This is a genomic window from Paenibacillus sp. XY044 (assembly GCF_002257645.1).
In the GTDB taxonomy this organism is placed as follows: domain Bacteria; phylum Bacillota; class Bacilli; order Paenibacillales; family Paenibacillaceae; genus Paenibacillus_AQ.
In genome coordinates this window covers 230014-460699 of sequence record NZ_NQMO01000001.1, presented here as the reverse complement: position 1 = coordinate 460699, position 230686 = coordinate 230014, and the positions used below count along the sequence as shown (strand labels likewise).

At 53.9% G+C, this 230686-nt stretch carries 220 protein-coding genes and 1 other annotated feature (2 of these 221 running past the window's edge); of the genes, 32 read left to right on the top strand and 188 right to left on the bottom strand.

Features of this window, described 5'->3' with window-relative positions; all coding sequences use genetic code 11:
* The 4 genes from CJP46_RS02180 to CJP46_RS02165 form a co-directional block, all read right to left on the bottom strand.
* A protein-coding gene (locus tag CJP46_RS02180; protein ID WP_094593953.1) for an MBL fold metallo-hydrolase crosses the window boundary here: on the bottom strand, positions 1 to 35 show its 5' end (the start). It extends 835 nt beyond the left edge of the window; only the first 35 of its 870 coding nucleotides appear in the window; it begins with the start codon at positions 33 to 35; its stop codon lies beyond the left edge, outside the window.
* Between the two features lie 42 nt (positions 36 to 77).
* On the bottom strand, positions 78 to 1355 hold the full coding sequence (locus CJP46_RS02175; protein WP_094593952.1) for an MFS transporter: 1278 nt from the start codon (positions 1353 to 1355) through the stop codon (positions 78 to 80).
* Entirely contained in the window at positions 1352 to 2407 is a 1056-nt protein-coding gene (locus CJP46_RS02170) for an ArsR/SmtB family transcription factor (RefSeq protein ID WP_094593951.1), read from the bottom strand. The genes CJP46_RS02175 and CJP46_RS02170 overlap by 4 nt, the downstream gene beginning before the upstream one ends.
* 204 nt (positions 2408 to 2611) lie before the next feature.
* Positions 2612 to 4213, bottom strand: coding sequence for an S-layer homology domain-containing protein (locus CJP46_RS02165; protein ID WP_256992154.1), 1602 nt, complete (start codon positions 4211 to 4213; stop codon positions 2612 to 2614).
* 288 nt (positions 4214 to 4501) lie between these two features.
* Between CJP46_RS02165 and CJP46_RS02160 the strand changes: the two genes are divergently transcribed.
* Positions 4502 to 5059, top strand: a complete 558-nt coding sequence (locus CJP46_RS02160) for a GNAT family N-acetyltransferase (protein WP_094593950.1) — start codon at positions 4502 to 4504, stop codon at positions 5057 to 5059.
* A 174-nt stretch (positions 5060 to 5233) separates the two neighbouring features.
* A complete protein-coding gene (locus CJP46_RS02155) occupies positions 5234 to 5980 on the top strand; it encodes a hypothetical protein (protein WP_094593949.1) in 747 nt (248 codons plus the stop codon).
* A 94-nt stretch (positions 5981 to 6074) separates the two neighbouring features.
* Here CJP46_RS02155 and CJP46_RS02150 read toward each other — a convergent pair whose 3' ends face one another.
* From CJP46_RS02150 to CJP46_RS02130, 5 genes are all read right to left on the bottom strand, one after another.
* Positions 6075 to 6638, bottom strand: coding sequence for a GNAT family N-acetyltransferase (locus tag CJP46_RS02150; RefSeq protein ID WP_094593948.1), 564 nt, complete (start codon positions 6636 to 6638; stop codon positions 6075 to 6077).
* A gap of 71 nt (positions 6639 to 6709) precedes the next feature.
* Positions 6710 to 8455, bottom strand: a complete 1746-nt coding sequence (locus tag CJP46_RS02145; protein ID WP_094593947.1) for a proline--tRNA ligase — start codon at positions 8453 to 8455, stop codon at positions 6710 to 6712.
* 386 nt (positions 8456 to 8841) lie between these two features.
* Entirely contained in the window at positions 8842 to 9510 is a 669-nt protein-coding gene (locus CJP46_RS02140) for a class II aldolase/adducin family protein (protein ID WP_094593946.1), read from the bottom strand.
* A 124-nt stretch (positions 9511 to 9634) separates the two neighbouring features.
* The gene (locus CJP46_RS02135; RefSeq protein ID WP_179280993.1) at positions 9635 to 11131 is read right to left on the bottom strand and encodes a rhamnulokinase; all 1497 of its coding nucleotides are present in this window, start codon (positions 11129 to 11131) and stop codon (positions 9635 to 9637) included.
* 27 nt (positions 11132 to 11158) lie between these two features.
* Positions 11159 to 12949, bottom strand: a complete 1791-nt coding sequence (locus tag CJP46_RS02130) for an L-fucose isomerase (RefSeq protein ID WP_094593945.1) — start codon at positions 12947 to 12949, stop codon at positions 11159 to 11161.
* 507 nt (positions 12950 to 13456) lie between these two features.
* On the opposite strand from CJP46_RS02130, the gene CJP46_RS02125 reads away from it, so the two are divergent.
* From CJP46_RS02125 to CJP46_RS02115, 3 genes are all read left to right on the top strand, one after another.
* Positions 13457 to 14461, top strand: coding sequence for a LacI family DNA-binding transcriptional regulator (locus tag CJP46_RS02125; protein ID WP_094593944.1), 1005 nt, complete (start codon positions 13457 to 13459; stop codon positions 14459 to 14461).
* 106 nt (positions 14462 to 14567) lie between these two features.
* On the top strand, positions 14568 to 15860 hold the full coding sequence (locus CJP46_RS02120; protein WP_256992153.1) for a TrkH family potassium uptake protein: 1293 nt from the start codon (positions 14568 to 14570) through the stop codon (positions 15858 to 15860).
* Positions 15861 to 15920: 60 nt separating this feature from the next.
* Complete coding sequence (locus tag CJP46_RS02115; protein WP_094593942.1) at positions 15921 to 16334, top strand: cytidine deaminase; 414 nt, start codon at positions 15921 to 15923, stop codon at positions 16332 to 16334.
* Positions 16335 to 16401: 67 nt separating this feature from the next.
* Here the strand turns inward: CJP46_RS02115 and nagE are convergent, their stop codons facing one another.
* The 8 genes from nagE to CJP46_RS02075 form a co-directional block, all read right to left on the bottom strand.
* The gene (nagE, locus tag CJP46_RS02110) at positions 16402 to 17868 is read right to left on the bottom strand and encodes an N-acetylglucosamine-specific PTS transporter subunit IIBC (protein ID WP_094593941.1); all 1467 of its coding nucleotides are present in this window, start codon (positions 17866 to 17868) and stop codon (positions 16402 to 16404) included.
* A gap of 32 nt (positions 17869 to 17900) precedes the next feature.
* On the bottom strand, positions 17901 to 18395 hold the full coding sequence (locus CJP46_RS02105; protein ID WP_094593940.1) for a PTS sugar transporter subunit IIA: 495 nt from the start codon (positions 18393 to 18395) through the stop codon (positions 17901 to 17903).
* Positions 18396 to 18804: 409 nt separating this feature from the next.
* Positions 18805 to 19980 (bottom strand): GerAB/ArcD/ProY family transporter, encoded by a 1176-nt coding sequence (locus CJP46_RS02100; protein ID WP_094593939.1) that lies wholly within the window; start codon positions 19978 to 19980, stop codon positions 18805 to 18807.
* Positions 19973 to 20227: a hypothetical protein gene (locus CJP46_RS02095; protein ID WP_094593938.1), complete on the bottom strand. Its 255-nt coding sequence runs from the start codon at positions 20225 to 20227 to the stop codon at positions 19973 to 19975. Before CJP46_RS02095 ends, CJP46_RS02100 begins: the two co-directional genes overlap by 8 nt.
* Positions 20228 to 20237: 10 nt before the next feature.
* Entirely contained in the window at positions 20238 to 21455 is a 1218-nt protein-coding gene (locus CJP46_RS02090) for a Ger(x)C family spore germination protein (RefSeq protein WP_094593937.1), read from the bottom strand.
* Positions 21456 to 21518: 63 nt separating this feature from the next.
* Positions 21519 to 23315 carry a spore germination protein gene (locus CJP46_RS02085; protein WP_256992152.1) on the bottom strand — a complete coding sequence of 599 codons (1797 nt, stop codon included), beginning with the start codon at positions 23313 to 23315 and terminating at the stop codon, positions 21519 to 21521.
* 137 nt (positions 23316 to 23452) lie between these two features.
* Complete coding sequence (locus CJP46_RS02080; protein WP_094593936.1) at positions 23453 to 24130, bottom strand: response regulator; 678 nt, start codon at positions 24128 to 24130, stop codon at positions 23453 to 23455.
* Entirely contained in the window at positions 24127 to 24963 is an 837-nt protein-coding gene (locus CJP46_RS02075; RefSeq protein WP_094595028.1) for a sensor histidine kinase, read from the bottom strand. Before CJP46_RS02075 ends, CJP46_RS02080 begins: the two co-directional genes overlap by 4 nt.
* Positions 24964 to 25128: 165 nt before the next feature.
* Between CJP46_RS02075 and CJP46_RS02070 the strand changes: the two genes are divergently transcribed.
* Positions 25129 to 25866 (top strand): polysaccharide deacetylase family protein, encoded by a 738-nt coding sequence (locus CJP46_RS02070; protein ID WP_094593935.1) that lies wholly within the window; start codon positions 25129 to 25131, stop codon positions 25864 to 25866.
* A 30-nt stretch (positions 25867 to 25896) separates the two neighbouring features.
* On the opposite strand, the gene CJP46_RS02065 is transcribed toward CJP46_RS02070, so the two are convergent.
* Positions 25897 to 26541, bottom strand: coding sequence for an HD domain-containing protein (locus tag CJP46_RS02065; RefSeq protein ID WP_094593934.1), 645 nt, complete (start codon positions 26539 to 26541; stop codon positions 25897 to 25899).
* Positions 26542 to 26648: 107 nt separating this feature from the next.
* Here CJP46_RS02065 and CJP46_RS02060 point away from each other — a divergent pair, with 107 nt between their 5' ends.
* From CJP46_RS02060 to CJP46_RS02050, 3 genes are all read left to right on the top strand, one after another.
* Positions 26649 to 26909, top strand: coding sequence for a YolD-like family protein (locus tag CJP46_RS02060; RefSeq protein ID WP_094593933.1), 261 nt, complete (start codon positions 26649 to 26651; stop codon positions 26907 to 26909).
* 133 nt (positions 26910 to 27042) lie between these two features.
* Positions 27043 to 27570, top strand: a complete 528-nt coding sequence (locus tag CJP46_RS02055) for a YfiT family bacillithiol transferase (RefSeq protein ID WP_256992151.1) — start codon at positions 27043 to 27045, stop codon at positions 27568 to 27570.
* Between the two features lie 83 nt (positions 27571 to 27653).
* A complete protein-coding gene (locus tag CJP46_RS02050) occupies positions 27654 to 29807 on the top strand; it encodes a YhgE/Pip domain-containing protein (RefSeq protein WP_094593931.1) in 2154 nt (717 codons plus the stop codon).
* Between the two features lie 78 nt (positions 29808 to 29885).
* Here the strand turns inward: CJP46_RS02050 and CJP46_RS02045 are convergent, their stop codons facing one another.
* The 10 genes from CJP46_RS02045 to CJP46_RS02000 all read right to left on the bottom strand — a co-directional run bounded on the left by CJP46_RS02045 (position 29886) and on the right by CJP46_RS02000 (position 42155).
* A complete protein-coding gene (locus CJP46_RS02045; protein WP_094593930.1) occupies positions 29886 to 30992 on the bottom strand; it encodes a Gfo/Idh/MocA family protein in 1107 nt (368 codons plus the stop codon).
* A 14-nt stretch (positions 30993 to 31006) separates the two neighbouring features.
* A complete protein-coding gene (locus tag CJP46_RS02040) occupies positions 31007 to 31729 on the bottom strand; it encodes a ThuA domain-containing protein (protein ID WP_094593929.1) in 723 nt (240 codons plus the stop codon).
* 67 nt (positions 31730 to 31796) lie between these two features.
* Positions 31797 to 32960, bottom strand: a complete 1164-nt coding sequence (locus CJP46_RS02035; RefSeq protein WP_094595027.1) for a Gfo/Idh/MocA family protein — start codon at positions 32958 to 32960, stop codon at positions 31797 to 31799.
* Between the two features lie 49 nt (positions 32961 to 33009).
* Positions 33010 to 34044 (bottom strand): LacI family DNA-binding transcriptional regulator, encoded by a 1035-nt coding sequence (locus CJP46_RS02030; RefSeq protein WP_094593928.1) that lies wholly within the window; start codon positions 34042 to 34044, stop codon positions 33010 to 33012.
* Between the two features lie 168 nt (positions 34045 to 34212).
* Complete coding sequence (locus CJP46_RS02025) at positions 34213 to 36987, bottom strand: CHASE3 domain-containing protein (RefSeq protein ID WP_094595026.1); 2775 nt, start codon at positions 36985 to 36987, stop codon at positions 34213 to 34215.
* 336 nt (positions 36988 to 37323) lie between these two features.
* Positions 37324 to 38118 (bottom strand): ABC transporter ATP-binding protein, encoded by a 795-nt coding sequence (locus CJP46_RS02020; RefSeq protein WP_094593927.1) that lies wholly within the window; start codon positions 38116 to 38118, stop codon positions 37324 to 37326.
* Entirely contained in the window at positions 38118 to 39041 is a 924-nt protein-coding gene (locus CJP46_RS02015) for an ABC transporter permease (RefSeq protein ID WP_094593926.1), read from the bottom strand. Before CJP46_RS02015 ends, CJP46_RS02020 begins: the two co-directional genes overlap by 1 nt.
* Positions 39042 to 39104: 63 nt before the next feature.
* Positions 39105 to 40157, bottom strand: coding sequence for an ABC transporter substrate-binding protein (locus CJP46_RS02010; RefSeq protein ID WP_094593925.1), 1053 nt, complete (start codon positions 40155 to 40157; stop codon positions 39105 to 39107).
* A 234-nt stretch (positions 40158 to 40391) separates the two neighbouring features.
* Positions 40392 to 41051, bottom strand: coding sequence for an HAD family hydrolase (locus CJP46_RS02005; RefSeq protein WP_094593924.1), 660 nt, complete (start codon positions 41049 to 41051; stop codon positions 40392 to 40394).
* A 171-nt stretch (positions 41052 to 41222) separates the two neighbouring features.
* Positions 41223 to 42155 (bottom strand): 1-phosphofructokinase family hexose kinase, encoded by a 933-nt coding sequence (locus CJP46_RS02000; RefSeq protein WP_094593923.1) that lies wholly within the window; start codon positions 42153 to 42155, stop codon positions 41223 to 41225.
* A gap of 309 nt (positions 42156 to 42464) precedes the next feature.
* On the opposite strand from CJP46_RS02000, the gene CJP46_RS36390 reads away from it, so the two are divergent.
* Positions 42465 to 42797, top strand: a complete 333-nt coding sequence (locus CJP46_RS36390; RefSeq protein ID WP_179280992.1) for a DUF3889 domain-containing protein — start codon at positions 42465 to 42467, stop codon at positions 42795 to 42797.
* 27 nt (positions 42798 to 42824) lie between these two features.
* Here the strand turns inward: CJP46_RS36390 and CJP46_RS01990 are convergent, their stop codons facing one another.
* Genes CJP46_RS01990 through CJP46_RS37350 form a run of 3 tightly spaced genes read right to left on the bottom strand, consistent with a single transcriptional unit; the run spans position 42825 to position 44892 of the window.
* The gene (locus tag CJP46_RS01990; RefSeq protein WP_094593921.1) at positions 42825 to 43409 is read right to left on the bottom strand and encodes a histidine phosphatase family protein; all 585 of its coding nucleotides are present in this window, start codon (positions 43407 to 43409) and stop codon (positions 42825 to 42827) included.
* Positions 43406 to 43843 carry a metallothiol transferase FosB gene (fosB, locus tag CJP46_RS01985; protein WP_094593920.1) on the bottom strand — a complete coding sequence of 146 codons (438 nt, stop codon included), beginning with the start codon at positions 43841 to 43843 and terminating at the stop codon, positions 43406 to 43408. The genes CJP46_RS01990 and fosB overlap by 4 nt, the downstream gene beginning before the upstream one ends.
* A 53-nt stretch (positions 43844 to 43896) precedes the next feature.
* Complete coding sequence (locus tag CJP46_RS37350; RefSeq protein WP_306431028.1) at positions 43897 to 44892, bottom strand: tetratricopeptide repeat protein; 996 nt, start codon at positions 44890 to 44892, stop codon at positions 43897 to 43899.
* Positions 44893 to 45087: 195 nt separating this feature from the next.
* Between CJP46_RS37350 and CJP46_RS01975 the strand changes: the two genes are divergently transcribed.
* Positions 45088 to 45840 (top strand): MBL fold metallo-hydrolase, encoded by a 753-nt coding sequence (locus CJP46_RS01975; protein ID WP_256992150.1) that lies wholly within the window; start codon positions 45088 to 45090, stop codon positions 45838 to 45840.
* 14 nt (positions 45841 to 45854) lie between these two features.
* Here the strand turns inward: CJP46_RS01975 and murI are convergent, their stop codons facing one another.
* The 6 genes from murI to CJP46_RS01945 form a co-directional block, all read right to left on the bottom strand.
* Complete coding sequence (gene murI, locus CJP46_RS01970) at positions 45855 to 46661, bottom strand: glutamate racemase (RefSeq protein WP_094595023.1); 807 nt, start codon at positions 46659 to 46661, stop codon at positions 45855 to 45857.
* Between the two features lie 99 nt (positions 46662 to 46760).
* The gene (locus CJP46_RS01965) at positions 46761 to 47270 is read right to left on the bottom strand and encodes a GNAT family N-acetyltransferase (RefSeq protein ID WP_094593919.1); all 510 of its coding nucleotides are present in this window, start codon (positions 47268 to 47270) and stop codon (positions 46761 to 46763) included.
* Positions 47271 to 47295: 25 nt separating this feature from the next.
* Positions 47296 to 47763, bottom strand: a complete 468-nt coding sequence (locus CJP46_RS01960; protein ID WP_094593918.1) for a DinB family protein — start codon at positions 47761 to 47763, stop codon at positions 47296 to 47298.
* An 86-nt stretch (positions 47764 to 47849) separates the two neighbouring features.
* Positions 47850 to 48245 (bottom strand): VOC family protein, encoded by a 396-nt coding sequence (locus tag CJP46_RS01955; protein ID WP_094593917.1) that lies wholly within the window; start codon positions 48243 to 48245, stop codon positions 47850 to 47852.
* Positions 48246 to 48281: 36 nt separating this feature from the next.
* A complete protein-coding gene (locus CJP46_RS01950) occupies positions 48282 to 48917 on the bottom strand; it encodes a pyridoxamine 5'-phosphate oxidase family protein (protein ID WP_094593916.1) in 636 nt (211 codons plus the stop codon).
* Positions 48914 to 49111: a hypothetical protein gene (locus CJP46_RS01945; protein ID WP_094593915.1), complete on the bottom strand. Its 198-nt coding sequence runs from the start codon at positions 49109 to 49111 to the stop codon at positions 48914 to 48916. The genes CJP46_RS01950 and CJP46_RS01945 overlap by 4 nt, the downstream gene beginning before the upstream one ends.
* A gap of 168 nt (positions 49112 to 49279) precedes the next feature.
* On the opposite strand from CJP46_RS01945, the gene pepT reads away from it, so the two are divergent.
* The gene (gene pepT / locus CJP46_RS01940) at positions 49280 to 50518 is read left to right on the top strand and encodes a peptidase T (RefSeq protein ID WP_094595022.1); all 1239 of its coding nucleotides are present in this window, start codon (positions 49280 to 49282) and stop codon (positions 50516 to 50518) included.
* A 2-nt stretch (positions 50519 to 50520) separates the two neighbouring features.
* Positions 50521 to 51342: a class I SAM-dependent methyltransferase gene (locus CJP46_RS01935; RefSeq protein WP_179281084.1), complete on the top strand. Its 822-nt coding sequence runs from the start codon at positions 50521 to 50523 to the stop codon at positions 51340 to 51342.
* A gap of 137 nt (positions 51343 to 51479) precedes the next feature.
* On the opposite strand, the gene CJP46_RS01930 is transcribed toward CJP46_RS01935, so the two are convergent.
* The 4 genes from CJP46_RS01930 to CJP46_RS01915 form a co-directional block, all read right to left on the bottom strand.
* A complete protein-coding gene (locus CJP46_RS01930; protein ID WP_094593913.1) occupies positions 51480 to 51911 on the bottom strand; it encodes a threonine/serine exporter family protein in 432 nt (143 codons plus the stop codon).
* 12 nt (positions 51912 to 51923) lie between these two features.
* A complete protein-coding gene (locus tag CJP46_RS01925; protein WP_094593912.1) occupies positions 51924 to 52682 on the bottom strand; it encodes a threonine/serine exporter family protein in 759 nt (252 codons plus the stop codon).
* Between the two features lie 133 nt (positions 52683 to 52815).
* Positions 52816 to 53631 carry a class I SAM-dependent methyltransferase gene (locus CJP46_RS01920; protein WP_094593911.1) on the bottom strand — a complete coding sequence of 272 codons (816 nt, stop codon included), beginning with the start codon at positions 53629 to 53631 and terminating at the stop codon, positions 52816 to 52818.
* Positions 53632 to 53670: 39 nt separating this feature from the next.
* Positions 53671 to 54177, bottom strand: coding sequence for a GNAT family N-acetyltransferase (locus tag CJP46_RS01915; protein ID WP_179280991.1), 507 nt, complete (start codon positions 54175 to 54177; stop codon positions 53671 to 53673).
* A gap of 190 nt (positions 54178 to 54367) precedes the next feature.
* On the opposite strand from CJP46_RS01915, the gene CJP46_RS01910 reads away from it, so the two are divergent.
* Entirely contained in the window at positions 54368 to 54838 is a 471-nt protein-coding gene (locus tag CJP46_RS01910) for a DinB family protein (protein ID WP_094593909.1), read from the top strand.
* Positions 54839 to 54908: 70 nt separating this feature from the next.
* On the opposite strand, the gene CJP46_RS01905 is transcribed toward CJP46_RS01910, so the two are convergent.
* From CJP46_RS01905 to CJP46_RS01880, 6 genes are all read right to left on the bottom strand, one after another.
* Positions 54909 to 55214 (bottom strand): antibiotic biosynthesis monooxygenase family protein, encoded by a 306-nt coding sequence (locus CJP46_RS01905; protein ID WP_094593908.1) that lies wholly within the window; start codon positions 55212 to 55214, stop codon positions 54909 to 54911.
* Between the two features lie 22 nt (positions 55215 to 55236).
* Positions 55237 to 55686, bottom strand: a complete 450-nt coding sequence (locus CJP46_RS01900; protein ID WP_094593907.1) for a GNAT family N-acetyltransferase — start codon at positions 55684 to 55686, stop codon at positions 55237 to 55239.
* Positions 55687 to 55701: 15 nt separating this feature from the next.
* Positions 55702 to 56190, bottom strand: a complete 489-nt coding sequence (locus tag CJP46_RS01895) for an 8-oxo-dGTP diphosphatase (protein WP_094593906.1) — start codon at positions 56188 to 56190, stop codon at positions 55702 to 55704.
* 34 nt (positions 56191 to 56224) lie between these two features.
* Positions 56225 to 56986, bottom strand: coding sequence for a DUF3891 family protein (locus CJP46_RS01890; protein WP_094593905.1), 762 nt, complete (start codon positions 56984 to 56986; stop codon positions 56225 to 56227).
* Between the two features lie 204 nt (positions 56987 to 57190).
* Positions 57191 to 57478: a hypothetical protein gene (locus CJP46_RS01885; protein ID WP_094593904.1), complete on the bottom strand. Its 288-nt coding sequence runs from the start codon at positions 57476 to 57478 to the stop codon at positions 57191 to 57193.
* A 141-nt stretch (positions 57479 to 57619) separates the two neighbouring features.
* Positions 57620 to 58087 carry a GNAT family N-acetyltransferase gene (locus tag CJP46_RS01880; protein WP_094593903.1) on the bottom strand — a complete coding sequence of 156 codons (468 nt, stop codon included), beginning with the start codon at positions 58085 to 58087 and terminating at the stop codon, positions 57620 to 57622.
* Between the two features lie 137 nt (positions 58088 to 58224).
* Between CJP46_RS01880 and CJP46_RS01875 the strand changes: the two genes are divergently transcribed.
* A complete protein-coding gene (locus CJP46_RS01875; protein WP_094593902.1) occupies positions 58225 to 59517 on the top strand; it encodes an MFS transporter in 1293 nt (430 codons plus the stop codon).
* Between the two features lie 51 nt (positions 59518 to 59568).
* Here CJP46_RS01875 and CJP46_RS01870 read toward each other — a convergent pair whose 3' ends face one another.
* The 3 genes from CJP46_RS01870 to CJP46_RS36930 all read right to left on the bottom strand — a co-directional run bounded on the left by CJP46_RS01870 (position 59569) and on the right by CJP46_RS36930 (position 61916).
* On the bottom strand, positions 59569 to 60255 hold the full coding sequence (locus CJP46_RS01870) for an HAD family hydrolase (RefSeq protein ID WP_094593901.1): 687 nt from the start codon (positions 60253 to 60255) through the stop codon (positions 59569 to 59571).
* Positions 60256 to 60268: 13 nt separating this feature from the next.
* Positions 60269 to 60865, bottom strand: a complete 597-nt coding sequence (locus CJP46_RS01865; RefSeq protein WP_094593900.1) for an AAA family ATPase — start codon at positions 60863 to 60865, stop codon at positions 60269 to 60271.
* Positions 60866 to 61034: 169 nt separating this feature from the next.
* Complete coding sequence (locus CJP46_RS36930; protein ID WP_256992149.1) at positions 61035 to 61916, bottom strand: CAP domain-containing protein; 882 nt, start codon at positions 61914 to 61916, stop codon at positions 61035 to 61037.
* A gap of 151 nt (positions 61917 to 62067) precedes the next feature.
* Here CJP46_RS36930 and CJP46_RS01855 point away from each other — a divergent pair, with 151 nt between their 5' ends.
* From CJP46_RS01855 to CJP46_RS01845, 3 genes are read left to right on the top strand one after another with little or no spacing between them, the layout of a single operon-like run.
* On the top strand, positions 62068 to 63534 hold the full coding sequence (locus CJP46_RS01855; protein WP_094593899.1) for a spore germination protein: 1467 nt from the start codon (positions 62068 to 62070) through the stop codon (positions 63532 to 63534).
* Between the two features lie 27 nt (positions 63535 to 63561).
* Complete coding sequence (locus tag CJP46_RS01850) at positions 63562 to 64698, top strand: Ger(x)C family spore germination protein (protein WP_094593898.1); 1137 nt, start codon at positions 63562 to 63564, stop codon at positions 64696 to 64698.
* A gap of 49 nt (positions 64699 to 64747) precedes the next feature.
* Entirely contained in the window at positions 64748 to 65833 is a 1086-nt protein-coding gene (locus tag CJP46_RS01845; protein ID WP_094593897.1) for a GerAB/ArcD/ProY family transporter, read from the top strand.
* Positions 65834 to 65850: 17 nt separating this feature from the next.
* Here CJP46_RS01845 and CJP46_RS01840 read toward each other — a convergent pair whose 3' ends face one another.
* From CJP46_RS01840 to CJP46_RS01805, 8 genes are all read right to left on the bottom strand, one after another.
* A complete protein-coding gene (locus CJP46_RS01840) occupies positions 65851 to 66624 on the bottom strand; it encodes a class I SAM-dependent methyltransferase (protein ID WP_094593896.1) in 774 nt (257 codons plus the stop codon).
* A gap of 18 nt (positions 66625 to 66642) precedes the next feature.
* Positions 66643 to 67104 carry a GNAT family N-acetyltransferase gene (locus tag CJP46_RS01835; RefSeq protein ID WP_179280990.1) on the bottom strand — a complete coding sequence of 154 codons (462 nt, stop codon included), beginning with the start codon at positions 67102 to 67104 and terminating at the stop codon, positions 66643 to 66645.
* 50 nt (positions 67105 to 67154) lie between these two features.
* Positions 67155 to 67490: a cupin domain-containing protein gene (locus CJP46_RS01830; RefSeq protein ID WP_094593895.1), complete on the bottom strand. Its 336-nt coding sequence runs from the start codon at positions 67488 to 67490 to the stop codon at positions 67155 to 67157.
* The gene (locus tag CJP46_RS01825) at positions 67487 to 67972 is read right to left on the bottom strand and encodes a GNAT family N-acetyltransferase (RefSeq protein ID WP_094593894.1); all 486 of its coding nucleotides are present in this window, start codon (positions 67970 to 67972) and stop codon (positions 67487 to 67489) included. The genes CJP46_RS01830 and CJP46_RS01825 overlap by 4 nt, the downstream gene beginning before the upstream one ends.
* 112 nt (positions 67973 to 68084) lie before the next feature.
* Complete coding sequence (locus CJP46_RS01820; protein ID WP_094593893.1) at positions 68085 to 71264, bottom strand: bifunctional cytochrome P450/NADPH--P450 reductase; 3180 nt, start codon at positions 71262 to 71264, stop codon at positions 68085 to 68087.
* Between the two features lie 276 nt (positions 71265 to 71540).
* On the bottom strand, positions 71541 to 71942 hold the full coding sequence (locus CJP46_RS01815) for an RDD family protein (RefSeq protein WP_094593892.1): 402 nt from the start codon (positions 71940 to 71942) through the stop codon (positions 71541 to 71543).
* Between the two features lie 319 nt (positions 71943 to 72261).
* Positions 72262 to 72822 (bottom strand): DEAD/DEAH box helicase family protein, encoded by a 561-nt coding sequence (locus tag CJP46_RS01810; protein WP_094593891.1) that lies wholly within the window; start codon positions 72820 to 72822, stop codon positions 72262 to 72264.
* 216 nt (positions 72823 to 73038) lie between these two features.
* The gene (locus tag CJP46_RS01805) at positions 73039 to 73416 is read right to left on the bottom strand and encodes a DivIVA domain-containing protein (protein WP_094593890.1); all 378 of its coding nucleotides are present in this window, start codon (positions 73414 to 73416) and stop codon (positions 73039 to 73041) included.
* Between the two features lie 268 nt (positions 73417 to 73684).
* On the opposite strand from CJP46_RS01805, the gene CJP46_RS01800 reads away from it, so the two are divergent.
* On the top strand, positions 73685 to 74647 hold the full coding sequence (locus CJP46_RS01800) for a cation diffusion facilitator family transporter (protein ID WP_094593889.1): 963 nt from the start codon (positions 73685 to 73687) through the stop codon (positions 74645 to 74647).
* A gap of 102 nt (positions 74648 to 74749) precedes the next feature.
* Entirely contained in the window at positions 74750 to 75319 is a 570-nt protein-coding gene (locus CJP46_RS01795) for a TraR/DksA C4-type zinc finger protein (RefSeq protein WP_094593888.1), read from the top strand.
* A gap of 119 nt (positions 75320 to 75438) precedes the next feature.
* Here CJP46_RS01795 and CJP46_RS01790 read toward each other — a convergent pair whose 3' ends face one another.
* The 5 genes from CJP46_RS01790 to CJP46_RS01770 all read right to left on the bottom strand — a co-directional run bounded on the left by CJP46_RS01790 (position 75439) and on the right by CJP46_RS01770 (position 80081).
* A complete protein-coding gene (locus CJP46_RS01790; protein WP_094593887.1) occupies positions 75439 to 76443 on the bottom strand; it encodes a Gfo/Idh/MocA family protein in 1005 nt (334 codons plus the stop codon).
* Between the two features lie 28 nt (positions 76444 to 76471).
* Entirely contained in the window at positions 76472 to 76834 is a 363-nt protein-coding gene (locus tag CJP46_RS01785) for a replication termination protein (protein WP_076169519.1), read from the bottom strand.
* A 533-nt stretch (positions 76835 to 77367) separates the two neighbouring features.
* Positions 77368 to 78531 carry an acyltransferase gene (locus CJP46_RS01780; protein ID WP_094593886.1) on the bottom strand — a complete coding sequence of 388 codons (1164 nt, stop codon included), beginning with the start codon at positions 78529 to 78531 and terminating at the stop codon, positions 77368 to 77370.
* 229 nt (positions 78532 to 78760) lie between these two features.
* Positions 78761 to 79537 (bottom strand): pirin family protein, encoded by a 777-nt coding sequence (locus CJP46_RS01775; RefSeq protein ID WP_094593885.1) that lies wholly within the window; start codon positions 79535 to 79537, stop codon positions 78761 to 78763.
* Positions 79538 to 79691: 154 nt separating this feature from the next.
* Positions 79692 to 80081: a DoxX family protein gene (locus CJP46_RS01770; RefSeq protein WP_094593884.1), complete on the bottom strand. Its 390-nt coding sequence runs from the start codon at positions 80079 to 80081 to the stop codon at positions 79692 to 79694.
* A gap of 332 nt (positions 80082 to 80413) precedes the next feature.
* Here CJP46_RS01770 and CJP46_RS36055 point away from each other — a divergent pair, with 332 nt between their 5' ends.
* On the top strand, positions 80414 to 80707 hold the full coding sequence (locus tag CJP46_RS36055; protein ID WP_179280989.1) for a hypothetical protein: 294 nt from the start codon (positions 80414 to 80416) through the stop codon (positions 80705 to 80707).
* A complete protein-coding gene (locus CJP46_RS01765) occupies positions 80661 to 80948 on the top strand; it encodes a hypothetical protein (protein ID WP_094593883.1) in 288 nt (95 codons plus the stop codon). The genes CJP46_RS36055 and CJP46_RS01765 overlap by 47 nt, the downstream gene beginning before the upstream one ends.
* A gap of 117 nt (positions 80949 to 81065) precedes the next feature.
* On the opposite strand, the gene CJP46_RS01760 is transcribed toward CJP46_RS01765, so the two are convergent.
* A complete protein-coding gene (locus CJP46_RS01760) occupies positions 81066 to 81632 on the bottom strand; it encodes a general stress protein (RefSeq protein WP_373557950.1) in 567 nt (188 codons plus the stop codon).
* 90 nt (positions 81633 to 81722) lie between these two features.
* Complete coding sequence (gene hrpB / locus CJP46_RS01755; RefSeq protein WP_094593881.1) at positions 81723 to 84230, bottom strand: ATP-dependent helicase HrpB; 2508 nt, start codon at positions 84228 to 84230, stop codon at positions 81723 to 81725.
* Between the two features lie 178 nt (positions 84231 to 84408).
* Here hrpB and gluQRS point away from each other — a divergent pair, with 178 nt between their 5' ends.
* Positions 84409 to 85389, top strand: a complete 981-nt coding sequence (gluQRS, locus tag CJP46_RS01750) for a tRNA glutamyl-Q(34) synthetase GluQRS (protein WP_094593880.1) — start codon at positions 84409 to 84411, stop codon at positions 85387 to 85389.
* Positions 85390 to 85509: 120 nt separating this feature from the next.
* On the opposite strand, the gene CJP46_RS01745 is transcribed toward gluQRS, so the two are convergent.
* From CJP46_RS01745 to CJP46_RS01700, 10 genes are all read right to left on the bottom strand, one after another.
* Positions 85510 to 86316 carry an SDR family oxidoreductase gene (locus tag CJP46_RS01745; RefSeq protein WP_094593879.1) on the bottom strand — a complete coding sequence of 269 codons (807 nt, stop codon included), beginning with the start codon at positions 86314 to 86316 and terminating at the stop codon, positions 85510 to 85512.
* A 135-nt stretch (positions 86317 to 86451) separates the two neighbouring features.
* Entirely contained in the window at positions 86452 to 87261 is an 810-nt protein-coding gene (locus tag CJP46_RS01740) for a hypothetical protein (protein ID WP_256992148.1), read from the bottom strand.
* Between the two features lie 13 nt (positions 87262 to 87274).
* Positions 87275 to 88030 (bottom strand): vWA domain-containing protein, encoded by a 756-nt coding sequence (locus tag CJP46_RS01735; RefSeq protein ID WP_094593878.1) that lies wholly within the window; start codon positions 88028 to 88030, stop codon positions 87275 to 87277.
* Positions 88031 to 88076: 46 nt separating this feature from the next.
* A complete protein-coding gene (locus CJP46_RS01730; RefSeq protein ID WP_094593877.1) occupies positions 88077 to 90200 on the bottom strand; it encodes a hypothetical protein in 2124 nt (707 codons plus the stop codon).
* Positions 90201 to 90320: 120 nt separating this feature from the next.
* A complete protein-coding gene (locus CJP46_RS01725; protein ID WP_094593876.1) occupies positions 90321 to 90596 on the bottom strand; it encodes a WXG100 family type VII secretion target in 276 nt (91 codons plus the stop codon).
* A gap of 83 nt (positions 90597 to 90679) precedes the next feature.
* Positions 90680 to 90964, bottom strand: coding sequence for a DUF4176 domain-containing protein (locus CJP46_RS01720; protein WP_094593875.1), 285 nt, complete (start codon positions 90962 to 90964; stop codon positions 90680 to 90682).
* Positions 90965 to 91093: 129 nt separating this feature from the next.
* Positions 91094 to 92152 (bottom strand): WXG100 family type VII secretion target, encoded by a 1059-nt coding sequence (locus CJP46_RS01715; RefSeq protein ID WP_143812903.1) that lies wholly within the window; start codon positions 92150 to 92152, stop codon positions 91094 to 91096.
* Between the two features lie 6 nt (positions 92153 to 92158).
* On the bottom strand, positions 92159 to 92986 hold the full coding sequence (locus CJP46_RS01710) for a hypothetical protein (protein WP_094593873.1): 828 nt from the start codon (positions 92984 to 92986) through the stop codon (positions 92159 to 92161).
* A 16-nt stretch (positions 92987 to 93002) separates the two neighbouring features.
* Positions 93003 to 96992, bottom strand: a complete 3990-nt coding sequence (essC, locus tag CJP46_RS01705) for a type VII secretion protein EssC (RefSeq protein ID WP_094593872.1) — start codon at positions 96990 to 96992, stop codon at positions 93003 to 93005.
* 88 nt (positions 96993 to 97080) lie between these two features.
* Positions 97081 to 97413 (bottom strand): ubiquitin family protein, encoded by a 333-nt coding sequence (locus CJP46_RS01700; protein WP_094593871.1) that lies wholly within the window; start codon positions 97411 to 97413, stop codon positions 97081 to 97083.
* 523 nt (positions 97414 to 97936) lie between these two features.
* Between CJP46_RS01700 and CJP46_RS01695 the strand changes: the two genes are divergently transcribed.
* Complete coding sequence (locus tag CJP46_RS01695; protein WP_076167876.1) at positions 97937 to 98176, top strand: hypothetical protein; 240 nt, start codon at positions 97937 to 97939, stop codon at positions 98174 to 98176.
* A 42-nt stretch (positions 98177 to 98218) separates the two neighbouring features.
* Here CJP46_RS01695 and CJP46_RS01690 read toward each other — a convergent pair whose 3' ends face one another.
* From CJP46_RS01690 to CJP46_RS01685, 3 genes are all read right to left on the bottom strand, one after another.
* Positions 98219 to 98857 carry an S-layer homology domain-containing protein gene (locus tag CJP46_RS01690; protein ID WP_256992243.1) on the bottom strand — a complete coding sequence of 213 codons (639 nt, stop codon included), beginning with the start codon at positions 98855 to 98857 and terminating at the stop codon, positions 98219 to 98221.
* Between the two features lie 227 nt (positions 98858 to 99084).
* Positions 99085 to 99222 (bottom strand): hypothetical protein, encoded by a 138-nt coding sequence (locus CJP46_RS36380; protein WP_179280988.1) that lies wholly within the window; start codon positions 99220 to 99222, stop codon positions 99085 to 99087.
* A gap of 97 nt (positions 99223 to 99319) precedes the next feature.
* On the bottom strand, positions 99320 to 99847 hold the full coding sequence (locus tag CJP46_RS01685; protein ID WP_094593869.1) for a hypothetical protein: 528 nt from the start codon (positions 99845 to 99847) through the stop codon (positions 99320 to 99322).
* Between the two features lie 209 nt (positions 99848 to 100056).
* Here CJP46_RS01685 and CJP46_RS01680 point away from each other — a divergent pair, with 209 nt between their 5' ends.
* Entirely contained in the window at positions 100057 to 100683 is a 627-nt protein-coding gene (locus CJP46_RS01680) for an FMN-dependent NADH-azoreductase (RefSeq protein WP_094593868.1), read from the top strand.
* Between the two features lie 93 nt (positions 100684 to 100776).
* On the opposite strand, the gene rsgA is transcribed toward CJP46_RS01680, so the two are convergent.
* Together rsgA and CJP46_RS01670 are read right to left on the bottom strand one after the other, a co-directional pair.
* Entirely contained in the window at positions 100777 to 101865 is a 1089-nt protein-coding gene (gene rsgA, locus CJP46_RS01675) for a ribosome small subunit-dependent GTPase A (RefSeq protein ID WP_256992147.1), read from the bottom strand.
* 435 nt (positions 101866 to 102300) lie between these two features.
* Positions 102301 to 102636 carry a DUF2087 domain-containing protein gene (locus CJP46_RS01670; RefSeq protein WP_256992146.1) on the bottom strand — a complete coding sequence of 112 codons (336 nt, stop codon included), beginning with the start codon at positions 102634 to 102636 and terminating at the stop codon, positions 102301 to 102303.
* 373 nt (positions 102637 to 103009) lie between these two features.
* Here CJP46_RS01670 and CJP46_RS01665 point away from each other — a divergent pair, with 373 nt between their 5' ends.
* Together CJP46_RS01665 and CJP46_RS01660 are read left to right on the top strand one after the other, a co-directional pair.
* The gene (locus CJP46_RS01665) at positions 103010 to 103996 is read left to right on the top strand and encodes a YpdA family putative bacillithiol disulfide reductase (protein ID WP_094593867.1); all 987 of its coding nucleotides are present in this window, start codon (positions 103010 to 103012) and stop codon (positions 103994 to 103996) included.
* A gap of 144 nt (positions 103997 to 104140) precedes the next feature.
* Positions 104141 to 104593 (top strand): DUF441 domain-containing protein, encoded by a 453-nt coding sequence (locus CJP46_RS01660; protein WP_094593866.1) that lies wholly within the window; start codon positions 104141 to 104143, stop codon positions 104591 to 104593.
* A gap of 194 nt (positions 104594 to 104787) precedes the next feature.
* Here the strand turns inward: CJP46_RS01660 and CJP46_RS01655 are convergent, their stop codons facing one another.
* Positions 104788 to 106536, bottom strand: coding sequence for an ABC transporter ATP-binding protein (locus CJP46_RS01655; RefSeq protein WP_094593865.1), 1749 nt, complete (start codon positions 106534 to 106536; stop codon positions 104788 to 104790).
* A gap of 297 nt (positions 106537 to 106833) precedes the next feature.
* Here CJP46_RS01655 and CJP46_RS01650 point away from each other — a divergent pair, with 297 nt between their 5' ends.
* Positions 106834 to 107349, top strand: coding sequence for an ADP-heptose synthase (locus CJP46_RS01650; RefSeq protein ID WP_094593864.1), 516 nt, complete (start codon positions 106834 to 106836; stop codon positions 107347 to 107349).
* A gap of 128 nt (positions 107350 to 107477) precedes the next feature.
* On the opposite strand, the gene CJP46_RS01645 is transcribed toward CJP46_RS01650, so the two are convergent.
* From CJP46_RS01645 to CJP46_RS01620, 6 genes are all read right to left on the bottom strand, one after another.
* A complete protein-coding gene (locus CJP46_RS01645) occupies positions 107478 to 108212 on the bottom strand; it encodes a DUF1961 family protein (RefSeq protein ID WP_094593863.1) in 735 nt (244 codons plus the stop codon).
* Between the two features lie 52 nt (positions 108213 to 108264).
* Positions 108265 to 110868 carry an exo-rhamnogalacturonan lyase family protein gene (locus tag CJP46_RS01640; protein WP_094593862.1) on the bottom strand — a complete coding sequence of 868 codons (2604 nt, stop codon included), beginning with the start codon at positions 110866 to 110868 and terminating at the stop codon, positions 108265 to 108267.
* A gap of 278 nt (positions 110869 to 111146) precedes the next feature.
* Positions 111147 to 113492 (bottom strand): helix-turn-helix domain-containing protein, encoded by a 2346-nt coding sequence (locus tag CJP46_RS01635; protein ID WP_256992242.1) that lies wholly within the window; start codon positions 113490 to 113492, stop codon positions 111147 to 111149.
* A gap of 401 nt (positions 113493 to 113893) precedes the next feature.
* On the bottom strand, positions 113894 to 115492 hold the full coding sequence (locus tag CJP46_RS01630) for an extracellular solute-binding protein (protein WP_094593861.1): 1599 nt from the start codon (positions 115490 to 115492) through the stop codon (positions 113894 to 113896).
* 123 nt (positions 115493 to 115615) lie between these two features.
* Complete coding sequence (locus CJP46_RS01625) at positions 115616 to 116500, bottom strand: carbohydrate ABC transporter permease (protein ID WP_094593860.1); 885 nt, start codon at positions 116498 to 116500, stop codon at positions 115616 to 115618.
* A 25-nt stretch (positions 116501 to 116525) separates the two neighbouring features.
* Complete coding sequence (locus tag CJP46_RS01620) at positions 116526 to 117488, bottom strand: ABC transporter permease (RefSeq protein ID WP_094593859.1); 963 nt, start codon at positions 117486 to 117488, stop codon at positions 116526 to 116528.
* A gap of 260 nt (positions 117489 to 117748) precedes the next feature.
* Between CJP46_RS01620 and CJP46_RS01615 the strand changes: the two genes are divergently transcribed.
* Positions 117749 to 119749: a beta-galactosidase gene (locus CJP46_RS01615; protein WP_179281082.1), complete on the top strand. Its 2001-nt coding sequence runs from the start codon at positions 117749 to 117751 to the stop codon at positions 119747 to 119749.
* A gap of 77 nt (positions 119750 to 119826) precedes the next feature.
* Here the strand turns inward: CJP46_RS01615 and CJP46_RS01610 are convergent, their stop codons facing one another.
* Positions 119827 to 120147, bottom strand: coding sequence for a HesB/YadR/YfhF family protein (locus tag CJP46_RS01610; protein ID WP_094593857.1), 321 nt, complete (start codon positions 120145 to 120147; stop codon positions 119827 to 119829).
* Positions 120148 to 120673: 526 nt separating this feature from the next.
* Between CJP46_RS01610 and CJP46_RS01600 the strand changes: the two genes are divergently transcribed.
* Complete coding sequence (locus tag CJP46_RS01600) at positions 120674 to 122419, top strand: ABC transporter ATP-binding protein (RefSeq protein WP_094593855.1); 1746 nt, start codon at positions 120674 to 120676, stop codon at positions 122417 to 122419.
* Between the two features lie 17 nt (positions 122420 to 122436).
* Positions 122437 to 124521: an ABC transporter ATP-binding protein gene (locus tag CJP46_RS01595; protein ID WP_179280987.1), complete on the top strand. Its 2085-nt coding sequence runs from the start codon at positions 122437 to 122439 to the stop codon at positions 124519 to 124521.
* Between the two features lie 158 nt (positions 124522 to 124679).
* Here the strand turns inward: CJP46_RS01595 and CJP46_RS01590 are convergent, their stop codons facing one another.
* The 14 genes from CJP46_RS01590 to CJP46_RS01525 form a co-directional block, all read right to left on the bottom strand.
* Complete coding sequence (locus CJP46_RS01590) at positions 124680 to 126536, bottom strand: sensor histidine kinase (protein WP_256992145.1); 1857 nt, start codon at positions 126534 to 126536, stop codon at positions 124680 to 124682.
* Positions 126536 to 128101 (bottom strand): response regulator, encoded by a 1566-nt coding sequence (locus tag CJP46_RS01585; RefSeq protein ID WP_094593853.1) that lies wholly within the window; start codon positions 128099 to 128101, stop codon positions 126536 to 126538. The genes CJP46_RS01590 and CJP46_RS01585 overlap by 1 nt, the downstream gene beginning before the upstream one ends.
* A gap of 205 nt (positions 128102 to 128306) precedes the next feature.
* Positions 128307 to 129986 (bottom strand): extracellular solute-binding protein, encoded by a 1680-nt coding sequence (locus tag CJP46_RS01580; protein WP_094593852.1) that lies wholly within the window; start codon positions 129984 to 129986, stop codon positions 128307 to 128309.
* Positions 129987 to 130046: 60 nt separating this feature from the next.
* The gene (locus CJP46_RS01575) at positions 130047 to 130913 is read right to left on the bottom strand and encodes a carbohydrate ABC transporter permease (RefSeq protein ID WP_094595014.1); all 867 of its coding nucleotides are present in this window, start codon (positions 130911 to 130913) and stop codon (positions 130047 to 130049) included.
* 70 nt (positions 130914 to 130983) lie between these two features.
* Positions 130984 to 131874, bottom strand: a complete 891-nt coding sequence (locus CJP46_RS01570; protein ID WP_256992240.1) for an ABC transporter permease — start codon at positions 131872 to 131874, stop codon at positions 130984 to 130986.
* 253 nt (positions 131875 to 132127) lie between these two features.
* A complete protein-coding gene (locus CJP46_RS01565; protein ID WP_094593850.1) occupies positions 132128 to 133084 on the bottom strand; it encodes a protease complex subunit PrcB family protein in 957 nt (318 codons plus the stop codon).
* A gap of 88 nt (positions 133085 to 133172) precedes the next feature.
* Positions 133173 to 133655, bottom strand: coding sequence for a hypothetical protein (locus CJP46_RS01560; protein ID WP_094593849.1), 483 nt, complete (start codon positions 133653 to 133655; stop codon positions 133173 to 133175).
* A 148-nt stretch (positions 133656 to 133803) separates the two neighbouring features.
* Complete coding sequence (locus CJP46_RS01555) at positions 133804 to 134514, bottom strand: hypothetical protein (protein WP_094593848.1); 711 nt, start codon at positions 134512 to 134514, stop codon at positions 133804 to 133806.
* Positions 134511 to 135458 (bottom strand): ABC transporter ATP-binding protein, encoded by a 948-nt coding sequence (locus CJP46_RS01550; RefSeq protein WP_256992239.1) that lies wholly within the window; start codon positions 135456 to 135458, stop codon positions 134511 to 134513. Before CJP46_RS01550 ends, CJP46_RS01555 begins: the two co-directional genes overlap by 4 nt.
* Before the next feature lie 39 nt (positions 135459 to 135497).
* Positions 135498 to 137198, bottom strand: coding sequence for an arginine--tRNA ligase (gene argS, locus CJP46_RS01545; protein WP_094593846.1), 1701 nt, complete (start codon positions 137196 to 137198; stop codon positions 135498 to 135500).
* Positions 137199 to 137481: 283 nt separating this feature from the next.
* Positions 137482 to 137731: a binding site (T-box leader), on the bottom strand.
* Between the two features lie 82 nt (positions 137732 to 137813).
* Positions 137814 to 138212, bottom strand: coding sequence for a PqqD family protein (locus CJP46_RS01540; RefSeq protein WP_256992144.1), 399 nt, complete (start codon positions 138210 to 138212; stop codon positions 137814 to 137816).
* 4 nt (positions 138213 to 138216) lie between these two features.
* Entirely contained in the window at positions 138217 to 140130 is a 1914-nt protein-coding gene (locus tag CJP46_RS01535) for an OPT family oligopeptide transporter (protein WP_094593845.1), read from the bottom strand.
* 169 nt (positions 140131 to 140299) lie between these two features.
* Positions 140300 to 140638, bottom strand: coding sequence for a four-helix bundle copper-binding protein (locus CJP46_RS01530; RefSeq protein ID WP_076169531.1), 339 nt, complete (start codon positions 140636 to 140638; stop codon positions 140300 to 140302).
* Between the two features lie 77 nt (positions 140639 to 140715).
* Entirely contained in the window at positions 140716 to 141810 is a 1095-nt protein-coding gene (locus tag CJP46_RS01525; protein WP_094593844.1) for a CobW family GTP-binding protein, read from the bottom strand.
* A 213-nt stretch (positions 141811 to 142023) separates the two neighbouring features.
* Here CJP46_RS01525 and CJP46_RS01520 point away from each other — a divergent pair, with 213 nt between their 5' ends.
* Complete coding sequence (locus CJP46_RS01520) at positions 142024 to 142545, top strand: MogA/MoaB family molybdenum cofactor biosynthesis protein (RefSeq protein ID WP_094593843.1); 522 nt, start codon at positions 142024 to 142026, stop codon at positions 142543 to 142545.
* Positions 142546 to 142622: 77 nt separating this feature from the next.
* Here the strand turns inward: CJP46_RS01520 and CJP46_RS01515 are convergent, their stop codons facing one another.
* From CJP46_RS01515 to CJP46_RS01095, 86 genes are all read right to left on the bottom strand, one after another.
* On the bottom strand, positions 142623 to 143132 hold the full coding sequence (locus CJP46_RS01515) for a hypothetical protein (RefSeq protein WP_094593842.1): 510 nt from the start codon (positions 143130 to 143132) through the stop codon (positions 142623 to 142625).
* A gap of 98 nt (positions 143133 to 143230) precedes the next feature.
* Positions 143231 to 144241 (bottom strand): acrylyl-CoA reductase family protein, encoded by a 1011-nt coding sequence (locus CJP46_RS01510; protein ID WP_094593841.1) that lies wholly within the window; start codon positions 144239 to 144241, stop codon positions 143231 to 143233.
* Positions 144242 to 144613: 372 nt separating this feature from the next.
* Positions 144614 to 146065, bottom strand: a complete 1452-nt coding sequence (locus CJP46_RS01505; protein ID WP_094593840.1) for a nicotinate phosphoribosyltransferase — start codon at positions 146063 to 146065, stop codon at positions 144614 to 144616.
* 66 nt (positions 146066 to 146131) lie between these two features.
* On the bottom strand, positions 146132 to 146680 hold the full coding sequence (locus tag CJP46_RS01500) for a cysteine hydrolase family protein (RefSeq protein WP_094593839.1): 549 nt from the start codon (positions 146678 to 146680) through the stop codon (positions 146132 to 146134).
* 14 nt (positions 146681 to 146694) lie between these two features.
* Positions 146695 to 147447, bottom strand: coding sequence for an NUDIX hydrolase (locus CJP46_RS01495; protein WP_094595012.1), 753 nt, complete (start codon positions 147445 to 147447; stop codon positions 146695 to 146697).
* A 185-nt stretch (positions 147448 to 147632) separates the two neighbouring features.
* Complete coding sequence (locus CJP46_RS01490; protein ID WP_306431027.1) at positions 147633 to 148151, bottom strand: PaaI family thioesterase; 519 nt, start codon at positions 148149 to 148151, stop codon at positions 147633 to 147635.
* A gap of 193 nt (positions 148152 to 148344) precedes the next feature.
* On the bottom strand, positions 148345 to 148788 hold the full coding sequence (locus tag CJP46_RS01485) for a YlbF/YmcA family competence regulator (protein WP_094593837.1): 444 nt from the start codon (positions 148786 to 148788) through the stop codon (positions 148345 to 148347).
* A gap of 32 nt (positions 148789 to 148820) precedes the next feature.
* Entirely contained in the window at positions 148821 to 150383 is a 1563-nt protein-coding gene (gene miaB / locus CJP46_RS01480; RefSeq protein ID WP_094593836.1) for a tRNA (N6-isopentenyl adenosine(37)-C2)-methylthiotransferase MiaB, read from the bottom strand.
* Between the two features lie 229 nt (positions 150384 to 150612).
* Positions 150613 to 151185, bottom strand: coding sequence for a phosphate propanoyltransferase (pduL, locus tag CJP46_RS01475; protein ID WP_094593835.1), 573 nt, complete (start codon positions 151183 to 151185; stop codon positions 150613 to 150615).
* A gap of 186 nt (positions 151186 to 151371) precedes the next feature.
* Positions 151372 to 152364 carry a dipeptidase gene (locus CJP46_RS01470; RefSeq protein ID WP_094593834.1) on the bottom strand — a complete coding sequence of 331 codons (993 nt, stop codon included), beginning with the start codon at positions 152362 to 152364 and terminating at the stop codon, positions 151372 to 151374.
* 162 nt (positions 152365 to 152526) lie between these two features.
* Positions 152527 to 152787, bottom strand: a complete 261-nt coding sequence (locus CJP46_RS01465) for a stage V sporulation protein S (protein WP_006286829.1) — start codon at positions 152785 to 152787, stop codon at positions 152527 to 152529.
* A gap of 131 nt (positions 152788 to 152918) precedes the next feature.
* Positions 152919 to 153713 carry a TIGR00282 family metallophosphoesterase gene (locus CJP46_RS01460; protein ID WP_094595011.1) on the bottom strand — a complete coding sequence of 265 codons (795 nt, stop codon included), beginning with the start codon at positions 153711 to 153713 and terminating at the stop codon, positions 152919 to 152921.
* A gap of 70 nt (positions 153714 to 153783) precedes the next feature.
* Positions 153784 to 155325, bottom strand: coding sequence for a ribonuclease Y (gene rny, locus CJP46_RS01455; RefSeq protein WP_076167981.1), 1542 nt, complete (start codon positions 155323 to 155325; stop codon positions 153784 to 153786).
* Positions 155326 to 155653: 328 nt separating this feature from the next.
* On the bottom strand, positions 155654 to 156394 hold the full coding sequence (locus tag CJP46_RS01450) for a regulatory protein RecX (RefSeq protein ID WP_094593833.1): 741 nt from the start codon (positions 156392 to 156394) through the stop codon (positions 155654 to 155656).
* A 132-nt stretch (positions 156395 to 156526) separates the two neighbouring features.
* Entirely contained in the window at positions 156527 to 157588 is a 1062-nt protein-coding gene (gene recA / locus CJP46_RS01445) for a recombinase RecA (protein ID WP_094593832.1), read from the bottom strand.
* Positions 157589 to 157920: 332 nt separating this feature from the next.
* A complete protein-coding gene (locus CJP46_RS01440) occupies positions 157921 to 159207 on the bottom strand; it encodes a competence/damage-inducible protein A (protein ID WP_094593831.1) in 1287 nt (428 codons plus the stop codon).
* 128 nt (positions 159208 to 159335) lie between these two features.
* Positions 159336 to 159923 carry a CDP-diacylglycerol--glycerol-3-phosphate 3-phosphatidyltransferase gene (gene pgsA, locus CJP46_RS01435; RefSeq protein ID WP_094593830.1) on the bottom strand — a complete coding sequence of 196 codons (588 nt, stop codon included), beginning with the start codon at positions 159921 to 159923 and terminating at the stop codon, positions 159336 to 159338.
* Between the two features lie 255 nt (positions 159924 to 160178).
* Positions 160179 to 160670 carry a YajQ family cyclic di-GMP-binding protein gene (locus CJP46_RS01430; protein ID WP_076169539.1) on the bottom strand — a complete coding sequence of 164 codons (492 nt, stop codon included), beginning with the start codon at positions 160668 to 160670 and terminating at the stop codon, positions 160179 to 160181.
* Between the two features lie 237 nt (positions 160671 to 160907).
* A complete protein-coding gene (locus CJP46_RS36375) occupies positions 160908 to 161078 on the bottom strand; it encodes a hypothetical protein (protein WP_179280985.1) in 171 nt (56 codons plus the stop codon).
* A 101-nt stretch (positions 161079 to 161179) separates the two neighbouring features.
* Positions 161180 to 162277 carry a helix-turn-helix domain-containing protein gene (locus tag CJP46_RS01425; protein ID WP_094593829.1) on the bottom strand — a complete coding sequence of 366 codons (1098 nt, stop codon included), beginning with the start codon at positions 162275 to 162277 and terminating at the stop codon, positions 161180 to 161182.
* Positions 162278 to 162302: 25 nt separating this feature from the next.
* Positions 162303 to 163070, bottom strand: a complete 768-nt coding sequence (locus CJP46_RS01420) for a DUF3388 domain-containing protein (RefSeq protein WP_094593828.1) — start codon at positions 163068 to 163070, stop codon at positions 162303 to 162305.
* 189 nt (positions 163071 to 163259) lie between these two features.
* Positions 163260 to 163514, bottom strand: a complete 255-nt coding sequence (locus CJP46_RS01415; RefSeq protein WP_094593827.1) for a DUF3243 domain-containing protein — start codon at positions 163512 to 163514, stop codon at positions 163260 to 163262.
* Positions 163515 to 163616: 102 nt separating this feature from the next.
* On the bottom strand, positions 163617 to 164390 hold the full coding sequence (ymfI, locus tag CJP46_RS01410; RefSeq protein ID WP_179280983.1) for an elongation factor P 5-aminopentanone reductase: 774 nt from the start codon (positions 164388 to 164390) through the stop codon (positions 163617 to 163619).
* Positions 164390 to 165670, bottom strand: coding sequence for an EF-P 5-aminopentanol modification-associated protein YfmH (gene yfmH / locus CJP46_RS01405; RefSeq protein WP_094593826.1), 1281 nt, complete (start codon positions 165668 to 165670; stop codon positions 164390 to 164392). Before yfmH ends, ymfI begins: the two co-directional genes overlap by 1 nt.
* 3 nt (positions 165671 to 165673) lie before the next feature.
* The gene (gene yfmF / locus CJP46_RS01400; protein ID WP_094593825.1) at positions 165674 to 166954 is read right to left on the bottom strand and encodes an EF-P 5-aminopentanol modification-associated protein YfmF; all 1281 of its coding nucleotides are present in this window, start codon (positions 166952 to 166954) and stop codon (positions 165674 to 165676) included.
* A gap of 182 nt (positions 166955 to 167136) precedes the next feature.
* The gene (sleB, locus tag CJP46_RS01395; protein ID WP_094593824.1) at positions 167137 to 167958 is read right to left on the bottom strand and encodes a spore cortex-lytic enzyme; all 822 of its coding nucleotides are present in this window, start codon (positions 167956 to 167958) and stop codon (positions 167137 to 167139) included.
* 220 nt (positions 167959 to 168178) lie between these two features.
* Entirely contained in the window at positions 168179 to 170860 is a 2682-nt protein-coding gene (locus tag CJP46_RS01390; protein WP_094593823.1) for an FtsK/SpoIIIE family DNA translocase, read from the bottom strand.
* A gap of 77 nt (positions 170861 to 170937) precedes the next feature.
* A complete protein-coding gene (locus CJP46_RS01385) occupies positions 170938 to 171153 on the bottom strand; it encodes a YlzJ-like family protein (protein WP_094593822.1) in 216 nt (71 codons plus the stop codon).
* Positions 171153 to 171911 (bottom strand): ClpP family protease, encoded by a 759-nt coding sequence (locus tag CJP46_RS01380; protein ID WP_094593821.1) that lies wholly within the window; start codon positions 171909 to 171911, stop codon positions 171153 to 171155. The genes CJP46_RS01385 and CJP46_RS01380 overlap by 1 nt, the downstream gene beginning before the upstream one ends.
* A 263-nt stretch (positions 171912 to 172174) precedes the next feature.
* Positions 172175 to 173854, bottom strand: a complete 1680-nt coding sequence (locus CJP46_RS01375; RefSeq protein WP_094593820.1) for a ribonuclease J — start codon at positions 173852 to 173854, stop codon at positions 172175 to 172177.
* Between the two features lie 303 nt (positions 173855 to 174157).
* Positions 174158 to 175045 carry a 4-hydroxy-tetrahydrodipicolinate synthase gene (gene dapA / locus CJP46_RS01370; RefSeq protein ID WP_094593819.1) on the bottom strand — a complete coding sequence of 296 codons (888 nt, stop codon included), beginning with the start codon at positions 175043 to 175045 and terminating at the stop codon, positions 174158 to 174160.
* A gap of 50 nt (positions 175046 to 175095) precedes the next feature.
* Positions 175096 to 176313, bottom strand: coding sequence for an aspartate kinase (gene dapG / locus CJP46_RS01365; protein ID WP_094593818.1), 1218 nt, complete (start codon positions 176311 to 176313; stop codon positions 175096 to 175098).
* 459 nt (positions 176314 to 176772) lie between these two features.
* Positions 176773 to 177369 carry a dipicolinate synthase subunit B gene (locus CJP46_RS01360; protein ID WP_094593817.1) on the bottom strand — a complete coding sequence of 199 codons (597 nt, stop codon included), beginning with the start codon at positions 177367 to 177369 and terminating at the stop codon, positions 176773 to 176775.
* Positions 177366 to 178265 carry a dipicolinate synthase subunit DpsA gene (gene dpsA, locus CJP46_RS01355; protein ID WP_094593816.1) on the bottom strand — a complete coding sequence of 300 codons (900 nt, stop codon included), beginning with the start codon at positions 178263 to 178265 and terminating at the stop codon, positions 177366 to 177368. The genes CJP46_RS01360 and dpsA overlap by 4 nt, the downstream gene beginning before the upstream one ends.
* A gap of 275 nt (positions 178266 to 178540) precedes the next feature.
* Entirely contained in the window at positions 178541 to 178987 is a 447-nt protein-coding gene (dut, locus tag CJP46_RS01350) for a dUTP diphosphatase (protein ID WP_094593815.1), read from the bottom strand.
* Positions 178962 to 180191 carry a M16 family metallopeptidase gene (locus CJP46_RS01345; protein WP_373557966.1) on the bottom strand — a complete coding sequence of 410 codons (1230 nt, stop codon included), beginning with the start codon at positions 180189 to 180191 and terminating at the stop codon, positions 178962 to 178964. Before CJP46_RS01345 ends, dut begins: the two co-directional genes overlap by 26 nt.
* A 193-nt stretch (positions 180192 to 180384) precedes the next feature.
* A complete protein-coding gene (locus CJP46_RS01340; RefSeq protein ID WP_094593813.1) occupies positions 180385 to 181374 on the bottom strand; it encodes a polysaccharide deacetylase family protein in 990 nt (329 codons plus the stop codon).
* A 466-nt stretch (positions 181375 to 181840) separates the two neighbouring features.
* Entirely contained in the window at positions 181841 to 183937 is a 2097-nt protein-coding gene (gene pnp / locus CJP46_RS01335; RefSeq protein ID WP_094593812.1) for a polyribonucleotide nucleotidyltransferase, read from the bottom strand.
* 149 nt (positions 183938 to 184086) lie between these two features.
* On the bottom strand, positions 184087 to 184356 hold the full coding sequence (rpsO, locus tag CJP46_RS01330; RefSeq protein WP_076168040.1) for a 30S ribosomal protein S15: 270 nt from the start codon (positions 184354 to 184356) through the stop codon (positions 184087 to 184089).
* 160 nt (positions 184357 to 184516) lie between these two features.
* The gene (locus CJP46_RS01325) at positions 184517 to 185497 is read right to left on the bottom strand and encodes a bifunctional riboflavin kinase/FAD synthetase (RefSeq protein WP_373557949.1); all 981 of its coding nucleotides are present in this window, start codon (positions 185495 to 185497) and stop codon (positions 184517 to 184519) included.
* On the bottom strand, positions 185497 to 186417 hold the full coding sequence (gene truB, locus CJP46_RS01320) for a tRNA pseudouridine(55) synthase TruB (protein WP_094593810.1): 921 nt from the start codon (positions 186415 to 186417) through the stop codon (positions 185497 to 185499). The genes CJP46_RS01325 and truB overlap by 1 nt, the downstream gene beginning before the upstream one ends.
* A complete protein-coding gene (locus CJP46_RS01315; protein ID WP_094593809.1) occupies positions 186414 to 187391 on the bottom strand; it encodes a DHH family phosphoesterase in 978 nt (325 codons plus the stop codon). Before CJP46_RS01315 ends, truB begins: the two co-directional genes overlap by 4 nt.
* A 25-nt stretch (positions 187392 to 187416) precedes the next feature.
* Complete coding sequence (rbfA, locus tag CJP46_RS01310) at positions 187417 to 187770, bottom strand: 30S ribosome-binding factor RbfA (RefSeq protein ID WP_094593808.1); 354 nt, start codon at positions 187768 to 187770, stop codon at positions 187417 to 187419.
* Positions 187771 to 187784: 14 nt separating this feature from the next.
* Entirely contained in the window at positions 187785 to 190439 is a 2655-nt protein-coding gene (gene infB, locus CJP46_RS01305) for a translation initiation factor IF-2 (RefSeq protein ID WP_094593807.1), read from the bottom strand.
* Positions 190432 to 190755, bottom strand: a complete 324-nt coding sequence (locus CJP46_RS01300; RefSeq protein ID WP_094593806.1) for a YlxQ family RNA-binding protein — start codon at positions 190753 to 190755, stop codon at positions 190432 to 190434. Before CJP46_RS01300 ends, infB begins: the two co-directional genes overlap by 8 nt.
* Positions 190748 to 191056, bottom strand: a complete 309-nt coding sequence (gene rnpM, locus CJP46_RS01295) for an RNase P modulator RnpM (protein ID WP_076168056.1) — start codon at positions 191054 to 191056, stop codon at positions 190748 to 190750. The genes CJP46_RS01300 and rnpM overlap by 8 nt, the downstream gene beginning before the upstream one ends.
* 26 nt (positions 191057 to 191082) lie before the next feature.
* Positions 191083 to 192180: a transcription termination factor NusA gene (gene nusA / locus CJP46_RS01290; RefSeq protein WP_094593805.1), complete on the bottom strand. Its 1098-nt coding sequence runs from the start codon at positions 192178 to 192180 to the stop codon at positions 191083 to 191085.
* A 38-nt stretch (positions 192181 to 192218) separates the two neighbouring features.
* Positions 192219 to 192680 carry a ribosome maturation factor RimP gene (gene rimP, locus CJP46_RS01285; RefSeq protein ID WP_094593804.1) on the bottom strand — a complete coding sequence of 154 codons (462 nt, stop codon included), beginning with the start codon at positions 192678 to 192680 and terminating at the stop codon, positions 192219 to 192221.
* A gap of 195 nt (positions 192681 to 192875) precedes the next feature.
* Positions 192876 to 197192 carry a PolC-type DNA polymerase III gene (locus tag CJP46_RS01280; protein WP_094593803.1) on the bottom strand — a complete coding sequence of 1439 codons (4317 nt, stop codon included), beginning with the start codon at positions 197190 to 197192 and terminating at the stop codon, positions 192876 to 192878.
* A gap of 197 nt (positions 197193 to 197389) precedes the next feature.
* On the bottom strand, positions 197390 to 198838 hold the full coding sequence (gene proS / locus CJP46_RS01275) for a proline--tRNA ligase (protein ID WP_094593802.1): 1449 nt from the start codon (positions 198836 to 198838) through the stop codon (positions 197390 to 197392).
* A 52-nt stretch (positions 198839 to 198890) separates the two neighbouring features.
* Positions 198891 to 200162, bottom strand: a complete 1272-nt coding sequence (gene rseP / locus CJP46_RS01270) for an RIP metalloprotease RseP (RefSeq protein ID WP_094593801.1) — start codon at positions 200160 to 200162, stop codon at positions 198891 to 198893.
* Between the two features lie 216 nt (positions 200163 to 200378).
* On the bottom strand, positions 200379 to 201518 hold the full coding sequence (locus CJP46_RS01265) for a 1-deoxy-D-xylulose-5-phosphate reductoisomerase (RefSeq protein ID WP_094593800.1): 1140 nt from the start codon (positions 201516 to 201518) through the stop codon (positions 200379 to 200381).
* Positions 201519 to 201536: 18 nt separating this feature from the next.
* Positions 201537 to 202337: a phosphatidate cytidylyltransferase gene (locus CJP46_RS01260; RefSeq protein ID WP_094593799.1), complete on the bottom strand. Its 801-nt coding sequence runs from the start codon at positions 202335 to 202337 to the stop codon at positions 201537 to 201539.
* A 21-nt stretch (positions 202338 to 202358) separates the two neighbouring features.
* The gene (locus tag CJP46_RS01255) at positions 202359 to 203126 is read right to left on the bottom strand and encodes an undecaprenyl pyrophosphate synthase (protein WP_094593798.1); all 768 of its coding nucleotides are present in this window, start codon (positions 203124 to 203126) and stop codon (positions 202359 to 202361) included.
* Positions 203127 to 203198: 72 nt separating this feature from the next.
* On the bottom strand, positions 203199 to 203753 hold the full coding sequence (gene frr, locus CJP46_RS01250; protein WP_094593797.1) for a ribosome recycling factor: 555 nt from the start codon (positions 203751 to 203753) through the stop codon (positions 203199 to 203201).
* Positions 203753 to 204481, bottom strand: coding sequence for a UMP kinase (gene pyrH, locus CJP46_RS01245; RefSeq protein ID WP_094593796.1), 729 nt, complete (start codon positions 204479 to 204481; stop codon positions 203753 to 203755). The genes frr and pyrH overlap by 1 nt, the downstream gene beginning before the upstream one ends.
* A gap of 199 nt (positions 204482 to 204680) precedes the next feature.
* A complete protein-coding gene (tsf, locus tag CJP46_RS01240) occupies positions 204681 to 205331 on the bottom strand; it encodes a translation elongation factor Ts (protein ID WP_094593795.1) in 651 nt (216 codons plus the stop codon).
* 152 nt (positions 205332 to 205483) lie between these two features.
* Complete coding sequence (gene rpsB / locus CJP46_RS01235) at positions 205484 to 206182, bottom strand: 30S ribosomal protein S2 (RefSeq protein WP_094593794.1); 699 nt, start codon at positions 206180 to 206182, stop codon at positions 205484 to 205486.
* 206 nt (positions 206183 to 206388) lie between these two features.
* Positions 206389 to 207024: a hypothetical protein gene (locus CJP46_RS01230; RefSeq protein WP_094593793.1), complete on the bottom strand. Its 636-nt coding sequence runs from the start codon at positions 207022 to 207024 to the stop codon at positions 206389 to 206391.
* On the bottom strand, positions 207021 to 207614 hold the full coding sequence (locus CJP46_RS01225) for a hypothetical protein (RefSeq protein ID WP_256992143.1): 594 nt from the start codon (positions 207612 to 207614) through the stop codon (positions 207021 to 207023). Before CJP46_RS01225 ends, CJP46_RS01230 begins: the two co-directional genes overlap by 4 nt.
* A gap of 43 nt (positions 207615 to 207657) precedes the next feature.
* Complete coding sequence (locus tag CJP46_RS01220; RefSeq protein ID WP_094593792.1) at positions 207658 to 207969, bottom strand: hypothetical protein; 312 nt, start codon at positions 207967 to 207969, stop codon at positions 207658 to 207660.
* Between the two features lie 265 nt (positions 207970 to 208234).
* A complete protein-coding gene (locus CJP46_RS01215; protein ID WP_094593791.1) occupies positions 208235 to 209644 on the bottom strand; it encodes a flagellar assembly protein A in 1410 nt (469 codons plus the stop codon).
* Between the two features lie 31 nt (positions 209645 to 209675).
* Complete coding sequence (locus tag CJP46_RS01210; protein ID WP_094593790.1) at positions 209676 to 210464, bottom strand: FliA/WhiG family RNA polymerase sigma factor; 789 nt, start codon at positions 210462 to 210464, stop codon at positions 209676 to 209678.
* A gap of 12 nt (positions 210465 to 210476) precedes the next feature.
* Positions 210477 to 210878: a hypothetical protein gene (locus tag CJP46_RS01205; RefSeq protein WP_094593789.1), complete on the bottom strand. Its 402-nt coding sequence runs from the start codon at positions 210876 to 210878 to the stop codon at positions 210477 to 210479.
* Positions 210879 to 210880: 2 nt separating this feature from the next.
* Positions 210881 to 211378, bottom strand: coding sequence for a chemotaxis protein CheD (locus tag CJP46_RS01200; protein ID WP_094593788.1), 498 nt, complete (start codon positions 211376 to 211378; stop codon positions 210881 to 210883).
* Positions 211371 to 211964 carry a chemotaxis protein CheC gene (locus tag CJP46_RS01195; RefSeq protein ID WP_373557965.1) on the bottom strand — a complete coding sequence of 198 codons (594 nt, stop codon included), beginning with the start codon at positions 211962 to 211964 and terminating at the stop codon, positions 211371 to 211373. The genes CJP46_RS01200 and CJP46_RS01195 overlap by 8 nt, the downstream gene beginning before the upstream one ends.
* A gap of 36 nt (positions 211965 to 212000) precedes the next feature.
* Positions 212001 to 212462 carry a chemotaxis protein CheW gene (locus CJP46_RS01190; protein WP_094593786.1) on the bottom strand — a complete coding sequence of 154 codons (462 nt, stop codon included), beginning with the start codon at positions 212460 to 212462 and terminating at the stop codon, positions 212001 to 212003.
* Between the two features lie 73 nt (positions 212463 to 212535).
* Positions 212536 to 214608 carry a chemotaxis protein CheA gene (locus tag CJP46_RS01185; RefSeq protein ID WP_094593785.1) on the bottom strand — a complete coding sequence of 691 codons (2073 nt, stop codon included), beginning with the start codon at positions 214606 to 214608 and terminating at the stop codon, positions 212536 to 212538.
* A gap of 13 nt (positions 214609 to 214621) precedes the next feature.
* On the bottom strand, positions 214622 to 216025 hold the full coding sequence (locus tag CJP46_RS01180; RefSeq protein ID WP_094593784.1) for a protein-glutamate methylesterase/protein-glutamine glutaminase: 1404 nt from the start codon (positions 216023 to 216025) through the stop codon (positions 214622 to 214624).
* A 35-nt stretch (positions 216026 to 216060) separates the two neighbouring features.
* A complete protein-coding gene (locus tag CJP46_RS01175) occupies positions 216061 to 216975 on the bottom strand; it encodes a MinD/ParA family protein (RefSeq protein WP_094593783.1) in 915 nt (304 codons plus the stop codon).
* Positions 216972 to 218390: a flagellar biosynthesis GTPase FlhF gene (flhF, locus tag CJP46_RS01170; RefSeq protein WP_094593782.1), complete on the bottom strand. Its 1419-nt coding sequence runs from the start codon at positions 218388 to 218390 to the stop codon at positions 216972 to 216974. Before flhF ends, CJP46_RS01175 begins: the two co-directional genes overlap by 4 nt.
* Positions 218387 to 220420 carry a flagellar biosynthesis protein FlhA gene (flhA, locus tag CJP46_RS01165; protein WP_094593781.1) on the bottom strand — a complete coding sequence of 678 codons (2034 nt, stop codon included), beginning with the start codon at positions 220418 to 220420 and terminating at the stop codon, positions 218387 to 218389. The genes flhF and flhA overlap by 4 nt, the downstream gene beginning before the upstream one ends.
* Before the next feature lie 21 nt (positions 220421 to 220441).
* Positions 220442 to 221530 carry a flagellar biosynthesis protein FlhB gene (gene flhB / locus CJP46_RS01160; RefSeq protein WP_256992142.1) on the bottom strand — a complete coding sequence of 363 codons (1089 nt, stop codon included), beginning with the start codon at positions 221528 to 221530 and terminating at the stop codon, positions 220442 to 220444.
* Positions 221531 to 221552: 22 nt separating this feature from the next.
* Positions 221553 to 222341: a flagellar biosynthetic protein FliR gene (gene fliR / locus CJP46_RS01155; RefSeq protein WP_094593779.1), complete on the bottom strand. Its 789-nt coding sequence runs from the start codon at positions 222339 to 222341 to the stop codon at positions 221553 to 221555.
* Positions 222342 to 222353: 12 nt separating this feature from the next.
* Positions 222354 to 222623, bottom strand: coding sequence for a flagellar biosynthesis protein FliQ (gene fliQ, locus CJP46_RS01150; protein WP_076168126.1), 270 nt, complete (start codon positions 222621 to 222623; stop codon positions 222354 to 222356).
* A gap of 32 nt (positions 222624 to 222655) precedes the next feature.
* Positions 222656 to 223408 (bottom strand): flagellar type III secretion system pore protein FliP, encoded by a 753-nt coding sequence (fliP, locus tag CJP46_RS01145; RefSeq protein WP_094593778.1) that lies wholly within the window; start codon positions 223406 to 223408, stop codon positions 222656 to 222658.
* Complete coding sequence (locus CJP46_RS01140) at positions 223405 to 223938, bottom strand: flagellar biosynthetic protein FliO (protein WP_094593777.1); 534 nt, start codon at positions 223936 to 223938, stop codon at positions 223405 to 223407. The genes fliP and CJP46_RS01140 overlap by 4 nt, the downstream gene beginning before the upstream one ends.
* Before the next feature lie 8 nt (positions 223939 to 223946).
* Positions 223947 to 224312 (bottom strand): response regulator, encoded by a 366-nt coding sequence (locus tag CJP46_RS01135; protein WP_076168133.1) that lies wholly within the window; start codon positions 224310 to 224312, stop codon positions 223947 to 223949.
* A 26-nt stretch (positions 224313 to 224338) separates the two neighbouring features.
* The gene (gene fliY, locus CJP46_RS01130) at positions 224339 to 225610 is read right to left on the bottom strand and encodes a flagellar motor switch phosphatase FliY (protein ID WP_094593776.1); all 1272 of its coding nucleotides are present in this window, start codon (positions 225608 to 225610) and stop codon (positions 224339 to 224341) included.
* The gene (fliM, locus tag CJP46_RS01125; RefSeq protein ID WP_094593775.1) at positions 225600 to 226598 is read right to left on the bottom strand and encodes a flagellar motor switch protein FliM; all 999 of its coding nucleotides are present in this window, start codon (positions 226596 to 226598) and stop codon (positions 225600 to 225602) included. The genes fliY and fliM overlap by 11 nt, the downstream gene beginning before the upstream one ends.
* Positions 226599 to 226632: 34 nt before the next feature.
* Complete coding sequence (locus CJP46_RS01120; RefSeq protein ID WP_094593774.1) at positions 226633 to 227100, bottom strand: flagellar basal body-associated FliL family protein; 468 nt, start codon at positions 227098 to 227100, stop codon at positions 226633 to 226635.
* Positions 227097 to 227321: a flagellar FlbD family protein gene (locus CJP46_RS01115; protein ID WP_076168142.1), complete on the bottom strand. Its 225-nt coding sequence runs from the start codon at positions 227319 to 227321 to the stop codon at positions 227097 to 227099. The genes CJP46_RS01120 and CJP46_RS01115 overlap by 4 nt, the downstream gene beginning before the upstream one ends.
* Positions 227322 to 227377: 56 nt before the next feature.
* Entirely contained in the window at positions 227378 to 228196 is an 819-nt protein-coding gene (gene flgG, locus CJP46_RS01110) for a flagellar basal body rod protein FlgG (RefSeq protein WP_094593773.1), read from the bottom strand.
* Between the two features lie 83 nt (positions 228197 to 228279).
* The gene (locus tag CJP46_RS01105; RefSeq protein WP_094593772.1) at positions 228280 to 228669 is read right to left on the bottom strand and encodes a TIGR02530 family flagellar biosynthesis protein; all 390 of its coding nucleotides are present in this window, start codon (positions 228667 to 228669) and stop codon (positions 228280 to 228282) included.
* The gene (locus CJP46_RS01100; protein ID WP_094593771.1) at positions 228666 to 229268 is read right to left on the bottom strand and encodes a flagellar hook capping FlgD N-terminal domain-containing protein; all 603 of its coding nucleotides are present in this window, start codon (positions 229266 to 229268) and stop codon (positions 228666 to 228668) included. The genes CJP46_RS01105 and CJP46_RS01100 overlap by 4 nt, the downstream gene beginning before the upstream one ends.
* Before the next feature lie 19 nt (positions 229269 to 229287).
* Positions 229288 to 230686, bottom strand: the 3' portion of a protein-coding gene (locus CJP46_RS01095) for a flagellar hook-length control protein FliK (protein WP_094593770.1). 62 nt of this gene lie beyond the right edge of the window; the window shows 1399 of its 1461 coding nt (coding positions 63-1461); its start codon lies off the right edge, out of view — the gene reads right to left on this strand; it ends in the stop codon at positions 229288 to 229290.

The following is a 230686-nucleotide window of genomic DNA, read 5'->3' as shown; positions in this document are numbered from 1 at the left end:
CCGTACGACAGTTCCTGATCGGTACCTTTCTCCATAGTCAGCCTCTTTTCCTTCATGTCGTTTGTAACGTTTGGTTTCTATGGATATTTTCTCAAGTCTCCCGCTGGATTATGTCTAAAAATAATCGTCCAGGCCACTCCGGTTCCCGTCACGGCCATAATGAGCAGGCCGACCGTCAGGAACAGTTGAGGAATCCCGTACACTGCGGCGCAATAAGTGCCATAGATGATGCCGAGCGGCCCGGCAGATTTCATAAGCAGCAGTCGAATCGATAAGACCTGCCCAAGAACCTGCTCGGGAACCAACCTGTAGAAAGAGTTGCTGCTGAAAACGTTCCAGAACGGCATCGCCATCCCGGCAGCCAGCTCGATCATCAAAGCAGCCGGCAAGCTGCGAACGAATGACAGCCCGACGTATGTCGCCCCGCCGATCAGGAGAGCAGCGAGCATTATGCCAAGCTTCGGAGAAGAACCCTTTATTCTGCCAACTGCCCAACTGCCCAGCACGTACCCGCAGGGAAACGCAGCAGTGAACCAGCCATACTCCGCCGCCCCGCCTCCAAGCACTTCCGTGATATACGGAATGTACATAGCCTGGGTAGCCGACACGCCAAAACTGGTAACAGAGACGAATAAAGCAAGAGCAATCAGCAGGCGGTTGCCCGAAAACACCCTCCAGCCAGCCCGGATCTGGCCGGACCAAGCCGCAACCGCGCCGGATCGGCCTTGTCCGTGAGAAGTCTGCCCGACAGGAGGAGGTGTTTCCCGAATGCGGCGGATGCACAGGAAGGAGGCGGTAAACTGCAAAGACAAGAGCAGAAGAAGCGTCGCCGGTTCCAGTGCCTGCACGCCCAGACCCGCCAGCGGGAAGGCAAAGGTCCGCATCAGCTGCACGCTTCCCGAAATCCAGGCATTCTTACGGGTCAAATCTTCCGAACTTACCAGTTTCGGAAGCAGGGCGCCGGAAGCCAGGTCGTACATGACAAACGAGCTGATCAAAGATGCCGTATAAAATATATATGCCTGTCTTTCCCCGGCTATCCACAAGAGCCCGGCTGCAAGATATACCACAGCCCGGACGGCTTCCGACAGCTGCATAACGGCCGTCCTTTTCCACCTGTCGATCAGGGGACCGGCGAGCAGCTGAACACCCCATTGGGAAGCGAAGCTGATCAGCCATAGCCCTCCCATTGCCACTTTGGAGCCCGTCGCTTCATACAGCAGCCAGGAGAGAACAAATGTACCGCAGGTGCCGGCGAACACGGACAGAAGCTGGTCCGCATACAGCCATGCGAAATCACGCGACCATCGCCTTGGATGAATATAGCTCTCTATTTCTGGGCTCAGCCTATTCATCCTTCATCTTGGCTGTCGGTCAAAAATTCGTTCAGCTCCCGTTCATGATGGTGAAGCGATTGCGGATTCCAGGCGTAGCTGCCGCCCTTGACCCTGATGAGGCCGGCTGCGCGTAGGACCGCTAAATGATGATGTACCGTCGTTTTCCCCAGTCCGAGGGTGTCGGTCAGCTCCTTCAGCGTTCGGTCCCGCCCGGCGATCAACTTCAAAGCGCGGAGCCTTTTGTCATCGCCTAGCGCCTTGTAGATTTGCACCAGTCTGGCTGGCGGCTCGTAGGGATCCTGGGTCCCCGGCAGGCTGGTATCGCTGACAGGATAATAGAACACCTTGGTTTGCGGCAGCGAAGCTTCGACCGTAAACGGCCGGTAAATGACATGGGGAATGAGCAGCACCTGCTGAACCCCCGGCTCAGGGGCATATTCCACTCCGGTTGCCCTCAGTACAACCTCCTCTGGTGAAAGCGAACGAAGCCAATGCTCCTTCTCCTCCGCATCCCGCTTCAGCACGGCCTCCGTCATCTCCCGCTCGCGCTCCATGAACTCCGCGTACCACAGCTGCAGCATAACAAGCAGGTGGCTCCTTAACGCATCCACATCCGTTACCATCACATGATGAATCATCTGTGGAAAAAAACGGTGTCCGCGGCAGGCATCCATCATCTCCGCCGCCGCGGCCGAGTCTCCTTCCGCCGCCCGCCTGCGCGCAGGCTCCAAAGCAGTCTCCAGGTACGGGAGCACGCGATAACGGAACTCTTCCCGGCTTAAAGCATTGACCGCCAGTGAAAAGCTCTCGATCGTATCGCAGTTCAGGGTATGCAGCAGCTGGAGCAGCATTTTCCAGGTATTATGCTCCTGGCAGTACTGAAGCTCGGCTTCGAGCCGGCTGCTCGCGCTTTGCCGCAGCAGGTCATAATATTCGCCTGGCTTGTCCAGCGCCCCGTGCAGCTTCGGGTAGGTCAGTACGGCTACCCCCAACGCACATTCATACCAGATGGAAGCCTGCACTTTTGCCTCATAGCTCGTCCTTTTAAAAGACAGATCCAACAAGTTCATGCTAATCCTCCTTCCAAATATTCTCAATTATCGCTATTGGTCACTTCCAATATTTGGCCTAATAACCTTCATTCTAATCGAACAGTCTATATAGTTCAATAATTTTAGTTCTATTTATTCTAATATTTTCGAACAGTTATATAGAAAAGAAGAGCCTGATCCATCTAAAGATCAGACTCTATTTTAAAAGAATGCAAATCAAGATTAGTAGGAAGCATACCTGTCCGCATTGGACATCGCCGTCCATACGTCAGGCGTTTCCGCTCCCATATACCAGAAAGCATACCCGGCTACTCCCCGGTCGGCCGCCATGACATATTTTTTCGTAATGGACCGGCTATCCTCAATCCATATGTTGTGGGTGTACCCCTGCTTTTGATACTTGAATACATACTGACCGAGGTTGTCGTCCCAACTGCGGTTATAGGCAACAGACCGTGTGCGGACGCCCTGCTGGGCCAACGTCAATTCTTCCGAAGTGGCGCCGCCGTCCTTCAGCGTCCAGTCCCGGGTATAGAAAGGCAGGGCCAGGATCGTCTTGGCCGACGGCACGGAGCGAAGAAGCTTGTTCAGCGCGCTTTCCACCCACGGGTATGAGGAGACAGACCCGGCGATCGGATCTCCGTCCCAGTGCTCATCGTAACCCATCAGGATCATATAGTCGGCCGCCTGTCCCAAGGCATTGTAATCAAATGCTTCCGTCCAATCGGTACCGAGATCCGGCGAAACGTCGATCGATACGACGCCGCCCACGGTACGCAGGCTTTGGTCCAGCTCCGTCACGAACGCCGTCAGCGCTTCACGGTCTTGCGTGCTGACGTTTTCAAAATCGACGTTGATGCCGCTCAGCCCATACTTTTTGACATAGCTGGTCAACTGCTTGATGACGCTGCTTTTCTTCGTGGAATCGGTCAATATATCGTCCGTCAGCTCAGCATTCGAGTGATTGCCGAGGAGAGCCCATACCTTCTTATTGTTCTGTTTCGCCCAGCTCAGCAGGCTGGAGTCAACATGGTTGGACAACGAGCTGGTCCCCTCCTCCAGGAAAAACCATCGGGGTACGATCGTGTTGATATTCGATGCCTTTACTTTGGCAATAAACTGGGATATGGTCAATCCATTCTGCCATCCGACCTGCAGGGAGGACGCCGGCGTGGAATGGATCGCCTGATCCCATGACGAAATTTGCAGCACGCGGTCGAGCACAGCCGCGGTTTCCTCGCGGGTCATGTTGGCTTTGGGGCGGAATTTCCCGTTCGCTCCTTCCATCAGCCCTAGAGCAGCCGCGGCTTTGACATAAGGGCGCGCCCATGCGGAAATGCTGGCGGTATCCTGATAAGGCAGCTGCCCTACGCTAACCGCAGAAGGTTCCTCCTTCAGCGCGCGAACGATCAGGACTGCGGCTTCCTCCCGGGTAATATTCGCCTTCGGCTCAAAGGTATTGGCGCTTTTTCCCTGAACGATGCCCAGGTTCAGTCCAGCCTGCACCCAGCCGTAATACCAGGAAGTGCGCGGAACATCGCTGAAAGCGGGAATATCCCCGTCCACTTCCTTCAATTTAAGCAATCGGTCCGTCATAGCGGTAAACTCGGCACGCGTTACCGTTTTGTGCGGTTCAAACGCTCCCCCTCCCGTTCCTTCAACAACGCCCTCGTGAACGAGGTCGACGATTTCATCCCGGGCGAAACTCCCCGAAATATCATGAAAAGGCAGACTAGAGCTGCCGGCTGCGGCATATGCCGGTCCGGTACTGACGGCCAGCATGAATGCCGCAAACAAGGTTACTAACTTTTGCGGTTTAATCAAGGGGGGGTGCCTCACTTTTTCATAGAATAGATTTTCTTTCATAGAATTCTTACTCTTATCCTATCAAAAAGATGCGGACCATTTACTCGCTAATTATTGGTAGATTTGGTATAAATGCAGCCAAGCAAAGTGTAAAAATACCGGGATGATATCGACAGCATTTATCATGGACAGGCCTGCTAATTAGGCTTATATTACTTTAAGCAGGCATTGTAGGATGCCGATATCTAACGGCGCAAACCTAATAGAATGCCATTGGCCGATATCATTTTTGAAGGAGGGATTGTTATGCTGCTGGATCAGCATGAAGCCATTTATTTGAGAGAGCTGGTGGAGGAGGATGCCGAAGCGCTTTTTACGCTGCGCCGAAATAACCGCGATTTTCTTCAGCCCTTTGAACCGATTCGTCCTGATTCGTTCTGGACGCTGGAAGGACAGGTCAAGGACATTTGGAACGGCATCACGGGCGCTGATCTGGACCAGTCGTGCGTTCTCGGCATCTTTCTGAAGGAACCGGACCTGCTGATCGGCCGGATTGCCTTGACGGCATTTGCGCGGGGCGTGTTTCAGAACGCCAACATCGGTTATTTTATGGCTCAGGATCAGAACGGAAAAGGTTACATGACCGCAGCCGTCCGATTGAGCGTTGAGCATGCATTTCGGAACCTTGGTCTGCACCGGGTGCAGGCTGGCGTTATGCCGCGGAACCTGCGCTCGCTGCGCGTGCTGGAAAAAGCCGGCTTCCGCCGGGAAGGACTGGCGGAACGGTATTTGCAAATCAACGGCGTGTGGGAGGATCACGTCCTGCTGGCCGTGACGGCGGAGGAATGGCCCGCCCTTGAATGAGCGGCAGAATAGCGCCGAGTTTTTTCATAAGAAGGGTGGCTTGCAGTCCATAAGGCTTTTCGTGTGGCTTTTCGCGAGGTCTTGACCGGGCCGTTTGGGCGGAAGCCCTTCCCGTGCTACAATGTTACCAGTTAGAAAATATGCAAACACACGCACGGCTGAAAGGTAAACGATATGGAATACTTATATGAAACAAAAGCGGGGAGCTACGAAGATTACGCCAGCGGCCGGGTGCTGTATAACGCTCCCGGCGTGACCTCCTTCCCGGTGCGGCTCGGAAGCGAGATCGTTCAGCGGTGCTTTGACTTCTTTGAGAAGCGCGGAAATTCCGGCCCCTATACCCTCTATGATCCCTGCTGCGGCGGAGCCTATCTACTGACCGTGACCGGCTTTCTTCATGGGCCGAGGATCCGGCGAATGTACGCCTCGGATGTCGATCCAAACGCGTTGTCCGTCGCCGGCAAAAATTTGGCGCTCCTGACAAAGGAAGGGCTGAGGAATCGGGAGCTCCAGTTGCGGGAGCTGTACGAAAACTACGGCAAACCCTCGCATAAAGAAGCGCTGGAGAGCTTAGACCGGTTTAAACCCGCAGTTTCCGGCCTGACTTTGGACGAAAGCGTCGTTTTTCAGGACAATATTACGGAGCCGCACCATCTGGATCAGGTCGATCAGCCGATCCAGATGGTTCTGACCGATCTGCCTTACGGGGATCTCGTCAGCTGGGAAAGTGGACTTACCAACCCGGTGTCCGCTTTATTCGAGCATGTCTATCCGCTGCTCAGCAGCAAGGGTGCGGTCGTTGCCATGATCGCGGACAAAAGCCAGAAGCTGGGGCACGCTCGTTATAAACGCCTTCAGCATTTCAAAGTCGGCAAACGGCAGGTGGCGATCTTCGAACCGAACAGGGATCCGGAGGCTTGAGGCGCCGGAAATGACCACAGCCCACAGCCGTAAATACAACAAAAAAGGACAGCCGTTTGGCTGTCCTTTTTTCGTTCCTTTTCGCGGGCCGCCTTCAACCCAGATGCTTGACCATATGATAATACACATGGCCGTTAATCATAATGTTTTTGTCGGTCTGGTAACCGAGCTTCAGGTAAAGCGAATGGGCTTTCGTGTTATCCGTAACGACCGCCATGGCGATTTTAGCGTATCCGTGTGCACTTGCCCGTTCCTCGGCCGCGCGAATCAAGGACGTGCCGATCCCTCGTCCGCCATATTCTGGCGACACCGAAAGCGTATCGATGTAATATTCGTCCAGGTCTGCTTCCTTGTCCAGCTGCAGTTGGGAATCCTGCTTCATGGATCGCAGCCTGGCAAGAATGGGCCGGTCCAGCTCCGCGGCCTGGTCTCCTCCGTAAGCCACCACAAGGCCAACGGGCCTTGCGTCCAGTTCCTCCACCAGCGTCTGCTTGAAGCTGAGGCGCCCTTCCTCGGCGGCAAAATAGGCTTCAAGCGTGTTCAGCACAGCTTCCTCGCTGTCCTCTCCGGTTAATTGGTGCGCAACATCATGCAGCGCATCGTACAGCAGCCTGGCGGCATGATGCGCGTCTTCTCGTTTGGCGGGTCTGATCGTCATAGCTTCCTCCATCATCGCATTGAATGATGCCCGGGGGCTTCCTTTCCCTTGTCCAGGCACAATATCTACTATTATAGAGTCTCCCCCGCCGTGGAACAAATTCCAGCAGCCAGCCGGACGGCCTCCTGCCACGTCAACTCGGTCCGCACGCCGCCTCTGCGGTCCGTCCACTCCACGATGCCTTCCCCGGCCCGTTTGCCGACGACGATGCGAAGAGGCAGGCCGATTAAATCGGCATCCTTGAACTTCACGCCCGGCCGCTCCTCCCTGTCATCGATAAGGCATTCCACGCCCTGCCGCGCAAGCTCCGTGGCAATCTGGTCCACAACCGCCGCCTGATCCGGATCCTGGGTGGAAACGGGAATTAGGTGCACTGCATGCGGCGCAATGCCGAGCGGCCAGCACATCCCTTGATCTCCGAGCGATTGCTCGGCCACCGCTGAGAGGAGGCGGGAAATGCCGATGCCGTAGCAGCCCATGATCATCGTCTGCTCCCGGCCGGCCTCGTCCGTATAACCGGCATCGAGGACGCTGCTGTATTTGGTGCCAAGCTTGAAGATGTGACCCACTTCGATACCTTTGGCAAATTGAAGCGCCTCCGCGCAGTTGGGACAACGGTCCCCCTCCTGCACGCTGCGGTAATCGCCGATTTGCGCCGGCTGAAAATCCCGGAACGGCACGACGTTCCGCACGTGCGCATGCGCCTCTCCCGCTCCGGCTACCGCGCCGCCGTACAATACGGCATCGCGGTCCAGGTAGACCGGAATATGAAGGCCGACGGGTCCGGCATAACCGTGAGGCGTTCCCGTTATCTTCAGTACATCCTGGGGCTCGGCAAGTTCAAGCGCCCCGCATCCAAGCGCCGCGGTGAGCTTATTCTCATTGACTTCATGATCTCCCCGTACGATAGCGGCGACGGGTTCCCCGTCAGCCATATAAATCATCGTCTTTAGAATCGATGACGCAGGTATACGCAGGAAGGCGCTCACCTCTTCGATTGTTCTTGTATTGGGCGTGGCGACTTTTTGGATGGCAGGTGCCTGATGTTCAGCTTCTTCTTCGGAACGTTCTCCGGCAGCAGCAGCAGCCGCAGCCTTCTCCAGGTTTGCAGCATACCCGCAGGCCGGGCAGCTGACGATCGTATCCTCACCGATTTCCGCGGGCGCCATGAACTCGTGCGTTTCCCCCTCACCGCCGATGGATCCCGCCTCCGCCTCTACCATGCTGAATTTCAGCCCACAGCGGGTAAAAATGCGGCGGTAAGCGTCCCGGGCAGCCTGATAGGTCCGGTCGAGGTCTTCCCAGCTGCGGTCAAATGAATAGGCATCCTTCATCAGGAACTCGCGCCCCCGCAGCAATCCAAAGCGCGGACGCCGCTCATCCCGGAATTTCGTCTGGATTTGGTACAGGCGCAGCGGAAGCTTGCGGTACGTATTGACCTCAGCCGCGGCAAGCGCCGTAATGACCTCCTCATGCGTCGGTCCGAGCACAAACTCGCGCTCATGCCGATCCTGCAGACGGATCAGCTCCGCCCCATAGTCCCCGTAACGTCCGGACCGCTCCCACAGCTCCGCCGGCTGCATGGCCGGCAGGAGCAGCTCTTGAAATCCGGCATCCTCCATTTCTTCGCGGACAATGCTCTCGATGCGGCGCAGCACGCGCCAGCCGAGCGGCAGGTAACTGTAAATTCCCGCAGCCAGCTGCCGGATGAAGCCCGCCCGAAGCAGAAGCTGGTGGCTCCGGGCTTCCGCTTCGGCAGGAGCCTCGCGCAGCGTCGGAATCAATATGGATGTTTGTTTGCTAATATAACGGCTCATCGCCGATCAACCTCCTCATATCCTTCTTCTGCCGCTCCTTGAGCGACAAATCCAAAACAACAAAAAACACACCCGTCCTCAAGGGACGAATGTGTTCGTGGTACCACCCTGTATTCAACCGCCGCATGTACAGCAGTCCTTATTGGCAACAATAACGGGATATCCCGGCCATGAATACTCGAACCTGCAGTTTCTTTCATCACGGCAGCTACAAGACGGGAAGCTCATGTCCGTGCGCGGAAACCTTTCAGCCGGGGGTTTCTTCTCTGGTAGACGCCGGTTCTCATGAACTGTTGCTCTTGATCATCGCTTTGGCATTTGACAAACCATGGTTTGTTTTTTCCATACTTTACAGGATGATCAAGACGGATGTCAAGAGCCGGATATCACTTCATTTTCTGCAGGAGCTGCACCCGGTAGGCTTCGCTTTCCAGCGACTGAATCTCTTTGTATTCGGCATCAGTCAGCACTTTCGGCTCACCCACCGCCTTGGCGGCGAGATACACCTTCGCGCTTTCCTCCACCACCTCAGTCCGGTAGTAAGCTTCGCGCAAGTTTTTCCCGGTCGTCACAAGGCCATGGTTTTCGAGCAAAATGGAGTTATGGTCCCCGACTTTCTCCGCAACCGCATTGGCCAGCAGATCCGTCGTCGGCAGCACGTAAGGTACGAAAGCAATGTCGCCGACAAGGGCTGCCTGGTCCGGGAACAGCATCGGCAGCTCCTTCGAAACCAGCGTCAAGGCGATGCAGTGGGCCGGATGGGTATGCACGATCGCCTGGATGTCCGGATTTACCCGGTAGGCAAACAGATGCATCAGCACCTCCGATGACGGACGTACCTCGTCGTCCAGCACTTTGCCGGATTCGATCTCCACCCGGATCCATTGATCAGGCTCAATATCTTCGAGTGCAAAACCGCTCGGTGAAAGGAGCATAATGCCCTCCGCTCTCGCGCTGATGTTCCCGCCTGGGCCCACCACCAGCCCTTTGGCTACGGTTTTCCGGGCATACCGGGTCAACTCTTCTCTAACTTGCTGCTCAAGCTGCACAGTCATTTCTCTCCACTCTCCTTTATAGAGGTTGTTCAAAAAGTCCGCTTTTGATAAGAAAACCAATCGAGGCCAATCAAAGATGAAGCATAAACCTCGGTGCTGAAAACCGACCTTTTTGAACACGTACTTATATCGTCTCTTGACGTTTAAAAAGCTTCACGTACTGCTGGTAACGTTCCTCCCACATCGCCGCGTCCTCCGGCAGGTAGGTTTCCGGCGGGAAGGACTCGAGAACGACCTGCCGGATCTCGGCAAGGTTCCTCACTTCGCCGTGCGCCAGCGCCTGCATCATCAGATTGCCGATGGCCGTAGCTTCCACCGGCCCGGCTATCACGGGGCGGCCGGTGACGTTCGCCGTCAGCTGGCACAGCAGCCGGTTCTGGATGCCGCCGCCGACAATATGGATATGCTCCAGCCGCTCTCCGGCGAGCTTCTCGATTTCGTCCAGCGTCTGGCGGTACTGAAGCGCCAAGCTTTCGACAATGCAGCGCACGATGGCCGCCCGGGATTCCGGCACCTTCTGGCCGCTGTCCCGGCAGTATTCGCGGATCCGCTGCGGCATGCCGCCCGGCGGCAGGAAGATACTATCTGCCGCGTCGATATAGCTGCCGTTATCCGGCGCCGACAGCGCCAGCTCGGTCAGCTCGTCGTACGTGAGCGGCGTTCCTTCCAGCGCCCAGGTGCGCCGGCACTCCTGGAGCAGCCACAACCCCATGATGTTTTTGAGCAGACGGATTTTCCCGCCCGCTCCCCCTTCATTGCTGAAGAGGCTGTCACGGCTGTAATCGCTGAGCGCCGGCTGGTCGAGCTCAATGCCCATCAGCGACCAGGTCCCCGAGCTGATGAAGGCATACGGGGCAGCGCCCGCCGGGATGGAAGCCACTGCGGCGGCCGTGTCGTGGCCAGCCGCGGCGATCACCGCCATGTCCGGCACCTGCAGCTCCTCGCGGATGTCCTGCCGCAGCTGTCCAAGCTTCGTTCCCGGCATCACCACTCCTGAGAAAAGCGATTCCGGGATCGACAGTGTGTTCAGAATACCCGCATGCCATGAACGGCTGCGCGGGTCCAGCAGTCCGCTCGTGCTGGCTATCGTATATTCATTAGCCATGACGCCTGACAGATAATAATGAAACAGATCCGGCATCATCAGCATCTTCAGCCCGCCCGGCTCATAGCCCGAGCGGATGCTCTCCTCGGCATACAGCTGATAAATCGTGTTGATCGAAGAGGAGCGGATGCCGGTCAGCCGAAACAATTCCTTCTCCGGCACAGCGGAGAGTACTTCGGGCATCACCTGCTCTGTCCGCAGATCACGGTAGTGGTAAGGATTGCCGACCAGTCTGCCCTTGTTGTCCACCAAGCCATAGTCGACGCCCCAGGTGTCTACCGCAACCGATACCGGCGCACCACCGGCCATCCGCCGGGAAGCATGAATGCCCTGCTTCAGTTCATGAAACAGTCTCAGAAAATCCCAGTGAAGACTGTCCCCGAGACGAACCGGTTCGTTATTGAAGCGGTGCACCTCGCTAACGGAAAGCGTTCTTCCGTTGAATGCTCCCGTCACGGCGCGTCCGCTGCTTGCTCCGAAGTCCACCGCCAGCATGTGCATGGATTTCGAACCCATTAGCCTCACCTCGTCCGTAGAAAATGCTTACTTGTACAGCGGTCCGAAGTTTTGGCATGCCCGGAAGTCCGCTCCCTCCGGATCGCTTGTTCCGAACAGCCCCCAAGCTCGCGGACGGAAAACTTGCTCCTCCGCAACGTTGTGCATGCTCACCGGAATACGCAGGATCGAAGCCAGCGTTATCAGGTCCGCACCGATATGGCCATAGCTGATCGCACCGTGGTTGGCTCCCCAGTGATCCATTACGGAATAAACGTCTTGGAACGCTCCCTCGCCCGTCAGATTCGGGGCAAACCAGGTGGTCGGCCACGTCGGGTCGGTCCGCTGATCCAGCTTGTCATGCACATCCTCAGGCAGATCAACCGTATATCCTTCGGCAATTTGCAGGACAGGACCAAGCCCTTTGACCAGGTTCAGCCTGGACATCGTCACCGGCATGTCGCCGCGCGTCAGGAAGTCGGACGAAAAACCGCCGCCTCGGAAGTATTCCACTGCCGCCGGGCGCCATGACGTGGCTTTGAGGCAGTTGTCCGCGTCCTCCTGCGTAATCTCCCAGAATGGCTTCAGGGCCGGTTTGCCGTCATTTTGCTGCTCGCCGGTTCCATCCAGCGCCGCCGGCCCCGAGTTAATCAAATGCAGCAGACCGTTCGCCGCGGCTCCGCCGAGTTCATGACCGGTCACCCGCTTCACCGCGTCGGGACTCCAGTATGTACGGACGTCGGCAAAGATTTGGGCGGTATTGGTCAGCAGGTAGCCGAACAGCATCGAGACGCCGTTCAGGCTGTCATTTTCGGTGGCGACCAAATAAGGAGCCCGTATGCCGTTCCAGTCGAACGAAGAGTTCAGAATCGCTTCATGGAAGTCACCGTTCGGGAAATGGTCGGTCCACTGCCGTTGTCCCTGAAAGCCGGACACGATCGCGTGATGGCCCATAGCCTCTTCCTCAAAGCCGAGCTCCGCCAGCCGCGGATTGCCCACCATCAGGTCGCGTACGATCTGCGTCATTTTAACAACCGTCTGCCAGTCCTGGTCCTTCTTCTCGCGCGAAGTCCGGATCGCTTCAGGATTGTTGTCCGGCCCTTCATTGCAGTTCTCCTTCACCCAAGCCATGGCCAGCTTGAACTCTTCCGGATCGTAAATTTCCTCTTCAATCCGCCGCGTAATTTCCGACATGTCCACATACTCGTTGCGCATGCCCAAATATTCCTGGAAGAAGTCCGGATCGATCATCGAGCCGGCGATACCCATGGACACCGAACCGATGGCAAGGTAAGATTTCCCCTTCATCGATGCAGCCGCAAGTCCGGCTCTGGCAAAACGCAGCAGCTTCTCCTGCACATCCGCAGGAATGGAAGGGTCGTTCAGATCCTGCACGTCTCTACCGTAGATGCCGAACGCCGGAAGTCCCTTCTGCGCATGGGCCGACAATACGGCGGCCAAATAAACCGCGCCGGGTCTTTCCGTGCCATTGAACCCCCATACCGCCTTCGGAATGGAAGGATCCATGTCCATCGTTTCCGTACCGTAGCACCAGCACGGCGTCACAGTGATGGATACGCCTACGCCGGCTTTGGCAAATTTGTCGGCACAAGCCGCCGCTTCCGCCACGCCTCCGATACAGGTGTCCGCAATGACGCACTCCACCGGAGAACCGTCAGGATACCGAAGCTGTTCGCCCAAAAAAGCAGCGACCGACTTCGCCAGATTCATAGTCATATCCTCCAGGGATTCCCGGACCCCTTTACGTCTGCCGTCGATCGTCGGCCGAATGCCGATCTTAGGGAACCCGTGCTTCCATCTTTCGTTTTGATTAGCCATCGCTTGTTTCCTCCTTAGCGTTTCTTATGATTTTTGCATTGCTTTCGATTGGGGTTACCGGTAACCCTAAAACAAAAAAATATACAGCCTTCCAATCCATCATTCCTATGAAAAACGTTTCTAGACATGCATTCCTGGAATGCAGACCGCGTCCTTAGGGAAAGTGATATTGATCGATCAAAATGCATCCGCACAAAACGAAATCATACGTCCTGATCTTCTCAAAAAATAACGCGACTTTCCTGAAAATCCAACGCCTCTGCTCTATTGAACATGCCGGTACCGCTGCATCGCCCGTTCTTTAGATCGTCCTCTGCTTACAGGTACAAAACGCCTTGCATGATTGCTTGAATCGGATTTGCTGCATTGATGCTGGGTCAATTGCTAAAAAAAATGTATAATGAGTTATCGGTAACTTTAAAATAACAATGAAAGCGATTACTGTCAATCCGTATTTTCTTTTATCCGGGCGGTTCTGATAGAATATACAGCAAAGAGGGGTTTACATTGGTAACGATTTACGATATTGCGCAAAAAGCCAACGTCTCAGCCATGACGGTCTCCAAGGTCATCAACAATACCGGGCGGATCAGCGAGGAGACGCGCAGAAAAGTCAAAAGGGTCATGGAAGAGCTTAATTACATACCGAACTCTAATGCCCGGAGCCTCGTCCTGCAGCAGACCCAGATTCTGTCCCTGCTCATCACCGACATCACAAACCCGTTCTATACGAGCCTGGCCCGCGGCGCGGAAGACGGCGCCAAAAAATACGGCTACCGCCTTCTGTTCGGCAATAGTGATGAAGATTATGCGAAGGAAAAGGATTATGTCGACATGATCCTGTCCACGCGGGTTGACGGCGTGCTGTTCGCCCCGGCCGGGGACCTTTCGCTGAAAAATCTCGAAAAGCTGCGGGCGCACAACATCCCGTTCGTCATCATGGACCGGGCCGTGCCCGGAATCGAATCGGACATGATCTGCGGGGACAGCAAGGAAGGGGCCCGCAAGCTTGTCGATTACCTGATCGGGCTGGGCCATCGCCGCATCGCGCTCGTGAACGGCTCCCTGGACGTCTCAACGGCCCGGCTCCGCTATGAGGGATATGCGGAGGCACTGGCCCTTCAGGGCATTCCGCTGGATGAGACGCTCATCATCCACCAGAACTACCGCGATTACCATGCGGATGATCATTTGGAGCAGCTGCTCGAGCAGCCCTCCCCTCCGACCGCGATTTTTGCGGCCAACAACGTATTGGCGGTAGGCGTGATCCGGGATCTGCGCGAGCGCGGCATCCGGGTGCCGGAGGACATCTCCGTCGTATGCTTCGACGACCTCGATCTCTCGTCAGCGCTGGACCCGTTTCTGACGGTTGCGGCACAGCCGGCTTACCAGTTTGGCGCCATGGGTATCCAGCTGCTGGTAGAGCGGATTCGGGGCAGCTCGGTCCCGGAGTCCCGCAAAGTGATTCTGCCGTCGGAACTGGTGATCCGCTCGTCTGCAAAACCTATTTAAGCTACAGCAAGAGGTGAGTTTCATTTTACAAAAAAGCATGACCCGGGGGCATTGGTCCAAAAGGCTTCTCACGCCCCCCAAAATTCTGGTGTTCGGGTTTCTGATAATGATCGCTGCCGGAACCCTGCTTCTCTCGCTTCCGGCAGCATCGGCCACAGGCATCTCCATCGGGCCCCTGAACGCGCTGTTCACAGCAACTTCGGCCGCCTGCGTGACCGGCCTTGCGGTCGTCGACACGGGAACGGCCTTTTCCGTGTTCGGACAAACCGTCATTCTGCTGCTGGTCCAAATCGGCGGTATCGGCTTCATGACGATGGCGACGCTGATCGCGCTGGTGCTTAACAAACGGATTTCGCTGAGGGAGCGGCTGGTTCTGCAGGAAGCGCTGAACCACGGCACCATGGACGGCGTAGTCCGGCTGGTCAAGAAGGTCATCCTGTACTCCCTGCTGATCGAAGTAGTCGGGGCGCTGCTGCTTGCCGTCCATTACATGTTCTCCCTTTCTCTGCCGCTGGGCAGAGCCGTATATTTCGGTATCTATCACAGCATCTCGATGTTTAACAACGCCGGATTCGATTTGATGGGAACCGTGCAGGGACCGTTCAGCGGCATGGTCTCCTTTGTGAGCGACCCGTATATGAATATCGTGCTGATGGCGCTTATTTTTCTGGGCGGTATCGGTTTTATCGTGCTGTCAGACCTACTGGAATACCCAAAGGTCCGCAAAATATCGCTGCACAGCAGGGTCGTGCTTAGCGCAACCGCAATACTCGTCTTCCTAGGAGCACTCGTCATATTCCTGATGGAGGTCACGAATCCGCATACTTTGGGTCCCCTTAGTCCCGGCGGCAAGATTTGGGCCTCGCTGTTCCAATCGGTGACGACCCGTTCCGGCGGGGTCAATACCGTCGATATCGGCGGCCTTCGCCAGTCGACCCAATTCTTCATGATCCTGCTGATGTTCATCGGCGCGGCGCCCGGCTCGACCGGCGGCGGCATCAAGATTACGACTTTCGTCCTGCTTCTCGGTGCCGTTCATGCGATGATCCGCGGCAGGGAGGATGTCGTGCTGTTCCGTAAACGGATCGCCAAGGATGTGGTGTACAAGGCCATCACGCTGACGCTTCTGTCGATTCTGCTGATCATCCTGTTCGCCATGCTGCTGTCGGTGACGGAAGACCACGATTTTATGTCGATCCTGTTTGAATCGGCTTCGGCCTTCGGGACGACGGGCATCTCCATGGGACTGACCACCGAACTCAGCCCCTTCGGCAAGGTATGGGTAATCTGCCTGATGTTCCTCGGCCGGATGGGGCCGCTTACCCTCGCGTACGCGCTGACCCGGGACAACAAGAAGGATCCGTTCAACTATCCGGAAGGGAAGATCATTATCGGATAGACCGTAAATTGATCACTCGTTTCACCGGGAATGCGATATTTTTGAGAAGAGGCTGTCGATATGAGTGTAGAGCAACAAATGTATGATGAAGTCATTGAGCTTATCAGGAAAAGGTATCCGACTGGCTGGGGCGGCGCTGCAGCCGTCCGGCTAGTAGACGGAACGATCCACACGAGCGTCGCTCCGGAAGTCATAAACGACTCCACTCATTTATGTATGGAGACAGGGGCTATTCTGGAAGCACACAAGCAGAACAAACAAGTAACGCATTCGATTTGCGTGACGCGCGATGACGAGATATCGCCATACAAAGTACTCTCCCCTTGCGGGATCTGCCAGGAGCGCTTGTTTTATTGGGGACCGGGCGTGAAATGCGCCGTCACCGTCCCCGGTAACGAGCTAGTCTTCAAAACATTGGCGGAATTGCAGCCGTATCACTGGAGTGCCGCTTATGATGACCTGAAAGAAAAATAGGCGACATCCTGATGCATTGCTGCATAAAAAGAGGCTTCCCTTCACGGAAAGCCTCTTTTTGTTCCAATTACATCAGCTTCTTGATTTCATCCTTCAGCACCTCGGACTGCGGCCCGAACACCACTTGGACGGCGCCTTTGCCGAGCCGCATGACACCGGAAGCGCCGAGCTGCTTCAGTCCTTGATCGTTGACGACCGACTCGTCTTTGACGACAAGACGGAGACGGGTAATGCATGCGTCGATACTATCGATGTTATCCGTGCCCCCGATATTCGCGAGCACTCTGGCCGCCTTGCTGTCCGATGCCGCAACTCCTGCACCGGCCGCGTCGCCTTCTACAGCTTCGTCCGCCACCTGCACATCATCCTCCCGCCCCGGCGTTTTCAGGTTGAGCTTCACGATCAGCACACGGAACAGCACGTAGTACACGACCGCGAATATCAGACCTACCGGAATAAGCAGCAGCGGCTTGGTGGACAGCGGATAATTCAGCGCATAGTCGATAAATCCGGCCGAGAATCCAAAGCCGAGCTTCACGCCCAGCGCATACATCACGTAACCTGCCACCCCTGCCAGCACTGCATGTATACCATATAGTACAGGAGCCACGAACATGAATGCAAATTCAAGCGGTTCCGTGATTCCTGTCAGGAAAGAAGCAACTGCAGCGCCGATAAAGATGGAAGCCACCGCCTTACGCTTTTCCTTCTTGGCCGTATGGATAATGGCGAGTGCCGCTGCCGGCAGGCCGAACATCATGATGGGGAAGAAGCCGGTCATGAACATCCCCGCGGATTTATCTCCGGCAAAGAACCGGTACAGGTCGCCGTGAACGACCTTTCCTGCCGCATCGGTATAATCCCCGATTTGGAACCAGACGATCGAGTTGATAATATGGTGCAGACCGAACGGAACGAGCAGGCGGTTTGCGATCAAGTATACCGCGCTTCCGATTCCGCCGAGGCTGACGATCCAGCGGCCGAACGTATCCAGCACTTCCTGCACGGGTCCCCAGATCAGGCCCAGGACGATACCGACGAATACCATCGTAACGGACGTGATAATCGGAACAAAACGTTTGCCGCCGAAAAATCCGAGCCAGTCCGGCAGCTTGATTTTATGAAAACGGTTGTATAAAAAGGCGGAAATCAGGCCTACGATAATGCCTCCGAGAACCCCTGTGTTAAGCTCCGCGCCTTTATCCATAAGGGTCGTGAACGCAAGCGGAACTTTGACCAGCACCTTTAAGAGAATAATGTGGCCGATGACGGCAGAGAGCGCGGCGACGGCGTCACCCGTCAGACCGATCGCCACCCCGACGGCAAAGATGAGCGGCAGGTTATCGAAAATCGTCGATCCGCCGGCATCCAGAAACGGTGCAATATAGTGGTTCAGGAACCATCCCACCTGGTTGCCCAGGTGGAAGTCCTTTATATAGTCGATGTTGCCAAAACGCATCAGGATTGCGGCCGCCGGCAGCGTCGCCACCGGAAGCATCAGCGACTTGCCGATTTTTTGCAGAAATGCTAGCATGATCTGTCATCCCTTTCTTGTCGAAAGTAGCTTTAGGATTTAAGCGTAACGCTCAGGATTTCGGTCTGTCCGGCGGTTACGGCCCCCAGCTTCGCTTCCATCTGCTCCACTTTGTCTTCGCTGTTGGTAATAATGATGGGCGTTACGGTAGGCAGACCTGCTGCGCGGATCGTCTCCAGATCGAATTCGATCAGCGTTTGCCCTGCCTTCACCTTGTCTCCCGTGTTGACATGGCTTGTAAATCCGCTGCCTTTCAGTCCTACCGTGTTGATGCCGATATGATACAGAAACTGCAGGCCGTTCTCATGCTCCACAATGACCGCATGCTTGGACTTGATCACATGGGCCACGATGCCGTCAAACGGAGCGATCAGCTTGCCTTCCGCAGGCTCAATGGCCAGCCCTTTACCCATATGTCCGCCCGCAAAGGCTTCATCCGGCACCTGATCAAGCGATACAGCTGTCCCTGTAAGCGGGGAAGTAATGTCTAACGTTTGCTGTTTTTTGGATTTCCATTTTGAAAACATAAATATTCCTCCTTGAACGAAATCTGCGTGAATCTCCGATCGGTTGTGATCATCCGGGCTATGAAAAAAGGGATCTTTTCCATTATGTCCAGTAACGGATGAACTATGTGGGAACCAGTTATATGCTTGCGCTTGGAAGCTCCCCGGGATCGCAATCTTTGAAACGGAAGCGATTTCAAAACGTCGGGAGCTCTCTTCCATTGCCACGCTCCTCCCAAAAAGACCAACAAAAAAAGCCAAGAATAGACTCCGCGCAGGAATCAATTCTTGGCTCATGCCCATTGTTATGGTAACACGCCAATTTCATATATTCGTTTATGTGCCTATATTAAAACAGGATGCATCGATCCGTCAATAGCCAATCTATTCAATTTACAATCATGATCAGGTAGGCTCTTGCCCCAAAATATTACTCCGGCTGTGGCTGTGATTGTGATTGTGATTGTGATTGTGATTGTGATTGTGGCTGTGGCTGCGCCTCCGAACTTTCCTCCTGACCGCTGCCGGGCTGTCCACGGAGATTTCCAACGATCAGCAGCAGCGTCGGTATAATGAATCCAGGGATCACCGCCATCATCGGGTAAACGATTCCGGACCACTCCAGTTCCGCCGTATTGCGAAGAACCCAAATGGACATCGGCAGCATCAGAAAGAAAAAGGGGATCACTAAGTTCTTATAATTAATCACGTCAAAGCACTGCACGGTTGCAATCACGGTACCATAGAAGCAAATCAGGAGCTTAGTGAACGATGTAATCAGCCAAATAATGCCCACAATGACTTCCGCCCTTTCCATCACCCGCTCAATTCGGATCTCGCGTGCCACGTCATAAACGGCATAAGGAGATCGGGCCGTCATGTCCACGCCAAGCACCATGATCGTGATCAAGCTGAGCAGTGTACCGGAAACCATGGTACACACACTGGTGATATAAAAATATTTTTTGATTTTTTGCTGGTTTTGTACAAACGGGATCAGCATGAGACAGATAGCAATTTCCAGCGAAGGAAATCCTAGCAGTGGATAACTCGCTTTGATCGCAGGCATCACGCCTTCGGGAAACATCGGAAACAGCTCGCCCGCATGCATTTTGGGGATCAAAGTCAGGGATGTGATCACAAATACGGTCATCGCTATTGGAAACAAAATTTCCCCTGTCCTTCCGATGACTTCGATCCCCAAATAGCAGCCGTAAATGACAGGAATTAAAATAACCACCATGTTGACCACAAGCGGTGTTTGAGGAAGTACGACCGAGCCGATAAAATTGCCGATGTTCCGTGTCACATAGGCGGTCAAGATCAAAAAATAGAACATGTAAACGACGGCAATGGCTGAACCGAACCATTTTCCAGTCAGCAAGCGGCCGTACTCGATAATCGTTTGTTTCGGATACCGGAAGCCGAGTTTCAGATAGAGTGTAATGAGACCAAGCTGGATGATCCCGACGATGATGACGCTGAACCAGGCGTCTTGTCCGGCAATGGACACAAGCGTATGTGGCTGAACAAGCGCGGCCGTGCCGATAATATACAAATACATCAGCAAGGCAAACTGCTGAGCCGAAATTTTACCCTTATCCATGGATCACCTTGCCCTCCGTCACCCATTGCATGACCGGCTTGGCGAGAGGTCCGAAAACATGGCTCATCACGATCACGAAAGACGGCAAGGGGATATCCATGATCAGCATCATATATAGAAACCCTCCGAACAGCAAGATCGTCGTCGAACTCCACAGATCCTTTTTGGACGCTTGACGGCCGAGAACGATAAAATTCAAAATCACAGCCACAAAGGCCGCGCCAGTAATGATATAATCGGGAACCACGAGAAACACCTCACTTCATATTTTGCAGATAGGATTGATTGCGAACTCCCGTCGAATAGATCTCCACATCAGCACTTACGACCGTCCGAATTTCAGGGAATAACGTGTCCCATTCTTTCTTATGTACCTTCCAATATGACGGGCTGGCCTTATATACCAGATTCCCGTATCCGAGCACATCGCTGTCCAGCTCATGCTGAAGGGTCGAAATGGTACCGTTCACCATCTTGATGACCTGCTGTTCGGCTTCTTTTTCCAGCCAGCTGATCGTTTCCTTTTTATCTACCCTGACTTTGCGGCTGTCAACGTCAAATACGTTCGCCTTCTGCTTGATCCGAATGACGACTTCCGGCTTTCCACGGCTGAAACGGGCTTTCACCGAAGCCTTGCTGTGAAGAATCGCGACATGTACCTTTCCATCCTCAACGGGAACCGGTACGACAAGCCGCTGCACTTTATTTTTGATAATGGCTAGCCCCTTTGAATCGCTTTGTTTGAGATAACCCACTAGTTTTCCATTTTTGAACACGGCCATATTTCCGATTCGCAAATAGCCGTCGGGCGAAATCTTCTCTATATTCCCCTTTGTTCCCGCCTTTTCCGGATCACCGACGAACTCAACGCTCCCGGTCACGGCCATTTCCTTGGGATCGTTCACTTTGAGAATAAACTCTTTAATGCTTACGGGATAAGCAGCGCTGGCCCGCTTATTGTAGCTTTCTATCGTTTTGTACATCTGCTTGACCGGCAATCTCTCCATGTTGGTCAAAGTATCCAATATTTCCGCCGCTGTCCCGTGTTTGGCGACGAGCATTGCAAAATCGATCCGGATTTCCGGGTCCCGGTCGATCAAGTCAAATAAGTCCGCAGCCCCTTTCTTAGCCAAATCCTCACCGATGATCATCAACTGGGCGTGGGAAAAATAAAAGCGGCGCGGCGCGACATTGTCCATATTCTGTAATGCGTCCAACAAAGTCTTCCCCCTTCCGGTATATTTCGTCACCGGGATTCCGCTGGTGCCGCCGCCGCCGCCCGGACTGCTCTCCGAAGCCTGGCTTGGTACCACAACCTGCAGAGTCACGAGAATGTTTTCCGGATTGTCCGGATCCTCGTCCAGCCCAATGCCTAAAACGATGGAGAGCTGATCCAAAAACTTGATGTCCCAGCAGCCTGACAGGGGCAGCAAGAGCATCAGACATAAAGTGATATGGCAAATCCGTTGGAACATATCATCGCTCTCCCTTCATGGCTGACTTCGCACGCCCGCTCTGACATTTCAAATGATATCCGGTCACACCTCTCCCGGATCCTGTGTTTTATGCGGCTCATTCTCATCCCGGCCAGCTTGCTGATTGCCCATCGCGCCTTCCCGGAAACGGACCGGATCGTTCTTGTTGATCAGCTTCGGCCGTTTCTTCATATGATCCCGAGGCGTCCGGATCATTGAATCCTTCAAATCAGATAGAATAATCGGCGCATACGGAGCCATATAAGGCACGTTTAGAGACTTCAGGCTGCACAAATGCAGTACCATCATAAGCAGCGTGCAGGCAATCCCATAAATGCCGAATAGCGATGCCGAGATCAGCATGATAAAACGGAGCATCCGTGCGGCAATTCCGATGTTATAGGCCGGGGACACGAAACTCGCAATAGCTGTCAGCGATACGACGATGACGACGACCGGGGATACAATCCCTGCTTCGACCGCAGCCTGCCCCAGAACAAGGCCTCCCACTATCGATATGGTGTTCCCGACCGACCGGGGCATCCGCACGCCGGCTTCCCGCAGTATTTCAAATACCGTCTCCATAATAAAGGCCTCGACAAACGCCGGAAAAGGAACACCCTCCCGCTGCACCGCCAGCTTCAGCAGCCAGGAAGTCGGAATCATTTCCTGGTGAAATCCGATGATGGCCACGTAAAAAGAAGGAAGCAGCAGGCCGATAATGAACGAGGAGAAGCGAAGAACCCGGATCAAACTCCCCACGTCAAACCGGCTGTAATAGTCTTCCGACGCCTGGAAGAACATGTTGAAGGTGGTCGGAAGCAGAAGCACGAACGGAGTGCCGTCCACCAGGATGGCAATGCGGCCTTCCAGCAGGCTCGCGGCGATCACGTCGGGACGTTCGCTGTGATATATCGTGGGAAATATCGTCTTGTTCGTATTTTCGATAAGCTCCTCGATATACCCCGACTCCAAGACGCCGTCGATGTCGATGACCGAGAGACGTTTCCGGACTTCTTCCACATTTTTATCGTCCACAATGCCGTGAATGTACATGATGCCGACGTCGGTCTGCGTCACCCTGCCCAGCTGCATTTCCTCCAACCACAGATTCGGACTCTTGATTTTCCTTCTAAGCAGCGCCGTGTTGGTGCGAATCGATTCCGTAAAGCCTTCCCGCGGACCGCGGATGACCGTCTGGGACTCCGGCTCGCTGACGCTCCGCCGTTCTCCTCCTTTGGTGCTGGCGATAATCGCCGTGCCAATCCGGTCAATAAAAAGCAGCGTATCCCCGGACAGCAGATGCAGATACAGCTTGCTCCACTCGGAGATCTCGAGAATCTCGCCGGCGGCCAGCGTCTTTTCCTTGAACAGACGCAAAAATTTCTCGTCCACTTCAAACCTGGTGCCCCTGTGATCTTCATCCAGACCTTGGCTGAACTTGTCCACGCTCTGGCCTAAGACGTCGCCTTCGAATCCTCCTTCCTCCGCCTCCTGATTCAGTTCCCAGGCCTCTTCAAGCTCCGCTTCCGAAGCGAACTGCTTGATCTCGTTCAAGACGGATTGGATCGTAAACTCTGAAACCGAAGTCGTATCTACCAGCCCTTCGATATAAACGAAAGCCACTTTTCTGCCGAAGTTCCGGGCAACAATCTCACGGATCACCAGATCGCGGCTGCCTCCCATGTCCTTTTTCAAGCGGTCCAGATTGCTTCCCAGGTCACGGAACAGCCTGTCCGAATGCTGATCTCCCGCTTCCAGATCACCTTGGATTTGCTGATGTTGAGAGTCTTTCTTTTCTCCCCGGTTCGAAGGGCTTTGTCTCGACGAAGCATTGCGGGAATTCTTTTTGCCAACCATCCGGGTCTCCACCTTGTCCATTAATGATGTTTATACTTTCCAAGTCAGGATAATTTCATCCAAATCGGTCCCAGGGCGGACAACAAAAAAACGCAGAGTTTGCACTCTGCGCTGCCGGTTCGCCGAAAAAGCGAGAACTACTCTTTTTTCAACTTTTGGAACAAACCCTGCCTGCGGCTCACCAGGCCTTTCTCCAGGGCATAACGTGTCAGTTGAACCCGGTTTTCCAAATGAAGCTTCTGCAAAATGTTTTTCAAATGATTTTTGACCGTCTGGTCGGAAATCTTGAGCTCGGCGGCGATTTCCTTGTTCGTCAGCCCCGAAGCCACCCAATTCAAAATTTCGCGCTCCCGCGCGGTTAGCGTCTCATGATGCTCCGGACTCTTTGCTGCCAGCGGAAACTCCCTTAAAATTTGCGTGGCGAGCTCCCGGCTGAGCGGAGCTTCATCGCTCATAATCCCCCGCAAATATTCGAGCCACGTCGACGGGGATAAATTTTTGAGCAAATAGCCCTGCGCCCCCTGCTTTAACGCCTCGAACAAATGCGTCACATCGTCCGACACCGTGATCATGACGATTTTGACGTAAGGGAACTGCAGCTTGATCTGCCTTGTCGCCTCCAATCCTCCAATGCCCTGCATTTGGATGTCCATCAGAATCAGGTCAGGCATCAACACCTCGGTCATGCTCACGGCTTCCTCGCCGCTGTGGGCCATCCCGACCACTTCAAACGCCGGGTCAGCCGACAGGATCTCCGCCACCGCTTCGCGCGCATGGCCGGAGTCATCGGCAACCAGCACTCTGAACGTATTCAATGGTTTTGGACCTCCTTTCTAATTTCCACGCGGCTGCCCCGCTGCATCGGCAGAATCAGCATTTTCCAACCGAGCTCCTCGGCGCGTTCCTTCATGATCCTAAGGCCGTATCGATCCTTCAAATGAAAAGGATCCGTATGAATCCCCCGCCCGTTGTCGTCGACGAATACCGTCCACCCCCGACCATCCAGCGTGCCTTTGATCGACACTTTGGTAGCGTGGGCATGCTTATGAATGTTAAGCAGCGCTTCCCGGATGCAGGCCAGGAGCTCCACTTTTTCCTTGGCGCTCAAAGCCGCATCCGGAATGGACCATTCGATCCAGGGCTGGATCAGCGTCTCCTTCGCCGTATGTTCGATCCTTGAACGCATGGAAGCCTGGTATTCCCGCTCCTCCGGCGATTCGGGATAGCGGAGGCCCGCGATCGCCTGCCGCACGTACCGGTTCACCTCGTGAACCGATTTGCGCAGCTCCTGAAAGTCCGCCGACTCCCGGGCTCCCCGGCCGCGCGACTCCGCCCGGTCCATTTTGACCGACAACAGAAACAGAGACTGCGCGATGCCGTCGTGCAGTTCCCTGGCAAGCAGATCCCGTTCTTCCAGGGCCGCTTTCTCCGCCCGCTCCCTGTTCAGCTCCTCCTGGACCTGTTCCAGTCTCCGGAACAGCATATTCAGCAGGGTCATGCTAATAAAGAAGAGAAACACCGGCGTGAGAAAATTGCCCACTTTCATCGATATATAAGGCATCAGAAACGCATGCCTCGCATATTCCCAAATCCCTACGGCCAATGTAGGAATAATCAATATCATCCACTTGATTTGTTTATAGGACATGCCTTGATCCGCACCTTCCCCGGGCATTCCCGGCATATTCAGACTTGTCTCTATTGTAACACGGCCCGCCCGGCGTATGTTAGAACGGTTCGTGTCGCATACTACGAAGCGAACTTGTCTATGTCATGGACGGAACCATCGACAACGAAGAATGGGGAGAACCTTATGCGCACTAGGCTTTATGCAACGATATCCATGCTGCTTTTGACGATTTCGGTGACGGCTGCTCCGGCGGCGGGGGCTTCCCCCGTAAACCAAGGAAGAGAGTACTATGAACAGCGGGGAGACGTGATCTGGGAGATTCCAAACCGGGAAAAAATTATTGCCCTGACCTTTGATGACGGGCCGGATGCGGAGGATACGCCGCAGATTCTCGACCTGCTGAAGCAGTATCACGCGAAGGCAACGTTTTTTGTCGTCGGAAAACAGATTCAGAAGCATCCGGAGCTGGCAAAGCGGCAGGTGGCCGAAGGCCATGAGCTTGCCAATCACACCTTTGACCATATGTATTTTAACCGCCGGAGCTCACCGGAGGTCATCGTGCGGGAGCTGCGCGAGACCCAGGAGGCCATCTATCAGGTTACCGGTAAAAAAACCTATCTGTTCCGCCCTCCCGGCGGTTATTATAACGACCGCATGATTCAAATTTGCAAAAAGGAAGGCTATCTCGTCGTCATGTGGTCCTGGCATCAGGACACCTGGGATTGGAACCGGCCGGGGGTCGCCAAAATCGTGAACAAGGTGCTGAACAACGCCCGCAACGGCGATATCGTGCTGATGCACGACCATGTGGAGGGCAAGTCCCAAACGGTCGACGCGTTAAAACAAATCCTGCCCGAGCTGCAGAAGCGCGGATATCGCTTCGTGACCATATCGGAGCTGGTGGAGTACAACATTCCTTGAGGGGGCGCTCACATGCGCCTTTTTTGGCTGCTACTCCCCGGGCCACTCGTGTTTGAACTGCGCAAGAAACTGCTCCATAAATGCATGGCGGGAAGCAGCCTCTCGCCTAGCCGCCGGCGTATTCATCAAATCCTTGAGCTTCAGCAGCTTCTCGTAAAAATGGTTGATTGTCGTCCCCTGCCGGCTGCGATACTCCTCCTGGGTCATGATGGTCCGGGGCGGCTCGGCAGGATCATACATAAGCCTTCCGCGTGACCCGCCGAAGGCAAACGTGCGGGCGATACCGATCGCCCCGATGGCGTCCAGACGGTCCGCGTCCTGCACGACCCGCCCCTCCAGGGTTGACATGGGCTTTCCGCCTCCGCCGCCGTAGGACATCATCCTAATGATTTCCAGCACATGATCCACGAGCGGCGCATCCGCTCCGTGGTTCGCAAGCCAGGCGGAAATAGCCGCAATGCCCTCCTCTTTCGAAGGCACGATTTTCTCGTCGGCCAGGTCATGAAAAAGGGCCGCCAGCTCGCAGACGAGCGGGTCGGCCTCTTCCTGATCCGCCAGCCTTTTCGCCCACTCCGCCACCCGGTAAATATGCCACCAGTCGTGGCCGGACGGCTCTGACTTCAATCGGTCCTTAACATACTCCCTTGCTTCCTGAATGATCCACTCGGCATCCATATGCTTACCTCCCAAACATCTTTGCTTATCTTCCGATCAATAGTTGTAACCGAACATATATTCGCCTATAATACGATGTATAGCTCCTTAATAAGTGAGGTGAAATCATGTTCAACCGAACTTGCGAACCATCGGCGATGATCAATTCTACCATGAATGAGGCTGCTTGGACACAGACCAGTCATGTGCTGGAGGAATCCCTCCGCCGTCACTTGAAAGTAACCCTGCACCTTGCCGGTGCCGAGCCGGAACAAGAAATCCGGGGCTTCGTCACCGTGATTAACACCTATCTGGAAGAGATCAAATTCAGGGCTGAGGATGAATGGCTGTGGATCAAATTCAGCAGCATCGCTTCCGCGCATACATAAGGCCGGCCTGGAGGAACGTAAGAATCCTTCAGCGAACATTATACCAGGGGAGTCGCCTTCCATCCTTGCCATCCTTGCTTGAATGGAATGGTTTCCCTTATACATATTACTGATCCAACAGGAGGATAAATCTGTGACCGATCCATTGAAATACCCCATTGGACCCTGCGAAACGAAGAAAGAACTGAACGAAGGTGAGCGGAAGGCGCTGATTGGCGAAATCCGCGACTTGCCTTCCAAGCTCCGACAAGCCGTCAGCGGATTAACCAAGGAGCAGCTGGATACACCTTATCGTCCGGGCGGCTGGACCGTACGCCAAGTCGTGCATCATGTCGGAGACAGCCATATGAACAGCCTGATTCGCCTTAAACTTGCTTTAACCGAGAACAATCCGGTGATAAAACCTTATGAGGAGCAATTATGGGCTGAACTTGCGGATTCCGCGCTGCCTGATCCTGAGATATCCCTGGATCTGCTGGACGCGCTGCACGTCCGTTTCGTGCTTGTGCTCGAGAGTTTGAACGGTGACCAGTGGCTCAGAACCTACCTCCATCCAGCAAGTGGAGAAACCAATTTGAACGAGCATCTGTGCACTTATGCATGGCACGGCAATCACCACCTTGCGCATATCACGTCCCTGAAGGAAAGAATGGGCTGGTAAGGCAGGATTCGCGGTTTCCGGTATGACGCCCTTCCTCAGATGAAATACTAACCAAAACGGTATTATTGAGGCAGGTGTTCTCCATGAGCAAAATTTTTTCCATCTATGGCAGAGATGTGAGAAACATCGTTACGAACTGGGCCGCACTCGTCATCATCGCCGGCCTTGTGATTCTCCCTTCCCTATACGCCTGGTTCAACATCAAGGCATCGTGGGATCCGTACGGCAATACCGGTGATATTGCGATTGCCGTCGCGAATAACGACAAAGGAACGACGATGAAGGGCAAATCGCTGAACCTCGGCAAGGAAGTGATCGCCTCGCTGAAGGACAACCATAAGTTGGGCTGGAGGTTCGTCTCCGAGGCGGATGCCACGAGAGGCGTGCGGCACGGGGATTATTATGCGAGCATCATCATTCCGGAAAATTTTTCAGCCTCGATTGCAACGGTGCTGTCGGGCAATCCGACACACGCCGAAATTCTGTATTACGTGAACGAGAAGATCAATGCCGTGTCACCAAAGATCACTTCTTCCGGAGCCAGCGGCATCATACAGGAAGTCAGCAAAAACTTCGTCAGAACCGCCAACGGCACGATCTTCAAAATTTTCAACGAGCTTGGCATCGAGCTGCAAAATCAGCTGCCGACCATCGAGAAGGTCCGCTCGCTGGTGTTCGAGCTGGAGAAGAATTTTCCGGAGATCAATCAAGCCGTAAACACGGCCGCGCAGGACATCCATACGACCAACGAGCTGGTATCCAAAGCTCAAGGTGCTCTTCCGCTCGTGACCGATCTCGCCAAGAACGGCCAGCAACTGGCGGCGGGGCTGGATGATTTCATGGGGAAGGCGTCCACGGCCGCCAAGGATATCGCGCCGAATGTGAAGCAGGATTTGCTGCTTCTGCAGCAGACTTCCATGGCTACGGAGCAGTTGACCGCACTGCTGAAGGATCCGGATGTCGATCCGCAGACTGCGCTCGATGCGCTGAACCGGATATCCTCCAGGTTAACTACCGGCCTGGAAGTTCAACAAGCGCTAATCGACTGGTTCGACCGGCTGAACCAAACCGCAGGCGGCCGCCTGGACTTCGTCAGCTCCAAGTTGAAGCAGGTCCGGGACAAAATGCAGTCGCAGCTGACGCTGGTCAATCAGATCCACAGCGCGGTGAAGAAAGGCGAGAAGCCGGCAGCGGATCTGGTGAACAAGCTGAACACGCTCTCCGGCGACGTATCCGGTCTATTAGGTGACATCCTCGGACGGTACGACAGCGAAATTCAGCCGGCGATCGCAAGCGGGCTGCAGAAGGCGGCCAAGACCGCCGCCGAAGCAAAGAAGGTCATGGATTCTGCCGTTCAGAGCCTGCCAGACGTCAAGAAGGTGCTGTCCGACGCTTCCAAGGGATTGGCTATCGGCACGCAGGGCGTTTCCGTCATCCAGAAGGAGCTTCCGGGTGTGGAAGCCAAAGTCAAGGAGTTAGCGGACCGGATGCGCAAATTCGAAACGGAAGGCAACCTGCAGGAGGTCATCGACCTGCTGAAAAACAACTTCCAGCAGGAGGGCCAGTTTTTCGCTGAGCCTGTCGTGCTGAAGGAAAACCAGCTGTTTCCGATTCCGAATTACGGATCCGCCATGTCCCCTTTCTTTTCGACGCTGGCGCTCTGGGTCGGAGCGACGCTGCTCGTATCCCTGGTAACGACGGAAGTGCATTCACAGGCAGCCGGGGCGGAATATAACAGCGTTCAGATCTATTTCGGCCGATTCCTGACCTTCCTGACGCTGGCGCTGCTGCAATCCGTCCTCGTTACGGCAGGTGACATGTTCATCTTGGGAACCTATGTCGTCGACAAAGGCTGGTTCATCGTGTTCGGACTGGTCAACAGTGCCGTCTTTATGCTGATCGTCTACACGCTCGTTTCCGTGTTCGGCAATATCGGCAAAGCGCTCGCCATCGTCCTGCTGGTACTGCAGCTGGCCGGGTCGGGCGGGACCTTTCCGATCCAGACGACGCCGCCTTTCTTCCGGGCGATCCATCCGTTCCTGCCGTTCACCTACGGCATCAGCATGATGCGCGAAGCGGTTGGCGGGATGCTATGGGATGTCGTCCGCAGCGATCTGCTCATCATGTGCGTGTATGTCGTGATCACGCTCCTGATCGGTCTTGCGCTGAAAGGGATCATCAACCAGCTTGCCGCCGGCCTCGTCAAGAAGGCGAAGGAAAGCAAACTGATTCATTGATCATGGGAACAGTCCAAAAAGCCTCCCCAGCAGTCCAGGCTGCTGACGGAGGCTTTTTGAAGATTATAGAATTGAACTTTATTGATCCAATGTATAAGGTGCAAGGCCGGTAGGCATCGGCGCAGGAGGCGTGCAGGTGCTCTGCATCTCGTAATGTTTTTTCTCATCCGAAGCGTCGTGGAACGCCCACATGGCTTCCAGCACATGGTACGCCAGTTCGCCGGACGCCCGATGAGGCCGCCCGCTCTGCAGCGCGTACGCCATGTCGGCTGCGGCGATGCCGCGGGTATTTTCGGTGTAGCCAAACAGCAGCGGCTGTTCCCTCCACTCGGATTCGCCGGCGAGCCGGTACTGCACCTTACCGCCGAAGTTGTTCGGATCAGGCACGCGCAGCGTACCTTTTGTGCCGTAAATCTCGATGTTCGGCAGATTGCTGCCGCCGAATACGTCAAAGCTGGTGATGATCGTTCCAATCGCGCCTTCATCGAACTGAATCAATCCGGCGACGTGAGTAGGGATTTCCACCGGAATTTTTTGACCGTATTTTTTGGAGCTGGTGATCGTTCTTTCTTCCAGCGCTTTGCCGGTCATGCCCGTGATCGTCTTGATCGGACCGAGCAGCTGCACGAGTGCGGTCAGGTAGTACGGCCCCATGTCAAACATCGGTCCTCCGCCTGCCTGATAATAAAATTCGGGATCCGGATGCCAGGTCTCATGACCGCCGCCAAGCATAAATGCCGTGGCTGCGACCGGACGGCCGATCAGGCCGTCTTGGATCACTTTGAGGCAGGTCTGAATGCCGGCGCCGTAGAACGTTTCCGGCGCGCAGCCCACACGCAGCCCCTTCTCCTTAGCGAGCTGAAGCACCTTCTGCCCATCTTCGCGCGTGACGGCCAGCGGTTTTTCAACGTAGACATGCTTGCCGGCTTCCAGTGCCTGCAGGCAGACCGACGCGTGCGCAGCCGGGATGGTGAGATTAATGACGATTTGAATTTCGGGATCCGCGAGCAGCTCTTCAGGGGTATAAACTTTGGGGATACCGAATTCCGCGGCTTTTTCTGCGGCACGCTCCTTATCGATATCTGCACATGCTACCAGATCCAGCACTTCGAATTTTTTGCAGTTCTCCATATAAATGCTGCTAATTTTTCCGCAGCCGATAATGCCTACTTTTATCTGCTCCAAGTGTAACCCTCCCCTTAATATTGGCTGTCTCCCATTCCGTTATATGCATTCTCCGGCTGCCAGGTAGAGCCGACTTCTTTGCCTTCGGCGGCCCAAACGAAGCCACGTCTCATCATCTCCTTCACCTGAGGCATGTCGACGATGTCGGCATGATGGCCGAGCGAATTATAGAAGACGCGTCCTCCTCCCCAGTACTTGGTCCAGACGACGGGCATGTCAACCGGTTTGTTGGCCGAATGCGGGCCATGAGCAACCGGGAAGCGGGTCGTGGCGTGAACTTCTACCGCCGGATCCACATGCAGGTAATACTGCTCGCTCGCGACCTCAAAGTCTCCAATGCCGTGCAGCAGGGAACCTTCCTCTCCGTCCGTCACGTTAACCATGTACTCCACACCGTCATTTCCCGGGTGGGCGACCCACTGTCCACCGGTCATGAACTGCCAATCCACCTGCGTCCGGAAGGAGTCGCACATGCCACCGTGGCAGCCGGCGAGGCCCACGCCGCTCTGGACGGCCTCGGACACGTTTGCCACCAGCTCGTTCCGGATTTCTCCCATCGTCCAGCAGGGGACGATCAGGTCAAGCCCAAGGAGCTTTTCCTTATCGGCAAACGCCTCCAGCGTATCGGATACTTCTACTTCAAACTGCTCGGCTTCCAGCACGTTTTTGAAAATCTCAGCTACCTGCTTGGGCTCATGGCCATCCCAGCCGCCCCATACGATCAGTGCTTTTTTCATGCGGCACGCTCCTTGTCTACGGTTGATATGTTCTCTATTCGCAGTTCATTTTCTTCTCCTGATTGGCCTACATTTCCGAAATTTCCACCCAGCGCCGTTCCTCAACGGAACGTTCCACGGCCTCAAGAACAGCCTGGCATTTCACGCCATCATGGAAGCTCGGGGAAGGCTGTCTGTCTTCGTGGATTGCTTCCATCAGCTCCAGCATCTCATGCGTAAACGTATGCTCAAAGCCGATGGTATGTCCTGCCGGCCACCAAGCATGGGAATAAGCATGGGCCTCGTCGGTAGCGAGCACCCGGCGGAAGCCCTGCACATCTTCCTGATCGTCGGTAAAATACACTTCCAGCTCGTTCATCCGCTCAAAATCAAATTTGACGCTGCCTTTGCTGCCGTTGATCTCGAACGAGTTCGTGCTGCGGTGTCCCGCCGCAAACCGGGTCGCCTCAAAGCTTCCGAGCGCGCCTCCGGCGAACCGGGCCATAAACAGGGTCGCATCGTCGACGGTCACTTTTCCCATCGGTCCGCCCAGGCTGCCCTTGGCGCTGAGCCCGGTCATATTTTCCGCGAGTGGTCTCTCCTTGATAAAAGTTTCGCTCATGCCGATGACTTCCTGGATATCCCCGACGAGGTAATGGGCCAAATCGATCAAATGGGCGCCAAGGTCGCCGTGGGAGCCGGAACCTGCGATATCTTTCTGCAGCCGCCACACGAGAGGGAAGGCGGGGTCCAGGATCCAATCCTGCAGAAACCAGGCGCGGAAATGATAGATCTGCCCCAGTCTGCCGCTTTCGATCAGATTTTTCGCCAACCGGACCGCAGGCGAGAAGCGATAGTTAAAGCCTACCATGTGCTTCACTCCCGCCTCTTCCGCAGCCTTCAGCATTTCACGCGAGTCGGCAAGCGTCAGGGCCAGGGGCTTCTCGCAGAAAATATGCTTCCCTGCCTTAGCCGCGGCCAGTGCGATGTCCTTATGCGCATCGCTTGGCGCGTTGATGTCAATCAGATCGATGTCATCACGCGTTACCAAGCTCCGCCAATCCGTCTCTGTATCAGCCCAGCCGTACTGCCTCGCCGCCTGCTGAACAGCTTCGGCATCACGACCGCAAATAGCCGCCATCTTCGGCTGAATCGGCGCCTCCGGGAAAAACATGGGCAGCGCCCGGTACGCATTGCTGTGGGCCTTCCCCATAAATTTGTAGCCTACCATGCCAATTCGCAGCGCTTTCATTTCCATCCGAATTCCTCCATCTCTTTGGTATATTGAACTTCCTGGTTCATCAGGACCGCAGATTCTGGGACGATGCCCGGATTACCAGCTCAGTCGGAAGCATGATCCGAAATGGTTGATCCGGAGCCGATGCTCCCTGCTCCAGCCGCTTCAGCACTTCGGCGGCCGCAATTTCCCCCATCTCGTATAAAGGAACCTTTACGCTGCTCAGCTCAGGCGTCGTTACCTGCGAGGCATCCGAATTATCGTAGCCGAACATGGCCGGAAAGCGCTCCTCAGACAGCCCAAGGTCCCGGAGTCCCTGCATCAAACCGATGGCCATCCGGTCGTTAGCGGCAAAGACGGCATCCACTTGATCGATGACCTTCATCAATTCGGCGGCAGCGGCGATGCCGCTGCTGCGGCTGAAGTTCCCCCCGAAGATCAGGCCATCCTCCAGCACCAAGCCCGCTTCAGCAAGCGCTTTCTCGCAGCCTTGAAGACGATCACGGCTGTTGGAGTAGGTGAGCGGTCCGTTCATAAAGGCGATCCGGCGAAATCCCTGTTCGATCAAATGCCGGACCGCCATATAGCTGCCCTGCACATGGTCCGCGTCTACTTCGCTGAAGAACTCGCCTTCAAAGTGCTGATTGATCAAGCAGAAAGGCAGTCCTTCCTCTGCGAGCCGGCGAAGGGCCCGCAGTTCTTCCGGATCATCCTTTGCCCCCAAGATGATGCATGTATCGATTTTATGCGCATGAAACCAGCGGACATAATCCATGGACTCGTCGGGCGTCTGAAACAGCAGCAGGATGTCATGACCATGCTCTCTCGCTTTGCTTCCGATTCCGCTCAAAATTTCCGAGAAGAAATAGCTCGAAAACATATGCACCTTCGGCACATATGGAAGAACGACACCAATGTTGCCGCTGCGGCTGGTCGCAAAATTACGGGCCAGCGCACTGGGTACGTAATTCAGCTTCTTGGCAGCTTCCATGACGCGTTGTCTCGTTTCTTCTTTCATAGGGCCAACTCCGTTTAACACTCGAGATACCGTCGCTTCCGATACCCCGGCTAGTTCGGCCACTTCTTTGCGGGATGCGATGGCAACTCCCCCTTTACCGATTTATGTACGCGCGTACATTTTCTCACCTAACCAACCTCTTGTCAAGGCAGATTTTTCAAAAAATACGCCGAGTTCGCCTGTTTTATTAAATAAAAAAAAGCGCCCGAACCGGATGCCCGGGTAGGTCGCTTTTCATTTGATCCTATTTCATATTTCAGACTTTGTCAGCCAGACTTTGATTCTGGCGATCACTTCATTGATGTTCAGCGGTTTGCTCAAATAATCGGAAGCGCCTGCCGCCAGGCACTTATCCCGATCCTCTTTCATCGCCTTGGCTGTCAGAGCAATAATCGGCAGGTCGGTCAGTTCCAACGTCTGCCGGATATTCCTCATCGTCTGGTAGCCGTCCATTTCCGGCATCATGATGTCCATCAGAATCATATCGATATCCGGCTCGGCCTGAAGCAAATCCAGACATTCGTAACCGTTCTGTGCCGTGAACACCTGCATGTTATATTTCTCCAGGGCATTAGCCAGCGCATACACATTGCGGATGTCGTCATCCACAACCAGAATTTTCTTCCCTTCGAAAATGGCCGAGTCTTCCAGAAAGATATCCTCTGAAGCCGAAAGATCGGAAACCGTTTCCTCCGCATGAAGCCGATTTCCAGGTGGACGCGTGGCCTGCGATGCAGCGGTACCCAAAGGACCGGAGATGGCTGCTGCTGCCTCGGCCTGCATCAGAATCATCGGAGACTCATCGACATATTCGGTCTGGTATGGCAGGTAGAGCGTGAACGTACTGCCTTTTCCAGGTTCGCTCTCCACCACCAGCTCTCCCCCCAACAGTTTGGCGAATTGGAGTGAGATGGAGAGTCCAAGCCCTGTGCCGCCATATTTCCGCGCCGTTGCCCCATCCGCCTGTTTAAAAGCGTCGAAGATGACCTTCTGCTGCTCCTCGGTAATACCGATGCCGGTATCGCGAACCGCAAAGGCCAATGTCTCATAAGGCATGGAAAACTGCGGGGTCGAGACGGAATCGAGCTTGTATATGCTTAAAGACACCTCACCCCGCTCGGTAAACTTGAACGCATTGGACAACAGGTTCCGCAATATTTGATGGAGTCTCAGCTCGTCGCTGAAAAATATGTCGCCTACGTTCGGCGCGATCTCCACTCTGAAGTCGAGCGACTTCGCCTCGGCCGTTTTGGCAAAATAGCGGTACATGATCTCCGGCAGCTCATTCGCATTGACAGAGCTGATATCCAGCTGGATCTGTCCCGATTCCACCTTGGATAAATCCAAAATATCGTTGATCAGCCGCAAAAGGTCCGTACCGGAGGAATGGATGACGGAGGCGTAATTGACCTCTTCCTCCTGCAGCGTACCGTTTTTGTTCTCCGACAAAATTTGGGACAGAATGAGCATGCTGTTCAGCGGAGTGCGTAATTCATGCGACATGTTGGCCAAAAACTCGGATTTATAATTGGAACTGAGCTCCGCCTGTTCCGCATATTTTTCCATTTCGGCCGCCGTTTCCTCCGCCTGTTCCTTCTGGTATTCCAGTTTATCATTCAGGCTCTGGAGTTCATCGGTTTGCATCTGCAGCTCCTCGGATTGAACCTGCAGCTCTTCCGTCTGCACCTGCAGCTCCTCAGACTGGGCCTGGAGCTCTTCGTTCATGGTCTGAGCTTCCATGTACAAACGCTGGATTTCCATGCGGTTAATTACGCTGTGCATCGTAACGCCTACCGTATCCAAAAGCTGCTGCAGCATATCCGATTGATGCTTGCTGAACGCCTCAAGCGCGGCAATTTCAATCACGGCCAGCGTCCGTCTTTCAAATACGACCGGGGCGACAACGATATACGCCGGAACGGCGCTCCCCAATCCCGAAGAAATATGTATGTAGTTGTTCGGTACCCGGTTCAGCATGATCATCCTCTGATCGACGGCACACTGCCCGACGAGACCCTGCCCCCAGGCGATCACCGATTTGCCTGCCTGATCTTCATGTTCTCCCGCATAGGAAGCGATTCGGGCAAGCTCCTCTTCTTTGGCTTCATACAGGACGATGTAAGGCACTTCAAAAATGGAAGCCAGCCGGTTGACAAACACGCGGCTTAGACTGGCCAAGTTCACTTCGTTCTGCAGCAAAGTAGCGGTAGCAGCAATCTGTTCCTTCATTTCATTCTGCTGCTGGACCTCCTGAAGCAGGTCATTGGTGGCACTGCCAAGCTCTGCGATCTCATCCCTAGTTCGGGTGTGAATGCGCTTGTTTAAATTGCCGCCTGACGCGATGTCACGGATCGTGCCCGTCACTTCCCTGATCGTCGTAACAATATTTCTGGATATCAGCATGGCCGCCGAAATCGATATGACCGCAAGTACAATCCAAAGAATATAGATGATCGTGATCAGCCTGCGGTTATTGTCCTCAAGCGTCTGCACCCGCTCGTTCGTCAACGCTTTCTCGGTCTCCAAAAACGCCGTGAATTTTTCACGCATCGAGTCCATTTCCGCCTTGCCCGGGTCACTCAGGAAAAATGTCCGAACTTCCGCTTCCTGACCACTTCGCTTCAACTCAATCGACGGCTTGCCCGCGATTTCAACCCATCGGTTGATATTGGCCTTAATGTCCTCCAGATTTTTCTGCTGCTGGGGGTTGTCCGCCAGCAAACGATACAGTTGGTTATACTCGCTTTCCCACTTCGCGCTTGCCGCCGTGTAAGGCTCCAGATAGCTCGAGTCCCCCGTGATCACGTATCCGCGCTGTCCCGTCTCCATGTCCAGCAAGGACTTTTCGATACTGTGGGCAAGGTCATGGACCTCAATGTCATGCTGGCTAATAAAATCGGTTTCATGCTGCAGTGAAGCAACCCGGCTCGAAATCATTCCCAAGAACACCACGACGCACACGAGCACAAAAATATATCCAAGAATAATCTTGGACCGAATGTTGAGCCTCATCTTCCCTAACAAAATCGAAACCTCCATCCACCAGATGTTCTCTTTCTATACTGAAATCTATAGAATGAGCATTTCATTTCATTAAAATATTTTAGAACTAGTCGGAACGAATTTCAATAACTAGAGTTTCTTCGCGAGCAGGATCAACCGGTGACAGGCTGCATCCCCTAAGTGCTGCTGCGCGATTTCCCCGTGGTTCCGCCGAAGCGTCTCTTCATATCATTTGATGAAAATTCCGGGCAGTCGCCCCTTCGCATCTTCAGTGGATTTCCCTTGCCGGCGCAGAAAAAAATAGCCCCCCGCGGCTGTATCCGCGGAAGGCTCCTTTTTATTTATTTCGTCCGGTTCCTATCCCAAGACAACCCTGTCGTCGGATAGCTTATGTCCGCTGATTTGTTCGAACTCCGCCAGCAGTTCTTCGACGGTCAGCGTTTTTTTTCGGTTTTCGTTGATGTCCAGTATGATTCTGCCTTTGTCCATCATGATCAAACGGTTGCCGAGCCGGATCGCCTGCTCCATATTGTGCGTGACCATCAGGGTCGTCAGATTCAGCTCCCGGACAATCCGGTCGGTGATCCGGGTGATCAGCTCCGCCCTTGCGGGATCCAATGCCGCGGTATGCTCATCCAGCAGCAATATTTGCGGTTTGGTGAACGTTGCCATCAACAAGCTGAGTGCCTGCCGCTCCCCTCCGGACAGCAGACCGACCTTCGCCCGCAGCCGTTCTTCCAGGCCGATGCCGAGCTTGGACAGCTCTTCCTTGAACATGGCCCGCCGACCGGATTTGACGCTCAGTCCCAGTCCCCGCCGTTTGCCTCTTGCGTAGGCCATCGCCAGGTTTTCCTCGATCGTCATGTGGGGAGCGGTCCCCGCCATCGGATCCTGAAATACGCGGCCGATCCAGCGGCTCCGGCGGAATTCCGGCAGCGGGCTGATTGCCGCTCCCTCGATCCGCACATCCCCCGCGTCGGGTTTCATGACGCCGGAAATAACATTCATCAGCGTGGACTTGCCCGCCCCGTTGCTGCCGATCACCGTGACGAAGTCGCCGGGATTCAGCTTCAGCGAAATATTGTGCAGTGCAATTTTTTCATCCGGTGTGCCCGGGTTAAACAGCTTCGATACTCTGCTCAGTTCCAGCATCAGAAATCACCTCCGACCGTCCGACTTGTGCTGCTGCTAAGCTGGCCGGACAGCTCTTCGGTTCGGCGCTTGGCCAGCTGCTTCTGCCGAAGGGCGCGCCTTGCGGTTGGAAGCACCAAAGCGATGATAACGATGATGGCCGTGATGAGCTTTAGGTCGGACGTATCCAACCATTCCACCCGAAGCGCGAGCGCCACGACGATCCGGTACACAATCGCCCCGAGCACGACGGAAATGGTCGTATGGATCACGGTCGTCGATCCAAAAATCGCCTCACCGATAATGACGGATGCCAGCCCGATGACGATCATGCCGATCCCCATGGAAATATCCGCAAATCCGGACTGCTGGGCAATCAGCGCGCCGGAAAGAGCGACCAGCCCGTTGGCCAGGCTGACGCCGAGAACCGTCGTCGTGTTCGTGTTGGCGCCAAAACTGCGGATCATCCGGGCGTTATCTCCCGTCGCCCGCAATGCAAGCCCCAAATCGGTCCGCAGGAACAGATTCAGCAAAAGCAAAATCAGAATCACTGCGATCGGCATCGTGATGAATGCATCCACGGACGAAAAGACCGTGCTTTCCCCAAGCAGGGACGTGTTAGGTTTTCCCATAATCCGCATGTTGATCGAGTACAGCGCGATCATCATGATAATACCGGATAACAGCGCATTGATTTTCCCCTTGGTATGGAGAAGCCCGGTACAAATTCCCGCAAGAAGCCCGCCGCCAAACGCCGCAAGGCTTGCCAGCCATGGATTGTAGCCGTGGGTAATCATCACGGCGGCAATTCCGCCGCCGGTGGTAAAGCTGCCGTCCACCGTCAGATCCGGAAAATCAAGAATACGATAAGTGATATATACGCCGAGCGCCATCAGCGAGTACAGCAGCCCGAGCTCAAGCGCTCCCAGTAGTGAATCCAGCATGGTGTCAGCCTCCCTTATGACGAAGGGAGTGGACGAAGATACCGGCCACTCCCCCTCGATCGATTACTGAATAATATCGTTTTCTTTGTCCGTTACTTGATCCTTCATGGCGTCGGTTACCGTGATTCCCTGTGCTTCAGCCGCCTTCAGGTTAAGAATCAGGTCCAGCTTCTCCTGCATCGACACCTTCATGTCGCCCGGTTTTTTGCCGTTCTTCAAAATATCGACCGCCATCTGGCCCACCTGGTAGCCATGGTCATAGTATTTAAAACCGACCGTGGCGAAGGCTCCCTTCTCGACCGTATCCCGGTCGCTCGAGAAGAACGGAATGTGCTTCTCGTTCGCCAGCTGGATAATGGAATCCACGCCGTCAACGACGGTGTTGTCCAGTGTAATGAACAGCGCATCCACCCGTCCCACCAAGGACTCTGCAGCCTGCTTCACTTCCGACGTGTTCGTTACCGCCGCGCGCACCAGCTTGATATTATGCTTCTTCAGCGTTTCCTCGGCATTCTTAGCCATGACGATCGCGTTAGGCTCGCCTTCGTTAATGACGATGCCGACGTTCTTCACGTTCGGGAAACTCTCGGCGATGAAATCCATCAGGCGTTGAACCGCTACCGGATTCGTGTCCGAGCCCCCGGTTACGTTGCCCCCCGGTTGATCCAGGTTCGAGACGATCTTGGCATCCAGCGGATCGGTAACTGCCGCGAACAATACCGGTGTATCTTTCACTTGCTGAACGAGCGCCTGTGCCGAGCCGGTAGAAATGCCGAGAACGAGATCATTTTTGCCGGAGGCGATCTTTTGGGCAATGGAAAGGTTGTTAGCCGGATCTCCCTGCGCGTTGTTGAAATCGACCTTCAGGTTATCCCCTTCCGCAATCCCCGCGTCCTTCAGGGCGGCGATGAATCCCTCGCGCGTGGCATCCAGTGAAGGATGCTCGACGATTTGTGAAATGGCTACGGTGTAGTTTTTTTTGTCTGTGCTTGCCGCATCGGTGCCCCCGCCGGACTCAGCTCCGCCGGTCTTGCTGCCCGAGCTGCCACAGCCGGCCGCCGTGGTTACGAGAAGTGCGGACATCACGACGGATAATAGCAAATTTCTCTTTTTCATGTTCATAACCCCTTCCGATTCTCTTCTTTAACGCTTTCTCATACGAAAGCGTTAAAGTAAATAATTGCGAAAAATTCCGAACAAGCAGAGCACACGGGTGCATGAACTACCTGCCCGGACATTTTTCATAGAATTAAATAACCACTGGATTATTCATTATCATAAGGGGCACTGCCAATATACGTCAATCAATAAGTTGCAAAAAGTGCAGGTTTTTCCGGGCTTTTGTAAGCTTTACGATTCCAGCTCCCTGACAAGATCTTGCAGCTTCATCTCCGACATGCTGGAAATCATCATATCATAGCCTTCGAAAGGAAAGGTTTGCGTCATCGAATTGGGCACGACGACCGTATGTACGCCTGCTCCCTTGGCCGCGATAAAGCCGTTCAGCGAATCTTCAAACGACACCGCTTGGTCCGAGGTCACCTCCAGCTTCTGCAGCGCCAGCAGGTACAGCTCGGGATCCGGTTTGACCTTGGACACCAGGTCCGCCGTACAGATGACGTCGAAATATGACTCCAGCTTAAATTTGTTGAAATACGGCTCAATCCAGTCGTAATAGGAGCTTGAAGCCAGCGCAATCTTCAGACCGAGCTGCTTCGCCTCTGCCAAATAGTCCTCAACCCCCGGTCTGACTTCAACATCCTTAAGCAGCTCCCGGTAAATGACGTGGACCTTTTCCTTTACTAGAGCGGGATCCACTTCCCTCCCCGCGCATTCGGACAAATACGTATACGGATTAAACACGTCAAAATTGGTGCCTACGCACTTCGCATACGTTTCCAACGGCAGCTCGGTGCCATGCTCCCTGTAAATCTCGCAGAAAGCGTGATAGGCCGGCGTTTCAGTATCGACGATGAGTCCGTCAAAATCAAATATCAATGCTTGAATCAAGCCGTTCACCCCTTCTTTTTTCTGTCGATGTGCATGCCGCAATTTTGCTTTGCCGCATTAATAGATTCGCCTTGCTGCAGGGCTTTTCCTCCCTGATATCACCGGGTATGAAAACAGGCCGCGATTCAGCAATCGCGGCCTGGACAACTCATGATTCTGCGGATCGGGTTCTTATACTCTGCTGATCTCCACTTGCTCAAGCAGCTGGTGGAAGGTATCCGGATCGACGCTGCCGGCCATGGCCGACAAGGCATTCGCCGTCCCTGCGGCTGCAGCCATGGCGATGCCCTCCTCGACGGGAAGCTGCTTCAGCAATGACACGGCCATGCCTGCCACAAAGGAATCGCCGCAGCCTACCGTGTTGACCACTTGGATCGGTGGGGTTACGGCACGATAACGGCCCTGCGAAGTGACGGTCAGCGAGCCGGCACCGCCGAGCGACACGCAGACGCGCTCCATCCGGTATTCGCGGAGCAAATCTTCCATAGCCCGGATCAGCTCCTGCTCATCCCGAATGCCGGTGCCAAGCAGAGCAGCGACCTCGTCTTCATTGGGCTTGATCATATCGGGATTCGCCTGGAGTCCGAAACGGAGTGCGTCTCCGCTGGCGTCAAGAATCACGTACGCTCCTTCCCGCTTGGCCGCGCCGACAAGGCGGATGTAATAATCCGCCGGGGCGCCAGCCGGCAGGCTGCCGCTGATGCAGACGACCTTCGACGTGCGTGCCAGGGCGGCCATCGTCTGCTCCATCGCGTCAAGCGCCCGGGAATCCACCACCGGACCGGGCTCCAGGAGTTCCGTGGACGAGCCGGTCTCTTCATCGATGATGTTGAGGCACAGCCTCGACTCCCCTTCCACAGCGACAAAATGATGTGCAATGTTCATTTCATCCAGCTGCTTCTTGATGATTTCCCCGTTCATGCCACCAACGATGCCCGAAGCAGTAACTTCCGCCCCGAGCTGCGCGGCTACCTTGGCTACATTGTTTCCTTTGCCCCCAGGGGCCGCCAAATACTGTCTGACCCGGGATACTTTCCCGAGCGGAAAAGCCGGCAAATAGTATGTCTTGTCAATGGCTGCATTCATGGTTACGGTCGTTATCATATGATCCCATCCCATCTATGGCTTGATTTAGCAAGGCAGGTCCGATGCCTGTATCTCCGCCGTATGATGCCATCTGCCTATGTATTGCTCTGTTACGAAAAGCATTGTTTCGGCTAATACTGGATGAATCCCGGCTTCCGGCAGGGCCGTAAAGCAATTACACGATTTCAGCACTCACTTGCCGGTTTTATTCACAGAGAAACCATGGATCCATTCCTCATAGACCTGCAAAACATGGGAATTCTATGTATGCCGGTACTCTTTGCTGCATGTGAACGGTCCAATTTTAATCCAGGAGGCTGTAGAGCTATGAAGTGGATGTCCGCCGTATTCATCAAATCCATCGCCATGTCCCTCGCGCTTTCTCTTGCGCTGCTCGTTGCCGAGCCGGACCCTTCGGTTGATCCTCCCTATGCCAAATGGGGATTGATCGCCGTGAAGGAAGCCCAGAAAAAATATAACTCGGAAATTTCGGATTACCAGCATATCGGACGCATCAACCTGTCGCCGACGGAGGCGGAGGAAACGTTCAAGCTGCTGTTAAACCGCCAAGGAGCACCTGCTGCCGTGATTGTTACCGTCCGGTTTAACACGGTGACCGAAAGACTGATTACGATTAAGTTCAGGGAAACGCAGCCCTAAGTCCGAATCATAACAAGCAGATGAAGTTCAGCTCGTCAACTGCTCCAGATGTTTGACGCAGTTGAAGAGCCCGCACTCCCAGCTTTCCTCGATCTTTCGGATGATCGTAATGGAGGTGTTGTGCAGATGCTCCGACGTATCCGTGTGGGGAATAAGAACGGGCAGCAGCGTACCGATCAGCGCCCCATGGCTCACCACGAGGACGCGTCCATCAGGATGGCTGGCGCAAATATCCATGACCGCCTCCATGCCTCTGGCAATCATTGAGTCGTCGGTCTCGATCCCGAGATCCAGCGCCGCCCAGTTATCACCCCACCGAAGCACCCGGTCGTCCTCCACCGTTCCTTCGATCTGCCCGCAGTGGATTTCCCGCAGCCGCGGATCGATCCGGACGCTGAGCCCCAGCGTTGCGGCAATCGTCTCAGCCGTTTCCAGCGCCCGCGACAAATCGCTGGCATAGACGGCGTCCCACTGCTCATTCTTCAGTCGTGCAGCCAAAGCTCTCGCCTGGGCCCGTCCGGTTTCGTTCAAAGGGACATCCGTCTGTCCTTGCGCCCTGCGCTCAATGTTCCAATCCGTGATGCCGTGCCTTACAAATCCGATCATCGTCATTTGCCAACATCCTCCCTGTCGTAAAACTGCATATGGCTTTTCGTCTCCCGATAATAGGCTAGCCGATCCTCCAGCGTGCCGGTATGGAGCTCAAACCGGTGCCCGTCCGGGTCCAGAAAATATACCGAGAGCTTGTCCCTCTCATCCCGTTGCCTCCCCGGAAGCACGCGAACCCCGTATGCCTGCAGGCGGGACAGCCAGTCCTCAAAATCCTGATCTTTCACGGTAAAGGCGATATGCGTATATGTCGATGGTGTATCCTTCCGCTCCGCATCCTCCTGATTAAGCGCGATCCAGAGTCCGGCAAGATCAAAGTAAGCCAGCTTCCGGCCCTGCACAAGCAGCTGCGCTCCCAGGACGTCCCTGTAAAACGCGGTGGAACGGTCCAGATCCGAAACGGAAAAGCAGAAGTGATTCACGCCTTGGATGTTCATGGTACCTCCTTTATTCAGCCTATACATCCACACCCGGATTGCCGCAAGCAGGGCTAATCCCACACCCGATCCAGCTTATCGGCATAAAAGGCAATCGCCTTCCGGTAGGATTGAATCCCGCTGTCCGAGCTGGTTTCCGCCAACTGTCCAAGGAGCATTTCCATCGCGGCGGCATGCTCCCCCAGATTATACAGAGCCATCGCATAAAAAACAGAAAATTCCCTTCGTGCGGGAAACCGCTCCATCGCCTGCTTCAGCAGGTCCTTCGCGTCTTCATATCGCCCCAGCGTACGGTATGTACTTCCCAGCCCGAGCATTGCCCCCGCCAGTTCTTCGCCCTGCAGTCCGAGCGAAATCGCCTTTTCATAATAAGGTACGGCTTCCTTTTCCAGGCCAAGCACGTCATGAGTCCATGCAGTCTGGTACAAGATCTCCGGATGCTCTGGCCGGTCCGCGAGCAAGCTAAGCCAAATTTCCCTGGACTTCTCGGCTTTTCCCGACTGCCGGAGCGCCACGGCGTTCTCAAAGGTGCGGCGGCCGGCAAAATCTTCTTTTCCGGCTCTGAAAATGATCAGGTGACCATCCTTCAGGCGATACTCCCGAAAACCGAGCCTTTTCAGCACCTTTTGGGAACGGGGATGATCCTGTTCCACATGCGCTTCAATTTCGTCCAGCTTCATGACGTCAAAGCCGACCTTCATCAGTTCTTCGAGCGCCTCAGGCATATACCCGCTGCCCCAATACTCCGGGGACAGATCATAGCCCATTTCCGCCCTCTCCCTTTCCCCGTCACGGACCCAACAATGGAATCCGCAGGTGCCCATAAACGCTCCGTTCTCACGGTCGAAAATGGCATACCTGCAGCCGGAACTGCGTGTGAGTGCTATAATCTCGTCCGCTTCCTCCCTGCTCTCCAAAGGCTCGATATCCATGAAACGGGTGACCTCCGGGTTGGAGAACAGCCGAAATACGGCTTCCCGGTCCACCGGCTCAAGCGGTCTCAATCGCAGCCTCACCGTATGCAGAACAGGGTACTGAACATCATGCATCGACCGGCTCCCTTCATGTTTATTTGGTAATTTTCAAAGCGGATCACTACATTAATCATCAGTTCACAAAATTAAACTTGACAAAAATTATTATTTATGTTATAATATAATATTTACTTTGACTTTGTGCCCTTCTATCCGTATCATAGACTCTGTCATGAAATCCATGAGTTAGAATTAGGGAGGAATCGAACGATGAGTACGAACCAATCTGCCGGGAGCTTGTACATGCTGGACATAACCGCCGTCATGATGGGCAGCGTCAACACCGTCCACCCCGTGGTCATCACAGACGGAAACCATACGCTCCTGATTGACACAGGCTATCCCGGGCAGTATCCCCTCTTGCGGGATACGCTGAAGTCCCATGGCCTTTCCATCGATACGCTTACCCATGTCATCATCACGCATCAGGATTTGGATCATATCGGCAGTCTGCCAGCCATACTTCAACACGCCGCTCAATCGGTCGAAGTGATGTCCAGCCAAGATGAAAAGCCCTATATCCAGGGAGAGAAACGGTTGATCAAGATAACCCCGGAGGCCATAGAGCGGGCCAAAGCGGCTCTGCCTCCAGAGGTGCCTGCTGAATGGCGGAATGCCTTCATCTCCACCCTGGAGAATCCGCCCCGGTCCCCGGTCGATACGATCATCCATGAAGGGGAAGAGCTCCCCATCTGCGGAGGCATCGTCGTGATCGGTACACCGGGACACACTCCCGGACATATCAGTTTATACCATCGGCCGACCCGGACGCTGATCGCAGCCGACGCCCTTCGGGTCGTTGACGGTGAACTGCACGGGCCGGACCCCTCCGCGACCGTCGATATGCCGCTTGCGAAGCTGTCCATCGCCCAGCTGGCCGCCTACGACATCGCATCTGTCATCTGCTACCATGGCGGCCGCTATGACGGCCCCGTTTTACAGCGGCTAACCGAGCTAAGCTGATCCGCTCGTTCCGCTTAAAAGCTAGGATCAACGGCGTGTTCGTTGCCTGCAACCTGAGTGCTGTAGTAATCGTACGCGGCTTGCATTTTCGCCATATATTCGGAATCCTGGCTGGAGCACGCAAAGCGGATATCTCCCCCCCGCTGCGTTCCGGATATTCCTGTTTTTTTTAGGATATAGTCCAGTCTCCGCACTGTCCCGGCGCTTCCGTCTATGATTTCAATATGCGGCGGCAGGATCTGTTGCAGGATCCGGGTGTAAAAAGGAAAATGCGTGCATCCGAGCACCAGGGTCCCATATTCCTCCAGCCGGTAATCCGCGAATTTGTCCGTAAAATAGCGAGTCATCCTGTCCAGGTCAAACTCGAGCGATTCGCAGTACCCTACGAGCTCTGGGAGCGGCAGGGAGTCCACAATGCTATGGTCATCTACCCTGGATATCAACTGGGTGTATTTAGACTGGTGCAGAGTCAGCGGAGTGGCCGCCACCAGCACCCTTTTCCCGGTCATCCGGTTCTTTTCGACCGCTGGCTTAACCGCGGGCTCCATCCCGATGATCGGAATGTTATATTCCCGGCGCAGTTCCTCCGCCGCGGCACTCGTCGCCGTATTGCAGGCAATGACGAGCGCCTTGATCTCGTCCTGCAGAATCATGTCCACGGACTGGCGGACATAATCCAGAACCTGACCCTTTGTCTTGGTTCCGTAAGGAACGTGAAGCGTGTCTGCAAAAAATAAAAAGTCTTCGTTGGGCAGCTGCTTTACGGCTTCAGACAGCACGGTCAGTCCGCCGAGGCCTGAATCAAAAAGCGCAATTCGCATGTTGTTCACCTGATTTTTCTTAATAATTGCTCCGGACGCCATTTAACCGGCTGCCCGGCGATTTTGCCTTCCGGGGCCGTCAGCCCCGGAGTTATTATATCATGTTGTCCGGGTTTCTTCGGAAAATCTGTAAACCATGCCGGTAAAGAGCACGTTCTCGCCCCCTACCAGCGAGGTAAACTCGCATATCTCCTTGAATCCTGCCCGGCTGTATACCTTCACTGCACGCTGATTGAATTTGGCCACGGCCAGACGGATCCCCATTCCGGGAAACTTATCGGAAACATAAGCCATGCCTCCTTTTACAAAATCCAGCCCGGCACCATGCCCCGTCAGCTCGGGTTTCATTCCCAGGCCGTAATCGACGCAAGTATCATCCGCGTATAACCCGGCCCCATAACCTCCGGCAACCCTGGCCGAATTGCCCGTGCAGTAAAACCCGAATGGGTTTCCGGCGGCATCCGTCACTGCTGCGTAGTCCCCGTTCATCAACTCGGATATGTCTTCCTCATCTGCTTCCATACTATAGAAGTCATACGGTGCCGGATATCGCCATGTAGAAATTCGGGCGGCAAATTCCGGGGACATCGGTTGAATCCGCATTTCCATCCTTTTCGTAACCTTCCTTCAAGATCTACTTCTCACCTAACCCGCGTCCGATAAAATTGGCGGAAACCCTTGGCACATGGAGCTCTTTGGCCCAAACGGACAGCTGACCCATATGATGAATTTCATGGGCAATGACGTGCTTTGCAACCTCCCCATAACGCAGGGGCTCAGCGTGCCAGCTGGCCTTGACGATTTCTCCGTCCCGCTCTGGGTTTCTGTCCAGAATCAGCGGACGCAGCTCCGTGACATAGCGATCCGACAGGGCCTTAACAGCGCTCAGGGTTGCGTAATCCTCGAATTTTGGTTCTTCAGCTTCCATGCCTTCCGCAGCAAGCATCCAGCTGTACTCGACGTCAGCGACATGGAATAGGGTTTTGAGGATGGAACCCACCCCGCCCGTTCGCTCCTTCAGCTGTTCTTCATGACTTAGCTGCTCACAGACGTCAAACCATTCATCGCGCACCTGCCAATTGTATAGAAAAAGGGATTTCATCATTTCCTCCTTATGTTATGAACCCTACGCTTGCCACGACCGGGCGAACCCGGGGAATTCGTTGTGGAAGCTCAAATGTTTTTGAATCACAGCTCCTGCTTTGTTTTCCTCAAAGGGGTGGCAATCATCCATACATGGCCGAATGGATCCCTGATCTTCCCGACCGAGTCTCCATGAGGCTGCGCGGCAACCTCCCTAAGCGTAACCGCTCCTGCGGAAACAGCCTTGTTCGCTGTATCCAAAGCATCCTCAACGACGATGTACAAAATCACCGGCGTTCCTCCAAGCGTTTCTGCTGCGGTATTATGTTCAGGAAACTCGTCAGCGACCATAAACCGGGCATCGCCTGCCCGCATTTCGGCATGCGATGTTCTCCCGTCGTCCGTAAGGATACGGTTCACTTCCGAGGCACCGAACACCGATTGGTAAAAAACAATTGCCGCCGCGGCGTCATGCACTGCTAGCATCGGAATGATACTCATGGCCAGCCCCCTTGGTAAAAGATGATATCAGATCTATTAGTATAATCGCTTTTCATAGCTCTCTGCCAGTGACCTCGCGACCTGCTCCTCCGTTACCTTCAGACCGCGCGCGTGCTCTGCGATGATGGCAGCAGGATTTGGAAGCTCCTCCTCCTCCGGCCAATGCTCCGGATTCCACAGTTTGGAGCGCTTGAAGGCTTTGGCGCAGTGAATATAACACTCCTCGATCTCCACGCCGATGCCTATCTGCGGAATTTTCCCCTGGGCGGACAGCTTCTCCATCAGTTCAGGATCCGTGGTGATGCAGGCCTTCCCGTTCATTCTGAGCGTCTCCTCCAGCCCTGGGATGATAAAGATCAGCCCGGCATGCGGGTTCTGCACAATATTCAGAAGCGAATCATACCTCCGGTTCCCGGGTCTTTCCGGTATGACCAGCCGCGTATCATCCATTATGTATACAAAGCCTGGCGCATCGCCGCGGGGCGATACGTCGCAGTTGCCCCTCGCATCGCTGGTGGACAGAAACAGCAGCGGAGACTTGGAAATAAAATCGCGGCAGTGGTGATCCAAACGCGAAATGGCCTTGTTCCTGACCAATTCGCTGGGTGGACTGCTCAGTGATCGAAGCTCCTCCGCCGATTGGATGGTCGCCTTAAAAGGACCTGTAGTCATCGCTCATCCCCCGGTTTCTCATTCATTTTGTATATAATGTAGTCCAGCTTTTCCTCAACTCTCCTCAAGGCGGCATCGGATTTTCTGACATGCCTGCTGCCGTTGGATACGTATTTGAACAAGCCGAAGAAGAACAAAAGGATCAAACCAATCACGACAAGCGAAAATACAAGGCTGAACACATTAACGGTCACTTCCAACGCACCTCCATAACCTATTATAATTCGTTTTGGACGGGGAGGACAGCCCGGCCGCGGCTCTTTTGCCCTCCCGGCTTTTCGGATCAAGCTTGTGATTTTGCCCCTGGCCCATGATATCATATGAAGTAGTACACCAATTTACATAAAGGGAGCTGAAGGATGTTGAAACAGGAAATCATGGACCGGTTAATCACTTACGCCAGGGTGGAAACCCAATCGAATGAAGAAAGCAGCACTACGCCTTCGACCCCGGGGCAGCTTACCCTCGCGCGAATGCTGGTGGAAGAGCTGAATTCCATCGGTATGAAGGACGTCACGATGGATGAAAACGGCTATGTCATGGCCGCGCTTCATTCCAATACGGACAAGGACGGCGTGCCGACGATCGGCTTCCTCGCCCACGTGGATACCGCAACGGATTTTACAGGCAAAGGCGTAAATCCGCAAATCGTTGACAACTATGATGGTGGCGACATCGTTCTGAATGCGGGGCTTGGCGTCGTTCTTTCTCCGAAGCTGTTTCCTGAACTGCCTCAATATAAAGGACATACGCTGATCACGACGGACGGAACGACCCTGCTTGGCGCGGATAACAAAGCCGGCATTGCCGAAATTATGACGGCGATGGCCTACTTGATCGGCCATCCGGAAATCAAGCACGGGACGGTCAGAGTCGCTTTTACCCCCGATGAGGAAATCGGCCGCGGCCCTGAGAAATTCGATGTTGCCGCCTTTAACGCCGATTTTGCCTACACCGTGGACGGTGGTCCCCTCGGGGAGCTGGAATATGAGAGCTTTAACGCGGCCAAGGCCAGCATCACGATTCAAGGAACCAACGTTCATCCGGGCACGGCGAAGAACAAGATGGTGAACTCGATCAAAATCGCCATGGAGCTGAATTCCATGCTTCCTCCGGAGCAGGCTCCTGAGCATACGGAAGGCTACGAAGGGTTCTACCATCTGCTCTCGCAAAACGGGGACACCGAACGGACGAAGATGGAGTACATCATCCGCGACTTTGACCGGACGGAGTTTACTGCCAAGAAGGAGCATCTGATCCAGGTCGTGAAGCAGCTTCAAGCAAAATACGGCGAGGAACGCGTCACGCTGGAAATGCGCGATCAATACTACAACATGAGAGAAAAAATCGAACCCGTGAAGGAAATCGTCGACGTAGCCTATGAAGCGATGGAAAGCCTCGGTATCACGCCGCTCGTCAAGCCGATCCGCGGCGGAACGGACGGCTCCCAGCTCTCCTATATGGGACTGCCGACACCGAATATTTTTACAGGCGGAGAAAACTTCCACGGCAAGTTCGAATACATTTCCGTCGACAATATGCTGAAGTCGGTACAGGTTATCATCGAAATTCTGAAGCGTTTTGAAACAAGAGGCGTATGAGCATCGTTCCGGAGGGAAACAACCAGCGCAACATCGACCGTTTCTCCGGATACGGGGATACTTACGACCGCTACCGGCCCGCAGCACCTCCCCTTGTGACGTCCCTGCTGTCAGGGTACCTGCAGCACAGGCCCGAGCTGGTGCTCGATCTGGGCTGCGGTACCGGACTGTCCACGCTAATCTGGAAAGAGCATGCAGACCAGGTCATCGGCATCGAGCCGAATGACGATATGCGCAGCGTAGCGGAATTCAAGCTGGAGCGTTTGAATGACTCCGCCCATGTTCGCTTTATCTCGGGCTACTCTAACCAGCTTGCCGTCGGCAGCGAAACCGCCGATATGATCACATGCTCGCAGTCTTTTCATTGGATGGAGCCTTCAAGCACGCTGTTGGAGGCTGCCCGGGTGCTGAAGCCCGGCGGCATCTTCGCCGCCTATGACTGCGATTGGCCGCCGACGCTGCACTGGCAGGTCGAGCAGGCCTACGAAGAAGTGATCAACCGGGCGGACGACATCATCCGCAAGCTCCTCAGCCAAGAGAAGCGGGCCGTCAAAAGGGATAAGGAAAAACATCTCGCGAGCATTCAGGACAGCGGCCATTTCCGGTTCACAAAGGAAATCGTGTTTCATCATGCGGAGAATTGCGATGCCGAACGGTACTTCGGAATCGCGATGAGCCAGGGCGGGGTTCAAACGGTTCTGCGGCTAAACTCGAACGAGCTGGATGAAGACATTGAACGGTTTAAACGGATCGTCGATGACTTCTTCCAGGGAAAGACGCTGCAGGTTTTGTTCAGCTACCGGATGAGACTCGGTGTTAAATAAACGGGGTCCGCTTCTGCGGAATTTCGTGAAGACGACAAAAAAATCAGGCCAAGCAGCCGGTTTGGTGCTTCTCCTCCGTTAAGGGGAAGCAACTCGAACCGCTGACGCCTGATTTTTTTTGCCTATATGCATATCTTTCATTTAGGCACCCATTTCCGGATGAGCTGATTGGTCACTTCCGACAGCAGCAGGCCAAGGGCGATCGCGCCCGAAATCATAAACGCCTCGGCTCCCAGCTGGACGGCTTGGTCATATTGGTTCTCGACCGCGTTGCGCATCGCGTCATAAGCCGTTCCTCCGGGGACAAGCGGAATGATACCCGATACGCTGAACACGATGATCGGGGTGCGGTACCTTTTGGCAAACAAATGGCTGATCACCGTTACGAAATAACTGGCGACCACGGTGGCCGTAATCCGCAGCACGTGCATATCCTGAAGCCATATATACAGCAGCCAGCCGACCATTCCGGCAAATCCGCACTGCAGCAGCGCCTTTTTCGGCGCATTGAAGAGCATGCCGAACGCAGCGGATGCGATGAAGCTCGTGATAAGCTGTTCAATGTACATGCGGCACCCTCCTTATTGAAATGACAGCATAAACGCGATACCCGCCCCGATGGCGAAAGAGGTGATGAATGCTTCTGCCCCCTTCGACAAGCCGGAAACAAGGTGGCCTGCCATCAAATCGCGGATTGCGTTAGTAATCAGCAGTCCCGGTACGAGCGGCATGACCGAGCTGATGACGATAATGTCCAGGTTCCGCCCAAAGCCGAATTTGACGAACAGGACTGCGCACAGGCCGATCGCCAGCGCGCCCGAAAACTCGGCGAAGAACTTGACCGGGATCATCCGCTGCAGCAGCAGTGTGCAATAGTATCCGAGACCTCCGGCTGCGGCCGCAGGCAGGAAATCCGGCCATATCCCGCGGAACATGATCAGAAAGCATCCGCTGGCCAGAGCCGCCATCAGCAATCGCAGCCACAGCGGATAGATATCGCCTGTCCGCTGAATGTTCTCCAGCTCCCGGCGCGCTTCAGCGATCGTCAGTTCCCCATTACTGATGCGCCGGGATACGCTGTTCACACGGTCGATTTTATGCAAATTCGTCGTCCGGTCCGAAATCCGGTTCAGCCTTGTGATCGGCTGCGGATCCTCCATGGAAAAAATGAGTCCCGTAGGCGTCATGTAACTATGCGTTTTATCCACGCCAAAAGAAGCGGCAATCCGGACCATGGTGTCCTCCACCCGGTACGTCTCCGCTCCGCTTTGCAGCATGATCTGCCCGGCCAGCAGGCATACTTTCATGATCTCGTGCTCTCTCTGCACCAAGTCTTCCAAAGCTCTTCCTCCCGTATGTGCGATAAGACTGTGTTAATAACAGTATAATCGGTTTACCGGACAAAAACACGGACAAGCGTCACGCTTCTGAGAGCAGCGGGATCATCCGAAATAAGAGCACACCAGCCTCCGGTTAGTACGGCTTGGATCCGATATACAGCAAATGAGAGGAAGTACCCAGAATATAAGGATCTTCCGCAGCCTCCATGACACGGTCCAGGAACCGCTGAAATTCCTCCGGACCGCGGCCCCGCCAATACGCCCACTGCTCTTCGCTCATAGACTGCACCACACTCCCCGACGCGAGCAGGCGAATACTGCCGAAGCCATGCTGCTCCATGAAGGGGCAAATCTCTCCAATCGGAAAATAATACGCTCCCGTAAACCGGCCTTCATCGCTGTGATTGAATATGCCCGTTCTCATAAACTCATCAATGCCGTCCATCGTATGATTTGGCTTCCAGGACTGCGGATGCTGCAGCGAATTGATCAGATGCCTCGTCCGGGTCATGAAGGCGACAAATACGCGGCCGCCGGGTTTTGTCACCCGGAACAGTTCGCGGGCAGCCTGATGCCGGTCCTCCTCCTGCTGAAGATGGTACAGCGGGCCAAGCATCAAAGCGGCGTCAAACCGCCCATCTTCAAATCTCCCGAGATCTCTTGCATCGGCCACGTGTATCCCTTGAAACCGTGCCTCCAGGCGATGCTGCTTCACCTTGTCGGCAGCAACGCCGACGAGGTGCGGGGACAGATCGGTTAAAGTCACGTCATAGCCCTCCTGCGCCAGCGCAATCGCATATTTCCCCGGTCCCGCCCCGTTGTCGAGCACACGCGAACCCGGTTTCAAATACCGCTTGATGAAATGCAGGTTTACCATAAATTCGACCGGCTCCCGGTCCAGCCTTCCCCATTCATCAAACTGATTATAGTAATCGATGATGCTGCTCATCCTTCCGCCTCCTTTTTTGAATACCCGGTTCTCCGTGCTTCAAATCGTTTCCCAGCCCAGACCGGTTTCCTGTACCGGCTGCCCGCCGATGCTAAGCGATTTATCGAAAACAGGTCTGCCGCCCATTTTTATGTAGAACTGGCGCGCCGGATTATCCTTCAGCACCCACACGTACATGGAAGCGAAGCCGGTCTCCCGGAACGCTGCGGTCAGCGTGTCCACCAGCCTTCTCCCGAGTCCCCTTCCCTGATGCTCCTGAAGCAAATACAGCGCATAGATTTCCGCATCATACCCGGCTTCTTCTTCACGGCAGGCTCCCCCTTGGATAAACCCGCACACCCGTCCGTCTTCATCCTCGGAAACGAATGTCCAAAAGCCAACGTCCTCCCGGCTTAAGAGCTGCTTCCACCGCTCCAGCCGGCTCTCTACCGTCAGCTGATCCAGATAGGAGTCAGCGATCAGGCCTCTGTAGGTTGTTTTCCAGCTTTCCACATGGACCGCTGCAAGCGCCGGGTAATCCTCAACAACCGCCTGTCTGATGTTCATTTCTGAAAATCTCCTCTTCGCAAAACATGCTTTCCCCTGCATCAATCCCTCGCAAGAGATGAGGGTTATTGTAAAAAACTTGATAGCCTTCCGACATGCGATTATAATAAAAAAAGAACAAGAACACATGTTCCTGTTCTTCCTTTTCAATATATGCATACAAACCAGCAACGATGGAGGAGATGAAACAATGAATCCCTGCTGCCAAAGCGCAATGCATCATATAAACGTGGCCATCCGTTCCATTCTCGAGATGATGGACGGTCTGGATGAAGGCGACCTGCCCAAGCGCCCGACCCCCGGCAAATTTTCTGTAGGCGAGCTGCTGGAGCATATCGCTATGCTGCCTCTGGCCGATTCGATCATTTCGGACGGTGCCTCACAGCAAGAGATGGCTGCGTTTTACAGCAGTACGTCGTATTCCACGAGTGCACGCATCCGCCAAGCTTTAAAGGGTAACTATGAATCCCTTTTTCAGAAATACGACCAGTTGACGGAGCACCAACTTCAGGAAGAGGTTTCCTCGTACTGGGGGGCATCCTACACTCGGTTCGGCTGGCTGCTGGAAATTGTGGCGCATCTATACCATCACCGGGGCCAGCTTCATTCCATGCTCGTCCACGATCTGGGGCATGATCCGCGCGTTTCTTTGTTTGAGTAATATACCGCTTCCGTTCGGCTAACGAGTCGAAGCACAATGCTCCTCCTCATTTCGTTGTGGGGCCATCCTTTCAAGATGGCGCCTGCAAGGTGACTTGTTCAAAATGTTCAACGACCGGGAAAGGGTCGTAATAGTGGTGCAGCAGCCCTTTCCACCGGGCATAGGATTCGGACTGCCTGAATCCCACCGTGTGGTCCTCAAGCGTTTCCCACTTCACGAGAAGGAGGTATCTGTCTGGGACCTCCATACAGCGCTGAAGCTCATGTCCGATGTACCCTTGCATGGCCGATATAATGGCCGAAGCCTCCCGGAAGGCATGCTCAAATGCATCCCCCTGACCCGGCTTCACCTGCAGCATCGCAGCTTCCAGAATCATAAATCTTCCTCCCAACGGATCATCATGAAATATCAAGATCAAGGACAAGTTCCCCATTGATAAATTGACCGGTCTCTTCAAAACCGAATCCTTTGTACAGCCGGTTTGCAACCGTATTGTCGGGAACATGCGAAATTCTGATTACGGTACATGCCGGATGTTCTCGTTGCTTGCGAAGTACAGCGGATAATCCTGCTTTGCCGTAACCTCTGCCCTGATAATTCCGGTCGATCATGAACCTGACGATCCAGAAGCAGCCGTCGTCCGGATAAGGTTCCTCATCGAACAATGCGAATCCTACCATCGTATCACCTGCGTAAATCGCATAGGGATTGCAGGTTTTCTCCTCGACCGCCTTTTGCAATGAATTTAGATTCGAGGCCACAAATCTCAGCTGGTCATCCCCGGGGCGAAGCTCAATGCACTGCTGGCGGATATCGTCCTTAACGGGTTTTAAATATACATGATCCATACAACCGCCCCCTGCCTACAGTTTCTTGACGGATTCTGCAATCGTGATCTGATTCTCCTGATCCCATACATCATGGATTTCAAACGTTCCCTCCTCGAAGAAGAGCGGAAACCTCTTGCGGAACCAGGGCTGCATCGGCAGCCCCAGCGCTTCTTCTATCGTCACCCAGCGGAGCTCACCTTCCGGTGGATCAGGAAGGAGTTCTCCCTCGTAGGCGTTGGCGACGTAATTGAACACCATGTAGCGGAAATTTTTCACCGGATCGGCAAACTCATCGATTCCTTTAAACTCCAGATCCTTTACCCGTAGCCCGGTCTCCTCCCACACCTCGCGGATCGCCCCGTCTGAGAGACTCTCGGGGAATTCCACCTTGCCTCCGGGGCCGATATATCCGGGAAATCCTCGGCTATCAGGGCGATTCAGAAGCAGAACCCGGTCGCCGTCCCGTACCAGACACATCGTGTACAGCGCGACCTCCACGGCTGCTGTTTTGGTAGTCTTCATTCCTTGCACTCCTTGTTTTCTATTTAACCCTTCCTCATTCGTTCCGGAATATAATATTCTGCGTCATTTCCGGGGCGATGTCGTAGGCTGCCTCAAATCCCTGAGCCTTGATGGCTTGTTTGGATACTTGTTTTAGCGTAACCGACCCCATAAACTCCGTTTGGAACAGAGACGGGCTGACTGTCACGCTATCTTCATTCGCCCATCGGGCCGTAAGATCCCCGAGCCCGGCAATCTCCGTCTCAATCCCTTCGCGGTACCATGGATGCTCCTCATCCTTGGACGCGCCCGGCTCATTGAGACATACGTACAGCGACAGACTGTCGCAAAGCTTCAGTAAATTGAAATGGCGTTCTACCCGCTTGGCGTCCAATCCGCTCAGCTGATGATGAATCCTTTCCTGCCGAAGGAGCTCCTCTTTGTAGAACCGGGCAGTTTCCGCCTCGTTGGCATAGCGGATCTGCTGGAACGACGCATAATGCATGCTGCAGAGCAGACCTGCATACGGGTCCATCGCCTCTGCTTCATCGAGGCCGGTACGGTACGAAGACAGCTTGGGTCCGAGCGGATAGTTGATAAAGGAATACGGGCTGTCGCTCTCTTGATCCCATAGCGGACTATGGTCTAAATATCTCCAGCCGCGATCATGCTGAGTGATGGCCAGTGCCGCGGCTTCGCGGTCCACCCCTGGCGGCAGCCACGCCGGCAATAAATGCTCTGCAATCTGTCCCGACAACTGGGCATGATCATGCTGGCGGATCAGGACGAAGCTATCTTGGCGTTCTCGGATAATCATTCAAACTCACCCTCCATCCGTTGACGTTTTTACTAATATTAACTTTTCCCAAATCATTTTCCCAGCAAAAATTACATTTTAGATCGACCATCTCCTATTGGTTTGCTCCTGCCGCAGAAAAAAACCTCCAACCGGAAAATTCCGGCCAGAGGCTCAAGTTAACATGGGGATGGGCAAAAGCTGGTGCAGAAGTGGTAATACGGATTAGAAATCAGAGGTAGCGATTTGAATCGTACCAAATGCCGTACCGGCAGCCGTAGTCAGCAGAGCGGCGACGAGCAGGCGGTCCACCGACAGCGTCAAACTGTTTGCAGCCGTGATCGTATACGTGACAACAGGCGCGTTGACACGGGTAATGACAAGTTGTACCGGATTGACTGACGTGTTGTTTACCGTGACCGCAGCGTTGATTCCGCCGGCAAGATTTTCATAGAAAGATTGACCCACGCCTGCAGCCAGCGAGAAGAACTGCTCTGGTAACAAAATAGCCATGTGACATGACCTCCTTTACCATTTGATAGATTATCTTATGCCTGAAATCTATCAATGCAACGATACCTGCCGCTAGATTGCAACATATTTTAATAGATATCCCCTGCCGTGCTGAGGCTGTCCGGACCGCTTCCTGCCGAACTATTCTTTATTCAAATCCAGACGGAGCCGGATCATATCCTGCACCTGGATTCCTTCTTCATAGAGTACTTCCTCGTAATGTCGGATAAAAAAGCCTGCGTCCACGCCCACGATCCGAAAACCGCAGCGTTGATAGAGTTTCAATTGAAGAAAGCTGGAGTTGGCCGTACCGATTTCCACCGCATGCGCGCCCAGCCTCCTGGCTTCCTCAATCGCGCTTTCGACCAGCATTTTGCCGATCCCTCTGCCCTGCAGATCTTCCCGCACCGCAATATTGACGATTTCGACTGTCTTCGGATGCGTATCAATCAGTACATACTCTCCCGCCACTTCACCGTTCGTGTAAGCTCCGTAGCCTCTGCCCCTGGCGACGTAATCATCAACCATCTCTTTGGATGGATCTGCAAGCAGCAGCAGGTCATAGGGAATAGCCTCGCCGGGTCCCCATGGTTGAATCGTTAGCTTCATCTCGTAACCACCTCTTTCGGTATCATGGATTAGCCTCTATTTTGGTACATGCCTTATGTAAAGTTTTCCTTTCCACCCTGAAAGCCGCTTGCTACAATAGAGAAGCTAATGAATCAGGACGGAGGATTAATTAAACCATGCGGCTACTGCATCAGGTCTCGTCAGAATGGAATCGCTTCAACCGGAATATCCGGCTTTTTTTTCTTGCCAATTTGTTGTATCAGATCGGTACAGGCATGTTCTCGGTGCTTTACAATCTTTACGTGCAAGCGCTGGGTTATCCCGATACGATGAACGGAACCTTGGTGAGCGTACAGTCGTTTGCAACGGCACTTATTTTCATACCGATCGGGCTGCTAGGGGACCGTACAAGCCATAAACTGCTGTTAATGACCGGTGCTTTGTTTACGGGCCTGAGCTTCATGGGCAGGTCGCTCGCCAGCGGTGAATCCGCGCTGATCCTCTTGTCTGCTGCCGCCGGCCTGTTTGCCGCCTTCTTTCAAGTGATCGCCGTCCCGTTCCTGGCCGGAAATTCGGATAAGAAACAGCGGTTGAAGCTGTTCAGCTATCACTTCTCTCTCGTGCTGGCCGCCCAGGTCATCGGAAGCAGCGGCGGCGGTTACCTGGCCGATTTGCTTCAATCCGCCGGCTGGAGCAAAATTCAGAGCCTGCAAGCGGTTCTGTTCGCCGGGGGAGCGGCCAGCGTACTTGCGTTTGTGCCGCTGATGCTCGTCCGGAAAAGTCCGGCTGTCCAAAAAGATCCTTCGGCAGCTCTACCCGAATCTGCTCCATCCCATCCGGCCCGGACTACGTCCCGGGAGGATTGGAGCGCCATCGCCAAATTTACGCTGGCCCAGCTGATTGTCGGGCTGGGCTCGGGGCTGGTGGTGCCCTATCTCAATCTGTACTTTACAAACCGCTTTGCCGTTTCCCTTACGGCGGTCGGTATCCTGATCTCACTGGGCCAGATTATGACCATCGTGTCGATGCTGATCGGTCCGTCGCTGGCAAGCCGCGTCGGCCCGGTGAAGGCCGTGGTGCTTTTTCAAATGATGTCCCTGCCTTTTCTGCTGCTGACCGGTTTCACCAACCTGTTCGCAATCGCCTGCATCAGCTTCCTCTTCCGGCAGGCACTGATGAATGCGGCCAATCCGATCCAGTCCTCGATTACCGTCGACCGTGTATCCGATGCCCGCAGAGGAATCGCCAACTCGATGACGCAGACTGCGTTCATGCTCGGCTGGGCCACGATGGGGCCTGTCCAGTCCCATTTACTTACCGTATACGGGACGTATTGGGGTTATGCGCTGACTTTCAGCATGACCGGAATTTTATATATCAGCGCATCGGCTATCTATTACTTCATGTTCAATGAGCGCAAGCGGAAAACCGCGTCCCCGCAGGCTGTCAAGCAGAACGCTCCAGCCTGAATATCTAAGCAGTTCATCCTGCAGGAACATTCCAGTTGTATTACCGGATACTCAAGACCGAAAGAGCGGACCGGTAAATAACGGAATGAGCTCCTGCAGTTTGTTTATGGTCAACGTTCCCTCCGGTAAGATGGCATCTGCATCAGAAGTCGCCGTGAGCAGCAGTACGGGGCGCAGGCCCGCGGCGGCGGCGCCTTGTGCATCCTTCTCCGGATGGTCGCCAACAAACCAGCAGTTCTCCGGGCGGGCCTGTAGTCTGCCCAGCGCCATTTCGTAAATTCGCCGGTCGGGCTTCTTGACCCCCGCTTCTTCCGAGACGATAACCACATCGAAATAGTTTCTCAGCTGTACCCGGTCAAGCTTGGCATACTGGGTTCTGGCCGAGCCGTTGGTGACGCACCCGATCCTTACGCCTATGCTGCTCAGCTCCCGCAATACGTCTTCCGCTCCATCCATAGCGACCGTGCAGCCAGGAAACTCAGCGAACCAATAAGCGAGAAGATCTTCTGCGGTCGTCTTCTCATCCTTCATTGGCAGCGTCCGCCTCATTTCCTCATACAGTTCCTTCTTCTCCCGATAGCCATTCCGATCTGCGGAGCGCAGCCGTTCCATCAGCTTCAGGTGATGCTCGGAGTTTTGCGCTGCAGCAAATCTGTCGATAAATTTTTGCAAAAACTGCTCAAACGCTTCTTTACGGTTCACCAGCGTATTATCCAAATCGAATAGTACCGCTTCCATGTTCCTACTCCCCCTAGTTAAAAAACCGGAAATGGTTCCATTGCGTTTTGATTTGGTCAAACTTCTTCCGCACCGCTCCTCTGTGATCGGGCAGCAGAGGAACTTGGGCCATGGCCGCAATCCGCTCTGCGACCTGGCTGACCGGCAGATGAACGGTATCGATATGCTCCCGGAAAATGTCTTGGGACAAACCTTCAATACAGCGCTCAGCTTGCTGTGCCCCCCATGAGTTTGATCGTTCCCCCCGGCTTTTCAAGCGCTCCAGGATGACTTCGCGCGGAGCGCATAACGCAAAATGCTTTACCGAAACGCCGTCAGTACGCAGCCGGCCGACGATCTCGTCAAAATAAACCGGATCAACCACGGTCATCGGAGCGATAACCGTTCCGTCGTATTCGCCTGCGATGTGCTTCAGCATAGCATAGTTGAAATCCCGCCATAACGGATACTCCTGAAAATCGGATTTCTTGATGCTGGGTGGAATATTTTTGCGGATATAATACCCGGCATTCTCGGGATCGTACACGAACGAATCCGGTATCCGGCGATGAAGCTCAAAGGCGGTCTGGGTTTTTCCTGCGCCAAAGGCGCCGTTTATCCATAGGATCATCGATCATCCCTCAACTTTAACGATATTTTGGCAGATCTCTTTCCCATTTCCCATCCATTATACACCAAAAAACCGGCGGAGCTTGCCGCCGGCTTTTCCCTTTACATATGCAACCTTCCCGGCAAAACCGGAAGAGGCTGATCGTGATACGATACTGCGCAATCTTTACTTATCCTGTAAACTCCTGCACCCACTCGTTATTGTAAAAAGCGACCCCGATATGGGTGTAACTTTTATTCAGGATGTTGGCTTTATGTCCCGGACTGTTCATCCAGTCCTGCATCACCTGCTGAGGGGTGGTCTGCCCGTTGGCGATATTCTCTCCGGCCGAGTTATACGTAATTCCGTATTCCTTCATCATGTCGAAAGGAGACCCGTGAGTCGGGGAGTTATGGTCAAAATACTTGTTGTCATACATGTCTTTGGCTTTGTCCATCGCCATGTTGGAAAGTTTGGAATCCATGCTGAGCGCATCCATACCTGCTTTGGAGCGTTCCTGATTCACCAGATCCAGCACCTGTTGAGCGTAAGCCGAAGCGTCACCCTTCGCAGGAGCCTGCTCGTTATTCGTTCCCGATGGAGCCTGGTTCCCGGTTCCCGCAGAAGGAGTCTGGTTTTGTGGGGTTCCCGCAGGTACCTTACTGGTCGGCGTTCCCGTTGGCGTACCAGTTGGCGTACCCGTTGGTGTTCCTGTTGGCGTTCCCACCGGGGTCGTTGGCACCCCTGCCGGAGCGCCAGTCCGCGTCCCGGATGGCGTTCCCGCGGGCTGCTGCGGCGCAGTACCCGGTGCCGCTCCTGGCTGCTGAATCAGATTAAGCAAATCCGAGGTCAGGTCGTTCGGCTTGACTTGTTTGACGGTCAAATGGGATCTGCCGCCTCTGTCCGTAGACGTTGATGAGGCTGAAGTGACAATTCGGGTCGGAGCCGCTTGATGGACATGCCCTGCACGGTTCGTCTGCTTGGTGGTCACCTGCTGGCGCGCCGTTGAAGCGCCGTGATCCGCGCAGCCTGTAATCAATATCAGAACGGCGAACATAACGATTTTTTTCATATGACGAGTGCTGCCTCCCTAGACGGTTGAATGTAAGATACCGACTTAATTTTTCCGCATCAAGGGGGATTTATACCGGCAAAGTATGCTTATTCGGCGTATGGGTATAGTAACTAAAATATAATGATTATTCCAGCGGAGAAAACCTGACATGAATTCAACGAACCAGAACCCAACAAACATCGATCCGAATCTGCCGCTCAGCCGTCATCTGGTACACAATGAGCACATGCTAAAAACGATGTTCGAGCGCTGCTCGGACATCGTTTTCCGGGATGTTACCCTGCAAGGGAACACCAAGCTGCTGCTTATTTACGTAGACGGCATGATTGACAAGGATATCATACAGTCTGTCATCCTAAAGCCGCTAATGTACGATGGAATCCCCCAGGGGATCGGCCCCATAGACAGCATTGCGCAAATGTGTGATCAGCAACTGTTCGCGGTTCTGCAAACCGAGAAGGTCCATACGTTTCAGGATGCGGCAGATCATATTTTAAAAGGTTACTTGGCCATTCTGGCAGACGGGGAGGCTTCTGTCCTCCTGACAAATGTCTCCCAATATGAAACAAGATCGATCGAGGAGCCGTCCACGGAAGCATCGCTGCGCGGCACCCGGGAGAGCTTCACCGAATCGCTGCGGACGAACACGACAATGCTGCGCAGAATCATCGTCTCGCCCAACCTGAAGATGGAATCCTTTCAAATCGGAAAGCTGACCCATACCGAGGTCGTTCTTGCCTATATTGAAGGCATTGTTTCTACTTCGATGCTGGATGAGATTCGCTCAAGAGTTCAGCATATCGATCTTCAAGGCGTGTTGGAATCAGGCTACATCGAGGAATCCATTGAGGATACTCACTTCTCCCCTTTTCCGCAAATGTTGAGCAGCGAGCGGCCGGATGTCGTATCCGCGGGACTGATGGAGGGGCGTGTAGGTGTATTGGTTAGCGGGTCGCCGATCACCCTGATCGTACCGATGACGTTCTGGGACGGCTTGCAGGCACCCGACGATTATTACGAACGGTTTATGTATGTCACCATGAATCGGTGGATCCGTTATTTGTTTGCCCTGTTTGCCATCCTGTTTCCGTCGGTTTACATTGCACTAACCACTTTCCATCCGGAAATGGTCCCTCCCAAGCTGATGCTAAGCATTACGGGACTAAGGGAACAGGCTCCTTTTCCGACCGTCATCGAAGTATTTATTATGGAATTTATGTTTGAAGGACTACGGGAAGCGGGGATCCGGCTGCCCCAGCAAATCGGTCCGCTCGTCAGCATCGTCGGGGCTTTGGTCATTGGACAGGCCGCGGTACAGGCCGGGATCATCTCGGCGCCGATCGTCATCGTCGTATCCGCCGCCGGCATATCGTCGTTCGTGATTCCCCGCTACCGGTTCGGCTACCCCATGCGGATGCTGCGCTTCCCGCTGCTTGTGTTATCCGGAATCTTCGGACTTTTCGGCACCGCGATCGGCATGATCGCCATCTTGTCCCATCTGATCCGTCTCAGTCCATTCGGATCGCCCTATCTTCAGCCCCTTGCTCCAACCAGGAAAAGCCGGCTGAAAAATGTATTATTACGTTGGCCCAGAAAACGAACGAGTAAGTCGTGAACTTGATGGATAAGGCGGAAGATACCTATGAAAAAAATCTTGCTCATGTTCTGCTTATTGTTCCTCGCGGCTGCAACCACCGGCTGCTGGAATCTGAAGGAATCCAACCAGCGTGCTTTTATTATCGGCGTCGGAATGGACATGACCGAGGACAGGAAGTTGGAGATTAGTTCCGAAATTGCCGTACCCGCGGGTTTGGGCAGCAGCCAGGTTACAGGTGCGGGCAAGAAAAACACATTTACGGTCGTGAGTGCGAAAGGAAAGGATTTTATGGATGCCGGGCAGCATTTGCAGGCTGAGCTGTCACGCTCCTTGTTTTATGCTCATCGCCAAACGATCCTGATCGGTCAGCATATGGCCGAAGAGGGACTGGATAAGTATCTCGACATGATCTTTCGCAACCCCAAATCGGAATTGCGTTCCGTCATCCTTGTGGTCAAGGATGGAACGGCGAAAGAAGTTATCCGCGCCGAGCCTACATTTGACCCTTTTATTAGTACGACACTCGGCAGTCAGCAAGCTGCACTTGGTATGAAGCCCTACTACTATCGGATGTTATTATGCGATGCCTTCAGCGAAGGAACCCAGCCGATCGTGCCTGCCATCACAGCCGATCCTTCCACAGGTTACGTGTACGCCGGCTCGGCCATCCTGGATAAAGACCATGGCCTTAAACTCGTCGGTTACCTCGATAAGGAGGAATCGGTGTACGATAACTGGATGATGGGTAAGCAAAAAAACCTCACGGTCACCACTTCCATCGGAAATAGGAACGAGACGATCAGTTTAGTTGTACAATCCCTAAAGCACCGCACGCAAATTAAAATGGTTAAGTATCAGCCCCAGATTCATATATCGCTTCATGGCACCGGCAGCATTGTCGAAAACAATTCGTCGCTCGATCCTTCCAAGGAAGCTGATCTCAAAACGATTCAAAACAAGCTGAGCCAGGAAGCGGAGGATACAGTCCATAAACTGATCGATAAGGCCCAGCACCAATATAAACTCGATATTTTTGGAATCGGGGAACATATGCACCGGCAGCACCCGCGGGAATGGAAAACGCTCAAACCGCATTGGCACGAAACGTTCCCCGAACTGCCGATCACCGTTTCGGTTCAACTCCGGTACAGGGATCCGGGTCAAACCAACTCTTCATTGTAAGAACATCAATTAACTAGAGGAAACACATTCGCGGAAAGGAGCTGGAGCTATGAAGCTGACCGGATCGCAAATATTTTGGACCGTAAGCACATTGGAAGTCGTCATGGCTGTCTGGTTGAGAGTGTCGCCAGCCATCGAAACGGCCAAGCAGGACGCCTGGATATCCATCATCATTGCGTGCTTTATCGGGTTAGCCATCACGTATCTGGTCACGCATGTCAGCCTTCTCCATCCTGGTGAAACCTTGACGCAATTCAGCCGCAAGCTGCTTGGCGGCTGGATCGGAAGAATCGTCATCCTTCCTTATTTTGTGGCCTGGCTCATTTTGTCGGGTGATGTTCTCCGCTCCTTTACCGATTTTATCCATCTGACGATCCTTGACCGGACCCCCATCTGGATTCTCATGGTCATGATGCTGGCTTTGGCCGTGTATCTGACCGGCATCAGCGGGATTACCGGCATCGGCCGGTTTTGCGAACTGGCAGGACCCGTGACGCTCATTACGCTGATCCTCACCTTTCTGTTGAACGTCACTAACGCGAAGCTGCTCCACATCCTACCGGTCGTCGGCGATTCAAGCTGGCAGCAGATTTTCAAGGCGTCGCTGCCGCCCGCTTCTTTTTTCGGGGAATCGTTTATGCTGCTGGTTCTTCTCTCGTTTATATCCAGTAATAAAAAAATCATGGCCAAAGCTCTGTCGAGCGTCGCTTTCACCGCTGTGATGGTACTATTGGCCACGGTCATGGTACTGCTCGTGTTCGGCCCTTACGTAGGGAAAGAGCTGAGGTTCTCTTACTTTATGCTGGTACGCACAATTAACATCCTGAACTTTATTCAAAACCTCGACGTACTCGTAATCTTCATTTGGATCTTCGGTGTATTCGCCAAGATCTCCCTTTACTTGTTTATCACAAGCTATGAGATGGCCCATTGGCTGCAGGTCAAAAATTGGAAAAAGCTCATGTGGTTTTGTGCACCGGCCATCTTCATTATTGCGCTATTCATTCCGAATGAAGCCACTATATTAATACTTCAGAAGCTGTGGGAGCGGATTGTCATTCCGGTTTGCGCGATCTCCATACCGCTGTTTCTATGGGTGATGACGATCGTAAAGAGAAAAATGGCGAAAAACTAAAATTAGCCCAACCTTATTTAGAGTTTTGTTGCCGCTACGATCGGCTGATAAAAACCGGTTTGCTCGGGCATGAACCACTCCACGCGCTGGAATCCGGCCTGCTGCAAAAAGCGGCTCAGCTCGCTTCGCCGGACTGCCCTGTACACGGCTGCATAGCTTTCCGTTTTCCACGTCCCTAAATGATCCTGCACAATGAACTGTCGGGTCGTATATGTCGTTCCGTCCTCCGACCAGTCCCACACCTGGAACACGATTCTCTTTCCTTTATCCAGAATTCTGGGCTCAGTAGCGCGGGGGCGCTCCTGCACCAGGCTGTCGTAATCGCGGATCGTAATGATGGCCGCGCCGCCCGGCGCGCATTTGTTGTAAAATTGCCGGCAGGCGCTCAGCAGGTCCTCGTCCGTAAGTAAATGGGGCACCGCATTGTCGGCAGTGAAGACGACGTCAAAGGTGCCTTCAACATCCTGCTCGAGCGTCCTGAAGTCCGCCGTTCCAAATCGGATCGACAGTCCCATGGACTCCGCTTCCTGACGGGCCCGCTCCACGGAATTCGGGCTCAGGTCGGTTGCCGTCACGTCAAACCCATGCTGGGCAAGCCCTAGGCTCTGGGTTCCGATACCGCATGAGGCGTCCAACAACCGAATTGTGCCGCTTCTTTGAGGATGAAACCGGGAGCGGATCCATCCGTCCCAGAATTTCCCTTGATTAGACACCGTACGTTTCCAATCTTCGTAAATCAAATGGTATGACTCAGCCATACCGTCATAGAAATCCTGCGTAGACGGTTCCATCGATATTCCCTCCCTTAATTAATCCAGAGACGTTAAATCATAATGGATAAACTGCTCGTCCCGAACATATCCACTCTGCTCGTACAGCCGCTGCCCCTGCACATTGGTTACTGCCGTGGACAAAGACAGCCCCTTCGCCCGGGCCAGTTTGGCGTACTGCCTGGCCGCTTCAAGCAGCAGACGGGCGATCCCCTGCTTGCGGTATTCCTCACGAACATACAAATCGTTCAAAATATAGGACCGTTTCATAGAAATAGAGGAGAACACCGGATACAGCTGGGTAAACCCGGCGATCCGGCCCTGCTCCTCGGCGATCATGATGACCGATTCCCGGTGCTCCATCCGCTCGAACAAGAAGGTAGCCGCCCCTTCAACATCCGATTCCTGACCATAAAATATCCGGTATAAGTCAAAAATGTCGGCAAGCTCTTTCAGATCCTCGAGTCCCGCCTGCCGGACCGTTATGCTTTCTTTGGACATGATATGCTTCCTCCTCATACTGTATTCCTGTCCGTGATATGCCCTTTTCTTTAAGCAGGTGTCCTGTCCCCTCGGGAATTAGGCTGGGAATAGACCAAAAATTCGACCGGCTCCGCCGATCGATTCATGACCTGGTGACCCGCCCCCGGCTGTATCCTCATTCCCTGATGCGCCGATAACGTATGCACCGCACCTTCGATTTCAATATCGAGCGTACCAAACAGCACAAAGAAAAACTGCCCCGTCCGGGTATGGTAATGCCTTTGCTCGCTTGTCCCCGGCGGCATTCGCTCATGAATGATGCTTACCGTCCCTTCATCAACCAGCCGCCATCCGTCGCAATCGTTTCCCCAAACGTAATGCTCCGCGTTATCTTTGCTAATCATGCCTGGCCACCTTCCACTTGTTTGCTCATGATGTACCAACCATCGGTTCGTTCAGGATATTCATGCTCATCAACGACTTCATAACCCAGCTTACGATAGAACCGGATGTTATCTTGAAGCGACAACCTGACTCCCAGCCGGATCTCGGAATAACGGAGCTGTGCAGCGAGTTTCTCGAAATGCTTCATGATGGCCTTGCCCAATCCTCCGCCGCGTGCCTCGGGGATGACGGATAGCCTTCCGACGTACAAAAAGGAATCACGGAAGGAATACTGCGCCGATCCTACAGGCTTTTCACCGGACCAAACCAGAAGGGCTCCGCCCCCATGCTCGCTGATCTTGCTCCGAATCGTTTCGGTATCCTCCGACAAAGCGCCTGAGGGTGGATGGAGCCGGCCCCGATATTCTTCAAAAGCCAGCATCATCGTCTGGTGAACGAGCCCCAGTTCATCCGTGCTCGCGGTTCTGATTTCATAATTCACCTGGCTTGCTCCTTCCTGATTGTCCTGTCCCTCGCTTTCATCATATGTTTGCGGACGGCAAGGAAGCAATCAATAAAAATGCGGCAAGTCCCGGAGCATTGCCGCCGGAAGGTCAACCTGCCCAAACGTCCTTCACATAATTTCCTGCCGACTCGAGCCCGGCAAGCCATTTGGCTGCCTCTTCACGGCTTGCCCCGTATTTGTCCCGATAGGAGTCCATCAGCGTTTCTTCCACTTGGGGCGCCATTCGGGTACCGTCGCCGCAGATGTACAGCTTGGCCCCGGCTTCGAGCAGCGTCAGCAGCAGCTCCTCTTCCTGCTTCATGAGATGCTGGACATAGCATTTATCCGCACCCTCCACTCTGGAAAAAGCCGTATGAAGCGTCACGAGGCCGTCCTTTTCCGCCTGCTCAAACTCCTTGCGGTATAGGTAATCATGTTCTGGATTCCGGCAGCCGAAGTACAGATGGGCTTCACCCAACGCCTTTCCTCCCGCTTGCCGTACCCGTCTCGCCTGGATAAAGCCTCTGAACGGGGCTACACCTGTGCCCGGACCTACCATGATCATCGGTGTGGCTGAATCCTCCGGCAGCACAAAGCCGGATTCGGGAGACCGGACAAACATCAACACCTCAGCTCCCGGCTCGAGCGCAGCCAGATAGTTGGAGGCGATGCCGCTGTACGTTCCCCTGCCGCTCCATGCCTCTCCCCGAACTACGCCGACCGTGATGCTGGCCGTACCTCGACTGGCCATAGGCGAGCTGGAGATGGAGTAATATCGCGGCTTTAGCGCCGGCAGCAGCTCCAGGAAACGCGCAAACGGCAGCTCACAGGCTTCATATTGCTCTAGCAGATCGAGCATTGTGACTCTCTTCGCCCGAATGTCTGTTTGGAACGTCTCTTCCTCAAGCAGCGCCTCCAGCTCCCTGGCATGCGGCGGACATACCGTACTTGATGCCAACTCCCGTATTTGGGCGCGGGTGGCCGGCTCCTGCAGCTCCACGCTGCGGGACAGCAGTTCGTCCAGCCGGATCGGCACCCCTGTCTTCAGATGAGCGCTGTTATTTCCGCCCGCCGTCAGAATCAGGTGCGCCGAGCCTTCCAGCTGGAATCGGCGGAGCACCCGCCGTACCAATGGCTCTGGATTAACTGGGAGCACACCTAAATGATCCCCTTCGCGATAAGCGGTACCTTCCGGCAGCGCAATTTCGATGTGCTGCGTGACCCTTCCGCTGTCTGCATGCTGAAGATTGCAGCTGTACACGATCCGTCCGGATACGGCGTGGTAGGTCTCCGCCAGCGGAACGGCCGCCACACCCTGGACAAAGCGCAGCGACAGCGTGCTCCGCTTGGTTTCGCGGCTGGTCGCGACCGGGAGTCCTAACGCAGCCATCAAATCCGGCCATAAATGCTCCGTCCACTCGTCAACCTCCCGTTCAAAATCGCCGCTGGCATCGCTCTCCCCGCGAGGGAGAAGCCGCTTCGCCCCTTTGGCGGCCAGCTGCTCGTCAATCAGGCGCGGAATCCGCTGGTACGTGCTGGCCCAATTGTGATCTCCGCAGCCGAATACCGCGTAATTGACATCCCGGATGGCGGAATGATCGGCGGATTCCAGCCAGTCCATAAAAGCCTTCGCGTTGGAAGGAGGCTGGCCGTTATAAGAAGCCGTTACGATGATCACCGCTCCCTCCTTGGGAAGCGCGCCGGCATATTCGTCCAAGGGACCAACCTGGCTGTCAAATCCCTGGTTCCTCGCACGGTCAGCCACCTCTCTGGCAATCCCTTCAGCCGTGCCCAAATTGGAGCCGTACAGGACGAGCAGCGGCGTATGATGTTCATTTTCCGCTATTGATGCCGGCTTGGCGGATTCACTCGCAGCGGCTTCCACAGGTTCGGCGCTGCCGAAACCAGCCGGAATCGCTGCCCCCTTACGACGGCGGACACGGATCCGAAATCCTTCCGGTTTCAGCGTTAGCGTCTCTTTCACCTTGAGTTCGTAGTGGCCGGCATCCGCCAGGTCAAAATACTTCAGCACCATCCCCAGCACCAACGTGGCTTCCTGCAAGGCGAACTGCTGGCCAATGCACGCCCGCTGGCCGCTGCCGAACGGCTTATACGCATCATGGGGCACCTTGCTCGGATCCTCGAACCGCTCGGGTCTGAACGTCTCCACGTCATCTCCCCAGACACGCGCATCCCGGTGAAGTCCCGGAATGAGTACCGTTACGCTGTTTCCCTTTTGAATCGGATAGGCTCCCCCGATCATGGTGTCTTCTTTGGCGTACAGCGAGAAGGCCGGCGCGGTCGGCCATAATCGCAAGGACTCGCTAAGAACCATCCGGACATATTTGAGCTCCCGTACCTGATGATACGTCGGCACAGGGTCTTTCATGACGCGGTCCACCTCTTCCACCGCCTTGCGCAGCTTATCGGGATTATTCATCAGAAAATAGATCGCAAAGGAGAGCAGGCCGCTGGTCGTCTCATGCCCCGCTATCAGGAACGTGATCATCTGGTAGCGGATATTTTCGTGATTCAGCCGCTCCCCCGTGTCCGCATCGACGCCGTCCAGCATATGCGCAAGCAGATCATCCGCATCCCCTCCATGCGCCTTACGGTCCCGAATCAGTTCGTCGACAAGCGAAAACATCGCCTGAATATCTTCTTGAAACTGCCGCTTCTTGCGGATCATAAACATATCCTGGATGCCCAGACGATGTAGCTGGTTCATCCCTTCGTCTAGCGCCCTCACCATCGCATCGATAAAGGGGTGGTTGTTTTCCCGGTAAAAGCTGTTGAAACGGTAACTGAACCCGCACAGCCCGATCGTATCGAGCGTCAGCCGGGTCATATCGGCAGGAACGTCTACCGTTTCATCCGGATTCAGCCGCCCCCATTTTTGAATCAGCTGCATGGCGATGTCCAGCATTTTCGTATGGTAACTCTGCATGGCCCGCTGGCTGAAGCTGGACAGCAGAATGTTATGAGCTTTTTTCCAATTGGGTTCCTGGGTTGCGCTCGTAAAGAGGCCGTCACCGGCAAAAGCGCGCACGTTCTGCAGCGGAGCCCAGACCCTTTTATCAAAACGCTTCTCGTCGCAAGCGTCCTTCACATATTCATGGCCGGACACATAGAGCTCTCTGCGGCCGCCGGGATATTGGAACTGGAAGATCGGCCCGAGCTCCGAGGCGACCTTCACCAATGATTGCACCGGTGCGGCAGGATCCAGCAGAGGCAGATTGCCTAAAGGTCCGTAGGTTTTGGGTTGAGGCACTTGAATGGTTTGCGGCATGGTTATTCCCTCCATCATCCTGTTTTTTTCTCTTTAATCCAGCCCTAGCAGCGGACCAGTAAACGTTCGAAAAATACCAATTGACCAAAATAGTAATCCAGTCATTTTATAAGAAAAAAGGAGGATTTGACGGCTGCTTGGCTGCGTACGCCTGACAACGCTGTCTTATCCTACCTTTTACCCTATCATGATATGAATGTCCCGCACATCAGCCAGAGGTCCGGAATTCTCCGGCCAGGCGGCGTGCATCCTGTTACTTTTCAGCCAGAACACTGTTCAGTCATATACGACTTCCGTCCCGGCAATAAAGTCATGAATCGACCGTTTGTCTTCACGCAACCCCACCATAAAAGCACTGATGATCGCGCAGATGCCGAAGCTCAGACCATATACGAGGCCAGCCACGACGTTCCGCAGCAGCATGGTCCCAATTCCGGGAGGCTGATGATCGCTCACCTTGCGAATCCGGATGTTGCATATCCTTTTGCCCACCGTATAACCGTTCCAGATTACAGGCACGAGCAGCGTGTACAAACCGCTGATCGTATCGGAAATCCAATCCTCGTTTCCCCATTTTCCCGTAATCAGCCACACCACAATCATGATCGGCAGGCCGACGAGCAGCCCATCCACCAGCGATGCCCCAAGCCTGATCCAGAAGCCCGCATTTCGGTTCATTCCGCGTCCTCCTTTTCGCGCCCCAAGTTATTCCTCTATTGAATTCTGGCGCTTTGGTTGTACATTCTTTACTTATGCGACGGCATGGTCATTGTTTCTTCCATATGCCCCGCACTGATCGAAGGATGATATCACGGTGTTGATTCCATCAAGGTATGTGTAATACACGATTCCTTTGTCAAAAACACGCCGGCATCCCGCCTCAATCGTTCATAACCTCCCAAAACCCGCGGACTGTTACCGGGCTGCTTATTTAATGAACAACACGGAGAGAAAAAAGTTACGGGATCGCGGTCAACTTGAGGCCATGGAGTAAAAACTACAGTCCAAATTCACGCTTAATTTTGCCCGCCACCTCTTTTGCACTCAAATCCGTGTTGTTGATTCTCAAATAGTTCTCCCGCTGGATCTCTCCGTCGTATGAATTTAGCCGGTACTTTTCCATCGATCGCTTCAGCTCATTTTCGGACCACTCCGTGTTCCGTTTCGTGGGCTTATGCTGCAGCCGGTTTGGACTAAGATTGCGGGAGAGCCGCTCGCCAAGATCAGCCTCCAGTTCCACGAAATACACTTCCGCGCTTCTGGACTCGAAAATCCCGCATACCTCCTCCACGTAATCCCAATCCGCCTTCAGGTCCAGCGCCCATACAAACGTGAATATCAAGCCGGCGAGGTCGCTTTTGGCAACCTCTTCAAATATCTCCCGCCGGAACAATCCCACCAGCCGTTTCCCGGCTTCCGAGCCGTAGCTGAAAAACGGGGATACCAGCTCGATCGTCATATGGTTGTGAAAAAGCTTCAGCTCCGTTATTTTTTCGAGCTCCTGTCCGACGGTCATTTTGCCTACGGCCTGCGGTCCAAAAATAAGGATGAATTTCATCCGGTCCCCTCCTTTACAATTCGCATGGTTGTGGTGAATTCAACAGGGATGGCTCACTTTCCTTGAATACCGAGTATAGATGCAAAAGAGCACTTATACCGCCCATTTTGAGTGGAATATAGAAAAACGATGCACAAAAATAAAAGCCCCCCCGAACCCGGATTTCTGTCCATGATATTCGGAAGAGCTTTTTGCCGTTATGTTGTATGTAATGGTTTAATCGATGAAAAAGTCAGGATCCGGCCTGATCTTGCTTTTGAGCTGTCTGAGGTTATACTCCATTTTCAATACGAGATCTTCTATCACCTTCGGATCGATGGCAAAACGGTCCGGTTCCGGCCGTGAGCCTGCCTTCAAGTCGCGCAGCGTGATTTGCTGCTCCTGCCATTTATCCATCAGATCGGAAATGATCGCATAAAACCGCTCGTAATCGCTTATGACTTCATCCAGGTAGGCATCCACCTCTTCCGGATCGTAACCCCGGAGCTTGTTGCTGAACACCTTTTCATGGATGGAAAGTGCATCCAGATGAATGCCCAGCTGCTTGAACAGCTTCTTCTGTTTATCCAATCGGCGCTGCATATGTTCATCCATTGACGAATACCTCCAAATCTCTAGCCCCGCGAAGGGAGGATGTCCTGTCTTACTCCCACACCCTATATTTTTTATATCACATCCTTGGCGGGGATGAAAACCGTTCCCCGCTTTTTTGGAGAATGTTCCAAAGAAAAATGGCCATCCTATGGGATGGCACAAATTGACACGAGCGCTGAATGTGTTATTATATGAATAGATGCTCATATGTTAATATTAATGTAAGACATGAAGCAATTTCGCTTTGTATCCAAAGGAGGAGCCACTCATGGCACACGGTCATCATCACCATCATGCCCATTCATCAGCCCAACAACATACGCATTCACACTCGCATTCGCATTCGCACGCACACGGACCGGCCAACTATAACCGTGCCTTTCTGATCGGCATCGTGCTCAACACGGCTTTTGTTATTCTGGAAGCAGCTTACGGCCTGATCAGTCATTCCCTTTCCCTCGTGGCCGATGCCGGCCACAATTTAAGCGACGTGCTCGCTCTCGTATTGGCCTGGGCCGCCAGCCTGCTTAGCCGGAAGAAAGCAACGGAGCTGCGCACGTACGGTTACCGGCGCTCCTCCATCCTCGCGGCCCTCTTCAATGGCCTGTTCCTGCTCGCGGCGATCGCGCTTATCGCATGGGGCGCCATCACCCGTCTTATTCACCCGCAGCCCGTCGACGGGGTGGACGTCATCTGGGTGGCGGCGGTCGGCATCCTCATCAACGCCTTCACGGCGCTGCTGTTCGTTTCCGGGCGCCGGGGCGATCTGAACGTCCGGGGCGCGTTTCTGCATATGGCTGCGGATGCCGGGGTATCGCTCGGCGTCGTCATCGCAGGGATCGTCATTTCCGCCACTGGCTGGCTGTGGGTCGACCCGGTCGTCAGTCTCTTGATCGTGCTCGCGATCGGCATCAGCACCTGGGGGCTGCTGAAAGATTCGCTGAATATGGCCCTAGACAGCGTCCCACCGGGTACTGACATTGCGGCCATCCGGAATTATTTGACTTCCCTGCCATGGGTCAAAAGCATGCATGACCTGCATATTTGGGGCATGAGCACTACGGAAACGGCGCTGACAGCCCATCTTGTGGTGACGGAGCCCTGCAATGGCGACAATCTTCTGCAGCAGGCAGCCGCCGAGCTGCGCGAGCAATTCGGCATTGGTCATGTCACCCTGCAGCTGGAGATCGGCGATCTCCCCTGTGCCCTGGACGGGGTAGATACCGTCTAACCCGCGCAGTGACGAACAGAAACGGTATGATTGTCCCCGGCGCCTTTAGGGTAAGGAAAGAGTACAGATACCTTATTCTACTGTCAGAAGGGAGTCTTATCCATGAGTCATTTAAGCAGCGAACAGAAGCAGGAGCTCAAAGCGGCACTGCTGGAACGCAAACAGGAGCTGGAACACCATTTTCATGCGAATGGCGAGGACAATGCTCTGCTCGGCGACTCGCTCACCGAATCCACGGGCGAGCTGTCCTCTTACGATAATCACCCCGCCGATGTAGGCACGGAAGTGTTCGAACGCGGCCGGGATCTGGCCGTTAACGACACCCTGCAGGATGAGCTGGACCAGGTCATCAGCGCCCTTCAGCGCATGGACCGCGGGGAATACGGAAAATGCCTGGAATGCAGACGGGACATTCCGTTCGAGCGTCTGCAGGCGATCCCTTATACCGCCTATTGTGTCGAGCATACGCCGAATCGGGACATCAGCAGCGACCGCCCGGTCGAAGAAGAGGTGATGACCCCGCCGCCGTCCGGCGCAGGGGAGAACCGTCAGCGCCATGACGGCCGTTTTGATGACGCGGATGCTTGGGAATCCGTGGAGGAATACGGCACGTCCAATACACCGGCCATGGCCGCCAAGCGTGACGTCGCCGATTATGATGAAGGCATGTAAAGTTGTGCCGATTTCATCGGCACACACGAATCAAAGCCCCGGGGCTCTCCTTAAGAGAACCCGGGGCTTTCATTTGTTCAGAGGCTACCTCGCCTCCCTCTGAACTTGCAAATGAACGCTTATTGCAGAAAGACCTTCTTTTTCGACTCGGCCGACTTCAGGCACGCTTCCACGACCTTCATGTTCCGTACCGCATCTTCGGGAGAATAAGGAAGCGGCGTTCCGTCCAACACCGCTGCGGCAAAAGCGTCAGCTTCCAGCATAAAATGGCTCATTACACCAAATCGCTCTTCCCGCCGCTGATCGCCGATATGGACGATAATTTGGGCCGGTTCCTCGCTTTGCTCCCATCCAAATGCTACCGGCAGCTCCAACCGTCCATGGGAACCGACAATCTCCAGCGTACACCGTGGTGCCGCCCACATGCCGCAATCGAAGGTCAGTCCCACGTCGTTTGGAAACTCCACCAGGCCGGTTGCCATGACGTCCACGTGATCATGTTCCTCCGAAAACATCGCCTGAACCGACACGGCCAGCGGCTCCTCGCCGAGTATCATGCGCGCAGCCGAAATCGGGTAGCCGCTGACGTCATAGATGGCCCCGCCACCCATCGATTTTTTGTACCTCACATTTTCCTTATTTTCGATGTGATTGTACGTGAAGCAGCCGTGAAGGGCACGGATCTGGCCGATCTCGCCTTCCTCGATGATTTCCCGGACCCTGCGATGCTTCGGATGATAGCGGTACATAAACGCTTCGGAGAAAATCACCCCCGCTTCCCTGCACGCTTCGACCATTTCGGAAGCTTCTTCCGCGCTGAGCGCAGACGGCTTCTCGCACAGCACGTGCTTGCCGGCTCTCGCAGCCTTAATGGTCCATTTTTTATGCAAATGGTTGGGAAGTGGTATATAGACCGCATCAATGTCGGGATCCTTCAGCAGGTCCTCGTAGGTTCCATACGCCTTCGGTATATCAAACTGATCTGCCGTATCCTTGGCTTTGGCGTAATCCCGGCTGGCCACCGCAGCAATCTCAGCGCGTCTGGCACCTTGGACGCCGGGAATAAAAGCGCTTCTTGCGATACTGGCCGTACTTAAAACCCCAAAACGCAGCTTCTCCTGCATCCCTTACGCCCTCCTTCCCTTCCGGGTCTTATTGGTAATTGTCGTTAACCGCCTTGTGCAAAATGCCCAGACAGCGGTCCAGGTCGGTTTTGACCTGTTTTTTATACAACTTGGCCTTCTCGGCGCCGTCGTCCGTAAAATGGTACAGTACGATTTCCTGGAAATCCACCCGCGGATCGCTGCCCTTCAGCTGCTTGGTCCGGTAAAAGATCCCCTCCTGCACCAACTCGTGCAGTGCACGGTAAATTTCGCTCTGCGGCGGAGAATAGCCATAGCTTTTAAACTCCTGTCTCAGTTCTTCCAGCATCTGATAACCATATCCGCGGTGCTGCTCCACCATCGTGATCAGGTAAGCTTTAATAAATGCCCGCTGGGCAATCATAAAGGCCATGCCAGCTTCCTCGCTTTCTTCCCTATTTCCTTCATTAACCAATTTACTTCCATTATAAACGACTATTTTCCAAAAAGCATAGCATGAAGGTTTCACTTGGATGAATCCGTAGCGGTTGGGAAGGGTATCGGTTCGAATCCGTCTGCATCATCTAGGTACTTTTGGGATCAGTCTGATACGGTACATATCGTAATAGATGGAATCGTCTGAAGCAGTGTGACTCTGGCTAAATCGGGCGTTTTGGTTCGCACCCTTTTGTTACGTGCATCTCAAGGGCTAAGTACGTTGGGCATAGCAGAATTACGCTAAAGGAGCCAGACATGAACGTGCTTTTGCTATTATGAATTTTTCATATGTTGAAATAACAGCAGTAGGTGGTTGGCAAAAGAATAAGCCCAGGCTCCGCGGGCGGGCGAAACACAAGGCTTGTTGATTGGAATGATATGAGCTGCTTTTGATTAGATTTGGCAAATCGAGCATTTCGTGTTGCTGAGCATTTCGTGTTGCTGGATCGCTGATGCCGTATGATTGGATCAGGCCGCCTTTGGCGGGCTTGTTCTTTTTCTTAAGGAAGAGACCCCTGCCGTCCACTTGCCGAATGGCAGGTAAGACAAAGCCACGGTCAGGAGATAGGACAGCACCACGCAAATAATGAACGACACCAGCATGCGCAACGCGACATTCCACCCGGCAAACCACCAGGCATCGAAGGAATAGGTGAAGCGCAGCATGAGAGCATGAGCCAGATAAGTGCCGTAGGAATATTTGCCGAGCAAGGACATCGCTCTCTCTGCACGCGGACCTGCCTGACGAGTCCATTGAAGCGCGAACCTGTATATGACGAAAACCGAGCTCACCAGAAACACGGCAATGAGCGGACGCAGCAGCGACACCAAATTAAAATTGATCTGCAGCCCGTCCGACATTTGAAAGCTGCCAACCAGGATATAGGTATAATATCCAAACAGGATCATAAAGACAGGCAAATAAATCACTCCGCCTTTTTCCACGGCCCATCTCCACCGCTCGGGAAACATGCCTGCTGCTGCCCCAAGGATAAAATAAAACGTGAAATAGACGAAGTTGCGATCGGCGTAAGCGTTAAAAAACGGAGTCAGAAACGGAATATCCGCTTTCGCCAGCAGCGCCCCGATTTCCGGCCGGAAGTACAACAGCACCAGATAAGCCAACCCGCTGAGCACCAACAGGATCATCCACAATCGGTGCGGAGCAGCCTTCATCATCCGGCGGATCAGCATGCGGAACACAGGGAACAGGATATAAAATTGCACGATCATGACCACATACCATAAATGATAACTGTTTTTGCCCGTGAAGAGCATCATCGCCCATTTTCCCCATTGCGCTGGTGACCCGAGGTTCCAATGCTGACTGATGCCGAAATAAACGGCCGACCACAATATGTAGGGAACCAGAACATCACTGAACCTTTTCCGTATAAAAGTGCCGTATCTCAGCGGCCCGTCGTAATTATAGAACAGCACCATCCCGGTGATGAAAATAAAAACGGGTACCGCGAACTTCGCCGCCATCAGCAGCAGTGTCATGATGACGCCGTCCTCCATTCTCACCCCGCCGACCACGGAGTAGTGGGCGATCGCATGCTGCAGGGCCACAGCCAAAAAGGCCATCCCGCGCAGCAGTTCAATTTCCTGTATCCTAGCTTTCTTTGACATACCTTCCTCCTGGTGCGAAAAGTGATGACGTTCCTGGATGATCATGCAGAATTTGTGTATGGAGCCAAGCGGATGAATCATTCAAAAATCACATGTTCCGTTTCATTTTCTTTACTTTACCCTTTTCCATCCTAAACGAAAAAAAGAACGCCCGCCAGAAAGAATTGGCAAAGCGTTCTTTGATCCAAACCCATACAGCCAGGCTCAGGATCGCGCCCGAACCACATCATTAAAAGCGTTTCGGGAGCAGCGCATAATCGACGCGTTCCGGAACTTCAATCAGCAGCAACCGAAGCGGGCCTTCCTGCACCTGTACCGTGATCTCTTCGTCATGATCGGTGCTCAGCAGCATAAAATCGCGCGCATCAAACGTTTCCTCATGGACGCCAGGAAGCTCACCGCTCCAGCGGCCACCGCCCCGAATCGCGAGCGCAGCCAGCGCCCGGCCCTTGCGGAGGAAGTGGTTATAGGAAGCGCCTGCTTCCAGCTGAACGTCCCACATCCCGGCATCCACGCTGAGCTTAAGCGGAGCGTCTCCGCCCACGATCTGTTTGACGGTTCCCCCGGCGATTTGCGTTACCGGGAACTGTTCGTGCTCCCATTGCTCGTAAGCCGGCTTCCGTTTATTCGATTCCTTCAGATCCGGCTCAAACCAGATTTGAAAGCTTTCCATGTCCGGACCGATCAGCCGCTCCTCATGGCTGACACCCGAGCCGGCCTGAATAAGCTGTGCACCGCCGGAACCAACCGTGCTGCGGGTACCGAGCGAATCCCCGTGTTCAGCCTTCCCCTGAATGACGTACGTCATAATTTCAAATCCAAAATGGGGGTGAAGAGGAATATGACCTTCCTCCGGGGTGTGGGCCCATGCCCAGTAAAACAACGGACCGATCCGGTTAATCACCGATCCCTCTCCCGGAAACCCGATCGGTTTCTGCTCCGTAATTGTTCCTCCATCAAATTGTCCGCGGCCTTGCATCGAAGGCAAATAGCGCCGTACATGCATGCGAATCCCATCCTTTCAAGTTTTGATTCATTTTCTGTAATAACGAGCATCCGAATATTTTCCTTGCGAAAATATTAATTACGAAAAATCCAGCTCCCTTGAGTATACCTTCCGAACCAATACAGCCCAAATGCCTTTCCCTATTATGCCATCCTTACTGAAACAGGCTGTATGCTCCCGGACCGGTCAATGCCACACCCACGACGGCGGCGATCAAAATCAGATTGTACTCAAATCCGTTCGACGTCACCCAAAAGCCGTTTTTGCCATGTACAGTGACTATGGCGCCGATCATCGTTACAGCGATCATCATCGCCGCAAGCGGAGTCCAAACACCGGCAGCGAACAGCAGCCCCCCGGCAAATTCAAAGATTCCCGTAACAAGCGCGATCAAGAAAGCCGGCTTCAAGTTCATCGATGCAAGCCACCCGGCCGTTCCTTTTAAGCCGCCTCCGCCAAACCAGCCGAACAGCTTTTGCGCGCCATGCCCGGCAAACGTAAGTCCAATCACCAAACGAATAATCAACAATCCCCATGCAACCATCTTCAACATCCTCCATTTTTTTAAATTTAATTTTCTTAATATTAAGATATTTAGCTAAAAAAAAGCACCTATAACCTTACAGATAATTTCCCAATACAATTCTAAACAAACTCCTCAATCAGCCCACTAATATCGGCATAACCGCTGCATTGGATCAGCCTCATTTCTGTTTGGTTAAACATCTTAATATTAAGATAATTCATAAATCGATCTTTGTCAATCCCTGATTTACATTTTTACTTCTTAACCCGTCGCCCAGGAAAAATTTATGTATTCCGTGCATATCCTCTTTTGATCCAGGTCACAATATTCCAAAAAAGACAGGGGGTGCAATGATGGACGCAAGCCTTAAAAAGGCCGGAAGTCCCGTTCCGAACGCCTCCTGGCAAAAACTGATCAGACATGAGACGCTCGGCATCATCAAATCCGAGACCTTGGTGCAGCTCGTTTCCGATCCTGCTCTCATCGATTTGCTAAAGACCAGCGCCCATATGCGCAAATCGCTTCTCGAACAGCTCCACGACGTTTTTTACGGGCAAACCCAAGCGATTCCACCCTCCTTCCAAGCAGGTGACAACCATGAATCCCCTCCTGGAGAGCCTAACCGGCCTGAAGACGCTCAATGACCAATATATTGCAGCCGACCTGATGCAGGATACGCAAGTCCGGATCAGTCTGCTCGCCCAGTGCCTGTTGGAACATCCGCCGCATGTTCAGGATACCGTAGCCAGAGAGCTGCGGACGGCTCTTGAATTTATGCAGCAGCTTACCGAATACTGCATACGTAAAGCATGGATTCTGCCCGACGCTTCGGCGCAGTGGGAGCAGGACCTGAAATGGGCCTATAAAGCCGTAAAAATGGTCTAGCGGTACTTGCCCCAGGGACCCATACAAACGGGCCGCATAATGCAGCAAGGAAGCTGCCCGCCAATCACACAAAAATAAAAAACGGTCCCCTAAGGGAACCGTTTTTTTGTCAGGTCTTTATCGGCGAACGTGATCATCTTCAGTCAAGGTAGCGGTATCGTCCGTTACCAGACCGAGATCCCTGTTGTAGCGCTGGGCATTCAGGGAACGGTTCCGGTTGAACACGTCGTAAATGTCCCGATCCCTGCCTCTGGCCTCGACGATAACCAAAATTTTACCCTTATCCACATAAGTTTCGTACTCTTTGGCCTCGTCTTCCGGAATGCCCAGGCCGATCAGTCCGCCGACGAGTCCGCCCGCACCGGCACCCACCGCAGCACCGGCAAGCGTTGCGGCAATCGGGCCTGCCGCGAGAATCGGGCCGATCCCCGGAATGGCGAGTGCGCCGATTCCCGCCAGCAGTCCGGCTACACCGCCGAGCATGCCGCCTGTGGCAGCGCCTGCGGCCACGCCTTCCGGCGCCTTCGTGCCGGTATCCTCCGTAATCGTCTGTAAATCTTCCCGGTCTCTCGTTACGACGGAAATATCCTCAGGGGGAAAACCGAAATCCTGCAGCTCAGTGATCGCCCGGGATGCTTCCTGCTCACTCTCAAAAACACCAACGATTTTTTTGCCATGATCCATGATTTCACCCTCCATTCATTGTTGTTATGCCTTCTATTACCCCTGTCCAGGGATTTGCAAACAACGATGAACCGCTGGTAAAGGCAGAAATTAATGGGGTCTGGTTCTCCTCGTCGGAACGGCCTCGAGCGGGTCGTCCGGCCAGTAATGCTTGGGGTAGCGGCCTTTAAGATCCTTTTTGACGTCAAAATAACCCTGCTTCCAAAAGCTGGCCAGGTCCGAAGTAACCTGCACCGGCCGCTGAGCCGGAGACAGCAGATGTAGGGTGAGCGGCGTCGCTCCCCTGCCGATGCGCGGCGTCTCATGCAGCCCGAACATTTCTTGAAGCTTCACGGCAAGCACCGGCTTGGCCGGATCGCTGTAGTCCACCGGGATCCGCGAACCGCTGGGAACGGTGACGTGAGTCGGCGCCTCCTGATCCAACTGCCTGCGCTGCTCCCACGTTAGACTTTGCTCAAGGACGGTAGACATTTGCAGCCGCTGCAGATCGCTCTTCTTCTTCATTCCGTGAAGGTATGGCAGCAGCCACTCCCGAAGGGTCCCGGACAGGGTCTCTCCGGAAAAATCCGGCCAGTCGGCATGCGTCAGATGCATGAACTGCAGCCGCTGTCGCAGCTGCGAGGAAGGTTTGGTCCACGGCAGAATGTCCAGTCCCTCGGCGGCAATACCGTCCAGCAGCGCTTCGGCTACGGCCTCAGGCGGCGGCGCAGGATCCGGCGACTCTCGCAGGATGACCACGCCCAGCTTCGTCACAAGTCTTGCTTTAACCCCCTGGATTTGCCGGTCCCAGGCGATAGCTCCTTCCCGGACGATATCATCCTGATGAAGTGCATACAGCTCCTCCTCCTGAAGAGGAGCAGCCAGAAGCACCCGTCCTTCTGCCCCTCTGGCGTCATCCACGCTGGCTGCCACGATATACGGGGCGCGGCTCAGCAGCTGAACTTGCCCGATCTCTACGCCCCTGCCCGAAGTCAGCAGAAATCTCCCGTTCCCCCGGTTCTGTCCGATCCGGTCGGGATACGCCAAGGAGAGCACCGGACCCGCGTTTTCCTCCCTGATCTCCTCTTCTGCGTTCAGATCCATGGAAACGCGAATGCCGCGGATCTCCTGCTCGATGCGGCGGATCAGCCCTTCGTCCGCGAGGCCGGACTGCGCTCCCCGGCCGCCGCGCATCCAAGCGGCCACAGCCTCAATCCGCTTCCGGATATCGACGTCCCGGTCCGCGGCCTGTCCCTGGAACAGGTCCCGCTCCTGCAGAAGGGCAGCCAATACGGCCGCCAGCATCCCATGCCCCTGCCCGGCTCCCAGCAGGACCATCCGCGACAGACGGGGATGCATCCCGGCAGCGGACATCTTTTTCCCCAGTCCGGTGATCCCTCCGCCGGCATCCAGTGCTCCCAACCGCTGCAGGAGCTCCACAGCATGCCCGTACGCCGCTGGAGGCGGCGGGTCAAGCCACTGCAAGCTGAGCGGGTCTTTCACCCCCCAGGCCGCAAGCTCAAGGGCCAGCGGCGCCAGATCGGTCTGTAATATCTCCGGCGTGCTCCGATCCGGCAGAAAGTCCTGCTCTTCCCGGCTCCACAGCCGGTAGGCGGTCCCCCGCATCGTCCGCCCGGCACGGCCCCTGCGTTGATCCGCCGACGCCTTGGACACTTTGACCGTCGTAAGTCCGGACATGCCGGTCCTTGGGGAAAACATCTGTGTGCGCATCAGTCCGCCGTCAACCACGATCGTGACCCCTTGGATCGTCAAGCTCGTTTCCGCGATGGAGGTGCTGAGGATGATTTTCCGGCGCCCCTGCCTGTCCGGTGCCACGGCTTCATCCTGTTCCTGCTGCGGCAGCTGGCCGTGCAGAGGACGGATCACACAGCCCGCCGGCAGCCCCCTCTGCTCGAGTTCCCGGCGGACCTGGCCGATCTCCCTCGCTCCGGGGAGAAACACAAGCATGTCCCCGTCATGGGCGGACAAAGCTCCCGCAACGACCGCAGCCACGGCGTGATGAAGCGGTGTTCCGGCAGCCGGCGGTGCGTAGACCGTCTCGACGGGATACTGCCGGCCCGCGCAGTGAACGACCGGTGCTCCGCCCAGCAAGGCGGCCACCGGCTCCGCTTCCAGCGTGGCCGACATAATCAGGAGGCGCAGGTCCTCCCGTAGGACCGACTGGGATTCCAGCGCAAGCGCAAGCCCCAGGTCGCCATGGATGTTGCGCTCATGAAACTCGTCAAAGATGATCATGCCGATGCCGCCAAGCTCTGGATCACGCTGCAGCATGCGCGTCAATATCCCTTCCGTCACGACCTCGATCCGCGTGGACGCGCTGGTCTTGCTGTCCATCCGGACCCGGTAGCCGACGGTTTGTCCAACCTTCTCACCGAGCTGCGAGGCCATGTAAGCCGCGGCTGACCGGGCCGCGAGCCTGCGCGGCTCCAGCATGACGATTTTTTGGCCGTCCAGCCAGCTTTCATGAAGGAAGGCGAGCGGAGTTTGGGTCGTTTTGCCTGCCCCCGGCTCGGCAATGAGCAGCGCCGACGTCCGGCGGTTCAATATTTCTTTCAGTTCCGGTATGACCTGAAGCACCGGCAGCTCCATTTCTGTCATGATTCCACCCGTTTTCTCTTTATGTATAGTAAGGATCAGGCCTAAACGATCGACCCGACAGCGTTGTATCACTCTATTATAAAGCCTGCATGCGCTGGATATCTATTCAGGTTTGCTATAAAATGTATCCATTCGGATTGACCGACCTGACTGATTAATGGGGAAAGGAGACAACATCATGAACCCAAGCAACCCGAAGCTGCGCGGACGGTTTGCCCCGACCCCCTCCGGGGAAATGCATATCGGCAATGCCTGGACGGCCCTGCTGGCCTGGCTGCAAATCCGCTCCGGGCACGGAAGCTTCATCCTCCGCATGGAAGACATCGACAAGCCCCGGTCCAAGCCGCACTTGGCCCGGCAGATTCTGGACGATCTGCGCTGGCTTGGCATCGACTGGGACGAAGGCCCCGACGTCGGGGGTCCCTATGCTCCCTATACGCAAAACGAACGGCTTCAGCATTACGAAGACGCCCTGAACCGGCTGCAGAAGCAGGGCGCCCTGTACACCTGCTTCTGCAGCCGGGCCGATCTCCTGTCCGCGGCCAGCGCCCCGCACGGACTCGCCGCGGAAGGGCCGGCCTATCCCGGCACCTGCCGGAATCTCAGCGCGGAAGAGAGGGTGGCCAAGGCCAAGCTGAAGCAGCCGTCCATCCGGTACCGGGTCGGGGAGGAGCCGGTGGCGTTCATCGACGGCGTCAGCGGACGGCATGCCTTTGACCCGGCAGCCACAGGCGACTTTATCGTCAAGCGGGCGGACGGCATGTTTTCCTACCAGCTGGCTGTCGTCGTGGACGACGCCATGATGCAGGTCACCCACGTGCTGCGGGGCGCCGACCTGCTGGATTCGACGCCGCGGCAAATCCAGCTCTACCAGGCGCTTGGCTGGGAGATCCCCTCCTTCGCCCACGTCCCCCTGTTTATGGGAACGGACGGCAGGCGGCTGGCGAAGCGGCATGGGAACACGAGCCTGGCGGCGCTCCGGGAGCAAGGGATATCCCCAGCCAAGCTCACCGGCTGGCTGGCCTGGATCGGCGGGCTATTGCCCGAGCCGGGTCCGGCTGCTCCCCGCGAGCTGATCGACAAATTCGATGTGGACCTCATTCCTGCCGAGCCCATCGTCATTTCAGAGGAGCTTCTTACCCGGCTGTACGAAAAATAATAGCGCTCACGCGGCTGCAAACTCACGACTTTATGGAGGCCGCAACATACCTCCGCACGGAAAACGGCAGCTCAAGGGTATCCACCGCTTGAGCTGCCGTTTTTCACAAACCTGAAGCTGTCATACCAACAGCGATTCCGCACCGTCGATTATGATCTGTGCCCCCGTAATATGCTTGGACTCGTCCGAAGCCAGGAAGGCCACCAAATCCGCCACGTCTTCCGGCTTGCCCGGTCCGTCGGCGAGAGGCTGGCTTCCTTCCGGAAACTTGACCGGAATCACGATTTCCTTCAGCTCTTCCGTCTTTTCCGTGCTTTGATCGATGTTGGTCGAGATCGCGCCCGGGCAAATGACGTTGACGCGAATTTTGAACTTGGCCAGCTCCAGCGCCGCCATTTTGGCAAAAGCCACCTGCCCTGCTTTGGATGTGCTGTATGCCGACATGCCAAAGTTCGAGAAGGTGCGGTTACCGTTAATCGAGCTGGTGATAATGACGCTTCCGCCCTGTTTTTTCAGATGCGGAATCGCGTATTTAACCGTCAGAAACGTACCGTTCAGATTCACGCTCAGCGTCTGCTGCCAATCCTCCAGCTGCATTTCCTCAATCGGGGCCAGTACGCCGTTGATTCCCGCGTTCGCGAACACCACATCCACGGAGCCGAACAGCTCGGCGGTTTCCAGCACCGCCTTCTCCACGCGCGCCGCATCCGAAGTATCCACGTCAAAAGCACGGGCGGCTCCTTCGCGGATCGCATTGATCTCGGCTTCCGTTTTTGAAGTCCGTTCATTGATCAGATCAAATAAGGCCACGTTAGCGCCTTCCTGCGCCAGCTTGATCGCCGCCGCTTTCCCGATGCCGGAGCCTGCGCCGGTAACAATCGCCGTTTTCCCTTCGAATCGTTGTTTGCTGAATTGCTGCTGACTCATCGCTATCTCTCCTTTTCCATCCTCATCAAATATAGTTATCTGTCTCAAGATTACCCAAAAAGGAGGTCAGCTTAATCATTGCGCAGCAAACAAATTTTTATACCAGCGAAGAGTCATCCAGATGCAAGCCGCTGATTACGACCACTGCAGCTCAAGGAATGCGGCGTCATCCTGAAGTCCTTCGGTATGGGGCGCATCGAGCAATATTTGGATCAGCTCGTCCGGCAGCACCTGATGAATCGGGTCCAGATCGGCGAGACCGTCGGTATACAGCTGCAGGCGCATCGGCATGCCGTAATCCAGCCGGGTTTGGTACACATGCGGTTTGCCGCCGACGGGGCCGGTTAACGTGGACCAGCGCTCATTGGTCCGAAACGTGTCATCAAAGTGCTCGCTGACTTCCAGCCCGTCCTTCCAAAACCGCAGCCGCGAGTCTCCCTGCCACGCCATCCACAGTCTCCCCTGCTTCCTTCTGCTTACGGGCAGCTCAATCCGGCCGCAAATATACATGGATTGGCTGCCCAAACGCTGCTTATCCTCCAGCACCTCCCGAAGAAGGGAGGGAACTCCGCCGGGAGGAGTTAATCGCTGAAGCTGCGCCGAGGCCGAGTCGGTAATGGACGACATGAATTCCGTGAATCCCGCCGAAGACCAGTCCCGCGTCTGGTCAAGCCAATCCAGCAGCGTGTTGCCGAGAAAACGTGCCGCAAAATCTCCTTGATAGCTCATGCTGACACCGTCGCACAGCACAAAATTGCACACGTCCCCGTAGGTTTGCACGCCGACGAAATCCTGTCCGTTATCCCCTTGCTGCAGCGTCTCCATCGCCCGTCCATAAGCGTACCTGCACAGCACCCGTCCGGAATGGGAAGCGAGCGGCTGTTCCTGGGCCTGGGAACTGATAAACGCAAACATGTCACCGGTTGCTGCCGAATTTAATTTCATAGGCGGATCCCTCCTAAGCTCTTACCGGCGTGGCCGCCGACATTTGAAAACCGATGGAAACAAGCTCAGCACAGCTTCCCGGAAGCATCATCAGCGCACCAGGGGCCAGCAAATAGTCGGCTTCAACCAGCATTTCCCGATAGCTTTCCGGAAGCGGGGAAGACATATTTCTCAACTTCACCGCATGCTCCTCATGGAGGGGCGTGTCCGGCAGGATGCCTCTCCAGCGGCGCGGCTGGGCAATCGGCTCCTCGAGCATATGATCGGAAATGAAAATGTTTTCCACGAGCACGTTCCCGTCAGGCACGCTCATGCTCATGATGCGCCTTACTATCGGTTCGGGATCCTCCCCCGTCGACACCCCGTCCGTCATGTGGCAGACCAGGGGAGCCGGGCAGTCCTGCATGCGCGGCAGCTCGGCCTGCAATATTTTCTCCGCCTGCTGAAAGGCTTTCGCCGAATCCGAAAACCTCCTTGGGGTCAAGTCCGGCAGGGAACCGACCGCCGCGATCTCATCGATCCCTTTGATCCCGTTCAGCAGATCATACACATCGTCGCTGTATGCCAGAATGGCGATCCGGTACCGGGGCGTCAGCCGGTTCCCTTTCGTGGACCGGTACACCATTTGGCGAATCGCAAGCGATAGCGCTTCGTACACCACATCAATCCGTCGCTTGCCGTCCATGAGCATATTCATTGACGCGCTGATGTCGATCAAATAGATGATTAGCGCCGGAGTCCGCTGGGAAGCCTGGATCGTATAGTTCATCGGTTAACAACTCCCCTTTGTAAATAATCCTTGGTCAGTTTAATATCTATACGTCAGGCAGCGAGTACGCGCCGTTGGACAGGAATTTATAGATGGCCGATGCCCGCGTTCCCACCTTGCCGACGGCCTTGAAATACACCGCATCCTGTTCATACAGGCGGGCGAAATCCTTGGCATAGGACCGGGCACGTTCAATGTCGCCGCCACGCTGGGCGTTAAAGGCCTGATTATAATAGGCAATCAGCTGGACGACCTGGCCGGAGCGCTTCTTCTTTAGCTGCTGCGCCTTGGCATCGGCTGCTTTGCGGGCCGCTTCCGCTTCCGCCTTAGCCTTCTCTTCCTTCTGCTTTTGAAAAGCAAGATAGGCTTCGTACTGCGCCTGCTTCTGATACAATTCCTGCAGTTTTTTTCGCTCGGCTTCCTTCTTTTCTTTGTCCTTCTGTTGCTTCATATAGGCGTCATACTTCGCTTGGACCGCATACTGATCCTGCAGTTTCTTGCGCTCTTCTGCTTTGCGCGCATCCTCGAGTTTTTTCTTCTCGGCCTCCGCCTGCAGGCGCTGCGCTTCCGCCTGTTTCCGGGCTTCTTCCTCTTTCCGCGCAGCCTCCTGCTTCTGCAGCTCCGCCTGCCGATCCGATTCCTCCTGTTGTTTATCCGTTTGCGCGGAAGAATCCGAACCCGCCGGAGCTGCTTCGCCGCCCGCCTTCGTGCCGGCATCTGCCTCCATTTTCTTCCCAAAAGAGTGATCGGCAACAATTTGATTGACAGCAAACGCCGCCCCGGCCAGAAGCAGGATGACAACCGCGGCCGTAGTCAGCCACTTGCGCGATCGGTAAAAAGGAGCTCCGGCCAATTTCCGGTCCTGCCCAGGCGGATTCAGCTCGAATTCCAGTCCCCGGATCGCCGCCTCCAGCTCGATCTCCATTGGCGAACCTTCGCTGACAAAATGATGGGCGGACCTGTATACCTCCAGGGCTCCGCTGAGATTCCCGCTTGCTTCGAGTCCCCTGGCCTGAAGAAACAGCCTGTTGACGACATTCTGATCCCCGGACCCGGAATCTTCCCCTTTAGCCAGGGCAGCCGCCTGCTCGGCGGCCGCCGCCGCAAACTTTCTCTCCACCGGCTCCGCCGTCGGCCGCAAAGCCGAAGGGGGAGCGGATTTTAAAGGCTCCGGTGACTCCACAGGCAGAACCGCATCCTCCTTCTCCGTACCGCTCTCTTCAGCATTTTCGCTGTGCTCCGACATCGTAGACAGCAGCACCAGCCATTCTCCGAATGTCGGACAGCTGCTCAAATCCTGGCTTTCCCAGGCTCGTCCAAACAGCTCCGCCGTCTTCGCCCCCCAGTTGCGTTCCAGGGAGTTCTTCAGAATAAAGTACCGCTCGCACGGATTTTGCAGTTCAGGCTGATCAAAATAGCTTTCTCCCCAAGCCTTTTCCACGACCAAGGGATCGCACCAGCCCAGCATTTCCGCGATAATGACCGCACCGGCGAACCGGTCGGCATATCCGCTCCACAATCCGCTTTGCACCGTCCGGTGCGCAGCATACCCCGGTGAACCCGCAAGCAGCACATCAGGCCGGTCCAGCTTCGGGCTATACATCTGCTCGATGTCCACCAGTTCGACCACGCTCCGTGGTTCCGGTAATTCCACTTCAGAAAAAAACGGAAGCATGACATTAGGCGCCGATAAATCGCAGTGCGCCAAGCCCCGCTGCTCCATCCCCGACCCAATCGCCGAAAGTGCTTTCGCCAGTGCAAGGCTCTCCCCGCGAAGCAGCCGGCGCTGGTCGGTCATAATATCAAACCAGGTGTGCCCGTAAATCCAGGGCATGAGCACCGCATACAGCAGGTCCGGATGCTTGGCAATCAGGCTTTCGTTTCTTTCGGGAGTGAGCACGTCTCGTCTGCAGACCTGCAAGCCCGGACTTTCACTGTACATTTCCATCATTTCGGATTGATAGACCATCGCAGGAATACGATATTTCGGAAAAAACACTTTTAATGCTTTCGCTTCATGAAGCTTCCCGCTGGCAGGAATCAGCTGGTAGACGATCCCCTGCCTGCCTGCCTGAGCGTAAGCTAATCCGGGAGCGGCAGGATGCTGGCCAACGCGGTACAACACCCCGTTAATAACCATTTCATCTCCCGCGTTCGGTTGAAAAGACATGGACACCCCCCTCTCTCATAAACTTTGTGGACTGCAAGAAAACCGGGAGTAAGAACACCCGGTTGATTATTCCTTCTATCTCATTCTACTGTAAACGGTCCTTAACTTGAATGGCGAAAATTATCTCGTTTCATCGATGGAGCGGAATTTCTGGGCGATGGCTCCGAGCTCATGGCTGATGCTGTTCATAATCTGGACAAAAGACTGCATCTGTCTCCCTGCTTCCTGAAACTCCTGGAAAAACCGCTGCTTCGTCAAGCCTTCCCATTGACCTTCCATCCCCTGGATGGCTTGGGACAAGCTTGCTACAAGCTGCTGGCTCTGCTCTCCGCTCTGCTTAAATTGATTAGCGACCGCCTCCACCTGTTCCGGTGAAATCAAAATACGTCCTGCCATGATGGTCCCTCCTCTTTTATCGGTTTTGTATCGTTTTCTTCATGATGCTAAAAACAGGCTGTTAACGGGACATGCCGTTAGGTTTAGCTTGTCGCGGATACATCCGACAGTATTTTTTGAAATCTTTCTTCTTCGCTATTAAAAAAGCCCTTGAATTCAACACTGTCGATATCTTCATGATTAAACAAAAACGTATAGTTCGGATCAATATACCCTTCCGGGTATACGACCCCCAAATAATCATACATCTGATTATTTTCCTGATGAATCTGCTTACGACCATAAATCATCAGCTTCTTCTGTGCTCCTCTGAGAAGAACCACAGATCCGAGCGGAAGTAAAGCTTCTGAAGGAGTCCCATGTTCCATCGCTTGTCCATCCTCTCATTTAGATATGTATTCTTCATGGGTAAGCAGCCGGTAATAACGATCCGATGTTAGGAATCAGATGCGAATGGAAATAACAAGGTACTTTCATGTCTGCTGCTAGAACCGGTTTCAGGCAAAACGCATGCCAAGCGACTTCAGCTTGTCCTTCACCTGGTCTGCCAGCATGCTCGCCCCATGCGTAACCGCTCTGACGGACCCGGATACCAAATCCATCCTATCTGCGGCATGTGTTCTAAGCATTTTTCCTGCAACTTCAATATCGGTTACCGCCGAAATGACGATCCCGGAGGCAAGACCGACAATGGCTCCCACAGCGGTACACGCTGCCGGAACGACGGAACCGACCGCAGCCCCGATGGCTGTAGTACCGGCTTTGGCACCCAGCCCTATGCCGTTATTAATCATAAAATGGCCGGGAGCTCCATCCTCTTCTCCGCTTCTGTCCTGCTGCAGCTCCGGCTTTGGCCCGGATCCGGACGGCCCTCCATTTCCCGAATGGCCCCCGGGGCCTTGCCCCAGGCTTCTGTTTCTGCCCGCTGCCTTAGGGTCGATAAACTTCCAAGCTTGAGGATTATTAGCTGCCCGATCCAGCAAAAATTTGGAACTTCTAACATACTCGCTTTTATTCAATCCGGATCGAACGTCTTTAGCAGCCGGGAGTACAGCACCCGCCACCAAAGTTCCTAAGCCTGCCGCCGCTCCGGCTGCTGCCGTGCCGTGTACATTCCAAGCCGAATAACCGCCCCCGGCTTCGGCATGCACGGCCTGAACAGCGGATAGCGGATTGGACACCGTCCCTTCTGTCAGCCCATATCCAGGCAGAATCGGGTCGCCACCGGAGACGGCCGCCGCCTGGAACATAAGTGCGGGATTCGAGTACAGCATGGTACCGTTCAGGATGGAATGATGCTGCTCATCTGCCGTTTGAAACTCGGATGCCTTGGATTCGATCCATTTACCGATATCCTTCAGCGTGGAATAGATCTGTTCCCCTTGCCGGTGTGCGGCCTGCCATTCGTCCATTACTGATTGCGGAAAAGCCGCTTCTCCCCTAAGGTTTCCAAGTGCCTGGTTCAAGGCGAGCGTCATTTCCCGAATTTGTTCACTGCTTCTATCCAACTGACGGCTTAAAGACCGGAGTGACTCCGGTTCAACAGAAATACGCACGGACTCTCACCTTCCATCTAATTCTGCAGGCTGCTTCAGCCAATGAAGCAGCATTTCCTCAAATTGCTCCCTGCTTGCCGGAATGGCCGTCAGCCAGTCCTGATCCCCTTTTATGCTCATACGTACGAGCCAGTTCATCGTGTCATTGACCATAAAAGCCGCATTTTGCGACTCCCATCCGCTGCCGGTCCAAGTCGACAGCTGCAGCTCGCCTTCACCCGTGCGGTATTTCATGCATTTGGCAAGCGCGATGGAACCTTCCACATCGTTCGTTGACTTTACCAGCTGATCGCCGAGCTCTTCGAACGGGATTTCCGAGGTATGACTGAAAAGATGGGCGAACTTCTTTTTTGAGAGAAGCAAAGCCGGCGCCTCCATCGGTGCAAAGTCCTTCAAATCCATCTCCTCCACCAGCGTGCGGCAGGCTTCCTCGACTGTCCCGAGCTCATCCAGTTTGTAATGGCTGTCCTCAGCAGATTTGCATACCTGAACGACACGTTCGTTGGTCACATGAAGATAACCTTCGAACGTTTCGTCATTTTGAACATATTTAAGCCAGCAGGACCGCTGCGCCAAACCGGCAATCGCCACTCTGGAAAAGATTTTGGGCGGCATGGACAATTCAATGCCGTTCTCTTCCTCGATAAGGTAACCTTTTTCCAGCAAAGAGGCTTTCACGATATCCCATTCTTCCGAAATTTCTTCGGCCAGATAACCTTGAAAAGGGTCTTCCACGCCGAGAAGCCGGTTCGAACCGAGAATCCCGGCAAGAAAAAAGAATTCTTTATTATCAAGTGTAATTGTGTCCTGTCTGGAAGCATGAATCGTCAACATTATGAGCCACCTCCCCTCAAACGACAACATGCCATCGGTCGCGAATTTCAGTAATCCAGCGATGGCTGTTCCAATAGTCATCAAACGGAATTGCGGCCTTAACCCTAAAATACTTCCGTTTAATATAGTACCCCTGACCCGGCGGAAGAATTTTCAAGCTTCCCTGGGCATGATTCGCTTCCGAAAACGGAATTCGAAAGAACGATAAATCGTTAGGGTCTAAAGTCCCGAACAAAAATCCGCTCTGGCAAGATTTAATATCGTTAAACCAGTCTGCGCCGAACGTCGGGAAATCGGCAGGTACGCCTGAAACGATCACGTGCACGTTTCGGTCGCGGCCCTGGCGGACGATCGCCGTCAGCTGCTCTTTCACCGTAAAATCCTGCAGCTGTTTCGCCAATAAGTCGGCGTCATCGATAACAAGCACAGCAGCCGGCGCTTCCTGGCCAGGACTGCGGGTTTGGACCTGATCATACAGACGTTGAATCAACGGTCCGAGCTCATCTTCGCGGCAGGCGCTTGCCTGTATGTGCGGAAGCTCCGCCAATTGGCTAAGCCCGCGATTTCCATAACGGGTGTCAACCGTATACATTTGAAGCATTTCCGGCGGATAGCGGAACGCGAGGGACAGCATCCAATTCAGCAGGAAGGAAGTTTTCCCTCCTTCCATTGGACTTGCCACGATAAAATGCGGACCTTCCCGCAGGTCGACGCCGAAATGGTCCAGGTCGTCGGTTGCCAGCCCCAGTGTCACATGCAGACTGCCGTTGTTCATTATATCCTGGGCGTAACCGGCTGCCGGCGGAAGCAATTCCCTAAGCATGACACGGTCAGGCAATTTCCTGATCGCTGGAGCCTGCTGCTCCGGATATTGGGAGCGGATCAGCTGGATCCGGTTTCGGAGCGCTTCCGTGCGCTGCGCTTCATCTTTTCCTTCGGCTGGTAGTGTCGCCTGGAATTCCAGCGGAGGCTGGTACCCCTTCACCAGTCCTCTTCCAGGAGGCAGGCTGCCCGGTGTCCGTCCCGGCCGGCCGACAGCATAATAATAATCAGAGGTGTCGGCCAACTCGAAGGTCAAAGCGTTCGACAGACTGCTCCGTACTTTCTCAAATATATCGGAAATGCGGTTTGCCGTAATGACGAACGTCATCCCCAGAGCCGCTCCTTCGCGGAGAAGGAACTCCAGCGTTTCATTTTCCTCAGGGTAGACGTTGCGGAAATTCAAATATCCGTCAATGACGACGACCAGTTGAGGCAGCAAGCCAGGCCGGAATTGTCTGTAAGCGGGTGCCGTCTTTACGCCTGCTTCGGCAAACAGTTCTTTTCTTAGGGCTGCCGTCTTCATAAGGAACCGGAAGAGCCTTTTGATCCGGTCCTCTTCTTCGGCTGTCATCACCGCACCGATGTGAGGAAGTCCCGCAAAATCGCGCATGACCCTTCCCATGTCCACCATATAACCGTTCCAGTCCGCCGGCGAATAAAGTCGCGCCAAAGACATTAGAAGGGATTGGACAAAGGTCGATTTCCCGAGCCCCGGCATCCCGTAAACAGCCCAATGTCCCTGCTGCATTGGGATGGTCAGAAGCCGCTGGCTTTGGTTCGGCAGATCGTCCATTAAGCCGGCAATGCCTTTGATGTCTTCAAGCTTGTCCGCTTCCACACTTTTCATGACGATGTCCAGCTCTAAATGTTCCGGAAGCGGCGGGAGCCATGGGCCCTGCAAGCGGGAGATTCCCGCTTCTTCCGCTGTCCGCGCGAGCTGATCGATAAATACCTGCAGCTGCCGTTGCGGCTGTCCCGGCAGCATTTCCGCCGCGGTCAGGCCTCCGGACAACAAGCATTCACGCTTGCCGTTCAACCCGACCTCGCTTACCGCGAGTTTCTCCGGGGAAGCCATGTGATCCATATAAGGTGCCCCACTCCATGCAAACTGCATCTCCTCGAACACTTCGTCACTGCCGACCTGAAAGTACCCCCTGCCCGGCTTTGTAATCCAGGCGGCATTAGGAATTTTCAGCATATCCCGGCTGTCGCTTTCATCCTGCACGCGGAGACAGATGCGAAATCTCGCATTGCTCCATATTTTCTCGTCAACGACTCCTGCCGGCTTCTGGGTGGCCAGAATCAAGTGAACTCCCAGCGTACGGCCGATGGCCGCGATGCTGATTAATTCGTCCATAAACTCGGGTTGGTCCCGTTTCAGCTCGGCGAATTCATCTATAATAATGACCAGATGCGGTAGGGGCTGTCCCTGCCGCTGTTTGAGCAGCTTGTAATATTCGTCGATATGCTGCAGATTGCCGGATTCGTTAAGTATTTTCTGGCGTCTGACGAGCTCCGCCTTCAGCGAAATCTTGGCCCTTTCGATCAGGCTGCTGTTCAAATTCGTGATGGTGCCGACGACATGCGGAAGATGATTGAACGTGTTGGACATGCCGCCGCCCTTATAATCGATCAGCATGAACGCCAAGTCATGCGGATGGTATTCAGCAGCCAGCGAAGCGACAATCGATTGGATCACTTCACTTTTGCCGGATCCCGTCGTACCCGCGATCAGGCCGTGGGGGCCGTGTCCTTGACGTTCGATCTTATCGTGGATGTTGAGCACGACCTTTTTGCCGCCGGCCCGGACGCCGATCGGAACCGGAAAGCTGTCCGGGTAGCGGTTGTGCCTCCATCTGCTGCGTACATCCCACGCATGGATATCCTCGAGCCCAAGCATTTCAAATAAGGACAGCAGGGATGGAATCTCCGAGGCTGACGAACGCTTGAGCCGGATCGGCGCCATATAACGGGCGAGCGTATCCGCCTTTTCCGGCGTAATCGCATCGGCTTCAAAGCTTTGCAATTCAAAAGAACCGTCGTCCCGTTTCAGCGAATACTGCCCGCTCCCCTGAGACAAATCAACGATCAGCTGGCAATGCATCGGCAGCTTTTCTTTGCGGTCCGACAGAATGATCGTGCAGGCATCGACGTCGGCAGCGTCCTCCAGCAGCAGCGGCAGGAGCGGTTCTTCTTCAATCAGCCCGCTCCCCGCCAGAACGACAACATAAGCCGGCAGCTGCGCCGCGTTTTTCCGGCCGGAAAAGGCACGGGACGTCTTGCGCCTTACGAGCCGCTGAAACAATTCGTCCGCCAGCTGGTGGGCGCTGCTGCGCCGGTCCGCCATATAACGCGCGGTTCTGTCCTCGTCCCAGACATGGGGCAGCCATCTCATCCAATCCCAGTCGCTGGCATCCTTGTCCTCATAGAACGCCGCCAGCTTCACCTCATCCGGCGAATGCCGGACGGCCAGTTGAACAGTGACCACCCGAAGCGCGTTCATGACGGACTCCCGATCGCCGACGATGCCGACCACTTTAGCCTGAAACAGCGGCAATACGATAGAGGACCCCGGCACAGCCTGGAACTCTTCTTCGAGCGACTGTGCCGCTTCGAGCAGCGGATCCTTGACATAGCCCTCGGGCTTCGGTGCCTTAACCTTCATATGGAACGGCAGGCTGCCGGTTCCGATCCGGGTATGTAGGAAGTCATCGTCTTCCGGCGAGCGTTCCCACAAGGAACTGTTCCGGTTTTTAACGATATGAAAGCAGACATCAGGGTCTCCGTGGATATCGTACAGCACGTTTACTTGTTCCTTTTGCCCTGCAGTAAGCTCCTGCCGAAGCTTGTCCAGTTCCTCATAATACATGCTGATGCGTTCATTCAGTTGTTCTTTATATTTCCTTTTGTTCCCCAGATAAGCAATGAAGGGGATCGTATACGATGTCAGCATCATGACGACAGAAACCATCTGAAACATCACGTAAGTGTTGTTCGCAATATTTCCCGTAAGGTTCATGTAGACAAACAAACCGATGCTGAAAATGGTCATCACTGCCGGGAGGATGATCGAAACCAAAGAAAATGATGGTTTACTCGGCTCGCCCGGCGGCCTCAGGATGTCCAGCCGCTGTTTCTTGATGGTCGGCTTGATTCTGGGCGAACGTTGATATAACACATTCATAATGCGTCAACCCCTCTTTTGGCATCCAAAATCCTTCAGGTTACCCATGCAATAAGTACCAGTGTTCAGGATTTCAAAAAAAACATTTTTAGCTCTCTATTACCCGATTCCATTCATATTGAAACAAGTTTCTTCTACCGAAGCTCGGCGCCTCTTCCGTTGTGGTCGAAAAGGCCCGCTGAATTCGGACCAAACATCCTTCCCTTAGTCCTGCTTCGGCTACATCCTGGGCATCCTTTACCGGGAACCATAGCCCCTCGGGAAATTTCCCTTCCAATATATATTGCGAGCCTTCAGATGGAGCCTCCCCATAGATTCGTACGCCCAACATTTCCTTTAGATGGGCCGCCGGATAGTCATCCGGCACTTCGATATCGAACCAGTCTCTTTCCTGGCCGCTCATCATGACGGTTAGAATCAAAGGTGTCCACTCCTTCTTGCCATAGTAGAAATAGCTTATTTATTGCAATAGAAGTAATACTCAGCAGTCCCGAGCGAAAATATGAAAACTTTGTAACCTTATGATAATGTAACATCAGTGCATAATCCTGTCAATTTGTGACATTTTAACTAGTTTAATTCTCGTACCTTCTTCATTTTATAGTTCTTAAGTATCAATTTTCATTGGATTTATCTGTATGTAACTGATTTTATATCCAATTCCAAGGAGATACTGGTCCTATTTTATCACTCCAAAAATAATACCTGATACCCAGTTTCATAGATCACTTCAAGAAATCGCAAGATACCCTAAAAAGAAATATAGCTATGGCGTGTTTTTAAAGCCGCGGGTCGTGAAAGAACACAAAAAATCGGAAGCCTCTAATTATATTCACTTCCGAAAAATTGTGTGCAATTTAACTATTTATAAGTTTTCTTTAAGGTTTTTTTAATATTTGGCAGGTAGAATACAGGTATGGAATAACACGAATGAGGTGATTTCTATGAGAATACTAATTAACTTCCAAAACAAAGTAGTTCCCGTATACTTTACAACCGACTGCAAACAACCTGTTTCGAAAATAATGAAGCTGCTGAGTGGCACCTTGGAAAATAAAATTCAAAACGGAAAAAGAGCACTTCAGAAATGCTTGAATTCGCTGATCAGCATTGAAATTGAAGGTTCCGAAGCCATTCTTCACAGCAAGAGCGAAAATGACACCCTGGCACTGTCCCTCTATTAAGAGGGATGGTGTTTTTTTGTTTAATGAAGGCAGCGTTTCCGCCTACTGATGGGATTCCACAAAAACCACTGCATCGTAGACCATGGCGGCAGCTTCGGCACGGGATATCGGGCCCTTTGGATGGATGTTCCCTTCCGGGTCTAACGCCGTAACCTTATATAACAGAGCCCGCTCAATCGTCCCCTGGTACGATGGGTTAATGTTCGCCTCGTCGCTGATTTGAATATATATTTTCGGCAGCGGATATGCTCCGATGCGCTCGATGCCCGCTACTAAATAGTAAATAAACTCTTCACGGGTCAGCGTATGGCCGGGGTCAATGTTTGCCGGTACATCCAGTTCATTATAATGGGCAACGATAAAAGGCTCAGCGTACCATGCATCATTGTCGACACGGGTGAACACGTCTTTTGCCTCCGGCTTCTTAATAAAAGCGATGCCATCCAAATTGAGCTTCATCGACTTGACGATCATCGTCACTCCTTGCGAAGCGGTCAGACCGGCTTTGGGCTGGAATTCATCTCCGTTCACCCCTTGGATCATCCCCCGGGAATGAAGGCTCTCAATCTTTTCTTTCTCCTGGATTCCGGTTAAATCCTTAAAGGAATGATCCGCGTAGATTTGCGACGGCGAAGCGGCCAGGCCGATCAGCGCCGCGATCATAACGGCTCCTTGCAGCATTTTTTTCAAGATGCATCCACTCCATGCGTAATATTTTCCAATCTGATCTGTATGACGGCTGCGTGGAAGAAAAGGTTGCACGTGCGGGAATATGGACACAAAACAACCCCACAAAGTGGGGCTTTTTCATTGCAGCATATTCTGGTATTTTCAGGGGGACCTTTCAACATGATAAAGTTCGATATGGAAAACCAGCATTCCGTGAAGGCTCCCCTGATCGTCAGGTACTAGTGTTTGCCCGTATGGAAACCGGTTGCTCTTTCTGCTTTCTGGATGCGGATTTTGAACAGCTGCACTAGGTTGGCGCGCGTATGTTCTTCTTGGCAGGAGTCCAATTTTTTTAAAATAAAACGGTCAATGGACATGCCCATCCTCTCCTTGTCATGAATTTTTTTCCATAAAATCAGGAAGTTTCTTCCTGTTTTGAATATATACCCGGCCGTTTCGGCATTTAATCAGCGCCTATCGGCGCAGGTGATGCTCGGCTTCCCTCATCAGCAACATCATCAGAACATTTATGACAAAAGACGCCACAATCAGCACAAGCCCGAGGATGAGCGCCGCTGCTGGCAGCAGGACAGCGATAAGCAGGACAACAAACAGTGCCGGGATAAGCAGCAAATACCACCGCCAGCGCTCGATAGCCCGGTTTTGAAACTGATATAAACCTCTCCTGCTGGCCAGTGCGCCTATTCCGTGACAAATATGAAACACCATGTACAAATTAAGAAGAAGGATAACGAGGTTAAGCGGAATGCCGATCACGGCGGAACCCCCGGGCAAGAGCGACAGAACCAGGGCAAGAGCGGACAAGCCGAGCAGGACGGCCGCCGTGTTCCCGGCTTTGAGAAAATGCTCGGAGCGCCGGTTCAGCTTGGCGAGCCCAACATAAAACAGCAGATAGCCGATCACGTCGGGCAAAATGTCAAAACCGTTGATTTGGAAATCAAACAAAAACAAAAATCCCCAAAACAGATGATAAAAGCCCATCCATTCCCCACCTCCCTATTCCTTACTATTATATATTGGAATGACTAGTCCCATTATGACCAGTAAAGAAAGCGCTTTAACATAAAAAAATCATTCGTCATCTTTCGACAAAAACATCTGTTCAAAAAAATTTTTTTGACTTTTTAAACTTTTTCTTTTACTATATTTATCATAGTTAGTCACTATTTTATACTTAAAGGAGTTTTACCATGTCTACTGTACTTTTTATCAAGGCAAATAACCGTCCGATTGACCAAGCGATCAGCGTGAAGCTGTATCATGCTTTCAAGGATTCTTATGTAGCATCTCATCCGGAGGACGAAATTGTGGAGCTGGACCTGTTCGCTGAACAGCCCCGTTATTATGATCATACGACCATTACCGGCCTGTACAAAACAGCCAACGGCATCGAGGCCACTCCTGAAGAACAGGAAGCGGCAGCCATCGCCGACCGTTATCTGGACCAATTCCTTGCCGCCGACAAGATCGTCTTCGGGTTTCCGCTGTGGAACATGACCGTTCCGGCCGTGCTCCATTCGTATCTGGACTATCTGAACCGTGCCGGCAAAACCTTTAGATATACGCCGGAAGGCCCTGTAGGTCTGGCTGGCGACAAAAAAGTCGCTATCCTGAATGCTAGAGGCGGCATCTATTCCGAAGGCCCTGCCGCTGCCAGCGAAATGGCCGTAAACTTCGTATCGCGGAGCCTGGGTCTGTTCGGGATCCAGAACGTGACGACCATCATCGTTGAAGGCCATAACCAGCTTCCGGATCAAGCCGCCGCATTGGTTGAAGCCGGTGTAGCCAAAGCCGCCGAAGCCGCCAAGAGCTTCTAATCCTGCTTACAAGATTCATTTGCACTGTAGCTGAACAATAACGAGCTCCAGCACAACAAACCACGATGGCATCCATCGTGGTTTGTTGTGCTTCTATTCATCCATCAGCTGCTTCGTCCAGTAGGACGATGACTTGCGCGGAGCCCCGCTTTTGGATCCTCGCCCTTTCGGGTCGGCCTTGCGCCTGCTTCGTGCTTCTTTCACCGCTTGAAACTTCAGCTCCCGCTGCGTTTTATGGTAATTGAACAGACGCCGTTCCTCCAATTCCCCAGCCTCCACCGCTTCCCGGACCGCGCATCCCGCTTCGCCTTCATGCTTGCAATCCGCAAAGCGGCAGCGGACGCCGATTTCCTCAATGTCGGAAAACGCTTGGGCCAGCCCTCCTTCGTCTTCAAACAGCCGCAGTTCCCGCATTCCGGGAGTATCGGCCATGATCCCCCCTTGGGGCAGCAGGAACAACTGGCGGTGCGTCGTCGTATGGCGCCCGCGGCTGTCATCTTCGCGGATGCCTTGGGTCTTCTGCTGATCGGCTTCAGACAACCAGTTGACGATGGTCGATTTGCCGCAGCCCGATGAGCCCGTCAGAGCCAGCGTGATCCCTTCGCCCAGGTAAGAGGACACGATGTCCCGTCCGATATTTTCCAGAGCGCTGATGGCGTGAACCGGCACCCCTGGAGCAGCTCCTTCCATTTCGGCGACCTTCAGCTCCGCATCCGGGCATAGATCGGCCTTGCTGAGCAGGATAACGGGGTTCACACCGCTGTTCCAAGCCATGATCAAATATCGTTCCATGCGCCTGACGTTAAAATCATCATTGAGCGAGCTGACCAGGAACAGCGTATCGACGTTGGAGGCGATCACCTGCTCATTGACGGTAGCGACTCCGGCGGCCTGCCGGGAGATACAGGTCTTCCGCTCCAATACGCCGTGGATAATTACCCGCTCCTCCTGATCCAGCACCTGGATTTCCACCCAGTCGCCCACGGCCGGTAATTCGCTCCGGTCCTGATGCTCATGCTTCAGCTTGCCCGATACTTCCCCCCATACTTCCCCGGCTGCGGTCCATACCCGGTACATTTGACCGTAATCGCTGACGATGCGGCCGGGAACATGCTGTTTACGATCTTTCTGCAGCCATTTCTGCTGCCAATCCGTATTCCATCCATAATGCTCTAAATTCAAGTGCGAATCCCTCCAGACTAGTGTATGAATGACAAAAAGCCCCCGAAGCTTAGGCTCCGGGGGCATGACTCCTGAATAAATCAGAGGCATTTCTCTTTCATACGCAAACAGAAACATCAGGTATAGAGACATCAGGTCCTTGATGCTATACCGAAACGTTACTGAACGCAAAAAAGCCGCGGCAACCCATGTAGGTCTCCGCGGCTTAAACGGCAAACATGTAACCATGCCTGCTGATGAAATGCCGAATGATCAGACGTGATTCGTCAAATCCGATCGATTATCCAGCCGTCAAAGGAGACCATATATAAAATGTTAAAGGGGTCAAGTTCCATACAATGCTCTTCATCATTTTATATCGTCTCCTTTCCTGTCATTTGCTGCCATCATATACGGAAAGCCTGTATCATGTCAAGCCCTGATCTCCGGCCGGGATCAAACGTTCTCCCACTTCGTCCACTGATCCCGGGGGTTCATTTCATAAATGTCATTGTCCCGCGACATATACCGGTGAATGATAAACTCGCGCCGGATGGTCGCATAATCTTCATGAAACTGGTGTATAAACGAGTTGATTTCCTTCTCGGCGTAACGGCACCCCGGCTCAAGCTTCTCCACCAGATGCTGCATGGCGATCAGTTTCTTCTTGTACTGAGCAGGAATTTGCACCAACCTGCCATCCGCCGCAAAAAAGTTTCGCAGCACCGCCGCCTTCATCGCTTCGTTTGCCGTATTCGAAGCGTCGTTTCTCATTTCGTTTGCCTGACTCATACATAGGTCAGCTCCCTTCATTGTACTTCCGATAAACGGCCGGATCCGCTTTGATAAATCCCATGAAAGGTTGGGCAAAATATCCGTGCCATCCCCGAGATCTTCAGAATGCGAATGACCGCATGCCATCAAGCCGGCCAATCATCGAAATGACTCCATTTCCATTTAATAAACATCTAATTTAATATATATCTAATATAATGTTGATCAACTACATTTGTCAACGGCACTCTTCGAAAACAGCATATTCACCTAAAAAAATCAGACGCCAGCCGGTTGGCACGGATCTCTATCCGTTGTACATAGTGGTTTTTACCGAAAATTTGCGATACGATTAAATGTGAGTGGTTTATAGACAGAGGAGGAGAAATACATGCAAGACGTCATTATTATCGGAGCCGGTCCGTGCGGACTATCAGCCGCTATCGAATGCGGACGCCGCGGACTATCGACGCAAATCATCGAGAAGCACTGCCTGGTCCATTCCATTTACCTGTACCCTACTCACATGCAGTTCTTCAGTACGGCGGAGCTGCTGGAGATCGGTGATGTACCGTTCCCTTCTCCGAACGACAAGCCTTTTCGGTACGAGGCCCTGTCCTACTACCGCAAGGTAGCGGATCATTACCATTTGTCCATCTCCCAATATGAAGAAGCGCTGTCCGTGGAGCGGCAGCCGGATCAATCCTTTGTGGTACATACCGTTGACCGGGGCGGACAGAAGCACCAATATGAAGCCAGAAACGTCGTGATTTCCACCGGTTATTTCGATCACCCGAACTATATTGGCATTCCAGGAGAAGATCTGGATAAAGTAACGCATTACTTCCGTGAACCCCACCCCTATACGGGGATGAACGTGGCGATCATCGGCGGCAGCAACTCGGCGGTTGACGCGGCCATGGAATTGATTCGCGTAGGAGCGAACATCAATATGGTCTACCGGGGCGAAGAAGTTTCCGAGAACATCAAGCCGTGGGTGCGCCCGGTGTTTGAAGCAATGGTGAATAAAGGAAAAATACAGGTTCATGTACAATCCAAGGTCACCGAAATACGGGGGTCGTCCATTATCATCCAGGATAAAGAGGGGCATACGGCCGAAATCGATAACGATTTTGTGCTCGCTTTAACCGGATTCCGGCCGGACCGGAAGCTGCTGGCTTCCTGCGGCGTCGAGCTGGATGGGGATATGGAAAAACCGCTGTTTAATCCGGAAACGATGGAGAGTAACGTGCCCGGACTCTACGTGGCAGGCGTTATCGCGTCCGGCCGCAATGCGAACGAGGTCTTTATCGAAACCGGCCGTAAGCACGGCGGCCTGATCGCCGAGCATATCGCAGCTGTTCGTGCGTCAAAATAAAAAGTATATGGCCGAAATCGCTCGGATGGCAGACTGCTATAAATGATCAATTTAACTGGAGACAAACAATAGGCGGAATCCGAAGTCATACACATGAAATAAACGGCGGTATTTTCGGGTACAAAAAGAGTGAAAAGAAAGGAGATGTTCCGTACGGATTTCACATCACTGATCCTGTTGGTTCTCGCCGCACTCGGCATTATCAGCAGCAACACGACCATTACCGTGGCGATGATCGTTCTTCTGCTTATGCGGGTGCTGCATCTGCAGCAGGCATTTCCCTGGCTGGAGAAATACGGCCTCACGCTGGGTATCATCATTCTTACCATCGGCGTCATGACACCGGTGGCCAGCGGAAAAATGAGTCTGGAAATGCTCGGAAGCTCCTTTCTGAACTGGAAGTCCCTGCTGGCGATCGCGATCGGGATGCTGGTCGCCTATCTCGGCGGCCGCGGTGCCTCCCTGATGTCGGCCAATCCGACCATCGTTGCCGGGCTGCTCGTCGGAACGGTACTCGGCGTTGCCTTGTTCAAGGGCGTTCCGGTTGGGCCGTTGATCGCAGCGGGGCTTCTGTCCCTGCTGATCGGCAAAAGTTAAAAAAGAGGCGCCCTCTGTCGGCGCCTCTTTAGAATGTTGAGAAACCCGGTCTCTTTGAGACGCGGGTTTCTTTTTTTATCACATTGAACGCCCGATGCCGGAAAAACGGGGACTACGCCCTCTGCGGTAGGCTCTTAAAAATGGGCTGATCCATAACGCGAGAAATGCCATGATCGTCTCGTTCAATATTCCCCTTATACTTCCAAGTGCTGCACATTGTACAGCCGCGCATAGCTTCCGTCCAATGCCATCAGCTCGGCATGCGTCCCCTGTTCCGTGATCATCCCGTGCTCCATCACGACAATTTGGTCCGCGTGGGTAATCGTGGAGAGCCGGTGGGCGACGATCAGCGTCGTCCGGTTCGAAGACAGGGATTGCAGCGCCTGCTGAATGAGATGCTCGGACTCCAGGTCAAGCGCGGAAGTCGCCTCGTCCAACACTAATATTTCCGGATTTTTCAAAAATACGCGGGCAATGGCCAGGCGCTGCTTCTGCCCCCCGGAGAGCTTGACCCCTCGTTCCCCGACTTCCGTATCATAGCCTTCCGGCAGATTCATAATGAAGTCATGGGCGTTGGCCGAAACTGCCGCCTTTTGAATCTCTTCCATGCTTGCATCTGGGTTTCCGATCAGAATATTGTCCTTAACCGACCCGCTGAACAGGAAGTTATCCTGCAGCACCATGCCAATGGAGCCCCGCAGGCTTTCAAGGGTCAACGACCGGACATTCCGCCCGTTAATGGACACGCTGCCCTGCTGAATGTCATAAAACCTCGGGATCAGCGAGATGAGACTCGATTTGCCGCCCCCGCTCATGCCGACGAAAGCGACGGTTTGACCGTGCTTGATATCGAGGCTGATATCCTTGAGCACCCAGTCGCTTCCCTCGTTATATTTAAACCATACCCCGTCAAAAGCAACACGCTGAACCGGACCTTGAAGGGTCTTCGCGTCCGGCGCATCTACAATATCGTACGGCTCCTTCAGCAGCTCCATCACTCTTTCCAGCGAGGCGGAAGCCTGCGTCAGCACTGACGAGGAGTTGATCAGCCGCTTGAGCGGCGCATACAGCCTGTCCAGGTAGCCGAAGAAAGCGACAAACGTACCGAGGGTCAAATCGTGATGGATCACCCGGTAGCCGCCGTACCCGATCACAAGCAGCGGCGCGATATCCGTCAGCGTGTTGATGATCGAGAACGTCAGCGCGTTCCACCTCGTCTGCGCCAGCGCTTTGTTCAGGAAGTTCTGATTAATGCCCGTAAACTGCTTATGATCGAAGCGTTCAAGGGTAAAGCTCCGGATGACGGAAATCCCCTGAATCCGTTCATGCAAATAAGCCTGAATACCGGCCAGCGCCTGGGAACGGTCCTTGGTGAGCTTTTTGAGACGCTTATACAGCACATTAACCGCAATCCCATACAGGGGCAGGATGGCGATGGACACCAGGGTCAGCACCGGGTTCAGATAAAACATCAGCACCAGCACAATCAGCAGCGAAAACATATCCAGCCAAATGTTCATCATGCCGACTTCAACGATATTTTTCGTCTGCTCCACGTCGTTGATAAACCGTGAAATCGCCTCGCCCACCTTCGTATTTTGGTAGTAGCGGAGCGACAGGCGCTGCAGGTGCGCATATAAGCGGTTTCGCATGTCAAACAAAATCCGGCTCGTAATCAGTTGGGCAAAATACTGCCGGAGATATTCGACCGGCCCCCGGACGATGATAAACAGGAAGAGCGAGCCCCCCAAAATGAGAAACAGTCGGGTAACCTGCTCCGAGACCGTCATTTTTGGGTTAAGCAGCAGGTCATCCACTACATATTTGAGAATCATCGGCAACGTCAAGGGGATGCCGAATTTGATCATGCCGATAATCAGTGTACATATAATCCATTTGGTATAAGGTTTAACAAACCGGTAATAAGCTTTCCAATATTCCAAAAAACGTTACCTCTCCTTTCTAGCTGTCGATCAGGCTTATGGCATGGGTAAAAGCAAGTCTGCGCAAGCAATCCGGATGACCATTATATCATTCCTTACGATCCGGTAGAAGTCAGATGCCAATGGGGCAAATCCGGGCTGAATTGCCTCTTCCTGCCGCTCATGAGTTGACATTTCCCCCCTTCAATGATTAGATATCTTTAAATGTAAGATCGGACTTTGTTCCTGTATCGATCATTATACATTATCCCAGCAAAATCAGCTTGGGTTAGATAATTAGGATTCAGGAGGTTCTTGATGTCTAGACAATTCGTTACAGAAGCGGTCATGGTGGCGATCTATGGAGAATTGCTCCAGACGAGCGTCCCGGTTGAATATATCGTGCCCTACACCAGCCTGCTGGAGCTGTATGAGCTTCAGGACAGCGACGAGCTGCTCATGAGCTCTCCGGAGGACGACAGGTACGTGAAGGCCAGAATCAAGGAACTGACCGCCTATTTCGAGGAACCGCTGAACAAGAAGAAAATTCAGAAAGCGCTCCATATGCCTTGGGCCAAGAGCCCTTCGATCCTCCTTGGCGAATCGGCGCGGATTACGGTCATCAACGCGATGGATACCGCTCCCTACGGCGAGCTGTTCGACCCGGTGGAGACGGAACTGCTGCTGTCCTCGCAGCGGGAGGAAGCCCCTGTGCTCACCGACCAGATCGAGCTGATCCAGCGGATCGTCGAAGCTGCGGTTCCGGTGCATGTTTTTGATATCGAGGATTTTCAGTTTGCGGTGGAAACCGATAACTATACGCAGCATATCTAACGGAAATGCCGGTCAGCAGCAGCAAAAACTCCTTTCCAATACGGAAAGGAGTTTTTGCTGTCTCCGGATTCGGTTTGCCGTCTTACAGGCTGGCCTGTCGCCAGAATCGGAATCCGATTCAGCGCTGTTTAAGGCTTGCTTGTGGCATAAACGGTTAAGTTGGCATACTCACCGATCAATGGCGCCATCTGGCGGAAGCCGAGCTTGCCGCCTGCGAGCGGCGGCCCGTAGGTTACGCCGTCGTCTTCCCATACGAACAAAGGAAGATCGTTTACGGCAAAGGTGATGCGCCTCCCGTCTTTGACAATCAGCATCCGGTAAGGGCCGGCCGCATCCATCACGCCGGGAATCGGGTCCGCGCCTTGCCCGACCAAATGGAAACCGTAGCTTTTGCGCAAATTGCATGTGTGAAACTTTCGCTCCTCCGCCCATTTCCTCCGGAAATAAGACACATGAAAGGCGTTCATATCGCCGTGATGATATTGATCGTATTCGCCCGTTCGCGGCTTGATCGAAGGGTCGAACAAATCCATGCCGTCCTTGCCGCTTGCGCTAAAAAACATGATCGCAAGACCCGGCTCGCGCACCGGCCAAAAATCCCATGACACGGCGGCCTCCGCCGGAAAATCCTCGGGGCACCACAGCACGAAATTGGCGCGCTGGCCCTCGGCCTCGTCAAGAACGCTTTCGAGCCGCATCCGGCCCAAAGGAAACGTGGCGGCAGCCTCCCCTTCCATTCGAAAATCGGCAGCATGCTCCGGCATCGCGAGCGGATTCGCGTAAATCCTGTCCCAGCCTTCAGGAATGAGCGGGCTTCGGGCCGCTTCCGCGGCCCCGGTCTCGGTCGATTGCTCTGTTTTCATCGACTGTGCATACCTCCTTCCCAGGGGGGCCGGAGCGGCCTCCCGTCGAGCGTTATACCTGCGCTTTCTGCCCGGCCGATACCGCCTGCTCCGGAAGAGCGTCCGGGATCAGCGCCAGGCTGATGATCGTGTTCAGCGACCACTGCGACGCCTCGTTCGTATTCATCCAATCAAACTCCTGCAGCTCGTTAACGTATGTGACGGCAGCGGCGTCCTTCTCAAGATCCGTATAGGCAAACCGATGCCTCAGCAGCGTCGACCACGCAAAATCGGCCGTCCGTTTATCCTTCCGGTACCATGCCCCATAGGCTACGAGCGCCAGCGTCAGCACCGGATGCTCAAACCGCTTCGTGCTAATGGCTCCGCCTGTGGTTTGGTCCTTTTCGTCCTGCGACAAGTTGTAGAAAATGCCGAAATCGGCCATCATTTCGTTCCATTCTTCATCCTTCATCATGGCGGACAGCTCGAACCACACCTGCGGCGCTCCCATGCAGAGGGCCAGATGGCGGCCCCAGTTGTCGTCTCCCATCGGCGTCAGCACGCCGGTGCTCGGATCGTAGCCGTAGGTCGGACCGGAGATCAGTCCGTAATTCGCCTTCTTGATACATGCAATGCCGGTCAGCAGCTTGTCGCGGTAGAACGTATCCTCCTGCCGTTCCCAGCGGGTCATCCAGTTCGAACTGAAGGCCGCCCAGTCGGGGCCGACCCGAATATGCGTCCTATGCTCATCTTTCGGAAAATAGGCCCGCATCGGGTCGATATGAACGGTCGTATAGTCGGCATCCCTCGCCTCGTCCATCATATCTCCGATCCGCTCGTCTCCCGTCAGATAATAGTAGTACCGGTGCAGTCCGGCCATGCCGATCCGGGCTTCCTTGCAGCCGCAGCCCCAATGGACGACGTTGTGCCGGGAGCCGAGCCCGGCATATTCGCCGAAATGGTACACGTCGACCTCGCTCGTATGGCGCGTCATCGCCTCCGCCATCCGGAAAATATCTTCACGTCCCGAGCGCAAAAACATCAGCCACAGCCACATGTTCGGAACCAGCTCCGTATTCTGCCACGCGCAGCCGCCGAGGTCGTAATTCCAGACGTGACGGGCCGGATCGTAGCTGTGCATGAAATCGCCATAATCCCAGAATCCGTACCAGCGCCGCTGCTCCACCTCCCTTTGGTAAAAAGCGATGATCCCGTCCAGCTTCTCTTCAAGCTGCGCCTTAGCCGGCGTTCCCCGGTCCGGCAGGCTCCAGATGCCGAATGCGCCCTGACGGTGCAAATCATCCGGCGCGCAGGCAAGCTGCGGAGGCGATTCGTTATACCCTGCGTAGGCCTCCAGCTCCGCCGGGGAAGGAGTCGATTCCCTGCACCAGATCGTCAGCTCGCTCGTGTTCGCGACGCCGTACGGGGTCGCCCGCAGCTCTTCCGCGCCTTCGTAAGACGATTCGACATGCGTTTTCGTATCGTAATGGCGCATGTCCATGGCCGGGGCTTCCGGCGACCAGAACCAGGCGGTCAGCTGCGCCTCGTCTCCCGTCAGGCCGTGCGCCTCCATGCCGGCGGGGTGCTTTTGCCAGAAATGGCGCATCGCCAGCGCAAGCCCCCCGCCGGGACCGCCGACGTAGGCGACGCCCCGCGCCCTCCGTCCTTCGGCAGCCTTGACCCAGCTGCAGCCAGGCTGCGTCCGCTTGGCCATCCGGTAATGATCTGCCGAGAACTGCGCCAGCTTAAAGCCGTCCCAGCAAGCCGATTCGTCCAGCAGGTTCATGAAATAATCATCGTCCATTTGCTCGTCGGTAAGCGTTTCGCCGTCCAGCTGACGCTTGAACAGATCCAAATACTTGCTTTTCGTCCGGCGCGAATGCAGTGTCTTTGGCGATTCGCTCATATAACCGGTATCGCCGGCGAACCGGACGTGGCGGTTATACAGCCGATCCCGCATCGGCAGCGCAAATCGGATGCCGAGACCCTTCACGAAGTCCTCGTTCGGATTGCCGTCGTAAAAAATCGTATGCACGATCCGGATCGACTCCAGACCTGAGTAAGCATACAGCCGCAGCGAAAACGGCAGCCACTCCCCGGTCCCGTTCACGGCGCGGTGGCGGCCTGTCAGCTTGACGACCGCCCTCACCGGCCCGGATCGCTCCACCTTCGCCGAATAAATACGGGACTGGTAGCGTTCCTCCCGAATCGTGCGCGCACCGGTCAGCTCGCTCACGCTTTCCTTGACGGCGACCAGTTCGCCGCCGGAGCAGATGAGGACTCCGCCCCGGGTAACGCTGCCGATGATCCGGCTGCCCTTTTTCGGAATATAAAAAGAAAACATCCCGGTGTCTACGCTGATGCCTTCATCCGTCTCGGTGACGGACAACGAAGGCGCCGGTACCGTCCGTGCGGCTTCCCCCTTCGCGACGGCATAGCCGCAGGGCGCCTCTGCGGGAAAAACGGCCGCATGCGTCGTCCATTTGACGCTGCCGTCCGGCCAATAAGCGGCCGGCCAGCTTTGCAGGGCCGGAGCCTCGCCCCCGTCCTCCGCTTGCAGCAACAGCTGCTCATCTCGTAACAGCTGACCTTCCTTCCACGGCATACCCCAGGTTACCCCGGCCGGAACATTGGGGCCGTCTTTCAGCCAACGCAAGTTTACTCGGGTCTCGTTCATGGACTCGTCTCCTTTTGACATATTATTTGTTTCCGCTTTGTATTCACGCCTTCAGTGTAGAGAACGGCGGTTTTCCCGGCAATGACACTTTCTTGGCGGGACAGATGCGGCAGCATTGCACGTTTTCGCCAGGCTTGCACTTTGTTGCAGGCAAGCCATCCAACTAAAAAGGCGTGCTTGGATCGGCGCCTGTGAAGCCGCAGCGGCACAAAAAAAAAGCCGGCAGCGGTTTCCTGTTGAACCGCTGCCGGCTTCTTCCCTACGTCATCAAATGCAGCCTATTCCGCCCGGCTCAGCTCGCGGTAGCGGGTCGGCGTCATCCCCTCAAGCTTTTTAAAGATCCGGTTAAAATAGCTGTGCTGGTAGCCGACCTGTTCGGCGACGGTGTTAATCTTCAGCTCCGATTCCCGCAGCAGCTCCTTCGCTTTTTCCAAGCGCAGCTCAGTCAAATAATCGATAAAGTTTTTACCGGTGACCCGCTTAAACGACTTGCTCAGAAAAAAAGGGTTCGTGCCGATATGGTCTGCGCAGTTGTCGAGCGAAATGTCGTGCATGAAGTTCTGCTGCATATAAATCATCGCCTGCTCCATCAGCTGTTTGACCTGGCTGTCCGACCGGCATGTCAGCTCCTGCATAAACGGAGCGATCACCTTTGCCTCGAACCAATCCCGGAAGGCTGCCGGCTCTTTGATCTGTGACAGCTGCTCATACAGGTTGGCGCCTTTGAACAGGCGGTTCGGCTGAATGCCGGATACGAGGATCGCGTGCTGTACGGATCCCAGCAAATGAAGCATTCCCTGCTGAACATCGATTGCCTTGGCTCCTTGTACGGACAGTGCATCCTGAAAGCCCGCGAGCAAATCTCGGGCATCCGCTTCCTGCCCGGTCCGAAGCGCTTGAAGAAACTCCCGCTCCAGCGTAAAAGGATACGGAGGTTCGGCCCGGTCCTCGAAATTCAGCTGCTCCATCGCGATGATCTGATTGTCGTGATCGAAATTGCGGAAGCTTGCGGCATGTTTCACGCCTTCAAAGGCGAGCGGAATGTCGCTGATGCGGGGCATGATCCGGCTGACGGCGATGGTGACGCGCATGTTCAGCAGCCGGTTAACCGCCTGCGTCAGCTCCTCGCTGAACACCTTTATCGGCTCTGCGCACGGCTCGCCCTCCGGCAGGATCAGCAGCACGCCTGATCCGAGATCGTGGAAATTGATCGTGCTGCTCTGCTCGAAATGGACGGCTGCCAGCTCTTCGATCATATTGACGGATGCGAAGGTGACCAGTCCCTCGTCCCCGAACTTGAATTTTCCCTCCATGGCAGCGATGCCGGTCAGATGTACATACAGCACGACGAACTGCTTGCCGCGCACCTGCCATTTGTACCGCTCCATGCGCGAGCGCAGATCCTCCTCCGAATACGCGTACAAATACCCCTGCAGCAGCTGGTGGAGAAAGCTTTCCTTCACATGGGGCAGCTGCTCCAGCAGTTTGGCGTTCAGCTCCCGGCTCTCCCGGCTTAAGTGCTGCCACTGCCGTTCGATGATCGCAAATTCGTCGACGCGCCCCTCTCCCGCTAAGGAAGCGTGGGGCTGCAAATTCGCCATCAGCCGTTTGACAGGTGAATACATCCGCTTGGAAGCGAGCCAAGCGAGCATTACCGCGAGCAGAAGGGCACTGGCGCTGACCGCAAGAATGACTTTGGATATCAGCACGACCGGCGCCGTAATGTTCGTAATCGGCGAGGCCGATACATACAGCCAATTGTCCATGATACGTGCGAAATAACCGTACGTGACCGCGTAGGTTTTGCCGTTCCATTCGAAGAGAAAAGACCCGCGGGCATCACCATTCGATTCCACTTCACTGCGAACCGCTGCGACAAACGGCGAATCCATCCGGTTCCCGTTAGCGGAAACGTACAGGCTGCCGCCCGCTTCCATGAGGAAGTTTTCCCCGTCAGCATAGGGAGTCAACGTCCGCAGCACCTCCGCGACTTGATCGTTGTCCAGGCGGACGATCAAAGCCCCAAGCGGCTTGGAGCTGCCCCCCGGGATGAGGTGCACAAACGTCAGTTCCCGCTTGCCCGGCTGATCGGGGTCAAGCGCCTGCTGCGTCCAATACGTCGTCTTTCCCGCGTCCAACAGACGGTCGTACTGGGAGATGAGAAGCCGGTCACTCGGGGCGGAGTATTCCGGATAAAACAAAATCGGCTGGTCTCCCTGCAAATAGAGGCTGACGTTATGGATCATCGTATTGGAGCCCTGCATCACCAGCAGCGTATTCGTAATGTCGCGCGTCTTCTCGAAGTCGCGCACGAAATCGTGGCCGCTCAGCGAATCATCAAAGCGCGAGTCGAACGCCCAATGCGCCAGCATCATTTCGAGATTGGACAGCTGTTTATCCATGTTCAGCGACCTCTGCTCGATTTGGTCATTGTGGAGCTTCAGCAGTTCCGTCTCCAGCCTGCCGCCGGCCATGGAATACACAAGAATCCCCGTGATGATTCCGGGAATGCCGGCTACAAACAAGAACATAATCAAGCTTTTTCTATAAAAGCTGCCCGATCCGCCGCCAGATAAGCGGGCCATTAGCGACTTCCATCCATTCATCGTCAGCTCACCAACCATATTCAAAATTTGTCGTCCCCGCCTTTATGGCGAGCCTTATGTCCTTCAAATATGTAAGCGTATACAATTAACCATACATAAAAAACACCCTTTAGAAAACAGTACCTCCCGCGCCACGGATATGTCCAGCATGAAATCCGAGAAAATCGTTCAAATAACCGGGGAACCGGAAATAACCCCACAACGTGGGGCATGCTGCTTGCTGGTGAAACCGGATGTTTTGCGGTGACCCCGAATATAAAAATTATGTTCGAAAAAAAGAGGCCGAAGCCTCTCCATTCCGCTCACGGCCTCCGGCTATAGGGTACAGCTCCAGCCCCTCCGCCGGCCACTGCTCGGTCTATGTATCCCAGGCGGCCGTCTCAGGGGACAGCCGCACCGGTCACTTAAGTTGGGGCCGGTCAGGACTTCGAGGCTGCGTACAGCTCGTTGATTTCCTTCACGTAGTCGTCACCGCCTGATTTTTTCCACAGCTCGATCGCGTCACGCCAGCCTTTTTCGTCGATCTGGCCGACGATAAATTTGATCCGGGCATCGTTGATGATGTTGCCGAGCTGCTGCCCTTTTTGCGCGTACACTTCGGAAATGAACGGCTCCGCCGGGTTGGCGACGATCGTGTCCCGGTTTTTCAACTGAACCTCCGTTTGCTTTAAGCGAAGAGGCGTTTGGGCCACCTGGAGCCCTTTGCCTTCCGGAATGTACGGCACCATCTGGTTCAGTCCTTCGACTTCCGACTCGAGCAGCACGGAGTCCGAACTTCTCTCCAGCGTTTTGTCGTCGATCTTCTTGTAATGTTTGCCTTCAAGCCCGAAGCTGGTCAGCGTCTGCAGGTCCGGCTCGTTAAGCTGGTCGAGGAACTTCAGGATGCGGTCAACCTCTTCTTCGGTTTTTACGCTCGATTTCGGGATCGCCAGCATGCCGGCGAAACCGGAGGTCGGCAGCGTATGAATTTGTCCGTCCGGACCGGTGACGGCACCGAATACGTCCATATACTGCTCCCGGGAATCTTCTTTGCCCGCGTCTTTAAGCGAGGCATGAATCTTGTCGTCGGCGCGGGCCGCTCCATCCACGACGTCGATAATGGCGCCGGCTTGGCCGTTCACGAGTGGATCGGTCCACTTCGCCGAATCCATCACGGCAAAATCCTGATTGACGAGCTTTTCGTCGTACAGCTTTTTCATAAACTTGAGCGCTTCGAAATATTCGTCGTATTCAAATTCCGGCACAAGCTTGCCGTCCTTCTCGCCCCACACGTTCGGCGCGCCGAACCACAGCTTGATCTGGTCGAAGCCTGCGCCCCAGCCGGCCGTCCATTTGACCATGACGAGACCGTACGTGTCGTCCTTGCCGTTGCCGTCCGGATCTTTTTCCTTAAACGCCTTCAGCATGTTGTAAAAATCGTCGATCGTTTTCGGCTGCTGCAGGCCTACCTTCTCCAGCCAATCCTGGCGGTAATATACGCCGTTACGGCCAAGCTCGCGCCCGCGGTAGATGCCGTACGTCCTGCCGTTAATCGAGGAGTTGTTCAGAATGACCTCATTGGCCTGACTGAGATTCGGATAATTTTTCAGCTTGTCGGTCAGATCCCAAAAAGCTCCTGATTTTACGGCACTCACGAAGCTGGGACCTTTCGAATCGGGCACGTAAATGATCTTCGGCAGATTTCCGGATGCAAGCGTAATGTTGAATTTATCGCCGTATGAAGCGTTCGGCACCCATTCGAAATGGATGTCCGTGTTCGTCAGCTCCTCCAGCTCCGCAGCGACGGGGCTGTCATCCTTCGGATAGTTCGTTTTAAAAATCGGGAGCATAATGTTCAGCTTGAGCGGCTTCTCCGCCTCCGCGGAAGCGTTTGCAGATGGAGCTGCGGACGAATCGCCCGAGGCGCCCTCGCCGCCGCTGCCGCTACCGGAGGAGCAGCCTGCCAGCGCTGCCGCGCAAACCGTACTTAGAACGAGAAACGTGGACACGCGTTTCGCTTGCTTTTTCTTTTTCTTCACAAAAATAGCCTCCCTTTAACGTTAGATCATATTGCAAAACCGCCCGGGCTCCAAGCGGAAAATCACTGCTGATTTGTATAAATTACGGAGCTTCGGCGGGATCACACGGTGAACAGCCTGCCTTTAGCCTTTGACCGAGCCCAGCAGAACGCCTTTGGCGAAATGCTTTTGCAGGAATGGATATACACATAGAATCGGGATCGTGCCGACGACGATGACGGCCATTTTGATCGACTGGTCCGGCGGCTTCACGAAATTCGGGTCCATGGAGTTCAAATCGCCTGCAGCCGCCTGCGACAGCAGGACGATCTGGCGCAGCATGACCTGCAGCGGCCATTTTTCCGGATCGTTGATATACAGCAGCGCCGCGAAAAAATCGTTCCAATGCCCCACGGCGTAAAACAGGGTGAAGGTAGCGAGTACGGGCATCGAGAGCGGTAGCACGATCCGCCACAACAAACCCAGCTCTGAGCAGCCGTCGATGCGGCCCGCTTCCTCAATTTCCTTCGGTATCTCCTGAAAAAAGTTTTTGACGATGATCAGGTTAAATGCGCTGATTGCCCCAGGCAGCATGAGCGCCCACAATGAATCGAGCAGGTGCATCTCCTTGACGACCAGGTACGTCGGGATCATCCCGCCGCCGAACAGCATCGAGAAAATGACGAGATTTAGTACCAGATTGCGGCCGTATAGTCCTCTCTTGGCCAAGGAATAGGCCATCGTGACCGTGAAAAACAGGTTGACGAGCGTGCCTATGACAGTGACGTAAATGGAAACGCCGATGCTCTTTACGATCGTTCCCGTCGAAAAAATAAACTCGTAGGCCGCCACCGTAAAGGTTTTCGGGATGAAAAACACCGACCTTTGCGTCAGCTCCGCGTCCGAGGCGAAGGAACCCGCGATCACGTAGACGAAAGGAAGCACGGCGGCCAGCCCGACCAGCGTTAGAACGATGTAGTTGGCCACGTCGAACGTGACTCCGGCCGCGGTCCTGTATTGCTTGGCCATGAATGGATTTCCCCTTTCATTTGTGTTAGTAAAGTCCGGATTCGCCGAATTTTTTCGCCAGCCAGTTCGTGCCGAGCACGAGCGTGACGCCGACGATCGATTTGAACAGGCCGACGGCCGTACTGTAACTGAACGCGCCCTGCGTAATGCCCATCGCGTACACGTAAGTGTCAAACACTTCGCCCACCGTCCGGTTGAGCGGGTTCAGCATCAAATAGATTTGCTCAAAGCCGTTATCCAGCACGCTGCCCATCCGCAGGATCAGCAGGATCACGATCGTGCTGCGGATCGCCGGCAGCGTCACGTGCCAAATTTGCCTCCAGCGGTTCGCCCCGTCGATCGTCGCCGCCTCGTACTGCTCTACGTCGACGGCTGCCAGCGCCGCCAGAAAAATAATCGTTCCCCAGCCGCATTCCTTCCACATCGTTTGAAGGATGATCATCGGACGAAACCATCCCGGATCGGACAGAAACTGGATTTTGTTGCCCGTGTATTGAAAGAGCAGCTCATTGACGGTGCCGCCTTCCGTCGTCAGAAACACGTAGGTCAAGCTCGCCACGATGACCATCGAAATAAAATGCGGAACGTAGATCATCGTTTGAATGGTCCGCTTGAAAAACGCGCGTCTGACTTCGTTCAGCAGGAGCGCTAATATGATCGGGGCCGGGAAGAAGAAGACGAGATTGTAAAACGATAGCAGCAGCGTATTGCGCAGCAGCATAAAAAACTCCGGGTTTTCAAAAAACAGGCGGAAATGCTCGAATCCCACCCACTCACTTTTCCAAAAACCGGTAAACGGCTGATAGTTTTGGAAGGCCAGCAGCACGCCCCACATGGGTACGTATTTAAAGATCAAAAAATAAAGCAAGCCGGGGAGCATCAACAGATAAAGCCATTTGTCCCTGCGCAGCCTCGCCGCGATGCTCGTGCGGTAAGCCGCCGGCTTGGACGTTTGCGGAAGATTCCCTTGGGCCGTCGCCTGCTCCATTGCTTTCCACCTCCATTTGTGTTCATCGCCTCGCGAGCGTTGTGGCCTTATTATGGGTCAGCGCTTTCTTTTCCGGCAATGAGACATTTTTGAAGACTCTCGGAGCGCCGGTTTACGGCGTGTTTTAAAAAAGTGCAAAGCCGGCAAAAGAGTGATATGCCGCCGAATGCCCGCTGCAAAAATATCCGATTGCGTTTACCGCAACCCCCTTCTAAAGTGGGGTTCGTAACCTTACAGCAGAATGGAGTGGGACGCAAATGTTGAATAAGCTTTATCACGGGGCCGCTTTTTATCCTGAATTGTGGAGCGGAGAAGTCGTCCGGGAAGATATCCAGCGGATGGTGGAAACCGGCATTAACGTCGTCCGGATCGGTGAGTTTATATGGTCGACCGTCGAGCCCGAAGAAGGACATATTGATGTCACTCCCCTTGCCGGCGTGATCAAGCAGTTATATGAAGCCGGCATTGAAACGATTCTGTGCACCCCTACTGCCACGCCTCCGATCTGGTATACGCACGGACATCCCGAGCGGCTGTTCGTCAACGCGGAAGGCATCTTGCTTGGGCATGGCTCGCGCCAGCATGCCTGCACGAACCATCCTTCGCTCCGGGAAAGGGCTGAAATCATTACTGAACGGCTCGCCCAGGAGCTGGGGCGCCTTCCCGGGGTTATCGGCTGGCAGCTCGACAACGAGTTTAAAGCGCATGTCTCCGAGTGCATGTGCGCTGTATGCCGCCGGCTTTGGCACGAATGGCTGGAGCGGCGTTACGGAACGGTCGAACGGCTGAACGAGCTGTGGGGAACGCGGATTTGGAGCGAATCGTACAACGCATTCGACCAAGTGCCGCAGCCGGGGCCAACCCCGTTTCTGCACAACTCGTCGCTGCAGACGATGTACCGGTTGTTCTCGATGGAGAAAATCGCCGAGTTCGCGGACGAGCAGGCCGCGATCATCCGCCGTCACTCGGCCGCCCCGGTTACCCATAACGGCAGTGTCGCCTTCCACATCGACAACGAACTGCTATTCCGGCATTTGGACTTCGCTTCCTTCGATACGTATGCCAGCGCGGCCCATTACGCGGCCTATTTGCTGAACTGCGATTTATACCGGAATTTCAAGCCGGGAAGGCCGTTCTGGATCATGGAAACAAGCCCATCCCATGCGGGATCCATCGCAAGCAGCGGCACACCGCACCCGAACGGCTATTTGGCCGCCGAGGCGGTTGCCGCGTACGCACTGGGAGCGGAAGGGTTCTGCTATTGGCTGTGGAGACAGCAGCGGGCGGGTTCCGAGCAGCCGCACGGTTCGGTGGTCAGCGCCTGGGGCCGGCCCGGCGTCGGCTACCGGAACGTGCTCGAGGCGGAACAAGCTCGCCTGGCGATCGAGCCTGCGATCACGGGCAGCCGGCCCGTACAGGCTGAGGTCGCGATTACTTATTCCGACCGAGCCAAGGCATTCCTTGCGACCGAATCGCATGGCAAGCTGCGCCACCGTGGACTGGTGAGCGGTGCTTACGAGCGGGTGCTGCGGACGGGCATGCACCGGGACCTTATACCCGAGGGAGCCTCATTGGAAGGCTACAAGCTGCTATGGTCTCCGTTTATCCCCCACTTGTCATCGGATTTTATTAGACGGGCGCTCGCATTCGTGGAACAAGGCGGCATCTGGATCGTTGGTCCGTTCAGCGGTATCCGGACGGAAGAGCATACCGTCCCCACGGACGCGGGGCTCGGTGAGCTGGAGCCCTTGACCGGAGCAGAGACGGTGTTTACCTATGCGATGGACGGAACGGGCACGACGGGCGCAGCGTTCGGGCTGGAAGCCCCACTGTCACTGTGGAGCTCCGTATATAAGCCGACGGAAGCGAAAAGCGTCGGTACGCTTATCGGTGGTCCATCGCCGGGCTTGTCATTCCTGACGGAAACGAAGCGGGGACAAGGCAAAATTGTGCTGCTCGGCTCGCTGCCGGCAGGAGACGAAGGAAACGAGATGCTGGAGCGGATGCTGATCCATTACGGGAGAGAAGCGAACGTTTTGCGGCTTGCGGAAGCGACGATCGGCACAATTGTGGCGCCGCGTGAATCGAAGACGGAGGAGTTATGGGTGATCGTCAACATGGACGGTGAAGGCGGAAGCGTAACGCTTCCGCGCGAAGGGATCGATAAGCTGAGCGGCGAACGCATCACGGCAGGCAGGCTTGAAGTCGGCCGCTACGAATACCGCTTGATCGCTTTTCCCTCCGCAGCCTCCCGGAAATGACGTAAAAGCCGCGTATCCTTGCAGCCAAGAAAAGAAAAGCCGCATTCGCTTGGTGCGAATGCGGCTGGTCAACTTTATTATGAAGTGGCGGAAGTGTTATGTTCCCGCTCCGCTTCATACACATATTCAATATCATCATAAGCTGCCAAATAATTGACGACCAGATCGTATCCTTGCAGATACCAGGTGTCCTGTTCCTCTATAAAAAAGGTCACGTCCTCAAGCTCTTCCTTCAGCATGGGATGCCCCGGGTTCTCCACGGAAATGCCGAGCGAAAATCCGGGATGCAGTCCGCCACCCGAGCTGTAGCGGGGAAAAAAGCGAAGTGCCGCACCCTCTGCCAGATTCAATTCTCGTTTATACCAGCGTGCAGCGTCTTGGCTGATCCGCAGTTCCATCTGGTTTCACTCCCTCTCTCTAATCTGTATGTTGATAAGTACATCATAACATTTTTTTGCTGATTCCTGAAAATATAAATTGACAGTTCTCTTGACACGATGATAAAATTTTCTGCATACGAGATCCGTTTTCAATTTATTCCCAAATGAACCCGGCAAGGTCGTGTCCTTGATGCGCAAGTACTTCCTGTTCGGGCTCAGACCGAACATCAACAAGAAAGGGTGAGTTCTATGTTCAATATGATAAATTTTCATCCACGCAACCATCATCAAGATCTTTATCAATTGAATACTGGAGCAGCCCTGCTGGTGAAACCTTCTTAAGGAGCGCGATAGAGTCGTGCCTCTTGGAGCCATTGAAATATTAACATTCCTGCGGTCCGGTTGCTCACACTCACCGTACGCATGATAAATGTAGGATTGCAAGGCATATCGTCCGTATACGGATGGTATGCCTTTTTTAATTTTCCATGAACTCCGCAAGCAAGAACTGCCGGCATTTTAGACATGAGAGGAAGTGAAAGTTTTGTTTTCCGTACTTAAAAACCTGGGCTGGTTTTTCCGCCAGGAAAAAAAGCGTTACTTGATCGGTCTTGTCATGCTGATCCTTTGCGGAATCGGCGAACTGTTCCCCCCGCGTTTTCTCGGCAGCGCCATCGACGAAATTGTTCGCGGCTCGATTACCTGGGCTTCGCTGACGCGGTATATTGTGCTGATTCTCGGTACGCTGACCGTAATTTACATCATCACCTACATATGGATGCACAAGCTGTTCGGCGGTGCCAACCTGGTGGAGCGCATCCTGCGTTCCCGCTACATGAACCAGCTGCTGCGCATGGTCCCTCCGTTCTTTGAACGGAACCGGACGGGTGATTTGATGGCCAGAGCCACCAACGACCTTCGTTCCGTCGCCAACACGGCGGGCTTCGGCATGCTCGTGATGACGGACTCGACGGTGTACCTCAGCGTCGTGCTGCTGGCGATGGGCTTTCTCATCAGCTGGAAGCTGACGCTCGCCGCAATTCTGCCGCTGCCGTTTATCGCCCTCGCCATGAAAATTTACGGCAAGGTTATTCACGAACGGTATACGGCCGCTCAGGACGCGTTCGGCGACATGAACGACCAGGTACTGGAATCGGTCGCCGGGGTGCGCGTCATCCGGGCGTACGTCCAAGAGCGGGAGGACCAGCGCCGGTTCAAGGAAATTACGGACGACGTGTACCGTAAAAACATGCGGGTCGCCAAGCTGGACGCCCTGTTTGAGCCGACCATCCGCTTATGCGTGGGTCTGAGCTATGTGATCGGCCTGGCTTTCGGCATTTATCTCGTTTTTAGAAATCAAATTACCCTGGGGGATCTCGTATCGTTCAACATGTACCTGGGGATGATGATCTGGCCGATGTTTGCGATCGGCGAGCTGATCAATGTCATGCAGCGGGGCAGCGCCTCCCTCGACCGGGTCAATGAGACGTTATCGGTTGTGCCGGACGTTCAGGATGCGCCGGATGTGATTGATGTGAAACGTCCCGACACGATCGAGATGCGGGATGTCACGTTCCGGTATCCGACGTCTTCGGTCGACAACCTGAAGCACATTAACCTGACCTTGCACAAAGGTCAAACGCTCGGCGTCGTGGGACGCACCGGCAGCGGCAAATCGACGCTGCTGAAGCAGCTGCTGCACGAATATCCGACGGGAACCGGGGATATTCTGATCTCGAAAGTCCCGATCGAGCGCATTACCCAAGACCAGCTTCACGGCTGGATCGGCTATGTTCCGCAGGAACAGATCTTGTTCTCCAAATCGGTCCGGCAAAATATCCAGTTCGGCAAATTCCAGGCCGAAGACGACATCATTATGGAGGCCATCGCAACGGCTGCGTTTGACAATGACCTGCACACGCTTGCAGCCGGACTTGACACGCTCGTCGGCGAGAAAGGCGTATCCCTTTCCGGCGGCCAGAAGCAGCGTGTATCGCTGGCCAGAGCCTTCATTTCCGATCCGGATATCCTTATACTCGATGACGCCCTTTCTGCGGTCGACGCTCGAACCGAGGCGCGGATTATCGAAAATATCCGTGAGCAGCGTTCCGGTAAAACGACGCTGATCTCCACGCACCGCCTGTCTGCCATCGAACATGCGGACTGGATCGTGGTGCTGGATGAAGGAGCGATCATCGAAGAAGGAACCCACGCGCAGCTGCTCTCCAAAGGCGGCTGGTACCGCGAACAGTTTGAACGGCAGCAGGTCGAAAACAATCTGTCTACTTAAAAATGAGGTGTAAACCTATGAATTCTAAAGCTAGCGTAGGCAAGCGTCTGTTCCAGTACGCCCTATGCGCCAAAGGCATCTTTATCGCGGCCATCATCGCCCTGTCAATCGGCGTCGGCGCCGAGCTTGCGGGCCCGTTTATCGCCAAGTCCATGATCGACGATCATATGCTGGGTATTGAACGGCCGTATTTTGAGACGACATCATCTGAAAGCGCCGTATCCTACAACGGACATCATTACAAGCGCGGCGACCGGTTCGGGGAAGGAGAAGCCAAGGGCCAGGAGGTCCGGCTGCTGCAAATCGGACGGGATTTTTATTTCGTCAACCAGCCCGTTACCAATCCGGACGGGGAGCGCAAATTCGAGAACGGCCAGCTGACGATCAGCCGCGGAGGCGCCGTGGCGACGTATCCGGCCGCCAAGCTGACCGCAAGCGAGCTGTATTCCTTTTACAAGCTGGAGATACCGGGCATTTTGAAGCTCGTCGGACTGTACTGCATTTTCCTGGTCATCAGCATCTTTACGGAATTCGGCAAAACGTATTGGCTGCAGTCTTCCGCCAACAAAGTCATCCAAAAGCTGCGGACCGACGTCTATGCACACATGCAGCGGCTGCCGGTGTATTTCTTCGATACGCTGCCTGCCGGCAAGGTGGTCTCCCGCATCACTAACGATACCGAAGCGGTCAAGGACCTGTTCGTTGCGGTGCTGTCGAACTTCAGTTCAGGGATCATTTACATTACGGGGGTTTATATCGCCTTGTTCCTGCTGGACGTTCGGCTTGGCCTCGTCTGCTTGTTCGTCATCCCGCTGCTGATCGTATGGATTGTGCTGTACCGGAAATTTGCGACCAAGTATAACACGATTATTCGTTCACGCTTAAGCGAAATTAACGCTATCATCAACGAGTCCATTCAAGGGATGTCCATCATCCGCGTATTCCGCCGGCAAAAGCAGACATCCGATGAGTTTGAAGCATTAAACGACGACTACATGAAACATCAGAATAAAATGCTCAATCTGAACGCCCTGACGACTCACAATCTGGTCAACGTGCTGCGGAGCTTTTCTTTTGCCGTGATCCTCTGGTATTTCGGCTTCGGCACGCTGACCGGAGGCAGCGCCGTGTCGCTCGGCGTACTGTACGCCTTCGTCGACGTCCTTGGACGTTTGTTCCAGCCGATTACCGGAATGGTCAACCAGCTCGCCGCCCTGGACTCTTCCATGGTTTCGGCCGGCCGCGTATTTACGCTGATGGATGAGCCGGGCGAAGACGTGACGGACGGGACGATGCCGCGGTACAAAGGCAACGTCGAGTTCAAGAACGTTTCCTTTGCGTACAAGGACGACCTTTATGTCCTGAAGAACATCAATTTTGAAGCGAAGCAGGGTAAGACGGTCGCTTTGGTCGGCCATACCGGTTCCGGCAAAAGCTCGATTATCAACCTGCTGTTCCGGTTCTACGACCCGCAAAAAGGGACCATCACGATCGACGGCCAGGATGTGACCGCGCTGCCGAAGCAGTGGCTCCGCCACCATATGGGCATCGTGCTGCAGGATCCGTACCTCTTCACGGGTACGATTGCCTCGAACGTAAGCCTGGGCGACGCCAAAATTTCGCGCGAGCAAATCGAAAAGGCGCTGCGCGATGTCGGCGCCGAGCGGATCCTCGCGCATCTGCCGCAGGGCTTCGATGAGCCCGTCGTCGAGAAGGGCAGCACGCTCTCGGCAGGGCAGCGCCAATTAATCTCGTTTGCGCGCGCACTCGCTTTCGATCCGGCCATCCTCATTCTCGACGAGGCCACGGCCAATATCGATACCGAGACGGAGAGCCTGATCCAGTCCGCGCTCGAGGTGCTGAAGAAGGGCCGTACGACATTCATCATCGCGCACCGCCTCTCGACCATCCGCAGCGCCGACCAGATTCTGGTGCTGCACCGGGGCGAGATCGTTGAGCGAGGCAGCCATGACGAGCTCATGCAGTTCGGTGGAAGATACTATCAAATGTACCAGCTTCAGCAGGGTGCGGGAGCAGCGGAACCTTCCCCGGACAGCGAGACCAAAGCACGGCCGCCGGTCCAGGCGCCTTCGCCGGTGTAATTCGCCGAGCTTAGCCATGCAGGACAGCGTGCGGTGCAAATTGGCTTATGGTCACTTTCACGAAAAAAAAATCAAAGGGAGCGAATCCGTCATCGGATCGCTCCCTTTGTTCTGTCACGCGGTTTGGTTTTTGCATCGTTGATCATGACGACAGAGGCTTATCCGGTCCTCCCGATCCGATTACGAGTGCTCTCCCGGATTTCGCCCCGGCTGCGCCGCTGCACCGGAATCCGGATCGTCACGCAGGTTCCGATCCCCTGCCGGCTGTACAGGGAGACGCCGTAATCGCTGCCGAAATACAGCTTGATCCGGTCGTTTACGTTCCGGATGCCGTACCCTTTTCGCTGCTTCCCGGCTCCTAATCCAGACATAGCCGAACCCGAGCCGGACAGCTCCTCTACCCGCTCCCGCGTCATCCCGCTGCCATCGTCGATAATCCGGAATACGATTGAGCCGCTACCGTCGTCCATCCGTCCGACAACCCGGATATAAATCCGGTCCCCGCGCCAGGCGTGCTGCAGCGCGTTCTCAATGAACGGCTGCAGGATCAGCTTCACCGTCATGTATTTCACGATCTGCGGGTCGACGTCAAAATGCACCTCCATCCGCTCGCCGTACTTGACCTGTTGAATATCGATGTACGCCTGCACCTGTTCGATTTCGTGATAAATGGAGATGACCGTCTGCCCTTCATTCAGCGACAACCGGTAAAACTTTGCCAGGTTCATCACCATCTGGTGCTGCTTCTCCACTTGTCCGAACTTGGCCAGCCGGCTGATCGAGGACAGCGTATTGTACAGGAAGTGCGGATTGATCTGCGCCTGCAGCGTCTCCAGCTCCGCTTCCTTTTTCTTCAGGTTCGTGACGTACACCTCTTGGATCAGATGCTCTGTCTGTTCGCCCAGCTTGTTCAGCGAGCCGGCAATGATCGTAAACTCGTCATTCCCCCGGTAATGAATCCGTTTATGAAAGTCTCCCTGCTGAAACCGCTGCAGCACCGATACGACCTTCGATACCCTCCGTGAGAAGAAGCGGGACACCCCGAAGGCGACGATCGAGATCAGACCGACGCTAAGCAGACAGATGACGAGCGTGAGCAGGTTCACCTTGCGTGTGTCTTGCGCTACCACGCTGTTCGGAACATAAGCCGCCAGCTTCCAGCCGAGTTCGGGCAGTGTTTCCTCCAGGATCGTATAGCGATCCGGATCGATCGCCGCCTTACTCCCAAGTTCGGAAGCCAGGAGCAAACCGCTCTCGCCGGATGCGTACATTCGCCGGCCTCCCTCCCCGCTGACCGACAGCATGCTGCCGCTGCCGATTTTGCCCGCATCGACGCTCTGGAGAATTTCGGATAAATAAACGCTGATCCGGATAAAACCTATCGTCTCCAGCTCCATCGGATCGCGGGTGTCGACCAGCCGCCGCAGCAGCGAGATCCTCCCGAACATGCTGTCGTCCTCAACCTGCCGCCACACGACGGTTTTGCCGTATTCCTCCGGAGGAAAGGCATTAAACCACGGTTTGTTCTCGATCCGGTTCAGATGGTACAAATCCCAATGATTCCCCCTGGTCAAAGGGTCCGTCCCCTGCGGGTCGGCGTTGTAGATTTCGGGCAGCGTTCCATTTTTCAAATAAATGCTCATCCAGATCCGCAGGTTGCTTGAATCCGTGACCTGACGGAACTTCGGAATCAAAAGCTTTTTTGTCGTCTGGTAGCTGACCCAGCCCTCCTCGTAGCGCATCAGCTCCAGGGGCATGCTCTCGTCATAGTACAGCAAATCGGAAAGCCGCTGCGTATCCTCCATTTTATAGGCGATGTTGTCGCGGATCTGCTTCAGCGTCCCGGCCAGATTCGAGTTCATTTGCGCGCGGTAGGAGTTGACGAGGATCGTATTAGCGATATAACCGAACAAAAAAATCGGCACGATGATCAGCACCAAATAGGAGATGAACAGTTTGACGCCAAAGGGCAGGAATACCCGACTGCCGGGCGGCCTCATTTTCACGCGCCTCATTATACGTTTCTCCTGAACTCGCCCGGCGTCATACCGAACACTTCTTTAAATTGACGGCTGAAATAGGGCATATACCGGTAACCGACCCGGTCCGCCACCTCGTAGACTTTCACTCTGGGGTCCCTAAGGAGCTCGCCCGCTTTCTCCATCCGCAGGTGAATGACGTATTCGCTGAAATTCGTACCCATGACTTCCTTGAACAGCGTTCCCAGATAGTTCGGGGAAAAGCAAAGGTGGTCGGCGACCTCCTTCAGCGTCACGTTCTCGTGCAGCTGCTCTATCACGTACCGGATCATTTCGTCCACGAGCTTCGAGCTCTTCTTCTGCTTTCGGCGCTGAATGACCTCAGCCGCGGCATAAAGCCGTTTTCTCAGCCAGGAGCGGATATCGTCGATCGTCTCGAGCTGCAGCATCACATCCGGACTACCCCCGGTTTCCTCCTGCAGGGCGTTCGCGAGGCTTTCATTAATCGCCCGGAGGTGATGCTCGAGTCCGAGCAGGATGTGCATGACGAAATACTGGATTTTCAGCTTCGACCTCATCCCGGCCGCTGCGGTGAACAGCCGGTCAATTTCGTCGCTGATGGTGACGAGATCAAAGTTCAGTACTGCGGTATACAGCGGCTCCAGCGGCAGCGCGGTTTGGGAAGGCTGCTCACGGGCATCGTCCCACTTCAGTTCCCCATGGCGGATCACCCGCCCCTTGCCGGCAATCAGTTTGGACGCCAGTGCTTCCAGCGCTTCACCATAGGAACGGCGCAGCTCGAACAGATTCGCCGCCTCTTCCCCTACGCCGACCGTGACGGAGAAAGGATGCAGCTCATGAATCCGCTCCGCAAGGGCCGACATCGCTTGCAAGTCCACCCCCTCCTCGATCAGCACGAAAATCCGCCGCCGTGTGGTTTTGCATACGTGCCGGATTCCGACCTCGGTGAGCAGTGGAACCAACGAATCGTAAAATCGGTTGAACCATTCCTGCTGCCGGTGCTCCGTCATCGGGTCGAACTTCCAGCTGAGATCGTCCAGTTCGATAGCGGCCGCGCGCACCGGCCATTTCAAACGGTCAAAGCCATAGCTATCCTGCAGCACCTCGGCTGCCTCTTCAGCTTCCGCCCCTTCGAGAAACTTTAATAAATATTCGTTTTTGGCGATTTGCCGGTAGGCATGTTCGTTCTGCTGCCGCCGCTTCTCCTGATCCAGCTGCTGCACGACGGTGCGCAGCGCATCGGTCAGCTCCTTATCGTCCATCGGCTTCAGCACGTAGCTGAACGCATTCAGGGCAATCGCTTCTTTAACATAGTGAAAATCCTGGTAACCGCTCACGAAAATAACCCGAAGCCGACCCATGAGTTCCCGGGCCTTTCTTGCCAGCTCCAGGCCTGTCATGCTTGGCATATGTACGTCTGTTACTAAGATATCGACAGGCTGGCGTTCCAGCACCGCCAGGGCGTCAAACCCGTTGTTCACTGCGCCTGCCACTTCCAGCCGCAGTTCTGCCCAGGGAATAAAGGAGCGCATTCCCTCCAGATCAAGAATCTCGTCATCCACGATCAATACCTTGTACATGAGCTCATCTCCTGATCATCAAAATGTAGTACTGTGGTCAGATCACAGCTTCAGCAAACTGCTTTCCATCCGTCCCACGCAATCATGCTGTCTGCCCCGAAATGCACCCCGGACGCAGGAGAAGCGAGCAGCCGCCCCGGGTTGGGACGGCATCCTCGCAATTAGAAGAATTAGTATTATTATACCAAAACCTGCTAGATTCTGATTATTGGCCACCGATTTTTTTGAGATTCTCCTGCCATTTCTGCGTCTTGTATTCGAGCAGCTTGTCGTATCCGACCGCCAAGGCGTCCTTCTGCGCCTGGTCCAGGATCGCGAGCACTTCGTCGTCGCTCTTCGCATACAGCGCTTTGGCGCGGGATTCGGAGAAAATCTCGTCCACGCTTTGCTGAATGATGCCTTCTTCGGTATCCGGCATCGGGCTCAAGTTGACGAAGGCGGTGGCGTTATACTGTGTTTTCCACGTAATTTCGGATTGGTAGCGGCTCTCCCAGTTCTGTTTTTCCGGAGGGAGCGTCTTCTCGAATTTCATCTTCGACTTGTCAATATAGACGGTGTTGCCGTTCCACTGGAGATTCACGGTCGCATCCATAATATCGCTGCGCTTCTGTATGTCGTTTGTGTACGTGTCGGTAAAGACCGGATATCCTTCCTCATCCGTGCCCTGCCACAGGACTCCTTCAGGTCCCCACATGATGACCCGGCTCCCTTCTTCTCCGGTCAGCCAGTCAAGGAACGCAAATATTTTCTCGGGATCCTTGGCGGATTTCGTAATGACGGCCACGTTCCAGCCCAGCTGATTGTAGGTTCCTGTCCAAATCTTGTTTTTGTCCAGGCCATCCTTATGAACGGGCCAGATCATTTCGTAGCCGGCAGTCGGATCCTTTTTCTTGAGCTCCACGTCTCCCTTACTGCCGTATTCCGTCGGGCTCGCTCCAGCTGCGATGGCAATGCGGCCGTTATAAGCTTTTTCAAGAATTTGGTCTTTCGTTTGGGTTAATGCGTCCTGGGCCATCAGCTTTTCGCGGAACAGCTTGGAGGCAAACTGCATGGCCTCGCGGTAGACCGGATCTTGGAAAATGGACGTCAGCTTGTTGTCGACCGGCACGGCTCTCTCTTTCAAATACACCGGCGGGTGGTCTTCTCCGAACGCCCCATACAGAATATCAAGCCCCTGCCCGTCCTTGGCCAAATCCGGCTCAAACGGCACCATGTTCGGATATTTCGCTTTCACACTCTTCAGGTAGTTATACAGATCGTCGGTCGTCTCCAGTTTCGGCGAACCGAGCTCCTTGTACACCTTGCTGTTCATCAGGTAGCCGGCGTTTCCCGCAGGCTGTGAAGTATACCAGTTCGGGAATTGGTACAGCTTGCCGTCACTTGAGCGGAGCATGTTGAGCGTGGAGTCCCCGGCCCATTTTTTCAAATTCGGATATTTGTCCAAATAGTCGTCATAAGGCACCAGCATGCCTGCCGCGCGCAGCCGCTCCACATCGGCGCCCCGCTCCATCCAGATGACATCGGGCAGCTCCTTGGATGCGATCATCGTGTTGAGCTTTTGCGCCGCATTGCCGCCGGAGTTGACGGCCGTGACATTGATCTTTTTGTTGTCCTGGATCCATTGGCTCGCCACGTCCCCGCCCCAAGTCGGCATCGTGTACCAATCATAATGGCCGTAGAACGTAAAATTGACAGGCTCGCTGCCGAGCTGAAAAGGCTCCGAGGCATTACCGCTTCCTTCTTTCGTTTCGGTTTGGCCCTCCACCTTCGGCGTGCCGCTGTCCGCGATCTTCTCCCCGCTGCCGCCTGAACAGCCCGCCAGCGCTGTGGCTGTTGTGCACAGGAATACCAAGGCCACAAGCAGCGTTCTTCTCCAACTTTTCATGTGTGATAACCCCTTTTCCCCAATGTCAATTTATGTTTAAAGCAGCAATAGCTCCAAACCTTATTCCTTCAGCGAACCCACCATGACGCCCTTCACAAAGTACTTCTGCACAAACGGGTACACTGCGATAATCGGCAGCGTCGCGACCATCATCGTCGCCATGGAGAGCGACTTGGTCGTCACGCTTTTCATCGTTTCCAGCCTGCTCTGGGCAGCCGAGTCCAGCTTGGACATCTGTTCGGTCATAATATTCGTGCTCAAGATCTGCTGAAGCATGGATTGAATCGGCAGCAGCTTCTCATTGGTGATGTAAATGCTGGGCAGAAACCACTCATTCCAATGTGCAACCGCGGTGAACAGCCCGAGCGTGGCGATCACCGGCCCCGACAGCGGCAGGATGATCCGGAAAAAGGTGGCCCAGTTGCCGCAGCCGTCGATTTTGGCCGATTCCTCCAGTCCTCCGGGAAGCCCCATAAAAAACGTCCGGAAGATGATCATGTTCCACACGCTGATCAGTCCCGGGATGATAAACACCCAGAACGAATTCATCAGACCGAGACCGCGGACGACGAGAAACGTCGGGATGAGTCCGCCGCCGAAATACATCGTCACGACGCACATCAGCATGTAAAACTTACGGCCGATAAGCTCCTTCTTCGTCATGCCGTAGGCGAAAATGGCGGTGCACAGCACCGACAGAATGGTGCCGACGACCGTCCGGAGCACGCTGATGAGAAACGCGTTCGAGATCCGGTCATCCTGAAACACGACCCGGTAATTTTCAAATGACCATACCCGCGGCCAAAAGGTAATCCCGCCGAGAGCGGTGTCCATGCCGTTGTTCAACGAAATGACCAGACCGTTCCAGAACGGGTAGAACGTGCTGAATCCCAGTAAAATGAGCAGCAAATAAATGAAGACCATCATGATCCGGTCACCGGTACTTGTATATCTCACAATTGTGCAGCCTCCCTGTTTCCTGCGGAATCTCCCGCGCTTACCACAAGCTGTTTCCCGACCTGCGGGCAAAGTAGTTGGCAAAGGTCAGCAGACCGACGCTGATCACGGCCTTGAACAAACCGACCGCCGTGGCGTACGAGTAGCGTTGATTGGTAATGCCCACCCGGTACACATAGGTATCGATGACACTGGCCACATCCCGCAGCACCGGATTTGCCCCGAGCAGGAGAATGTCTTCAAACCCGGCGCTCAGCAGGTTGCCGATCGCCAGAATCATAAAGATGACGACCACCGGCATGATGGATGGGATCGTGATCATGACCACCTGCTTGACCCTTCCCGCTCCGTCGATCGACGCCGCCTCATACAAGCTCGGGTTGATTCCCGCAATCGCAGCCAGGTACACGATCGAATTGAATCCGATCTCCTTCCAGACGCTGGTCGAGACGATAATGCCCCAGAAGTACTCCGCCCGGCCCAGAAAGCCGATCGGCTCCTTAATCAGATGCAGCTTCTGCAGCAGGATGTTCAGGCTGCCGTTATCTGTGGACAGAATCGACATGGCAAACCCGGCCACGATGACCCAGGACAGGAAATGGGGCAGGTAGCTGATCGTCTGGATCACCCTTTTGAAGAACATCTGCCTGACTTCGTTCAGCATCAGGGCCAAAATGATCGGTGCGGGAAACCCGATACCAAACTTCAGCAAGCTGATGATGATCGTATTGCGCAAAATTGTCCAAAACTCGGGTGCATGAAAAAACATGCTGAAATGTTTGAACCCCACCCACGGACTGTGCCAAAACCCGTTAAAAATGTTATAGTCCTGAAAAGCCATCAGCACGCCGTACATCGGTATGTATGAAAAAATAAAAATCAAAATGAGCGCCGGAATGACCATCAGCTGAATATCCCACTGCTTGAGCATTCGGTAAGCCAATCCCCGCTTCTTCCTCCTCTCGGTGACGGGCACGCTGTTCGCGAGCTGCGACATCCTCTCTCCCCCCTTGCCAACATTGTAAACGGGATGGCCGCTGCGATACTATTTGCCTCGTCAACGAAAAATGATACTTTTAACCGGAATTCCCCATGATCTTGATCCAGCCACAAAAAAATCCCCTGTCTCCGGTATTCCGGAAACAAGGGGATCTAGTATCGCCGCGTTTTGTTGACGATGCTATTTATTGGGTAACGGACGGCATCTCTTCGAGCGATCCCTTCAGGGAAATGCCCGTCCCGAGACCGCCGCCAGTTTGCTTGACGCTGACCTGGATTTTGCTGTCCATGTAAAAGGATACTTTGGCCGTGGAAATCACCTGCGGATACATCATGCCGGGCGCGGGTTTGGTGACGGTGTAATAGGCGACCGCCTTTCCTTCCGACACGAACTCGATCCGGTCGATCTTAAGGCCGTATCCCGGATTCGGCATATCCTCTTTCGTAAGGACGATCCGGTTCACCTGGTCGTTCACCTTCTCCACGCTGACCGCAACCTGGTCATCGTTCTCCGGCGAATTTACCGGCTGATGCGAAGCTACGAAATTCATGGCGTGATAGATCATCTCTGCCGCCTCCATCCGGGTGATGTTCTCCTTTGGATGGAATTTCTGCTGCGAGTCCAGCTTGGCTATGTTAGTTAGGAGCAAAAACTGGACGGCCTCCCGTGAACCGGAAGCCATTTCGTTCTCATCCTGGACCGTGACGTACATTTTGATCATCGGGTAGTCGCCGGTAGCGGTGACGGCTTTGTAGAGCATCTGCGCGAATTCATCCTTCGTGACCTTATCATTCCAGCTGCCGATAGTCGATGCCACGAGCCCATGATCCAGCGCAGTTTCGGCCGCTTGGGCATACCAGACGGAGGATGGAACCGTCAGCTTCCCGGCATTTGCCGAATCCGTGACCGGCTGCAGCTTCATGGCTTTCACCAGCATCTGTACGCTTTGGGCTGCCGTCAGCGGCTCGGCCGGACCGAACCGGTCCGCGGAGATCCCGTGTATGACCCCTTGCGTTTGCAGTGCTTCGGCGATGCTTTCCTGCTGGCTATTCGGCAGATCCGAGAACGCATAGACGGAAGACGCCGACGCAAGGCAGCCTGCCATCACCATGGCCGCAGCCCATTTCTTTGTGATTTTCATCCAAATCACCTCCTCAGCCTCTCAGACGGGGAACCACCCGCAAATGTTTCAACATAACCGTAGGCCGGAATGCCCATTTTATGATGTGTTAACGCTGGTTGGAGCCGCCCGGCTGTTCATTCTCGAGCCCCAGCTTCACGTATAATTCATTTGTGTAGCCCTGCAGCTTCTGCTCAAGCTCCTGGGCTTGATCCCGAAATGCGGTCAGCTCGCGGATCATTCGTGCCCGTCCGCCCGGAGTGAACGTTTCCTTGATCCGTTCCTTGAAATAGTCGTGAACGATATAATTCCGCTGCTTCCATACGTCTTTTAATAGAAGCGTCTCTTCTTCCGTAAAAGGAAAGTGATGCCGGATTTCGTTCACAAGCTGCCCGAGGGAACTGCTGAGCTTGCGCTGATACAGCTCGGTCAGCTCCTCTTCGGAAGGAACCTCCCCCTTCGACAGCTTCATCAGCATCAGCAGATTGGTCAGCTGCTGCTCCAACGCCTGCGAATAATATACAGCCAAGCCGAAATACGCGAACAATTCCTTCGATTGCTGCTCGATACCCTGTGGACCGACTGATTTCATGCTTCTCCTCCTGACTCCTGCTGCCGGGTTCATCTTCTTATGTAAAAATTTCTGATCGGAAAGACCTATCTCCATGTTACCGTGCTTACGGTCCAATCACAACCCGAAATCAGCGGTGCCTTGGCGCAGGAGTACCTGATGTGCCAGCTTAAGTTCTAGCATCCCGGTATGAGGAAAAAATCCAGTAGGCGGCGGCCAGAGCGAAGGCATACAGGTACGTATACCCAATCACGCCCCAGACGCTGTGAAGGAGAGCAGTATCGCTTCGCATCAGAGTGTCGATCATTTCAGCCACCGGAGGAACGGCCCAGCGGATCCAAGAGAAACCTTCGGGCAGCTTGGCTGCAATCTGCCTCACCCCAATCGATAAAATGACGATCGTCAGCAGAATCGCCGTCGCACGGCTGATATTGCGGATGTAAGCGGCTTGAAGAAAGTAGCTGGTGCCTGCCCCCAGCATGCCCAAAGCCAGATGCCCGGAAGAGGCGATAAGCCACTGCCGCGCGCTCACCGTTTCGGCAAACATGTTCGTCACGACAGGATACAGCAGGAAAAAGGCGCTTATAAATAAGATAACGGCGAGCAGGGCCAGCATTTGGCTAGCCGCATATTTCCGCATGCTCCCTGCATGAAGCACGCTGAGCTGTTCTAGTGCGGCGCCCGCATGATTCAGGAAGCTGAACGAAATCCACGCCCCGCCGACAAACAGAAATGCAGAAGTGACCGCATAACTGTCCATTACCGGATTCGGCTTGTAGGAGTACAACAGCATCATTGCGATCAGCATGCTCCCCACAGGAGCAAAGTATCGGTAAGACCGGATGTAGCTGGCGAGCAAAAATGAAGCGAGACGGATCATCGCGTTCCTCCTTCTAAGGCAGCCGCCGCAGTCTGCAGCAGCTCGCCGAGATCCACTCCGGACGGTTCGCGCAGCGAAACGGATACGATATGACCCCCGCCGTGAAGTATCCGCTGCAGCACGTGATCGCTTAAGTCCGTTCTTACATGAATCTCGGATTCCGACCCCTCTTTTACCCAAGCCACTTCCCTATCGCCGATCCCCTCCAAAGACTGGCGGATGCGCAGCGGATCTCCATGAAAAAGAATGATCGCATACCGGACCGTTTCTATGCGAAACCCGCGTTCCTCCTTAACGATTCTCCCGTTCTCAAGCAGTACGATGCGGTCCGCGGCCTGGTTGATCAGCTCCGGCTCATGGACGGACATAACCATCGCAGTCCCCATCCCTTTCATGTCCATCAGCAGGCGGATCACCTCTTTCTGCGAGGGAATATCGATACCGGACAAAGGCTCATCCAGCAGGAGAAGCCGGGGGCTCCCCATCACCGCTTGGACCAGATTGATCTTCTGCAGCATGCCTTTGGAAAAATGACTCATTCGAACATCCCTGTACGGTTCCATCCCCAGCCTCTTGAGCCATTCGGTTATTTCCGACTGAACGGTCCGCCTGTCCATTCCTCGCGTCCGGCCCATGCTCATCAAAAACTCGCCCGGCGTAAACGGGAGCGCCGGGAACTTCTCGGTTACAAGCCCGACCCTGAGGCTCCGGCCGGCCTCCGTCAGCCGTCTTCCCTGGGTAGGATGGGATAACCCGGCCAGCAGGCGGAGCAGCGTGCTTTTGCCAGAGCCGTTTTTCCCGACCAGTGCCGTACACTCCCCTTCGGCGATTTCGAGCGTAATATGATGAGCCGCCATCCGGCGGTCGTAGCGTTTGCTGACATCCTCCAGCCGGAGGATGATCCCGGCCGGCATTTTCCGCCAGCCAGGTCCATTATGCTCCACAGCCAACCAACTCTCCTCCCCCGTTCAACGAAATGGTACTTACATCCGCTGCGGCGTTTGTAAGCCGAGCAGATGCATCGTTCTCAATAATGAGGCGCCCGTCAGCTCCGACAGCTTCAGTCTCGCTTCCCTCAAGCTGCTGTCCTCAATTACAATCCGCTCCTTATTGTAAAAATGGTTGAACGCCTGTGCTACATCCAGTGCATACCTTGCCATTACCGAGGGCTCGTTGTTCTGGATCCCGCGCTTCAGCTGGTCCGGGAAACGTGTCAGCAGCTTAAGCAGCTCCCATCCTGAATCTCCAAGCTGGCCGTTTCCCGCATCGGCAGCCCCGGCCGTTCCCGCCTCCGATTCACCTGCCGAACGTCCTTTGGCCAGTACACTTTGGGTACGTGCGTAAGTGTATTGGAGATACGGTCCGGTCTCCCCGTCGAAATTCAGCGCTTCCTCCAGTGAGAAATCCACTTCGTTTTGGCGGTTGTTTTTCAAATCACCGAAAATAATCGCCCCGATCCCGACCGCCTCCGCAACCTCCTGCTTGTGTTCGAGGCTGCTGTTTTTCTGTTCAATAATCGTAAGCGCCCGGGCAACCGCTTCATCCAGCACTTCCTCGAGATAGACGATCTTGCCACGGCGGGTCGACATTTTCTTTCCTTCGAACCGCATCAGGCCAAAGGGCACATGTTCGCATTGATCCACCCAATCCGCCCCCATACGGCGTAGAACGGCAAATACCTGCTGAAAGTGCAGCTTCTGCTCACCGCCTACGACATACAGCAGTTTGTCGGCCTGCATGACATCATGCCGGTAAATGGCCGTAGCCAGATCACGCGTCGGGTAGATGGTCGTCCCGTCCGTTTTGATGATCAGGCATGGCGGCATCCCTTCATCATCCAGGCGTACGACCATCGCGCCTTCGCTCTCTTCGAGCAAATGCTGGTCGCGCAGCTGGTTCACGACGGCTCCCATCTTGTCATTGTAGAAGCTTTCTCCGAGCGTATAGTCGAAGCTCACGCCCAGGCGGTCGTACATCCGCTGAAACTCCTTCAAGCTGACGTCTACGAAATACTTCCACAACCTGTAGGCTTCCTCGTCCCCGGATTCCAGCTTACGGAACCATTCCCTGGCCTCCGGCTCCAGCGTCTCATCATTGGGGGCTTCCTCATGAAACTGAACATAGAGCTTCAGGGATTCCCGGATCGGATTGGCCAGAATGGCTTCATCGTTCCCCCAGCGCTTGTAGGCAGCGATTTGCTTGCCGAACTGGGTGCCCCAGTCTCCCAGATGGTTGACGCTGGCCACGTCGTATCCCGCCAGTTTGTACATGTTGTATAGGGCGGCGCCGATCATGGTGGAGCGCAGATGTCCGATGCCCATTGGCTTGGCGATATTCGGCGAGGACATGTCGATAAGCACTTTATCGCCTTTTCCCAGGTTCGGTAGATCATCCGCCGCCGTCAATTCGCCCATAATTTGCGGCTCGTAGCGTTTCCGGTCGAGCCTGAAGTTGACATAAGGGCCGGCTGCCTCCGCCTGTATTCCGGCATCTCCGTCAAACTGGGAAGCCAGCTCTTTCGCGATGTCCGCAGGCGATTTTTTAAACGTTTTGGCCAGCGTAAAGCATGGAAAAGCAATATCCCCCATCTGCGCGAGCGGCGGGGTTTCCAGCAGATCCTCAATTTGCTGCTTCGTCCACGGCACGTGCGGCTCGAGCGCCGACGCGATCCATTCCTGTAACATAACGATCATCCTTTCCCTAACGTTAAACGACCATGGCAATAAGAAAAACGTTTATCGACGTACCTTCAAAGAAGACAGACCGCGTTTAAAGGTAATTTTTCTTGCAATATCAGGAAGCAATGCCTCTGGAGTTCATACTTTCTGATATTATAAGAAAAACGTCTATCGACGTACCTTCAAAGAAGACAGACCGCGTTTAAAGGTAATTTTTCTTGCAATATCAGGAAGTGATGGCTCTGGAGTTTATACTTTCTGATATTATCAAAAAAGCCCCCGTCTCTATAATAGAGACGAGAGCTGAATTCCCGCGGTACCACTCTAAGTAAACGGGCCTTGCGCCTGCACGGCATCCGTTTCCCTTGAAGCCTTTAACGGCGGCTAACCGGACCTTTCTACTCCGCCCCCATATCGCGGCTTCAGTTCAAAAGGCCGTCTCCCGGGTGCGCTTCATGAAGGTGCGGCATACCGGCTTCCACCATCCCCGGCTCGCTTTATGCCCTTCGCTTCACTACTCTCCCGTTCCAAGACGTTCAATTTTCCAATAGTATACACGGGAGACGACAAAAAAAGCAACTCCCCAATGTTCGGCCACAGGATTGCCGATCATTATCCGTGCTATGCATCCTGCGCTTCTCCGCGGGAATCGCAGGAATGACATACCGCCAAATCATTCATTTCCAGCAGCTCGATAAACTTGGCCAGCCTTGGCAGCAGCGGCTCTGCCTTCTCGCCGAACCGGGCGTATAGCTTGCCTGCGATATCCGCCACCGAGTGGGAACCGTCGCAGCAGGCGGCCACTTCACTGCCCAGCGCATCCAATCGAATCCTGACAACCGCCGGTTGTTTCAGCCATTTGACCGACTGGCGGGCCAGCCATCCCTCGCGCTGCACGGACAACGTGACGATTCCCTCAGTCTTCTCGGCCTTCACCTTTGAATGCAGCACCGGAACCAAGTCCAGCAGATTCGCCGGCATTCCGGCGGAGCCTTTCCGCTTCTTCCGAAGATCCAACATTCCGCTACACCTCCCGCTTCGTCACGACGGATTCCTTCTTTTGCCGGAGGGAGATCCATGCCAGCATCACGACCACAAGCAGGAACACGACCAGAGGAAGCACATTGCTTGAGACTAGGACGTCTCCAGGTATCGGTACGCCGAGCCAGATCAGGATCGCAATGATCACCCCGATCAGCGATTCGCCGGCGATCAGGCCAGAGGCCAGCAGCGTCCCCGTTTCCACCCGGGCTTTGAGCAATCCGGCATCCTTGCGTGAACGCCATTCCACGAACCAGCGTACGATACCGCCGATCATAATGGGGGTGCTGACGTGGATAGGCAGGTAGATGCCGACCGCTACGGTCAACGAGTTGAGCCCCAGAAACTCGAACACCACTGCCGAAGCCGCACCGATAAAGATCAGCTCCCACGGTAAATTGTTCGACATGATGCCCTCCACGATCAGCCGCATTAATACGGCCTTCGGCGCAGGGAGCTGTTGGGATCCGAGTCCGTAGCTTTCGTTAAGCACCGACAAAATAAAGCCGATCACCAGGCCGGATACGAGCACCCCGATCATCATGGCCACCTGCTGCTTCCAGGGCGTTCCGCCCACCAGATATCCTGTTTTCAGATCCTGCGATATGTCGCCGGCCACGGCCAGCGCAACACAGACAATCGCCCCGACTGTCAGTGCGGCGATCATTCCGCCCATGCCCGACAGACCGGTCATTTTAAATATAAACGTTACGATGAGCAGCGTCGCTATCGTCATGCCGGACACTGGCGAGGAGGAACTCCCCACCAGACCTACGATCCGGGAGGCGACCGTTACGAACAAAAACCCGAAAATGGCAATGGCAATCGCACCAATGATCCCCACTTCGGTCAGCGGAGCAAACGCAATGATGATGACGAGAAGCGCAATCATGATCGTCACCCAGAAGCCGGGAATATCGAACTGGGTGCGGTCCAGCGCGACCTTTTGCTCGTTTCGTTTACTTAAGCCTGACAAAGTCGCCGCCAGCGAGCTGAACAGCATGGGCAGAGTTTTCACCAATGTGATTAACCCGCCCGCCGCCACCGCGCCGGCGCCAATGTAGCGAATATAGCCTTCCCAGATGCCCCAGGCGTCCAGCTGAGGTATCGGCGCTTCGGCTGGCGATAGTACAGCCTGTGCGCCTCCGCCGAAAAAGCCGATCATCGGGATCATAACGAGCCACGCCATAATCCCGCCGGCAAGCATCTGCCCCGAAATCGCCGGGCCGATAATGTAGCCAACGCCGAGCAGCGCCGGGTATGTATCCATGCCGATGACCGCATTTTTAAACCGGTAAATGCCGGTTTCGATCTCGGTCTTAAACCACTTGAAACCATCCCCAAGCGCTTTCACCAGGCCGCCGGCAATAAATCCGTACAGAACCATTTTTGCGCTCTTGCCGCCGGTCTCACCCGATATGAGCACTTCCGCACAGGCGGTACCTTCAGGGTACGGCAGCGTCTGATGCTCATTGACGATCAAGAGCCGGCGCAGCGGGATCATCATCGCGACGCCCAAAAATCCGCCCACGAGCATGATGAAGCTGACGGTTCCGATGCCCGGTACCTGGTTCCACATATATAAGGCGGGCAGGGTAAAGATCGCCCCGGCCGCCACCGCCTCTCCTGCCGTCGTCATCGTTTGCACGATATTGTTTTCCAGGATCGATTTCCGTTTAAACAACCCGCGCAGGACCCCGAGCGAAATCACGGCCGCCGGAATCGATGCGCTGACCGTCAGCCCGATTTTAAGCCCCAGGTAGGCGTTCGCAGCTGCAAATACGACTGCCAGGATGATGCCCAGAATGACGGCAAGCAGCGTAAGCTCCGGCAGTGTTCTGGATGCGGGTATGTAGGGGATGAAGCTTGAAGATTGCTTGGTATTTTGCTTGTCCATGTTGATTCTCCCTTCAGCCGGTACCGGTTGTAGTAGCCAACCATATGTTACCCGAATTGGTGGAAAATCAATCGTATAGACGACCGCATAACCCGGAACTCGAAAAAAGCCTGATCGCCGGGGTATCCCCCGGCAATCAGGCTATGGTTCGGTGCGGCCAGGCATCCAGTCAGGCCGCTACAAGCATTTGGCGGCACGCCTCGGCGCATCGGCGGCATGCCTCAGCACATGCTTGGCAGTGATCATGCTCGTGCTTGCTGCATTCCTCGGCGCATGCTTCGCAGGCCGTGATGCACAGCTCGCAGATTTGCGTCACGAACGGGCTGTGGCGAAGCATCGACTGCGCCGCCAAATCGCAAATATCCGCGCATTCCCGGTCCAGACGGATGCATTCGCGCAGCATGGCCAGTTCATACTCCTTCAAGCTGGAAACATAACAAACGTTGCAAGCGTTCATACACTGCAAGCAGGCTTCGATGCAATCCTTGTACTGCTGTTCCTGGTTCATCATGATCGATCTACCTCCCGTAATTTACTGCTCTGCACATCTATTAACCGTTTGGGAGGCGGCATAACCAGGAAAATTCAGTCTGTCTCCTGCAGCCCGGCTTGTTCAAGGCCGAGCAGAGCCTGTTCAAGCTCACTGCGTGAAAAATGCTCGCCGATGAAAACCGCAACATCCGGAATGTTTCCCTGCGGGGTAATTTTCATAAAATCAGACTCCCGGAAGGCATACTGAAAAAGGAACCGGCTGGCCGTATCGCTGAAGGTCAGCACGCCTTTGGCCCGGTAAACGTCCCGCGGAAGATTGGCGATCAAACGTTCAAAGGCCAAGCTTTCGACGGGACCTTTAAAATAATGGGTATAGACCATAACATGGTCATGCGATTCATGGTCGTGTGATTCATGGGATTGATGCGGGTGGTGCACATGGTGCGAATTCTGGCCATGACCCGAATCCGATTCGCCATGCGGCTCTGGGGCTAACTCCCGGCCATTTTTCGGCAAAAGCTCGCCCGGTGGTTGCTTGCTTCCGATACCAGCTGCGGGACCCAAATCTGTCTGGACCCCTTCCAAGGCATCAAACAGCGACGCAATATCCACCCGGCAGCGGACTGCCTTCCATACCGCCGCGTATTCGTTCCACCGGGCAACAATGCTCTTCAGAAGGCCTTCCTCCTCTTCTTTGACCCTGTCCATTTTGTTCAGGATCAGTGCCGACGCGCAGCGGATCTGCTCCTGCATGAGCCGGTAGGTTTTGCCCTTCTGTACGTTGTACAGCTCCAGCAAGTGAGCCGAATCCACGACCGTCATGATGCCTTTCAGATCAATCGGCAAATAAAGCGCCGCCTCGGACACTCCCTCCAAAATTTCCATCGGATTAGCGATGCCTGTCGCTTCGACCACGATGACATCCGGAGCCTCACGCTGGATCAAACCGGCGATTTCCCCGCTCAAATCCCCGCGGATCGAGCAGCAGATGCAGCCGCTCAGCATTTCGGTCATCGGAACCTGCTCCTGCACCTGCAGCCCGTCGAGGTTCACGTCGCCGACCTCGTTCATGATGACGGCCGGCAGCAATCCTTCGCCCTGCCAGTGGTCAATCAGCTGCTGCAGCAATGTCGTTTTCCCGCTTCCGAGAAATCCCGACAATATGTAAATTGGCGTCGTTTGGCTCATAGGTGTATCTCCTCCGTTATCCTTCCTTGCATGACTAGCACAGTGTACTACAGCACCTATCGCCGCCGCAAGCGTGTCCGGTTTCTTTCCTTTGCCGTCCTTCGAAGCTTTGCACCGCCGGCCCCTGCCGTTGTCGCCTTAAACTTGCAAGGGGATCTGGAAAAGACTATCCTAGTGAAATAGCCATAAAAGATCGTAGGGAGTTGATAGAGTATGAACATGAAATCAGTGGACGAGCATCGCAGCCAGGCACCCGCGACCGTGTCCTGCATGATTGTGGCTGTCTCGGATACCCGGACGAAGGAAACCGATACCGGCGGGCAGCTGATGATATCCCTGCTGGAGGAAGCGGGCTACCGGATTGCCGATTATGTGATCGTGGCGGACGATTACGAGGGAATCCGCGAGCTGGTACACGAAGCGTCAGCACGCCCGGATGTCGAGGCACTGCTGCTGACCGGAGGAACCGGTATTTCGCCTAGAGACACGACGTGCGAGGCAGTCTCTTCGCTGCTGGACAAGGAAATGCCCGGATTCGGGGAAATTTTCCGGTATCTGAGCTTTACGGAGGATATAGGAGCGGCAGCGATCCTGAGCCGGGCCATCGCCGGAACGGTCGGCAAGACCGCCGTCTTTTCCATGCCGGGATCCCGTGGAGCCGTCAAGCTGGCATTGGAGAAAATTATTATACCGGAGCTCAGGCATGTCATGCGGGAAATTTACAAGAAGGAATAGGCTGCGCAGTAAATCCTGATAAAACAAAAAATGCCGGACTCATCGCGGATGAGCCGGCATTTCGTTATTCACTTCAATCATTTCATCCGGTCGATGAGGGAGTTAAATACCTTCTTAACTTCTGCATCGTATTTGCCTTTCTCTTTGCCGGAGGAAGTGTAAATCAGCGAAGCGGTAGAATAATTATAGATGACCGTCCGGGACCGCGGCGTATCGATCAATCTTTGGTCGCCGTACCAGTTGTGAATCCGCTCGACCCGCTCGGCTTCGTTCGAAAAAACATGGAGCGTAATATACTGCAGCGGATTGCCGGCGATCATGTACATATAACTGATATTGCCTCTTCCGTCCTCAGCGTACATCTCATGCGTCAGAGGGACCCCTTCATGCCCGAACTGAAGCTGCATCTCTTTCAGAAACTTGCCGTTCAGCCCTTTTCCTTGGGATTGCGCCCGAAGGTTTCCCTCCGAATAGGATTGCATATTATATAATTTGGTTTCTTTTTTAACGACTTCATGTGAATCACATCCGGCCATAGCGGCTGTAAGCAGCATGCCGGCCAGAACTCCCGCTACCCGTCTCTTCATGATGGTCCATCCCTTCCAGATTCCTGTTGCCGATTATAGCGGCACTAAGCTGATATAGGTTAGAATGCCATCAATGCATACGGTTTATGCAGCGTGATTCACTCGGGCAATGATTCCAGGCTAAGCAGCGTCCGTCCCACGGCTTCTCCGCGTAGAATCGCCGCCAGGACGTCCGGCAGTTCGCTCAATCCGCATTCGGCCAATCCTTCGGATAACGCCGTTTCCGGCTTCCATGCCGATCCGAGCAAATTCCAGACCCGGCTCCGGGTCTCCTTTGGACAGAATACGGAATCGATCCCGAGCAGGTTGACTCCGCGCAGGATAAACGGGTGGACCGTACTGTCGAACGCCGATCCTCCGGTCAATCCAGAGAGGGCGATGCCGCCGCCGTACTTAACGCTTTTCAGCAGCGTCCCCAGCTGAGGACCGCCTACCGGATCGACCACGCCGGCCCAGCGGCTTGTGGCCAAGACGCCTTTAACCGGAGCGGAAATGTCTTCCCTGCCGACGACGGCATGTGCTCCAAGTCCGGTGAGCCATTCCTTCTGCGCCTCCAGCTTGCCCGTGCTGGCGGTGACTTGATACCCCAGCCGGGACAACATGCTGACGGCAAAGCTGCCGACGCCACCTGTCGCTCCGGTCACCAGTACCTCCCCGCTGTCCGGCGTGACCCCGCTTCGGATCAAAGAGTCCACCGATAGGGCGGCCGTAAAGCCGGCCGTCCCGATTCCCATCGCCTCACGCATGCTGAGTCCCTTCGGGAGATGTACAAGCCATTCGCCTTTAAGGCGGGCGTACTCACTGAATCCTCCAAAATGGTCGGTCCCCACACCATACCCCGTGCACAGCACCTGGTCTCCGACCTTAAACGCCGGGTGCTCCGATTGCGTGACTTCACCCGCCAGGTCAATGCCCGGAACCATCGGGTACCGGGTAACGACCTTCCCATCGGGGAGGCTTGCCAAGCCGTCCTTGTAATTCACTCCCGAATAGTGGACCCGGATTGTCACATCGCCGGGCGGCAGCTGATCCTCGGTCAGCGTTTCGATGCCGCTCTGAAAACCGCCGTTCTCATCTTTACGGACCATAAATGCCTGAAACTTTTCCATACTCATTTGTCCCTCCTTACAGATTGCCCATATTATACCTCTGCACAAGGTCCCTTTCAAAATACAAAGGACGAACCCGACACCTTCCCTGTCCGGCATAATAGTATGGCATGAAATGTTGCGAGCAGGGCAACGTCACAACAATCATCAACGGCCATACGATCGACTTTTGTCGAATGATCAGGAAGTACATCGGAGCATGCCTGATTTTGCGCTTTCCCGAGAAATAATTCCCCTATGCCCGGCCGCATGCAGCGGTGGTTTTTTGTTGCGATATAAGGAATCCCGGGCTTCCGAAGCTTATACTTCTTCATATCTAAAGAAAAAGGGGCGACTCTTGGTCCCCCCTCCCATCATCCCATTCGCAGCAAGCTACTCATCCTGCTGCATATATTCGGCCACCATCTTCTGCTTCAGGTCCCATACCTTCTCGCTAATATTGATGCGGTAAATTTCCGGGTTCAACTTACGCAAGTATTCCGGCCAGAACAGCTGCATCTGCTCCTGGTGGTACTCCCGGATTTCATCCAGCGTCGGCAGTTTGTACACCAGCAGTCCATTCTCGAAAACCGGAGTGAGCATTTCGATGGCATCGTAGTTCTTCACATATTTCTGCAAATACGGGTGCTGCGGATTAAACAGCTTCAAACGGAGGCCGTCATGCGGTTTCTTTTCGTCCGGAAAAGCGATATAATCCGCGGTTGCTTTCCGGCTGACCCGATCCACGATCCGGTAGATATTCTTTTTGCCCGGCGTCGAAACCTTTTCGGGATTCCCCGATATTTTGATGGTCGGTACCATCTCGCCCTTGATCTCCCGCTCCACAAGCTTATAGACACCGCCCAGCGCCGGCTGGTCAGCTGCCGTAATCAACTGGGTACCTACGCCCCACGTATCGATCCGGGCGCCCTGCGCCTTCAGGTTAAAAATCGTGTTTTCGTCCAAGTCGTTCGATGCCACGATCTTCACATAGTTCAGTCCAGCCTGATCGAGCATCTCGCGGGCTTTGATCGATAAGTACGCCAGGTCTCCGCTGTCCAGGCGGATGGCGTTCATCTTCTTGCCCATCGCTTCCAGCTTTTTGGCCGTTTCGATCGCATGCGGTACACCGCTCTTCAGCGTGTCGTACGTGTCTACTAAGAGCGTGACCTGATCGGGCATGACCTTGGCATAGACGTCGAACGCCGCCTGTTCGTTTTCGAAGGTCTGTACCCATGAATGGGCATGCGTTCCTTTCGTCGGGATACCGAATTTTTCCCCTGCGAGCATATTGGAGGTTGCGTGAAAACCGGCCACATAGGCCGCCCGTGCCCCCCATACCGCCGCATCGGCCTCCTGCGCCCGGCGCGTGCCGAATTCGAGCAAAATATCATCGCCGGCGACCTGCTTGATCCGTGATGCCTTGGTGGCGATCAGCGTCTGGAAGTTCATGAAATTGAGCAGTGCCGTCTCCACCAGTTGGGCTTCCATAATGGTGCCTTCCACACGGATCAACGGCTCGTTTGGAAAGACGAGTGCTCCTTCCTTCATCGAGTGCAGTGTGCCGCAAAACCGGAACTGCTTCAATTCCTCCAAAAAAGCCGAATCGTAATTCTCTTCCTGTTCGGACAAATACTTAATATCCTCATCGGTAAACCGGAGATTGGCTATGTAATGCACGATACGTTCCAGGCCGGCAAAAACCGCATACCCATTACCGAAGGGCAGCTTGCGGAAGTAAGCCTCGAACACCGCTTTCTGCCGGTGTGAGCCGTTCACCCAATGCACGTACATCATGTTGATTTGGTATTTATCCGTGTGTAAGGCCAGACCCATTGTCTGCATCACGAGTTCCTCCTTGCTGGTACGCCGATCATGTCAGCAGGCCCGGTGTCCCGGGCCGTAGAAGCTTTACTGCTTTGCTCCTTTTATGACTTGCGCACCCAAACTGTTTTTAAAATGCTGCAGCGCCCACGTATGTCCATCCGGGTTGAAGCTGGCTACAGCGTCTTCGTACACGGTGATGCCGAAGCCCTTGTTGTACGCCTCAACGGCGGTGTGCAGCACGCAAATATCCGTGCATACCCCGATGAGATGCACTTCGGTGATACCGCGCTCCCTCAATTTGAGTTCGAGATCCGTTCCGCAAAAAGCGCTGTACCGCGTTTTGTCCATCCAGTAAATCGCATCGCGATGGTCATTGTATACCTTCTCCAGCGGGCCGTACAGTTCTCTACCCCGCGTGCCGCGAAGGTTGTGAGGAGGAAACAGTTTCGTTTCCGGATGGTGAGGATCGTCCTTCTCATGCAGATCCACAGCCATGACGACCCAATCGCCGCGATCCATGAAGTCTTTGGTGATGGCGGCTACCGCCGGTGCGATATCCACCGCGGGCTGCCCTACTGGCAGGCTTCCGTCGACAAAATCATTCGTGAAATCGATAACGATCAGTGCTTTCATCTACCTTCACTCCCTTAGGTATAAATGGACAGCAGCGGCACGTAATCGGTGAAACGGTACAGCTGTGCCGGTCGCTGGGAATACTGATTGGAGCTCAGCGGATTTCCGTTCTCGTCGCGTACTTCTTCCAAAATCCCCTGCCGGCTGCGCGTAGACGTAATTTTACGGATAAAATTCGGCTCGCTGAATTCCGGTACGACCGTTTGGATGACTTGGTACAGCTCACTTAACGTAAACTGCTCGGGCAAAAACTGCCGTGCAATGGTGGAATGCAGCATCTGCTGCTGGATCCGGTGGTAGGCATCCTGGATGATCTCCCGGTGGTCAAAAGCCAGTTCCAGCTCGTTCAGCACCTCATCGATTCCGAACAGACCGACCTCTCCGGCATCGTCCGCTGCCTGTCTGCTCTCCAGCATCCATTCTTCCACCAGGGCGAAGAAGGCGTTGCTGATAATCCAACCGCGCGGGTCTCTTCCCGGCTTGCTGTAGACGCCTAGATACTCTAGATGACCGCCGTCAACCCCGGTTTCTTCCTTGAGCTCACGCTTCGCCGCGTCATAGATCGATTCGCTTTCCTGGCAAAATCCTCCGGGAAGCGCCCACATCCCCGCAAACGGCCAAGATTTCCGGCGGATCAGCATGACCTTGAGCTCCCGGATCGGCAGCGTTTTGGTTACGGTCTTGCGCTCGCGCTTGGTCAGCGTAAACATCACAATGTCCGCGGGAACGCCGTCAGGCGTGCGGTATTTCTTCGGGGAGTACCCCATCTCCTCGGCGGTCTTCTCCTTCGGTCTGCCGCTTGCTTTCTCATTCTCTGTCATCTTATCACCACACCACATAACATCTTTTTGATACTTTCATTATGAACTATTGATGAAAAATGTCAAGTCATTCTGCCTATGTTGTGTAGCCTTGTATTGTGTTCTGCACGAAATTGCGAATTCGTCAAATGCTACTTGCGGTTTACCACCCGGAACGTAGCCGTTGCCATACAAGCCAATGTGCCGTCGTTGTCATTGATTTTCGCTTCGGTCACGAGAGACCGGCCCGCTTCGTTCAGAACCCTTGCCGTGACCGTCAATCTCCCCGGAACCATCGCATTCATAAAGTGCACGTTAATGTCGGTGGTGACGCAGCTATCGATATTTTTAGCCGCCGTCGCTACCATCCCCATCGCCTGGTCCATCAGGGAAGTCAGCACGCCCCCGTGGATGATGCCCATGGAATTGGTGTGGTGCTGCTTGGCATCCAACGCAATGACCACTTCTTCCTTGTTTGCGGAAACCAGCTCGCAGCCGAGATATGCCCAGAACGAATCCTGTCCACGGGCCACCATTTGTTCCAAAGCGTTCATTGTCGTCTCCCCCATGCTGTCATTTTTCGCGTACTGCCCCAAGCTTACGATGCCGGGGGAGCCGCCTTCGTTACTCGATGTTGTCAGTGATAACTGTTTACGTTCATGTTTAACCAAATTCGTCTGCTCTATCCCAGAGCTGGCTGAATAGCATACCGCCTAGCTCCCCGTGTTTCCCGATGACGAAAAAGAACCCCACGGCGTGGGGCCTTCGCTCCGATGTTATTCAGGTACTCAGCGAAACCACGAAAGCCATGCGATCTGCATTTGAAAAAAAGGCGCGGACGTCTCGTCCGCAGCCTTGTAAAGGTTAGCCGCAGTTGGAAGGAGGCGCTTCCGTTCCCGCTTCCACGTTGACCTTTTCCGACACCGTATCATGGATGACGGAAATGACCAGCTGCAGCAAATAGTTAATATCGCTTTGGCTTTGCTGAAACTCATTCACGAGTGGAATCCCATCGATTTCGTCCTGCAGCACTTCGATTTCCTTCTCGATTTTGGCAACCATTTCTGCATTTTGGAAAGATTCGAAGGCAACGATTTCTTTCTGTTTCTTCTTGATCGTGGAAATCAGGCTCTGTACGCGCTCATGATTGCGGATTTTCTCCTCCGCTTTCTGAAATTGCTGCACTTCTTCACTTCCGGAAATCAGCCCGGCCAGTTCTTTGGCCTTCGACATAATATCGTCGCGGATCACAAGATCCTTCGTATCATAAGACATCATGCCGTATTTATTGATATGACCCTTCTCCATCTCGGTTCAATACCCCTATTCTGTTATGGAATTTACTGAGTTACCGCTGCCTGTGCCGACGGCACATCCACGACTTCTCCTTTGATGTACCAAGTCATCGCATCCGTAATTTTAACGTTTACGAAGCTGCCGATCAATTCCTTGCTGCCTTCAAAATGGACGAGCTTGCTGGTGCGAGTTCTTCCCGCCAGGATGGCGGCGTTATTTTTGCTCTCTCCTTCCACCAGCACCTCGACGATCTGCCCGCGAAGATTTTCATGGCTCTTGCGGCTGTATTCCTCAATCGTTCTGTTGAGACGCTGCAGGCGCTCTCTCTTCACTTCCATGGACACATTGTCTTCCATGACGGCCGCCGGCGTTCCTTCCCGAGGGGAATAGATAAACGTGTACGCCGAGTCAAAGCCGACCTCGCGCACCAGGCTCAGCGTATCCCCGAACTGCTCTTCGGTTTCGCCCGGGAAGCCGACGATGATGTCGGTCGTCAGTACCAGGCCCGGCACAGTCGCCTTCAGCTTGCCAACCAGCTCCAGGTAAATTTCGCGGGTATACTTCCGGCCCATAATTTTGAGGATTTCGCTATTGCCTGACTGTACCGGCAGGTGAATATGCTCGACAAGGTTGCCTCCTTTGCCGAGGACCTCTACCAGATGATCGTCGAAATCCCGTGGATGTGACGTCGTAAACCGGACGCGCGGGATGTCAATCTTGCGGATATCGTCCATCAGGTCGGCGAACGAGTACCGGATATCGGCAAAATCTTTGCCGTAAGCGTTCACGTTCTGACCGAGAAGGGTAATCTCCTTGAAGCCTTGGCGCGCCAAATCGCGGACCTCGGCGATCACGTCTTCCGGACGGCGGGAACGCTCTTTGCCCCGGGTAAACGGAACGATGCAATATGTACAGAACTTGTCGCAGCCGTACATAATGTTGACCCACGCCCGCAGTCCCTCGCGCTTCTTCGGCAGGTTCTCAATGATGTCGCCTTCCTTGGACCACACTTCCACGACCATCTCTTTGCTGAATAACGCTTCCTTAATGAGCATCGGCAGCCGGTGAATATTGTGCGTACCGAAGATCATGTCCACGAAGCCGTGCTTCTGCATGATCCGGTTGACGACGCCTTCCTCCTGCGACATGCAACCGCATACGCCTAGCAGCATATCGGGCTTCTCGGTCTTCAGGTGCTTGAGATGACCGAGCTCGCCGAATACTTTATCTTCCGCGTTCTCACGGATGGCGCACGTGTTCAGCAGAATGATATCCGCTTCCTTGCGATCTTCAGTAGCGGTGTAGCCCATCATCTCCAGCATGCCCTTGATCGTCTCGGAATCATGCTCGTTCATCTGGCAGCCGAACGTGTATACGATATAATGCTTGCCTGCTCCAATCCCTTGAAGCTCTTGCGGCACCGTGTTCTCATACAGCACTTGAACGTCTTCCTTGCGCCGTTTCTTGCTTTGTCTATGGTTAGGCTCCGAAATAATATGAATCTCACGGCCCTTGATCCGGATCGTCTTCCCGAATTCGTCCTCTGACAGAACCTTGGCATCGGAGAAATCAAAATATTTGGAGTAATCCTTCGTTTCCTTTGCCATGCTGTTGACCACTCCTTTAATCCAGGGAACCCCTGTTAAACGACATTCTAATAAATTATAGCATGAACCTAATGGCATATCTACTGATTGCCGGGACTTCCATCTATGTATAAGCATGACCCAATCGTTGTTTGGGGAGACACCGCCATGCAGCATGTGATTTGTTAAACAACAAAAAAACGAGGGAATTCTCCCCCGTTCTACAGGCCAGCCGGCCGGTCAATCGCTTTTAGTCAACAATTTCAGCCGTATCTCCGGTTTTGGCGCCAGCTGCGTTGGCTTCGTCCGTATCGATGTGCATGTCGAGCGCAAACGAATCGGATACGCGCGCAATGACGTTCTCAAACACCAGACCGCGCTCGCCGCCTATGCGAACCTTGAGCTGCTGCTTGTCGGCAATGCCCCACGCTTCCGCATCGCTTGTATGAAAATGGATATGACGTGCTGCAACGATAACGCCCTTCTCCAGTTCGATCTCGCCTTGCGGGCCTTTGACCTTAATGCCTGGGGTTCCTTCAATATTTCCGGACTCGCGGACCGGAGCTTTAATGCCGATGGCGAAAGAATCCGTACGGGAAATTTCCAGCTGGCTTGCCGGACGGGCAGGCCCCAATATTCTAACCTTATCAAATTGACCCTTTGAACCGATGACGGCCACCGTTTCATTTGCGGCAAATTGTCCGGGTTGGGATAGCGGTTTAAATTCAGTCAGCTGATAGCCTTGACCGAATAAAGCTTCAATATGTTCTTGGGTAAGATGGATATGTCGTGCGGACACGCCTACAGGTACAGTTTTACTCACGTGGATCACTCCTTAAATTTTCTCTATGTTCTGTACAGGCCAGCCTCATTATACATCCTTTTACCCAAAAAAGAAAAAGACGTCACCGCTTTCATTCCAACTTTCATTCATTTCCTGGCATTCTGCAACAAGATTGTCAAAATGTCTGCTTCATATTACCAAAACATGGTTTTATGCCTGCCTGAATCAAACCGGTTTGGCAGGAAGATGTTTGCTTAGAAAAGAGAGCGCATGGCCGGACATCCAGCCTTTTACCATTTCCTCAGGATAGCGGGCAAGCAGCAGATCAATAAACGCCGGATACCGTCCGGGATGCTCCAGGCCTTGAATCCAAGTCTCGATTCCATCGAAATCAGAGCCGAACATAAGTATATTTCCCGCCCCAAGCTCGCACATCCGTTCAATATGGGGGAGAATGTCCGCAGGAACGACCGGTCCTGGTCCCTCTTTTACAAAATACGGCACAAACGTAATCCCGATCCGCCCGTTCATCGCTGCGATCGCCCGAATCTGTTCATCGTTCAGGTTGCGTGGATGCGGGCATATCGCCTGGGCATTGGAGTGCGAAGCGATAAACGGCCGCTTCGACCGTTCCGCCAGCTCCCAAAACCCTGCCACCGATAAATGGGACACGTCCAGCAGCAAACCGGTTTCATTGCACAGCTCAATTAGCTGTTTTCCTTTTTCAGTAAAGCCTCCTTTGCGCTTCTCCATAACGCCGTCGGCGGCCCAGTTCGCATGATTCCACGTTATTCCGAGGAACCTGACGCCCAGGTCATAGCACACTTTTACATAAAACAAGCTGCCCTCGAATCCGTCGGCGCCTTCCACAGACAGAAGCCCCCACGGCTGAATGGCATGGCTTTGAAGCGGTGACTGTACCGCCTTCACGGCATGTTCAAGCGAAACTGCGTCTTCTCTCCATTTCATCCAACGGACGCCTTCCTGCGCGGGAACGACACGTGAGGTAAACACGTCAATCTGATCCAATATATGCTCGAAGCGGGGGATCCCCCGCCCTTCGGAAAGAAAGATGGCAAAGGTTTGCAGGGCCACCCCTCCTTCCTGCAGACGCTTGTAGGTCACATCCAGCCTCGGATCGTCCGCAAAGGTGATGCCTTTATCCTTTACCATTTTGCTTAACACGTCACAGTGATCATCCACCACCGGAATTTTCATGCTTATGCCTCTCCTTTCCGCGGTACGCAAGCAAAAAAACCTGTCTATCCCATATAAACTGAATCAAAGTCCGGGTACTCACCGAGCACCTCTAATCCGGCTTCATTCAGCTTATATCAATAAACAGGTTTCATCAAATGGTGGCATATCATGCCTTATCCCTTATCTGGGCTCTACGATCAGCTTGATCGCCGTCCGGTCTTCCCCGTCAATAACGATATCCGTAAAGGCTGGAATACAAATCAAGTCAACTCCGCTGGGTGCTACAAATCCCCGGGCAATGGCTACCGCTTTAATCGCTTGATTGAGTGCGCCTGCTCCGATGGCTTGCAGTTCAGCGGCCCCGCGTTCACGAAGCACGCCTGCCAGAGCACCGGCAACAGAATTTGGATTGGACTTTGCTGAAACTTTTAATACTTCCATGGTAAGTACCTCCCCTGGGAATGATGATAAGCTTCCACTTACTAGATGTTATTCGGGAGTGCGGAAATAATTCCTTCTTTCTGACAATTTTTCAGCCATAAATCCGCCAATAGTCTCAGAGGAAAACTCGGTCAATCCATGATCCAATCGTCTTCGAGAATCCTGATTTTTTCCATTTTCAGCGCCTTTCCGGTTGCATCGTCCAGCTGGACAAATACGCCGTGGAAGTGCCATTTTCCGTTGTCGACCTGGAAGCGGACCGGCAGCTGCGTTTTGAATTTACGGAGAACCGCTTCGCGTTCCATGCCCAAAATTCCCTCTCTGGGACCAACCATGCCGGCATCCGTGAGATAGGCCGTTCCGTTCGGTAAAATAGTATCATCATTGCTCTGTACATGGGTATGTGTTCCTACGACAATGGAAGCACGGCCGTCCAGATGCCAACCCATGGCGATTTTTTCGGATGTGGCTTCGGCATGAAAATCGACCAAAATATGCTTATGCTTCTTGCGGAGCTGGTCGACGATCTCGTCGCTGGCCCGAAACGGGCAGTCGATGGCCGGCAGAAACGTACGTCCCTGCAAATTCACGATGGCCAGCTCTTTACCGTTCGCTTTAATGATCGTATGCCCCAGTCCCGGCGTTCCTGGAGGGAAATTTGCCGGTCTTACCATGCGCGGCTCATCGTCGATAAAGTCGAAGATCTCCTTGTTGTCCCATGTGTGGTTGCCCATCGTAATCCCATGAACCCCCCAATCGAAAAGGTCTTTGACGATCGACTGCGTGATGCCTCTGCCGGAAGCGGCATTCTCGCCGTTTGCAATGATGATATGGGGGTTGTACTTCGTTTTTAACGACGGCAGCATCGCTTTGAGCGCCGTTCTGCCTACACTGCCTACGATATCTCCAATAAATAATACGTTAATGTTGGTCTCCTCCTTATGATGAACAAATATGAAAAGTGGCCCCCAAAGCGGCCACTTTTCATCATTTACATTATTTCGCGTATTCAACCGCGCGTGTCTCGCGGATGACCGTCACTTTGATATGTCCCGGATAATCCAGTTCATTCTCAATCGTCTTCGTAATATCCCGAGCCAGTCGGAATGCTTCGGCATCGTCGATCTTCTCAGGCTGTACCATGACGCGGACCTCGCGTCCTGCCTGAATCGCGAACGATTTCTCGACGCCTTCGAACGATTCGGAGATTTCCTCCAGCTTCTCCAAACGTTTGATATACGTTTCGAGCGTTTCGCGACGCGCTCCCGGTCTTGCAGCAGACAAGGCGTCGGCTGCGCCAACCAGCATTGCGATGACTGAAGTTGCCTCTACATCACCGTGGTGGGATGCGATACTGTTGATAACCACCGGATGTTCCTTGTATTTCTTGGCCAGCTCCACGCCGATTTCAACATGTGAGCCTTCCACTTCATGATCCAGCGCTTTACCGATGTCGTGCAGCAAGCCTGCACGCTTGGCCAATACGATATCCTCGCCGAGCTCTCCGGCCATCAGACCGGACAGATAAGCCACTTCCATGGAGTGCTTCAGCACGTTCTGACCATAACTTGTGCGGAACTTGAGCCGTCCCAAAATTTTGATCAAATCCGGATGCAGTCCATGTACGCCCACTTCAAACGTCGCTTGTTCGCCATACTCGCGAATCCGCTCGTCAACCTCTTTACGGGATTTCTCCACCATCTCTTCAATCCGAGCGGGATGAATACGTCCGTCTGCTACCAATTTCTCCAAGGCCGTCCGGGCAATTTCCCGGCGGATCGGATCAAACCCCGACAAAATTACAGCTTCAGGCGTATCATCGATAATGAGGTCAATACCGGTCAGAGTTTCCAGTGCACGGATGTTCCGGCCTTCACGTCCGATAATCCGGCCTTTCATCTCCTCATTCGGCAGCGTTACCACAGATACGGTGGTCTCCGCCACATGATCTGCAGCGCAGCGCTGAATGGCGAGCGTTACGATTTCACGGGATTTCTTGTCAGCTTCTTCTTTCGCCTGCTGCTCAATATCTTTAATCATTTGAGCGGTTTCATGGCGAACTTCCTGCTCTACATTGCTTAAAATAATGCTTCGTGCGTCTTCCATGGTCAAACTGGAAATGCGTTCCAGTTCAGTGACCTGGCTCTTGTAAATCAAATCGATCTGCTGTTGAGTCTCTTCGATGCGTTTCTCCTTGTTGGCCACTTGCTCTTCTTTACGTTCAAGCGATTCAATTTTTTTATCCAGCGACTCTTCTTTTTGCAACAATCGTCTTTCCTGCCGTTGAATTTCATTTCGACGCTCACGAGTGTCTTTTTCAGCTTCGGTCCGGATTCTGTGTACTTCGTCTTTAGCCTCCAGTACCGTTTCCTTCTTCAGTGCTTCTGCTTCCTTACGCGCGTTTTCCACGATTTGTACAGCAGCTTCTTCAGCACTAGAAATTTTAGCCTCTGCAAGAGATTTGCGAATAAAATATCCAATCACGAACCCCAAGAACAATGCGGCAACAACGAGAACGACCCATAGCCATATAGGCATTCAGTTCACCTCCTCGTTGGTTCCTCCAAGGTATTCCTTGGGATCTTCTACAGTTGTCCATTCATTTCAATTCATCATACGTACTTCGTACAATCATTTTCCATCTGCACACGACCTGATGAAGGAGCATGTACAAAACCCGTGCATACCCAAGGTGCGTGATAAGACGGGGTGTTCATATGAATTGGAGAGAAATTAGAATCCTTCATAAAAAGCCTTTTTTTGGAAGGGAAAAAGAACTTTTTACAGGAATAGATTCATATTCATTTTAGTATTTGTGAAAAGATATTGTCAAGAGAGGGCATTTCATATTGTGTCAACTTCTTCCTCAGTCGAAAGAAAAATATTCCTCATCTTCCTCTGGATAAGCATCCTCCCGGAGAAGTTGATTGATGACCTTTCGAACCTGCTCGCCGGAGTATCCCCGTCTCATCAAATATGCCCCTGTTTTGCGTTTGCGGTCGGCAGCCTCGCCTTTCGTCTGGTTCCATTTCTTTCGGCCGGCAGCCAGGGCTCCTTCGAATTCCTGATCTGAGCTAACTTCTGCCAGCGCCTCCGAAATAATCGACTTATCGACGCCTTTCTGCTGAAGCTCCTGTCTGATCCAAGCCTTGCCTTTGCGGTGGTTCCTAATACGCTGCTGTGCCCACTGCCTAGCGTAGCTCTCGTCATCCACCAGTCTTTCGGCCTTCAGCCGGCTCAGCGCATATTCAATCGATCCCGCTTCGATTCCTTTCTGCTGCAGCTTCATTTCAATTTCCTTGCGTGTCCGCGGCTTCCGTTCCAGCGCCTTTAAGCCTTCAACATAGGCCTGCTGCCGCTCATCCGCTACGACGATTTCCTCCAGCTCCTGCTTGGTAAAGGCGTTCCCCTTGACCATTCGGAACTTCACAAGGACGTCTTCATGCACCGAGAGAGTATACGGGCCAAACGATATCAAATAGCGTCCTCTCGGCTTGGCCTGTCGCTCTATTTCTGTGATCAAGAGGGTTTCATTGTCCGGAAACCCGGCAAGTCCATCATGGGTTCCTTGCCCTTCCTGGTTTTCATGGCTATTTCCTTCTCGCATCTATTTCACATCCCGTTGTCGTGATCGCGGCCCCCTATAGAAGCACTCTCTACTATGAAAAAAGACGCTCAGTGACAGGTCATCACGGAGCGTCCTCATTATAGTCTCTATTCATCATACGACTTCAAACGACTACTCCAGCTCGAGCAGTTCCTGTTCTTCGCGTTGCTCGGCCTCCGCTTCTTCCGCGGTCGGCGCGTTCACCGTCGTAGTCAAATTGCTTGCTTCACGAATCTTGTTCTCGATCGTTTCCGAAATGGGCTTATTTTCTTTCAGGAACTGCTTCGCATTCTCACGGCCTTGACCCAGGCGCTCGCCTTCATAGGAGTACCAGGCACCGCTCTTATTTACGATATCCAATTCCGTACCGATATCGATAATGCTGCCTTCCTTGGAAATGCCTTCGCCGTACATGATGTCGATTTCCGCCTGCTTGAACGGAGGAGCCACCTTGTTCTTGACCACCTTGATCCGTGTGCGGTTACCCACTACATCATTGCCCATCTTGATGCTCTCAATACGGCGAACATCCAGACGAACGGAAGAATAGAACTTCAGGGCACGGCCGCCGGGAGTCGTCTCCGGATTGCCGAACATTACTCCGACTTTCTCACGCAGCTGGTTGATAAAGATCGCGATCGTCTTCGACTTCGCAATCGCACCGGACAGCTTACGCAGTGCCTGGGACATCAGACGGGCCTGCAGACCCACGTGGGAATCACCCATCTCGCCTTCGATTTCCGCTTTCGGCACGAGCGCCGCAACCGAGTCCACGACGATAATGTCAACGGCGCCGCTGCGTACGAGGGCTTCCGCAATTTCCAACGCCTGCTCACCCGTATCCGGTTGAGACAGAAGCAGTTCGTCGATGTTGACACCTAACTTATTAGCATACGACGGATCAAGCGCATGCTCCGCATCGATAAAAGCAGCTTGTCCACCGACTCTCTGTACTTCGGCGATGGCATGGAGGGCCACCGTCGTCTTACCGGAGGATTCCGGTCCATATACTTCAACAACGCGGCCTCTTGGAAGTCCGCCAATACCAAGTGCTATATCTAGAGCCAGGGAGCCGCTGGGAACGACTTCCACCTGCATGTGTGTCGACTCACCGAGTTTCATGATTGAACCTTTACCGAATTGTTTCTCTATTTGACGAAGCGCCATTTCAAGCGCAGCACGACGATCTGACAATAAACTCACATCCTTCACCGTTTATATTATTATGATACCTTGTTTTGGAACGTTTGCCAAGCATTTTTTCGAACATACATTCGTTTTTTTTGCCGGACATTCTCCTCCCATCATCATGCCGCCGTGCCTCAAACCAACCGCCGTAAGGAAGTCCCGCCAAATGCCGGGTCACCTGTCGGCGCTTGTTCTTCTTTGATGATCGGATAGCGCGTGTTCGAACTGGAACAGGCTTCCACCCTTCCCTGATCATAAGAAAAAGAACCGCGGCAAACTCATTTTGCACGGTTCTTCCGTATGGTTATATTATACCGCCTGAAAGACGGCCGCACAACTCAAACCCGGTCCTTGGATGGCACCGTGGCCTGGTCGGTGGATACCAGTCTGCGCCACAAACGGTACAGCAGCGTTTTGACCGAACGGACCCGAATCGTCTCGCGGTTGCCGTTCAGCTTCAGCTCAAACACTTCGGTCTTCTGGCCGCGCTGGGCGATCCCGACGTACACAAGGCCGACCGGTTTGCGCTCGGAATAACCCGGGCCCGCCACCCCGGTGACGGATAAACCAAAGTCGCTGTCCGTGATCATCCGGACGTTCTCGGCAAGCACCTCAGCCACTTCCTCGCTTACCGCCCCCGGAGCGTCATCCCCCTCCAGCAGCGCATGTGGAACATGCAGCAGCTTCTCCTTCATTTCGTTGGAGTAGCACACAACCCCTCCCACGAACATGGTGGCGCTGCCCGGAATGGAAGTAACGCTCTCCATCAGCATGCCTCCCGTACAGCTCTCAGCGGCGCTCAGGGTAAGCCCCTGGTCCGCCATCATGTCGACGATGATCCGCTCGATCGGCACGTCCATGCTGGCGTACATATGGTCCGCGAGCCGGTTATGAATTTGACCCTGCATCGCGTTCAGCTTCTCCATGGCTTCTTGCTCGGTGGGCGCTTTGGTGGAGATACGGACGGTCACTTCGCCCTCCTTCGCATAAGGAGCGATCGTCGGATCGGTCTGTCCGTCGATCAGGTCGAGAAGCCGGTCTTCCAGCAGCGATTCGCCGATGCCGGCAAACTTGAGCATTTTGGAGTAAATCGGCATTTCGTCAGTCAGGGCATGCTGAAGGAGCCACGGCTTCGCCTGCTGGTCGAACATCGGCTTCATCTCTTTCGGAGGACCGGGCAGAACGATATAGTAGTTATCATCCTGGGCTAGCGCCACCCCCACGGCCAATCCCGTTTCATTCGGGAGAGGCGTGCTGCCGTCGATGACAAGCGCCTGACGGCGGTTGTTCTCGGTCATGTCGATTCCGCGTCCTGCAAAGAATCTTTCGATTTGATCCATCGCCAACCGGTCTATATGCAGGGAGCGGCCGACATGCGCGGCCAGGGCATCCTTGGTGAGGTCATCCTGGGTTGGGCCGATGCCCCCGGTCAGGATCAGGATATCGCCGCGCTGCGAAGCAAGCTCGATTGCGCCCTGAAGCCGCGTGGCATTGTCACCTACGACCGTCTGGTAATAGACGTCTATTCCCATAGCCGCGAGCTCCTGCGACAAATACTGTGCATTGGTATTTACGATTTGTCCGAGCAGCAGCTCCGTACCGACTGCAATGATTTCTGCTTTCATCCTTGATTGGCCTCCCTGTTATCGTAAAGTAGAGTGGATATACCTATAATGAACACTTTACACGTTTTTAGCCTGACCGTACCACCGCGTTTGGTGGAAAGAAAAAGCAATAGGATATCCCTATTGCCCTACACATTGGAAAGCTGAAGCAGTTTTTTGTTTTTGACGAAATAATCGATCCCTGAGTAAATCGTGATCAAGGCCGCTGCCCAAATCGCAATATCATCAAATGGCAGGCCGATCATCTCGAACGGGAAGTTGTTGATCAGAAGCGCCACGAGGGCGATAATCTGAACGACTGTTTTCACTTTGCCCCATTTGCTGGCCGCCACGACAGACCCGTCGAGCAGCGCAATCTGGCGCAGGCCGGTAACGGCGAACTCGCGGCTGATAATGACCACGGCGATCCAGGAGTCGCATTTTCCCATTTCAACGAGTGAAACCAGCACTGCTGTAATGAGCAGCTTGTCGGCCAGCGGGTCCAGCAGCTTCCCGAGATTTGTAACCAAGTTGTTTTTGCGCGCCAAATAACCGTCTATACCGTCGGTGCTTGCTGCCAGAATAAAAATAATTACAGCGATCAGCTGATTGTACGGCAGCTCGAATGAATTCCAGGTAATCGGCTCCGGATAGAACTTGAAGTCGACCAGAAGAAACACCATCATGACCGGAATCAAACAAATTCTTGTAATGGTAATACGGTTGGGCAGATTCACTGTAAACCCTCCCCGGATAAATCAAACTAAGAAACGACATTCACATGCACGGCAGTCCGAAAATGAATAAACATGCACTCAGACCATCCATTATGTATGAATCCTCTACTTGAAGGCAGCAGGCACAGCTTGAGGCATGCCGGCAACCCCCGCAAACTAGCGGGACAAGTTACAGTATAATATATCAATTTATACACTGTCAAAAGAGGAGTAAGATCCCCTTCTTGCCCGTATGCCGTGCGGCATGCGCCCGCATTACTTCAGATTAGTAAACTGCAGGTCCAGCGGCAGATCCGCCTTGCGGAGCAATTGCATCACTGCCTGCAGGTCGTTTTTGCTTTTTCCGGTCACCCGAATCTGGTCGCCTTGAATTTGGCTTTTGACCTTCAGCTTGGAGTCGCGGATCAGCACGTTGATTTTCTTGGCATTGTCCTGATCGATTCCCTGTTTCAGGGTAATCCGCTGGCGTACGGTTCCCATCGAAGCCGGCTCGACCTTGCCGTAATCCACGTTTTTGAGCGACAGGCCGCGCTTGATCATTTTGGATTGCAAAATATCGATCACCGCATTCAGCTTATACTCGTCATCGGAGGTGATGACCAGAGTTTCCTTCTCGAGCTTCAGGCTGCTCTTGCTCCCTTTAAAATCAAACCGGGTTTCGATTTCCCGCTCGGTTTGGTTGATCGCGTTGATCATTTCCTGAAAATCCAATTTGGAAACAATGTCGAATGAATTTTCCGAACTCATCATTACACGCCCTTTCCGTTCCTTTTCATGTCATATTATATGAAATTAACCGGGACAAGTCTAATCCTAAACAGCGTTCCTTACGTTCACGGATGCGATCCCACCGACAGTCGGTGTGCTTCACCAGATGACAGGCCGCGGTTAACGGAAGTCTTAGCGGGCAATACATGTGGGACTCAAAGACTCAAAAAAAAAAGACATCCGCCGGTTAATAGCTCCCCGGGAATGTCCCTTATCTTACGATCGGCTGCGGTCCCGGGTTGGCTGGCGGAACATATCCAAGATGCCCAATACGATCCAGGCCAGTCCAAATCCCAGAATGCCGTACCCCCAAGCGCTGGGAGTGAGGTAATAACCGAGCAGGCTGACGATAATCCCCACGATCGTGCAGATCCAGCTGACTGTCATAACCCATACACCTCATTTCTTTCCGGAATAAGAAGGACTTAAAGCTAGCTCTATTGTCCCCTGTAGTGTATGGCATTATTCAGCGTGGCCTGTCCCATCGCTTAACCGTTGCTGCTATCCGATTCATTGCCGGAGGAATCACCTGTCGCCTGATCCGTACCGGTCGAAGTACCGCCAGCGTCATCCAGCTTCAGCAGAATGCGGGAAGTCGATTTGCCGTCTTCCACGGTCTGCCCTGCTACCGTAATCGTCGTTGCGGGAGAATACCCCGATTTAATGTACATGCCGGAAGAATCCAGCGTAAACGTCAGCGTATCCCCCTCCTTCGTATTGCCGTAGGAAAGCTTCTCGCCGGAAGTATTTTCGCCTTTGTACACTTCAAGCCAGCTCTTGCCCGTCGCCTTGATTTCGACTTGAACCGGCGTACCTTGGGCCGCGGCCACCTTAAAGATGGTGTTCTTCCCCTTCTTGCCGTCCTGCGTTACGGTCACGCCTTGGCTGCCTTGGTTCGTCGTATCCGTCGAGTCCGTACCGGTTCCCGAAGTGTCTGTACCATTTCCTGAAGGATCCGTGCTGCCTTGATCCGGCGGTGTGGTGGTGTCCTTGCCTCCGGTATTTCCGCTGTCGGTGTTCGTGTTATCCGTGGTCGTATCCGAGTTCCCGGTATTGTCCTTGCCGCCGTTATCACCTGGGTTGGTGGTATTATCAGGCGGCGTGGTTGTAGCAGGCGGGTCTTGATTTTGCGCCGTTGTCGAATCCTGCTGCTCCGTAACCTTGGACGAATCGATGCTGTTGTCTTTCTTTGGCGAACTTGCGTTGTTCGCATACAAATAAATGACGACAATGATCAGAATCGGGAACGTCCACATCAGCACGGTCGACAGCCATTTCACGTTCCGTTCCGGCGACGAGGAGCGGCTGCTGGACCGCTTCTGAATGACCGGCTCCATGGTCGCTTCCGGCTCCGGAGGAGCTTCTTTCTTGTGGCCTTCGAGCAGAACGTCGGGATCGAGTCCCACCGTTTCGGCATATGTTTTAATAAAAGCCCTCACATAAAAACTGCCGGGGAGCACTTTGTAATCCCCTGCTTCGATGGCTTCCAAGTATCTTTTGCGGATTTTTGTCATTTCCTGCACGTCATCCAGGCTCATGCCCTTCTGCAGTCTGGCTTCTTTTAATTGTTGACCCAGTTCAGACAACACCATCACCTCCTCATCAAATTACTTACAGATCGTCGTTGTATGTGCTTGTGAAAGTGTCATAAATAATTTCCTCGTTCGGATTGTTGCGCAGTTCGATAATGATATCGAAATGATCGTACGTATACTCGGATTCCTGCACGAAAATATCGGGATGCTCGATCACTTTTGTGCTCGGCATGGACATGATATCCTGCAGGAGATTGTAGTGGCGCTCGTTGGAGCGGATCGTACTCACGATTCCGTCGATGATAAACACGTTGTTCCGGTTCATTTCGTCCTCGGAGAGCTGGCTCCGGACCGTCTGGCGCAGCAGCGTCGAGGATACGAATGTCCAGCGTTTCATGGCGCATACGCTGCCCGCAATGATGGATTCGGTTTTGCCTACCCGGGGCATCCCGCGAAGCCCGATCACCTGATTTCCTTCCTTCTTAAATATTTCACCCAAAAAGTCAACGAGTAATCCAAGTTCGTCACGCGTAAAACGGAAAGTTTTGCGGTCATCGGAATCGCGGTCGATGTACCGGCCATGGCGCACAGCCAAAATATCGACAAGCTTCGGCGTCCGCAGCGCGGAGACCGTAATGCTGTCGACCTTTTTCAGCATGGCACCCATCAATTCGATTTTCTCGTGGTCATCGGTTTCCAGCAGCATTCCCCGCGTTTTGCCTTCGACCCCGTTAATCGTCAATATGTTAACCTCCAGCATACCGAGCAGGGATGCGATATCCCCGAGCAGACCCGGACGGTTCTTATGTATCTTATATTCCATATACCATTGTTTCGCTTCCACTTCGACACCCCATCTGACCTTTTCCCATGTCTTCCAATAAAATAAACCTGCAACCCTTGCGGGTGAGGCTTCCAAAAAATCACCTTTATTTCATGGGTCACGTTAATGATATATAAAATACATATGAAAAACAAGGTCAACTCTGTAAACATTAGAGAAAAGCCCCCAATTGGGGGCTTTTTCCTAAAGCTAAGCGTTTTTCTTGGCTAATTTAACCATCAGCCGGGCAATCGTTTGACGTTCTTCGCGGTTGCCCACTTCCCACAGCTCCTTCAGCGCACGGTTGGAAGCGTTAGACGGATCGACTTTCTCTTCGAGAAAATCACCGATCTCGTAAGCCAGCTTGGAAATGGTATCTTCGCTCATCCCCAGTTTTTCGGCTTGCGCGACGCGTTCCCCAAGGAACTTCTTCCAGGCATCAAAGTTCTTCACTACTGTTGACATATTGATAAGTCCTCCCTTTGCTGTGGCGCATGAGATTTGAAATCAACAGTTGTAATATAACCTGTTTGGGGCGCGCCTATGCAGGGAAAACCGCCTGACGCATCAGGTAATCCATCCACCGTTGGGGCTTATTACCTGACCGTTGATATAGCCGGATTCGGGCAGAGCGAGAAAATAAACGAGGGACGAAATTTCGTCGGGTCTGGCCAGGCGGCCGGCCGGAATTTCATCCTCGAGCATTCTTTTTTCCTCAGCATCCAAATGGTTCAGCATCTCGGTATCCACCGCGCCCGGTGCCACCGCGTTCACCGTGACACCGGAAGGGCCAAGCTCTTTGGCCAGCGCTTTGGTAAAAGCGTTAATCCCGCCCTTGGTGGTCGAATACAGCACCTCGCAGGAAGCGCCCGAAATGCCCCAGACCGAGGATATATTGATAATCCGGCCGCTACGCTGGGAAATCATATACGGCATAAAAGCTTGCGTACAGAGAAACATGCCTTTTAAATTTACGGACATCACTTGGTCCCATTCTTCCTCGGTCACGTCCGAAAGAAGGCCGTAGTGCGATACTCCGGCGTTGTTTACCAGAATGTCCGGCATTAAACCATGGGTATCCAGTTTGTCGCGCATGCGAAGAATCTGGTCTTTGTCCCTCAAATCGGCGGAGACCGTCATGACCCTGGCTCCGGACTGCATGCAGCGCCGGGCCACGTCATTGGCGGCTTCGTGTGACGAACCGTAGTGGATCACCACATTCATCCCTACCGAGGCAAAGCGCTCGGCGATGGCGGCGCCGATGCCGCGGCTCGCCCCGGTGATGAGCACCGTCGTCTCTCCGATCGGCTTTTGTAGGCTCTCCTCTCCCATATGCTGCATTAAGGATTCACCACGACCGATACCGCCAGCTGCTCCCAATCCACATGCTCTTTCAGGCGTTGGTTTACATCGCTAAGCGTAATGGACTCATACTCCTGAATCACGTTGAAAAAGTCGCCGCCGCGGAATTGGTAGCGGGTAAATTCATGCGCAATATTTTCCGGAGAGTTCAGCATGCGCAGGTAACCGCCGATTTTTTTCTTGCGGGCGCGCTCGAAATCTTCCTCCTTGAAGCCGGATGCCAGAAGGCCGTCGACCTCTTCGCGAATCCGGGCAAGAAGCTGATCGGGATCGGGGGTGTCGCCGCCCGCCGCTGAAAAGGCATACTGCGGAGAACTGCTGTATTCATGCGAGAAGCTGTCGGAGATCAGGTCCTCGTCGTACAGCTTTTGATACAGCTCCGTACTCGATCCGAACAGCAGGTCGAGCATAAGCTTCGTGGTCAGGTCGCGCTTCAGCAGTTCCTTGCCGGTCAGCCCCACTTCTTTTTCCTTAAAGCCGAACAAGCATTTCGGCATGGATACCTGCAGCTTGTTGACCAGGCGTTTCTCGGCGACACGGACCGTTTCCGGCTCGAAGATGCGCTCGATTTTCCCCTGAGGCGGATAATCCTTCTTCGCCTGGTTGCTGCGGACGAGATCAAACACTTCTTCGGGCTTCACCCCACCGACAACAAACAGCAGCATGTTGCTCGGATGATAAAAGGCGTTGTAGCAGGTATACAGCGTCTCCTTCGTAATCGTACTGATGGATTCCACCGTGCCGGCAATATCGATATGCACCGGATGGATTTTATACATCGCTTCGATCAGTCCAAAGTACACGCGCCAGTCCGCGTTATCCTGATACATGTTGATTTCCTGCCCGATGATCCCCTTCTCCTTGTCGACGTTCTGGTCGGTGAAATAAGGATTTTGCACAAAGTTAACGAGCGTTTCCAGATTCTCAGGAATATGTTCGGTCGCTGAAAAGAGATACACCGTCTGGTCAAAGCTTGTAAACGCGTTGGCCGATGCGCCGTGAGAGGCGAAAGTGGCGAAAATGTCGCCTTCTGGCTCCTCAAACATTTTATGCTCCAGGAAATGGGCGATTCCGTCCGGAACCGAAACTTCGTCCTGCCCCTCCACCCGGAAATGGTTGTCGACTGAACCATATTTGGTGGCAAACGTTGCATAGGTTTTCTGGAAACCCGGCTTCGGTAGCACATAGACGTGAAGGCCGTTATCCATCACTTCATAATATAGAGTCTCCTGCAAATTGTCATACTGAAGTTTTTCCACCGGCTATTCCTCCTTCTGACCCTTCAGAAAATAAATCGTATCCAAATCAAAAGTCGACGCGGCCGCCTGAACATCCGCGACTTGAATATCTTCCACCTGCTGCAGCAGCTCTTCTCTTGACCGGTCTTTCCCGGAGAATTGGCGGTTAAAGTCATAAGCGATCATTTCAAAGGCCGAATCCTCAATTTCAAGGAGCAGATTGCGGATCATCGCCTTCGTCTGCGACATTTCCAAATCGGTAATGCGGCCGGAGCGCATTTCGTCGAGCTGGCGCTTGATGATATCGAGCGCCTTTTCATAGTTCTGAACTTCTATGCCGGACTGGATCGTCCCGATCCCCTTATGCCCGTCATAACGGGAAGAACAGTAGTAGGCGAGGCTCGCCTTTTCCCGTACGTTCATAAACAGCTTGGAATGCGGATATCCGCCCAAAATGCCGTTATACATTAATGCTGCTGCATATTGATCATCACCATAGGTAATGGAAGTACGCATTCCCAGGTTCAGCTTGCCCTGGCTCACTTCCATCTTCTCCACTACAGTACGCGGCTCGCCAGACTGGCGCACCGGCGGCTCAGTCGTATACGTAATTCCCGGTTCCGAACCCAGATCGAAATGCGCGTTGACGTGCTTCTCCACTTCCTCCAGCGTGGTATCCCCTACCACGTAAAGGTCCATGCTGGCTTCGCTCAGCCATTTGCGGTACCCGTCGTGCAGGCTCACCGGCGTAATTTTCTCTAGGTCCTGACGCTGTCCGAGCGAGTGAAGACGGTAAGGCTCGTTGCGGCACATCTCCTCGATACAGCGCTCGGAGGCGTAGCGAATCTTATCGTTGACGATGGATTCGAGCTTCTTACGGACATTCTCTTTCTCCGCCTGAACGTAAGAACTGCGGAAATGGCCGCCCTCCAGAACGGGACGCGTCACCACTTCGCCAAGGAAAGCGAATGAGGATGCCAGCAGGCTCTCCTGGCTCTTTACGAATGAATCGTTGATCGTGTCCATCCGGAAGTGCACCATCTGATAGTTGCCTCTTTTATACACATCAAAACCGAAGCCGGCCCCGTACATTTGTTCCAGCTGCTCGCGGAACTGGCGGGTCTCCGGATATGTAGCGGTACCCCGGCGGAGCACAAAAGGAGTCAGGGCCGTAGGTGTTACTGTGTCCTCCGCAAGCGGAATTCCCGCATACAGCGAAATTGCAAACGTCTTAAAGCGTTTCGTCGGCAGAACGTGAATCCGGATCCGCTTGGCGTTTCCATGTTGAAAAACAGTTGTATTCAAGGTCCAAAACTCCTTTAGCCATGAATTTATAAAGCGTCACGCTTTCGATTAAGTTCCATTCTATACCATTAGAAAGTGAAGAAGCAACCGAAGACAAACCCTCCGGTTGCTGTTTTCCCTCGTGCACAACCTGCTGCATGGAATGAACGAAGTTATAGCGCCAAACTTACGTTCAATCCAAATTACATGCAGAAAATATGCTGCCCGATCGTCAACACTTGTGGCCGGGACCAGATCCATTTCGAGGTGGCCGTTTTGGGATTAAAATAGTACAGGCACCCGCCTGTCGGATCCCAACCGTTTAACGCCTGCTGCACCGCCTTGCGGGACGTTTCGTTCGGAGTCAGATAAATCTGGCCGTCGGCTACCGCCGTGAACGCGCCTGGCTGAAAAATGACGCCGTGGGGCGTATTCGGAAAGCTCGGTGATTTGACCCGGTTCAGAATGACCGCCGCAACGGCAACTTGTCCTTCAAACGGCTCGCCGCGGGATTCGCCATACACCGCATTAGCCATAATTTTCAGATCGTTTTCGGACAGGCCCATCGTGTTGGCTGAGGCCATCGGTTCGCTGGTGTTTTTCTGATTGCCTGTGCTGGCTTGCTTTCCGGCGGCATTCCCGGATTCGGCTGCGGACGGCTGCCAGTTTTTGGTGGCGTTATACAGCTTCAGCTTCGTTTTGGCCCCGACCGTTCCGTCCACCTTCATCCCGAATTCGGACTGGAACCATTTGACGGATTTCAGCGTTGTCCATCCGTATTGTCCGTCAATTTTTCCGTTATAAAAGCCCAAAAACTTCAGGCGCCCCTGCAGTTCATACACATCCTGGCCTGAGGATCCATACTTCAAAACCGTTGATCCGAATGTAGGTATGGTCTGTTCCACAGGCTCCACCGCCGCTTTGGACGAAGCATTGGAATCCGTATGGGGTCTTACACCTGCATATACCGCAGCAGACAATAGAAACACCAAACCGATGATGATCCATAATTTTGCGTTTTTCATGGGTTAGCTCTACCTTTCTCTTGTGGGTTTGACAGGATGGCTACGGTTATTATGACAACAGGCTCCATTTCCTATACGCCCTGCCCAAGAGAAAGAATGTGTACCTTAGGAAAGCAATTTTCAAGTGTAATCCCCTGCGAATTACAGGAAAAAGGCCCCTCACGAATGATCATGAGAGGCCTTCCAGTAAGATATAGCACCTCCGGCAATAATTACCGGATTATGAGCTGATGCGGTTCTGCTGCTGATACTGCTCCAGAGAAACAAGCACCTCGCGTGGTTTGCTTCCCTCGTAAGGTCCAATAATTCCCCGCGCTTCCATCGAGTCGATCAAGCGGGCTGCACGGGTATACCCCACCCGCATTCGGCGCTGCAGCAGCGATACGGATGCCTGTTTGGATTCAAGCACGATCTGAACGGCCTGATCGTACAACTCGTCCAGTTGGTCGTCGGCATCCTGCGACGTTTCCTCAACCTCGGGAACGAGGCTTTCATCGTATTTGGCTTCACCTTGATCACGGACATAATTGACGATGATCTCGACTTCCTGATCGGTCATAAAAGCCCCTTGCACACGGATCGGCTTGGATGCTCCCATCGGCATGAAGAGCATATCCCCGCGGCCCAGCAGCTTCTCGGCGCCCGCCATGTCGAGAATCGTACGCGAGTCGACCTGGGACGATACCCCGAAAGCGATTCGCGACGGGATATTCGCCTTAATGACACCTGTAATGACGTCAACCGACGGCCGCTGGGTGGCGATGATCAAGTGAATACCCGCGGCCCGCGCCATTTGGGCGAGGCGGGTGATCGCTTCCTCGACGTCATGCGCAGCAACCATCATCAGGTCGGCAAGCTCGTCGACAATGACCACGATATAAGGAAGCACCGCTGCCGGATTGTCCTTCATCAGGTTGTTATAGCCTTCAATGTTGCGCGTGCTGGATTTGGAAAACAGCTCATAGCGCTTCTCCATCTCGACCACGATCTTCTTCAGCGCCAGGGAAGCTCGCTTCGGATCGGTCACGACAGGCGCCATCAAATGCGGTATGCCGTTATACACGTTAAGCTCGACCATCTTCGGGTCGACCATCAGAAATTTTACTTCATCCGGCTTAGCCTTATACAGGATGCTCGTTATGATACCGTTAATGCAGACCGATTTACCGGAACCGGTGGCACCGGCTACGAGCAAATGGGGCATTTTCGCTAAATTGCCGACGATCGTTTGCCCCGAAATATCCCGGCCGAAGGCGATCGACAGCTTCGACTGGGCGTCTTGGAAGACCGGTGTTTCCATGACTTCGCGCATCGTGACCAAAGAAACCTCATTATTCGGCACCTCGATACCGATAGCCGATTTGCCCGGGATCGGCGCCTCCATCCGGATGTCCTTCGCGGCCAAAGCCAGCGCGATATCGTCCGTCAGTCCGACAATCCGGCTGACCTTCACGCCGATATCCGGCTGGATTTCGTACCGCGTCACCGCTGGACCGCGAACCACCTCAAGCACTTTGGCTCGCACGCCGAAGCTCTCCATCGTCGCCTCCAGTTTGCGGGCGGTTTGCTTGTAATCGTTCTGGTCGCCGGGCTTGCCGCCGTTCTGCGGCTTGGCGAGCAGTCTGAACGGCGGGAGCTTGTACGGCTTCGGCGGAGGAGCAGGCGGTGTCATCGCAAGCTCAAGCGCCTCTTCAGGCTCAGCCGGACTTCCCACGGCCTCTCCCTGGAGGTTGGCAGGGGATGCCGCCGCACCGCCTTCCTGCATATTCGCGTTGTCCTCATGAACGTCCGCGCCGCTGCCTACAGCCGGAATAGAGGTCCCGGCAGTCCCGGCAGCTCCGGCATATGCTTCATCGGCATCCTCCGGATCGGCGTTGCCTTCGGAATTCACATGCTCAAAAAAGTCGCGGATGATCGGCGAAGATTCGTTCCGCTTCGGCTGCACCCAAGGCTCTTCATGCAATTCGAAAGCTCCGCTATCCTCCGGCTCGGTCATCTGGCTGAACCGCACGTCCGCTTCGGCGCGGGTCTCCCGGACCGGTTCCAGAATGTCGCTGCCATCCAGCTGATCATCATCGAGCGGGGGCTGCACTTCGTTCTTGGCAAACTTGCTGCCGAACAGTTGGAAGAACACCGGGGCGCTCCGTTTTGGTTTTGGCGGCACGAAATCTTCATCCAATTCGTCTTCATCCTCATCAGCCGGCAGCGGCTGCGGCTTCTTCTGTCTTGATGAGGTCCGTTTGGAAGATGCTTGAGCCAATTGACGGCGGTTGTCCATCCGCTTCTGAACGTTTTCCCCGGCCTTCACCAGCCTGCTGCGGAAGATCCGCATCAGATCGACATACGATAGATTCGTAATCAGCATAAAGCTGATAATAAACATGACGATCATCATCAGCTTGGAACCCAAGGTCCCGAACAGCCAATACAGCGCTGCAAACTCGATCGCGCCGATGTAGCCGCCGCTGATGTCCTTATTCAGCATGGAGTGGTCGCCGCGAGCCGATGAAGACAGCAGCGTTCCCTGCAAGTCCGTATGTACCTGAGATAAGATGTTCCCGGTGCTCAATGCGCCCACCGGACCCAGTTTCTTTTCCAATGAAGAAATGCTGCTCATAAGTACCAAGGCCAGTACCAACAGCAGAATCCCGCTCCTCCGGGTATTCCACCGTTTCGGCCATTTTCGCTGAATCATGACGCTGAGGCCCAAGTAGATTCCCACCAGGGGGATCACAAAATAAAACCGCCCTAACAGCAGTCCGAACATTTTGGATAATGACCACCCTACCGTTGCTTCACCGGATAAGGCGATAACGGAAAGGGTGATCAATATAATTCCGTATATTTCGTATTTCAGCACATTGGTCAGTACTGCCTTCTTCTTCTTTCTTCGTTTAGCCAAAATGTCACCCCCGGTCAATATTATACCATATAATACCGTGGGCACCTATGTTCTGTTTCTGCTGCTAAAGGTCCATTTTACAGTGTCGGAATGTAGCGTATTACCTGTCCTGGAGCGAACGCCGGGTTGAGGTACGATTCAAGCGGGCAGTCGAGCAGCCGGACGATTTCGGCCCGGCCCGCATCAAGCGGCTTGACCTCCATCAGGACGCCCTGCAGCCTCACATCCGCGGTTTGGACAGGGGTGAAGCCTTCCTCCCACACTGCATCAAGCGGCATAATCGTATGAAGCATCACTGTGTGATCCCCTCCGCCTCAACCGGTTGTTTACGCTCATCGATCAGCTTGTTCAGCTTAGCCAGCGCCTGGCCGATGCCTCCTACTTCGTCCATCAAGCCATATTTGACAGCGTCCAGCCCGCCCACCGCCGTTCCGATGTCCCGGTTCAGCTCTCCGGTGCGGAACATTAATTCCTTAAACCGTTCTTCTGTAATTCGGGAATGGGAAGTGACAAAGCGGACGACGCGCTCCTGCATTTTCTCCATATATTCAAACGTCTGCGGCACACCGATGACAAGTCCGTTCAGGCGGATCGGATGAATGGTCATGGTGGCGCTCTCGGCGATGATAGAGTACGTCGAAGCTACGGCGATCGGCACACCGATGCTGTGGCCTCCCCCAACGACGACGGTGACGGTAGGCTTGGTCAGGGACGTGATCATTTCGGCGATGGCCAGTCCGGCTTCCACGTCACCGCCTACCGTATTGAGGATGATCAGCATTCCATCCACCTGCTTGCTCTGTTCCGCAGCGACCAGCTGGGGAATAATGTGCTCGTATTTCGTCGTTTTGTTCTGCGGCGGAAGGACAAGATGTCCTTCGATTTGCCCGATGATCGTTAGGCAAAAGATGTTTGACTCGGTCCCTGAAGGCACGTTCATTTGTCCCAGCTGCTTCAACGTATCCAGAGCCGTTGGTTCCGGGTTCCCGGCAGGAGTCTGTTCCGGCGCCTCCGTTTCGCTCATCGGAGCGCGACGTGTATTTTGTGTCATGATGTCCTCGTCCTTTCCTAACCATATAATTTCCTGTCATTGTAGTATGGCGGAGGAAAGACATGAATTATTCCGAAAAAAATAACCCCACATCCGTGGAGCTATCACTTTGCTGTATAACTGTATAATCAAGCACTTCCCGAAACACGGAAAAACACAAATTACATAACGACAAAAAGCCCCCTTCCGCAGGAAACCGTCCAATATTGCCTGCGGAAAGGGGGCGACTGTGTGCTGTTCAAGACGCTGGTTTATTCAATTGATTATACTTCCATAATGATCGGCAGAATCATCGGTCTGCGGCGGGTCTGCTCATAGAGGAACCGGCCGAGCGCATCCTTCACGCCTGTCTTCAAGGAAGCCCACTCATTTACATTTTCACTCATCAATTTCTGCAGTGTACTGGAAACAATGCGGTTCGCTTCATCCAGAAGTCCTTCTGATTCGCGAACGTATACAAATCCTCTTGAGATAATGTCCGGACCGGACATAATCGTGCCGTCTTGTTTGCTCAGCGTAACGACTACAACCAGAATTCCGTCCTGCGACAGCAGCTTACGGTCGCGGAGAACGATGTTGCCAACATCTCCAACGCCCAATCCGTCAATCAGCACGTTACCAGCCGTGACTTTACCGGCTTTACGGGCGGATCCATTCTGGATTTCAACAATTTCGCCGATATCGGTGATAAAGATATTGTCCGGATCCACGCCGACGGACTCGGCCAGCAGTGCGTGACGGCGCTGCATGCGGTATTCGCCGTGAATCGGGATGAAGAATTTCGGCTTCATTAAATTCAGCATCAGCTTCAGTTCTTCTTGGCTACCGTGACCCGATACGTGCACTCCGGAGTTCGAGCCGCTGTAGATCACGTCTGCTCCGAGACGGAACAGCTCATCGATCGTACGGCCGACATATTTCTCATTTCCCGGTACCGGAGTTGCAGCAATGATAACGGTATCACCTGGCAGAATGTCAACCTTGCGGTGCGTGGAGCGGGCCATCCGCGTCAAAGCGGACATCGGCTCTCCCTGGCTGCCTGTGCACAATACGACAACGCGGTCGGCGGCCATTTTGTTGACTTCTTCAGGCTCGATCAGCATGCCGTCCGGCACGTGAAGGTATCCAAGCTCGGAAGCGATGGAAACGACGTTTACCATGCTGCGTCCGATGACGGTAATTTTCCGTCCCGTGGATTCCGCTGCATTAACCACCTGTTGAATCCGGTGAACATTCGAAGCAAATGTAGCAATAACTACGCGCTGGGATGATTTCCGGAAAATGTCTTCAAGGACGACACCCACGTTTTTCTCCGATGGTGTGAAGCCCGGTTTCTCGGCATTGGTACTATCCGACAGAAGCGCCAAAACGCCTTCTTCTCCAATAGCGGCCATCCGCTGCAAGTTCGCATATTGTCCGTTTACCGGCGTATGGTCGAACTTGAAGTCGCCTGTATGAACCACGTTGCCTTCCGGCGTTGAAATGCAAATCCCCACCGAATCCGGAATACTGTGGTTGGTTCTGAAGAACGTCGCTTTCAGCGTAGAGCCGAGCGCTACTTCGGAATCTTCGTGAATCAGAATCCGCTTCGTTTCGCCAAGGAGATTGGCTTCCTTCAGCTTGTTCTCCACCAGACCAAGCGTCAGCTTGGTTCCGTATACGGGAACGTTCAGATGCTTCAGCACGTAAGGCAATCCACCGATGTGGTCTTCGTGTCCGTGCGTCAGCAAAATGCCTCTCACCTTGTCACGATTCTCCGTCAGGTAGGAAATATCGGGGATGACGATATCGATCCCGAGCATGTCCTCCTCTGGAAACTTCAATCCGGCATCTACGACTACGATGTCATTGCCGTATTGGATGACATACATGTTTTTTCCGATTTCACCGACGCCGCCCAACGCAAAAATCGCCAATTTATCGTTATTATTTTTTTTAGACAAATGAATCTAACCCTCCTATGGTTTTGGACGTCGTACCATTTAATATTTATATTTCAAAAATATACCGCACCCAGTCACTTGACCTCATTATACATGATAAAAAAGTCAAAACACAAGTCACCCTGAAAGTAGGCATTAGAGTTCCCCAAATCCACGCCGTTTATTTGGATATTCCTCTGCACCAAAGGCCCGTTCTAAAGCAGCGCGTCCCTGATTAGGCCTTAACCCAAAGCCGTGCAACTTAAACAAAAAAACAGCGCCCTGGTCAGGACGCTGCTCGTGTGAATGATGACGATAATTCAATTATTGCGCGAGCGAATTCACCAATCGTTCGATAAATTCCGCTTCCTTCTCATCCGGTCCGATCAACGGAAGGCGTACCCCTCCGACGGAATGTCCCATCAAATTGAGCGCATGCTTGACGGCAGCCGGATTTGGCAGCGGAGTCGGGCACTCAAACAATCCCTTGAACACCGGGAATAGCTTCTGATGAAGCCGTGCAGCCTCCGTCTGCTCGCCTTGCAGATATGCTGTAATCATATCCTTCATGGGAGCGCCGATGATATGGCCGGCCACGCTCACGATGCCGTATGCGCCTACCGCCATGGCAGGGAGCCCCGCGGCATCGTCTCCGGAATATACCCGAAAATGCGCTGGCGCACCGGCAGAGATCAAGGTCACCTGCTCGAGCGAAGCGCATTCCTTGGTAGCGGCCACGTTCGGAATCTCAGCGAGTCTAAGCGTCGTCTCGGCGGTCAGGCCTGCCACGGTCCGTCCAGGAACGTTATACAGCATGACCGGCAGCTTCGTGCTGCGGGCAATGGCCTCGAAATGACGGTACATCCCTTCCTGGTTCGGCTTGTTGTAATAAGGCACAACGAGCAAAACACCATCCACCCCGAGCCTTTCGGCTTCCTGGGTCAGATGGATCGAATGCGCGGTGCTGTTGCTGCCGGTACCGGCTATGATTTTGCAGCGCCCTTTGGCATGCTCCACCGCAAAAGCGAACAGCTTAAGCTTTTCTTCCTCCGTAAGCGTCGGCGATTCACCGGTCGTTCCGCAGACAACCAATGAATCGGACCGCTGGTCCTCAATTAAGTAATCGATCAGCTTGGCGGTTTCTGTCCAGTTCACATTTCCCTGCTCATCAAAGGGAGTAACCATGGCCGTAATCAATCTACCGAAATCCATCTTGTACAACCTCCTAATAGGACGTAAACGTGCGTTTTCCAGATTTATGTCTACCGGTGCAGTTCGAATTTGGCATGAAGTGCCCGGAGAGACTGTACCATGTCCTCTTTCTTCACGAGCACCCAGATGGTCGTATTCGAATCTGCCGACTGCAGAATTTGGATATTTTGTTCACTGAGGGATTCGACGATTTTGGCCATGATTCCCGGTACTCCGTTGATTCCGCCGCCGATGACGGAAACCTTTGCGCAGCCTGAAAGACTTTTTGGCCGGAATCCCAAATCTTGAAGCACTCGGATCGCTTTCTCCGAATCATGGTCAAAAACGGTATAGACAGCCCCTGTCGGGGTAACATTAATAAAATCGACGCTAATGGAATTCTCAGCCATAGCTTTAAACACGCTGAGCTGAAGATTATCCCCTTCGTTTTCGCATTCCACCGTAATTTGAGTCACGTTGCTCACGTAGGCGATTCCCGTCACATACCGGTCCATGAAGCCCAGCTGAACGTCCCTGAAGCCTTCCGGCTGGGTAACCAGCGTACCTTCATCTTCCGAAAAGGTGGACCGCACCCGCACCGGCACATGGGCCTGCATCGCGATTTCAACGGCTCTTGGGTGGATAACCTTGGCTCCGTATTGAGCCATATTGCATATTTCGGCGTAGCTTACGACGGAGAGCGGCTTGGCATCTTCGACGATTCGGGGATCTGCCGTCAAAATCCCGTTGACGTCCGTGTAAATGTCAACCATTTCGGCATGAAGCGCCGCACCCAGCGCCGTTGCCGAAGTATCGCTTCCCCCCCGGCCCAAGGTGGTAAAGTCTCCGGTTTCCGTCTGACCCTGAAATCCCGTGACGATGACCACTTGATGCGTTTCGAGCTCCTTCACAATTCGCTCAGGACGCACGTCCTTAATCCGCGCGTTGCCGTATTGATCATCGGTGACAAAACCGGCCTGCGCACCTGTCAGCACCGTGGAGGTTATACGTTCATCCTCCAGCAGGCTGCACAGCGTGGCAGCCGATATGATTTCACCGCAGCACAGCAGTAAATCCCGCTCACGCGACGGAAGAGCGTTCCCGTTCTGGGAGACCCAGTCCAGGAGCGTATCGGTCGCATACGGCTCCCCCTTGCGTCCCATGGCCGAAACGACAACAACAAGCTGATAGCCGTTGTCCAGCTCGCGCCTGATGTGCTTGATGACCAGTTCCCTTGCTTGCGGAGTGGACAAAGATGTACCGCCGAATTTCTGTACTAAGATGCTCATTTCAATTCCCCCATGCTAGATAAGAACGGCAGAACGTTTAGCTGCGTCGATTTCCTGTGATGTGTACAGCCATGGAAGCTGTACCCTTCCTCAGAACCAAAGCACTGACACGCGGGCTTTGGCCAGCAGTTCGTGATCACAGCCTAGTTTCCTGCTCCCGCCCGAATCGGCATCTTAACAAGATCGGTATGACCGCATCCAACCGGGATAAGCAAAACAGGCTGCGATCACTTCGATCGAGTCGTCCTACATTTACTATTTGGTCTCTTCGACCATCTTCTTCATTTCAACTTATGTTCGTTACAATGATATTTATCCGATTACGGCAGCCCGGAATAATCGATGCAAACAGCCCCGTGTCTTAACGGCATGGGGCGCAAATTCCCGCCCGCAGCATGTGCAGGCGCTGGACAATGCAGTTTCGGGTGCCGGAACTCGAAACGAATGCAGCCGATCGGATTACGCGGAAAATATGCGTTGGATCAGCATAGGCTGCAGTTGTCTTCCTTCGAGAGCCGCATCGCACGCCTCGGGGATCAGCTCCATGTTCGCAACCAGCGAATTGGGCTTCTGCACCGGATTATCCTGACCGAACGGAACAAAGTAAATGTTCTTGGTCACAAGCAGCTTGGCGATATTCGCTGCGTTTAATCCCAGTCCGTCATTGGTGGAAACCGCCAGCACCAGCGGACGCAAATTCCGCATTTGGGCCTTGGCGGCCATCAAGACGGGACTGTCCGTAATGGCATTGGCCAGCTTGCTTGTCGTATTGCCCGTGCATGGCGCAATGACCAGCACGTCGAGCAGTTTGGACGGTCCCAGCGGCTCCGCATCCACGATCGAGGTAATAATCTCGCTCCCCGTGATGTTCTTCAGCTGCTCCAGCCAACCCGCGGATGTCCCGAAGCGGGTGTCCGTTACCTGCACCGTGTTCGAGACAATCGGCACCACCTTGGCACCGGCGTCCATAAATCGTTGAATCTGCGGCATAATTTCAGCAAGCGTACAATGTGAGCCCGTAATCGCATAACCTACCGTTTTCCCCTGCAAGTTCATTCCCCATCCCCCCGAATCTTGATCTCGTCCGAAATCAACTGTACCAACGCATTGGCAATAATCATTCCAGCTGTTTTGGGAGCTACGATTCCAGGTAATCCGGGAGCCAGCAAGGCCTTAATTCCCCGCTTCTCCGCATACCGGAAATCACATCCTCCGGGAGCCGAAGCAAGGTCAATAATGACGGCGCTTTGGGGCATTCTTGACAGGATTTGCGCTGTGACTATCATAGTCGGAATCGTGTTAAAAATCAAGTCGACTCTTCGCACATGATCCTCCAAATCCCTTGTCAGGAAAGGCTCCCAGCCCATGACCTCCGCTCTGGCAAAATCCTTATCCGACCTGACACCGGCCCTAACCTTCGCCCCGAGACCCTGGAGGCTTTTCGCCATCGTAAATCCAGTTCTCCCCAGACCCAGCACGAGGCATTCCGATCCGTGGATCGTAAACGGCGTATTCTGGATCGCCATCACCAGCGCGCCTTCCGCCGTTGGGATGGAATTGAAAATGGCAACGTCGTCGCGGTCCAGCAGTTCCACTAGGCGCACCTCGTGGCTTGCGCAGAGACTGCGCAAATAAGGTTTAGCCATCCCTGTATACACGGCACATTGTGACGGAAGAGCAGCCAAATGCTCATCCAGCAGCTTTAAGGACTCTCCAGAATAAGGCGTCTGGATCGCTCCTGAATCATCACACCCGACAACAGGCAGCACGAGAACGTCTGCCGTAGAAAGCAGTTCAGAAGAGAGGCGTTCCCACGAGACTCCCAGGACCCTTTCATTCAGCTTGTCGAATCCGACCACGCTGACGGTAGCATCCAACTCCGAACATTTACGGATCACCTCGATCTGACGTGCATCCCCGCCTAGGAACACAATATGAACTCCAGTCAGCACAAGGATGTCACTCCTTTCAAAAACACTGTTATGAATCCATCATATGCCGCTGCCCATGGAGGGGTGAAAGACGCCCGTCAAATAAAAACACGTCTGCCGACGCTCTTTCAGCGTCTGTCGGAACTGATTCGGGCGGGAAACCCGTGCAGGATAAAACATTGCAGGTTCGGGGATATGGAGGGTAGAACACCGAATTTTATTGAATCCGGTTCACAAAAAAAGCCTGGAGACCGAACCCTTTCGGGAACGAAACTCCAGGCTGTAGTGAGACGTAATTATTTGCCGGTGTGACCGAATCCACCTTCACCGCGAACGGTTTCGGACAGCACGTCCACCTGCTCGAACGTTACCTGCGGCACTTCCATAAACACCATTTGGGCGATGCGCTCGTTTCGGGTAATCGTAAACGGCTCCTGCCCAAGGTTGATCAGCAGCACCTTGATTTCCCCGCGGTAATCGGCGTCGATCGTTCCCGGCGTGTTGAGGCAGGTAATGCCGTGCTTCAGCGCCAGCCCGCTTCTCGGGCGGATTTGAGCCTCCAGCCCGTCGGGCATAGCGATGGCAAATCCGGTCGGGATGAGCCTACGCTCCCCCGGCTGAAGGACGATCTCTTCTTCTACGGCGGCGTACAGGTCATAACCGGATGCGGAGCCGGACATCTTCTCCGGCAGCCGCACATCCTCGTGACCCGGCAATTTATGAATCTGTACGTAGTGTGACAAAATCGTCCCTCCTTAACCCTGCAATGGCGCGGTCCGTCGAACCGACCATCGCCAGCGAGAACGGCTGGCTGAACATTCGGTCCAGCACGGCGTTCACATCGTTCATGGTCACGTTTTCGATCTTTTCGATCATCTCATCCAGCGAAAAATGCTTGCCCAGCATCAGCTCGTTTTTGCCGAGCCGGTTCATGCGGCTGCCAGTGCCCTCGAGGCTCAGGATCAGGCTGCCTTTCAGCTGCTCCTTCCCTTTGTGGAGCTCATCCTCGGTCATCCCGCGAACGGCTATATCCGATAGCACCTCTTTGGTCAGGTCCATGACCTCTTTGGTCTGCTTCGGCGCAGTTCCGGCATAAATCGTAAACAAGCCGCTATCTTCGTTGGAGCTGTGGTACGAGTAGACCGAATAAGCGAGCCCCCGCTTTTCCCGGATTTCCTGGAACAATCGCGAGCTCATCCCGCCGCCGATGCTGTTATTGAGCAGAATCATGGCATACTGTAGCGGATCGTGGATTGAGCATCCCGGGAAGGACAGGCAGATATGATTCTGCTCCGTCTTCTTTTTATGGTACAACAGCCCGCTCTGGAACGAAGGCACGGTCAATTCGGACACGCGCCCGCTGTTTTGGAAACCGCCGAAATGGCGTTCCAGCAGCTCCACAATATCGTCGCCAATGTTGCCGGCCACGCTGATAACGGTATTCTCGATCGTATAATGCTCATCCATGTAGGCCCGAAGGTCTGAAGATCCCATGCTTTCCAGCTGTTCCTTCGTTCCCAGAATGGGATAGGCAAGCGGATGATCCCCGTAGACCGCCTTGGCCATCAGGTCGTGCACCATGTCATCCGGCGTATCCTCGTACATCGAGATCTCTTCAAGAATGACATTCTTCTCCTTGGCCAGCTCCTCCCCATCCAGCTTGGAACGGAAAAACATATCGGCCAGCACGTCTGCGGCAATCGGCAGATGCTCATCCAGTACCTTTGCATAAAAGCAAGTATATTCCTTAGACGTAAAGGCATTAACATTGCCGCCAATAGCATCGAATTCCTCGGCGATCGCCTTGGCGTCAAAACGTTCGGTCCCTTTAAAAAGCATGTGCTCGATAAAATGGGAGATGCCGTTGTTGGCTATGGTTTCATGGCGGGAGCCCGTCTTTACCCAAATGCCGAAGGAAACCGACCGCATCGTCGGAATTTTCTCCATAACCACTCTAAGGCCGTTGCTTAGTTTTATTTTTTTCACGCGAGAGGCCCTCCTATAATTAATCCAAATGAACCTCCAGGCTGCCCCCTGTTCAGTTCTTGCTAGTCATCCTGTTCTTCATGTAAATGATGGCCGAGCCGGAACACTCCTGACTACAGCCAGCGCAATCCCTATCCTATCAAAAAAAGCCGTCTCACTCAACCTTGGGTACCATGACCCTCTCGGGCGACAGTGTCTGACTAACCGTGCCCAGGACGAGACCTTTCGCCTTGATCGCCCGGATCATGCCTTTCAGCGCCTGGGAAGACGATGAAGTCGGATGCATCAGAATCAAGGTGCCCGGTTCGACTTTGCTCGATATTTTGGCGACGATCGAATCCGGCGAGGGCTTCCTCCAATCAACGGTGTCCAGCGTCCACAGCACCGTCTTCAGGCCAAGGCTTGCCGCGATTTGGACGGTCTGCTGGTTAAAATCTCCGGAAGGCGGCGCAAACCATTTATTTTCCACGCTGAGCGTTTCCTTAAGCAGCTGCTGGGTTTTGCTGATTTCGAGTGTTGCCCGTTCACGGCTCAGCTGGCTCATGTTGGGATGCGTATACGCGTGGTTCTCCAGTTCATGACCCCGCTTCTGAATCTCTTTGGCCATCTCCGGGTTTTTCTTCAACCAGCTTCCGTCAAAAAAGAAGGTCGCCTTTACGTTCTCCGCATCCAGCGTATCAAGCATCGGAACGATATACTCGTCCCCCCACGCCACGTTAATCATCAGGGAAACCATCGGCTTCTCCGGGTTTCCTTTATAAATCGGTTCAGCCGCCAAATCGCTAAGACTCACCTTGGGGGCAATTTGACGGTACACGTATGTAATCGGAGCCGAGGCTCCCCGGGCCTTTGCCCGTTTATAAGTCTCGTCTACGTCAATCTCCAGGCCGTTGTACCCGGGGATTGCCTTCCAGACGCGGTCTACAACCGCATCCACCGGCGGAATCCGCGTTTCCTCGGCCTTCTGGGCAATCTGCTTGTACAGCGGATCCTGCTGCTTCAGGTCCGTCTGGGGCTCAAACGCGGTTTGAGCAGACAGGTGGTGCCGGACGTTCTGAAAATAATCCCCGACCGCACCTGTCTGCGCGATGCCCACGACGATGGCAAAACAGGCAAGCACGATGGCTGTCCGTCTCCCGTTCATTTTTCCGCTCATCTCCCTTAACCTACTTTGTCCCATCATATGAACGGACGAGCGGGAATATGATTGGTGGTTGAACACAGATCGTTCCCACGAGAAAGCTTTTCTTGCGGGATTATAACAGGGCGCTGAAGCAGGATGACCTTTATGTTCGTTATCAGAAAAACGTCTATCGACGCACCTTCAAAGAAGACAGACCGCGTTCAAAGGTAATTTTTCTTGCAATATCAGGAAGCAATGGCTCTGTAGTTTATACTTTCTGATCTCATAAGAAAAACGTCTATCGACGCACCTTCAAAGAAGACAGACCGCATTCAAAGGTAATTTTTCTTGCAATATCAGGAAGCAATGGCTCTGTAGTTTATACTTTCTGATATTATAAAAAAAGAGCCAGAAGTGAGTACTTTCTGTCTCTTTGACTGCATATGGTAGCAAGCGTGGCTTCTTGACGAAGCCGTCCCGCTTGGTTTTAAGCCTTGGATTCCGCAACCAATACCGCTTTGCGCGACAGGTTGATTCGTCCCTGCTGGTCGATCTCGGTCACTTTGACGGTGATCGTATCCCCGACATTCACAACGTCTTCAACTTTGCCGACGCGTTCGGTCGAGAGCTGGGAAATGTGCACGAGTCCCTCTTTATTCGGAAGCACTTCGACGAAAGCGCCGAATTTCTCGACCCGTTTGACGGTGCCGACATAAATTTCGCCGACTTCGACTTCGCGGACGATTCCTTCAATAATAGAGCGGGCTTTCTGGTTCATTTCCTCATTCGAAGATGCGATAAAGACGCGACCATCCTGCTCGATGTCGATCTTCACGCCGGTTTCCTCGATAATCTTGTTGATGATCTTGCCGCCTGCGCCGATCACGTCGCGGATCTTGTCCGGATTGATGTTCATAACGATGATCTTCGGTGCATAAGGGGACAAAGTCTCTCTCGGCTTCTGGATCGCTTCCATCATTTTGCTGAGGATAAACATCCGGCCTTCTTTCGCCTGCTTCAGGGCGTCGTTCAAAATTTGACGGTCAATGCCGGCAATTTTGATGTCCATCTGAATGGCGGTAACCCCTTCTGCCGTACCGGCCACTTTAAAGTCCATGTCGCCCAGATGGTCTTCCATCCCCTGAATATCCGTCAGGATGGATACATGGTCTCCGTCTTTAATGAGTCCCATCGCTACGCCGGCAACCGGCGCTTTAATCGGCACCCCTGCATCCATCATGGCCAGCGTGCTTGCACAGATACTTGCCTGGGATGTCGAACCGTTCGACTCCAGTACCTCGGAAACGAGACGAATCGTGTACGGGAATTCTGTCTCCGATGGAATGACTTTCGACAGGGCACGTTCACCCAGCGCGCCGTGGCCGATTTCGCGGCGTCCCGGTGCACGAAGCGGACGGGCTTCGCCTACGCTGAACGGCGGGAAGTTATAATGGTGCATAAACCGTTTGGTCTCCTGCAAATCGATGCCGTCCAGAATTTGCACGTCACCGAGCGCACCCAATGTACATACGCTGAGAGCCTGGGTTTGACCGCGTGTAAACAAGCCTGTACCATGCGTGCGCGGCAAAATGCTGGTGTCGCATTCGATCGGACGGATTTCGTCCAGACCCCGGCCATCAGGACGGACCTTATCATGGGTGATCAGGCGTCTTACTTCTTCTTTAACGATATCGTGCAGCACTTCTTTGACATCTTTCAAGAGCTCAGGCGTCTCTATGTATTTTTGTTCAAAGAAAGTCACCGTTTCTTCGTTGATTGCATCGATGGCGTCCTGGCGGGCATGCTTCTCAGCGATGCGAACCGCTTCAACGAGTCGCTGTGCGGCGAATTCGCGCACTTCGGCATTCACCTGGGCATCAACCGCATGGAGTTTCACTTCCATTTTCGGTTTGCCGGCTTTTTGGGTCAGCTCTTCAATGACAGCCACGATCTTTTTGATTTCGTCATGACCGAACATAATCGCTTCCAGCATCGTTTCCTCTGGAACCTCGTTCGCTTCCGCTTCAACCATCATGATGGCGTCTTTAGTGCCTGAGACGACCAGATAAATATCGCTCTTCTCCTGCTGCGCGATGTCCGGATTAATAATGAATTGTCCGTCCACGCGGCCAACGATGACACCGCCGATCGGTCCGTCAAACGGCACGTCGGAAATGCTCAGCGCTGCGGAAGTACCGATCATAGCCGCAATATCCGGCGAGCAGTCCTGATCCACGCTCATGACGAGGTTCAGCACCTGCACATCGTTACGGAAACCTTCCGGGAACAGCGGGCGAATCGGGCGGTCGGTCAAACGACTGGCCAGAATGGCCTTCTCGCTCGGTCTTCCTTCCCGTTTAATAAAGCCACCCGGTATTTTACCTACGGCGTACAATCTTTCTTCATAGTTTACAGTCAGCGGAAAAAAGTCCAAATCTTTCGGTTCGCTGGAGGCGGTCACTGTACAAAGTACGGCCGTTTCCCCGTAGCGGACCATCACGGCGGCGTTAGCCTGCTTTGCGAGGCGTCCGGTCTCCATGACCAGGGTTCTGCCGCCCAACTGCATTTCAACACGACTTTCCATGAAATCCCTCCTTTATTACTCAATCAGTATTCCCCAGACGGGGATAATTCATATAGTCCTGCATAAAAAGCAACCCGGTTGCCCCGCTGTCACTCCTAGAAGGACAAACGGTGAACAACCAGGCTGCTTTCCGTAGAACAAATGGATTATTAACGACGCAATCCAAGTTTTTCAATCAGAGCGCTATAGCGTTTAACATCCTTGTTTTTCAAGTATGCCAACAGCTTACGGCGTTGACCGACCATTTTCAAAAGACCGCGACGGGAATGATGATCCTTCTTGTGCGTACGCAAGTGGTCTGTCAAATTTACGATGTTCTCCGTAAGGATAGCAATTTGCACTTCAGGAGATCCAGTATCGGACTCATGAGTTTTGTGCTCTTCGATCAGTTGTTGTTTGCGTTCTTGAGTCAATGCCATCCTATTCACCTCCTTAACATAAATAATCGCCGTTAGCCTAGAAACCGTCGGTGAGATCGTGTATCCAAGCTAAGGTTTTCCTTCAGCCCATGGGCATCCAGCAACGTTTATCAGTATAGCATACTTCAAAGGCAAAAGTAAATGTTCGCCAGCTTAAGCTTTAGCGGCCCGACTTCAAAAGTTCTTTGGCACGATCCGCGTCCGCCTGAATCTGGGCGATCAGCTCCGGTACGGAAGGGAACTTCCGCTCATGCCGGATAAAATGGATCAGTTCCACCGTGACATGCTCGCCGTAAATATCCCGGTCAAAATCAAACAAGTGAACCTCGAAGCTTGGCGTCGTTTCGTTCTCATGAAACGTCGGTTTTACCCCCACGTTCATTACGCCGGGTAAAATTCTCCCGTTCAGAAAGGCGCGTACCGCGTAAACGCCTTTAACCGGAATGACGAACTTATCGTCCAGTTTCAAGTTAGCCGTCGGAAAACCAATAGTGCGGCCGCGTTTTTCTCCGCCGATCACGGTTCCGCGCAGCCGGTAGCTGCGGCCGAGCAGACGGCCGGCCCGCTCCAGGTCTCCCCTTTGCAGCGCTTTACGAATTTCCGTACTGCTGACCTTTCCGCCTTCCAGCTCAAATGGCGGGATGACCTCGACGTCCAGCCGGCCGTTCCCCAGCAGGCGGAGCATTTCGGCATTGCCTTCCCCCTTGTGGCCAAAGCGGAAGTCGAAACCGACCACGGCCGCCTCGATGCCTAACGGAAACAGGACGCCTTCCACAAATTGCTGTGGACTTACATGGGAAAAGGAATCGTTAAATTCAACGACGTATACGATATCGACCCCCAGGCCGGCCAGCAGCTCCTGCTTCTCCTGCAGGGGCGTCAGGCTGCCCTCGTAGTCCCCTTTCTTCATCACGTCCTTCGGATGCGGATGGAATGTCATGACGGCCGAAGGGATCTGCTTACCCTTTGCCAGATCCACCGCAGAAGAGATGACGCTGGCATGGCCAAGATGCACTCCGTCGAACTGTCCGATGGCTGCGACCTGCGGCTGGGTATGCTCCCGGATCACCTCCGCAGGCAGCGGGTACGATAAATATACGGTCTTCACTGTTCTTTCACCTGCAATTCCATAGATAATCATTATGACTCAGGCAGAAATACCTTGACCGGAGCGATGGCCCCCGTCTCTGCCTGTTTTTCAAAAATGCCGAGGAATGTTCCCTTTGGATCATACAGACGTATGCATCCGGGCAGGATGACCTCCGGCGTAACCGCTCTGCTTGAGAGCCTCTGGCCCTGCACGGCGGCAGCCGCCTTTTCCTCCAACACGGTATGTGCCGGAAGATGCCGGATCGCTTCATCGATCGGAATCAAATGCTCGTCCAGCTCACCCATCGCGGTCAGGCGCTCGAGATCTTCGAGCGAGAGGCACTTGGAAGCCGGGATTCCTGCCGACATCGTACGTTCCAGCTTCACCATCGTAGAAGGCAGATGCAGAGCCCGCCCGATATCTACGCATAATGTTCGAATGTAGGTCCCCTTGGAGCACAAAACCCGAAAGGAAATGTCCAGGTACGGCCCTTCCCAGGCCGATCCGGTCATTTCAATTTCATGAATCGTCACCTCGCGGCTTTTGCGCTCAACCGTCTTGCCCTCTCGGGCCAGCTCGTACAGCCGTTTACCTTCAACCTTGACAGCGGAATACATCGGGGGCACCTGGGAAATGGTCCCTTCGAAAGTGCGAAGCACCTTCTCCACCTCTTCAGGTGTGACATGGACCTCGTCCACGGATTCCGTGACCGTACCGGTCAAATCCTCCGTATCGGTTGCAATGCCCAGACGCAAGGTTGCCGCGTATTCCTTAGGGAGCTCCTGCATGTACTCCACCACCCGGGTTGCCCGGCCAAGGCAGAGCGGCAAAACACCGGTAACCTCGGGATCCAGCGTTCCGGTGTGCCCAATCCGCTTCATTTTCAAAATACGGCGCGCCTTGGCGACGACATCGTGCGAAGTCATCCCCGCCGGCTTGTCGATGGCCAATACGCCTTCTAAGCTGCTCATAAAAATTGTCTCACCCGTTCTATAACCTGTGGAATTATCGCATCCATAGTTCCTTCGATCCGGCAGCCCGCTGCGCGGACATGCCCGCCGCCTCCAAACGACTGCGCCAGGGCGGCCACGTCAACCTTACCGGCAGACCGAAGGCTTACTTTAACCGCTTGGTCATTGATCACTTTAAATAAAATGCCGACCTCGACCCCCTGAATATTCCGCGGGTAGTTCACGATTCCCTCCAGGTCTTCGTTAGCCGCGTCGGCCTCCACCATATGCTCCGGAGTGACGTACACCCAGCTGATTTTGCCGTCCGGCGTCATCTCAAGCGTGTTCAGCGCTTTGACCAGCACCTTCATCTGGGGCAAAGTCATCGCCTCTAGAAGGCTTTCCGACAGCTCCGGCCCATTGACCCCGTATCCGAGCAGCTCGGAAGCGGCCGCCATCACTTTAGGGGACGTATTGGAATAACGAAAACCTCCGGTATCCGTCAGCAGCCCGGTGTAGATCGCGGTCGCAATCTCCTTCGTCCATCGAAACTCGAAAGCATGGATAAGATCATACAAAATTTCGGCCGTCGCCGCAGCGTCCGGCTTGATCAAAGTCGTGCTTCCGTAGCCATTGTTAGTCGGATGGTGATCGATGTTCAAGATCAAGGCGTCCGAAGCGAAGCATCGCTGCGTCAATCCCACTCTCCCAAAATCGGCGCAATCCACACATATGACATGCTTGAATGAACGTTCCGGTGGATGAAGCTCCATATTCACGATCTGCTCTGACAGGTATAAAAATTTCATCCGTTCAGGAATCGGCCCTTCATTGATCAGAGTAAAATTTTTGCCCAGACATGAGAGAAGCCAGCCCACGGCAACTGTGGAACTGACTGCATCTCCGTCCGGCTGAATATGAGACACTACAAGATAATCATCATGTGTCAGCAAAAACTCCTTTGCCTGCTCAAGCGATTGTTCATAGGTCTGCATTGGCCGTCTCCTTTAAACCGTTTATTTAGTTATCTTCGTTTTTACCGATTTCACCGAGAAGCTTCTCGATGTGACTGCCATACGCGATGGATTCGTCAAATTTAAAAATCAGCTCCGGGGTGTGACGCAGCCGAACTCGCTTGCCCAGCTCCGAGCGGAGAAAGCCGTTCGCCTTCTCCAGAGCCTTTAGCGTGTTGTTCTTCTGCTCGTTATCCCCCAGAACGCTTAAATATACCTTCGCCTGTGACAAATCGTTGGTCACTTCCACACCGGTTACGGTAACGAAACCGATGCGCGGGTCCTTCAGTTCGCTTTGGATGAGCTGGCTCAGTTCTTTCTTGATCTGCTCTCCAACCCGTCCAGCCCGAATTTTAGCCATGCCTGTTCACCTCTCTACTTGCGCTCCACCGTTTCCATGATGAACGCCTCTATAACGTCGCCTTCCTTGACGTCATTATAGCTTTCCAAAGTAATACCACATTCATAACCTTGTGCCACTTCTTTGGCGTCGTCCTTGAAACGTTTGAGCGTATCGATCTTGCCTTCGTGGATGACGATGCCGTCGCGGATCAGGCGGACTTCGGCGTTGCGCGCGATTTTGCCTGACGTAACCATACATCCGGCGATCGTACCCACTTTGCTGATTTTGAAGAGGTTGCGCACTTCTGCGTGGCCGATAACCACTTCTTTATATTCCGGATCCAGCATACCCTTCATGGCCTGCTCGATCTCTTCAATGACGTTGTAAATAACGCGGTGCAGACGGATATCCACTTTCTCCTGCTCGGCGGTTGCACCGGCCTGCGGATCTGGACGGACGTTAAAGCCGATGACGATCGCATTGGACGCCGCCGCCAGAATAATATCGGACTCGGTAATTGCACCTGCGCCGCTGTGGATGATTTTGACGCGTACGCCTTCCACTTCGATCTTGGAGAGAGAGCCCTTCAGCGCTTCGACCGAACCTTGCACGTCGCCCTTGATGATGACGTTCAGGTCCTTGATCTCTCCGTCCTTGATATGCTTGAACAGATCGTCCAGCGTGACGCGGACGTTGCTGCCAAGGTCGGATTGACGCTGGGTAATGGCGCGTTTATCGGCAATCGAACGGGCCTTACGCTCGTCTTCGAATACCATGAACGGATCGCCGGCCAGCGGAACCTCGGTCAGACCAGTGATTTCCACCGGCGTAGACGGTCCGGCTTCCTTCAGACGGCGTCCCTTGTCGTTCACCATTGCCCGGACACGGCCAAAGCAGTTGCCTGCTACGAACGCATCCCCGACTTTCAACGTACCGTGCTGAACCAGGACGCGGGCTACCGGTCCACGGCCTTTATCCAGCTCGGCCTCGATCACAGCACCGCGGGCACGTTTGTCCGGATTGGCTTTGTATTCGTTCACTTCGGCGACCAGAAGGATCATCTCGAGCAGATCTTCAAGTCCCATTCTTTGCTTCGCGGATACGTTGACGAAAATGGTGTCTCCGCCCCACTCTTCCGGAACAAGACCGTATTCAGTCAGCTCCTGCTTCACTTTATCCGGGTTAGCATCCGGTTTGTCGATTTTATTCACCGCCACGATGATCGGCAGCTCGGCCGCCTTCGCGTGGTTGATGGCTTCCACAGTCTGCGGCATGACGCCGTCGTCGGCAGCGACCACGATGATGGTAAGGTCAGTAATTTGCGCACCGCGCGCACGCATAGCCGTAAACGCTTCGTGGCCCGGCGTATCCAGGAATGTGATCTTCTTGCCGTTGATCTCTACCTGATAAGCACCGATGTGCTGCGTAATGCCCCCGGCTTCGCCGCCGGTCACGTTCGTAGAACGGATGGCATCCAGCAGTGTTGTCTTACCATGGTCGACGTGACCCATGATCGTAACAACCGGCGGACGAGTCTTCAGATCGGCCGGTTCGTCGTTCTCCTCGACGGTCTCGAAGCGGTCGTCTTCGACCACGATCTTCACTTCGACTTCGACGCCGAATTCGCCGGCAAGCAGCAGAATTGTATCGATGTCGAGTTCCTGGTTGATCGTTGCCATGACGCCCATAAGGATCAGCTTCTTAATCACTTCGGAAGCATCCTTATGAAGCAGTTTGGCCGTCTCGCCAACGGTCATATTGCCGCGAACGATAATCTTCTTCGGCGTGTTGTCGATCTTCTCACGCGGCGGCTGCTGAGATTGCTGTCTGCCTCGATTGTTCTTGCCCCCGCGATTATTCCGGTTAAATCCTCCGCCCTGGCGGTTGTCGTCAAAGCGTTTCGAACCGTTGTTATTGCCTCCGCGATTCGGCCCGCGATTGCCTGCGCGGTTATCGTTACTTCTAGTGAAGTTGTTGTCGCCGCCTGCGTTTCCCTGCGGGCCGCGGTTTCTGTCGGATGGCTGCGGCGAACGTCCGCCGCCCTGGCGCTGTCCGCCTCCCTGCTGCGATCCTTGGGGGCGATTGCCACCTTGACCGGATCCTTGAGGGCGGTTGCCGCCTTGGCCGGATCCTTGAGGGCGATTGCCGCCTTGGCCGGATCCTTGCGGACGGCCTCCCTGGGAACCTTGATTACGGTTATTCGAACCGGCACCCGCGCCTTGCGGACGGTTACCCGATCCATTCGATTGACCTTGAGGTCTGCTTTGCTGAGATCCTGAGTGACTTCTGCGGGAATCCTGCCCGCCCTGTGGTCTTTGCGACCCTGTTTGTGTGGTGTTATTCAATTTATTATTCATACCTACCTGCTTTTCCTGTTGTTTTTGTGTTGGGTCCGATCCGGCTGCCCGGCCGCCCTGGTTACGCTGAGTGCCTGCCTCGTTTCTGACCGCGGAAGTGCTCGCCACGGTCTGGCGGTCTCCGCCTTCCCTCTTGGCGGCCGCATTCGACTTAATATCCTTGAAAAATTGTTCCACCTTCGAGACTGCATCGTTCTCCATAACGCTCATATGATTGTTAACGGGAACATCAAGCCTTTTCAAAATGGTTATGATTTCCTTACTGCTCATATTAAGTGATTTTGCATATTCGTACACGCGCAGCTTATCTTTACTGTCCTGTTTACTCAATATACTCCACCTCCGAATTATCTCCAAGACTCTTGGAGATCATTTCTGCGAATCCTTGATCCGTAATGGCGAGCACAACCCTTTCGGGCTTTCCAATGCTTGTGCCCAGGCTTTCCCGGTCAAATCCGATCACCAGAGGAATGTTGTATGTCCCGCATTTATCGCGGAACTTTTTTTGTGTATTGGCTGAGGCGTCAGCCGCCAGTATGACTAGCTTCGCTTCGGAAGACCGGATCGCTTTCAGGACGATTTCATCGCCGGTGACCATTTTCCCCGCCCGCATGGCAAGACCTAGGCGGGACAAAGTTTTACTCATCAACCGAACGTTCCTTTACGGCCAAAAATTCGTCTTCCACGAGCACAAAGTCATCTGCGAGCTGTTCGTAAATTTCCGGTTTGACATGATGCTTCAGAGCCCGATCCAGTGATTTGTTCTTCTGTGCCAGTTTAAAGCAAGATACTTTGCCGCAGAGATACGCCCCCCGGCCCGACTTCTTGCCAGTCAGGTCGATCAGCACTTCATCTTCCGGCGTTTTGACAATACGGATCAGTTCCTTCTTGGGCATCATTTCCTGGCATGCCACGCATTTGCGCAGCGGAACTTTTCTTTGTTTCATGCCGTGACCCCCGTCCTGTTTTGGAATTAATCGACGGAGACGGAATCTTGATGCATTTCACCCGAGGATGTTTTCGGTCTGCCGAATTCCTGTTCCGCCTGACTCTCGCTCTTAATATCGATCTTCCATCCTGTCAGCTTGGCTGCAAGACGGGCGTTCTGCCCTTTGATCCCGATGGCGAGAGACAATTGATAATCCGGCACGATGACGCGTGCCATCTTCTCGTCTTCAAATACGATCACTTCCAGAACTTTGGAAGGGCTGAGGGCGTTGGCCACATACTCCTCCACCAGTTCGGAAAAACGTACGATGTCGATTTTTTCACCGCGCAGCTCATTGACAATGGTCTGCACACGCATGCCCTTCGGCCCCACGCAAGAGCCGACAGGATCCACTTCCGGATTGCGGGAATAGACTGCGATCTTCGAGCGGAATCCCGCTTCACGGGCGACGGAGCGAATTTCTACGACACCGTCGAAAATTTCAGGAACCTCCAGCTCGAACAAACGCTTCAAGAGCCCCGGATGCGTGCGCGACAGCATGATTTGCGGACCCTTCGTCGTATTCTCCACCTTCGTGATGTAGGCCTTGATCCGGTCGCCGTGCTTGAACTTCTCGCTCGGCATCAGCTCGTTCAGCGGCAGCACCGCTTCCACCTTGCCCAAGTCCACGTAGAAGTTGCGCGGATCCTGACGCTGGACCGTACCGGTCACGATGTCCTCTTCTTTGTCGACGAAAGCGTTATAAATCAAGCCGCGCTCCGCCTCGCGGATCCGCTGCGTGACGACCTGTTTGGCCGTTTGGGCGGCAATCCGGCCGAAATCACGGGGAGTTACCTCGATTTCCGCAATATCTTCAATTTGGAAATGCGGATTGATCTCGCGGGCGGCAGGCAGGGAAATTTCGGTACGGGGATCCAGCACCTCTTCCACGATCAGCTTGCGGGCGAACACTTTGATAACCCCGGTATTCCGGTTCATGTCGACGCGAACGTTCTGCGCCGTGTTAAAATTCCGTTTGTAACTGGAAATCAGCGCAGCCTCGATGGCTTCGAACAAAATGTCTTTGCTGATTCCTTTCTCTCTTTCCAACTCATTCATCGCTTCAATAAAATCCATACTCATTGGAAATCAATTCCCCCTTTCAAAGTGCAGCCTTGTACTTAAAAAATAATCGCCAGTCTGGCGCTGGCAACTTTTGCATACGGGATGCTGTATTCCTTCTTGCCCGCAGAAATGACAAGAACGTCGTCCTCGAACGAAAGAAGCCGGCCTTCAAATTCCTTCTGGCCATCTACCTGCTCGTAAACCGTTACAAAAACATCCTTGCCTACGGCTTTGGTTACGTCTTCCTTCTTCTTGAGCGGACGTTCTGCGCCAGGAGAGGAGACCTCCAGAAAGTAAGCTTCGGGAACCGGATCGTTCTCGTCCAGCTTCTGGCTCAGGTACTCACTGATCATCCCGCAGTCATCGATATCGATGCCGCCTTCCTTGTCAACAAAGACGCGGAGAAAGTAGTTGCTGCCTTCCTTCACGTATTCGACGTCGACAAGCTCGAAGTTATGCTCATCCAAATAGGGCTGTACCATTTGTTCCACAATTCCTTTGATCTTCGGTGTGCTCAAAGATTATAACCTCCAAGGCTTCAAATATCCTATATACCAAAGAGTAAAGAGTGGGTCGCCCCACTCTTTAAACAACGGTTTTATCTACATGATTACCAAAAAAATTATAACATAGTCTGGATATACTGACAAGTATGATGCCTTGACTAAACCTTATGCAGCAAGGGGTTAGGGCGTTACACACAAAAGACGGAATTAAAATAACGATAGCTGATTGCTTTCCGGCAGCCCCCTGAAGCAGCCCATTTGCGTAAGCAGCTCGATGATCGTCTTACTCGCTTTGGACTTCTGCTGGAAATCCTCAATGGAGAGAAACTCCCCGTATTCGCGGGCGGCGGCGATATTTTTGGCCGCGTTCTCCCCGATGCCGGCCAGCGCCGAGAACGGTGGAATCAGCGATTCCCCGTCCACCATAAACCGGGTCGCATCGGAACGGTACAAATCGATCGGCTTGAATGTAAATCCGCGAGCGGTCATTTCCAGCGCCATCTCGAGGATCGAGAGCATGCTCTTCTCCTTGGTCGTCGCCTGGAAGCCTTTCTGCTCAATCTCTTCGATTTGCCGGTAGATGGCCTCATAGCCCTGGCAGCACAGCTCGATATCGAAATCTTCGGCACGGACCGAGAAATAGGTCGCATAGTATTCGATGGGATGGTACAGCTTGAAGTAAGCCGTGCGCACTGCAGATATAACATATGCGGCGGCGTGGGCTTTCGGGAACATGTACTGGATTTTGAGACAGGAGTCGATATACCACTGCGGCACCTTGCACCGCTTCATCTCCTCGATCCATTCCGGCGTCAAGCCCTTGCCCTTACGCACGCTTTCCGTAATTTTAAACGCCAGGCCGGCATCCATGCCGGCTTTGTAAATCAGGAACAGCATAATGTCGTCACGACAGCCGATTACCGTCTTGATGTTGCAGGTGCCGTTCTTGATCAGCTCCTGCGCATTGCCGAGCCATACGCCCGTTCCGTGGGACAGACCCGAGATTTGCAGTAAGTCGGCAAAGGAGGACGGCTTCGACTCGATCAGCATCTGGCGGACGAACTTCGTGCCCATCTCCGGCACGCCGTAGGTGGCCACCGGCGTCCGGATTTGTTCCGGCTTCACCTCAAGCGCCTCAGTCGAGTTGAACATGCTCATAACCTTCGGATCATTCATCGGAATCGTCGTCGGATCGACCCCGGTCAAATCCTGCAGCATCCGCATCATGGTCGGGTCGTCGTGCCCCAGAATATCGAGCTTGAGCAGGTTCGCGTCGAAGGCGTGATAATCGAAGTGGGTCGTCTTCCATTCCGCGCTCGTATCGTCCGCCGGGAATTGGACCGGCGTAATATCTTCCACTTCCATGTAATCAGGGACGACGACGATGCCGCCCGGATGCTGGCCCGTGCTCCGCTTGACGCCGGTGCATCCGGCAGCGAGCCGGTTCAACTCCGCTCCGCGCCACTTTTTATGATATTCTTCTTCGTATTTCTTTGTATAACCGAAAGCCGTTTTCTCGGCCACGGTACCTATAGTTCCTGCACGGAACACACATTTTTCGCCAAAAATTTCTTTTGTATAATTGTGTGCGGTCGGCTGATATTCCCCTGAAAAGTTCAAGTCGATATCGGGAACCTTGTCGCCTTTAAAGCCAAGGAACGTTTCGAACGGGATGTCCTGCCCTTCGCCCTTCAGCATTTGGCCGCAGTCCGGGCATTGCTTGTCGGGAAGGTCAAATCCGCTCGGCACGCTGCCGTCCAGGAACCATTCGCTGTGCTTGCATTCCGGATTTTTGCAAATATAATGCGCCGGCAGCGGGTTAACCTCGGAAATGCCCAGGAACGTCGCGACGACGGACGATCCGACGGAACCCCGCGAACCGACGAGATAGCCATCCTTGTTCGACTTTTTCACCAGCCGCTCGGAAATGAGATAGTTGGCGGAGAAGCCGAATTTGATAATCGGCTCCAGCTCCTTCTCCAGCCGCGCGACGACAACTTCCGGCAAGTCTTCGCCATAAATCGACCGCGCCGTGGCATAGCAAGTGTTGCGGATTTCCTCATCCGCCCCGTCGATAATCGGCGTAAACAGCTTGTCCGGGAACAGCTCGTATTCCTCAAAGCGGTCGGCCAGATCGTTGGTATTCTTCACAACCACATCCATCGCCTTGTCCGGACCAAGGAACTCGAATTCCTCCAGCATCTCTTCCGTCGTCCGGAAATGGGCATCCGGCTTACGGATATCTTTCAGCGGGCTAAAGCCCGTGATGCCGTGAATCGTAATGTCCCGGAACAGCTTGTCCCGCGGCTCCAAGTAGTGCACATTGCCCGTGGCGATCACGGGCTTGTTCAGCTTTTCCCCGATCTCGCACACCGTCTTGATGGCGTTCTTCAGCTCAATCGTGCTTCCTACGAGTCCTTTATCCACAAGATGCATGTACATCGTCAGCGGCTGAATTTCCAAAATATCGTAGAACTGCGCGACCTCGGTCGCCTCCTCCACCGTCTTGTTCAGCACGGTTTCGAAGAACTCGCCCTTCTCGCAGCCGGAAATGACCAGCAGCCCTTCGCGCATCTCCTCCAGCTTCGATTTCGGGATGCACGGCACCCGCTTGAAGTATTCGGTGTGCGACATCGACACTAACTTGTACAAGTTTTTCTTGCCGATCGGGTTCAGAGCGTAAATTCCGCAGTGGAACGGACGTGAATTGGACAGATCCGTGCCGACGTAATCATTCAAACGTTCCAGGCGTGTCAGCCCTTTGATCTTCTCGGCATCCGCCAGCAGTCCGTCCAGAATGCCGGCCAGGGCAATCGTATCGTCAATCGCCCGGTGGTGGCTTTCCAGCGCCACTTTATACTTATCCGCCAACGTGTTGAGGCGGTGGTTTTTCATCGTCGGGTGAAGCAATCTGGCCAACTCCAGCGTATCAAGCGCCGGGTTGTCCAGTTCCGGCATGCCGAGCTCCTTCAGGGCAGCCTGGATGAAGCCGACGTCGAACCGTGCGTTGTGAGCTACAAGTACGCCGTCACCGACAAACTTGACGAAGTCCTGGATGACGGGCTCAAGCTCCGGCGCATCCTTGACCATCTCGTCGTTAATGTTGGTCAGCTGCTGGATGTGATACGGTATCTTTTCATGCGGGTTGACAAACGTAGCGTAGCGGTCGACTTCCTTGCCTTCCTGCATTTTGACGGCCGCAAGCTCGATGATTTTGTTGTTCGTGATCGACAGACCCGTGGTCTCGATATCGAATACGATGTAGGTCGCGGACTTCAAGTCCATCGGCTTCGGCTGCATGACGACCGGGACGGAATCATTCACCACATTGGCTTCAACTCCGTAAATCATCTTAATCCCGTTCTTCTTCGCTGCCTTCGCCGCTTCCGGATAACTCTGCAAGCCGCCGTGATCCGACACGGCGATCGCTTTGTGGCCCCACTTGGCGGCCGTCTTGATGTACTGGTCGATCGGAGTAACGGCGTCCATCGTGCTCATCGTCGTATGCAGGTGGAATTCCACCCGCTTCTCCGGAGCATTATCCTTGCGGACAGGAGGCGCCTGGACTTCGATCAAATCCGAAGGAATCATGACCAGTTCGGGAATCGTCATGAAGCGGTCCATCTCGACGCGGCCGCGGGCTTTCACCCATTTGCCGTTGGCGAGCAGGCTCAGAACTTTCACATCTTCTTTCGTCTTCGCAAACATTTTCATCTGCAGTGAATCCGTAAAGTCCGTCAGGTTAAATATAAACAGCGTGCTGCCGTTACGCAGTTCTTTGCGATCCAGGCCAAATACGGTGCCTTGAATCGTAATTTTCTTCTCTTCGTCCTGGATTTCCTGAATCGGAACCGGCTGTTCCTTGATGTCGTAACCGACCTGAAGAAAGACATCTTCATCGTCGCCCTCGGCTGCGCGCGTTTCCGCTTCCATGCTGGAGATCATCTTCTGGATGACCTCCCGCTCTTCCTCGAGCTTCTTCTGCGCGAACTCCTCGTACATTTCCCGCTGGACTTCGCCGACTTGAATTTTGACGCGTAGAGGAACCTCGAAATAATGCGCAAAGAAACGGGTGAGCGCCTGGTCGATTTGCTTCTTTCTCGCCAGCTCCAGCGACGTATTGTCGGACATCGTGACCGTCAAGGTTTCCCCGTCCAACTCATGCTTAGCTCTGGCCATCCAGCCGTTGACGGAAGGGATTTCGCGGTGAACCCACTCCAGGAAAAGGTTCCAGTATGCGCCGACGATATCCTTGCGGTCCACTTCTTCCGCATATTTGAACACAAACGACAGCTTCGCAATATGCTGCATTTTCTCCTGAAGCCTTAGGCAGAACGTCCGGTATACCTCACCCGGGACTAAGGTTTCCTTCCAAACGGTGATTCTCCATTCCTGATTGCTCCGGCTGATCTCCACCTGTTCGATATGACCATCCAGAAAATAGGGATCCACGATCGCGGGCGGCATTTCCCCCTGCTTCATCAGCAGCTCGAACCGTTTTCTCTTATCCCCCACGTTTTCCATGCTCTCCTCCCCCTTTTAAAGCGCTAATCCATAAACATGAAGAGCTTCTGTTCACAAAAATGTCTCGATCCCGTGCACCGACTCATTTCTGGCAGAAGCTCCTCATTCATTATTTCATCCGGCCTCTCTACCGATCCGCCGGTTTCTTCCCTGCTTATGCGGGAAACGAATCAACTCTCAGCTTGGCTGCCGCAGCATTAATACGCTCTGGCAAAAACGACGGTGTGCTTGGCCGGCTGTCCGCATACCAGACAGGTATGCTTCTCTTCCGCAGGCTCGAACGGAATGTTCCGGCTGGTTGCCCCGGTCTCTTCCTTCACTTTGCTCTCGCATGCTTCCGAACCGCACCATCCCGCCAGGGTAAATCCGCGCTGCTGTTCCATGCTGCTCTTCATTTCCTCCAGCGTATCCACCGAATAGAAGTGGTCGTTCATAAACTGCTTGGCGCGATCGAACATTTCCTTCTGCACCTGATCGAGCATCGTCTGAACTTCTTCGACCAGATTGGCCTGCTGAACGACCTTCTTTTCGCCGGTAATCCGGGAGACGAGTACGCAGACGCCGTTCTCCATGTCGCGTGGACCGATTTCCAGGCGCACCGGAACGCCGCGCATTTCGTATTCGTTGAATTTCCATCCCGGGCGAAGGTCGCTGCGGTCATCCACGCGCACGCGGATGCCTGCCTGCTTCAGCTCGGCGAACAGCTCGTCCGTGCGGGCAACGACGGCATCCCAAGTTTTCGGCGGTCCAATCGGAACCATGATCACCTGCGTCGGAGCCACTTTTGGCGGCAGCGCCAAGCCCCGGTCATCTCCGTGCACCATAATCATCGAACCGATCAGGCGCGTGCTTGTGCCCCAAGATGTTGTATGAACGTATTCCTGCTTGTTGTCCCTGCTTAAGTATTGAATGTCAAACGCCACCGCAAAGTTGGTGCCCAGGTAGTGGGAAGTTCCCGCCTGAACCGCACGGCCGTCCTTCATCATCGCTTCGATCGAGAACGTCTCCACCGCACCGGCGAATTTCTCGGAAGGCGTCTTCTGGCCGGTAATAACCGGGATCGCCAAAAACTCTTCCACGAATTGACGGTACACTTCCAGCATCTTCATCGTTTCTTCGCGTGCTTCTTCTTCCGTCTCGTGAGCGGTATGGCCTTCCTGCCACAAAAACTCGCTCGTGCGGAGGAACGGCAGCGTGCGTTTCTCCCAGCGGACGACGTTGGCCCACTGGTTGATGAGCACCGGCAGGTCGCGGTAGGATTGGATCCACTTGGCGTACATATGCCCGAACATCGTCTCCGACGTCGGACGGATCGCCAAACGCTCTTCCAACTTGTCTCCTCCTGCTTCAGTCACCCAAGGCAGCTCGGGATTAAAGCCTTCGACATGCTCTTTTTCTTTCTGGAAAAAGCTCTCCGGAATAAAGAGCGGAAAGTAGGCGTTGCGGTGGCCTGTTTCCTTGAAACGGCGGTCCAGATCGCGCTGGATGTGCTCCCAGATTTCGTAGCCGTCCGGACGGAAGACGATACAGCCGCGGACCGGCGAATAATCCATCAGATCGGCTTTCTTGATCACATCAATATACCAGCGGGAGAAATCTTCTCCCTGCGGTGTAATCTCCGTCACAAATTGTTTATCGTTTGACATAAAAATGGACTTCCTCCCAAGTTCACCCCGTTCTAGCCGGGGACATCATTAGTTATCCGTTAATCAATCGTAATATATCATTATAGGTTACGGCAATCATTAATAGGAACAGCATGGCGAAGCCCACAAAATGGACCATGCCTTCCCGGCTCGGATCGATCGGCTTGCCCCGGAGCGCTTCAACGCCGAGGAACACCAGCCGGCTTCCGTCCATTGCCGGGATCGGCAGCAGGTTGAAGATCCCCAGGTAGAGGCTGAGAATCGCCGCCCAATATGTCAACTGCACGATGCCCTGCTTCGCGATCTGGCCCGTGACTTCGAACGTCCGTACAGGTCCGCCCAGATCGTCCATGTTAAACTGCTTAATCAGCTGGCCGAAGCCCTGGAAAATGATCTTGGTCGTATCGACCATCGCGACTCCTGCTCCGCTGAAGGTTTCGCCGATCGACGCTTTGCGGCTTGGCAGTTGCGGTGTAATCCCCACCTTACCGCCTTCCTGACCTTCCATCGCGCGCGGAGTCAGCGTTACGTTAAACACTTCGTCGCCCCGCCGGATCGTCCATTCCATCGGCTTGTCCTTGGATTTGGAGGTCAAATCGATCATTTTCTGATAATCCGCGCCGATCTTCACGCCATCGATCGAATCGATGATGTCGCCTTTCTTCAGGTTCGCTTCGTACGCAGGCATTCCTTTGGAAATGTCGCCAATCTGCACATACGTCGGATTTTCCAGCGGGATTCCCGCCATCTGCAGATGAACCCCAAAGAGAACGAAGGCCAGAATAAAGTTCATCAGCGGCCCTGCAAAAATGGAAAGCGCACGCTGTCCCACCGTCTTGCTGGCAAACTGGCGGTCCCTTGGCGCAATTTGCGTCTCATGGGATTTGGCGACCAGCATCGCCTTCGAATAAATCGGGTACTGCTGGCTCTCGCCGTCCACGTTCAAGCGGACCTTCAAATCATCGACCATATCGATAAATTCGACTTCGCCGCGGATGACGTTCTTCCGGTTGTCCAGCTGATCCAGGTATATCTTTTTCACTTCGCCGCCGCCGACGCGGACCGCGATGGTCTGACCGGGATGAATTTCCACGATTTCGGGATCTTCCCCCGCCATTCGGGCATAACCTCCGAAAGGCAGCAGCCGCAGCGTGAACTGCGTTTCATTGCGTTTATAAGAAAACAGTTTCGGACCGAAACCGATCGCAAATTCCCGTACCAAAATGCCGGCGCGTCTGGCAAAGTAAAAATGCCCCCATTCATGTACCGTCACGATGACGAAAAACATGAGCACCGTCAAAAATACTACCTGCACCATTTCCAATCGTCGCATCCCCCTTAATTTGTCTGAGACCGAAGTTTCTCCGCATCTATATCACCCGATGGATTAAAGCCTGCAGCGCGAAATGAAGCTCGTCTTTAATTCAGTCTATATAGATTATCATTATTCTCCGGTCCCGCACAAGAGAATCACATTCTCGTCATTTTTTTAAGTCAGGGGAGTTAGAGTGATGTATTGTAATGCCGGGCACGTGCCCACCTACAGCTTGGCAGCAAGCAGCCGTGTATTTCGGTCGCACTCCTCAATGTCCGCCAACTGCGGATTCGGAATGTTCCCGTGCCGGTCAAGCACCGCTTCAATAATATCCTCTATCTGTAAAAACGAAATCTCCCTGTTTAAAAACCGGCCTACCGCCACTTCATTGGCTGCGTTAAAAGCGGTGGTTGCTGTACCACCCATTTTACCACATTCAAAGGCAAGTCTTAAACAAGGGAACCGCTCCATGTCCATTTCACTAAAATGCAGCTTGCCCACTTCGGCCAGCGACAGCCGATTGGCGGGCGAATCCCAGCGTTCCGGGTAGGTCAGGGCGTACTGGATCGGCACGCGCATGTCCGGATTGCCCAGCTGGGCGATGATGCTCGTATCGCGGAATTCCACGAAAGAATGGATGATGCTCTCGGGGTGAAGCAGCACGTTGATCTGCTCATACGGCAGGCCGAACAGCCAATGGGCTTCAATCACTTCCAGTCCCTTGTTGACCATCGTCGCCGAATCGATGGTGATTTTGGCTCCCATCGACCAGTTGGGATGCTTCAGCGCATCCTCCACCGTCACCGATTCGAGCTGCTCCCGGGTCAAATGCCGGAACGATCCGCCGGAAGCGGTCAGCGTAATGCCGGCCACATCGCTGCGACGTTCACCGTTCAAGCATTGAAAAATAGCGGAATGCTCGCTGTCGATCGGCAGCAGCTTGACGCCTTTACGCTCGATCGCCTCAGTGACGAGATGTCCCGCCGTCACGAGCGCCTCCTTGTTGGCGAGGCCAATGTGCTTTCCGGCTTCGATTGCCGCCAGCGTGGAATGCAGCCCCATGCTGCCTACCACAGCCGTTACCACCGTATCGGCGTTCGTGCCTGCCGCAATCTCCACAAGTCCTTCATTGCCATAAAAAACTTCCGTCCCGGACGGAACCTGCGTCTTCACTTGTTCAGCCAGTTCCTTGGTTGCGACCGAAACCTTCTTCGGTTTGTACTGATGAATCTGCCGGAGAAGCAGTTCCACATTCGACCCGGCGGCAAGACCTTCGATTTGAAAATGCTCCGGATGCTTCGACACGACATCCAGCGTCTGCGTGCCGATCGAACCGGTGGAGCCGAGAACGCTTAATTTCTTCATAACGAACCTTCTCTCGTATTAATAAGGCATCAGCATCACGATATGTACGAACGGAAACACGATGATCCAGCTGTCGCAGCGGTCCAGGATTCCTCCATGACCCGGCAGCAGATTTCCCGAATCCTTGATGCCGTATACGCGCTTGTACGCCGATTGAACCAGATCCCCAAGCTGACCGGCCACCGCGCACGCCAGGCCGATGGCCAGGGCTCGTCCGACCGGCAGCAGACCGCCCGACAGAAGCGCGAACACCGCTGACGTAATCATGGCGATGATTACGCCGCCAAGAGCTCCCTCGATCGTTTTGTTTGGGCTGATCGCCGGCCACAGCTTGTGACTGCCAATCCATTTACCCACGAAGTACGCACCCGCATCGCTCGCCCAGATCGACACCAGCAGCAGAAACGTCCAGAACACACCATGCCCGTCCGGGGCGCTCCGGGATTCGGCAATATATGAAAAGCCGACGCCCACGTAAACAGCTCCCAGGAAGAGAAGGGAGGTCATCTGAATGTCCACCTTGTTCCTGGTGACCACGGTCACCAGCAGGAACAGAAACAGAAGCAGCCAGATGACGTGCCCGAGTGGAAGCGGAAAGCTGATATCCAGCAGCTTCCAAGGGAACATAAACAAAAGCACGCCCAGGTATCCCAACAGGGCCGTACCGCTAAACGGGGATACCCGGGTCATTTTCACAAATTCATAATATCCGATCATTGCCATCGCCAGGACTAGAATGTGGTACGGCAGGCCGCCAAGCAGGCAAAATCCCAGAAAAACAACACCCGCAACAATTCCCGTGATCAGTCGTTGTTTCAACGGTATTCATCCCCCATCTGGCTAAGTCAGTCCGCCGTATCGACGCGTTCTGCGCTGGTATTCAGCAACCGCTTCGTATAAATGATTTCGGTTAAATTCAGGCCAGTAAATATCGGTAAACCACATTTCGCTATATGCGAGCTGCCACAGCATGAAATTGCTGAGCCGCATTTCGCCGCTCGTCCGGATAATAAGATCCGGATCCGGCATACCGCTTGACAGCAAATGACGGTCGATTAGCTCAGGGGAAATATCGTCAGGCGACAGTGTGCCATCCTGAATCTGTTTGCCCAGTTCCTTCATGCAATCCGTCATTTCCTTGCGGCTTCCGTAATTGAGAGCAAAATTGAGGACAAGCCCGTCATTGCCGGCCGTCCGGCGCATCGCTTCCTCCATGGCATTCAGCGTATGCTTCGGCAGGCCGTCGCGGTCACCCATCATGCGGACCTGCACATTCTTTTGGATCAATTCATCCAACTCGATCGCCAGAAATTCCTGCGGCAGACGCATCAGAAAGTCGACTTCGTCTTTGGGACGCTTCCAGTTTTCCGTAGAGAAAGCATACAGCGTTAAATATTTAATGCCCAGCTCGTCAGCGGCAATGGTTGCCCGCTTCACTGCCTTCATCCCGGTCTGGTGCCCGACGATACGCGGCAGCCCGCGACTTTTGGCCCAACGCCCGTTGCCATCCATGATGATGGCCACATGCTCAGGAACGTTGTCCATGGATCGCTCTGGCAAAAGCTGCGGGTCCTTCTGTTTCCACCACGATCGAACTCGTTTGATCATTCTAGTTCCTCCAAGCAGGTTTCTGCAAAAAAAGACACAAACCCCACCATAAAAGGAGGGGCCGCAAGTCTCTTATACTTCCATGATCTCTTTTTCTTTAGCTACGAGCACCTTGTCGACTTCCGCAATAAATTTATCCGTCGTCTTCTGGATGTCTTCCTGATGACGGTGCGATTCATCCTCAGAAATATCGGTTTTCTCCATCTTTTTGATGTCGTCGTTGGCATCTCTGCGAATGTTGCGGATCGCCACTTTCGCTTCTTCGCCGAACTTCTTCGTCAATTTCACGAGCTCCGTGCGGCGTTCTTCTGTCAGCGCCGGGATCGAAAGGCGAATGATGTTGCCGTCATTAGCCGGCGTAAGTCCGAGATCGGACTTCATAATGGCTCTTTCGATATCGGCCAGCGAAGATTTGTCCCAGGGCTGGATGAGCAGCGTGCGCGGATCCGGTGTGCTGATGTTGGCCAGCTGGTTTACCGGTGTCATCGCTCCATAATACTCCACTTGAATCCGGTCCAGCAGTGCCGGTGCGGCACGCCCGGCGCGCAGTGTGGCGAGATCTCTCCTCAAAGCTCCGATGGCTTTTTCCATGCGTTCTTCTGCGTGTTTTTTTACCGTTTCTGGCATTAGTCTACGCTCCCTTTAACAATCGTTCCGATTTTTTCACCCAAAACGACCCGTTTGATGTTCCCTTGCTCGGTAACAGCAAATACGATCAGCGGAATGTTGTTGTCCATGCAGAGGGATGATGCCGTGGAATCCATCACGCCCAGATTCTTGTTCAGCACGTCCATGTAAGTAAGCTGCTCATATTTCTCGGCCGTACTGTCCTTGAACGGATCGGCGGAATACACGCCATCCACTTTGTTTTTGGCCATCAGGATCACTTCGGCCTCAATTTCAGCCGCACGCAGGGCAGCGGTCGTATCGGTCGAGAAGAACGGGTTGCCCGTTCCTGCGGCAAAAATGACCACGCGGCCCTTCTCCAGGTGGCGGATCGCTCTGCGGCGGATATAAGGCTCAGCGATTTGCTGCATGGCAATCGACGTCTGTACGCGCGTCGGCACGTCGATTTGCTCCAGTGCATCTTGAAGCGCCAGCGAATTCATGACCGTTGCCAGCATCCCCATGTAGTCGGCCGTTGCGCGGTCGATCCCGCTGGAACTGCCGGCAATACCGCGCCAAATGTTGCCGCCGCCGCAGACGATTGCAACCTGAACGCCAAGATCCACGACTTCTTTAACTTGCTCTGCAATGGATCCGATCGTTACCGCATCGATACCATAACCGTTCTGACCTGCGAGGGATTCCCCGCTGACCTTTAAGACAACTCGTTTAAATACAGGCTGTTCCAAATGTTTACCCTCCACTTTAAAGACATCACCATATAGCGCCAGTTGCTGCAACTAACGTTCGGCGGGCCCTATCCGGTAAACACCACACCAAACCGATGTCATTCTCTTGAGAAAAACGTCTGCTCTTTTAAAAAAGAGGGAACACTGCGTGTTCCGCTCTTCTTTTGTTCTAGTTATAGATGCCGCGAATAAAGGGCTCTTATTGTTTAACTTGCGCCATAACTTCTTCAACGAAGTTGTCGACTTTTTTCTCGAGGCCTTCGCCCAGTTCGTAACGAACAAAGCGGCGGATGGAGATGTTTTCGCCGATCGTGCTGATTTTTTCGTTCAGCAGTTGAGAGATGGTTTTGTCTGGATCCTTAATGAAAGGTTGCTCCAGAAGGCAGAACTCTTCGTAGTACTTACCGATGCGGCCTTCAACCATTTTTTCAACGATTTTTTCAGGCTTGCCTTCGTTCAAGGCTTGAGCTTTCAAAATTTCTTTCTCTTTCTCTACTTCTGCCTGAGGCACTTCTTCGCGGGAAACGTAACGCGGGCTCGAAGCCGCGATATGCATCGCGATGTCACGTGCGAACTCTTTGAATTGGTCCGTTTTACCAACGAAGTCGGTTTCGCAGTTGATTTCAACCAGGACGCCGATTCTTCCGCCAGCGTGGATATAAGCTTCTACAACGCCTTCTGTAGCTGCGCGTCCAGCTTTGTTTGCCGCAGCAGCCAGACCTTTTTCACGAAGGAGTTCCGTTGCTTTGGTGATATCACCGTTTGCTTCATCCAACGCTTTTTTGCAATCAAGCATACCTGCGCCTGTTTTTTCACGAAGTTCTTTTACCGCACTAGCACTAACTGCCATCGAATATTCCCTCCAAATAGGATGCTAATTTTTCAGCCAGGTATCAAACCTGATCATTGCTTGCAATCTTAAAAAAAGGGCAGTGAGAGGTTATCCACCTACCAACCACCCTTTTCATTTAATTCATGTTTATATTGCTCGACTGTCGAATCTTAGGCAGAAGTTTCTTCGCCTTGGTGAGCTTCCACCACAGCGTCAGCCATTTTGCCAGTCAACAGCTTAACGGCACGGATCGCGTCGTCATTACCAGGAATAACGTAGTCGATTTCGTCCGGATCGCAGTTCGTGTCAACGATACCTACAATTGGGATACCCAATTTGCGGGCTTCGGCAACCGCGATGCGCTCTTTGCGCGGATCGATGATGAACAGGGCGCTTGGCAGGCCCTTCATGTTCTTGATGCCGCCCAGGAATTTCTCAAGACGATCTTTCTCTTTGCGGAGAAGGATGACTTCTTTCTTAGGAAGAACGGAGAATGTGCCGTCTTCTTCCCATTTTTCGAGTTCTTTCAAACGGTTGATCCGTTTTTGAATCGTTTCAAAGTTAGTCAGCGTTCCGCCGAGCCAACGTTGGTTGATGTAGTACATGCCGCAACGTTCTGCTTCTTCTTTGACGGAGTCTTGGGCTTGTTTCTTCGTACCGACGAAAAGAATCGTTCCATTCTCTCCAGCCACGCTTTTCACGAAGTTAAAAGCTTCTTCGACCTTCTTAACTGTCTTTTGCAGGTCAATAATGTAAATTCCGTTTCTTTCAGTGAAGATATATTTATCCATTTTCGGGTTCCAACGACGAGTCTGGTGACCGAAGTGAACGCCAGCTTCGAGAAGCTGTTTCATGGAGATAACTGCCATCTTCACACACCTCCTAAGTTTGGTTTTTTATTGTGTCCTCCGCTGCTTTCATTTCCCGTCAAGACTCCCCATATGGAAAGCACCCTTTACGAAATCCGACAGCGTGTGTTTTAACACCGTCATTTAATATACCATATCTAAAAGCTCGATGCAACGCCTAAGGGGCGGCTTTTTTCGCACGAAAAAAACCGTCCAGCCGATTGTCGTTAGCGTGGCGGTTTTGTCGTAATTTTAGCGATAATGGAACTGAAATCCTCACCGGCTGTAAATGCATACCGGCCGGTTTGAATTTTCGTGCTGATCTTGAGTGATCTTCCTTTTTGCACGAATTGATTGGCGTCGGCGATGACCCCGGCCTTCTCCAGCTTTCCGGCAACGTCCTCCAAATTGTTTCCGCTTGCGATTTTCACTTCAACCGTTTTGGACGCCGGCACAGAAGGCGATTGCGGCTGCTTAGCTGCCTTATCATCACCGGAGCCCTGGGAGCCTGACTGCGGCTGCTTCGAGGCGGTAGGCTGCTGCGGCTTGTCCGGCTGGGCCGGCTGCTTGGCCGTGTCCGCGGCATCTGGCGACTTCGCTGCGCTTCCTTTAGGAACCGAGCTCTGCTCGACCATCTGCTGCTTCCACTCCTCCTCGGTCATCAGCTTGTCCTCATTGCCGACAACCTTAAGGTCCAGCGCCTCCGCCTGCTGCTCAAGCTCTTCCTTCGTCAGGCTGGCTGCTGCCGGGGTTTCTCCAGACTGCCGGTCGGCGCCCTGCCCAAAGATCATCAGCTGCAGCAGGAGTGAGCCGAGCAGGAGACCAATGCCGAGTCCCATCATAAATGTCCGATTTCTGATCACACCGTCTCCTCCTGTTTCGCAAGCTGAAGAATCAGCTGGATTTCGCCGCGGTGCATGCCAGTCATTTTTCCGATGACGTCAATCGATTTGCCTTTGCTGTACAAGTCGAACAGCTCCGGGTACCTGTCCTTGATCGATGGCTGAAGTTCAGGCTGCGCCGGTTCATCGTCGCCCCCGCCGTCCGGATCAACACCTGCGGCACCTGCTAGATCCAGGGAAGACGCCGACTCCGCGGCAGCGAGCGCTCCAAGACTACCCGTGACCTGCCCGGCAGGCAGGCTCTCCACTTGCAAAAGTCTTGTGTCATGCTGTGCAGCCTGCTGCTCAAGCGAAACGAGCCGCTGACGCATCTCCGTCAGCTGTTCCTGCTGGGACAGCTGCTTCGCCGCCATATCCTGCTTCATTTGGGAAACCAGCTCGACGAGCTCGACGTTTTCATTTTCAATTTCAGCCATGTACTGCTCAAGTGTGGCCTCGACCTGCTTGACTACGCTGCCTAGCTGGCTCTGCTCCTCCTTCCGTTTAGGAAGTATCATGGCATACACCAACGCGGCAGCGCCCAATATAACGACTATTAACCAAGGTTCCAAGTAACGGCTCTCCTTTGACTGTGATATTCATGTCGGGGATGGGTCATAGGGACACATCCAGATGATGCCCCTTGAAGGGGTGCTGCGCATCCTGAAGGTCCGCAGACTCCTCAGCGGATGTGCTTGCGGTTTGATTTCGCCGTTGCTTGTTCCGTCCGCCTTCATCCCGTATGGCCGCGTCCGCCGTTTCGTCCACCGATTCGCTGCGCTTGCTCATTTCCGCCGTTTCCTTGATCCCCTGTTCCGCCAAAAATTGCTGATCCTGTGCGGGCCGGTGGTGCAGCTCATTTTGCACCTTGCCGACCTCGCTGGTCCGAGGGATCGCAATTTGCATTTCAACCGCCTTCATACTCATCCGTCTTCCACCTCTTATCGATAGGAATCGTATCCAGAGTACTTTGCTTCTTTTTAGAGGTTATTCAAAAAGACCACTTTTGATAAGAAAACCAATCGAGGCCAATCAAGTACGAGTGACCGCGATTATCGGCATCGATTCTTGAATTCAGCCGGGCCTATGCGGATGCTTACGTACCCATCCCATTCAAGTGTTTTGAAAAAACACACATCGGAAGCGTAAACTTCGGTGCTGAAAACCGACCTTTTTGAACTCGCACTTTATATTAAAAGTACGGAACCATCGTAATATCGCCTTCATGATAATAAAATGAAACCCGTTCCGCCGAGTCCTTAATAAATCTGGTGTATCTGCCGATAACTATTTTAGAGCCTCCGTAGACCACTTTAACCACGTCGACGCGGGCCCGAACCGAATCTTCCAATGTTTTCTCGATTTCCAATGTACGTTCTTTCGCTTCCATCTGCTCCCGGTCATTCGATTTCTTGGTGGCGTTCAGTTTGAGCCTAAGCGCCATCTTGTCGGGCGGAAGCTGTCCTGAAGCGGCCAGTTGGTTCAATAAATACAATGCCTTGTCTGTCTTGTCCTGCGACTCCACCAGCTGCCTGATCTTGCCCCGCAGCTCGGCGAGCTCGTTTCTAAGCTCCGGAAGGACTCCCACCTCAATCGTGGTCATGGTGGACATGCTGTTGCCGACCGTTCTGGCAATGACCCGTTCTCCTGCCTGAATGACTCCGCCGACGATCAGCCCTTTGGTGGCGTTGCACAGTACGTTTCTTCCTGCCCGGATGCTGGAGTGCATGATGCTCTGCGAGACGATCACATCTTCCCCGGCAATGACGTTGCCATCTTGGATGAAAGAGCTTTTTACATTTTGGCCTGCTTTGACATACCCTTTGTTGTAACCGATGATCCCGCTCGTAATTTCAATGGACCCTTCCGCTTCAAGCTCCGCGCCTTCCACGCCGCCGACCACACGAATGTCCCCTGCCGCTTTCACGCGGAATCCAGTCAGGACATTCCCACGGATGACCACCGTGCCGACAAAATCGATGTTGCCCACGCTGTAATCCACGTCCCCATTCACCTCATAGACGGGAAAGACGTTGATTTTGCCTTTATCCGTCGTGGCAATCAGGCCGTCGATGGCGGCATACATGGCTGTATTCTCCGGATCGACCACCACATTTTTTCCCACCTTAAAATAGGCCTCTTTACCGGGCTTGAACGGTATCACTTCCCCGGTAACGCTGAGTCCCGGTTTGCCGGGCTCGGGCGGAATCCGTTTGGCGATAAGCTGGCCCTTGCTGACATTGTTCAGACTGACCAGTTCTTTGTAGTCCACTTTGCCGTCCTCGGTCTCGAGCGGCCTGTGCTCCTTTTCATCCCGAAGATCGAAGGCGAATTCGATTCTGCCGTTCTTGCCGCTGTCAGGCTGTTCGCCCATGGCAATCGGGGTTCGTCCAAACATGTACTCCTGAGGATGGCTGCAGATCCGGCCCAGGAGCGCCTGGTCCATGCCGAATTGGATTTGATGGCTCCTCAAAAAGAGCTGGAGTTCCCCCTCCGTCACCTCAAAATCCTCGGAACGCTTGGAGAACTGCAAGTAGGCGACGCTTTTGTCCTCCGAAAAGGTAATTTCCAAATAGGTTTCAAGCGCAATTGGAGCTGTCAATCGTTTTCCTCCTTTCTACTTCGTGCAACGGTTAATCGTTTTGCATCAGTAAATCCCGGTGCTTCTCCAGCGTTGCGCGCAGCCTCAATATGGCCTTGGAGTGAAGCTGGGATATTCTTGAAGGTGAAAGTGACATGACTTCTGCTATTTCGCTTAAAGATAAGTCCTCATAATACAGCAGGGATACGACGGTTCTTTCCTTCTCGGTAAGCTTCTCAATCCCTTTGACGAGAGACTCCCGCAAATAAAACTCGTTCACTTTGTAATCCGGATTTTTGGCTTTGTCGTCGACCATCACGGACAGACGCGTCTCGGATTCCTCCTCGCGGATCGGGTCCTCCAGCGAGCAGAGCGACATGACCGCGACTTCCTGGAGCATCTGGTGAAAATCTTTCTCGGATACGTTCAAATATTCACTCATCTCCAAGTCCGTCGCAGACCTCAGGTGCTTCTGTTCAAGCTGCTGATAGGCATCCTCGATACGCTTGGCCTTCTCCCGAACGGAACGGGGCACCCAATCCCCCTGCCGCAGGGAATCGAGAATGGCTCCCCGAACCCGGAACGAAGCGTAGGTCTCAAACTGCAGTCCGCGTTTATAGTCAAATTTATCAATGGCGTCAATCAGTCCCATTACGCCGTTGCTGGCCAGATCATCTTTGGATACATTCCTTGGCAGGCCAATGGCAAGTCGGCTGGAAACATAGTCCACGATGTGGAGGTGTTTCTCGATCAGGGACTTTTTCGCTTCAATATTTCCGTGTTCTTTCCATTGCTCCCAGAGCTCGGCATGATTCAGATGAGAAGCTTTTCGCTCGCTCATTTCCCCCACCCCCTATTTTTCTGACAGGTGTCGAACGGCTTTCGCCAGTTCTTCCGGATCTTTCGCCGAAACCAGCTTCGGCGGATTGAGTGGTGTAAAGCCTTTCCCATCCTCTTGATCGGAGGCGGGTCTCGGCGTCAACAGATCGTTTAACTCATCGCTCTCATCCGGGGTCGTCATATCAAATCGGGTACCCCGCTCCTGCTCGGCTGCTGCAGCCTCATGCTCCGCTTCGGGAACGCTGACCACGCCCCACACCCAGCGGAGCAAAAAAGCGAGCAGAAACCAGATGACAAAAGATATCAGCCCTCTGATCAAGCTGGTCATAAACAGGTTGTTTCCCATCGAGATCAGCAGCGTCAGCACGAATCCGACAGCACCAAACACAAGGTTAAACAACAAATTTCCTTTCATGGCTACAATTCCTTTACACCCATTTGTACACTGCGCACGGACAGGATTCCGCTGCCTGAATCCAGTTCTATCGTTCGTCCATGGCTTCCGCACGTGTCTTCGGCGATTAACGGAATATGAAGATCCGACAGCATCATTTTGCATGATTCCACGTTCCTGGGACCGATTCGCATCGTATCCCCGGTACCGGCCATCAGAAACATTTGCGACCCTCCGGCCATCTTGGCGACAATTCTGGAAGGCGAGGCTCCCATGACTACAAGCCGCTCCAGCAAAGCCGGCACTGCGGTATCCGCATATTTGGCGATATTCAGCTGCCCTTCGCGGGCAATGTCTGAAGACGGCAGCATGATGTGCGCCATACCTGCGATTTTAAGCAGCGGGTCATGCAACGTAATTCCGACACATGAGCCGAGGCCCAGCGTCCGGATGACTCCGGGATCCCGCACGACGTTCATATCGGCCATGCCTACTTTAACGATGCTTTGCTCTTCAATCATTCTCTAGAGGCACTCCCAGGGCTTGAAAAATTTTTGCGAATGAATCCGGATCGGGAATGAGAAAAAACTTCCCTTCCACCTCATGATCGCCCTCCAAGAAGGTCGTGTCGATCAGCAGAGCATCGTCGCCCATTTGGCCAAACTGCAGCAGCCCGTAGCTCAGAATGGCGCCGGCCATGTCCATCGCCAGACCAGGGACCGTCGGAGACAAATCCAGCTTCGTAAAGTCCGCAAGCGAGGAAAGGTACGAACCGGCCAAAATATTGCCGATCTCGCACAGAGCCGATTGCTCCATTTCATCGAACATGCCGTCCAGGTCGACCTGCATGCCGGCCAGCTTCTTCAGCAGGCTTTTGGCTGCTTCCGGGCTGACAATAAAGAACAAATTGCCCGGAGCATCGCCTTCCACCCGCAGAAAAATGGCGATGACGATTCGCTCTGCCCCGCCGACCCTGTCGGCGATCTCTTCAAAGGGAAGCAGCTGCACTTTGGGAACCGCCATATCGACAGGCTTATCGAGCAGGCGGGACAGCGCCGTTGCCGCATTGCCCGCCCCGATATTGCCGACTTCCTTCAGAACATCCATCTTGAATTCTTTAAAATGCTTAAAGACCTCCACAAACTACTCCTCAAGGCTTTCCAACTGGATAATTTCGCTCTTCTTCAACACTTCGGACAAGTTCAGCATGATGAGCAGACGGTCATCGCCGATTTTTGCCACGCCGTCCAGATACCTGGCCTTGATGCCTCCGACGACTTCCGGCGGAGACTCGATCCGGTCTCTGTTCAGATCGATGACGTCATTAGCCGAATCGACGATAAATCCGACTTCCATTTCGCCTACCACCACGATGATGATCCGCGTCTGGTCCGTATACTCGGATTCCGGAAGGCCGAAGCGCCCCCGCAGGTCGATGACCGGGATGACGACGCCGCGCAGATTGATGACACCTCTTACGAACGTGTACGTCTTCGGAACGCGCGTAATCGGGAGCATGCGTTCGATCGTTTGGACTTTGTCGACTTCGATCCCATACTCTTCAATACCCAATTTAAATACAATTACTTTGATATCTTCTCCCATGCCCAAGACCTCCTTATTTAAATGCGGCGCCCCTTCATAAGTGCCGCAAGCCTTCCTGCTTTCGCAAACCTTCCTATTTAATGAAGACATTCGGGTCCAGAATCAAGGCCACCTGGCCGTCGCCCAGAATGGTCGCCCCCGAAATCCCCTTGATTTGCGGCAAATACTTGCCAAGGTTTTTCAGAACGATCTCGTTTTGTCCGATAAATTCGTCGACAGCCAAAGCGGCCAGCCGGTCTCCCTTATGGATGACGATGATCTCGGTCTCGTTTTCGTTCTCTTCATGAAAGTCCGGAATCTCAAAAATGCGGCTCAGCGAAATGAGCGGAATCATCGATCCGCGGAAATCCACCATTTTGTTGCCATGCACCTGGCGGATTTGCTCCTTCTTGACGATGCTGGTCTCCACGATCGAGCTGAGCGGAATGGCATATTTCTCGGATCCCATCTTCACGAGCATCGCGGCGATGATCGACAGGGTAAGTGGAAGCTGCACCGAGAAATTGGTTCCTTTCCCCGGCGTCGAATAGATGGTCACCTGCCCGCCAAGTGAGGTGATCTTTGCCTTGACGACATCAAGTCCGACCCCCCGGCCCGAAACGTCTGAAATTTTCTCGGCGGTGCTGAAGCCCGGCGCGAACAGCAGCTGGTGCACCTGCTCGTCCGACATGCCCCTTGCTTCCTCCTCGGTGACGACACCTTTCTTCAGAGCGGATTTCAGAACGTTCTCGCGATAAATGCCGCGTCCGTCCTCTTCGATTTCGATAAATACGTGATTCCCGCTGTGGAAAGCCCGAAGGTGTACGGTGCCCGTCTCCGGTTTGCCTGCGGCAATCCGATCCTGGGGCGACTCGATGCCGTGGTCGACCGCATTGCGCAAAAGGTGAACGAGCGGATCCCCGATTTCATCGATAACGGTCCGGTCAAGCTCCGTTTCGGCACCGGTAATAACCAGCTCCAGCTTTTTATCCAGCGATTTGGCCAAGTCGCGAACCATTCGCGGAAACCGGCTGAACACCGTATCGACCGGCACCATCCGCAGCTTCAGGACGATATTTTGCAAGTCGGAGCTGACGCGGCTCATATGCTCGACCGTCTCGGTCAAGGCATGGTTCTGCACCTCCGAAGCCAGCTGTTCTAGGCGTACCCGGTCGATCAGCAGCTCGCTGAACAGGTTCATCAGCACATCGAGCCGTTCGATATCGACCCGGATGGTGCGGGCCGGGGCGCTGCCGGTTTTGGCGGCCGGCTTGGCGGCAGACGCCGGCTTGTTATCCTTGGTCTCTGCGGCTGGCGCAGCGGCAGGCGCGGGTTTTGTTTCTTCGGCCACAGCCGCCGCGGATTGTGCCGATGCCGTTCCCATCTCGGCCATTTGCTGCAGGGATTCGTGATCAAGTTCTACTACTGAGGCTTGGTCAATCTCCGAAACGTTCAATATTTGCTGTTTGAGTTCGGCAGGATCTTTTTGTGTTATGTAGTAGAGTGAGAAGCTTTTTTCGAATTTTTCCTGCTCAATATCCTGCACGGTTGGATGGGACTTAATCACTTCGCCAGACTTCTCCAGCAAATCAAACACCATGTAAGCACGGACCGCCTTCAGCTGACAATCGTCCCGGATGGCGACGTCGATATACAGCACACGGTGCCCTTCCGCAATAGACTGCTGCAAAACGGAGTATTGGAACTCATCAAGCTGGATTGCGGTATTGGTTTCTTGCTTGGCAGGAGCGGATCCTGCGGACTTCGTGCTGCCGGCGGACGGAGCTTCGCCGCGAACGATGGCCTGAAGATCGGCAACGATCGCCGATACGTCGGCCTTCCCTTCGCCGCCCTGGGTAATATCCTCCACCATCGCCTCAAGCGCATCGAGCCCTTTAAACAGCGTGTCGAAGATAAAATCCTGCATCGCGAGCTTTTCGTTGCGCACCAGATCGAGGACGTTCTCCATTTGGTGAGTCAGCGACGCCAGGTCCTCAAAGCCCATCGTAGCCGCCATCCCTTTCAGCGTATGAGCCGAGCGAAAGATAATCTGGACGATGGAGAGATCATTCGGTGTCTGTTCGAGCAGCAGCATGTTTTCATTTAAGGATTGCAGATGATCATTGGACTCATCGATAAACATGGATAAATACTGATTCATGTCCATTATGAGACACCTCCTAATAAGTTTGCTTTCCGTTGCCTACAGCCTGGATGAGCCCTTCGGCAATATTGTGAAGCGGTAACACTTGATTCACGCAGCCCAGCTCCACTGCGGAACGCGGCATGCCGTACACGATGCAGGTCTCCTCGCTCTCCGCAAACGTGCTGGTAACCCCGGCATCGTACAGCCGCTTCATCATCTTTGCCCCGTCGCTTCCCATCCCGGTCATCAGCACCACGTGGCGTTTCAGGGAATGAAGCTCAAGCAGGGATTCGAACATAACGTCCACCGACGGTCGGTGGCCGCCCACCGGGCTCTCCTCTGTTAGCGAGATCGCGAAACCCCGGCCATGAGCCGGCACGATTTTCGTATGATAGCCGCCCGGTGCGATATAAGCGAAGCCCGGCTCCAGTGCCATTCCCTGTTCGGCTTCAACCACGGTCAGCGGGCTGAACGTATTCAGCCGCTGGGCAAGGGATTTCGTGAAATTCGGCGGCATATGCTGCACGATCACAACAGGTGCCGGGAAATCGGCCGGCATACCTTCAAGCAGCGTCTTTAGCGCCCGCGGTCCGCCGGTGGAGCAGCCGACCGCCACAAGCTGCGTGAAGGAGGCCGACAATGTCTTGCCCTCCGCTGTCCGGCGGGGCTTGGCGGAATCCGTTTCGGCCGCCTTGGCGGTTTCCGCGACTTGCGCAGAAGGCGCGGATTCCAGCACCTGGCTTGTCAGCTCGCCTGTCGTCCTGCTTATCATTTCGCTTGTCAGGGAGTCCTGCGGCTTCTTTCCTCTAGGCTTGGTAAGCTTCTTAGGCGCTTCAGGCTGCTGCACGACAGCCGCCGTATCCGAAGCACTCTCCTGCGGGGCTGCCTCGTTATAAACAGCGCCGGTTTCCTTGGCCAGGTCCGGGAGCTTTCGCTTCCGTCCAAGCTTTGGCAGGACTGGCGTTGCGACTGGCACAGCCGCCGCGGACTTGGTTTTCCGCTTCTCTTCCTCCGCCTTCCAGAGCGCTCTCCGCTCCTTGGCCGACATTGCCGCTTTCATCTGCTCAAGCAGGGCATCCCGAACGTCATCGATCTGCTGCGCATGCGTTACGGACGGCTTGCGGATAAAATCAAACGCCCCGGCTTCGAGCGCCTTGATCGTCTCTCTCATCCCTGCTTCGTTGATGCCCGAGAGCATGATAACCGGCAGCGGATGCGTCTGCATAATGACCGTGAGCGCTTCGAGACCGTTCATCACCGGCATTTCCACATCCATCGTGACGATGTCCGGCTGCTGGCTTAATATTTTGTCTACGGCTTCTTTTCCGTTAACGGCCGTATCGACGACCCGAAATGCGGGATCCTTTTCTATGAGATCGGATATGATCTTCCGCATAAAGGCCGAGTCGTCCACTACAATGACTTTGTATGGCGTCATGCCGCTTGTTCACCCCTGTTCCTTAGTACAGAAAATCATTTTGTACGACGCAGCCATTTATGCATAAACCCTTTGATTCCTGTCAAGGCACTTGATTCCGGGGGAGCCGGTACGAGCATGTAACGGGATGCGATCCGCTGCAGATCCCTCGATGCGTTGCAGTTCGGGTATGCAAGGGAAAAGGGCACCTGCTTCTTAACGGCTTGTACAACATGACTGTCATCTGCGATGTAACCCAGCATGGTCGTTTCCACGCCTAGAAACCGCCGGGCCGCCATGGCGATTTTGTCCGCGGTTTGAGCCGCTTCCCTCTCATCGCCCGCCCGATTAATGATCAGCTTGAAGGTAACCCCCGGCTCCGCGCTGCTGACCACCTTGATCAAAGCGTAGGCGTCGGTGATCGAGGTCGGTTCTGGAGTAGTCACGACCAGGCATTCATCCGCCGAACGGATAAAGTTCAAGTTTTCTTTGGACAGCCCCGCCCCAGTATCGAAGATGATATAGTCCATCTCGTCTGCCAGTCCCTCGATCTGCTCCGTAAAATACGTCAAGTCCTGCTCGGAGAGTGACAACAGCTCGGATAAACCGGAGCCGCCGGCGATAAAAGATAACGAGTGCGGACCCTTCTCGATGATTTCGCCCACCGACTTTTCACGCTGCAGCAAATGATACAGGTTGAACTTCGGCGAAATGCCCATCAGAACATCGATGTTAGCCATGCCGATATCGGCATCGAACACCAGCACTTTCCGTCCCATCGCCTGCAGGGCAAGGGCAAAGTTCAGCGTAAAGTTCGATTTGCCTACGCCTCCCTTTCCGCTCGTGACGGTGATCAGCTTGGCGGTTTTCCCCGCCCCCGAAAGCCTGGATTCCGAGCCGGTTTCCGCCCCTCTCCCGCCGGACCCCTGCCGCTGGATCAGCTCCCTTAAAGCCTGTGCTTGGTCCATCATGGCGCCTCTTCTCCAAGCAGCATGCCGCACAGCTTCTTGCTGTCCGGAAGCAGTAGGTCTTCAGGCACATTCTGGCCGTTGGTCATGTAGGACAGGTAAAGCGGGTACTCCCGGATCAGGTTAAAGATGGAACCACAGCTTCCAGTCTCATCAAGCTTGGTGAAGATCACCTTGTCGAGCCCGTATTTGCTGAAATGTTCCGTAATCTTCTTCATATCCTGGCTCTTGGATGTCAGGCTGAGCACCAGAAAGGTTTCGCTGTGGTCCGTAATGGCGGAAAACAGGCTTTGCAGCTCCGAAACGAGCAGTTCATTGCGAAAGTTGCGTCCGGCCGTATCCATCAGGATGATGTCGCAGTCCTGTAGGCGCTGAAATGCCCGCTGCATATCACCGGGCGACTGGACCACTTCCAGCGGAACATTCAGGATGGAGGCGTAAGTCCGAAGCTGGTCGACCGCCGATATGCGGTAGGTATCGGAAGTAATCAGACCCACCTTCCGATGAAAACGCAGCAGCTGTTCCGCCGCCAGCTTGGCGATGGTTGTCGTTTTGCCGACCCCTGTGGGACCTGCGACATAGACGATCCGTGTCCGGTTGGCTATGCCTCCGCCAAATCGTTCCGAAAGGAACGCCAGAACTTGGCTGCGTACATGCGCAAACAATTCCGCATCCCCGAGCGTCCGTCCGCTCTCTTCCCAATCGTCGAAGGTGGAGGTAATCCACTTCTCTATAAGGTCGAAATCGACCTCCTGCTGAATCAACCGCTCCTGCAGCTTCTCCAGAACAGACGGCAGCTGCTGCTTCATCATCGACTGGCGGGAGATTTTGGCCATCCACGCCTTCATTTCCTGCAGCTCTTCCAGCAGCTTCGCTTCGACGTTGTTTCTTGCCTGCGGATCCGTTCCCTCGGCCGGCTGAAGCTGTTCCATACGTCTGAGCGCCTCGGTTCCCTGCGCCTGTTCCGAAGAAGCCAGCGTCTCGTTTGCGGCTGCTGACTCACCGAAGCCGGCAGCCTGGGTTACGGCCTGCGCGTGAACGGAAGAATTCTCCGTCCGGCGAGGCGCCGGATGAGCAGGAGCCGCCTCCGGCTGGGCGTGATCTGAGGAGGCCTTGGCGCCGGTTGCGGCAAGGGTCAGCTCGGCGGTCTTCTTGTATGCCTGCGGCACGGCCTTCTGCGGGACGGCTGCCTTTTGAGGAGCCGGAGCCGGGGCCTGCCGCTGTTTCGTTGCTGTATTCGCCTGTTGGTCTGCTTCCACCGCGGCGATGACCTCGATTTTTTTCTTCTTAAACATGCCGAGGAAACCGCCCAGCTTGGTCTCCTTCGTGCTCAGAATGACGGCATCGCTGCCCAGGTCATTGCGGATTTGGAGCATAGCTTCAGGCATCGTATCGACCACATATCGCTTTACTCTCATAAGTTCACCACTCCGACACTTTGAATTTCCACATTGGGTTCAAGTTCGCTATAAGACAGAACCGGAATATCCTGCATGGTCCGCTCGATCACCTGGCGCAAGTACATCCGGATGGTCGGCGAAGCAAGAAGGATGGGCTGCTGACCCGATTGAAGCAGGCGATTGATCTGCTCGCTGAGCTTCTGGTACACCGTCTGGGTGGACACCGGGTCCATCGCCAGGTAGCTCCCCTGGTCCGTCTGCTGGACGCTGTCGGCAATTTTCTTCTCCAGCGTCGGCCCTACCGTAATGACCCTGAGCGTCTCGCCTTCCCTTGAGAACTGCTGCGTAATTTGGCGGGACAATGCCTGCCGTACATACTCGGTCAGCACATCGGGGTCTTTGGTATATTGGCCGTAATCGGCCAGCGTTTCAAAGATCGAAACCAAATCCCGAATCGAAATTTTCTCACGAAGCAGTTTGGCCAGCACTTTCTGGACATCCCCGATAGACAGTACCGACGGGATGAGCTCGTCGACGAGAACCGGATAATTTTCGCGCAAATTGTCGACCAGCGTCTTCGTCTCCTGCCGCCCCAGCAGTTCGTGGGCATGCTTTTTGATCAGCTCGGTTAAATGGGTTGCCACGACGGACGGCGGATCTACCACCGTATAGCCCGAAAGCTCCGCCCGATCCTTCGTCGCTTCGTCAATCCACAGGGCCGGAAGCCCGAAGGCTGGTTCCAAAGTTTCAATTCCCGTGATCGATTCGTCATCATAACCGGGACTCATGGCCAGGTAGTGATTTAATAGTAATTCACCGCTTCCGACGGTATTCCCTTTAATTTTGATGACATATTCGTTCGGTTTTAGTTGAATATTGTCGCGAATTCGGATCACTGGAACTACAAGTCCTAATTCCAGTGCGCACTGCCTGCGTATCATAATGATCCGGTCAAGCAAATCTCCGCCCTGCTGGGTATCCGCCAAAGGAATCAATCCGTAACCGAATTCGAATTCGATCGGGTCCACCTGCAGCAGGTTGATGACACTTTCCGGGCTGCGCACCTCTTCGATCTGCTGTTCCTCTTCCTGCTGTTCCACCTCGATCTGCTTCCGGTCCATGTTTCTCTGCATCCGGTAGGCGGCAAAAGCAAGCAAGCCGGCCAGCGGCAGCGTCGTGATGAGATGAATCGGTGTAAACAGCCCGAGGAGTGTAATCGTAGCCGCCACAATGTACAGCAGCTTCGGGTACGACAGCAGCTGCTTGGTCAGATCGTTCGCCAAATTGCCCTCCGAGGAGGAGCGCGTCACGATCAAACCGGAAGCTGTTGAAATTAAGAGTGCGGGAATTTGACTGACCAGGCCATCCCCGATGGTTAACACCGAGTATGTCGACATGGCATCCTGGAAGGACAGGCCCCGCATGGCGATCCCGATAATAAAACCGCCGACCAGGTTGATCAGCAGGATGATGATGCTCGCAATCGCATCCCCTTTAACGAACTTGCTCGCACCGTCCATCGCGCCGTAAAAGTCCGCCTCGCGCTCTACCTTGCGGCGCCGTTCCCTCGCCTGCTGCTCATTGATCATGCCGGCGTTCAGGTCGGCATCAATGCTCATCTGCTTACCGGGCATCGCGTCGAGCGTGAACCGGGCGGCGACTTCCGCAACGCGTTCCGATCCTTTGGTAATGACGATGAACTGCACGACGACCAGAATCAGAAAGACGATAAAGCCGACGGCGATTTCCCCTCTGGCAATCCAGCTGCCGAACGTTTGGACGACGTCGCCCGCAAAGCCCTCGGACAAGATGAGCTTGGTCGTCGAAATGTTCAGCGCCAGCCTGAACAGCGTCGTAATGAGCAGAAGCGAAGGAAAAATGGAAAACTGCAGCGCTTCCTGCGTATTCATCGCAACGAGCAAAATAATGAGCGCGAGCGAAATGTTGATGACCAGCAGCACGTCGAGCAGCCAGGTCGGGATCGGAAGAATCATCATCATTACGATGCCGATGACGCCGGTCAGAATCGTTATCTCTTTTAATTTCAAAGCTTCCTTACCTCCGATCCCTTATCTCACTTTGCCTTTTAATTTATATACATAAGCCAGTACTTCAGCCACGGCTTGAAACAAATCGGCGGGAATTGAATCTCCGATTTCCGCCCTCTGAAACAGCGCACGGGCCAGCGGCTTGTTTTCCATCGTAATCACGCCGTTTTCCTTGGCGATCTCCTTGATTCGCAGAGCCACAAAATCCTGGCCCTTCGCTACGATTTGAGGGGCTTCCATTTTCGAGCCCTCGTACTTCAGGGCCACCGCAAAGTGGGTCGGGTTCGTGATGACGACATCGGCCTTCGGCACTTCCTGCATCATCCGCTGCATCGCCATCCGGCGCTGCCGCTCCCTGATCTTCCCCTTGATCAGCGGATCCCCCTCCATTTTTTTATACTCGTCTTTAATGTCCTGTTTCGACATTCGGATGCTTTTCTCGAACTCATACTTTTGATACAAAAAATCCAGCGCAGCCATCACAAACAGGGCGGCTCCGATTTTTAGGCCGAGCTTCATCGTCAAACTTGCCACAAAATGAAACGTTTTCTCGATATTGACCTCGGACAGCTTGCCGATATCCGCGATCGCTCCCCTCATCGTTTGGTAGACCAGAAAGCCGATAATCACCAGCTTCAAAATCGATTTGGCGAATTCCACCAAAGAGCGGACCGAAAAAATATTTTTAAACCCCTTAATCGGGTTCAGCTTGCTGAATTTAGGCTTCAGTGATTCCCCCGTCAGCATGAATCCGACCTGCATCAAATTAGCGGCGAGCGCCATAACCACGACAGTTAGGAACACCGGCGCCAGCAGCAGCAAAATATCGATGCCGTACTCCACGGCGAGGCTCATAACGTTGTTAATGGACAGATCCATGGTCAGGCGGTTCAGAAAAATGTCCTTGAACAGCCCGACAAGCCGCTCCTTGAACGACGAACCGAACATGAGAAGGCTGAAAAAGGATGCCAGCAGAACGACCGCGCCGGTTAAATCCTGGCTTTTGGCGACCTGACCCTTTTTCCGGGTATCCTGCCGTTTTTTCGGGGTCGCCTTTTCGGTTTTTTCTCCGCCAAACAGCTGCAGGTCCAGGGGATACCTGTAGGACACGTTCCTTCCCTCCATCCTCGCATTACGCAGGCTTGTGACCGATAATCCCCAGAAGCGTCTGCATGGACTCAAACATGATCCCGAACAACTCGCCGAAAATATAGGAAAAGCTCGGTACTAGCAAAAACAGAACCATCAATCCGACAATGATCTTCAGCGGCATGCCGACGGCAAACACGTTGAACTGAGGTGCGGTACGTGCCAGAAATCCCAGCCCGATGTCCGTCAGAAACAGCGCCGTGACGAGTGGAGCCGACATTTGAAAGGCCAGGACAAACGATTGGCCGAACGTCTTGATCAGAAATTCCGACAGGCTGCCATCCGCCATCTTCATAAACAACTCGTTGGAGAGCGGAACCCATTCATAGCTTCGGATGATGCCGTCCAGCAAGTAGTGATGCCCGTTCATCGTCAGAAACAGCAGCAGGGCGAACATGTACTTGAAGTTGCCCAGCACCGGCGCTGATGTGCCCGTCATCGGGTCCAGCACGTTAGCGATGCCGAAGCCGATCTGGATGTCGATGAATGAGCCGGCCGTCTGGATGACCATAAACAGCACATAGGCGACAAATCCGAGCAGCAGTCCGATCAGCACTTCCCTGATGATCAAGAGGACGTAAGTCACATCTGCCGGAACTTGCTGATGAACGCCATAAGTTAGGTACACAAGCGCAGATATGAAAAAAGATATGCCTATTTTGAAAATATTCGGGACTCCTCTGGATGAAAGCACCGGAACGACAACAAAAAAAGCTGTAATTCGACAAAAAATAAGCATAAAAACCGGCAGACTTTCCAGCAGCATGTTCATGAATAAGTCCGCCTATCCGATATACTTGTACAAGTTGTCCAAAATGTTAAAAGTGAAATCCACCAGCGTCGTCAGGATCCAGGGCCCAAAGAAAAGAATCGCCAGCAGTACTGCCACAATTTTCGGCACAAATGCCAGCGTCTGCTCCTGGATTTGGGTTGTCGCCTGGAAAATGCTGATCACCAGACCGACGATGAGTCCCAGCAGCAGCATGGGCGCACTGACTTTCAGTACGGTATATACCGCCTGGCCGGCAAGACCGATAATAAATTCCGAATTCATGGCTGAACTTCCCGCCCCCTCTTCATACTCATTCAGGTATTAAAGCTCATCAGCAGCGACTTGACGACCAAATACCAACCGTCCACAAGCACAAACAGCAAAATTTTAAACGGCAGCGAGATCATGACCGGCGGGAGCATCATCATGCCCATCGCCATCAGGGTACTGGATACGACGATATCTATAATGAGAAAAGGAATAAAGATCATGAATCCCATCTGAAATGCCGTTTTGAGCTCGCTGATCGCGAACGCCGGCACCATGACGGTCAGCGGAATGTCCTTGTAGGTCTTCGGCTTCTCGACCTTGGTATATTTCATAAACAGCAGCAGGTCCTTCTCCCTTGTGTTGGAGAACATGAACTTTTTCATCGGTTCCGCCGCTTTGTTCAAGGCCTGCGTCTGCGTCAGCTCTCCCTTTAAATATGGCTGCAGAGCCACATCATTGATGGATGAAAAGGTCGGCGTCATGACAAACAGCGTCAAAAAAAGAGCCAGCCCTACGATAACCTGGTTAGGGGGCATCTGCTGAGTACCAAGCGACGTTCTGACAAATCCGAGCACGACCACGATCCGCGTAAAACTGGTCATCAGCATCAGCAGCGCGGGTGCGATGCTGATGACCGTGATGAGAAGCAGAATCGAGAGTGAGCTGGTGCTTGGCTTCCCTCCGGAGTCCCCCACCTGGATATCGATATTCGGTATCGGATCCGCAAAGGCGGCTGTTACCGAAAGCAGGCTGATCAATGAAACGATGATACAAACGAACAAAACCTTCTTTTTCATGGCTCCCTCAACCGATCTGTAGTATTGTCTTCCCGCAGGAGCTCTTCCATCTTCTCTTTACGGTTTGACATCCGGCGCAGCTTTTCGTCGAATACTTCATGAAATTCCGGCGTTTCCTCAAGGTTGATCTCCTCAGACACCGGCCCCGTTTTGCGCAGTTTTGCAGCAAGCTTGGCCACCAAAGGCGATAATCCGTTCTGCGAGTATGCCGGATCCTGTTCAAACGATGCCAGGATGACGGCAACTTCGTCAGGGTCGGTAATTTTATCGACGAGGCGAATGTCTTCGCCTACGCCGACCAAATAAACGTTGCTGCCGATTTCAATGACTTGGAGCGATTTGTTCGGCCCCAGTCCGACGGCCCCCAGCGTCCGGATCGAACGGCTGCTGAACCAAGTTTTATTTTTCCGGCCGAGAAAACGGATCAGAAGAATAATAAGTGCGATAATTACCGCCAGAACGATGATGACATATACCAGGCTGAGAGCGTAATTACCGGAGCCGGGAAGCGGCGTATCTGGATTACCCATCTAAAGTCCTATACTCCCAGCGTCTTGTTGATGGCTTCAATGACGCGGTCGGTCTGGAACGGTTTGACGATGAAATCCTTGGCGCCTGCTTGGATGGCGTCGATAACCATCGCCTGCTGCCCCATGGCGGAGCACATGATGACCTTCGCGGCCGGATCGATCTTTTTGATTTCTTTCAGCGCGGCGATCCCGTCCATTTCCGGCATCGTAATGTCCATCGTAATCAGGTCAGGACGCAGCTCTTTGAATTTCTCGATGGCCTGGGATCCGTCCTGGGCCTCACCGACTACCTCAAAACCGTTTTTAGTCAAAATATCACGGATCATCATTCTCATAAATGCAGCGTCATCCACGATAAGAATTCGATTTGCCATTGATTAAAAATCCTCCCTAAATTTTGCTATTGTAATTTTTGTATTCGGTCCCACTGGCTGAGAATATCTGTGACACGCACCCCAAAGTTTTCATCGATGACGACAACCTCGCCTTTGGCGATCAGCTTATTGTTGATCAGGATGTCGACCGGCTCACCCGCCAGCTTGTCCAGCTCGATGATCGAACCTTGAGACATTTCCAGGATATCCTTAATTTGCTTCTGGGTCCTTCCTAATTCTACGGTGACTTTAAGAGGAATGTCCATCAATAAGTTTAAATTATTTTGATCGACTTGACCGAACGTGCCACCTTGCAAATTCGCAAACTGCACGGGCTGCACATTTACGTTGCGATTAGGCATAGCCCCGTAATGCTGCGGCATGGCCGCATAAGGATTCTGCATGTTCGGATCGTACGCTTGCCCCGGCATGGATGCAGGCATTCCAGCAGCTGGCACGCCATAGCCCGGTGCACCAGGCGGCATTCCGTAATCCTGCTGCGGTGCCGGCTGACCGGCTGCCGGCGGCGGATAAGCAGCCTCTGGCTGAGGTGCCGGCCGCTCTGGCGCTTCAACCGCAGGAGCCGCTTGCTGCATCGACTGCTCGGCCTCGTCCGAACCATGGATCAGCATGCTGACCATGTCTTTGGCAAACTGCACCGGAAGCAGCTGCATGATGGTGGAATCGATCAAATCTCCGATTTTGAGCCGGAATGAGATCTTAATCAGCGTCTGCTCGGAAGGCAGGCTGTTGACCCCGTCGCCGTTAGCCATGTCCAAAATGTCGATGCCCGGCGGCGAAATATTCACGAACCGGTTAAATATGGTCGACATCGAGGTAGCCGACGAGCCCATCATTTGGTTCATCGCTTCCTGTACCGCGCTGATATGGATTTCGTTCAGCTCTTCGTCTTGCGGATCACCTTCCCCGCCCAGCATCAGGTCGGCAATGACCTGCGCGTCGCGAGTTTTGATGACCAAAGAATTGATGCCTTCAAACCCGTCCACATAAGTGACGTGAACAGCCACATGCGGCTTGGGGAACTCTTCCTCAAACTCGCTGCGAGTGATGATCGACACCTTCGGCGTTGTAATGTCCACCTTCTTGCCAAGCAGCGTCGAAAGAGCGGTGGCTGCACTTCCAAACGTAATGTTGCCGATCTCTCCCAGTGCATCCTGCTCCAGAGGGGTTAAATAATCGTCTACCGTAGAACCCGCATTCCGGGAGAAATCGGCGGCCTCGGTCTGCTTCAGCAGGGCGTCGATCTCTTCCTGGGATAAATAGTCTTTACTCGTCAAGTTCCTCAGCTCCTTCGCTGACAATTTCGTCGATTTGCACGGCCACGCGATCTTTGACGGTACCCGGGCTTCCTATAAACTTCAACCGGTCACCAACCTTGATCTTCAGTCCCGAATGGACCGGCTCGGCCAGGCTGATGACGTCCCCTACGTTCAATCCCAAAAATTCAGAAATGGAGATAACAGACTCCCCAAGCTCGGCTATCATGTTCAGCTTGGCTTGGCTGATCCGGTTTTTGAGCGACTCGGCTTCCTCAGGCAAGCTGGACTTCTTTTCGGATACAAACCACTGATGGGCCGAGAGCTTCGACATGATCGGCTCCAGTACCACATGTGGGATACAGAGGTTGATCATGCCGGTCGTATCGCCGATTTTGGTGCTCAGCGAAATCAGGGCGATCGTTTCGTTCGGTGAGACGATCTGCATAAACTGCGGATTCGTCTCCATCGCTTCCATCCGCGGGGATATATCCAGCACGGTTTTCCACGCTTCCGCCAAGCTCTCGAACGCCCGGCTGAAAATCCTCTCCATGATCGTCGTTTCGATTTCAGTGAGCGAGCTGATTTTGGACGGAGCGTTTCCGACTCCGCCTAACAGCCGATCCAGCATGGCGTAGGCAACGTTGGGGTGAACCTCAAGCACCATTCGGCCTTTGAGAGGTTCCGCTTCAAATATATTAAGGATCGTCATCTTCGGAATCGAGCGGATAAACTCGTCATAAGGAAGCTGCTCGACCTGCACCACGTTGATTTGAACAAACGTCCGCAGCTGTGCGGAAAAATAGGTCGTGAGATACCGCGCGAAATTTTCGTGAATGCGTGTCAGGCTTCGGATATGATCCTTGGAAAAGCGGACGGCCCGCTTGAAATCATAGGAACGGATTTTTTTCTGGGTTTCTTCCTTTTTAAGTTCCTCCGCATCCATTTCACCGGACGACAGTGCGGCGAGCAGGGCGTCAATCTCATTTTGCGATAATACATCAACCAATCATCTCACCCCCTTACAGTTTCCGGTCGTTATGTTACAGCGGCGTCAAGACAAAGTTCGTGATGGAGATTTGCGTCAGCTTCCCTCGTGTCAGGGTTTTGTTGATCAGATTGATCAATTTTGCGCTTAATTGGTCTTTTCCTTTGGAGCCCTTCAGTTCCTCGGGTCTCGTATCGGCGAGCGTCTTAATAATGATGGGCTTGATTTCGAATTCTTTGATCTTATCGAATTCTTCCTTCGATTTTTTGTCGTTCAATTGGAACGCAAAATTCATCAATACGATATAATCCTGATCCGCGAGATTGGTCTTGATATCCGTAATCTCCGAAGTGATTTCCACAAGCTCGTCTGCCGATAATTTTGGAGCCTCGATCGTTTGGGCCGCCGATTTCGTTTCGCTTGAACTGCTCCCGAAATATTTATCCATCAGCAAAAATGCGGCAAGCACGATCAGTGTAATCGCCAGCAGTATCGTTATTAGCCAGGGCAGCATCTTTTTCATGGGGATTCCTCCGTTTGTTGCACTTTAATAGTTGCGTTGTGAACGCCGATTTCCTGATTGTACTGCTTCACCAGGGAAATGACCTCCGCCGCTTTTTCCAAAACAATCATTCGTTTGCCCGTAACCAGGGTAATATACGTGTCCGGCGTTTCTTCCACTGTTTCGATAAGCAGGGCATTCAGCCATAATGGTGAGCCGTTTAAACGGGTAACTAAAATCATAGCAGGCCTCCTATGGAAATCGGAGGAGGACAGGCCTCCCCCGTCATTTCACTCTACTAGCGCTTCAGATTGACAATTTCCTGCAGAACTTCGTCGGAGGTCGTAATGATCCGAGAGTTCGCCTGGAAACCGCGCTGGGCGACGATCATTTCGGTGAATTCGCCGGTCAGGTCGACGTTGGACATTTCCAGCTGCCCGGCTACGATTGCGCCAGTTCCTGCATCTGCGTCGTTACCCGTTGTAGGTGTAAGCGTTCCTCCATCGTTGGCGTTCAATGTCATCCGGTACAGGTTGCCGCCGATTTTCTCCAGACCTTCCGGGTTCGTCACCTTACCCACACCGATAATCGTTCCATTATCGGTAGTCCCGTCCGCCAGTTTCTGAATAATGGTTCCATCTTGGGAAATCGAGAACGAAACCGTCTCCGCTTGAAGCGTAATGGGAGTACCATCGGAATCGCATACGAACATCCCGTCCGAAGTCACCAGGTTTTTCTGGGCATCCACATGGAAGTCACCGGCGCGGGTCAGAAATGGAGTTTCCTGGTCGCCTGACAGTTTAATAAGAAAGAATCCGTCTCCGTCGATCCGCAGATCCGTCGGAACGTTGGTGGTCATCGCGCTTCCTGCCGTATGGACGGTGTCAATCGAACCGATGGACACGCCGAGACCAATCTGCTTGGCATTGACTCCGGCTTGGTCCGTACCGTCCGGCGCAGTCACGCCCGATACGGTCTGGCTCATGACATCCTTAAACATGACCCGGCCGGATTTGAAGCCCGTCGTGTTGACGTTGGCGATATTGTTGCCGATTACGTCGAGCTTGGTTTGGAATCCGCGCATCCCTGAAACGCCTGAATACATCGATCTCAACATTGGTCTGTTTCCTCCTAGGTTTGTAGAATGAACTGCGTCAGTCGGTCAGCAGTTCCCTGGCTTTCCGGTTCGGGCCAGCCAGCTTACGACAGCACGACCGCGCTGTCGATTTGGGTAAACACATTGTCTTTCATAGATTTGCCGTCCATCGCCGTCACGACCGTTCGGTTAGGAACGTTGACGATGAGCGCCATATCCTTCATCAGGATCAGCGATTCTTTACTGCCTTTGGCGGCAGCCTTCTCAACGGCATGGTTCAGCCGGTCCAGCTGTTCCCCCTTGATTTCGATCCCTCTTTGCTCCAGCCGCTTGGCGGCATGATTGCTGAACTTGAGCAGGTTCCCCTGCAGCAGTTCATCAAATGACGTTTGGGACGAAGCGTCCTGCGTCGTAGCCGGTTTCGATGTCTTGCCGGGCGCTGCCGGATATATTCTTCCGGGATAGAGCTGTCCGATCGTCATCCGTTCGTTCATGCCGACTCCCCGTTTCCGCCGGATGTACCCTCTTCTGCCGCTGCACTTGAAGCCTCTGCGCCTGTTTCTCCGGATTCAGAGCCACTGCCCGCATTCGATGTACCTTCAGACGACGATGTATCCGTATCCACCGGCGGCGTATCTTCTTCCTGCTTGGCATCCATGATTTCGATGATCTTCGTAATCGGAATCGCCACCGATCCAACGGAAGCGTATTGAACGCCGTCCTTGACGATAATCGAATCTACGATGCCCGATTTGATTTCAGGCGCGCTTTCGCCCGATTCATCGGAACTGCTTCCGCCATCGACCCAGCTGATCTGTTTGCCGATCAGTCCCGATACATTGCCAAGGGACTGGCTCATCGCGGTCAGTTGGCTGGATATGTTCATTAGCTGCTCGACCGAGGTGAACTGCGCCATCTGGGCGATAAATTCCTTGTCCTCCATCGGCTGCATCGGGTCCTGGTTTTGAAGCTGGGTCACCAGAATGCTCAGAAACTGGTCTTTGCCGAGCGTCTGCGTTTTTGTGCTGGCCTTCTGCACATTAGATGCCGAGTAGTTAGGCCAAATGTTGCTTGTCGATACGATATCTGACATTTAGTTGTTCACCTCCGTTTTACGCTTTTGCCGTAAATGTATTTCCTTGATCCGCCTGCTGCCGGACAAGCCATTCATTCAGCTCGTCTCCCAGCTCGGCCACGGTCATGGCATCTTCGGAGGAAGCGTCCTTGTCCTTCTGCCGGCGGTTCGGCTGCTGCTGACCCGATTGGGATTGACGTCCGTCGTGATACATTTGGGACTGCAGCGAAGGGTTTTGCGTTACCACGAGTTTCTCAACCTGAACGCCCTGCGATTGCAGCGTGCTGCGGAGCTGACTCATCTGCTGTTCCAGCAAATCTTTGGCTCCGGCATGCTCGGTTGTAAATTGGGCAACGAGCTGGCCGTTTTGCATCGTCAGCTTGATATCGACCTGACCCAAATGTTCCGGGTACAGCGATATTTTCGCTTCCGATATGCCTTCATGCTTCACGATTTCCAGCTTGTTTACGACAAATGTGCCCATTTCTTTGGCAAACTGCGTCACTGGCACCGTTGGCTCCGCTGCCTTATGAGGCGGCTGAATGCCTTCTTTCATCACGAGCTGCCCTGCCGTTACCGTCGTCTGGCTGGTTGCCGGGTCCTCCGGCTTCGCCGATTCCACTTCTTCGCCGGAAGAAGGGCCTGCAGCGGATGCTGCTGTTTGCGAATCGGCATTCGGCTGGTGGCTCGTCAAGACGGAACTCAGCACGGCCTTGCCGCTTGCCGCCGATGCAGTATCGCCTGCAGGCTGCTGCCGGATCGCTTCCAACAACGCGGATATGCGGCTGGCTTGTCCTTCCGCTTTAGGCTGGAACGTTGGTGCCGCATGCTGTGGTGCCGCCGTTTCCGAATCCTTGACCAGAGCCGCCGGTTTGCTTTTCCCGGGAGCTGTGGCGTTCTGAACCAGGTTGTGGAACGTTCCCAGGAGTTCTGCCGCTTGCGCCGTGGTGTCCGCCCCCGTATTTGGCTGCTGCAGCACCGTGATCAGCTGGGCCAACGCGTCCTGTGCGGCAAACCGTGCCGTTGCCGGGTGGCTGGCCAGTGCCGTCAAGGCATGATCTCCCTCATTTACCGGCGTGTCTTCCAGCTGTTCCGCGCCGTTTCCTTGAACGTTTAGCAGCAAGGTGGTTACCTGCTGAATCCAGCTCTGCAGGGCGCTCATTACGTCGGGATTTTCGGCAACCGCTTCGTCCAGCTGATCGGCATCCAGGACGAGGCTTTGCAGCAATGCTGCGGCGTTCTGCTCATCACTGTCCCCATTTCCTTGAACTGCGGTCGTTTGAGCATTTTTCAGCAGCCCTTCCAAAAGCGACGCCACACCGTTCATGGCCGAAGCTTCCTGCGAACCGCCTGCGGTACCTGTCATCAGCTGAGTCAACGAGACTCCAAATGCCGGTATCAGTGCTGTCCCCGCCGAGGCGTTTGCCGAAGCACCA

Coding starts and splice junctions, on each gene's coding strand:
- CJP46_RS01520 (WP_094593843.1), top strand. CDS start 142,024: ATGAACATGAAATCAGTGGACGAGCATCGCAGCCAGGCACCCGCGACC.
- CJP46_RS01845 (WP_094593897.1), top strand. CDS start 64,748: ATGAAGCTGACCGGATCGCAAATATTTTGGACCGTAAGCACATTGGAA.
- CJP46_RS01745 (WP_094593879.1), bottom strand. CDS start 86,316: ATGAGTCAGCAGCAATTCAGCAAACAACGATTCGAAGGGAAAACGGCG.
- CJP46_RS37350 (WP_306431028.1), bottom strand. CDS start 44,892: ATGCATGATGTTCAGTACCCTGTTCTGCATACGGTGAGGCTGCGATTG.
- CJP46_RS01645 (WP_094593863.1), bottom strand. CDS start 108,212: ATGAAAACAGAGCAATCGACCGAGACCGGGGCCGCGGAAGCGGCCCGA.
- CJP46_RS01635 (WP_256992242.1), bottom strand. CDS start 113,492: ATGGTTGGTGAGCTGACGATGAATGGATGGAAGTCGCTAATGGCCCGC.
- CJP46_RS01855 (WP_094593899.1), top strand. CDS start 62,068: ATGAATTCAACGAACCAGAACCCAACAAACATCGATCCGAATCTGCCG.
- CJP46_RS01640 (WP_094593862.1), bottom strand. CDS start 110,868: ATGAACGAGACCCGAGTAAACTTGCGTTGGCTGAAAGACGGCCCCAAT.
- CJP46_RS01795 (WP_094593888.1), top strand. CDS start 74,750: ATGAGTCATTTAAGCAGCGAACAGAAGCAGGAGCTCAAAGCGGCACTG.
- CJP46_RS01200 (WP_094593788.1), bottom strand. CDS start 211,378: ATGATTGAAGAGCAAAGCATCGTTAAAGTAGGCATGGCCGATATGAAC.
- CJP46_RS01265 (WP_094593800.1), bottom strand. CDS start 201,518: ATGAAGAAATTAAGCGTTCTCGGCTCCACCGGTTCGATCGGCACGCAG.
- CJP46_RS01865 (WP_094593900.1), bottom strand. CDS start 60,865: ATGATCCTATGGATAAACGGCGCCTTTGGCGCAGGAAAAACCCAGACC.
- CJP46_RS01540 (WP_256992144.1), bottom strand. CDS start 138,212: ATGTTGGATCTTCGGAAGAAGCGGAAAGGCTCCGCCGGAATGCCGGCG.
- essC (WP_094593872.1), bottom strand. CDS start 96,992: ATGAATGTGTTATATCAACGTTCGCCCAGAATCAAGCCGACCATCAAG.
- CJP46_RS01690 (WP_256992243.1), bottom strand. CDS start 98,857: ATGCTGCAAGGAGCCGTTATGATCGCGGCGCTGATCGGCCTGGCCGCT.
- CJP46_RS01885 (WP_094593904.1), bottom strand. CDS start 57,478: ATGGCTATTTTGTTACCAGAGCAGTTCTTCTCGCTGGCTGCAGGCGTG.
- CJP46_RS01525 (WP_094593844.1), bottom strand. CDS start 141,810: ATGAGCCAAACGACGCCAATTTACATATTGTCGGGATTTCTCGGAAGC.
- CJP46_RS01785 (WP_076169519.1), bottom strand. CDS start 76,834: ATGGCCTTTATGATTGCCCAGCGGGCATTTATTAAAGCTTACCTGATC.
- CJP46_RS01255 (WP_094593798.1), bottom strand. CDS start 203,126: ATGATCAAACGAGTTCGATCGTGGTGGAAACAGAAGGACCCGCAGCTT.
- hrpB (WP_094593881.1), bottom strand. CDS start 84,230: ATGACAGAAATGGAGCTGCCGGTGCTTCAGGTCATACCGGAACTGAAA.
- dapG (WP_094593818.1), bottom strand. CDS start 176,313: ATGAGCATCTTAGTACAGAAATTCGGCGGTACATCTTTGTCCACTCCG.
- frr (WP_094593797.1), bottom strand. CDS start 203,753: ATGCCAGAAACGGTAAAAAAACACGCAGAAGAACGCATGGAAAAAGCC.
- CJP46_RS01685 (WP_094593869.1), bottom strand. CDS start 99,847: ATGGGCTTTTATCATCTGTTTTGGGGATTTTTGTTTTTGTTTGATTTC.
- CJP46_RS01340 (WP_094593813.1), bottom strand. CDS start 181,374: ATGAACGGGAGACGGACAGCCATCGTGCTTGCCTGTTTTGCCATCGTC.
- dapA (WP_094593819.1), bottom strand. CDS start 175,045: ATGGATTTCGGTAGATTGATTACGGCCATGGTTACTCCCTTTGATGAG.
- CJP46_RS01820 (WP_094593893.1), bottom strand. CDS start 71,264: ATGCCGCAAACCATTCAAGTGCCTCAACCCAAAACCTACGGACCTTTA.
- CJP46_RS02040 (WP_094593929.1), bottom strand. CDS start 31,729: ATGAAAAAAGCACTGATCGTATGGGGCGGCTGGGATGGCCATGAGCCC.
- CJP46_RS36055 (WP_179280989.1), top strand. CDS start 80,414: ATGATGGACGCAAGCCTTAAAAAGGCCGGAAGTCCCGTTCCGAACGCC.
- CJP46_RS01500 (WP_094593839.1), bottom strand. CDS start 146,680: ATGAAAGCACTGATCGTTATCGATTTCACGAATGATTTTGTCGACGGA.
- CJP46_RS01315 (WP_094593809.1), bottom strand. CDS start 187,391: ATGCAGACCTATGAACAATCGCTTGAGCAGGCAAAGGAGTTTTTGCTG.
- CJP46_RS01620 (WP_094593859.1), bottom strand. CDS start 117,488: ATGGAGCAGGCGACGGCCCAAGGGAATCTTCCGCAAACGTCCAAGCCG.
- CJP46_RS01835 (WP_179280990.1), bottom strand. CDS start 67,104: ATGTCCAAAGAAAGCATAACGGTCCGGCAGGCGGGACTCGAGGATCTG.
- CJP46_RS36930 (WP_256992149.1), bottom strand. CDS start 61,916: ATGAAAAAAATCGTTATGTTCGCCGTTCTGATATTGATTACAGGCTGC.
- CJP46_RS02085 (WP_256992152.1), bottom strand. CDS start 23,315: ATGGTTGGCAAAAAGAATTCCCGCAATGCTTCGTCGAGACAAAGCCCT.
- CJP46_RS01775 (WP_094593885.1), bottom strand. CDS start 79,537: ATGCATGTACGGCGCTATTTGCCTTCGATGCAAGGCCGCGGACAATTT.
- flgG (WP_094593773.1), bottom strand. CDS start 228,196: ATGTTGAGATCGATGTATTCAGGCGTTTCAGGGATGCGCGGATTCCAA.
- fliR (WP_094593779.1), bottom strand. CDS start 222,341: ATGAACATGCTGCTGGAAAGTCTGCCGGTTTTTATGCTTATTTTTTGT.
- CJP46_RS01180 (WP_094593784.1), bottom strand. CDS start 216,025: ATGACGCCATACAAAGTCATTGTAGTGGACGACTCGGCCTTTATGCGG.
- CJP46_RS01610 (WP_094593857.1), bottom strand. CDS start 120,147: ATGGAACTGCGGATCAGCCAAGACGCTGCACGCTGGTATAAACGAGAA.
- CJP46_RS01430 (WP_076169539.1), bottom strand. CDS start 160,670: ATGAGTTCGGAAAATTCATTCGACATTGTTTCCAAATTGGATTTTCAG.
- CJP46_RS01360 (WP_094593817.1), bottom strand. CDS start 177,369: ATGAACTTGCAGGGGAAAACGGTAGGTTATGCGATTACGGGCTCACAT.
- miaB (WP_094593836.1), bottom strand. CDS start 150,383: ATGGCAAAGGAAACGAAGGATTACTCCAAATATTTTGATTTCTCCGAT.
- CJP46_RS01780 (WP_094593886.1), bottom strand. CDS start 78,531: ATGTCAAAGAAAGCTAGGATACAGGAAATTGAACTGCTGCGCGGGATG.
- CJP46_RS01730 (WP_094593877.1), bottom strand. CDS start 90,200: ATGTCTTTTCAACCGAACGCGGGAGATGAAATGGTTATTAACGGGGTG.
- CJP46_RS02170 (WP_094593951.1), bottom strand. CDS start 2,407: ATGAACTTGTTGGATCTGTCTTTTAAAAGGACGAGCTATGAGGCAAAA.
- CJP46_RS02140 (WP_094593946.1), bottom strand. CDS start 9,510: ATGACTGTGCAGCTTGAGCAGCAAGTTAGAGAAGAGTTGACCCGGTAT.
- CJP46_RS01990 (WP_094593921.1), bottom strand. CDS start 43,409: ATGACGATGATCGGATTTGTAAGGCACGGCATCACGGATTGGAACATT.
- CJP46_RS36375 (WP_179280985.1), bottom strand. CDS start 161,078: ATGACAGTCAGCTGGATCTGCACGATCGTGGGGATTATCGTCAGCCTG.
- CJP46_RS02015 (WP_094593926.1), bottom strand. CDS start 39,041: ATGCTGGATTCACTACTGGGAGCGCTTGAGCTCGGGCTGCTGTACTCG.
- CJP46_RS02020 (WP_094593927.1), bottom strand. CDS start 38,118: ATGCTGGAACTGAGCAGAGTATCGAAGCTGTTTAACCCGGGCACACCG.
- CJP46_RS01205 (WP_094593789.1), bottom strand. CDS start 210,878: ATGAAAGGAAATTTGTTGTTTAACCTTGTGTTTGGTGCTGTCGGATTC.
- CJP46_RS01485 (WP_094593837.1), bottom strand. CDS start 148,788: ATGGAGAAGGGTCATATCAATAAATACGGCATGATGTCTTATGATACG.
- CJP46_RS01680 (WP_094593868.1), top strand. CDS start 100,057: ATGTCTACTGTACTTTTTATCAAGGCAAATAACCGTCCGATTGACCAA.
- CJP46_RS01840 (WP_094593896.1), bottom strand. CDS start 66,624: ATGGAACCGTCTACGCAGGATTTCTATGACGGTATGGCTGAGTCATAC.
- tsf (WP_094593795.1), bottom strand. CDS start 205,331: ATGGCAGTTAGTGCTAGTGCGGTAAAAGAACTTCGTGAAAAAACAGGC.
- CJP46_RS01910 (WP_094593909.1), top strand. CDS start 54,368: ATGAATCCCTGCTGCCAAAGCGCAATGCATCATATAAACGTGGCCATC.
- CJP46_RS02150 (WP_094593948.1), bottom strand. CDS start 6,638: ATGACGATCAGACCCGCCAAACGAGAAGACGCGCATCATGCCGCCAGG.
- CJP46_RS01920 (WP_094593911.1), bottom strand. CDS start 53,631: ATGAGCAGCATCATCGATTACTATAATCAGTTTGATGAATGGGGAAGG.
- CJP46_RS01735 (WP_094593878.1), bottom strand. CDS start 88,030: ATGAACTATACGATCCAGGCTTCCCAGCGGACTCCGGCGCTAATCATC.
- CJP46_RS01495 (WP_094595012.1), bottom strand. CDS start 147,447: ATGGGGTACTCCCCGAAGAAATACCGCACGCCTGACGGCGTTCCCGCG.
- CJP46_RS01385 (WP_094593822.1), bottom strand. CDS start 171,153: ATGCTTCATACGATTATGCCGCTTGATGCAGTGTGGGAGGAAGGCTTC.
- CJP46_RS01880 (WP_094593903.1), bottom strand. CDS start 58,087: ATGAAGCTAACGATTCAACCATGGGGACCCGGCGAGGCTATTCCCTAT.
- CJP46_RS01580 (WP_094593852.1), bottom strand. CDS start 129,986: ATGAAAAGTTGGAGAAGAACGCTGCTTGTGGCCTTGGTATTCCTGTGC.
- CJP46_RS01115 (WP_076168142.1), bottom strand. CDS start 227,321: ATGATTTTAGTTACCCGTTTAAACGGCTCACCATTATGGCTGAATGCC.
- CJP46_RS01895 (WP_094593906.1), bottom strand. CDS start 56,190: ATGAAGACTACCAAAACAGCAGCCGTGGAGGTCGCGCTGTACACGATG.
- CJP46_RS01300 (WP_094593806.1), bottom strand. CDS start 190,755: ATGAGTAAAACTTTGTCCCGCCTAGGTCTTGCCATGCGGGCGGGGAAA.
- CJP46_RS01900 (WP_094593907.1), bottom strand. CDS start 55,686: ATGGATCATGTATATTTAAAACCCGTTAAGGACGATATCCGCCAGCAG.
- truB (WP_094593810.1), bottom strand. CDS start 186,417: ATGAGCAGCTTAGAAGGCGTATTGGCCATCGACAAGCCGGCGGGGATG.
- CJP46_RS01100 (WP_094593771.1), bottom strand. CDS start 229,268: ATGTCAGATATCGTATCGACAAGCAACATTTGGCCTAACTACTCGGCA.
- CJP46_RS01470 (WP_094593834.1), bottom strand. CDS start 152,364: ATGAAAATTCCGGTGGTGGATGATCACTGTGACGTGTTAAGCAAAATG.
- rnpM (WP_076168056.1), bottom strand. CDS start 191,056: ATGAAACAAAGAAAAGTTCCGCTGCGCAAATGCGTGGCATGCCAGGAA.
- CJP46_RS02060 (WP_094593933.1), top strand. CDS start 26,649: ATGTTCAACCGAACTTGCGAACCATCGGCGATGATCAATTCTACCATG.
- CJP46_RS01875 (WP_094593902.1), top strand. CDS start 58,225: ATGCGGCTACTGCATCAGGTCTCGTCAGAATGGAATCGCTTCAACCGG.
- CJP46_RS01805 (WP_094593890.1), bottom strand. CDS start 73,416: ATGGATGAACATATGCAGCGCCGATTGGATAAACAGAAGAAGCTGTTC.
- CJP46_RS02115 (WP_094593942.1), top strand. CDS start 15,921: ATGAGTGTAGAGCAACAAATGTATGATGAAGTCATTGAGCTTATCAGG.
- CJP46_RS02010 (WP_094593925.1), bottom strand. CDS start 40,157: ATGAAAAAGAGAAATTTGCTATTATCCGTCGTGATGTCCGCACTTCTC.
- CJP46_RS01190 (WP_094593786.1), bottom strand. CDS start 212,462: ATGGGAGAAGATATCAAAGTAATTGTATTTAAATTGGGTATTGAAGAG.
- CJP46_RS01960 (WP_094593918.1), bottom strand. CDS start 47,763: ATGAAATCCCTTTTTCTATACAATTGGCAGGTGCGCGATGAATGGTTT.
- CJP46_RS01120 (WP_094593774.1), bottom strand. CDS start 227,100: ATGAAAAAGATGCTGCCCTGGCTAATAACGATACTGCTGGCGATTACA.
- rbfA (WP_094593808.1), bottom strand. CDS start 187,770: ATGGCTAAAATTCGGGCTGGACGGGTTGGAGAGCAGATCAAGAAAGAA.
- CJP46_RS01950 (WP_094593916.1), bottom strand. CDS start 48,917: ATGACTACAGGTCCTTTTAAGGCGACCATCCAATCGGCGGAGGAGCTT.
- gluQRS (WP_094593880.1), top strand. CDS start 84,409: ATGAACCCAAGCAACCCGAAGCTGCGCGGACGGTTTGCCCCGACCCCC.
- CJP46_RS01415 (WP_094593827.1), bottom strand. CDS start 163,514: ATGTCAACAGTAGTGAAGAACTTTGATGCCTGGAAGAAGTTCCTTGGG.
- CJP46_RS02100 (WP_094593939.1), bottom strand. CDS start 19,980: ATGGATAAGGGTAAAATTTCGGCTCAGCAGTTTGCCTTGCTGATGTAT.
- CJP46_RS01665 (WP_094593867.1), top strand. CDS start 103,010: ATGCAAGACGTCATTATTATCGGAGCCGGTCCGTGCGGACTATCAGCC.
- CJP46_RS02070 (WP_094593935.1), top strand. CDS start 25,129: ATGCGCACTAGGCTTTATGCAACGATATCCATGCTGCTTTTGACGATT.
- CJP46_RS01890 (WP_094593905.1), bottom strand. CDS start 56,986: ATGATTATCCGAGAACGCCAAGATAGCTTCGTCCTGATCCGCCAGCAT.
- CJP46_RS01770 (WP_094593884.1), bottom strand. CDS start 80,081: ATGGTTGCATGGGGATTGTTGATTATTCGTTTGGTGATTGGACTTACG.
- CJP46_RS01280 (WP_094593803.1), bottom strand. CDS start 197,192: ATGGAAAACGTGGGGGATAAGAGAAAACGGTTCGAGCTGCTGATGAAG.
- CJP46_RS01135 (WP_076168133.1), bottom strand. CDS start 224,312: ATGGCAAATCGAATTCTTATCGTGGATGACGCTGCATTTATGAGAATG.
- CJP46_RS01725 (WP_094593876.1), bottom strand. CDS start 90,596: ATGGCAGGACGTATTTTGATTTCACCGGAACAGGTGGAGGCGGTCGCT.
- CJP46_RS01175 (WP_094593783.1), bottom strand. CDS start 216,975: ATGATGGACCAAGCACAGGCTTTAAGGGAGCTGATCCAGCGGCAGGGG.
- CJP46_RS01450 (WP_094593833.1), bottom strand. CDS start 156,394: ATGCGAGAAGGAAATAGCCATGAAAACCAGGAAGGGCAAGGAACCCAT.
- CJP46_RS02120 (WP_256992153.1), top strand. CDS start 14,568: ATGATCGCTGCCGGAACCCTGCTTCTCTCGCTTCCGGCAGCATCGGCC.
- CJP46_RS02145 (WP_094593947.1), bottom strand. CDS start 8,455: ATGAGCCGTTATATTAGCAAACAAACATCCATATTGATTCCGACGCTG.
- CJP46_RS01530 (WP_076169531.1), bottom strand. CDS start 140,638: ATGAACCAGGAACAGCAGTACAAGGATTGCATCGAAGCCTGCTTGCAG.
- CJP46_RS01905 (WP_094593908.1), bottom strand. CDS start 55,214: ATGATTCTGGAAGCTGCGATGCTGCAGGTGAAGCCGGGTCAGGGGGAT.
- CJP46_RS01570 (WP_256992240.1), bottom strand. CDS start 131,874: ATGCTCAAGCAGTGGGATATTCAGCTGATGGTCATTCCGGCGCTCATT.
- CJP46_RS01105 (WP_094593772.1), bottom strand. CDS start 228,669: ATGAACGAACGGATGACGATCGGACAGCTCTATCCCGGAAGAATATAT.
- CJP46_RS01440 (WP_094593831.1), bottom strand. CDS start 159,207: ATGAAAGCAGAAATCATTGCAGTCGGTACGGAGCTGCTGCTCGGACAA.
- CJP46_RS01830 (WP_094593895.1), bottom strand. CDS start 67,490: ATGATTAGCAAAGATAACGCGGAGCATTACGTTTGGGGAAACGATTGC.
- fosB (WP_094593920.1), bottom strand. CDS start 43,843: ATGAACATCCAAGGCGTGAATCACTTCTGCTTTTCCGTTTCGGATCTG.
- CJP46_RS01870 (WP_094593901.1), bottom strand. CDS start 60,255: ATGGAAGCGGTACTATTCGATTTGGATAATACGCTGGTGAACCGTAAA.
- CJP46_RS01380 (WP_094593821.1), bottom strand. CDS start 171,911: ATGACACAAAATACACGTCGCGCTCCGATGAGCGAAACGGAGGCGCCG.
- CJP46_RS01325 (WP_373557949.1), bottom strand. CDS start 185,497: ATGATTATCTATGGAATTGCAGGTGAAAGAACAGTGAAGACCGTATAT.
- CJP46_RS01765 (WP_094593883.1), top strand. CDS start 80,661: ATGAATCCCCTCCTGGAGAGCCTAACCGGCCTGAAGACGCTCAATGAC.
- CJP46_RS01955 (WP_094593917.1), bottom strand. CDS start 48,245: ATGAGTATCATTCCGATGCTAGCAGTGCATGACGCCGCGGCGGCAATT.
- CJP46_RS01345 (WP_373557966.1), bottom strand. CDS start 180,191: ATGGAGAAAATTCCGACGATGCGGTCGGTTTCCTTCGGCATTTGGGTA.
- nagE (WP_094593941.1), bottom strand. CDS start 17,868: ATGCTAGCATTTCTGCAAAAAATCGGCAAGTCGCTGATGCTTCCGGTG.
- CJP46_RS02035 (WP_094595027.1), bottom strand. CDS start 32,960: ATGAAAGCGCTGCGAATTGGCATGGTAGGCTACAAATTTATGGGGAAG.
- CJP46_RS01210 (WP_094593790.1), bottom strand. CDS start 210,464: ATGAGCGAGCGAAAAGCTTCTCATCTGAATCATGCCGAGCTCTGGGAG.
- murI (WP_094595023.1), bottom strand. CDS start 46,661: ATGCGAATTGCGCTTTTTGATTCAGGCCTCGGCGGACTGACCGTGCTG.
- CJP46_RS01140 (WP_094593777.1), bottom strand. CDS start 223,938: ATGGGTAATCCAGATACGCCGCTTCCCGGCTCCGGTAATTACGCTCTC.
- CJP46_RS01800 (WP_094593889.1), top strand. CDS start 73,685: ATGGCACACGGTCATCATCACCATCATGCCCATTCATCAGCCCAACAA.
- proS (WP_094593802.1), bottom strand. CDS start 198,838: ATGTCAAACGATAAACAATTTGTGACGGAGATTACACCGCAGGGAGAA.
- CJP46_RS02090 (WP_094593937.1), bottom strand. CDS start 21,455: ATGTTCCAACGGATTTGCCATATCACTTTATGTCTGATGCTCTTGCTG.
- CJP46_RS01710 (WP_094593873.1), bottom strand. CDS start 92,986: ATGTTGACGATTCATGCTTCCAGACAGGACACAATTACACTTGATAAT.
- CJP46_RS02155 (WP_094593949.1), top strand. CDS start 5,234: ATGGAATACTTATATGAAACAAAAGCGGGGAGCTACGAAGATTACGCC.
- CJP46_RS36390 (WP_179280992.1), top strand. CDS start 42,465: ATGAAGTGGATGTCCGCCGTATTCATCAAATCCATCGCCATGTCCCTC.
- CJP46_RS02160 (WP_094593950.1), top strand. CDS start 4,502: ATGCTGCTGGATCAGCATGAAGCCATTTATTTGAGAGAGCTGGTGGAG.
- CJP46_RS02105 (WP_094593940.1), bottom strand. CDS start 18,395: ATGTTTTCAAAATGGAAATCCAAAAAACAGCAAACGTTAGACATTACT.
- CJP46_RS02050 (WP_094593931.1), top strand. CDS start 27,654: ATGAGCAAAATTTTTTCCATCTATGGCAGAGATGTGAGAAACATCGTT.
- fliQ (WP_076168126.1), bottom strand. CDS start 222,623: ATGAATTCGGAATTTATTATCGGTCTTGCCGGCCAGGCGGTATATACC.
- ymfI (WP_179280983.1), bottom strand. CDS start 164,390: ATGCAGCATATGGGAGAGGAGAGCCTACAAAAGCCGATCGGAGAGACG.
- CJP46_RS02075 (WP_094595028.1), bottom strand. CDS start 24,963: ATGTCCTATAAACAAATCAAGTGGATGATATTGATTATTCCTACATTG.
- CJP46_RS01595 (WP_179280987.1), top strand. CDS start 122,437: ATGAATTCTAAAGCTAGCGTAGGCAAGCGTCTGTTCCAGTACGCCCTA.
- CJP46_RS01790 (WP_094593887.1), bottom strand. CDS start 76,443: ATGCAGGAGAAGCTGCGTTTTGGGGTTTTAAGTACGGCCAGTATCGCA.
- CJP46_RS01965 (WP_094593919.1), bottom strand. CDS start 47,270: ATGGAAATGCGGATTCAACCGATGTCCCCGGAATTTGCCGCCCGAATT.
- CJP46_RS01555 (WP_094593848.1), bottom strand. CDS start 134,514: ATGATCCGTCTCGCTTCATTTTTGCTCGCCAGCTACATCCGGTCTTAC.
- fliP (WP_094593778.1), bottom strand. CDS start 223,408: ATGAAAAAGAAGGTTTTGTTCGTTTGTATCATCGTTTCATTGATCAGC.
- CJP46_RS01915 (WP_179280991.1), bottom strand. CDS start 54,177: ATGAACATCAGACAGGCGGTTGTTGAGGATTACCCGGCGCTTGCAGCG.
- CJP46_RS01510 (WP_094593841.1), bottom strand. CDS start 144,241: ATGGAAAAGTTTCAGGCATTTATGGTCCGTAAAGATGAGAACGGCGGT.
- CJP46_RS01195 (WP_373557965.1), bottom strand. CDS start 211,964: ATGGATGTTCTGAAGGAAGTCGGCAATATCGGGGCGGGCAATGCGGCA.
- CJP46_RS01535 (WP_094593845.1), bottom strand. CDS start 140,130: ATGGACAAGCAAAATACCAAGCAATCTTCAAGCTTCATCCCCTACATA.
- CJP46_RS01975 (WP_256992150.1), top strand. CDS start 45,088: ATGAGTACGAACCAATCTGCCGGGAGCTTGTACATGCTGGACATAACC.
- rny (WP_076167981.1), bottom strand. CDS start 155,325: ATGCCTATATGGCTATGGGTCGTTCTCGTTGTTGCCGCATTGTTCTTG.
- CJP46_RS01930 (WP_094593913.1), bottom strand. CDS start 51,911: ATGTACATTGAACAGCTTATCACGAGCTTCATCGCATCCGCTGCGTTC.
- rpsO (WP_076168040.1), bottom strand. CDS start 184,356: ATGGCATTGACTCAAGAACGCAAACAACAACTGATCGAAGAGCACAAA.
- CJP46_RS01695 (WP_076167876.1), top strand. CDS start 97,937: ATGAGAATACTAATTAACTTCCAAAACAAAGTAGTTCCCGTATACTTT.
- CJP46_RS01720 (WP_094593875.1), bottom strand. CDS start 90,964: ATGGAACATGGGACTCCTTCAGAAGCTTTACTTCCGCTCGGATCTGTG.
- CJP46_RS01565 (WP_094593850.1), bottom strand. CDS start 133,084: ATGAAAATCACAAAGAAATGGGCTGCGGCCATGGTGATGGCAGGCTGC.
- CJP46_RS02065 (WP_094593934.1), bottom strand. CDS start 26,541: ATGGATGCCGAGTGGATCATTCAGGAAGCAAGGGAGTATGTTAAGGAC.
- CJP46_RS02130 (WP_094593945.1), bottom strand. CDS start 12,949: ATGGCTAATCAAAACGAAAGATGGAAGCACGGGTTCCCTAAGATCGGC.
- CJP46_RS01670 (WP_256992146.1), bottom strand. CDS start 102,636: ATGAGTCAGGCAAACGAAATGAGAAACGACGCTTCGAATACGGCAAAC.
- nusA (WP_094593805.1), bottom strand. CDS start 192,180: ATGAGTATGGATTTTATTGAAGCGATGAATGAGTTGGAAAGAGAGAAA.
- CJP46_RS02175 (WP_094593952.1), bottom strand. CDS start 1,355: ATGAATAGGCTGAGCCCAGAAATAGAGAGCTATATTCATCCAAGGCGA.
- CJP46_RS01515 (WP_094593842.1), bottom strand. CDS start 143,132: ATGAAGAGACGGGTAGCGGGAGTTCTGGCCGGCATGCTGCTTACAGCC.
- CJP46_RS36380 (WP_179280988.1), bottom strand. CDS start 99,222: ATGTCCATTGACCGTTTTATTTTAAAAAAATTGGACTCCTGCCAAGAA.
- CJP46_RS01185 (WP_094593785.1), bottom strand. CDS start 214,608: ATGGACATGAATCAGTATTTATCCATGTTTATCGATGAGTCCAATGAT.
- CJP46_RS01575 (WP_094595014.1), bottom strand. CDS start 130,913: ATGATGGTCTTCATTTATTTGCTGCTCATTTTACTGGGATTCAGCACG.
- CJP46_RS01465 (WP_006286829.1), bottom strand. CDS start 152,787: ATGGAAGTATTAAAAGTTTCAGCAAAGTCCAATCCAAATTCTGTTGCC.
- CJP46_RS01220 (WP_094593792.1), bottom strand. CDS start 207,969: ATGAGTATGAAGGCGGTTGAAATGCAAATTGCGATCCCTCGGACCAGC.
- CJP46_RS01740 (WP_256992148.1), bottom strand. CDS start 87,261: ATGAAATTAAATTCGGCAGCAACCGGTGACATGTTTGCGTTTATCAGT.
- CJP46_RS01650 (WP_094593864.1), top strand. CDS start 106,834: ATGTCTAGACAATTCGTTACAGAAGCGGTCATGGTGGCGATCTATGGA.
- CJP46_RS01560 (WP_094593849.1), bottom strand. CDS start 133,655: ATGAAATCAGTCGGTCCACAGGGTATCGAGCAGCAATCGAAGGAATTG.
- CJP46_RS02000 (WP_094593923.1), bottom strand. CDS start 42,155: ATGATAACGACCGTAACCATGAATGCAGCCATTGACAAGACATACTAT.
- rpsB (WP_094593794.1), bottom strand. CDS start 206,182: ATGGCAGTTATCTCCATGAAACAGCTTCTCGAAGCTGGCGTTCACTTC.
- CJP46_RS02135 (WP_179280993.1), bottom strand. CDS start 11,131: ATGGGTTCGAAATCCATGCACATGCTGGCGGTGGACTTCGGAGCAAGC.
- CJP46_RS01850 (WP_094593898.1), top strand. CDS start 63,562: ATGAAAAAAATCTTGCTCATGTTCTGCTTATTGTTCCTCGCGGCTGCA.
- argS (WP_094593846.1), bottom strand. CDS start 137,198: ATGTTACAGGAATGGATCGCGTCGGCGCTCGAGCCGCACGTGCCGTGG.
- CJP46_RS01660 (WP_094593866.1), top strand. CDS start 104,141: ATGTTCCGTACGGATTTCACATCACTGATCCTGTTGGTTCTCGCCGCA.
- CJP46_RS01505 (WP_094593840.1), bottom strand. CDS start 146,065: ATGCAGACAATGGGTCTGGCCTTACACACGGATAAATACCAAATCAAC.
- CJP46_RS01810 (WP_094593891.1), bottom strand. CDS start 72,822: ATGAAATTCATCCTTATTTTTGGACCGCAGGCCGTAGGCAAAATGACC.
- CJP46_RS01585 (WP_094593853.1), bottom strand. CDS start 128,101: ATGTACAAGGTATTGATCGTGGATGACGAGATTCTTGATCTGGAGGGA.
- flhF (WP_094593782.1), bottom strand. CDS start 218,390: ATGAGAGTAAAGCGATATGTGGTCGATACGATGCCTGAAGCTATGCTC.
- pnp (WP_094593812.1), bottom strand. CDS start 183,937: ATGGAAAGTCGTGTTGAAATGCAGTTGGGCGGCAGAACCCTGGTCATG.
- CJP46_RS01815 (WP_094593892.1), bottom strand. CDS start 71,942: ATGAACCGAAATGCGGGCTTCTGGATCAGGCTTGGGGCATCGCTGGTG.
- sleB (WP_094593824.1), bottom strand. CDS start 167,958: ATGAAAAACGCAAAATTATGGATCATCATCGGTTTGGTGTTTCTATTG.
- CJP46_RS01590 (WP_256992145.1), bottom strand. CDS start 126,536: ATGAGGCGCGTGAAAATGAGGCCGCCCGGCAGTCGGGTATTCCTGCCC.
- CJP46_RS01625 (WP_094593860.1), bottom strand. CDS start 116,500: ATGGCCAAGCAATACAGGACCGCGGCCGGAGTCACGTTCGACGTGGCC.
- CJP46_RS01760 (WP_373557950.1), bottom strand. CDS start 81,632: ATGGATCATGGCAAAAAAATCGTTGGTGTTTTTGAGAGTGAGCAGGAA.